Annotated in this window: 224 protein-coding genes, 2 tRNA genes and 2 pseudogenes (2 of these 228 only partly in view); 95 read left to right on the top strand and 133 right to left on the bottom strand. The window is 65.1% G+C overall.

From position 1 onward, the window contains the following. Positions 1-405 carry the 5' portion of an HIT family protein gene (locus ACIBI6_RS11405; RefSeq protein WP_396955954.1) on the bottom strand. Its footprint begins 36 nt before the window's first position, so only the first 405 of its 441 coding nucleotides appear in the window; its start codon is at positions 403-405; the stop codon falls past the left edge of the window. Continuing rightward, positions 390-1,046, bottom strand: coding sequence for a hypothetical protein (locus ACIBI6_RS11400; protein ID WP_396955953.1), 657 nt, complete (start codon positions 1,044-1,046; stop codon positions 390-392). The genes ACIBI6_RS11405 and ACIBI6_RS11400 overlap by 16 nt, the downstream gene beginning before the upstream one ends. Positions 1,047-1,514: 468 nt before the next feature. On the opposite strand from ACIBI6_RS11400, the gene ACIBI6_RS11395 reads away from it, so the two are divergent. Continuing rightward, positions 1,515-2,888, top strand: coding sequence for a DEAD/DEAH box helicase (locus ACIBI6_RS11395; protein WP_327096571.1), 1,374 nt, complete (start codon positions 1,515-1,517; stop codon positions 2,886-2,888). 709 nt (positions 2,889-3,597) lie between these two features. Then, positions 3,598-4,620, top strand: coding sequence for a DUF5995 family protein (locus tag ACIBI6_RS11390; RefSeq protein WP_396955951.1), 1,023 nt, complete (start codon positions 3,598-3,600; stop codon positions 4,618-4,620). Positions 4,621-4,992: 372 nt separating this feature from the next. Here ACIBI6_RS11390 and ACIBI6_RS11385 read toward each other — a convergent pair whose 3' ends face one another. Next, complete coding sequence (locus ACIBI6_RS11385) at positions 4,993-5,481, bottom strand: MarR family winged helix-turn-helix transcriptional regulator (protein ID WP_396955950.1); 489 nt, start codon at positions 5,479-5,481, stop codon at positions 4,993-4,995. A gap of 78 nt (positions 5,482-5,559) precedes the next feature. Between ACIBI6_RS11385 and ACIBI6_RS11380 the strand changes: the two genes are divergently transcribed. The 3 genes from ACIBI6_RS11380 (at position 5,560) to ACIBI6_RS11370 (ending at position 6,995) form a co-directional block, all read left to right on the top strand. Then, a complete protein-coding gene (locus ACIBI6_RS11380; protein WP_396955949.1) occupies positions 5,560-5,946 on the top strand; it encodes an antibiotic biosynthesis monooxygenase family protein in 387 nt (128 codons plus the stop codon). A 136-nt stretch (positions 5,947-6,082) separates the two neighbouring features. Beyond that, positions 6,083-6,520: a DUF4267 domain-containing protein gene (locus ACIBI6_RS11375; protein ID WP_396955948.1), complete on the top strand. Its 438-nt coding sequence runs from the start codon at positions 6,083-6,085 to the stop codon at positions 6,518-6,520. Positions 6,521-6,569: 49 nt separating this feature from the next. Continuing rightward, positions 6,570-6,995 (top strand): DUF2871 domain-containing protein, encoded by a 426-nt coding sequence (locus ACIBI6_RS11370; protein WP_329409242.1) that lies wholly within the window; start codon positions 6,570-6,572, stop codon positions 6,993-6,995. Between the two features lie 497 nt (positions 6,996-7,492). Here ACIBI6_RS11370 and ACIBI6_RS11365 read toward each other — a convergent pair whose 3' ends face one another. Beyond that, positions 7,493-8,347: a MerR family transcriptional regulator gene (locus ACIBI6_RS11365; RefSeq protein ID WP_396955946.1), complete on the bottom strand. Its 855-nt coding sequence runs from the start codon at positions 8,345-8,347 to the stop codon at positions 7,493-7,495. A gap of 126 nt (positions 8,348-8,473) precedes the next feature. Here ACIBI6_RS11365 and ACIBI6_RS11360 point away from each other — a divergent pair, with 126 nt between their 5' ends. From ACIBI6_RS11360 to ACIBI6_RS11345, 4 genes are all read left to right on the top strand, one after another. After that, the gene (locus tag ACIBI6_RS11360) at positions 8,474-8,854 is read left to right on the top strand and encodes a hypothetical protein (protein WP_396955945.1); all 381 of its coding nucleotides are present in this window, start codon (positions 8,474-8,476) and stop codon (positions 8,852-8,854) included. A gap of 47 nt (positions 8,855-8,901) precedes the next feature. Beyond that, positions 8,902-9,699 carry an alpha/beta fold hydrolase gene (locus tag ACIBI6_RS11355; RefSeq protein WP_396955944.1) on the top strand — a complete coding sequence of 266 codons (798 nt, stop codon included), beginning with the start codon at positions 8,902-8,904 and terminating at the stop codon, positions 9,697-9,699. Between the two features lie 136 nt (positions 9,700-9,835). Next, positions 9,836-10,312, top strand: a complete 477-nt coding sequence (locus tag ACIBI6_RS11350) for a MarR family winged helix-turn-helix transcriptional regulator (protein WP_396955943.1) — start codon at positions 9,836-9,838, stop codon at positions 10,310-10,312. After that, the gene (locus tag ACIBI6_RS11345; RefSeq protein ID WP_396955942.1) at positions 10,294-11,856 is read left to right on the top strand and encodes an FAD-dependent monooxygenase; all 1,563 of its coding nucleotides are present in this window, start codon (positions 10,294-10,296) and stop codon (positions 11,854-11,856) included. The genes ACIBI6_RS11350 and ACIBI6_RS11345 overlap by 19 nt, the downstream gene beginning before the upstream one ends. A gap of 534 nt (positions 11,857-12,390) precedes the next feature. Here the strand turns inward: ACIBI6_RS11345 and ACIBI6_RS11340 are convergent. The 4 genes from ACIBI6_RS11340 to ACIBI6_RS11325 all read right to left on the bottom strand — a co-directional run bounded on the left by ACIBI6_RS11340 (position 12,391) and on the right by ACIBI6_RS11325 (position 14,878). After that, a complete protein-coding gene (locus tag ACIBI6_RS11340) occupies positions 12,391-13,062 on the bottom strand; it encodes an HAD family hydrolase (protein ID WP_396955941.1) in 672 nt (223 codons plus the stop codon). Between the two features lie 45 nt (positions 13,063-13,107). Beyond that, positions 13,108-13,698, bottom strand: a complete 591-nt coding sequence (locus ACIBI6_RS11335; RefSeq protein ID WP_396955940.1) for an HD domain-containing protein — start codon at positions 13,696-13,698, stop codon at positions 13,108-13,110. A gap of 74 nt (positions 13,699-13,772) precedes the next feature. Continuing rightward, a complete protein-coding gene (locus ACIBI6_RS11330; RefSeq protein ID WP_396955939.1) occupies positions 13,773-14,705 on the bottom strand; it encodes a tyrosine-type recombinase/integrase in 933 nt (310 codons plus the stop codon). Positions 14,706-14,804: 99 nt separating this feature from the next. Next, positions 14,805-14,878, bottom strand: a tRNA-Ile gene (locus tag ACIBI6_RS11325). A gap of 147 nt (positions 14,879-15,025) precedes the next feature. On the opposite strand from ACIBI6_RS11325, the gene ACIBI6_RS11320 reads away from it, so the two are divergent. Further along, complete coding sequence (locus ACIBI6_RS11320; RefSeq protein WP_364339615.1) at positions 15,026-15,457, top strand: nitroreductase family deazaflavin-dependent oxidoreductase; 432 nt, start codon at positions 15,026-15,028, stop codon at positions 15,455-15,457. A gap of 2 nt (positions 15,458-15,459) precedes the next feature. Here the strand turns inward: ACIBI6_RS11320 and ACIBI6_RS11315 are convergent, their stop codons facing one another. Together ACIBI6_RS11315 and ACIBI6_RS11310 are read right to left on the bottom strand one after the other, a co-directional pair. After that, a complete protein-coding gene (locus tag ACIBI6_RS11315) occupies positions 15,460-15,609 on the bottom strand; it encodes a hypothetical protein (protein ID WP_364339613.1) in 150 nt (49 codons plus the stop codon). 67 nt (positions 15,610-15,676) lie between these two features. Then, a complete protein-coding gene (locus tag ACIBI6_RS11310) occupies positions 15,677-16,675 on the bottom strand; it encodes a zinc-binding dehydrogenase (protein ID WP_396955938.1) in 999 nt (332 codons plus the stop codon). 1,463 nt (positions 16,676-18,138) lie between these two features. Here ACIBI6_RS11310 and ACIBI6_RS11305 point away from each other — a divergent pair. Further along, on the top strand, positions 18,139-18,654 hold the full coding sequence (locus tag ACIBI6_RS11305; RefSeq protein ID WP_364339609.1) for a hypothetical protein: 516 nt from the start codon (positions 18,139-18,141) through the stop codon (positions 18,652-18,654). Here ACIBI6_RS11305 and ACIBI6_RS11300 read toward each other — a convergent pair. The 3 genes from ACIBI6_RS11300 to ACIBI6_RS11290 are packed head-to-tail and all read right to left on the bottom strand — an operon-like array spanning position 18,647 to position 22,450. Next, positions 18,647-20,419, bottom strand: coding sequence for an SDR family oxidoreductase (locus tag ACIBI6_RS11300; protein WP_396955937.1), 1,773 nt, complete (start codon positions 20,417-20,419; stop codon positions 18,647-18,649). The two genes, ACIBI6_RS11305 and ACIBI6_RS11300, sit on opposite strands and share 8 nt — an antisense overlap. A gap of 25 nt (positions 20,420-20,444) precedes the next feature. Beyond that, complete coding sequence (locus ACIBI6_RS11295) at positions 20,445-21,536, bottom strand: PDR/VanB family oxidoreductase (RefSeq protein WP_396955936.1); 1,092 nt, start codon at positions 21,534-21,536, stop codon at positions 20,445-20,447. 11 nt (positions 21,537-21,547) lie between these two features. After that, on the bottom strand, positions 21,548-22,450 hold the full coding sequence (locus ACIBI6_RS11290; protein WP_396955935.1) for a metal-dependent hydrolase: 903 nt from the start codon (positions 22,448-22,450) through the stop codon (positions 21,548-21,550). 226 nt (positions 22,451-22,676) lie between these two features. On the opposite strand from ACIBI6_RS11290, the gene ACIBI6_RS11285 reads away from it, so the two are divergent. Continuing rightward, positions 22,677-24,074, top strand: coding sequence for a wax ester/triacylglycerol synthase family O-acyltransferase (locus tag ACIBI6_RS11285; RefSeq protein ID WP_364339601.1), 1,398 nt, complete (start codon positions 22,677-22,679; stop codon positions 24,072-24,074). Here ACIBI6_RS11285 and ACIBI6_RS11280 read toward each other — a convergent pair. Continuing rightward, positions 24,071-25,036 (bottom strand): alpha/beta fold hydrolase, encoded by a 966-nt coding sequence (locus ACIBI6_RS11280; protein WP_396955934.1) that lies wholly within the window; start codon positions 25,034-25,036, stop codon positions 24,071-24,073. The two genes, ACIBI6_RS11285 and ACIBI6_RS11280, sit on opposite strands and share 4 nt — an antisense overlap. A gap of 326 nt (positions 25,037-25,362) precedes the next feature. Between ACIBI6_RS11280 and ACIBI6_RS11275 the strand changes: the two genes are divergently transcribed. Beyond that, on the top strand, positions 25,363-25,551 hold the full coding sequence (locus tag ACIBI6_RS11275) for a hypothetical protein (protein WP_396955933.1): 189 nt from the start codon (positions 25,363-25,365) through the stop codon (positions 25,549-25,551). 104 nt (positions 25,552-25,655) lie between these two features. Next, positions 25,656-26,399, top strand: a complete 744-nt coding sequence (locus ACIBI6_RS11270) for a glucose 1-dehydrogenase (RefSeq protein ID WP_396955932.1) — start codon at positions 25,656-25,658, stop codon at positions 26,397-26,399. 162 nt (positions 26,400-26,561) lie between these two features. Here ACIBI6_RS11270 and ACIBI6_RS11265 read toward each other — a convergent pair whose 3' ends face one another. The 3 genes from ACIBI6_RS11265 to ACIBI6_RS11255 are packed head-to-tail and all read right to left on the bottom strand — an operon-like array spanning position 26,562 to position 27,595. Then, positions 26,562-26,897 carry a hypothetical protein gene (locus ACIBI6_RS11265; RefSeq protein WP_364339593.1) on the bottom strand — a complete coding sequence of 112 codons (336 nt, stop codon included), beginning with the start codon at positions 26,895-26,897 and terminating at the stop codon, positions 26,562-26,564. Positions 26,898-26,903: 6 nt separating this feature from the next. Further along, positions 26,904-27,242, bottom strand: coding sequence for a hypothetical protein (locus tag ACIBI6_RS11260; protein ID WP_396955931.1), 339 nt, complete (start codon positions 27,240-27,242; stop codon positions 26,904-26,906). Further along, on the bottom strand, positions 27,242-27,595 hold the full coding sequence (locus ACIBI6_RS11255) for a hypothetical protein (RefSeq protein WP_396955930.1): 354 nt from the start codon (positions 27,593-27,595) through the stop codon (positions 27,242-27,244). The genes ACIBI6_RS11260 and ACIBI6_RS11255 overlap by 1 nt, the downstream gene beginning before the upstream one ends. 325 nt (positions 27,596-27,920) lie before the next feature. Here ACIBI6_RS11255 and ACIBI6_RS11250 point away from each other — a divergent pair, with 325 nt between their 5' ends. After that, a complete protein-coding gene (locus ACIBI6_RS11250) occupies positions 27,921-28,811 on the top strand; it encodes a helix-turn-helix domain-containing protein (RefSeq protein ID WP_396955929.1) in 891 nt (296 codons plus the stop codon). Then, positions 28,808-29,017, top strand: coding sequence for a DUF397 domain-containing protein (locus ACIBI6_RS11245; protein WP_396955928.1), 210 nt, complete (start codon positions 28,808-28,810; stop codon positions 29,015-29,017). Before ACIBI6_RS11250 ends, ACIBI6_RS11245 begins: the two co-directional genes overlap by 4 nt. A 288-nt stretch (positions 29,018-29,305) precedes the next feature. On the opposite strand, the gene ACIBI6_RS11240 is transcribed toward ACIBI6_RS11245, so the two are convergent. Further along, positions 29,306-29,575, bottom strand: a complete 270-nt coding sequence (locus ACIBI6_RS11240; RefSeq protein WP_396955927.1) for a hypothetical protein — start codon at positions 29,573-29,575, stop codon at positions 29,306-29,308. Between the two features lie 354 nt (positions 29,576-29,929). Here ACIBI6_RS11240 and ACIBI6_RS11235 point away from each other — a divergent pair, with 354 nt between their 5' ends. Beyond that, positions 29,930-30,784: an NAD(P)H-binding protein gene (locus ACIBI6_RS11235; RefSeq protein ID WP_396955926.1), complete on the top strand. Its 855-nt coding sequence runs from the start codon at positions 29,930-29,932 to the stop codon at positions 30,782-30,784. Positions 30,785-30,793: 9 nt separating this feature from the next. Further along, positions 30,794-31,375 (top strand): DUF1772 domain-containing protein, encoded by a 582-nt coding sequence (locus ACIBI6_RS11230; protein WP_396955925.1) that lies wholly within the window; start codon positions 30,794-30,796, stop codon positions 31,373-31,375. On the opposite strand, the gene ACIBI6_RS11225 is transcribed toward ACIBI6_RS11230, so the two are convergent. Continuing rightward, on the bottom strand, positions 31,372-31,575 hold the full coding sequence (locus ACIBI6_RS11225; RefSeq protein ID WP_364339578.1) for a hypothetical protein: 204 nt from the start codon (positions 31,573-31,575) through the stop codon (positions 31,372-31,374). The two genes, ACIBI6_RS11230 and ACIBI6_RS11225, sit on opposite strands and share 4 nt — an antisense overlap. Positions 31,576-31,879: 304 nt before the next feature. Here ACIBI6_RS11225 and ACIBI6_RS11220 point away from each other — a divergent pair, with 304 nt between their 5' ends. From ACIBI6_RS11220 to ACIBI6_RS11205, 4 genes are read left to right on the top strand one after another with little or no spacing between them, the layout of a single operon-like run. Next, complete coding sequence (locus tag ACIBI6_RS11220; protein ID WP_364339576.1) at positions 31,880-32,230, top strand: WXG100 family type VII secretion target; 351 nt, start codon at positions 31,880-31,882, stop codon at positions 32,228-32,230. Then, the gene (locus ACIBI6_RS11215; protein WP_396955923.1) at positions 32,227-32,529 is read left to right on the top strand and encodes a WXG100 family type VII secretion target; all 303 of its coding nucleotides are present in this window, start codon (positions 32,227-32,229) and stop codon (positions 32,527-32,529) included. The genes ACIBI6_RS11220 and ACIBI6_RS11215 overlap by 4 nt, the downstream gene beginning before the upstream one ends. After that, positions 32,530-33,795 (top strand): polymorphic toxin type 34 domain-containing protein, encoded by a 1,266-nt coding sequence (locus ACIBI6_RS11210; RefSeq protein ID WP_396955921.1) that lies wholly within the window; start codon positions 32,530-32,532, stop codon positions 33,793-33,795. Between the two features lie 30 nt (positions 33,796-33,825). Continuing rightward, positions 33,826-34,653 (top strand): HEAT repeat domain-containing protein, encoded by an 828-nt coding sequence (locus ACIBI6_RS11205; protein WP_364339570.1) that lies wholly within the window; start codon positions 33,826-33,828, stop codon positions 34,651-34,653. 118 nt (positions 34,654-34,771) lie between these two features. On the opposite strand, the gene ACIBI6_RS11200 is transcribed toward ACIBI6_RS11205, so the two are convergent. The 5 genes from ACIBI6_RS11200 to ACIBI6_RS11180 all read right to left on the bottom strand — a co-directional run bounded on the left by ACIBI6_RS11200 (position 34,772) and on the right by ACIBI6_RS11180 (position 40,197). Beyond that, complete coding sequence (locus ACIBI6_RS11200; RefSeq protein WP_396955919.1) at positions 34,772-35,452, bottom strand: TetR/AcrR family transcriptional regulator; 681 nt, start codon at positions 35,450-35,452, stop codon at positions 34,772-34,774. Then, complete coding sequence (locus tag ACIBI6_RS11195; RefSeq protein WP_396955918.1) at positions 35,449-37,713, bottom strand: MMPL family transporter; 2,265 nt, start codon at positions 37,711-37,713, stop codon at positions 35,449-35,451. The genes ACIBI6_RS11200 and ACIBI6_RS11195 overlap by 4 nt, the downstream gene beginning before the upstream one ends. A gap of 116 nt (positions 37,714-37,829) precedes the next feature. Next, the gene (locus ACIBI6_RS11190; RefSeq protein ID WP_364339564.1) at positions 37,830-38,627 is read right to left on the bottom strand and encodes an N-acetylmuramoyl-L-alanine amidase; all 798 of its coding nucleotides are present in this window, start codon (positions 38,625-38,627) and stop codon (positions 37,830-37,832) included. A gap of 44 nt (positions 38,628-38,671) precedes the next feature. Next, the gene (locus ACIBI6_RS11185; protein ID WP_396955916.1) at positions 38,672-39,487 is read right to left on the bottom strand and encodes a hypothetical protein; all 816 of its coding nucleotides are present in this window, start codon (positions 39,485-39,487) and stop codon (positions 38,672-38,674) included. A gap of 86 nt (positions 39,488-39,573) precedes the next feature. Beyond that, complete coding sequence (locus ACIBI6_RS11180) at positions 39,574-40,197, bottom strand: LysE/ArgO family amino acid transporter (RefSeq protein ID WP_396955915.1); 624 nt, start codon at positions 40,195-40,197, stop codon at positions 39,574-39,576. A 71-nt stretch (positions 40,198-40,268) separates the two neighbouring features. Between ACIBI6_RS11180 and ACIBI6_RS11175 the strand changes: the two genes are divergently transcribed. Beyond that, on the top strand, positions 40,269-41,162 hold the full coding sequence (locus ACIBI6_RS11175) for a LysR family transcriptional regulator ArgP (RefSeq protein WP_396955913.1): 894 nt from the start codon (positions 40,269-40,271) through the stop codon (positions 41,160-41,162). Between the two features lie 168 nt (positions 41,163-41,330). Here the strand turns inward: ACIBI6_RS11175 and ACIBI6_RS11170 are convergent, their stop codons facing one another. The 3 genes from ACIBI6_RS11170 to ACIBI6_RS11160 form a co-directional block, all read right to left on the bottom strand. Then, positions 41,331-41,729: a MerR family transcriptional regulator gene (locus tag ACIBI6_RS11170; RefSeq protein WP_396955912.1), complete on the bottom strand. Its 399-nt coding sequence runs from the start codon at positions 41,727-41,729 to the stop codon at positions 41,331-41,333. Positions 41,730-41,752: 23 nt separating this feature from the next. Then, positions 41,753-42,769 (bottom strand): NADP-dependent oxidoreductase, encoded by a 1,017-nt coding sequence (locus ACIBI6_RS11165; RefSeq protein WP_396955910.1) that lies wholly within the window; start codon positions 42,767-42,769, stop codon positions 41,753-41,755. Positions 42,770-42,890: 121 nt separating this feature from the next. Beyond that, positions 42,891-43,862, bottom strand: coding sequence for an EamA family transporter (locus tag ACIBI6_RS11160; RefSeq protein WP_396955908.1), 972 nt, complete (start codon positions 43,860-43,862; stop codon positions 42,891-42,893). Between the two features lie 38 nt (positions 43,863-43,900). Between ACIBI6_RS11160 and ACIBI6_RS11155 the strand changes: the two genes are divergently transcribed. The 3 genes from ACIBI6_RS11155 to ACIBI6_RS11145 are packed head-to-tail and all read left to right on the top strand — an operon-like array spanning position 43,901 to position 45,188. Next, positions 43,901-44,431 carry a CGNR zinc finger domain-containing protein gene (locus ACIBI6_RS11155; RefSeq protein WP_364339554.1) on the top strand — a complete coding sequence of 177 codons (531 nt, stop codon included), beginning with the start codon at positions 43,901-43,903 and terminating at the stop codon, positions 44,429-44,431. A 49-nt stretch (positions 44,432-44,480) separates the two neighbouring features. Then, entirely contained in the window at positions 44,481-44,927 is a 447-nt protein-coding gene (locus ACIBI6_RS11150; RefSeq protein WP_396955907.1) for a lipase family protein, read from the top strand. Between the two features lie 51 nt (positions 44,928-44,978). Then, complete coding sequence (locus tag ACIBI6_RS11145; protein ID WP_364339550.1) at positions 44,979-45,188, top strand: DUF2510 domain-containing protein; 210 nt, start codon at positions 44,979-44,981, stop codon at positions 45,186-45,188. Between the two features lie 20 nt (positions 45,189-45,208). On the opposite strand, the gene dgoD is transcribed toward ACIBI6_RS11145, so the two are convergent. From dgoD to ACIBI6_RS11105, 8 genes are read right to left on the bottom strand one after another with little or no spacing between them, the layout of a single operon-like run. Next, positions 45,209-46,354 carry a galactonate dehydratase gene (gene dgoD, locus ACIBI6_RS11140; RefSeq protein ID WP_396955906.1) on the bottom strand — a complete coding sequence of 382 codons (1,146 nt, stop codon included), beginning with the start codon at positions 46,352-46,354 and terminating at the stop codon, positions 45,209-45,211. Then, positions 46,351-47,106: an SDR family oxidoreductase gene (locus ACIBI6_RS11135; RefSeq protein WP_364339545.1), complete on the bottom strand. Its 756-nt coding sequence runs from the start codon at positions 47,104-47,106 to the stop codon at positions 46,351-46,353. The genes dgoD and ACIBI6_RS11135 overlap by 4 nt, the downstream gene beginning before the upstream one ends. An 8-nt stretch (positions 47,107-47,114) precedes the next feature. Further along, positions 47,115-48,059, bottom strand: coding sequence for a sugar kinase (locus ACIBI6_RS11130; RefSeq protein WP_396955905.1), 945 nt, complete (start codon positions 48,057-48,059; stop codon positions 47,115-47,117). 55 nt (positions 48,060-48,114) lie between these two features. Next, positions 48,115-48,729 carry a bifunctional 4-hydroxy-2-oxoglutarate aldolase/2-dehydro-3-deoxy-phosphogluconate aldolase gene (locus ACIBI6_RS11125; RefSeq protein ID WP_396955904.1) on the bottom strand — a complete coding sequence of 205 codons (615 nt, stop codon included), beginning with the start codon at positions 48,727-48,729 and terminating at the stop codon, positions 48,115-48,117. Next, positions 48,726-49,610 carry an SMP-30/gluconolactonase/LRE family protein gene (locus ACIBI6_RS11120; RefSeq protein WP_364339539.1) on the bottom strand — a complete coding sequence of 295 codons (885 nt, stop codon included), beginning with the start codon at positions 49,608-49,610 and terminating at the stop codon, positions 48,726-48,728. Before ACIBI6_RS11120 ends, ACIBI6_RS11125 begins: the two co-directional genes overlap by 4 nt. A gap of 19 nt (positions 49,611-49,629) precedes the next feature. Then, positions 49,630-50,670, bottom strand: a complete 1,041-nt coding sequence (locus ACIBI6_RS11115; RefSeq protein WP_364339537.1) for an ABC transporter permease — start codon at positions 50,668-50,670, stop codon at positions 49,630-49,632. Then, a complete protein-coding gene (locus ACIBI6_RS11110) occupies positions 50,667-52,187 on the bottom strand; it encodes a sugar ABC transporter ATP-binding protein (protein WP_364339535.1) in 1,521 nt (506 codons plus the stop codon). The genes ACIBI6_RS11115 and ACIBI6_RS11110 overlap by 4 nt, the downstream gene beginning before the upstream one ends. Then, a complete protein-coding gene (locus ACIBI6_RS11105) occupies positions 52,178-53,224 on the bottom strand; it encodes a substrate-binding domain-containing protein (RefSeq protein ID WP_396955903.1) in 1,047 nt (348 codons plus the stop codon). The genes ACIBI6_RS11110 and ACIBI6_RS11105 overlap by 10 nt, the downstream gene beginning before the upstream one ends. A gap of 148 nt (positions 53,225-53,372) precedes the next feature. Between ACIBI6_RS11105 and ACIBI6_RS11100 the strand changes: the two genes are divergently transcribed. Beyond that, on the top strand, positions 53,373-54,593 hold the full coding sequence (locus ACIBI6_RS11100) for an ROK family protein (protein ID WP_396955902.1): 1,221 nt from the start codon (positions 53,373-53,375) through the stop codon (positions 54,591-54,593). Between the two features lie 8 nt (positions 54,594-54,601). Here ACIBI6_RS11100 and ACIBI6_RS11095 read toward each other — a convergent pair whose 3' ends face one another. The 3 genes from ACIBI6_RS11095 to ACIBI6_RS11085 form a co-directional block, all read right to left on the bottom strand. Beyond that, positions 54,602-55,378: a DUF4913 domain-containing protein gene (locus ACIBI6_RS11095; protein ID WP_396955900.1), complete on the bottom strand. Its 777-nt coding sequence runs from the start codon at positions 55,376-55,378 to the stop codon at positions 54,602-54,604. Positions 55,379-55,579: 201 nt separating this feature from the next. Next, positions 55,580-56,278, bottom strand: a complete 699-nt coding sequence (locus tag ACIBI6_RS11090) for a hypothetical protein (RefSeq protein WP_396955898.1) — start codon at positions 56,276-56,278, stop codon at positions 55,580-55,582. Positions 56,279-56,436: 158 nt separating this feature from the next. Further along, on the bottom strand, positions 56,437-57,369 hold the full coding sequence (locus ACIBI6_RS11085; RefSeq protein WP_396955897.1) for a PDR/VanB family oxidoreductase: 933 nt from the start codon (positions 57,367-57,369) through the stop codon (positions 56,437-56,439). A gap of 144 nt (positions 57,370-57,513) precedes the next feature. On the opposite strand from ACIBI6_RS11085, the gene ACIBI6_RS11080 reads away from it, so the two are divergent. The 8 genes from ACIBI6_RS11080 to ACIBI6_RS11045 are packed head-to-tail and all read left to right on the top strand — an operon-like array spanning position 57,514 to position 65,287. Beyond that, positions 57,514-58,671 (top strand): acyl-CoA dehydrogenase family protein, encoded by a 1,158-nt coding sequence (locus ACIBI6_RS11080; protein ID WP_396955896.1) that lies wholly within the window; start codon positions 57,514-57,516, stop codon positions 58,669-58,671. A gap of 9 nt (positions 58,672-58,680) precedes the next feature. Next, positions 58,681-59,259, top strand: a complete 579-nt coding sequence (locus ACIBI6_RS11075; RefSeq protein WP_396955895.1) for a YiiD C-terminal domain-containing protein — start codon at positions 58,681-58,683, stop codon at positions 59,257-59,259. After that, positions 59,256-60,149, top strand: coding sequence for an alpha/beta fold hydrolase (locus ACIBI6_RS11070; RefSeq protein WP_396955894.1), 894 nt, complete (start codon positions 59,256-59,258; stop codon positions 60,147-60,149). Before ACIBI6_RS11075 ends, ACIBI6_RS11070 begins: the two co-directional genes overlap by 4 nt. Positions 60,150-60,157: 8 nt before the next feature. Then, a complete protein-coding gene (locus ACIBI6_RS11065) occupies positions 60,158-61,285 on the top strand; it encodes an ABC transporter ATP-binding protein (RefSeq protein WP_396955893.1) in 1,128 nt (375 codons plus the stop codon). Between the two features lie 36 nt (positions 61,286-61,321). Then, positions 61,322-62,695, top strand: coding sequence for an ABC transporter substrate-binding protein (locus tag ACIBI6_RS11060; RefSeq protein ID WP_364339515.1), 1,374 nt, complete (start codon positions 61,322-61,324; stop codon positions 62,693-62,695). Beyond that, on the top strand, positions 62,692-63,543 hold the full coding sequence (locus ACIBI6_RS11055; RefSeq protein WP_396955892.1) for a metallophosphoesterase: 852 nt from the start codon (positions 62,692-62,694) through the stop codon (positions 63,541-63,543). Before ACIBI6_RS11060 ends, ACIBI6_RS11055 begins: the two co-directional genes overlap by 4 nt. Further along, a complete protein-coding gene (locus tag ACIBI6_RS11050) occupies positions 63,544-64,485 on the top strand; it encodes a carbohydrate ABC transporter permease (protein WP_396955891.1) in 942 nt (313 codons plus the stop codon). Then, entirely contained in the window at positions 64,475-65,287 is an 813-nt protein-coding gene (locus tag ACIBI6_RS11045; protein ID WP_396955890.1) for a carbohydrate ABC transporter permease, read from the top strand. The genes ACIBI6_RS11050 and ACIBI6_RS11045 overlap by 11 nt, the downstream gene beginning before the upstream one ends. 103 nt (positions 65,288-65,390) lie before the next feature. Here the strand turns inward: ACIBI6_RS11045 and ACIBI6_RS11040 are convergent, their stop codons facing one another. The 12 genes from ACIBI6_RS11040 to ACIBI6_RS10985 form a co-directional block, all read right to left on the bottom strand. Continuing rightward, on the bottom strand, positions 65,391-66,203 hold the full coding sequence (locus ACIBI6_RS11040) for an SDR family NAD(P)-dependent oxidoreductase (RefSeq protein WP_396955889.1): 813 nt from the start codon (positions 66,201-66,203) through the stop codon (positions 65,391-65,393). Between the two features lie 292 nt (positions 66,204-66,495). Beyond that, complete coding sequence (locus ACIBI6_RS11035; RefSeq protein ID WP_396955888.1) at positions 66,496-68,058, bottom strand: PfaD family polyunsaturated fatty acid/polyketide biosynthesis protein; 1,563 nt, start codon at positions 68,056-68,058, stop codon at positions 66,496-66,498. Beyond that, positions 68,055-70,370, bottom strand: a complete 2,316-nt coding sequence (locus tag ACIBI6_RS11030; RefSeq protein WP_396955887.1) for a beta-ketoacyl synthase — start codon at positions 70,368-70,370, stop codon at positions 68,055-68,057. Before ACIBI6_RS11030 ends, ACIBI6_RS11035 begins: the two co-directional genes overlap by 4 nt. Then, entirely contained in the window at positions 70,367-76,909 is a 6,543-nt protein-coding gene (locus ACIBI6_RS11025) for an SDR family NAD(P)-dependent oxidoreductase (RefSeq protein ID WP_396955886.1), read from the bottom strand. The genes ACIBI6_RS11030 and ACIBI6_RS11025 overlap by 4 nt, the downstream gene beginning before the upstream one ends. Before the next feature lie 29 nt (positions 76,910-76,938). Then, positions 76,939-77,538 carry an SGNH/GDSL hydrolase family protein gene (locus tag ACIBI6_RS11020; protein WP_364339499.1) on the bottom strand — a complete coding sequence of 200 codons (600 nt, stop codon included), beginning with the start codon at positions 77,536-77,538 and terminating at the stop codon, positions 76,939-76,941. Next, complete coding sequence (locus tag ACIBI6_RS11015; RefSeq protein WP_364339497.1) at positions 77,535-78,785, bottom strand: NAD(P)/FAD-dependent oxidoreductase; 1,251 nt, start codon at positions 78,783-78,785, stop codon at positions 77,535-77,537. The genes ACIBI6_RS11020 and ACIBI6_RS11015 overlap by 4 nt, the downstream gene beginning before the upstream one ends. A gap of 50 nt (positions 78,786-78,835) precedes the next feature. Continuing rightward, complete coding sequence (locus ACIBI6_RS11010) at positions 78,836-80,512, bottom strand: AMP-dependent synthetase/ligase (RefSeq protein ID WP_396955885.1); 1,677 nt, start codon at positions 80,510-80,512, stop codon at positions 78,836-78,838. A gap of 88 nt (positions 80,513-80,600) precedes the next feature. Continuing rightward, positions 80,601-81,533 (bottom strand): LysR substrate-binding domain-containing protein, encoded by a 933-nt coding sequence (locus ACIBI6_RS11005; RefSeq protein WP_364339493.1) that lies wholly within the window; start codon positions 81,531-81,533, stop codon positions 80,601-80,603. Positions 81,534-81,771: 238 nt separating this feature from the next. Continuing rightward, positions 81,772-83,034, bottom strand: coding sequence for a cytochrome P450 (locus ACIBI6_RS11000; protein WP_396955884.1), 1,263 nt, complete (start codon positions 83,032-83,034; stop codon positions 81,772-81,774). 91 nt (positions 83,035-83,125) lie between these two features. Continuing rightward, entirely contained in the window at positions 83,126-84,478 is a 1,353-nt protein-coding gene (locus tag ACIBI6_RS10995; protein ID WP_396955882.1) for an FAD-dependent oxidoreductase, read from the bottom strand. Positions 84,479-84,631: 153 nt separating this feature from the next. Beyond that, positions 84,632-85,891, bottom strand: a complete 1,260-nt coding sequence (locus ACIBI6_RS10990) for a cytochrome P450 (RefSeq protein ID WP_364339487.1) — start codon at positions 85,889-85,891, stop codon at positions 84,632-84,634. Then, positions 85,888-87,126, bottom strand: a complete 1,239-nt coding sequence (locus tag ACIBI6_RS10985; RefSeq protein WP_396955880.1) for a cytochrome P450 — start codon at positions 87,124-87,126, stop codon at positions 85,888-85,890. The genes ACIBI6_RS10990 and ACIBI6_RS10985 overlap by 4 nt, the downstream gene beginning before the upstream one ends. A 225-nt stretch (positions 87,127-87,351) precedes the next feature. Between ACIBI6_RS10985 and ACIBI6_RS10980 the strand changes: the two genes are divergently transcribed. From ACIBI6_RS10980 to ACIBI6_RS10955, 6 genes are read left to right on the top strand one after another with little or no spacing between them, the layout of a single operon-like run. Next, positions 87,352-89,001, top strand: coding sequence for an AMP-binding protein (locus tag ACIBI6_RS10980; RefSeq protein WP_396955878.1), 1,650 nt, complete (start codon positions 87,352-87,354; stop codon positions 88,999-89,001). A gap of 30 nt (positions 89,002-89,031) precedes the next feature. After that, on the top strand, positions 89,032-89,820 hold the full coding sequence (locus ACIBI6_RS10975; RefSeq protein ID WP_396955877.1) for a ferritin-like domain-containing protein: 789 nt from the start codon (positions 89,032-89,034) through the stop codon (positions 89,818-89,820). Positions 89,821-89,823: 3 nt separating this feature from the next. Continuing rightward, the gene (locus ACIBI6_RS10970) at positions 89,824-90,351 is read left to right on the top strand and encodes a PaaI family thioesterase (protein WP_364339478.1); all 528 of its coding nucleotides are present in this window, start codon (positions 89,824-89,826) and stop codon (positions 90,349-90,351) included. Further along, positions 90,348-90,608, top strand: a complete 261-nt coding sequence (locus ACIBI6_RS10965; RefSeq protein WP_396955875.1) for an acyl carrier protein — start codon at positions 90,348-90,350, stop codon at positions 90,606-90,608. The genes ACIBI6_RS10970 and ACIBI6_RS10965 overlap by 4 nt, the downstream gene beginning before the upstream one ends. Beyond that, positions 90,605-91,480 carry an SAM-dependent methyltransferase gene (locus ACIBI6_RS10960; RefSeq protein WP_396955873.1) on the top strand — a complete coding sequence of 292 codons (876 nt, stop codon included), beginning with the start codon at positions 90,605-90,607 and terminating at the stop codon, positions 91,478-91,480. Before ACIBI6_RS10965 ends, ACIBI6_RS10960 begins: the two co-directional genes overlap by 4 nt. Positions 91,481-91,489: 9 nt before the next feature. Then, positions 91,490-92,332 carry an acyl-ACP desaturase gene (locus ACIBI6_RS10955; protein WP_396955872.1) on the top strand — a complete coding sequence of 281 codons (843 nt, stop codon included), beginning with the start codon at positions 91,490-91,492 and terminating at the stop codon, positions 92,330-92,332. A 43-nt stretch (positions 92,333-92,375) separates the two neighbouring features. Here ACIBI6_RS10955 and ACIBI6_RS10950 read toward each other — a convergent pair whose 3' ends face one another. The 7 genes from ACIBI6_RS10950 to ACIBI6_RS10920 all read right to left on the bottom strand — a co-directional run bounded on the left by ACIBI6_RS10950 (position 92,376) and on the right by ACIBI6_RS10920 (position 102,190). Beyond that, positions 92,376-92,834, bottom strand: coding sequence for a PaaI family thioesterase (locus ACIBI6_RS10950; protein WP_396955871.1), 459 nt, complete (start codon positions 92,832-92,834; stop codon positions 92,376-92,378). Between the two features lie 106 nt (positions 92,835-92,940). Continuing rightward, the gene (locus ACIBI6_RS10945) at positions 92,941-93,807 is read right to left on the bottom strand and encodes an LLM class F420-dependent oxidoreductase (protein WP_396955870.1); all 867 of its coding nucleotides are present in this window, start codon (positions 93,805-93,807) and stop codon (positions 92,941-92,943) included. A 48-nt stretch (positions 93,808-93,855) separates the two neighbouring features. After that, positions 93,856-95,097: a cytochrome P450 gene (locus tag ACIBI6_RS10940; RefSeq protein WP_364339465.1), complete on the bottom strand. Its 1,242-nt coding sequence runs from the start codon at positions 95,095-95,097 to the stop codon at positions 93,856-93,858. A 140-nt stretch (positions 95,098-95,237) separates the two neighbouring features. Next, positions 95,238-96,392: an aKG-HExxH-type peptide beta-hydroxylase gene (locus ACIBI6_RS10935; protein ID WP_396955868.1), complete on the bottom strand. Its 1,155-nt coding sequence runs from the start codon at positions 96,390-96,392 to the stop codon at positions 95,238-95,240. Continuing rightward, positions 96,379-98,772, bottom strand: coding sequence for an FxsB family cyclophane-forming radical SAM/SPASM peptide maturase (locus ACIBI6_RS10930; protein WP_396955867.1), 2,394 nt, complete (start codon positions 98,770-98,772; stop codon positions 96,379-96,381). Before ACIBI6_RS10930 ends, ACIBI6_RS10935 begins: the two co-directional genes overlap by 14 nt. Before the next feature lie 69 nt (positions 98,773-98,841). After that, entirely contained in the window at positions 98,842-98,994 is a 153-nt protein-coding gene (locus ACIBI6_RS10925; protein ID WP_364339458.1) for a hypothetical protein, read from the bottom strand. A 169-nt stretch (positions 98,995-99,163) separates the two neighbouring features. Beyond that, a complete protein-coding gene (locus ACIBI6_RS10920) occupies positions 99,164-102,190 on the bottom strand; it encodes an alpha-mannosidase (protein ID WP_396955866.1) in 3,027 nt (1,008 codons plus the stop codon). A gap of 226 nt (positions 102,191-102,416) precedes the next feature. On the opposite strand from ACIBI6_RS10920, the gene ACIBI6_RS10915 reads away from it, so the two are divergent. The 5 genes from ACIBI6_RS10915 to ACIBI6_RS10895 all read left to right on the top strand — a co-directional run bounded on the left by ACIBI6_RS10915 (position 102,417) and on the right by ACIBI6_RS10895 (position 107,312). Then, on the top strand, positions 102,417-102,842 hold the full coding sequence (locus ACIBI6_RS10915) for an SRPBCC family protein (protein ID WP_364339454.1): 426 nt from the start codon (positions 102,417-102,419) through the stop codon (positions 102,840-102,842). A gap of 276 nt (positions 102,843-103,118) precedes the next feature. Continuing rightward, on the top strand, positions 103,119-103,355 hold the full coding sequence (locus ACIBI6_RS10910) for a hypothetical protein (protein ID WP_396955865.1): 237 nt from the start codon (positions 103,119-103,121) through the stop codon (positions 103,353-103,355). A 12-nt stretch (positions 103,356-103,367) separates the two neighbouring features. Then, positions 103,368-104,063 carry an NAD(P)-dependent oxidoreductase gene (locus tag ACIBI6_RS10905; protein ID WP_396955864.1) on the top strand — a complete coding sequence of 232 codons (696 nt, stop codon included), beginning with the start codon at positions 103,368-103,370 and terminating at the stop codon, positions 104,061-104,063. Positions 104,064-104,669: 606 nt separating this feature from the next. Beyond that, the gene (locus ACIBI6_RS10900; RefSeq protein WP_396955862.1) at positions 104,670-105,536 is read left to right on the top strand and encodes a class II glutamine amidotransferase; all 867 of its coding nucleotides are present in this window, start codon (positions 104,670-104,672) and stop codon (positions 105,534-105,536) included. Positions 105,537-105,653: 117 nt separating this feature from the next. Then, positions 105,654-107,312 carry a bifunctional 3'-5' exonuclease/DNA polymerase gene (locus ACIBI6_RS10895; RefSeq protein ID WP_396955861.1) on the top strand — a complete coding sequence of 553 codons (1,659 nt, stop codon included), beginning with the start codon at positions 105,654-105,656 and terminating at the stop codon, positions 107,310-107,312. Here the strand turns inward: ACIBI6_RS10895 and ACIBI6_RS10890 are convergent. The 4 genes from ACIBI6_RS10890 to ACIBI6_RS10875 form a co-directional block, all read right to left on the bottom strand. Then, the gene (locus ACIBI6_RS10890) at positions 107,294-107,932 is read right to left on the bottom strand and encodes a glyoxalase (protein ID WP_396955860.1); all 639 of its coding nucleotides are present in this window, start codon (positions 107,930-107,932) and stop codon (positions 107,294-107,296) included. The genes ACIBI6_RS10895 and ACIBI6_RS10890 overlap by 19 nt on opposite strands. Positions 107,933-108,135: 203 nt before the next feature. Then, positions 108,136-108,372, bottom strand: a complete 237-nt coding sequence (locus ACIBI6_RS10885; protein WP_396955859.1) for a hypothetical protein — start codon at positions 108,370-108,372, stop codon at positions 108,136-108,138. A 626-nt stretch (positions 108,373-108,998) separates the two neighbouring features. Further along, positions 108,999-109,211: a hypothetical protein gene (locus tag ACIBI6_RS10880; protein ID WP_396955858.1), complete on the bottom strand. Its 213-nt coding sequence runs from the start codon at positions 109,209-109,211 to the stop codon at positions 108,999-109,001. 50 nt (positions 109,212-109,261) lie between these two features. Beyond that, positions 109,262-109,573 (bottom strand): hypothetical protein, encoded by a 312-nt coding sequence (locus ACIBI6_RS10875; protein ID WP_396955857.1) that lies wholly within the window; start codon positions 109,571-109,573, stop codon positions 109,262-109,264. Positions 109,574-110,008: 435 nt separating this feature from the next. Here ACIBI6_RS10875 and ACIBI6_RS10870 point away from each other — a divergent pair, with 435 nt between their 5' ends. The 5 genes from ACIBI6_RS10870 to ACIBI6_RS10850 all read left to right on the top strand — a co-directional run bounded on the left by ACIBI6_RS10870 (position 110,009) and on the right by ACIBI6_RS10850 (position 114,149). Next, positions 110,009-111,262 carry a helix-turn-helix domain-containing protein gene (locus ACIBI6_RS10870; protein WP_396955856.1) on the top strand — a complete coding sequence of 418 codons (1,254 nt, stop codon included), beginning with the start codon at positions 110,009-110,011 and terminating at the stop codon, positions 111,260-111,262. After that, complete coding sequence (locus ACIBI6_RS10865) at positions 111,259-111,636, top strand: hypothetical protein (RefSeq protein WP_396955855.1); 378 nt, start codon at positions 111,259-111,261, stop codon at positions 111,634-111,636. Before ACIBI6_RS10870 ends, ACIBI6_RS10865 begins: the two co-directional genes overlap by 4 nt. A gap of 72 nt (positions 111,637-111,708) precedes the next feature. Continuing rightward, a complete protein-coding gene (locus ACIBI6_RS10860; protein ID WP_396955854.1) occupies positions 111,709-112,131 on the top strand; it encodes an NUDIX domain-containing protein in 423 nt (140 codons plus the stop codon). Positions 112,132-112,209: 78 nt separating this feature from the next. Continuing rightward, complete coding sequence (locus ACIBI6_RS10855) at positions 112,210-113,553, top strand: family 1 glycosylhydrolase (RefSeq protein WP_364339428.1); 1,344 nt, start codon at positions 112,210-112,212, stop codon at positions 113,551-113,553. Between the two features lie 26 nt (positions 113,554-113,579). Further along, positions 113,580-114,149, top strand: a complete 570-nt coding sequence (locus ACIBI6_RS10850) for a putative glycolipid-binding domain-containing protein (RefSeq protein WP_396955852.1) — start codon at positions 113,580-113,582, stop codon at positions 114,147-114,149. A gap of 61 nt (positions 114,150-114,210) precedes the next feature. Here ACIBI6_RS10850 and ACIBI6_RS10845 read toward each other — a convergent pair whose 3' ends face one another. Beyond that, the gene (locus ACIBI6_RS10845; RefSeq protein WP_396955851.1) at positions 114,211-114,858 is read right to left on the bottom strand and encodes a hypothetical protein; all 648 of its coding nucleotides are present in this window, start codon (positions 114,856-114,858) and stop codon (positions 114,211-114,213) included. Between the two features lie 448 nt (positions 114,859-115,306). Between ACIBI6_RS10845 and ACIBI6_RS10840 the strand changes: the two genes are divergently transcribed. From ACIBI6_RS10840 to ACIBI6_RS10830, 3 genes are all read left to right on the top strand, one after another. Continuing rightward, complete coding sequence (locus ACIBI6_RS10840) at positions 115,307-115,726, top strand: YciI family protein (RefSeq protein WP_396955850.1); 420 nt, start codon at positions 115,307-115,309, stop codon at positions 115,724-115,726. Positions 115,727-115,741: 15 nt separating this feature from the next. Further along, positions 115,742-117,019 (top strand): RNA polymerase sigma factor, encoded by a 1,278-nt coding sequence (locus ACIBI6_RS10835; RefSeq protein ID WP_396955849.1) that lies wholly within the window; start codon positions 115,742-115,744, stop codon positions 117,017-117,019. 161 nt (positions 117,020-117,180) lie between these two features. Next, complete coding sequence (locus ACIBI6_RS10830) at positions 117,181-118,644, top strand: TIGR00366 family protein (RefSeq protein ID WP_364339416.1); 1,464 nt, start codon at positions 117,181-117,183, stop codon at positions 118,642-118,644. 76 nt (positions 118,645-118,720) lie between these two features. On the opposite strand, the gene ACIBI6_RS10825 is transcribed toward ACIBI6_RS10830, so the two are convergent. The 6 genes from ACIBI6_RS10825 to ACIBI6_RS10800 all read right to left on the bottom strand — a co-directional run bounded on the left by ACIBI6_RS10825 (position 118,721) and on the right by ACIBI6_RS10800 (position 123,717). Beyond that, positions 118,721-120,094: an MFS transporter gene (locus ACIBI6_RS10825; RefSeq protein WP_396955848.1), complete on the bottom strand. Its 1,374-nt coding sequence runs from the start codon at positions 120,092-120,094 to the stop codon at positions 118,721-118,723. Next, positions 120,091-121,221 carry a PLP-dependent cysteine synthase family protein gene (locus ACIBI6_RS10820; protein WP_364339412.1) on the bottom strand — a complete coding sequence of 377 codons (1,131 nt, stop codon included), beginning with the start codon at positions 121,219-121,221 and terminating at the stop codon, positions 120,091-120,093. The genes ACIBI6_RS10825 and ACIBI6_RS10820 overlap by 4 nt, the downstream gene beginning before the upstream one ends. A gap of 101 nt (positions 121,222-121,322) precedes the next feature. After that, entirely contained in the window at positions 121,323-121,742 is a 420-nt protein-coding gene (locus ACIBI6_RS10815; RefSeq protein ID WP_396955847.1) for a hypothetical protein, read from the bottom strand. A 277-nt stretch (positions 121,743-122,019) separates the two neighbouring features. Beyond that, positions 122,020-122,220 carry a DUF6186 family protein gene (locus ACIBI6_RS10810; protein WP_396955846.1) on the bottom strand — a complete coding sequence of 67 codons (201 nt, stop codon included), beginning with the start codon at positions 122,218-122,220 and terminating at the stop codon, positions 122,020-122,022. Next, the gene (locus tag ACIBI6_RS10805) at positions 122,217-122,630 is read right to left on the bottom strand and encodes a hypothetical protein (protein WP_396955845.1); all 414 of its coding nucleotides are present in this window, start codon (positions 122,628-122,630) and stop codon (positions 122,217-122,219) included. The genes ACIBI6_RS10810 and ACIBI6_RS10805 overlap by 4 nt, the downstream gene beginning before the upstream one ends. A 244-nt stretch (positions 122,631-122,874) precedes the next feature. Further along, on the bottom strand, positions 122,875-123,717 hold the full coding sequence (locus tag ACIBI6_RS10800; RefSeq protein ID WP_396955844.1) for a MerR family transcriptional regulator: 843 nt from the start codon (positions 123,715-123,717) through the stop codon (positions 122,875-122,877). A gap of 183 nt (positions 123,718-123,900) precedes the next feature. On the opposite strand from ACIBI6_RS10800, the gene ACIBI6_RS10795 reads away from it, so the two are divergent. Continuing rightward, positions 123,901-124,497: a lipocalin family protein gene (locus ACIBI6_RS10795; protein ID WP_396956000.1), complete on the top strand. Its 597-nt coding sequence runs from the start codon at positions 123,901-123,903 to the stop codon at positions 124,495-124,497. A gap of 15 nt (positions 124,498-124,512) precedes the next feature. Continuing rightward, positions 124,513-125,835: a cryptochrome/photolyase family protein gene (locus ACIBI6_RS10790; RefSeq protein WP_396955843.1), complete on the top strand. Its 1,323-nt coding sequence runs from the start codon at positions 124,513-124,515 to the stop codon at positions 125,833-125,835. 136 nt (positions 125,836-125,971) lie between these two features. Here the strand turns inward: ACIBI6_RS10790 and ACIBI6_RS10785 are convergent, their stop codons facing one another. Further along, positions 125,972-126,664, bottom strand: a complete 693-nt coding sequence (locus tag ACIBI6_RS10785) for a MerR family transcriptional regulator (protein WP_396955999.1) — start codon at positions 126,662-126,664, stop codon at positions 125,972-125,974. A 112-nt stretch (positions 126,665-126,776) separates the two neighbouring features. On the opposite strand from ACIBI6_RS10785, the gene ACIBI6_RS10780 reads away from it, so the two are divergent. Next, entirely contained in the window at positions 126,777-127,979 is a 1,203-nt protein-coding gene (locus tag ACIBI6_RS10780; protein ID WP_396955841.1) for an erythromycin esterase family protein, read from the top strand. A gap of 9 nt (positions 127,980-127,988) precedes the next feature. On the opposite strand, the gene ACIBI6_RS10775 is transcribed toward ACIBI6_RS10780, so the two are convergent. Next, on the bottom strand, positions 127,989-128,663 hold the full coding sequence (locus ACIBI6_RS10775) for a helix-turn-helix domain-containing protein (protein WP_364339396.1): 675 nt from the start codon (positions 128,661-128,663) through the stop codon (positions 127,989-127,991). An 82-nt stretch (positions 128,664-128,745) separates the two neighbouring features. Here ACIBI6_RS10775 and ACIBI6_RS10770 point away from each other — a divergent pair, with 82 nt between their 5' ends. From ACIBI6_RS10770 to ACIBI6_RS10760, 3 genes are all read left to right on the top strand, one after another. Continuing rightward, the gene (locus ACIBI6_RS10770; protein WP_396955840.1) at positions 128,746-129,882 is read left to right on the top strand and encodes an FAD-dependent oxidoreductase; all 1,137 of its coding nucleotides are present in this window, start codon (positions 128,746-128,748) and stop codon (positions 129,880-129,882) included. Positions 129,883-130,089: 207 nt separating this feature from the next. Next, on the top strand, positions 130,090-130,323 hold the full coding sequence (locus tag ACIBI6_RS10765; protein ID WP_396955839.1) for a hypothetical protein: 234 nt from the start codon (positions 130,090-130,092) through the stop codon (positions 130,321-130,323). Between the two features lie 119 nt (positions 130,324-130,442). Beyond that, positions 130,443-130,730: a putative quinol monooxygenase gene (locus ACIBI6_RS10760; RefSeq protein WP_364339390.1), complete on the top strand. Its 288-nt coding sequence runs from the start codon at positions 130,443-130,445 to the stop codon at positions 130,728-130,730. Positions 130,731-130,795: 65 nt separating this feature from the next. On the opposite strand, the gene ACIBI6_RS10755 is transcribed toward ACIBI6_RS10760, so the two are convergent. From ACIBI6_RS10755 to ACIBI6_RS10735, 5 genes are all read right to left on the bottom strand, one after another. Beyond that, complete coding sequence (locus ACIBI6_RS10755) at positions 130,796-131,845, bottom strand: ABC transporter ATP-binding protein (protein ID WP_396955837.1); 1,050 nt, start codon at positions 131,843-131,845, stop codon at positions 130,796-130,798. After that, complete coding sequence (gene modB, locus ACIBI6_RS10750) at positions 131,842-132,654, bottom strand: molybdate ABC transporter permease subunit (protein WP_396955997.1); 813 nt, start codon at positions 132,652-132,654, stop codon at positions 131,842-131,844. The genes ACIBI6_RS10755 and modB overlap by 4 nt, the downstream gene beginning before the upstream one ends. After that, positions 132,654-133,433, bottom strand: coding sequence for a molybdate ABC transporter substrate-binding protein (modA, locus tag ACIBI6_RS10745; protein WP_396955836.1), 780 nt, complete (start codon positions 133,431-133,433; stop codon positions 132,654-132,656). The genes modB and modA overlap by 1 nt, the downstream gene beginning before the upstream one ends. A 5-nt stretch (positions 133,434-133,438) precedes the next feature. Then, entirely contained in the window at positions 133,439-133,837 is a 399-nt protein-coding gene (locus ACIBI6_RS10740) for a TOBE domain-containing protein (protein WP_364339797.1), read from the bottom strand. A 336-nt stretch (positions 133,838-134,173) separates the two neighbouring features. Then, complete coding sequence (locus ACIBI6_RS10735) at positions 134,174-135,187, bottom strand: alcohol dehydrogenase catalytic domain-containing protein (protein WP_396955835.1); 1,014 nt, start codon at positions 135,185-135,187, stop codon at positions 134,174-134,176. A gap of 502 nt (positions 135,188-135,689) precedes the next feature. On the opposite strand from ACIBI6_RS10735, the gene ACIBI6_RS10730 reads away from it, so the two are divergent. Continuing rightward, entirely contained in the window at positions 135,690-136,154 is a 465-nt protein-coding gene (locus tag ACIBI6_RS10730; RefSeq protein ID WP_364339382.1) for a hypothetical protein, read from the top strand. 622 nt (positions 136,155-136,776) lie between these two features. Continuing rightward, entirely contained in the window at positions 136,777-137,448 is a 672-nt protein-coding gene (locus ACIBI6_RS10725) for an MspA family porin (protein ID WP_396955834.1), read from the top strand. A gap of 363 nt (positions 137,449-137,811) precedes the next feature. On the opposite strand, the gene ACIBI6_RS10720 is transcribed toward ACIBI6_RS10725, so the two are convergent. The 4 genes from ACIBI6_RS10720 to ACIBI6_RS10705 form a co-directional block, all read right to left on the bottom strand. Beyond that, positions 137,812-138,009, bottom strand: coding sequence for a ferredoxin (locus tag ACIBI6_RS10720; RefSeq protein WP_364339377.1), 198 nt, complete (start codon positions 138,007-138,009; stop codon positions 137,812-137,814). 12 nt (positions 138,010-138,021) lie between these two features. Beyond that, positions 138,022-139,209 (bottom strand): cytochrome P450, encoded by a 1,188-nt coding sequence (locus ACIBI6_RS10715; RefSeq protein WP_396955833.1) that lies wholly within the window; start codon positions 139,207-139,209, stop codon positions 138,022-138,024. Between the two features lie 20 nt (positions 139,210-139,229). Beyond that, complete coding sequence (locus ACIBI6_RS10710; protein ID WP_364339373.1) at positions 139,230-139,586, bottom strand: DoxX family protein; 357 nt, start codon at positions 139,584-139,586, stop codon at positions 139,230-139,232. A gap of 2,043 nt (positions 139,587-141,629) precedes the next feature. Beyond that, positions 141,630-142,742: a hypothetical protein gene (locus tag ACIBI6_RS10705; protein ID WP_396955832.1), complete on the bottom strand. Its 1,113-nt coding sequence runs from the start codon at positions 142,740-142,742 to the stop codon at positions 141,630-141,632. A 665-nt stretch (positions 142,743-143,407) separates the two neighbouring features. Between ACIBI6_RS10705 and ACIBI6_RS10700 the strand changes: the two genes are divergently transcribed. After that, complete coding sequence (locus ACIBI6_RS10700) at positions 143,408-144,175, top strand: pirin family protein (RefSeq protein WP_364339349.1); 768 nt, start codon at positions 143,408-143,410, stop codon at positions 144,173-144,175. Positions 144,176-144,442: 267 nt separating this feature from the next. Here the strand turns inward: ACIBI6_RS10700 and ppgK are convergent, their stop codons facing one another. Together ppgK and ACIBI6_RS10690 are read right to left on the bottom strand one after the other, a co-directional pair. Next, positions 144,443-145,285 (bottom strand): polyphosphate--glucose phosphotransferase, encoded by an 843-nt coding sequence (ppgK, locus tag ACIBI6_RS10695; RefSeq protein ID WP_396955831.1) that lies wholly within the window; start codon positions 145,283-145,285, stop codon positions 144,443-144,445. 386 nt (positions 145,286-145,671) lie between these two features. Next, entirely contained in the window at positions 145,672-145,893 is a 222-nt protein-coding gene (locus ACIBI6_RS10690) for a hypothetical protein (protein ID WP_396955830.1), read from the bottom strand. On the opposite strand from ACIBI6_RS10690, the gene ACIBI6_RS10685 reads away from it, so the two are divergent. Then, the gene (locus tag ACIBI6_RS10685) at positions 145,881-146,525 is read left to right on the top strand and encodes a site-specific integrase (RefSeq protein ID WP_396955829.1); all 645 of its coding nucleotides are present in this window, start codon (positions 145,881-145,883) and stop codon (positions 146,523-146,525) included. The genes ACIBI6_RS10690 and ACIBI6_RS10685 overlap by 13 nt on opposite strands. 79 nt (positions 146,526-146,604) lie before the next feature. Here the strand turns inward: ACIBI6_RS10685 and ACIBI6_RS10680 are convergent. After that, positions 146,605-146,677, bottom strand: a tRNA-Asn gene (locus ACIBI6_RS10680). 212 nt (positions 146,678-146,889) lie between these two features. On the opposite strand from ACIBI6_RS10680, the gene ACIBI6_RS10675 reads away from it, so the two are divergent. Beyond that, positions 146,890-147,135, top strand: a complete 246-nt coding sequence (locus ACIBI6_RS10675; RefSeq protein WP_063040910.1) for a hypothetical protein — start codon at positions 146,890-146,892, stop codon at positions 147,133-147,135. A 165-nt stretch (positions 147,136-147,300) separates the two neighbouring features. Here ACIBI6_RS10675 and dnaG read toward each other — a convergent pair whose 3' ends face one another. Genes dnaG through ACIBI6_RS10660 form a run of 3 tightly spaced genes read right to left on the bottom strand, consistent with a single transcriptional unit; the run spans position 147,301 to position 151,099 of the window. After that, positions 147,301-149,226 (bottom strand): DNA primase, encoded by a 1,926-nt coding sequence (gene dnaG, locus ACIBI6_RS10670; protein WP_364339342.1) that lies wholly within the window; start codon positions 149,224-149,226, stop codon positions 147,301-147,303. A 46-nt stretch (positions 149,227-149,272) separates the two neighbouring features. Next, the gene (locus ACIBI6_RS10665; RefSeq protein ID WP_396955828.1) at positions 149,273-150,514 is read right to left on the bottom strand and encodes a deoxyguanosinetriphosphate triphosphohydrolase; all 1,242 of its coding nucleotides are present in this window, start codon (positions 150,512-150,514) and stop codon (positions 149,273-149,275) included. 6 nt (positions 150,515-150,520) lie between these two features. Next, positions 150,521-151,099 (bottom strand): YdcF family protein, encoded by a 579-nt coding sequence (locus ACIBI6_RS10660; RefSeq protein WP_364339791.1) that lies wholly within the window; start codon positions 151,097-151,099, stop codon positions 150,521-150,523. A 282-nt stretch (positions 151,100-151,381) separates the two neighbouring features. Between ACIBI6_RS10660 and ACIBI6_RS10655 the strand changes: the two genes are divergently transcribed. Beyond that, the gene (locus tag ACIBI6_RS10655) at positions 151,382-152,251 is read left to right on the top strand and encodes an NAD(P)-dependent oxidoreductase (RefSeq protein ID WP_396955827.1); all 870 of its coding nucleotides are present in this window, start codon (positions 151,382-151,384) and stop codon (positions 152,249-152,251) included. A 3-nt stretch (positions 152,252-152,254) separates the two neighbouring features. Here the strand turns inward: ACIBI6_RS10655 and ACIBI6_RS10650 are convergent, their stop codons facing one another. Genes ACIBI6_RS10650 through ACIBI6_RS10640 form a run of 3 tightly spaced genes read right to left on the bottom strand, consistent with a single transcriptional unit; the run spans position 152,255 to position 154,892 of the window. Continuing rightward, on the bottom strand, positions 152,255-152,929 hold the full coding sequence (locus tag ACIBI6_RS10650; RefSeq protein ID WP_364339335.1) for an MBL fold metallo-hydrolase: 675 nt from the start codon (positions 152,927-152,929) through the stop codon (positions 152,255-152,257). A gap of 55 nt (positions 152,930-152,984) precedes the next feature. Continuing rightward, positions 152,985-154,421, bottom strand: a complete 1,437-nt coding sequence (locus ACIBI6_RS10645) for a molybdopterin-dependent oxidoreductase (protein WP_364339333.1) — start codon at positions 154,419-154,421, stop codon at positions 152,985-152,987. A 48-nt stretch (positions 154,422-154,469) separates the two neighbouring features. After that, entirely contained in the window at positions 154,470-154,892 is a 423-nt protein-coding gene (locus ACIBI6_RS10640; protein ID WP_364339331.1) for a MarR family transcriptional regulator, read from the bottom strand. A 48-nt stretch (positions 154,893-154,940) separates the two neighbouring features. On the opposite strand from ACIBI6_RS10640, the gene ACIBI6_RS10635 reads away from it, so the two are divergent. Then, positions 154,941-155,336, top strand: coding sequence for a PPOX class F420-dependent oxidoreductase (locus ACIBI6_RS10635; protein ID WP_364339329.1), 396 nt, complete (start codon positions 154,941-154,943; stop codon positions 155,334-155,336). Positions 155,337-155,341: 5 nt separating this feature from the next. On the opposite strand, the gene ACIBI6_RS10630 is transcribed toward ACIBI6_RS10635, so the two are convergent. Further along, the gene (locus ACIBI6_RS10630; RefSeq protein ID WP_364339327.1) at positions 155,342-156,607 is read right to left on the bottom strand and encodes an acyltransferase; all 1,266 of its coding nucleotides are present in this window, start codon (positions 156,605-156,607) and stop codon (positions 155,342-155,344) included. A gap of 71 nt (positions 156,608-156,678) precedes the next feature. Here ACIBI6_RS10630 and ACIBI6_RS10625 point away from each other — a divergent pair, with 71 nt between their 5' ends. Then, positions 156,679-157,305 (top strand): transcriptional regulator, encoded by a 627-nt coding sequence (locus ACIBI6_RS10625; protein WP_364339325.1) that lies wholly within the window; start codon positions 156,679-156,681, stop codon positions 157,303-157,305. On the opposite strand, the gene ACIBI6_RS10620 is transcribed toward ACIBI6_RS10625, so the two are convergent. Both ACIBI6_RS10620 and ACIBI6_RS10615 read right to left on the bottom strand, forming a co-directional pair. Beyond that, positions 157,302-158,222 carry an NADP-dependent oxidoreductase gene (locus ACIBI6_RS10620; protein ID WP_364339322.1) on the bottom strand — a complete coding sequence of 307 codons (921 nt, stop codon included), beginning with the start codon at positions 158,220-158,222 and terminating at the stop codon, positions 157,302-157,304. The two genes, ACIBI6_RS10625 and ACIBI6_RS10620, sit on opposite strands and share 4 nt — an antisense overlap. 339 nt (positions 158,223-158,561) lie before the next feature. After that, positions 158,562-159,953, bottom strand: a complete 1,392-nt coding sequence (locus tag ACIBI6_RS10615; protein ID WP_364339320.1) for a glycine--tRNA ligase — start codon at positions 159,951-159,953, stop codon at positions 158,562-158,564. 291 nt (positions 159,954-160,244) lie between these two features. On the opposite strand from ACIBI6_RS10615, the gene ACIBI6_RS10610 reads away from it, so the two are divergent. The 3 genes from ACIBI6_RS10610 (at position 160,245) to ACIBI6_RS10600 (ending at position 162,105) form a co-directional block, all read left to right on the top strand. After that, a complete protein-coding gene (locus ACIBI6_RS10610; RefSeq protein WP_062991218.1) occupies positions 160,245-160,595 on the top strand; it encodes a helix-turn-helix transcriptional regulator in 351 nt (116 codons plus the stop codon). After that, entirely contained in the window at positions 160,592-161,032 is a 441-nt protein-coding gene (locus ACIBI6_RS10605; RefSeq protein WP_396955826.1) for a Fur family transcriptional regulator, read from the top strand. Before ACIBI6_RS10610 ends, ACIBI6_RS10605 begins: the two co-directional genes overlap by 4 nt. A gap of 173 nt (positions 161,033-161,205) precedes the next feature. Further along, complete coding sequence (locus ACIBI6_RS10600) at positions 161,206-162,105, top strand: hypothetical protein (protein WP_396955825.1); 900 nt, start codon at positions 161,206-161,208, stop codon at positions 162,103-162,105. Positions 162,106-162,321: 216 nt separating this feature from the next. Here the strand turns inward: ACIBI6_RS10600 and ACIBI6_RS10595 are convergent, their stop codons facing one another. Then, positions 162,322-163,299 carry a hypothetical protein gene (locus ACIBI6_RS10595; protein WP_396955824.1) on the bottom strand — a complete coding sequence of 326 codons (978 nt, stop codon included), beginning with the start codon at positions 163,297-163,299 and terminating at the stop codon, positions 162,322-162,324. A gap of 102 nt (positions 163,300-163,401) precedes the next feature. On the opposite strand from ACIBI6_RS10595, the gene ACIBI6_RS10590 reads away from it, so the two are divergent. After that, on the top strand, positions 163,402-164,022 hold the full coding sequence (locus tag ACIBI6_RS10590; RefSeq protein ID WP_364339312.1) for a TetR/AcrR family transcriptional regulator: 621 nt from the start codon (positions 163,402-163,404) through the stop codon (positions 164,020-164,022). Between the two features lie 164 nt (positions 164,023-164,186). On the opposite strand, the gene ACIBI6_RS10585 is transcribed toward ACIBI6_RS10590, so the two are convergent. From ACIBI6_RS10585 to recO, 7 genes are all read right to left on the bottom strand, one after another. Next, positions 164,187-164,792 (bottom strand): response regulator transcription factor, encoded by a 606-nt coding sequence (locus ACIBI6_RS10585; protein WP_364339310.1) that lies wholly within the window; start codon positions 164,790-164,792, stop codon positions 164,187-164,189. 93 nt (positions 164,793-164,885) lie between these two features. Continuing rightward, positions 164,886-166,043, bottom strand: a complete 1,158-nt coding sequence (locus tag ACIBI6_RS10580; RefSeq protein ID WP_396955823.1) for a sensor histidine kinase — start codon at positions 166,041-166,043, stop codon at positions 164,886-164,888. Positions 166,044-166,978: 935 nt separating this feature from the next. Further along, entirely contained in the window at positions 166,979-167,758 is a 780-nt protein-coding gene (locus tag ACIBI6_RS10575) for an ABC transporter permease (RefSeq protein WP_396955822.1), read from the bottom strand. A 1-nt stretch (position 167,759) separates the two neighbouring features. Next, the gene (locus ACIBI6_RS10570; RefSeq protein WP_396955821.1) at positions 167,760-168,722 is read right to left on the bottom strand and encodes an ABC transporter ATP-binding protein; all 963 of its coding nucleotides are present in this window, start codon (positions 168,720-168,722) and stop codon (positions 167,760-167,762) included. 144 nt (positions 168,723-168,866) lie between these two features. Beyond that, a complete protein-coding gene (locus ACIBI6_RS10565) occupies positions 168,867-169,295 on the bottom strand; it encodes a YbjN domain-containing protein (RefSeq protein ID WP_396955820.1) in 429 nt (142 codons plus the stop codon). Between the two features lie 13 nt (positions 169,296-169,308). Beyond that, positions 169,309-170,130: an isoprenyl transferase gene (locus ACIBI6_RS10560; RefSeq protein WP_364339789.1), complete on the bottom strand. Its 822-nt coding sequence runs from the start codon at positions 170,128-170,130 to the stop codon at positions 169,309-169,311. A gap of 159 nt (positions 170,131-170,289) precedes the next feature. Continuing rightward, positions 170,290-171,063: a DNA repair protein RecO gene (gene recO / locus ACIBI6_RS10555; RefSeq protein ID WP_364339297.1), complete on the bottom strand. Its 774-nt coding sequence runs from the start codon at positions 171,061-171,063 to the stop codon at positions 170,290-170,292. A gap of 243 nt (positions 171,064-171,306) precedes the next feature. On the opposite strand from recO, the gene ACIBI6_RS10550 reads away from it, so the two are divergent. Both ACIBI6_RS10550 and ACIBI6_RS10545 read left to right on the top strand, forming a co-directional pair. Next, positions 171,307-171,807 carry an HIT family protein gene (locus tag ACIBI6_RS10550; RefSeq protein WP_364339295.1) on the top strand — a complete coding sequence of 167 codons (501 nt, stop codon included), beginning with the start codon at positions 171,307-171,309 and terminating at the stop codon, positions 171,805-171,807. Positions 171,808-171,828: 21 nt separating this feature from the next. Beyond that, the gene (locus ACIBI6_RS10545; protein ID WP_396955819.1) at positions 171,829-172,602 is read left to right on the top strand and encodes a M15 family metallopeptidase; all 774 of its coding nucleotides are present in this window, start codon (positions 171,829-171,831) and stop codon (positions 172,600-172,602) included. Between the two features lie 82 nt (positions 172,603-172,684). On the opposite strand, the gene ACIBI6_RS10540 is transcribed toward ACIBI6_RS10545, so the two are convergent. Both ACIBI6_RS10540 and ACIBI6_RS10535 read right to left on the bottom strand, forming a co-directional pair. Continuing rightward, positions 172,685-173,284 carry a TetR/AcrR family transcriptional regulator gene (locus ACIBI6_RS10540; protein WP_364339291.1) on the bottom strand — a complete coding sequence of 200 codons (600 nt, stop codon included), beginning with the start codon at positions 173,282-173,284 and terminating at the stop codon, positions 172,685-172,687. Continuing rightward, on the bottom strand, positions 173,271-174,137 hold the full coding sequence (locus ACIBI6_RS10535) for an alpha/beta hydrolase (protein ID WP_364339289.1): 867 nt from the start codon (positions 174,135-174,137) through the stop codon (positions 173,271-173,273). Before ACIBI6_RS10535 ends, ACIBI6_RS10540 begins: the two co-directional genes overlap by 14 nt. 162 nt (positions 174,138-174,299) lie before the next feature. Between ACIBI6_RS10535 and ACIBI6_RS10530 the strand changes: the two genes are divergently transcribed. Beyond that, on the top strand, positions 174,300-175,730 hold the full coding sequence (locus tag ACIBI6_RS10530) for an amidase (protein WP_396955818.1): 1,431 nt from the start codon (positions 174,300-174,302) through the stop codon (positions 175,728-175,730). A 170-nt stretch (positions 175,731-175,900) separates the two neighbouring features. On the opposite strand, the gene era is transcribed toward ACIBI6_RS10530, so the two are convergent. From era to ACIBI6_RS10500, 6 genes are all read right to left on the bottom strand, one after another. Then, positions 175,901-176,836, bottom strand: coding sequence for a GTPase Era (era, locus tag ACIBI6_RS10525; protein WP_364339285.1), 936 nt, complete (start codon positions 176,834-176,836; stop codon positions 175,901-175,903). Continuing rightward, on the bottom strand, positions 176,805-177,164 hold the full coding sequence (locus tag ACIBI6_RS10520) for a cytidine deaminase (RefSeq protein WP_364339283.1): 360 nt from the start codon (positions 177,162-177,164) through the stop codon (positions 176,805-176,807). Before ACIBI6_RS10520 ends, era begins: the two co-directional genes overlap by 32 nt. Then, complete coding sequence (locus tag ACIBI6_RS10515) at positions 177,161-178,510, bottom strand: hemolysin family protein (RefSeq protein ID WP_364339281.1); 1,350 nt, start codon at positions 178,508-178,510, stop codon at positions 177,161-177,163. Before ACIBI6_RS10515 ends, ACIBI6_RS10520 begins: the two co-directional genes overlap by 4 nt. Continuing rightward, complete coding sequence (ybeY, locus tag ACIBI6_RS10510) at positions 178,507-179,061, bottom strand: rRNA maturation RNase YbeY (protein ID WP_364339278.1); 555 nt, start codon at positions 179,059-179,061, stop codon at positions 178,507-178,509. The genes ACIBI6_RS10515 and ybeY overlap by 4 nt, the downstream gene beginning before the upstream one ends. A gap of 64 nt (positions 179,062-179,125) precedes the next feature. Further along, positions 179,126-180,187: a PhoH family protein gene (locus tag ACIBI6_RS10505; protein WP_364339787.1), complete on the bottom strand. Its 1,062-nt coding sequence runs from the start codon at positions 180,185-180,187 to the stop codon at positions 179,126-179,128. Between the two features lie 219 nt (positions 180,188-180,406). After that, a complete protein-coding gene (locus tag ACIBI6_RS10500) occupies positions 180,407-181,324 on the bottom strand; it encodes a LysR family transcriptional regulator (RefSeq protein WP_364339276.1) in 918 nt (305 codons plus the stop codon). 88 nt (positions 181,325-181,412) lie between these two features. Between ACIBI6_RS10500 and ACIBI6_RS10495 the strand changes: the two genes are divergently transcribed. Next, a complete protein-coding gene (locus ACIBI6_RS10495) occupies positions 181,413-182,627 on the top strand; it encodes an MFS transporter (RefSeq protein ID WP_364339273.1) in 1,215 nt (404 codons plus the stop codon). Positions 182,628-182,893: 266 nt separating this feature from the next. On the opposite strand, the gene ACIBI6_RS10490 is transcribed toward ACIBI6_RS10495, so the two are convergent. After that, on the bottom strand, positions 182,894-183,025 hold the full coding sequence (locus ACIBI6_RS10490; RefSeq protein ID WP_396956005.1) for a hypothetical protein: 132 nt from the start codon (positions 183,023-183,025) through the stop codon (positions 182,894-182,896). On the opposite strand from ACIBI6_RS10490, the gene ACIBI6_RS10485 reads away from it, so the two are divergent. Beyond that, entirely contained in the window at positions 182,988-183,269 is a 282-nt protein-coding gene (locus ACIBI6_RS10485; RefSeq protein WP_396955996.1) for a hypothetical protein, read from the top strand. The genes ACIBI6_RS10490 and ACIBI6_RS10485 overlap by 38 nt on opposite strands. 71 nt (positions 183,270-183,340) lie before the next feature. Here the strand turns inward: ACIBI6_RS10485 and ACIBI6_RS10480 are convergent, their stop codons facing one another. Further along, positions 183,341-183,967 (bottom strand): TetR/AcrR family transcriptional regulator, encoded by a 627-nt coding sequence (locus ACIBI6_RS10480; protein ID WP_364339266.1) that lies wholly within the window; start codon positions 183,965-183,967, stop codon positions 183,341-183,343. A gap of 227 nt (positions 183,968-184,194) precedes the next feature. Here ACIBI6_RS10480 and ACIBI6_RS10475 point away from each other — a divergent pair, with 227 nt between their 5' ends. Further along, on the top strand, positions 184,195-185,127 hold the full coding sequence (locus ACIBI6_RS10475) for a metal-dependent hydrolase (protein ID WP_364339263.1): 933 nt from the start codon (positions 184,195-184,197) through the stop codon (positions 185,125-185,127). Then, positions 185,127-186,248: pseudogene (locus ACIBI6_RS10470) on the top strand (hypothetical protein); the annotation flags it as partial. The gene ACIBI6_RS10475 and the pseudogene ACIBI6_RS10470, both read left to right, overlap by 1 nt. Here ACIBI6_RS10470 and ACIBI6_RS10465 read toward each other — a convergent pair. From ACIBI6_RS10465 to ACIBI6_RS10435, 7 genes are all read right to left on the bottom strand, one after another. Beyond that, entirely contained in the window at positions 186,228-186,968 is a 741-nt protein-coding gene (locus tag ACIBI6_RS10465; protein WP_364339261.1) for a 16S rRNA (uracil(1498)-N(3))-methyltransferase, read from the bottom strand. The pseudogene ACIBI6_RS10470 and the gene ACIBI6_RS10465 overlap by 21 nt on opposite strands. 3 nt (positions 186,969-186,971) lie before the next feature. Further along, entirely contained in the window at positions 186,972-188,126 is a 1,155-nt protein-coding gene (dnaJ, locus tag ACIBI6_RS10460; protein ID WP_364339258.1) for a molecular chaperone DnaJ, read from the bottom strand. 92 nt (positions 188,127-188,218) lie between these two features. Next, positions 188,219-189,250, bottom strand: a complete 1,032-nt coding sequence (gene hrcA / locus ACIBI6_RS10455; protein WP_364339256.1) for a heat-inducible transcriptional repressor HrcA — start codon at positions 189,248-189,250, stop codon at positions 188,219-188,221. Positions 189,251-189,718: 468 nt separating this feature from the next. Then, complete coding sequence (locus tag ACIBI6_RS10450; protein ID WP_364339254.1) at positions 189,719-190,519, bottom strand: alpha/beta hydrolase; 801 nt, start codon at positions 190,517-190,519, stop codon at positions 189,719-189,721. Between the two features lie 241 nt (positions 190,520-190,760). Next, complete coding sequence (locus ACIBI6_RS10445; RefSeq protein WP_364339252.1) at positions 190,761-190,976, bottom strand: hypothetical protein; 216 nt, start codon at positions 190,974-190,976, stop codon at positions 190,761-190,763. Between the two features lie 157 nt (positions 190,977-191,133). Next, positions 191,134-192,336, bottom strand: a complete 1,203-nt coding sequence (gene hemW, locus ACIBI6_RS10440) for a radical SAM family heme chaperone HemW (RefSeq protein WP_396955817.1) — start codon at positions 192,334-192,336, stop codon at positions 191,134-191,136. Between the two features lie 44 nt (positions 192,337-192,380). Further along, positions 192,381-192,770: an SgcJ/EcaC family oxidoreductase gene (locus tag ACIBI6_RS10435; RefSeq protein WP_396955816.1), complete on the bottom strand. Its 390-nt coding sequence runs from the start codon at positions 192,768-192,770 to the stop codon at positions 192,381-192,383. A 439-nt stretch (positions 192,771-193,209) separates the two neighbouring features. On the opposite strand from ACIBI6_RS10435, the gene ACIBI6_RS10430 reads away from it, so the two are divergent. The 5 genes from ACIBI6_RS10430 to ACIBI6_RS10410 all read left to right on the top strand — a co-directional run bounded on the left by ACIBI6_RS10430 (position 193,210) and on the right by ACIBI6_RS10410 (position 199,028). Next, positions 193,210-195,021, top strand: coding sequence for a nitrite/sulfite reductase (locus ACIBI6_RS10430; protein WP_364339247.1), 1,812 nt, complete (start codon positions 193,210-193,212; stop codon positions 195,019-195,021). Positions 195,022-195,035: 14 nt separating this feature from the next. Beyond that, positions 195,036-195,770, top strand: a complete 735-nt coding sequence (locus tag ACIBI6_RS10425) for a phosphoadenylyl-sulfate reductase (RefSeq protein WP_364339245.1) — start codon at positions 195,036-195,038, stop codon at positions 195,768-195,770. Between the two features lie 151 nt (positions 195,771-195,921). Next, positions 195,922-196,851, top strand: coding sequence for a sulfate adenylyltransferase subunit CysD (cysD, locus tag ACIBI6_RS10420; protein WP_364339243.1), 930 nt, complete (start codon positions 195,922-195,924; stop codon positions 196,849-196,851). A 1-nt stretch (position 196,852) separates the two neighbouring features. After that, positions 196,853-198,142: a GTP-binding protein gene (locus tag ACIBI6_RS10415; RefSeq protein ID WP_364339241.1), complete on the top strand. Its 1,290-nt coding sequence runs from the start codon at positions 196,853-196,855 to the stop codon at positions 198,140-198,142. Positions 198,143-198,248: 106 nt separating this feature from the next. After that, positions 198,249-199,028, top strand: coding sequence for a sirohydrochlorin chelatase (locus ACIBI6_RS10410; protein ID WP_396955995.1), 780 nt, complete (start codon positions 198,249-198,251; stop codon positions 199,026-199,028). A 209-nt stretch (positions 199,029-199,237) separates the two neighbouring features. Here ACIBI6_RS10410 and ACIBI6_RS10405 read toward each other — a convergent pair whose 3' ends face one another. Beyond that, complete coding sequence (locus ACIBI6_RS10405) at positions 199,238-199,834, bottom strand: PadR family transcriptional regulator (protein WP_364339239.1); 597 nt, start codon at positions 199,832-199,834, stop codon at positions 199,238-199,240. A gap of 124 nt (positions 199,835-199,958) precedes the next feature. Between ACIBI6_RS10405 and ACIBI6_RS10400 the strand changes: the two genes are divergently transcribed. Next, the gene (locus tag ACIBI6_RS10400) at positions 199,959-200,375 is read left to right on the top strand and encodes a nuclear transport factor 2 family protein (RefSeq protein ID WP_396955815.1); all 417 of its coding nucleotides are present in this window, start codon (positions 199,959-199,961) and stop codon (positions 200,373-200,375) included. A 14-nt stretch (positions 200,376-200,389) separates the two neighbouring features. Here ACIBI6_RS10400 and ACIBI6_RS10395 read toward each other — a convergent pair whose 3' ends face one another. Beyond that, positions 200,390-201,064: a TetR/AcrR family transcriptional regulator gene (locus ACIBI6_RS10395; RefSeq protein ID WP_364339234.1), complete on the bottom strand. Its 675-nt coding sequence runs from the start codon at positions 201,062-201,064 to the stop codon at positions 200,390-200,392. Between the two features lie 107 nt (positions 201,065-201,171). Here ACIBI6_RS10395 and ACIBI6_RS10390 point away from each other — a divergent pair, with 107 nt between their 5' ends. From ACIBI6_RS10390 to ACIBI6_RS10375, 4 genes are read left to right on the top strand one after another with little or no spacing between them, the layout of a single operon-like run. Beyond that, positions 201,172-202,305: a VOC family protein gene (locus tag ACIBI6_RS10390; RefSeq protein ID WP_364339232.1), complete on the top strand. Its 1,134-nt coding sequence runs from the start codon at positions 201,172-201,174 to the stop codon at positions 202,303-202,305. After that, positions 202,302-203,240 (top strand): fumarylacetoacetate hydrolase family protein, encoded by a 939-nt coding sequence (locus tag ACIBI6_RS10385; protein ID WP_364339230.1) that lies wholly within the window; start codon positions 202,302-202,304, stop codon positions 203,238-203,240. Before ACIBI6_RS10390 ends, ACIBI6_RS10385 begins: the two co-directional genes overlap by 4 nt. Positions 203,241-203,242: 2 nt before the next feature. Beyond that, complete coding sequence (locus tag ACIBI6_RS10380; RefSeq protein ID WP_396955814.1) at positions 203,243-205,120, top strand: acyl-CoA synthetase; 1,878 nt, start codon at positions 203,243-203,245, stop codon at positions 205,118-205,120. Between the two features lie 22 nt (positions 205,121-205,142). Then, positions 205,143-206,654 (top strand): bifunctional 3-(3-hydroxy-phenyl)propionate/3-hydroxycinnamic acid hydroxylase, encoded by a 1,512-nt coding sequence (locus ACIBI6_RS10375; RefSeq protein WP_364339228.1) that lies wholly within the window; start codon positions 205,143-205,145, stop codon positions 206,652-206,654. A 42-nt stretch (positions 206,655-206,696) separates the two neighbouring features. On the opposite strand, the gene ACIBI6_RS10370 is transcribed toward ACIBI6_RS10375, so the two are convergent. Beyond that, positions 206,697-207,311: a TetR/AcrR family transcriptional regulator gene (locus ACIBI6_RS10370; protein WP_396955813.1), complete on the bottom strand. Its 615-nt coding sequence runs from the start codon at positions 207,309-207,311 to the stop codon at positions 206,697-206,699. Between the two features lie 105 nt (positions 207,312-207,416). Between ACIBI6_RS10370 and ACIBI6_RS10365 the strand changes: the two genes are divergently transcribed. After that, a complete protein-coding gene (locus ACIBI6_RS10365; protein WP_364339223.1) occupies positions 207,417-208,832 on the top strand; it encodes an MFS transporter in 1,416 nt (471 codons plus the stop codon). Positions 208,833-208,840: 8 nt separating this feature from the next. After that, complete coding sequence (locus ACIBI6_RS10360) at positions 208,841-209,527, top strand: SGNH/GDSL hydrolase family protein (protein ID WP_364339221.1); 687 nt, start codon at positions 208,841-208,843, stop codon at positions 209,525-209,527. 970 nt (positions 209,528-210,497) lie between these two features. Here the strand turns inward: ACIBI6_RS10360 and ACIBI6_RS10355 are convergent. After that, entirely contained in the window at positions 210,498-210,626 is a 129-nt protein-coding gene (locus tag ACIBI6_RS10355; protein ID WP_396955812.1) for a hypothetical protein, read from the bottom strand. A gap of 259 nt (positions 210,627-210,885) precedes the next feature. On the opposite strand from ACIBI6_RS10355, the gene ACIBI6_RS10350 reads away from it, so the two are divergent. Further along, positions 210,886-211,152 (top strand): DUF4158 domain-containing protein, encoded by a 267-nt coding sequence (locus tag ACIBI6_RS10350; RefSeq protein WP_396955994.1) that lies wholly within the window; start codon positions 210,886-210,888, stop codon positions 211,150-211,152. Positions 211,153-211,213: 61 nt separating this feature from the next. Here the strand turns inward: ACIBI6_RS10350 and ACIBI6_RS10345 are convergent, their stop codons facing one another. Beyond that, complete coding sequence (locus ACIBI6_RS10345; RefSeq protein ID WP_396956003.1) at positions 211,214-211,342, bottom strand: hypothetical protein; 129 nt, start codon at positions 211,340-211,342, stop codon at positions 211,214-211,216. An 87-nt stretch (positions 211,343-211,429) separates the two neighbouring features. On the opposite strand from ACIBI6_RS10345, the gene ACIBI6_RS10340 reads away from it, so the two are divergent. After that, the gene (locus ACIBI6_RS10340) at positions 211,430-211,885 is read left to right on the top strand and encodes a hypothetical protein (protein WP_396955811.1); all 456 of its coding nucleotides are present in this window, start codon (positions 211,430-211,432) and stop codon (positions 211,883-211,885) included. A 526-nt stretch (positions 211,886-212,411) separates the two neighbouring features. Here ACIBI6_RS10340 and ACIBI6_RS10335 read toward each other — a convergent pair. Together ACIBI6_RS10335 and ACIBI6_RS10330 are read right to left on the bottom strand one after the other, a co-directional pair. Beyond that, a pseudogene (locus ACIBI6_RS10335) lies at positions 212,412-212,852 on the bottom strand (Tn3 family transposase); the annotation flags it as partial. 589 nt (positions 212,853-213,441) lie between these two features. After that, complete coding sequence (locus ACIBI6_RS10330; protein ID WP_364339219.1) at positions 213,442-214,383, bottom strand: YafY family protein; 942 nt, start codon at positions 214,381-214,383, stop codon at positions 213,442-213,444. A gap of 88 nt (positions 214,384-214,471) precedes the next feature. Here ACIBI6_RS10330 and ACIBI6_RS10325 point away from each other — a divergent pair, with 88 nt between their 5' ends. Continuing rightward, positions 214,472-214,870: a VOC family protein gene (locus ACIBI6_RS10325; protein ID WP_364339217.1), complete on the top strand. Its 399-nt coding sequence runs from the start codon at positions 214,472-214,474 to the stop codon at positions 214,868-214,870. Between the two features lie 665 nt (positions 214,871-215,535). Here the strand turns inward: ACIBI6_RS10325 and ACIBI6_RS10320 are convergent. Beyond that, positions 215,536-216,345, bottom strand: a complete 810-nt coding sequence (locus ACIBI6_RS10320) for an HAD family hydrolase (RefSeq protein WP_396955993.1) — start codon at positions 216,343-216,345, stop codon at positions 215,536-215,538. Positions 216,346-217,028: 683 nt separating this feature from the next. Further along, on the bottom strand, positions 217,029-219,143 hold the full coding sequence (locus tag ACIBI6_RS10315) for an Hsp70 family protein (RefSeq protein WP_396955810.1): 2,115 nt from the start codon (positions 219,141-219,143) through the stop codon (positions 217,029-217,031). 589 nt (positions 219,144-219,732) lie between these two features. On the opposite strand from ACIBI6_RS10315, the gene ACIBI6_RS10310 reads away from it, so the two are divergent. After that, positions 219,733-220,494 carry an SDR family NAD(P)-dependent oxidoreductase gene (locus tag ACIBI6_RS10310; protein ID WP_396955809.1) on the top strand — a complete coding sequence of 254 codons (762 nt, stop codon included), beginning with the start codon at positions 219,733-219,735 and terminating at the stop codon, positions 220,492-220,494. Positions 220,495-220,649: 155 nt separating this feature from the next. On the opposite strand, the gene ACIBI6_RS10305 is transcribed toward ACIBI6_RS10310, so the two are convergent. The 8 genes from ACIBI6_RS10305 to ACIBI6_RS10270 form a co-directional block, all read right to left on the bottom strand. After that, on the bottom strand, positions 220,650-222,233 hold the full coding sequence (locus tag ACIBI6_RS10305; protein ID WP_396955808.1) for an FAD-dependent oxidoreductase: 1,584 nt from the start codon (positions 222,231-222,233) through the stop codon (positions 220,650-220,652). Between the two features lies 1 nt (position 222,234). Continuing rightward, positions 222,235-223,239, bottom strand: coding sequence for a diiron oxygenase (locus ACIBI6_RS10300; RefSeq protein WP_364339778.1), 1,005 nt, complete (start codon positions 223,237-223,239; stop codon positions 222,235-222,237). Between the two features lie 127 nt (positions 223,240-223,366). After that, a complete protein-coding gene (locus ACIBI6_RS10295; protein ID WP_364339209.1) occupies positions 223,367-224,470 on the bottom strand; it encodes an Hsp70 family protein in 1,104 nt (367 codons plus the stop codon). A 512-nt stretch (positions 224,471-224,982) separates the two neighbouring features. Beyond that, complete coding sequence (locus tag ACIBI6_RS10290; protein WP_364339206.1) at positions 224,983-225,693, bottom strand: hypothetical protein; 711 nt, start codon at positions 225,691-225,693, stop codon at positions 224,983-224,985. Positions 225,694-225,986: 293 nt separating this feature from the next. Beyond that, positions 225,987-226,982 carry a sulfate ABC transporter ATP-binding protein gene (locus tag ACIBI6_RS10285; RefSeq protein WP_364339204.1) on the bottom strand — a complete coding sequence of 332 codons (996 nt, stop codon included), beginning with the start codon at positions 226,980-226,982 and terminating at the stop codon, positions 225,987-225,989. Further along, positions 226,979-227,785, bottom strand: coding sequence for a sulfate ABC transporter permease subunit CysW (gene cysW / locus ACIBI6_RS10280; RefSeq protein WP_364339202.1), 807 nt, complete (start codon positions 227,783-227,785; stop codon positions 226,979-226,981). The genes ACIBI6_RS10285 and cysW overlap by 4 nt, the downstream gene beginning before the upstream one ends. Next, a complete protein-coding gene (gene cysT, locus ACIBI6_RS10275) occupies positions 227,782-228,582 on the bottom strand; it encodes a sulfate ABC transporter permease subunit CysT (RefSeq protein WP_364339776.1) in 801 nt (266 codons plus the stop codon). Before cysT ends, cysW begins: the two co-directional genes overlap by 4 nt. Before the next feature lie 208 nt (positions 228,583-228,790). After that, positions 228,791-229,406, bottom strand: partial view of a sulfate ABC transporter substrate-binding protein gene (locus tag ACIBI6_RS10270; protein WP_364339200.1) — the 3' portion only. Its footprint extends 443 nt past the window's final position; the window shows 616 of its 1,059 coding nt (coding positions 444-1,059); its start codon lies off the right edge, out of view; its stop codon occupies positions 228,791-228,793.

Below are 229,406 nucleotides of genomic sequence, written 5' to 3'. Positions count from 1 at the left end.
CGCATCGAGTCCGGATGCAGGGATTTGAGGCGCGTCCGGAGAATCGGCGTTGTGCCACGGTACATCTCGTGCGGTGTCGGACGGTCGGGTGAAGACGTGCTGGTGGAGGTGGACACCGGCCGCGCTCAGGCCCGCCACGAAGGTGAAGACGTGGGCGGGTTCGAGAACCCGCCGCAGGGCACCGATCGACGAGCGGACAGCGCGGGCGAACGCTACTGTCTCGGCGTCGTCGAGCAGATCGACGGTCGCAACGTGACGACGAGGCTCGACGAACAGGTAGCCCGGCCGGACCCACTCGCCATGGGCGGGCCGGTGGGTCACCACCACGAGGTCGTCGACATGGATCACCGGGCTCACCAGTGGTCCGGTCCCGTTGTGTTTGTCGCAGATCATGCACCCCCACATGCGGGGGACGATACCGCTGCTCCGGCAGCTAGTGCGCAAGCGCACCTCGAACTCTCGATTCGGAGCAGGCGCTCACCGTGCATTCCTCGTGCCCGATAAGGCATATCGGCGCCGGTGTCGATCTCACGTTGGGCGTGCATGACCACGACGTGGTTGGTGTCGCGCCAGTGTCGTGAGAGCCGGTAGGCCCAGACCGGTCCCCGGTACACCTCCGCCGCAGGGAACGGGAACCGCAGCGCACACCCGTCCGGCGGCGCTGGTGGGAGCAGCAGTGGTGACGGGGCAGAAGGCTCGCGCAGTAGTGCGGCGATGTCGATATCAACGACGATAACGCCAGCTCGGGCAGCGCGGATCTCGAGTGGTTCGAGTGAGCCGTGGAAGGTTGAGCCGGGGCAGATGATGGGGCTGGTGTCGCTGGCGTAGTCGTAGGCGTCGAGGATTCGGTCGCAGTCTTCACATCCGCAATACAGCTGTCGCGTCATCAGCAGCGTCTTGCGGATCGGTAGGGAGTGCCATTCGTCGTGGCAGTGCGGGCACATCTCACGTGCGCCGCTGTCGGGACGTGTGGAGAGTTGTTCATCGACGAGAGCGTCGATCTCGTCGACGAGGGCACGGTCGCGGGTTGGATTTTGTTGTGGCATCAGTGGATTCCGAGTTCGTCTAGTTTGTCCTCGAGCGCGTCGGCGGCGGCGTCGGGATCGGTGTGAGTGGCGCGCAGGTGGCGAATGCGCCCCGCCACTGGCGCACTAGCGGTCTCGTGCGCAGATCATGCGCCGAAGTCTGACCCCGGACTCTGTTCCCGTACCGCCGGCCAATACGGTTCCGGCCTAGAAACACGAGCCTGGCGGCCCATCCCTGGCCAGAGGCGAGAAACCTCACCCGATGAGTACGAACCGCCCATCACAGGCTATTGTTGATCAAGTGCGTGACATGTCACGCCAAGCGTCGTAGATCGCATCGCTTCGCAACCAGCGCTTGCCGTATCCGCTCTTCTTACGGCGATCGATTTTGCCCATTGGCAATCTCGCCATTTCGTGCCCCGGCGCGGACCCGGAAGGTCCACAGACGGCTCGGGCACCACCTGATGCCCGAAAGGCACCGCAACACCTATGAGTTCTGCTGACATTTCTTTTGCCGCGCTCGGCGTGAGCGCACCGCTGGTGAAGGCGTTGACTCGCGCCGGGATCACCGAACCTTTTCCGATCCAGACCGACACCCTGCCTGATTCGCTGGCCGGACGCGACGTGCTGGGCCGTGGCCGGACCGGCAGCGGCAAGACGCTCGCCTTCGCCATCCCGATGGTCAACCGTCTCGGCGGCGGTCTCGCCGGTAGGCGCGCACCGAGCCGCCCGACCGGCCTGGTGCTGGCGCCGACTCGGGAATTGGCCACCCAGATCACGGCCGCGCTGGAACCCCTCGCCGCGGCCTATCGCATGACCGTCACCACGATTTTCGGTGGGGTCCCGCAGAACCGGCAGGTCCGGGCGCTGCGCGCCGGTGTCGACATTGTCGTCGCCTGCCCCGGCCGGCTCGAGGATCTGATGAACCAACGTCTGATCTCGCTGGATGCCGTCGAGGTCACCGTGATCGACGAGGCCGACCACATGGCCGATCTCGGGTTCCTGCCAGGCGTGACCCGCATTCTCGCGGCCACCCCGAATGACGGTCAGCGCCTGCTGTTCTCAGCCACCCTGGATAACGGCGTCAACAAGCTGGTCAGCCGCTTCCTGCCGGATGCCAAGCTGCATTCCGTCGATGAGGCGAACTCCCCGGTCGCCGCCATGACCCATCACGTTTTCGAAACCGCGAGCGTCGAAGCCAAGCGCGAGGTCGTACACCGGCTCGCCTCCGGCTCGGGTCGGCGAATCCTGTTCATGCGCACCAAACATCAGGCTCGCAAACTGGCCAAGCAGCTGACCCTCGCCGGAATTCCGGCCGTCGATCTGCACGGCAATCTCTCGCAGGGCGCCCGCGACCGCAACCTCGCGGTCTTCGCCGCCGGTGATGCCCTGGTGTTGGTGGCGACCGATGTGGCCGCGCGCGGCGTGCACGTCGACGGTGTCGAGCTGGTCGTGCACGTTGATCCGCCCGCCGAACACAAGGCGTACCTGCACCGTTCGGGCCGTACCGCGCGGGCTGGCAACTCCGGTGAAGTGATCACCCTGGTGCTGCCCGGCGAACGACGCGACCTGGCCGACATCATGCGCAAGGCCAAGATCACTGTGACCCCGCAACGGGTCACCGCCGATTCGCCCGTGGTGGCCGAACTCGTCGGCACGATTGCCCCATTCGTCGCGCCCTCCTACAGCGAGCGGGCGGCACGTGAAGACGACCGCCGCAGCAGCAGCGGACCGTACCGTAGCAGTGGCGGAGCGCGAAGGGGCAGCGGCGGACCGCGCCAAGGCAGCGGTCGTCGCAACGCGGCGCATGGTCAGTCGCGCGCCAAGCCGCGCGCTCACTCCGCGCGCGGAACGGCCGCATAAGGCCCGTTTTCGGTCGCTCCCCCAGACAAGCCCATGCCGAGATCGCCGAATCGCTGAGCATCGCCGGCCAACTGCCAGGCATCGAATGCTGGTGAACGTGGCTGATGACGCCGGTACTGACGGGCAACCCATCGAGTGCGAGGCAGTCGCGCCTGATGGGTTGCCGTGCGATTGCGTAGCCGGGAAATCTGCGGGCGTGGCCAAGAGGAACACGCCGGGACACGACACTTGGACCTTTCCGATCCAACCCGGCCATCTACCCCGCGCCCGGCCCCGCGGCTTCGACCGCGCGAACGGCCACCGATCCTCCCACACAGCGAATCCGACTCCGCCGCAACAACATCCAACACCGCCCCCAGCACACCACCGAACCGAGTGCCGTTGCAGTATTAGGCCGCCACCGCAACGGGTGGCCAATCCCGCGGTTCAACATTGGCAGGCTTCTGGCTTCGGCCGTGTCGGCACCGATGGTGGACGGGCAGCGCCACAGGTCGGGGTCTCGGCGGCACAGTCGCTGTCGAACGGGCCCGTGCTCGCAAGTACCCGTCTGCATCTTCTCGTCGCCGGCAGCGGCCTAAGCAGGCACACCGACACACGCTATTCGGCCAGCCCAGGCCAGAACAGCGCGGTATGCGGCATTTTCGTGCGTCCACAGGCAGTGAATTCCGACGTGTTCGGGACGGCTGGGGTTATCGGCTGAGATAATCTGATGGTGCGTATCGCCCGGCTGGTGTGGACGACGGTGTTGGCTCTGGCGGTGGTCGTATCTGTGAGTGGTCCGGTATCGGCCGATCCCGCCCCACCGGCTCAGCACGACGATTCGCCTGGATCACGGTTGCTGCTCGCGGTCGCGGGTTTGCCGCCGGTGCAGGCTCTTTTGCAGATCACCCGGCAGTTGTTCGGGCCCGACGGAACGTATCTGCCGTGGGCGTATCAGCTTGCGCCGCTACCGATTCCGCACACGCCGACGGTGAACGAATGCCCTTCCGGGCAGGTGTCGTGTGTCGATGAGGTCATCGCCGAGCTCGAGCGCCGTGCCGCGGTCATGCGAGCGACGTGTGACGACAACGCGCCGTTCCTGCTGACCTACCTGGACATCACGAAGGCCGAGCGCCACACGGCCGGCTCCGTCGGCGGATTCGCCGACCCGGCGTACCTGAACAACGAAGATGTCCACTTCGCGGATTACTACTTCCACGCGATCGACAACTACTACCACGGCCACCGAAACAGCGTTCCCGAAGCCTGGCAGTACAACTTCCGCACCTCCGATGCCCATTCGGTGACCGTGCTCGGCAGCGCGGTGCTGGCCTACAACGCGCATATCACACGCGACCTGCCCTATACGATCGCCGATTTGGGCGTCACCGCTCCCGACGGCGCCAGCCGCAAGCCCGATTCCGAGCGGGTCAGCGCCATGCTGACCGCCGCCGAGCCGCAGGTCCTCGAGAAACTGACCGCACTCTACGGCGATTCCGACCCCACACTGGCCGCCGGTCTGGGCGTGGAGCCGATGGTGTTCATGTCCGTCGGTCAGATGATGCAGATCTGGCGCGAATACGCGTGGCGCGCAGCCGAACAACTCCTCCTCGCCCCCACGCCCCAACAAAGGGGCCTGATCTCCGCACAGATCGAAGGGGTATCGAACCTGCTCGCCGAAATCGCCGCCAGACTGTTCGCACGCGACGATCCTCAACCGCACCTCGGGAACTGCCCACGCGCACCTGGCTAACGCAGCAGACCAGGCGTCGGATCCGTTGCGCGGGCCTGCTCGGGTACCCGGACCGCTTAGCGAGAACGACGCGTAATCGGCATTTGCTTGCGTTGGAAAGCAGTGCCAGCCAACGAATCTGGGCAGCTGGCCAATGCGCGGGGCGCGGCATTATCGCTCACTCAACCTTACTGAAGTCAGCCCAGCGGGGCGATCGGGTCGATGTAGTAGCCGCTGGTGCCCGCCACCGCGCTGGTGCCGTCGTGCATCAACTCCCCGACGACCAGCGCATGACGCATCGTCCCGGCGGTGTCGATGATGCGCGGCGTCTCGGGCCCGGGGGGCCGGCGCTGAGGAGGGTCCGGTGCGCAGGGGAAGCTTCGCGGGCTGAGCTCACCGTGGTTCTCGGCGTGCGCGGCGCCGTCGTTGCAGGCCGGGGTGTATACCGGCGGGAAGGTCGGCGTGCGCGGCGATGCGATGAAGCAGCGGAAGGAAAAGGGTTCGCTCGGCGTCCTCGAGTGGTGCGAGGATTTCCGATTCCAGTGCATCGGCCTCGGCCTGGACTGTCCCGAGTACCTCGCGCGCGTGATCGGTGAGGTGGACCGCGTGTGCGCGACGGTCGACCGGGTGCGGGCGCCGGGCCACCAGTGCGCGCTCCTCTAGCTCGTCGACCAATCCGACCATCGCGTTGCGGTGCACCCGCAGCAGATCAGCGAGTTCCTGCTGACTGCGCCCATCCGCAACCGCCAGGTTGCCCAGGACCGCGAAGTGGGCCGGATCCAGATCCAATCGCGCCAGCTGCTCGGTGAACCGGTACGCCACGTGATGACCGATCTGCGACAACAAGAAGACTGCGCGCGAGTCCAGCGGCTGGTTCACCATGACCTCACATTAGCAACTCAACAGGATTGCCACATAACAGTATTGACATCTAAGAATATTGTCTCTTACGGTGACAATATGACGATTATTCCAACCAACCCCGCCGTTCCCACCACCCCGACCGTCCCTGACACCGACGCCCCGGTCACAGTGATCAACACGATGTCGGTCCCCGCGGCACAGCGGGATCTGTTCCTGCAGCGCTGGCGCGATAGTGCCCAGTACATGGCGGCCGCGTCCGGTTTCCGCCGAACCCGGATGTTCCAGGCGGCCGGTGAGGCGGCCGAGGTGGTGTTCGTCAACGTCGGGGACTGGGACAGCGGCACCGCCTTGAGCAACGCCCTCGGCACGCCGGAATGGCGTGAGCTGACACTGCGGATGCAGGACGGCCTCGACCTCACCGCGCGGCCGATGATCTACCACCTCACCCTCGAGCTGACACCCGGCCAGATGCTGTCCCGCTGACCGCCGAACGCTGACTCGAAGATTCGACGCCCGGCCGACTCGCACGCGAGCGCAGGCGGCCGGGCATTACCCCTCTGCAGGGCCGAATGCCTTGTCGGACAACAGCTCACCGTTACAACGTCACTGGAGAACAATCATGTCGCGCAAGACCCTCAACACCGTCCTGGCCACCGCCGTCGTTCTGTTCACCTTCTACCTCGCGATCTCGTTCGTCCTGACCCCCGGGACCGCCGCCCAGGGCTTCGGCCTGCCGAACGTGCCCGCCGGCGACGGCGGCGGCTTCCTCATCGTGAAGGGCTGCCGCGAACTCGCGATGGGCCTGGGCACGGGCATCCTGCTGGTGACGGGCCAGCGCCACGCCCTGGGCTGGGTCCTGCTGATGACGGCCGTCGCCCCGGTCGGCGACATGATCAACGTCCTGGCCCACCACGGCTCCACGGCCACCGCGTTCGGCGTCCACGGCCTGACCTCGGCGCTGATCGCGGTCACGGGCCTGCTGATCCTCCGCGAAACCAGCAAGGCGCCCAAGGCCCAGCAGGTCGCCGCCCCGGCGCCCGCCGCGCAGCCCGCCTGACATCTGCACGTCCCGAACGACCGCACCATATTGCACGAACGAGGACTCGATGAAACAGCTCTACTGGGCCGCCGTTGGCTACACCGCACTGGGACTGCCGTCAGGCCTGTTCTACCGCGAACTCACCAAAGCCCACCAGTTCACCGGCAAGACCGAACTCGCCGTGGTCCACACCCACCTGCTGGCGTTGGGAACACTGTTCTTCCTGATCGTCCTGGTGCTCGAATACCAACTCGCCCTGTCGAACACCCGCGCCTATCGCTGGTTCTTCGCCCTCTACAACGCCGGTGTCCTCTGGATGGTGGCGTGCATGACCATCATCGGTGCCCGGACCGTCCTCGGGTACGGCGAATACAAGCCGCTGTCGCACCTGGCCGGCGGCGGTCACATCCTGCTGACGATCGGATTCGTGCTGTTCTTCCTCACCGTGCACCAGGCCATCACAGCCCGCCGAGAAGAGATGGCCCCCTCCTGACCTCCGGCATCACAGGTCCACCCGATACCGCACGCACACTGTGCTTTTCGTCATTGCCTAGGAGGGAACGAGCTCAACATGTCCATGTTGCACATCGGTCGATCCGAACCGTTCCTAGTCAGCGCCAACGAGGCCGAGGTCGTGCCACCGGCAGGCGGTCGGTTCCGCGTCACCCATATCGCGGTCCTCCGCGACGGTCGCCGGCCCTGGGCCGCCGATTCTGATCGACCGGTGGGTTCTCGACGGGCGCGGGCGGCACGACGCTCCGGACGCATCTCACGACGAGCCGTCCTTCATGCGAACCCGAAACGTCCTCATTCGGCATGTGCGTATGTCTGCTTGATGCCGGAAGCCCTCTGCGCGTTGATCTTCCGCCCCTTCGCGCTGGCCGATTCGGTCAGCGCGGGAAGCGGCATTACCGGATGTCCCGTCATGCGGAGTGCGGTGTGTACGGCTGCGCCGGGTCGACGCGCTGCCCGCGTTGGTTCATGCGCTGTTCAGTGAGGTTGATTCCGAATCCTATTGGGGATTGGGGTGTTGGTGAGGAAGATCGGCCAGGCGATTTCGGTGCGCCACTGGGCGGGGTCGGGGGTGTCGCGCTGGCCGGTGAGGTAGTACTCGCGGACGGGGCCGGGAACACCGAGGGCGTGGCGGGCGACGTAGGTGGCGAGGGCGCCGTAGGTGCGATCGACGCTGTCCGGGGAGCCGTAGTGGGTCATGATCGCCAGCTCAGCGGCGGGGACCATGGTCGGATGGACACGTCCCACGGGGTGGACGGTGCCGGTGCAGCGCACGAAGATGGTCGTCCGGCCGCGGTGGTCGGTGAATATCTCGTCGGCGTAGATCCCGCCGGCCGGACCGGTCGGGGGCAGGTGTTGGGCGATGAGGGTCGCATACAGTTCGCCGAGCGCGCCTTGTAGCCAGGTGACGCTGTCGGTGGCGTCGACGACCTCGGTGATCGCGGCCGCTGCGATGGCGGGAACGGCGCGCAACTCGACGGCGCTGTCGTCGGATGTGTTGTGCGTCAATAGATCACGCAGCTGATCGACGGCACGTTGGGTTCGGCCGAGTTGCTTCTGCAGGCGGTCCAGGTGTGCCACGATTCGCTCGTTGCGTGTGTGTGGATCGGGGGCCGCCACCACGGCCTGGATCTGTTCCAGCGGCATGTCGAGGTTTCGGAGGCGTCGCACGACCTGCGCGATGGCCAGTTGCTCGCTCGCGTAGCGGCGGTATCCGGTGTGTGGATCGATGTCGGCGGGGGTCAGGAGTCCGATCCGGTGATAGTGGCGCAGCGTTTTGACCGTCAGATGAGTGGCGCGGGAGAAGTCACCGATGGACATGTACGCGGTCATGATCGTCATTGTGCGGTCTCCCCTTGAGGGAGGGTCTTTCACGGTATTCGAGTTGACTCTGCGGCTGCGGTAACACCGAACGTGGTGACAGCGGCCCATCGGGACCGCGGAAAGGACACTGCCGCCATGACGAACATCACGACTGTCGCCGACCGCTACACGGCGGTCTGGAACGAATCCGACGCCCAGCTGCGCCGCCGGGCCGTTGCCGAGCTCTGGGCCCACGACGGTGTGGAGTATGTCGAGGGCGCCCGCTTCGATCGACTCGACGAGCTCGTCGCCCGAATCGCGCACGCCCACGCCGAATTCGTCGGCAGCGGCACCTACCGCGCAGCCCATGCCGGTGATCTCCGCCGCCACGGCGACGCCGTCTCGTTCACCATTCGGCTGATTACTTCCACTGTCGGCGAGATCGCCTGGGCCGCACGGGTGTTCCTGATCCTCGATGCCGAGGGCCGGATCCGGGAGGACTACCAGCTGACCATTCAGCCGCTGGCCGACCGATAACTTGCCGGTTCCACGTCACGAGATTTCCAGAGACAAGGAAGCCCACAATGCCCTACCTCCCAGCACCGGATGGGACCGACCTCTTCTACCGGGACTACGGTGTCGGTCAACCTATCGTTTTCGTGCACAGCATGCTGATGAGCAGCGATATGTGGCGGCATCAGATGCTGCACCTCACTGGATACGGCTACCGCGCCGTCGCCTACGACCGGCGTGGTCACGGACGATCCGACGACCCCGGGACCGGATACGACTTCGACACTCTCGCCGATGATCTGGCCGCGCTACTCGACCGGCTCGACCTCAATGACGTCACACTGGTCGGACATTCGATGGGCGGCGGGGAGGTGATCCGGTATTTGAGCCGTCACGGGGCGCGTCGGATTTCGCGGATCGCGCTGGTCGGTGCAACCGCACCCCATCTCGATGTCGATCCGATGCATGCGGCCGAACTGCTCAACCAGCTCCGCACCGGCTACGGACAGTGGGTCGCCGACAACGCCGCACTATCCTTCGGTGACGGTCTGCCCGGTTGTCACATTCCACAATCCGAGAAGGACGCCACCATCCGAGACTGGATGCAGGTTTCACTACATGCCGCAGTGGAATGCAGCCGAGTCAATTTGGTCGCCGACTTCCGAGGCGAGGCCAGCCGCATCACCATGCCAACACTCATCGTGCATGGCGACCACGATTCCTTCGCACCACTACCGACCTGCGGGCAACGCTCGGCCGAACTGATCCCCGACAGCACACTCATGATCTACGAGAACGCCTCCCACATGCTGCATCTGTCCCACCGCGAACAGCTCAACAACGACCTGCTCGCATTCCATCGGTCCTGACGCGGTGCCCGACCGCGCAGGTGGCGAATACTCGCTCCTCGGCATGATTGCGCGTCCACCCACGGCCCGCGGCGCCGGACCGACGCTGCCCGCACAGCTTCTGGTCATCCCTCGTCAGGATCAATATAGTTAATGGATGGAAGTAACTGATTCGGTGTGGCGGATCATCCGAGCACTGGACACTGTTACGCGCCTGCAGCGTCGTGCCGCCGCGGCAGGGCCGTACGGACAAGTCGCGTTGGGCCTGTTGAATTTGGCGGCGCAGGGCGCGGTCCGTCCGTCGGACGCGGCGGCCGAGCTGGGAGTTCCGGCTCAGTCGATCAGTCGCGCAGTGGGACAGTTGATTTCGGCCGGTCTCATCCGGCAAGTGGGTTCACGCACTGACGGCCGGTCATACAGCGTGGAAGCGACCGACGCCGGGACCGAGGCTCGTGCCCGGTTCCGCGCGGAACTCACCGAAAGTTTCAGCGCGCATCTGGACAGTTGGACACCGACCGAGATCACCGAGTTCACCACCCATCTGGAGCGGCTCGTCCGGTCGTTGTCAGCGGACGCTCGGGTGACCCGGGTGCGGCGGCCCGCGGGACCCAAGCCATGGCGGACAGCGACATGAACGGTGACGAGAACTTTTGCGACACGGAGGTACTCGTCGTCGGCGCCGGGCTCGCCGGTCTGGCTGTCGGCGCGTTCGCGGCCCTGCACGGCACCCAGGTGCTGGTGGCTGAACGGCACGCCGGGACGGCGCGGCATCCCAAAGCTCGGCTGGTCAACGCCCGTTCCATGGAGCTCTACACGGCGCTGGGTGTGCTCGAGCAGGTGCGCGCGGCCGGTGAGGAGCAAGGTGGGTTCGCGGTCGCCGAGCGCCTGGTGGATGAGCACACGGCGTGGATTCCGCCTGCGGAGCCCACCTCGGAAGCCACCGATCTCGCTCCGGTGCAACAGTATTCGTGCGACCAGCAGCGTCTGGAGCCGATCCTGTATCGCCGCGCTGTCGAACTCGGCGCGAGGGTCTCGTTCGAGACAACCGTCGCCGATCTCGTCGAGACGAGGGACGCCGTCACCGCGCGGCTGGTTCGGCCTGACGGCACGTCTCGGCGCGTTCGTGCCCGCTACGTCGTCGCGGCCGATGGTGCGCGCAGTTCGATACGTGGCCTGCGCGGCATCGGGTGGCGTGGCGAGCCCGTGCCCGGCACCGCCGTGAGCGCGCTGTTTCGCGCCGACCTCGAACCCGCGCTACGCGGACGCCGCGCGGACGCCATCTTCCTCCGGAGCGCGGAATCGTTCCTGTTCGCGCGCGGCGACGCCGACCAGCGGCGCTGGCAGCTCGGCACCTACCTCCGCCCCGATTGGGATCCGGACGACACGGCGACGCTACGACGACGGCTGACGACGATTCTCCGCGCCGCAACGGGTCTCGACGAACTACGACCCGAGATCGAGGACGTCCTCACCTGGACCGCCGGTGCCTACCTCGCCGATCGCTACCGCGACGGCCGCGTTTTGCTGCTAGGCGACGCAGCGCACACCATGCCGCAATACGGCGGCCTCGGCGGTAACACCGCCGTGCAGGACGCGCACAACCTGGCCTGGAAGCTCGCGGCGGTGTGCCGTGGCGACGCGCCCGCCTGCCTCCTGGACACCTACGAACGGGAGCGGCGGCCCCTCGGCGCTCTGACCATCGCCCAAGCCGTGCTGCGCGCCGGGAAGGTGCCCGGCCACCCCGATCCGCCGGGCCAGATCGATACCGCCACTTTGACACTCGGCTTCCGATACCCGCAGAACGGCTCACCGGACATCGCCCCGGACGCGCTGGTCGAAAACCCCGCGACGCCCAGCGGCGATCCGGGCACCCGGGCGCCACACATCGCACTGTGTGACGGCGGGAGCGTGCTCGCTCTGCTGGATCCCACCAGCTTCACCTTCATCCATGACACTCATCACCCGCCACCTGGGCCGGTGGCCGGAATCACCGACCGCACAATCCTCCTCGACAACGTCGCGATGGCCCACCGCGCTCGCTTCACCGCCGCCTATCGGGTAGGTGCACTGATCCGCCCAGACGGCGTTATCGCCTGGCGCACAACCGTTCCCGCCAGCACCGACGACCTGCGCGCAGCCGTGGACGACGCCTGGCACCGGCACTGTGAGGCCCGCTAGGCCGAGAATGGTCGGGTGAGGGCCAGTTTCCTCAGATTGGCACAAGCTCACGTGTGACTTGCGCGCTCGACGGGTGTCCGGGAGTCAGTGAGCGCTTCGAAAACTTCGGTGTCCAACAAGCCGGTCGTCCGATTGGCACCCGCGCGGCGACGCACGATATTCGGCATTATGGGATGTTCGGCCGCAGCAGCCATGATCAGACCGCGCGGCAAATCTGGAATATGTTCCCGCGGCGGATCACCTGCCTTCGGTGGTCCCATGACTAGCAACGTGGTGGTTCCAAAGAGGGGGCAAATGCCACGGTTTCTCATGCGGTTGGCTCTATGGGGAGATCGAGCGCGAGCTGTTCGGAGTCTCATCGCGGGAGTTGGTCGGGGCGGTCATGACCGTCCGGCCGGACTCGCGGTCTACAACGAACGAAAGCCGCAGTCGTTCAGGTCGGTTCGAGCCCAAACGCGAACGTGGTTGCGTTCATACGCTGGCTCGTGCACGCGACCGACGAGTTACCACCACGGCTGGCGGAAACGAACCACCTCATGAGGCAGCAGAGCTAGGTCGCCGCGTTCTCAACGCCGACAATCCCTGGCAGCTCGTTGAGGTCACGAATTCTCCAATCGGAGAGTTCCGTGACCTCTTCTGTTTCGCGATGGATCCACCCCACGGACCGCGCTGTATATATGCAGTCCGCATCCCGACTCGCTTTGCTGGTGCTACGTCGTTGTCAATCCGATCCCCCACATAGACAATTTCAGCCGCGGCGCAGCCCGCCGCCTCGACTACCTTGTGGAAGAACTCGGGGGCAGGCTTCTGGATTCCCCAATCATCTGACGTGGCAATGAAATCGGTCGGCAGATCCAGCCCGCGCAGCAGACCTCCGGCGCGGACTGTCTGATTACCGACGACTCCGACCCACACGCCCATCTCGCGGAGCTTCGACAGTGCGGGCCTCACGTCGGGATACAGGTCGTCTTCTCCGAACCACTCGGGCTGGCCAGCATCAGCCCGAGCCTGCCGCTCGAGGTCGAGATCGAACCCAGGCCGAAACACCTGGAAGGTCTCGCGGTAGTCGAGGCCCGACGCAATGACGGCACCGAAAACTGCAGCGAACGTGTGCCGCGGCACCCCCAACCAGTCAGCCCAAGTTCCATATTCCCGGGTCTCGTCGACCAGCGTTTCGCCCACATCGAAGACCACAGCACCGATCACGTCTCTACCCGTTCCTTCCATCGAGTTCGAACTCCCAGGATCTCATCAATCCCGACGTATGGTCCTGCCCGCCCCCGTCCTCGAGCGGCCGGGTGACCACTTACCGGAGCGATGGGCGGCCTCCATGGTCCGCGCGCCTGCGGCCAACAGTTCCGGCGCAGCCTCGGTTACAGAACGCGAGACGATGTGGTCTGGTCCATAGCGCTCGCACACTTCGGCGAGGCGGCTTGAAATATCGGTGGTATCGCCAGTCGGCGTGGTGGTCATGTCAGCCCACCAAAGGGCATCGCGAAGCGGACCGCACTCATCCGGCCACGGCAAGGGAACCTTGCGGTTCCGCGCCTCGACTCGTGCGCATGAGTGATTTGCGACGAGCGCGCACAGCCGGGGCGGCGCCCCCTGGTCCCGAAGAAACTCCGCACCGTCAACAGGATGAAACCCTGTGCGCACCAACTGCGGCGAATAACCGACATCGTGCAGCCAAGCGGCGGCGATAAGAAGGTCGCCATCATCGACCAAGCCTGCAACAAGCTCAGCACGACGCGCGACGCCCGCGACATGCGCGAGTCGGGTGGGGAGGTCGCTCAGCAGTTCTTGCGCGGTCCGTTCGGCCCATTCCAGAAGCTCTCCAGCCATGTCGCCACCGTAGCCGCTCTCAGGGCGACGGCCCGGCGTCAAACCCAACTCGCACCCGCCGCTGTACGGGTATCTCACAGCTTGTCCCCGAGACGTGCTCGGCGGTGGGCTGCTTTTGCGCGTTCGTCGGCAACGGACTTGCCGTATCGATCGAGCATCTGCCTCGAGCGCCATCCGGCCAGCATCATGAGGTCCTGCTCCTGGCCACCGTTGGCGAGCCAGTTGTGGGCGAACCAGTGGCGCAACATGTGCGGGTGAATGTGGTCGATGCCCGCGGCCTCGGCGCGGCGTTCCAGCATCTGCCGTATGCCGTGGTCGGTCATCGGCCCCTGCCGACCGAGCCACAGACGGTCGCTCTTCTTCGCGAACGGATGTTGGTTGCGGGCACGGAGGTACCGGCGCAGCGCGATGCGCGTTTTGTCGCCGAACGGTGACGATCGTGGCCGGCCGCCCTTGCCGACGACCAGCGCGCTGTCTTCCTCGAAGTCGAGATCGTCCAGGCCGAGGTTCGCAACCTCGCCGCAGCGACACCCGGTGTCCGCGAACAGACGGATGATCGCGTTGTCCCGCCGTGAATCGAAGTCGGTTCCGGCGCACTGGTCGAGCAGGGCGCGCAGGGATTCGAGACTCGGTACCGGCACGAGCTTGTCCGGAGCGTCCGGCAGACTCAGCTTGTCGAACGGGTTGGAGTCGATGATCTCCTCGGCCACAAGGTATTTGAAGAACTGCTGAAGGCTCCGATACTGGCTGCGCGCGTACTGCGGGGACAGCGGCTCACCGGTGCGGCGGTTCGTCCTCGACAGCAGCGTCTCGATGTAGCCGCCGATGTGGTCACGGGTGATCTCGGGTGCGTCCGTCGGCAGAGCTTCGGAGATCAGGTAATCGGCGAAGTAGCCGATGTGGACCAGGTAGACGTCGATCGTCTTCTTGGCGCGGTTCTTGCGCCGCAGCTCGGTCGCGAAGTCGTCGCGCAACTCGCGGATGTCGTCGAGCGAAACGGTCCCCATACCGCCCGATGCTACCGCAATAATCTATTCGTGGAAGAGCGCTGTTCTAGATCGAAACCTCTCGTGAAAAACAAAAACCCCCTGCTCAGAGGGGATTTGTGGGGCGGGCGGGGCTCGAACCCGCGACCAATGGATTATGAGTCCACGGCTCTAACCGACTGAGCTACCGCCCCTTGTGTGGTGGATATCGATAGCGTTGGGGATGGTACCGGGTGGGGTGGGGTGGGCACCACTCGGATAGGGGTGGCGTGGTGACCTGGTGGTGAGGGTGGGGGTGGTTAGGGTGGGGTGTAAACCGGGAACAGGCTGGAGGGTGGGCTGTGGCTAGTGTGTTTGCGAATGTGCTGAAGGTGCATCAGTGGGTTTATGAGAACAGTGGCGGGGTGGTGGGGCATCGGGTGCTGTTCGGGAATCCGACGTTGTTGTTGCGGACGGTGGGGCGGAAGACGGGGCAGGGGCGGACTTCCGCGCTGACGTATGGGCGGGATGGGGCGGATTATTTGGTGACCGCGTCGAATGGTGGGTCGCCGCGGCCACCGGGGTGGTTGGCGAATGTGAAGGCCAAGCCGGAGTGTGAGATTCAGGTCGGCCGGCGCAAGATAGCGGTGATCGCGCGGGCGACGCTGCCCGACGATCCAGATTATGCGCGGCGCTGGGCGATTGTCGACAAGGTCAATCGGGGACGTTACAGCGCGTACCAGAAGATGACCAAGCGGCCGATCGCGGTGGTGGTGTTGACTCCGGTCGGGTGAGTTCAGTCGGCTTCCCAACCGTCGTAGTCGTCGTCGACATCACCACGGTCCCAACCGGTCTCGCTGCGCGGCGGGCGGCTGGCCCACTGCACGCTGAGAGCGACGAGACCGAGCACTGCGAGGACGACGACTACGACAATCAGCGTTTGCACGCGGGCACCCTAGCGCCCCGAAGGGGTTACTTGCACGTACGTGAGACAAGTTGTCACGGAAGGCCGTTCAGACCGTAAGAACTGTGCGTCCTGTGGCGGTTCGCGATTCTATTGCCACATGCGCGCGATCGGCTTGCTCGAGCGGGAAGGATTGGCCGATAACGACTTCCAGCCGTCCGGCCGCTGCCTCGGCCAGTGAACGGGCGGTCAGGGCGAGCCAATCGATATCGCCTTTCCCGGTCAGATCGAACAGTCCGAGCGCGTCGATTCCGCGTGCTGCCACCGCTTCTCGATCAAAGTCGGCGAATTGTCCTGCGGCAGCACCATATCCGATGAAGCGACCGCCGTCGGCTGCGGCTTCGATGGCGCCCGCACCCAATTCGCCACCCGCACCGTCCAATACAACGTTCGCACCGGGCCCACCGGTCGCGGCACGCGCCTTCGTCGACCAGCCGGACTCGGAGTAGTCGATGACAGCATTCGCGCCGAGACGCGCCGCGAGCTCCAGCTTGGCGCTGCCACGTGCCGCGGCCACTACATTCGCTCCGGCCGTGCGGGCCAGCTGAATCAGCAAGGTGCCCAATCCCCCACCCGCCGCGGTGATGAGCACCCATTCACCGGGCTGGATCGCGGCTCGATCGAAGATGGCCAACGCGGTCTTGCCGTCGTGGGCGAGTGCTACCGCCGCCGACATGCTCAGTCCTTCGGGTACGGTGACCAGGGTTTCGGCCTTGGCGAGTGCCTGCTCCGCGTAGCCGCCGATCGGCTGGCCGCCGCCGATGCCGCTGGCGGCGGTGTCGGTGACAACGCGTTTGCCGATCCAGCTCGGGTCGACGTCCGGACCGACCGAGGTGATTACCCCGGCGACCGCACCACCCGGCACATACGGCGGTTCGAGCGGGAAAAACTCGGTGCCCCAACCACTTCGAAGCTGGACATCGAGGAACATGACGTCGGCGGCCGCGACGTCGACGACCACCTGTCCCGGCTCGGCAACCGGCTCCGGCACTTCACGCACCAAAAGAACCTCGGGCCCACCGAATTCCGCAGCGTGCACAGCGCGCATGACAACCTCCATCAATTCCTGAATCGATCCGACGTGGACCAGCCTGGAACCTGAAGCAGGATTGAGGTCAAGCCCAGGGCGGCGATTACGCTCAGCGCAGAACTTGGAATAGAAGCGACCTCAGATCCCAACACGCCCGCCGGGCACCCACTCGCACTGCGTCCAGATAGCTTCTGCCGTATCGCGCCCTGGTTCGGAGGGTCCGTCGAACGCAGTCGAATGGCGGTCACCCACGCCGCATTCGACCGCCGAATCACTACGCTCGGCGAGCCGCCGGAGCGGGTGGCGCAGCAAAGGCGAGGCACTAGAAGCCAAGGGGAGCACGATGCAGTGGAACCAGCGGGTCAGGAACCGATGCCACGACAGCTGCTGCCACCACCACAACCGCCTCTGCAGCTACCGCTGATACGGCCGCTACCGCTGCCGGCGCTACGACCCCGCTACCGCTGCCGGCGCTACGACCCCGCTGCTGCTGCCGGCGCTGCTACCGCCACAACGCCCCGGCCGTTGGTACCACCGCCGCCACTGATACCGCCCCCGCCGCAACGCCGCCGCCACTGATACTGCCCCGCCACAACCACTACTGCCTCCCCTGCAACCGCCCGGACCCTCGAGTCGTTGCTGCCCGAATCTCCTACATCCCACGACGAACTAGGCCCGCCGACCCACGCGAACCCGCGGCGCGGCGTCCGACTCGGCAGGAGGACACCAGCAGCACGAACCCAGCGGTCCCCCACGATGAGGTAATCAGCAAGTCCAACAGCAGAGCCAGAATTCAGGACCCGCCACCAGCACAGCTACTCCAGCCCCTGCCACAGCCGCCACTGATACTGCCCCGCCACAACCACTATCGCCCTCCCCCGCAACCGCCCGAGCCATTGCTGCCCGAACCTCCCACATCCCACGACGAAGAACTGGCGAACCCGCGGCGCGGCGTCCGACTCGGCAGGAGGACACCAGCAGCACGAACCCGGCGATCCCGCCCATCAGCGAGAGCAACAGCAGAGCCAGGATTCAGGACCCGCCACCGCCACAGCTACTCCCGCCACCGCCGCAACTACTACTGCTCCCGCCACCACAGCTGCTCCCACCACCACAGCTACTTCCGCCACCCCCACAACTGCTGCCGCCGTGGTCATGTCCATGTCCGTGGTGGCCATGCCCATGGCTTCCACCACTGCCCGGATCGAACCCCGCTCCTGACTCGAACCCCGCGGCCCCATAAACCCACGGTGATTCACTGGAACCCCCGTACCCCGCCCGCCCGGGCGGCAACGGCCTGCGGGTCGCCCGCGTGATCAGATACGCGACCAATGCCGCAATGCCGCCGCCGACCACAAGGATGACCAGGAGTACAACGAAGAAAACCGCCATTACGAAATGGTATAGGCCCTCTCCCGCACACTGAACCCATGAAAAGCAACGGCTCGCCGAACAGTCACCCATTAGCCGTAGAGTGAATCGTGGCTTTCTTACGAAACCGTCCCGACCGCCGAATCGACCTGAGCGATGTCGACCGGGTAGTGGCCGCACTCGAATTTCCGGACGCGGTTTTCAAAACCAGCCCGTGGCAGCCGCGGGAACTGGTGGAAACCGGGCTGCGGCAGTGGCTGCGCTGTTGCGGCGCGGCCATGCGCGACGGTCAGGTTATCGGCATGCCCTCCCATGCGGTGGACGAGGCCTGGCACGGATTCATTCTGTGCACGCAGATGTATGCCGCATTCTGTGCCGCGGCATACGGCCGGTTTCTCCATCACTTCCCGGAAGGCGTTGCGACGAAAGGTGTTTCGCACGGATCCATGGGCGAACAACTCGGCCGCACGGTAGTCGCGTGGTCGATGGTCGCAAAGCCCGGCGAGCGGTGCGTGCTCTGGGATCTCGACAGCAAGGTAGGCGTCGAACACCCCTGGGGCATCGGTGTCGAGCGAGTTGCGGCCATCGAGGCCGAACTCGCGGGCACACGTCAGGCGCTCAGGTGAGCTTCACCCGCGCGGCGAAGAACCGCACCACCGCCGGGGCGAACTTGTTGAACTGGTACTGCAGCCGCGCCTCCGGGGTGACCGGCACGATGCTGCGATTCCGTTCGACCGCACGCACGATCTGCGCCGCCACCTTCTCCGGCCCGTAACGTCGTGCCTGGTACAGCTTGTCGTACCGCTCCTGTTTGCGCTGCTCCTCCTCCGCGCTGACCCCCGAAAACCTTGTCGTGGCAACGATATTGGTGTGCACGATGCCGGGGCAGATGGTGTGCACGGAAATGCCGCGCCCGGCCAGTTCCGCACGCAGGCAGTCGGAGAACATGAATACCGCCGACTTACTGGTGGAGTATGCGCTGAACCCCTGCTGCGGACTATAGGCCGCCATGCTGGACAGGTTGACGATATGCCCGCCGAGTCCGCGCTCGGCCATCGCCGAACCGAAGGCGCGGCACCCGTTGACCACGCCGCCGAGATTGATCCGCATGACCCGATCGAACTCGGCCGACGGCGTATCCAAGAACCCACCGGCCTGGCCGATTCCGGCATTGTTGATCAGAATGTCGGGCACACCGTGCGCGGCGAGAACATCGACCGCGTGCAGGTGCACCGCTTCCTCGTCGGAGACATCGAGCTGATAGGCATGCGCCACACCGCCTTCGGCGGCGATCAGCTCGCGCGTCTGCTTGGCCGCATCCAGATTGATGTCCGACAGCACGATTTCCGCACCGAGCCGGGCGAATTCCAGGCCCGTCTCGCGACCGATACCGCTGCCGCCGCCGGTGATCACCACGAGCTGATCCTCGAACGGCTTTCGGCCGCTCCCGATTTCGGCACGACGCAGGCCGCGCGGCGCCACACCGCCGTTGACCGCGTCGATGAGCTCGGTGGTCGCGGTGGCGAGCAATTCGGGATGGGAGAACGGCATCCAATGTCCGGCGGGCACATCGCGGCGCCACAGCCGCGAAACCCATTTGCGCGCATCGTCATAGCCTGCGGGCCGCACCGCGACATCGCGGCCGGCGACGATCAACTGCACCGGCACGTCGGTGCGGCGCTCGCGCGGGGCGAGCATCCGCGGCAGGATATTGGCACGGTAGATGAGCAGGCCCGCCACGGCGTCACGACGGAACGTCGGGCCGAGAACGATATTCGACGGCGCGGTGTCGTTCATGATCGAAACGATGCGCTGCCAACGCTTTTCGTGCGCGACAACCCGGAACACCTGACTGAGCCCGGGCGTCATGGAGAAGACCGTGTAGCCCGACGACAGCGCCTGGGTGAGCGGCTGCCACAGATTGCGCGGCGTCGGCCGGGACAGCCTGGCGCGCACCCATTTCGCGAGATGATCCAGGTTCGGTCCGGAGACCGAGGTGAACGAGGCGACCCGCTCAGCCGCGTGCGGTTCGCACACCGCCTCCCACACCTGGACCGAACCCCAGTCGTGCGCGAGGACGTGCACCGGTTGATCCGGGCTCACCGCGTCGGCGACGGCGAAGAAGTCACCGGCCAGCGCATCCAGGCGGAAGTCTTGGGCGCGGCGGGTGGGGGTGGACTCGCCGTGGCCGCGGGTGTCGTAGGTGACGACGTGGAAGCGCTCGGTCAGCAGCGGCACCACCGCATTCCAGAGATAGTGAGTATCCGGCCAACCATGCACCAGCACAATGGTTTCCGCGCTCGGATCGCCGTATTCGAAGACGGCGATATCGAATTCGCCGCTGCGTACGATCCGCCGCGTCGCGGCCGAGTCCAGGTCGGTCGTCGTCATTGAAGTAACTCCTCGAGGTTCCTACTCACAGGTCCAATACCAATCGCCCACCCCGCGCACGCGAGACGCAAACGAGCATCTCCCCCGCCTCGTGATCGGCGGCGCTGAGCACGCTCTCGCGATGCTCCGGTTCACCGGAGAGCACCCGCACCTTGCAGGTCCGGCAGAAGCCCTGGCGACATGAATACGGCCGATCCGGGCGAGTCCGCAGAATCGTCTCCAGTGCCGACTTATCGGCGGGCACCTCGACAACTTCACCGGTGGAGGCGAATTCGAGCTCGAATGGCATACCGTCGACGATGGGTGGCGGCGAAAATCGCTCGGAATGCAGTTCGACGCCGGGCATTTCGCGCACCGCATCGGCGATGACAATCGTCATTGGAACCGGGCCGCAGCAGTACACGGCGGTATCGCAGGTGATCCCTGCGAGCAGCGTTGCGGCATCGGGCAATCCGTGTGCGTCATCGGTGCGCACGGTGACCCGATCGCCGAATCCCGCGATCTCGTCGAGAAACGGAAGAGTGTCGCGAGTGCGCCCGGTGTACACCATCGACCAGTCGATGCCGAGCCGCATCGCCAAGCGCGCCATCGGCAGAATTGGCGTGATCCCGATCCCGCCTGCGATGAAATGCAATCGGGCGGCGGGTGATCCGTGTCCGGGAACCGCGAACGGGAACGCATTGCGCGGACCGCGAACCACAATGCGCGATCCGACCGGCAGCTCGTCGTGCACTTCCACCGAACCACCGCCGCCGTCCGGAATCCGGCGCACCGCAATCCGATACGCCCGGGTATCGGCCGGATCACCACACAGCGAATACTGCCGCAACCGCCCCGACGGCAACTCCAGATCGAGATGCGCACCCGGTCGCCACGGCGGAAGTTCGCGCGCATCCGGCGATTCCAGCCGCAGGCTCACTACATCCTGGTCGTGCGCCTCGATGCGTCGACCGGTCACCACCAGCGTCAGCCGATGGTCGTCGGCGCGCGGAGACAGATCGCGGCGGTTGATGATCGTGGTCCACCGCAGCCGCGCCGAGGCGACCGTATCGAGAACCCGGACCGCCCGATCCTGGTCGCGCTTACCGAACAGGTCGGCTGGCCGCTGCTCGGGCATCGGTCGCCAGTTCAAGACGCAACCGCCTGGGCTGCGGGCGATTTGGCCAGATACGCTACCGCCTGCGCAGTCGAACCGACGGCCTGCGGATTGTAGCCGGGCTTGAACGTCGTCAGCGCACTCCACAGCAGTGAGGGCACACCGGGCAGCGCACCGCGCCACATCGAACCGAAAACCCGCGTGAGCAGGCGCGGATAACCGAGGTCGGGCAGCGCGGGATCCTGGTGCACCATGAACTTGGTGCCGCGCACCACCAGCGTGATGAAGATCGGGAAGACGATCGTCATGATGGCCGCCCGCCGCACATAACCCGCGCCGAAGTAGACGGCCACATCGTGTGCGACGTGCCGGTGCTCGACCTCTTCGGCGCCGTGCCAGCGGAACAGGTCGGCCACGCGCGGGTCGGCACCGAACTTTTCCAGATCGGCATTGAGCACCCAATCGCCGAGGTAGGCGAAGAAATGTTCCAGGCAGGCGATGATTGCCAGTCGCTCCACCATGACCTGCCGCTGCGCGACACCAATGACATCCTTGGGTCCGAGTGACTTGCGGAACAGGTATTCCGCCTGCCGCACGTACGGTTGCGGATCGACGCCGTTGGCGGCGAGCACCTCGTGCAGCACCTTGTCATGTGTCTCGGCGTGCATGGATTCCTGACCGATGAAGCCGAGCATGGCCTCGCGCAGTTTCTCGTCCTTGACGTAGGGCAGCGCCTCGGAATAAGCGGCGCAGAACATGCGCTCGCCCTCGGGCAGCAACAGGTTCAACGCATTGATCAGATGCGAGGCGATGGGTTCGGCGGGCATCCAATGCAAGGGAGTATCCGCCCAGTCGAACCGCACATTGCGTGCGTGGAGGGCGACCTCACCGGGATCGACGTCCACCCGCCGATGTGCCCTACGAAGTAGCTTCATCGATACTCCTTGATCTCACCGCCGCGTCTCAGCCATGCCGCGACATTGCGCACCTTCCTTCATGGCTGTAGCAATCATCATACACGTATATGAAACCCTCGGTTACACACATGCGCGGCCAGCGCCCATTGCACTGGAAAGCCCGCTTGACAATAGATCGCTCCACTGTGACCGAGATCCCCGCGATCAGGCAGTAAACTAGAACACGTTCTAGTAGGCTTTGGCTATGGAGCGACTAACCGGATTGGATGCCAGCTTCCTGTACCTCGAGACCGGGACCCAGCACCTGCATGTATGTGCACTGCTGATCCTGGATCCCACCGCAGGGGGCGCGCAGTACACCTTCGAAGAATTCAAAGCAGAACTCGGCCGCAGGCTGCCGCTGATCCCACAGATGCGACGGCGGATCCACGAGGTGCCGTTCAATCTCGACCATCCGGTCTGGGTGGAAGACCCGGATTTCGATCTGGACCATCACGTCCGACGCATCGAAACGCCGCGCCCATTGGAACGCCGGGAACTCGCGGACCTGGTCGGCGAGATCGCCAGTGTGCCGATGGATCGCAGCCGTCCGCTGTGGGAGATGAGCGTGGTGGAGAGTCTCACCGACGACAAAGTGGCGGTGATCTGCAAGTACCACCACGCCGTCGTGGACGGCATCACCGGCACCAACATGATGATGCATCTGTGCGATCTGGAACCCGGGATGAGCGAGCCCGAACCGGCCGAGGACTGGCACCCCGAACCCCAGCCCAGCGACGTGAGGCTGGCGGCGGAGGCGGTGCTCAACCTGCCGAACAAGCTCGGCCTGGTCGGCATGCTGCCGAAAACCCTTGGCATGCTCGCCGGTTTCGCGCAGCGACGCCGAAATAATCAGGCGGGCATGGCCTTACCGTTGACCGCACCACGCACCCCGTTCAACGGCGCGATCAGTCCGGATCGGGTGGTGGCCTGCGCCGAGACCGAGCTCGACGCGATCAAGGAGATCAAGACCGCCTTCGATGTGAAGGTCAACGATGTCGTCCTCACCATCGTGGCGGGCGTGCTGCGCACCTATCTCGACAAGCACGACGAACTGCCCGACAAATCCCTGATCGCCTCGGTGCCGGTGTCGGTGCACGACACCTCCCGCCACACCGCGGGCATCAATAAGGTCTCCTCGCTGTTCTCCCAGCTCGGCACCGACATCGCCGACCCAGTGGAACGCCTGCGGCAGGTGGCCGAGGCCAACCGCGACGCCAAACAAGAACATGAATTCGTCGGCGCGGATTTCCTGATGGACTGGTCGAAGTACGCTCCGCCGAATACCTTTCAGTTGGCCGCGCGCGTCTACTCGTCGCTGAAACTGGCCGAGCTTCATCCGGTGGTGCACAACCTGGTGGTGTCGAATGTGCCGGGCCCGCCGATGCCGTTGTATTTCCTCGGTCATCGAGTCGAGGGCATGTATCCGTTCGGACCGGTTTTCCACGGCGCGGGACTGACCGTCACCGCGCTGTCCAACAACGGTGATCTGGACTTCGGATTCATCGCCTGCCGGGAACTGGTGCCCGATCTGCAGGCGATCGCCGATGCGGTCCCCGGCGTTGTCGATGAATTGCTGACCGCGGCACGCGATCTGGGCTAATGTCCACCGCTACCCTGTTCGCCATCGCCGCCGGACAGGGCCGCATTCGAAGTTTCTTGCTGCCGTGCGGCAACGGCGGCGCATGCCTCCAGCAGTACCGGCACGAAGCGGTCGGCCTCGAGCACGCAGGATGCGTGACCGGCCTTGACCAGATGAATGCTCGCACCGGGAATCATGGTCGCCATCTCCAATTGCCGATAGACCGGAATCGCACGATCCCGCGTCGTGATCACGACGGCGGTCGGCATCCGCAGCGTGGAAAGCCAACCGGTCGCATCGAATCGGCCGACCTCCGCGATGACTTGCGCCATGACCCAGCCACTGCTACTGCGAAATTCGGTGAGCGCCCAGCGATTCAGCTTTCCCGGAGCCCAGGTGTACTCCGGCAATTCGGGTAACCGACCCACATACTCCGCGGCACGACGGTACGAATAGGGGCCGATGACTCCGGCCAACGCACCGAAGGTCAGGTGAAAAGCGCGCTCGCGCAACTTCTCCTGGAACCGATACGGCGTCGCGCACAGCACCAGGCCGCTCACACGATCCGAATGCCGGTGTGCGGCAAGCAATGCCACGACACCGCCGAGGGAGTATCCGGCCAGGATCGCCCGCTCGATGCCGAGCGCGTCCGCCACCGCGACGACATCGTCGGCACAGTCGCGCACCGAGAACCGCTCCGATCGGATGCCGCGGCCGTGCCAGCGCTGATCGAACACGATCACCCGGTAACGCTCGGCCAGCGCAGCGAGGGCGGGGAACCATGTCAGGTAGCCCGTGCAGGCGGTGGCATGCAGCAGGATCAGGGTCGGTGCGCCCTCAGGGCCCGCAATATCGACAACGTAGGTGCGCCCACGCCCCGGCAGCTCGACGAGCCGCCCGCCGGGCACCTCTGCGATATCGGGCACCCCGGCACGCCGGGAGAATCGCCGCATGGCGACCACCGCGGGATTCGGATTCGTCATCGTCGGCCTCCTCGCGGTGTTACTAGAACACGTTCTACAACGATAATGCCATAGGGGACCGTTCAGGCGCGGGCGCGGACGATGTATTCGGCGATGCAGGCGGACTTAGCGCCACCCTCGCGTTCGATGGTCGCCTGGTCGACGATCTACCGGCCGCCGGGAACCTCGTCGACGCTCACGATCCGGGCGGCGGCCACAGACGCGGGAACCGCCGGGCACGGGCGCGGGGAAGCACACCTTGTTCTGACCGTAGTTGATGCGCGCCGAGGCGTCCTCGAGGGTGATCAGCTCGGCCATCAGCGGCGGAAGCAGCGAGTGGGGTAGCCATGCACGATCGTGATGCCGTACGGGCCGGCGGCACGCTCGGCATCGATGTGGATCCACTGCCGACCCTCGGTTGGCTCGGCGGAGGCGTCGATGCGGGCCTGGGGGCCTCGATCCAGCGGCTCACGCCGAGAGCTGTGCCCGCTACGGTGCGCAGCGATCCCATGCCGAAGACGGCGGTTCACTCATAGACCGCACAGTAGTGCCGAGTTCCACTGGCCGATACCAGGCGAGATTCGATCGACAATTATCTGTAACGTGTTTCAGTAGTCGACGGGATCGAGAGGAGGCCGCGATGGGGCGGTTGACCGGCAAGGTGGCACTGATCAGCGGCGGGGCGCGGGGCATGGGCGCCGCGCACGGGCGGGCACTGGCGGCCGAGGACGCGCGGGTGGTGCTCGGCGACATCCTCGACGAGGAGGGCGCGGCACTGGCCGAGGAAATCGGCGACAATGCCGCGTATGTCCACCTCGACGTGCGCGAAAAGCAGCAGTGGCAGGATGCGGTCGCCGAGGCCGTGCAGCGCTTCGGTTCGCTGAATGTCCTGGTGAACAATGCCGGGATCGTCAATGGCAATCTGCTCGTCGACTTCGAATTGTCCGAGTGGCAAAGGATCATCGATATCAATCTCACCGGCACCTTCCTCGGCATGCAGGCCGCCACACTCGCGATGATCGAGGCAGGCGGCGGTTCGGTCATCAATATTTCCTCGGTCGAGGGCATGCGCGGCAGCCCCGGCCTGCACGGGTACACCGCCACCAAATTCGCGGTCCGCGGACTCACCAAATCGACCGCACTCGAGTTGGCGCAGTACGGAATTCGGGTGAATTCGATTCATCCCGGGCTGATCCGGACCCCGATGACCGACGGTATTCCGGAGGATTTCCTGCAGATCCCGCTGGGGCGCGCGGCCGATCCGTCCGAGGTGTCGGCACTGGTGACCTATCTGGCCAGCGATGAATCGTCCTATTCGACAGGCGCTGAATTCGTCATCGACGGTGGCCTGACCGTGGGAGTTCCGCACAAGACGTTCTCCTGATCGATACTGCGTGCCGGGCAGGGCGCATGAGCGCGCGGCCGACCGTCGTCGACGGCCAATAGTCGCCACCCGTACGGCGGCTGCTCGGCACGGATCAGTCGATATCCGGCACGGGCGGCCCGAGGAAACGCACTGCGTAGCAATCGCATCCGGATGCGGTGTTCACCATGGTCTCCCCCACAGTCTGTGGCGGCGTGCGGAATCGGGATGGATACGTCCGGCCGCCACCAGCGCGTCGAACGCGGCGTGCTTGCGGGCGCAGTCGTGGTCGCGGTGCAGTTGCATCGCGAGATGGGCGTCGGCCAGGGTGAACGGTTGGTCGGGCGGGCCGCATGTCCATGCCTTCGGCCATTCGATCGGACGTAGGCGGCAGCGCCCCGCGGCGGGCCGGTGGCGGCGCGGCCGGTCGACCGGCCACACGCAGGCCACCCCGACCATCGCGAACGCGCCGCCCCCGATGACCGCGAGCACGCTATGCACCACTTGCCACGCGCCCATGGTTGTTCACCGCCCACGATCCTCGTGCGGATGAGTCGGCGGTAGCGCTAGCTGTGTGAGCCCATCGAGGACCTGCTGGAACATCTGGAGTCCGGGCGTACCGATGGGCAGGCAGCGCTCGATGGTCTCGGCCGGGAAATCGATGCCGCGCCGGTGGGCGCGCTCGCGCGGGCTCAACGCCTGCGGCGCGATCCGGCCATGCCGCACGAGTGTGTAGTAGGCCGCCCACTTCCACGCGCAACGCTCGATCCGGCACGCGCGGTGTCGCCGCATCTGCTGGTGCGCCAACTGCACCTCAGCGCGGCCGCAGATGGTGGGCGGGGTGAGGATCGTGTCGTCGGTCATCACGCCGCACCCGGTTCGACGCCGGGCCTGGAGCGCATCCAGATACCTTGCGGGCATACGGTTTCCAGATCGAAACCCGCGTCACAGACCGATGCGGGCCGACAGCCGACATGCTCGAGGTCGAAGACAACGATCACCTCGACCTCGAGACCGGCCGCCATCGCGAGTGCATATCCGATCGGATCGTCGATATCGTCCGGTGGTCTAACGGTGTAGACGTACTGATAGCCGCGCATGTTCGCATGCCGCTGTATATCGGCGGCGTGGCGTGGCGCATCCGGACCGGACACGTCATCGCGGACGAACCCGATGGCCTTCGGCTTGGCGCTGGTGGCGGTTTGCGTATGTGTCATGGCTCCCCCGGAACCTGGTCGGTGGGCTGGGTGTCGGGCGTCCGGCGACAACGATCGCGGTATTCGCTCGCGGGAACTTCGAGCCGCGAGGCGGACAGCTGAAGTTGTTGTGGTTGCGGCGGATTGGCGCTGTTCTCGGGGCGCCAACCTGCGGTGTCATCCGAACGTCGGGGCCAAGCACACCACGAACGCTATGCTTAGAGGAGCTATCTGGGACTCCCAAACATAGTCGTCCCAAATCCCCAGGACGTATCCCGAATCAGACCGACAATGCGTGCCACATTCGAGTCGCGAACGTCCCAGATCTGCAGGAGGTGCAAGAACTTTGACCAGCGAAGATAATCCTTCGACCCTGCCCCGGCGACAGCTTGGACGCTTCCTTCGCGAAACCCGCGAGGGGCAAGGGCTATCCATCGACAAGGCCGCGAGGCTGGCCGAGCTGAGCAAGAGCGGGCTACACCGCATCGAAACCGCGCAAGTGGCGAAGGTCAAGGTTCGCGAGATCCGAGCTCTGTGCGAAACGTACGGGGTCCCACAGGGCGAAACCAGCCGCGTGCTCAAACTCGCTGAGCAGGCGCAGGTAAAGAGTTGGCACACGGCGTTCGACGGCCTCTACACCGATTCCACATTCAACATGTACCTCGGGCTCGAAGCCGCTGCGCGCCAGCTGATTGCCTACCATGAGATCGTCCCGGGGCTGTTACAGACAGCCGACTACGCGCGTGCGCTGATCAGCTCTTTCTACCGCGACAGCAGCCCGGAAGATATCGACCGCCGCGTAGAGCTGCGACTGAAACGGCAGGCCATCCTCACCCGCAAGTCCGACCCAGTGAAACTCGAACTGTTACTTCACGAATCAGCTCTACACCGCGTCGTCGGCAACCCTCGCATCATGGCCGCTCAGCTGCGACACCTAGCCGAAATCGGCAAACTGCCGAACGTCTCGATTCGGATCCACCCGTTCACGAGCGGGTGCATGCAGGGAGTGTTGCACGGCCCGTTCATGATCCTCGACTTCGGCACCGATACCAAAGGCCAGACCGTGGAGCCACCGCTGGTCTATTTCGAAGGTGCCGGTAAGGCTGACCTTTACCTCGAGAATGTCGACGATGTACAGCGTTATGCTGAGCTTGCTACAGCCATCCGGACTGCATGCCTGGATGAAACGAGATCGCGTGACCTGCTCAGGCGGGCAGCAAGGAGTTATGCAGCGTGAATACCGACCTGTCCAGGGCGAACTGGTTCAAGAGCAGCCACAGCAGCGGTCAAACCGAATGCGTCGAGGTCGCGTGGCTCGATGAGGGCGGCGTCGGCGTTCGTGACTCGAAGAACCCGACCGGCCCGGCGCTGATCTTCACGCCCGGCGAATGGGATGCCTTCACAGCTGGCGTCACCGACGGTGAGTTCAACCTCCCTGCCTGAGCCGGGCAAAACCGAACACCACAAAGCGGCCCCGCACGACGAAACCATGACGTCGACGCGGGGCCGTTGCTGTTGTTTTGGCGGAAGGCCTTCCCGCACAACAGATTCAGTAGCATGCGAGTAGCGAACACCGCCGAGCCGAGGTCACGCTTCAGCACGTGTTGGCAACTCCCAGCGACCTGCCCGATGGCGTCACACCTCTGCGGCCACGACAGTACGCCCAGGTTGGTGAATGGTCCCCGAAAGTCCATCCGGAGATCACACTCCCATATCCGTTCCCGATCGCACTCAGTTGGGCAGACCTCGAATACTGATCCCGACGTTACGTTGCCGGTCGCTCGGCGCGAGACCCGGACCATCAAGGTCGACAGTGATGTTCGAGCTGAGCACTCTCTGCTCGTTCTGCCAGAAACTGATCTCGGAATCCCCCACCGATGTTTCGGGCCCGAGGGCGACGACATCGGGCGGAGATCGCGTCCTCGTTGAAGAAGGCACAGGGATCGACTGCCTGATCTTCTCGGCAATCTCGAGCTTCCACCGATCGTCGGCAGACACCATGCCCCCGAATGTGTTGGCGCTGCACTCGTCGGAATCGGCTCAGACGCCAGACTGCGCCTGCGAAGCTCCCACAGCGCCGCCACCAATAGTGCAGGCACACAACGTCATACGAACCCCATAACCCTTCCCGCAGGTCCCGGGGCAACTAAACGGCACACGAACAAGCGGTAGGACCCGGCGAGCACGCCTCTGCCGCCGACCGCAGCGGCGATGCTCTTGCGCGTGGCGGCGTCCGCTGCCGCGTTGAACGGCTTGTTGCCAACATTTCGATGTTACGGAAGTCATATCTCAGGACTCGCGCGGTAATCTAATATGAGATTCGTATGATACGATTCTCAAAGAGATGGGAATGTCATGATTGTTGTCACCGGGGCCAGCGGAGCAGTCGGCCGTCCGCTCGTCGAACTGATTGCCGCGCAGGGGGTTCGAGTACGAGCTATCACCCGGTCGCCCGAAAATGCCGCGCTGCCCGCGGGTGTCGAGGTGGTGGCCGGGGATCCCGCCTGGCCGGACACGCTTGCCGATGCTCTCGGCGGTGCGTCCGCGGCATTCCTGCATCCACGCGCCGTCGGCGACGCGGCCTTCGAGTTCGCGGAACTGGCTGCTAAGTGTGGCGTGCGCCGGCTTGTCGCCCTCTCGGCCATCAATATCGACGACCCGCTCGACGCACAGCCGTCCCGCTTCCGCGGCGATCGGAACAGGGAGGCCGAGCAGGCGGTGGTCGACAGCGGTCTGGAGTGGGTGAGCCTGCGCGCCAGCAGCTTTGCGAACAATGTCGTGCAGAGCGGCTGGAATGCTCAGATTCGCGCGGGTGATGTGGTGCGCGGACCCTACGCCGGATTCGCCGAGAGTCCGCTACACGAAGGCGATATCGCGGCGGTCGCGGCGCATGCCTTCCTGACCGATGATCTGCTGGGGCAACGAGTGGAATTGACCGGACCCCAATCACTTACCCATGCGGATATGGTTCGGATCATCGGCGAGGTCATCGGCAGGCCGTTGCGCTACGAAGAAGTCCCCGCCCCCGTGGTGCGGCAGGGTATGGTGGCGCGCGGCTTTCCGGAGGATTTCGTCGACTCCTTGCTGGCCCGCTACGCCGATGGCGTCGGCCAGCCCGCACCCGTAACCAACGATGTCGAGAAAATCCTCGGTCGCACAAGAACTTTCGCCGACTGGGCCGCCGATAACGCTGCCGCCTTCCAGAATTGAGTGCCAGCCATGCGCACAATCGCCCATTTTGCGGCCCAGATATTCAGCGGTATCTTCGCCGGATTCCTGATCGCCGTCCTCGTCCTCGAACTATCTATGCGTGATGCCAGCGCCGCCGTCTATACCCAGGTCCGGCAGATCGAACTGGAATGGCTCGACGTCCTCGCCACCGTCACCCTGCTACCCGCTCTGATCGCCACGGCCCTCATCATCGCGATTCGTTTCCGCGACCGAGGCTCGCCCCGTTGGCTCCCGATCACCGCGTTCGCGCTGCTCGCGGGCGTGTTGATCCTGACGATTATCGTCAACCTGCCGATCAATGCCGACCAACGCGACTGGATCGTCACCACACCACCCGACGACTGGGCGACCATCCGTGACCATTGGCAGCTCTCGCATGCGGTGCGCACAGTAGCCGCCACTCTCGCCTTCGCAGCCTTGAGCGCAGCGGCACCGTCAGCTCGGAAACTCCCAGCACCGATAACATCAGAATCGGAGACCGCGATCCGGCTCCAGCGCCGGGCAGCAGGTGATCGCCGAGGTCGCTCGATTGCACAGCTGCACTCGGATCAGCGGATCACGCAACCTTAGCCGCGTTGGTTCATCAAAGTACTCTCCAGAGTTGTTGTCGCCGTGTGGAATCGGCGCCGATTCCACACGGCGGCCGCCAGCGCATCGAAAGCCGGATGCTTGCGCTCACAGTCGTGATCGCGGTGCAGTTGCATCGTGAGATGGGCATCGGCGGGGGTGAATGGTTCGGCGGGACCGGCGCGCCGTGCACCATTTGCCATGCGCCCATTGGTGTCTCACCGCCGATTATCATTGCCCGGGGACGTCGGCAGCGGTGCTAGCGGTGACCTGCACGCGAGGTGAATGGGATGCCTTACGGATGGCACCACGGATGGACAGTTCAGCCTCACTGCAGTTCAGCCTCACTGCTTGAGCCCTGGCAAGAACACATCAAGACGGCCCCGACGAACCTAGGAAGTCGTGACGTGGCCGTCTGCCATCAGAGTGAGCATGAGTCCAACGAGTAACCCCCATGGCGAATTTGGATGGCTACGCAGAAGAGTCCGGCTGGTAGAGTTCGGTGCTATGAGTACACCAGGGGGGACGCCTGGTTCTAGCCAGGCGTTGTCGGTCGTTCCTGATCAAGTCCGTGACATCGGTGCCTATGTGTTCGGTATCGCCGACACTCTCGGGTCGGCGCTCGACTCGGCTGCCCGCGAGGTCGAATCTCTCACGACGAGCAGTTGGACCGGCGACGCGGCCACCGGCTTCAATACGGGGTGGAACGAAGTCAGCGACGGCGGCAGACAGATAATCTCCGCTCTTACCGGGCTGGCAGAGAAGCTCGGTGTCACAGCCGAAACCTACCAGCATCGTGACGAATCGAACGCAGGGGCCTTATCCACGTCCAGCCTCGATCTGCCATCCCAATCATGACCAATCCTTTCGCCGTAGAGCTCGACGAACTCGAGCAGATCATTGCTCGACTGTCCGGTTTGGCCGCATTTATCGTCGACCACCTCGATGAAATCGACCAACGGATCGCGACCCTGCGCGGCACCGGATGGGAAGGTATCGCCGCGCAAACGTATTCGGAAGCTCATCAGCAGTGGATCACGGGTGCGCGGGAGTTCGCGGAAGGAATCCGCGACATGACTGATGCAGCAAAGGCGGCACACGAAGCGTATTCCGAAGCGGCGGAAGTAAATTCCAAGATGATGCGGAGCGGAGCGTAGGTGGCTATCAATGTCGATCCGCAGACATATTACGACGCCGCCGCCAAGTGCGGGACAATAAACAGCGAGATCCTGACCGCGCTGTCGACGCTGTGGAACTCGCTGCAGGATTCCGGCCAGATGGCGGGTAGCTACGACAAGGCGGCCAAGTGGGCCGCCGAATACGACGACAACGCAACAGATCTCCTAAGTACCTGCGCCTCGATGTCGAACGCTCTCGCGAATTTCTCCAATATTCTGAATACCGCTGGCAACAATTGGGTGTATTCGAATTGGAAGGCGAATCCGGATCCATCGAAGGGCGCCGCACCGACTCCACCGTTTCACGTTCCGCAAGGTGTGGTGTTCCAGAACGACATCACCCCAGCACCGTCAGCTTTTGGCGGTACAGCCAAAGGGCTTGACACAAGTGTGCCCGGCCTGTTGGACCAGATCGGATACACGGTCCCGAACGGCGACACAGATCGTGTGAAGTCCGCTGGGGAAGCCTGGAAGAAGTTCGCTGAATCATCGGCCATCAAGAACGCACAGGCAGATATCAAGGCGATCATCGCCGCTATCCACTCAGCCAAAACCGAGGCGCCGGATATTGCCGACGTCGAGGCACACCTCACCACCTTGGCCAACGGCGCAGCCGCTATCGCGTCGGTATCGATGTCCCTGTCCGGAGCAGTCGGAGATCATCATACGAATCTGGTGGCATTCAGGTCGGATCTGGACAGTCACGTCAACAGTTTGATGAAGGAGTTGTTCTGGATTGCGGTCGGCACTGTGGCAGCAGTTGCCTTGACCGAGATTCTGACAGCTGGTCTGGCAACCCTGGGCCCCGCCGAAGCCGAGGCCGCCGCCGGAACAGCCGCCGGAACAGCCGCGGTTGCCACCACTGCGACACGGATTCGCAACCTGTGGAACATATGTAGATTGTTCCAGACCCTCGAGGTCGGCGTGGGAATCGCCGCAGCCGTGAACTCTGTTCATCCTCTCAATATTCAAACATCGTTGGACGAGATAGCCTCGCTTACTGCGGTGAGCGTTGCGGGAGTCTTCGTCGCCGAAATGGCGAAGGGCGGAAAACAGAGGGTGGCCGACACAGGCATCGAAAACGAAATGCGGGCGCTAATAGAATCCGGCGCGGCCAGCGGAGCGTGCGAGGCCCTGGCGAAGCTGTGGGACGAGGCAGAAAACGATGCCAAGAGGCGACAGAGAATCAAGAAAACGCAGAAGCAACACGAGTGCCGACAGTCTAGTGGCGGCGGTGGGCGATAGTGGATCGCAGTGGCCTGGGTCAAGTTGTACATGTCGATGGCGATCGAAGGATGTGAGGACAAAATGGACGGAGCTTCCCAGCTCAATTCAGCGCTGACATCGGGCGATCCTGGTCAGCAGGTCCGTGCGATGATCGAATTGATCAAGCTCGGCGACGATCGGGCCGTCGCAGACATCCTGCCGCTCGTCGAATCGGGTGATGTCGCCGTTCGAAGTGAAGCGGCGCGCGCGATCGGATTTCTGGGGGTGGCGCAGGTTTCAGTTGTCGGGCCAGTGTTGTTGCGGATGCTGTCGGACTCAGACGAGATGGTTCGCAACGAAGCGGCAGAGTCGCTCGGCCTCGTTCGGTTCAGTCCCGCAGTCGACGTCCTCGTGGATCTGCTGCGCGCGGACCCGTCGTGGCTGGTGCGCGCTTCCCTGGCCGAAGCGTTGGGCAGCTATCCAGGGCACGGAACCGCTGCTCTGGTCAAGTGCGTGCGCGATATTGACGAGTATGGGGCGGTGCGGCGGTATGCAATCGACTCTCTGGGCCGGACGGGTGACCTATCGCGTGCCGAAATGTCCGCTCTGGCAGAGGAATTCGGCCGGGATGAGGAGATCGGACCGCAGGTTCGAATCGCCGCCTATCGGATGGGCGATCAATCACAGCTAGCGGAGATCACCCGCGAGGCAGCTCATATGGATGAAGAGGACTCGTCCCGCTTACTCACCGACATCGAATATCTGTTGCGCCCGCCTGTACCACCGACGTTGTTGGAGGACGCGGCGCGCATCGGGACAATCCTCGATGTGGTCGCGATGCGCTGGCCGCTATACTCGCGGCACGTCCAGAACATCCGCGACAAGCTACCGACATGATGGGCGGTACCGCGGGCGACTCCTTCTGCTTCGCGGCAGTTCGCTCGGATGGTTGCCTTATCCCCCGAATCGACAAGATGAAGCATATCCGCCGCGCGGTGCTGATCAGAGCCGGACGTCAGCTCTGACGCCGGTTCGCCACCGCCCACTGGGCGACGGCGTCGGGGGACACATCTTCGCCGAGCACGTTATCGATGACAACGCGTCCGACGCAGATCGAGCGCAGTACGCGATCGGTGAACGCCTCCACATCTCCCCACGGCAGATAGGGTTTCGCGATCAGCAGGGAGGCGATGCCGTGCGCGCTCGACCACAGCTCCAAGACGACCGGCACCGGGTCACCCGGCGTGACCACGCCGAGGTTCATGCACTCGGTGACGGTCGCCGCGAGATGGGCAAAGGCACTGCTGGTCAGCACCTGGTCGACCGCGCCCGCCGTCTCACCAGGCGTCATGGCCAGGCGGTACTGCTCCGGATGCTCCCTGGCGAACCGGACATACGCCTGGCCCTGCTGACGCAGACGCTCCATCGGCGACTCATTCGGATCGGATGCGGCCAGCATTACCGCGTCCAGATCTTCGAATACCTGGGCCACCACGGATTCGATCAGCTGATCCTTATCCGCGAAATGGCGGTAGATCGACGGCGCGGTGACGCCGACGATCTTGGCGATTTCCCGAATGGAAACCGCGTCGACGTGACCTGCGTCAGCCAGCAGTTTCTTTGTGGCATCGAGGATTTCGGCGCGTAGCTCCGCACCGGAGCCACGTGCCGAACGCTGCCTGCGGGTAAAATTCACATTCGTCCGGCTAGTAGATGATTATCTGATTCGGATGTACCCGTTGCGGTTTCGCCCTCGCTCAAGCCGATCTTGGCATGCAGCCGGGCGAGTGGCGCGGGCGCCCACCAGTTCGCGGTGCCGAGCAACCGCATGAGTGCGGGCGCGAGCAGGCCGCGGATCAGCGTGGCGTCCGCGAGCACCGTCAAAGTCAGCCCCAGGCCTGTCATCTGGATGAACGATACCTTCGAGGTGACCATGGCGGCCATCACGATGGCCATCAATAGCGCGGCCGCGGTGAAAATCCGGCCGGTGCGCGCGACACCCAGCGCGACCGCGCGAGTGTTGTCCGCGGCGGTGCGTCCCGAGGCCACCCACTCCTCGCGGATGCGCGAAAGCAGGAATACCTCGTAGTCCATGGACATTCCGAAGGCGAGACAGAACATCAGGATCGGCATGGTCGGGACCAGATAACCGGTCGCGTCATTGCCGAAAACGCTGGACAAGTGCCCATCCTGGAAGATCCAGACCATCGCACCGAACGCTGCGGTCAACGAAAGCGTATTGAGGGCAAGGGCTTTCAGCGGCAGCAACACACTTCCGGTGAACAGGAACAGCACCACGAAGGTGGCGAGCACGATCAGCGCCCCGGCCAGTGGCAGTCGCGCACCCAGTGCTTCGAGGGAGTCGCGGTTTATCGCCGCACTGCCCCCGAAGAGCGCCGGTCCCGGGCTCGGGACGTCACGAAGCCGCTCCAGTTGCGACTTGCCCGCGGCGGTGAAGGGATCGACCGTCGTTGCCACAGTGAGGAATGCGCCGGTGTCATTCGTCATCTGCGGCGATCCGGCCGCCACCTTCAGTCCGCCGGTGTACAGACCGACACCCGAGAGCACTCCGGACACGCCATCCACCTTCGACAGTGTGGCGGCGTAATCGCCGATGGCGGACGGATTTCCGTGGTAGTCGTCGAGCACCACGGTGACATTGTTCGCGGCATTGGACTGGAAGTCCGAGCGCAGTGCGTCGCCGACCGTGCGGCTGGTGGCGGAGGTGCCCGCGTTGAGCACTCGATCGTCCGGATAGCCGAATTTCACGCCGAGGAACGGGGACCCGATCGCCAGCATCAGCACGACGATCGCGATGGCGACCGGTGCGGCATGGCGCATCACCCACTGCACCGTGCGATACCAGAAGGTCTGCTCGGGTGCGCGCGCAGCATGCAGGTCACGGCCGAGCAAGCGGCCCAACGGCTTTCGCAGATCCAATGCATTAACCCGATGTCCGAGCAACATCAGCACCGCGGGCAGGACCAGGATCGATGCGGCGGCGGCCGCGGCGACCACCGCAACGCCGGCGTAGGCAAAGGATTTCAGGAAGTACAGGTTGAAGACGCCCAGCGCGGCCACCGACAGCGCGACGGTCAGCGCCGAATACAGCACGGTGCGTCCCGCGGTCTGTACCGCCCGCACCACTGCCGCCTCGATATCGAGTCCATTGCCGAGTTCCTCGCGATAGCGGCTGACAATGAACAAGCTGTAGTCGATCGCGAGCGCAAGACCCAGTGCCGTGGTCAAATTCAGCGCGTAGATCGACACATCGGTGAAAACCGTGAGGGTGCGCAGGATGGCCAGGGTGGTCAAGATCGCGAAGATGCCGACGGCCAGCGGCAGGAAGGCCGCGACCAGGCTGCCGAACACCAGGATCAACACGATGAACGACAGCGGGATGGCCACACTCTCGGCGACCGCGAGATCGTGGGTGATCTGCTCGTTGGAGTCGTGGTAGATGGAGCTGAGGCCGCCCTGATAGATGCTGACGCCGTCATTGGTGCCGGTGACCTCTGCGGCGATCGCACCGGCGGCCTTCTGGGCCACGGACTCCTCGCCGGTGATGTAACCGAGCACCAGCGCGCTCTTACCGTCCTTGCTGCGCAATGCGGACGACAGGGACTGCGGAGCGTTCCAATAGGACTGGACGCCGATCACATCGCCGCGCGAACGCAAGGTGTCGATCAACTTCGCGCCCGCCGCCTTCGCGGCCGGACTGTCCGCACCGGCATCATCGCGAACCAGCAGGATGAGGTTGGGTTCCGCGCCGCCGAAGTTATCCGCGACCAGCTTGGCGACCCGCGACGACTCGGCGTCGCCCGGGGTGAAACCGGCGGTCTTCATATGCGAGGTCGCCGAGGCGCCGAATACGCCGCAAAGTATGGCCAATAGGGCGGCGGCGAGCAGGATTGTGCGCGGATGTCTGGTGGACAGATGTGCGATCCGTACGAGCATGAGCGGCTCCCCTGTTCGACTGCATCTCACGTAACAGCGTTAGCTGTAACGTCGTTAACTCAATGACGATAGGGGTACATAGCGAACAAGTAGTGATCCCGATCACCAGCACGGGCCTATCCGAGATACGCCGAGATCGCATTGGCAATGGCGCCGGCATACCTCGCCCGCCCATCGGGCGATTCGATCAGCGCCGCATCACCCGGATCGCGCATATTTCCACATTCCACGAGCGCGACCGGACGTTCGGAGAGGTTGAGCCCCGCCAGATCCGCGCGCGGATTCATGCCATCGGAGCCGACATAGGTCGACGGGACGAAGCCGGACCCGATCATGATGTCGCGCAACGTCGTTGCCAGTCGCTGCGACGGCTCACCCTGTGCCGGATTCAGTGGCGGCGACGAGTACGCGACGTGGAAGCCGTGCGCGCCCGCGACAGCGCCGTCGGCATGGATCGAGACGACAGCCGCCGCACCACTGCGGTTTCCGATCGCGGCGCGTTCGTCGACACAGGGGCCGACACCGGCATCGTCGTCGCGGGTCAGCACGACGCGAATTCCGCGGGCGGCCAAGGTATCCCGGACACGGATGGCGACATCCCAGGTGAATTCGTGCTCGGTATAGCCGTCGGTGGCGGATGTGCCGGTGGTGTTGCACGCCTTGGTTTTTCCGCGACCGTCCGGCACCTGACGGTTGATCTCGCCAGGCTGGGCGGCATTGCCGCCATTGTGTCCCGGGTCGATGACGACGACGCGGTCATCGGCGATGAAGCTCGGCGGGTTCGTCGTCGGTTCGTCGCTTATCTGCGGCGTCGTGGTGCGCGCCGCTGAACCGGATGCGTCGTGCGCGCATCCACCGAGCAACATGCCCCACGCGCAGATCGCGGCGGTCGTCTTCCAGCTTCGCCATCGCATGGCACCGACACTGCCACAGCCTTGCAGCCGGTTCATCGGCACAGCTATCGGAACGCCAGCGCGCCGAGCGTATCCGCGTGCCGATATTGCAGATACTTTTTGACCGTGTCCGCGGCGACAGCCGCATTGGCGGTGACCACGGTGACCACGACGAATTCCTTTTCGGTCCCGTCGCGCCATTTGCCGGTGACGAAATTGTCGATGTAGGTGCCCGGTCGCAGGTGCAGGTCCTCATCGGTGAACTTGCCGAGCGCGGCCGTGGCCTGGCCCTGGGTCGACATCGCGAGGACGAATTGGGTGATCTTCAGCCCGCCGCCCTCGGCCCGGTACACCATTTCGGCGGCGTACTGGCAGCCCAAGCCGGTGAGCTTGCCGTTCACCTCGAAATCGCGGCAGTTGGCGTGATCGCGGCCCTCAACCCAGTCGGCGTGCAATTCCACGCTGTCGAATTTGAAATTCCAGTCCCCGGCGAAGTCGGCGTAGGTGAGCTTGCCCGAGGACGGTTGGCCAGGGGGCGGTTGGCCAGGGGGCGGCGTTGTCGCGGTCGTTCGCGGGGTGGTCGCGCGCGGCGCGCTCGTGGCCGGGACCACAGTGGCCGTCGCATTCGACGCCTGCGGTTGGTCCTTGTCGCGCGCGGCGATAACGACCAGTCCGACGCCGAGCACGGCGACCAGCCCGAGCACCACCGCGACGATCACACCGGTCTTCGATTTGGGCGGCGGGCTCGGCGGCGGCGCGCTGGGATACCCCATCGGATAGCCGGTCTGCCCCCAGCCCTGCTGCGCCGGATAGCCCACCGGCTGTCCCCACGGCGCCGGATCCTGCCGCGGCGGCTCCCCATAGCCGTACGGATAACTCACAGCCTGCCCACCTCTCCCGCCGGGGCGGCGACCCCCACCACGTACTGATCGCGATCCGATCCCCCAGCGTTGCAGGTTCTGCCAGCTTAGCCGGTGAGTAATAAGCCCAGCGCAAGACCGAACATCACGACCGCGATCACCGAATCGAGTACGCGCCAAGCGATCGGACGGGCGAATAGCGGGGCGAGTTTGCGGGCGCCATAGCCGAGCGAGGTGAACCAGATAATGCTGGCGACCATCGCGCCCGTGCCGAGGAACCAGCGGTCCGGGCTGGTGTAGGTGTTGGCGAAGGAGCCGAGCAGCAGCACCGTGTCCAGGTAGACGTGCGGGTTGAGCCAGGTCAGGGCCAGGCAGGTGAGGATGGTCGCGCCGAGTGCGACGGTGGCGCCGGTGGAGTCGGCGGTCAGACTCGATGCCGCGACGGCGCGGCGGGCGGCGAGAATGCCGTAGCCGAGTAGAAAAGCGGCTCCGGCGTAGCGGATCACCGTCAGCAAGACGGGGGCGGATTCGACTACGACACCCAACCCCCCGACTCCCGCCGCGATCAGCACGATGTCGGACACGGTGCAGACCGCGACCACCGCGAGCACATGCTGGCCGCGCAGACCTTGGCGCAAAACGTAGGCGTTCTGCGCGCCGATCGCCACGATCAAGGAGAGTCCGAAGCCGAGTCCCGAGATGGCCGCCAGGGCCGCCGATGATGCCGTCACATGTATCGACGCTAGGTTCGAAGACCTGACCAGACCAGCTAAAGATTCTGAAGTACCTTTAGGATTTCTTAATGGACCTGCAGTTCGATCAGCTCCGCGCGCTCAACGCGGCCGTCACCGAGGGCACCTTCGACGCCGCCGCGCGCAGTCTGCGCGTGACGCCGTCGGCGGTCAGTCAACGCATCAAGGCGCTCGAGGATGCCGCAGGTCGCATCCTGCTGCAACGCACAAAACCGGTGCGGCCCACCGAATCCGGGCTCGCGGTGCTGCGTTTGGCGCGACAGATCGAGCTGCTCGCCGGGGATGCCGCACGCGAACTCGGCGATGTCGATCGGCCGGCGGGTCGCCCGATCCGGGTACCGATCGCGGTCAATGCCGACTCGCTGGAAACGTGGGTGATGCCCGCATTGCGGCAGGCGCCCGCCGGTGTGTGTTTCGAGATACATCGCGAGGATGAGGAACATACGACTCGATTGCTGCGCGACGGGACGGTGATGGCGGCGATCACCGCCACCTCGTCGGCAGTGCAGGGATGTCGAGTAAAGCGGCTTGGTGCCATGCGGTATCGGCCCATGGCGAATCCGCGGTTCGCGCGGACCTGGTTCGCGGATGGGCCGACCGCCGAGGCATATTCCGTTGCACCCGTTGTACTTTTCGATCGCAAGGATGATCTGCAGGATCGTCATCTACGGCGGCGATGTGGACAGCCGGTGGATCCGCCGCGGCATTATGTGCCGTCGTCGGTCGGATTCGCGGAGGCGATTCGGATCGGGCTGGGGTGGGGGATGTTGCCCGATCTGCAGACTCGAAGTGGTCGGGACCTCGTGCCGATCGATGGGGATTCGTATATCGATGTGCCGCTCTATTGGCAGCAGTGGAAGGTCGATTCGCCTGCGCTCAGTGGCGTTGCGGGCGCCATTGCGGCTGCTGCGGCTGAGGCGCTGTCAGATGGTCCACGGCGGTGACTTGGGGAATGTCACGGGAAGCGCGGTCAATGCGCGGTGGAATGGGCCCGGTCGCCATGTCAGGTTTCAGTCATCCCATCCCATCCGTCGCATCCCGATCCTGCCACGCCGATCGCGGCAGCGGGCGAATTCGGAACACTTCCCCTTCACAGTCACCGGTCCGCGTTGCTACTGGACGTCGTCGCGCCGAGCAATTGGGGCGTCGGCCGCGAGCCAGGGCATGCGGTCGAGCAGCCGATCCCGCAGTTCCGTCAACCGAGTAATGCGCGCGTTCAACTCGGCAACTCGCGGTGGTCCGACAGCCGCGTATCCGGTGGCGCAGCGCGGTTCGAAAGGGAATACGGCGGGCAAGTCGTGGTCCAGATAGGGCAGGAAGGCCCGGACATCGTCGATGGTGAAACCGATGTCGAGCAATTCGCGGATGTTGCTCACCTGTTTGATCGCGTTTTCGTCGTAAGTGCGGTACCCCGAGGTGGTGCGGTCGCAGGTGAGCAGCCCCTGCTCTTCGTAGAAGCGCAGGGCGCGGGTGGTGGTACCGGTGCGCGTCGCGAGTTCACCGATCAGCATCTGTTTTCCTTCCGTCGGTACGGTCAACGCGCGAGACGTACCACCACCTTCCCGGTGTAGCGGCCTCGGACCAGATCGAGCAATGCCCGCGGGGCGTTCTCCAGCCCGTCGACGAGGGTCTCGGATTGGACGAGTTGCCCATCGGCAACCCAGCGGCGTAAGCGTTGCCCGAATTCCGCCGCCAGATCCAGATGGTCGAGCATGGTGAAACCACGCAGCGTGATCCGCTTACCGATCACCGGCAGCAGATCTCCGGGCCCCTCGTCGGGCAGACCTCCGGACCGCTGCCGAGCGAGAGCACCGCAGAGCGCGATGCGTCCACCCACATTCATCACCTCGATCGCCGCCCGCAACTGAGCACCACCCACATTGTCGAAATACACATCGATCCCGTCCGGCGCGACCGCTCGCAACTGCTCGACCAGAGGTGCGTCGTGGTAATCGAAGGCCGCGTCGAAGCCGAGCTCTTCGACGACATGGCGCACCTTTCGCGCCGAGCCGGCGCTACCGACGACCCGACCCGCGCCGAGCAGCCGCGCGATCTGGCCGGCCATGCCACCGGTGGCGCCCGCCGCGCTGGAAACGAAAACCGTATCCCCGGCACGCAGACCCGCCACGGCCGTTAGGCCCGCGTAGGCGACCAGCCCGAATCCGAGATAGCTGGACGGCGACGGATACGCGTCCGGATCCACGATCCGGATCGCGCTCGCCTCGGCCACCGCGTACTCGCGCCAACCGAGCCGATGCAGCACCAGCGCGCCCTCCGGAACAGCCGGATCCGCGGAGGCTACGACCTCACCAATCGCATCCCCGAACATCGTCGCGCCAACAGCGAACGGCGGCATGGGAATTCCCGGGTAGGCGCCGATCTGCATGAGCATGCCCGGATCAATCGACATGTACAGATTCCGCACCAGCACCTGCCCCGACGACGGATCGGGCACCGGCTGCTCGACCAGTCGGAAGTCGGCCAGTTTCGGAAACCCGTCCGGTCGTGCGGAAAGCTGGACAGCCCGTGCGGTTCGCGTCATAACAGTCATGGGAGCGACGCTAAGGATTGACGTATACGTGAAGGTCAAGCCGCGCCCGTGGGCCAGTTGCGACAGATGTGGTCCCCGTCATGGCTCGAGCCGGTGTGCCGCATCGCCCGAATGCGGCGCGTCACCCCTCCAGATGAAGCTTTCGGCTCGAGGTCTCCGGCGCGAGGGTGGTTTCGCCTTGGCGGACGGTGATTACTCCTATGAGGATCAGGGTGCCGCCGAGGAGTTGGAGGGGGCGGGGGGATTCGCCGAGGAGGACCCAGGCGAAAGCGAGGGCGGCCAGGACTTCGAAGAGGGCTACGAAGGAGGCGAGGCGGGAGCCCAGGAGGCGGGTGGCGGCGATGCCGGAGACGTAGGCGAGGGCGGCGGTTATCGTGCCGAGCGCGAGGACGGGGAGCCACCACGAGACGGTGAAGTATTGGAAGACAACGGGATTGGTGGTGGCGTCGAGGGGGACGATGCCGATCGCGCCTGCCGCGAGGAGGGCGAGTCCGCCGAGGAGGAGACCACCGGCGGCGAGTACCGTGCCCGGCAGGGCGCCGTCGCCGTGGGCGGAGAGCAGGAAGTAGGCGGCGGCGCCGATCATGGCGGCGAGGGCCCATGCGATGCCGATGCCGCTGGCGGCCAGGCCGAAGCGCAGGTCGATGACCAGGATCAGACCGGCCATCCCGAGTACTGCGCCGAGAACCGTTGCGGCGCTCGGACGTTGGCTATTACGCAGCCATAGCCAACCAACCACGGCCACCGGCGCGGTGTATTCGATGAGCAACGCCACGCCGACTTGCATATGGGCTACGGCGTTGAAGTAGGCGAGTTGGGTACCGGCCACGGCGAGCAGTCCATACGCGGTGATCAAGAATGCGTTGCGGCGCAACAGATCCCAGTCACCGTGCAACTGCACCAGTGCGATCGGAACCAGAACCGCCGCGGCAACCAGCACCCGGACCGCCACCACGGACGCGGAGCTCCAGCCCGCATTCATCAAGCCGCGAGCCAGTGATCCCGATAGCCCGAACGAGGACGCGGACACCACCGCGCAAAGCAGTCCGGTCCGCAGCCGCTGCGCAGTGCTGTCATGAGTCATCGCAACCATGACTAGTGACGCTAAGGTCGGCCAGGTAATATGTCAACATGGCCTTTGCCCATGACACTGAGGCGGCGTTGGTTGCGGCGGTGGAGCTGGTGAATTCCGCGGAGGAGCCGGATACGTTGACCGAGATCGCCCAGCTCGACGAGTTTTTCGACAAACACGTTTACACCGGCGTGCACGCCGGCGACGCCGCCGAGCTCGCCGCGGTGCGCGCCTTGCGCACGCCGCTACGTCACATGCTGACCAGTGATCGCGACACGACGGTGCGGCTGATCAACGAGACGCTGGCGAAGCATCGTGCCCTGCCACAGTTGGTTCGGCACGGCGATGTCGATTACCACATCCACGCGGTGCCCGCGCAGGCTCCGCTCCCGGTTCGCATCGCCGTCGAGACCGCAATGGCAATGATCGATCTGGTCCGCTCCGACGAGCTGAGCCGGCTATCCCTCTGCGCCGACGAGGGCTGCGAAGGCCTCGTTCTCGACCTGTCACGCAATAGATCGCGCCGCTACTGCAGCACAGCCTGCGGAAATCGCAACGCTGTCGCCGCCTACCGTGCGAGGAAGAAGTGAATCCCGGTCAGTTAAAGCGCTATCGCAGGCGCGAGAGTCGCATACCACCTTGCTGGCACCAATTCTCCATGCCGAGTATCCCGAGGTCGGTATCGCGTCCTTACTCAATCCTCGAGGTCCGCACGTGTTCTCACAGATTCGGCAGATGTGCACCGAGCAATCGTTGACCAGTCCCGCCTTCGCCGGCCTACATAGCCCGTCGGCCGTGCCGGACCTCCTCGGTGATCCACGCGTCGCTGATGTCCTGGCGCGCAATACACTCGGCCGATTCGTGCCACGTGTACCGATCTACAGCTTTCACGGCGTTCTCGACGAAATCGTGCCGGTGAGTCAAGCCGACGATATGACGCGTCAGTGGTGCGCAGGCGGGGCGAGCGTACAGATCATCCGCGACGGTTGGCTCGACCATATATTGGAAGGCCTTGTCCACCAACAGGATGCGGTTGAATATCTCGCGGACCGGTTCGCAGGAGCTCCGGCACCAAACGGATGTTGATCAGACTCCCATGGTGTGAGGTGGTTGTTGGGCGTACTGCATACTGACCGCATGGGTGCTGTCAGTTTTCTGCACATCTTGATTCTGCTTGCGGTCGTGGCGGTGCCGGTGGTCATCGTGTTGATCGTGAAGTCCGGGTCGGGAGGGGGATCGCCGACGCCTGCGATGGCACCGGGGTGGTATCCGGACCATGCGAATCCAGGGCTGGTGCGGTGGTTCGATGGGTACCAGTGGACGAATTACACGCAGCCGCGGCAATGAAAGGGTTCAGCTGTGGAGCGTCACCACTCGGCGAAGGAACCGTCCTTGCGGTGCCAGATCGGGTTTCGCCAACGGTGGCCCTGTTCGGCCGCGCGAGTCACCGCAGCTTCGTCGATCTGGATGCCGAGGCCAGGGGCCTGGAGCAGGTCGACATAGCCGTCGTGGTAAGCGAAAACCGTCGGGTCGACGAGGTAGTCGAGCAAGTCCGAGCCGGTGTTGTAGTGGATGCCGAGGCTTTGCTCCTGAATGAGCAGGTTGGGGGTGGCGAAGCCGACCTGGAGGCTGGCGGCGAGGGCGATAGGGCCGAGGGGGCAGTGTGGGGCGAGGGCGATATCGCGAGCCTCGGCAAGGGCGGCGATGCGGCGGACCTCGGAGATGCCACCCGCGTGCGAGAGATCGGGCTGGACGACGGCGATGCCCTGATCGAGCACCACATTGAAATCCCAACGCGAGTAGAGTCGTTCGCCGGTGGCGATGGGAATGCTTGTCGCGCGGGTGATCTCGCCGATCTGGCTGCTGCACTCCGGGACGAGCGGTTCCTCGACGAAGAACGGCAGATACGGTTCGAGTAGCGGTAGCACACGCCGCGCCATCGGAATGGACAGGCGGCCATGGAAATCGACGGCGATATCGAAATCGTCGCCGGTTGCCTCACGCACCGCCGCGACGCGATCGACGATGCCTCGGGTCGCGCGCGGCGTATCGATCAGCTCCAATTCGGCGGAGCCGTTCATCTTGATCGCGGTGAACCCCTGTTCTTTTCGTTCTACCGCCGCGCGCGCGACATCGTCGGGTCGATCGCCGCCGATCCAGCTGTATACCCGGACCCGATCGCGGACCGCACCGCCGAGCAATTGCCAAATCGGCACGCCCAGTGCCTTTCCGGTGATATCCCACAGCGCCTGGTCGATGCCCGCGACCGCACTCGACAGGATCGGTCCGCCCCGATAGAAGCCGCCCTTGGTAAGCATCTGCCAGTGCGCTTCGATGCTCATCGGGTCCTTGCCGACAAGGTAGTCGGCCAGTTCGTCGACCGCGGCGGCGACGGTGTGAGCGCGGCCTTCGAGGACCGGTTCACCCCAGCCCGTGATGCCCTCGTCGGTCTCGATCTTCAGGAAGCACCAGCGCGGGGCGACCAGGTAGGTGGTGAGTGCGGTGATCTTCACCGGGACTCCTTTCGCACGCTCCAGCCGCCGTCGACGACCAGGTTGGCACCGGTGATGAAGGATGCGTCGTCGGAGGCGAGGAAGGCGACCGCGGCGGCGACCTCCTCGGGTGCGCCCATCCGGTCCAGCGCGGTGGCCTGGGCGGACAGCCGCCGACCTGCCTCGTCTACGTCATCCCATACCGGGGTGAGAATCGGGCCGGGCAGCACGGCATTGACCCGCACGCGTGCGCGCCCGTACTCCACGGCCAGCTGCCGGACCAAGGCGGTCAAACCGCCCTTGGCGGCGGCATAGACCGGATAACCGGGAAGCCCGAAGTGGGCGTGCACGCTGGAGACCGCGACCACATTGCCGCTGCGGCTGCGCAGATCGTCGATGAAGGTGTGCAGGCCGAGGAACAGCGGGGTCAGGTTGACCGCGAGGCCGTCATCCCATGCCTGCCTGGTCAATTCGTGGGCCGGGATAGTGGCCTGTCGGGACGCGTTGCTGCACAGGAAGTCCAGCGGTCCGAACAGCTCGTTGACGCTATTGCGTAGCTCGATCCAAGAATCCTCCGAAGACACATCGCAGCGGACGAATTCGGCTCGATGACCGGCCGCACGGATCTTCGAGGCGACCTCGCGCCCACTCGCCTCAGCGATATCCGCGATGACGACCGCCGCGCCATCGGCGGCGAGCCGGTGGGCGGTGGCCGCACCGATGCCGGACGCACCCCCGGTGACGACCGCGACCCGGTCTGCCAAACGACTCATGCTCTTCCCTATCGGTTGATGTCGGCGCCCATGAGCAGGCCGAGTTCGTGCCGGAACGGCAGACCAGCCCAATCACCGGGTACGGATACGGCGAATGCGCCGCAGGTGGCGGCCAATTGCAGGCTGTGGCGCACGGAGCCGTTGTCGAGCACACCGGCGAGGTAGCCCGCGACGAACGCATCGCCCGCGCCGACCGGGTCGACGCTGCGGATATCCACCGCTGGCTGTCGGATCAGCTCGTCGTTGTGCAGTGCGAGTGCGCCTTCGGATCCGAGTTTGATCACAACTTGCGAAGGCCCCAGTGCGGCGAGGGATTCCGCCATCATGCCGGGGCTAGCGGACGGTACCAGCAGGGCTGCTTCGTCCGTACCCGCGAAGACGATGTCGGCGTGGGACACCAGCTTCGAAACTTCCACGGCCGCATCCGCTTCCGACCACAATGCGCGGCGGTAGTTGATATCGAGGGAGACGGTGACCCCGGCATCGACGGCGGCGTCGAGTGCGGTGTGGACGGCGTCGCGGGCGGATGGGCTCAGTGCCGGGGTAATGCCGGTGAGATGCAGCACCCGTGCGGCGGCGACCTGGGCAGTGTCGATATCGGCGGCCGCTAATCGAGATCCTGCTAAATCCTTGCGGTAGTACGCGACTCGCATGTGATCGGCGGTTCGCCGCTCACGCAACATCAGCCCGCTCGGCAGTTCCGGATCGATTCGGCATCGCGAGATGTCGACCTGTTCGGCGCGGAGTCGATCGAGCATCATGGTGCCGACCGCATCGGCACCGACGCTGCCCACCCATGCGCTCTCGTGCCCCAACCGGCGGACGCCGATGGCGACCGTCGCTTCCGCGCCCGCGAAATCCATCCGCATTGTCGCACCGGGAGCCAAAGGGCCTGGCTCAGTGGCGGCGACGACACCGAGTGCTTCGCCCAAAGTTACCAATCCGCCTGTCATCGCCGTGACCTTCGCGCGCTGCGGGGCTCAGCATTCGGATCCCGCGAAACAGCAATCACAGCAACGCCTTCCGTACCGCGGACGCACGCTCACGCAACGCATCCAGATCACCGCCGGTGCACGCGTCACCGACGAGCGGCGAGCCCATGCCGAGCGCCCTGGCACCCACATCCAGATACGCCCTGGCATCGGCGAGCCCGATACCGCCCGTCGGCACCAGCGGGATCTCCTTCAGCGGACCCCGAATCGCCTTCACATAGCCGGGACCGCCGACCGAGGCAGGAAAGACCTTGACCATGGTCGCGCCCGCCTGCCACGCACCGTGGATCTCGGTGGGCGTGAACGCGCCGCAGATCACCGGCACACCCATGCGGCGGCCCTCCGCGATGACCTCGGGGCATACCGTCGGGGTGATCAGATATGCCGCACCCGCGTCCACAGCTCGAGCGGCATCGGTCGCCGTGAGCACTGTGCCCGCGCCGACCGCGTGGGCAAATCCGGCGCAGTCGCGCAGTGCCTCCAGTGCCCCCGGCGAGTTGAGCGTGAACTCCACCGCCGTGATGCCCGACTCGTGCAGTACGGCGGTCACCTCGGCGAACCGAGCGGCCGTCGGAGCGCGCAGGATTGCGATTACCGGCGGATTCAGGGTGAGGACGCGATCAGCGGTCATGGGTTACTCACCAACCTCGCATCGGAGTAGGTATTCGTCGCAAGACCGGTCACGCCCGGCTCACAGGTGAACAGCCGCCCAGCATCCGGATCAGCGGAACCCTCCGCGGCCGTGGTGATTACGAGAACATCCAGGTTCGGTCCGGCGAAGGCGCAACTGGAGACCTGCGCCGGGCCGACATCGATCACCGCATGCGGCCGACCCGATGGATCGAACGAACGCACCTGCCCCGCGCCCCACACCGCGACCCAGACGAAACCCTTTGCGTCCACAGTCAAACCATCGGGCAGACCGTCCGGAAACTCCGCGAAGGTGCGTCCATTGCTGAAAGTGCCGGTGGCCGAGTCGTAGTCGAAGGCTTCGACTCGATGTGTCGGGCTGTCCGCGTAATACACCGTGGCACCGTCCGGGCTCCAGCCGAGACCATTGGAGATCGTCACCTGCTGACGCACGGTACTCAGCCCCCCATTGGGATCGAGTCGATAAAGCGCTGCGGTGCCCGGGATTTCGTCCTCGGACATGGTCCCGGCGAACAGTCGCCCGCACGGGTCGGCCTTGGCATCGTTCATGCGCCGCCGTACCCCGTCATCGGGCAGTGATAGCGTCGCTACTTCGGTCATTGTGCCGTCAGCGATATGCAGGAAGGTGTCGACGGCAGTCGCGATCAGCCCGCCCGATGCGCACGGCACGACCGCGCTGACCCGCTTTCCCACTGCCACGGTGGACCGCTGCACGAGGTCACCGTCGCGCAGTGTCGCGCGATGAATGCGTCCCGCCGGAATATCCACCCACAGCACCTCATCGGTGCGGTCATCCCAGACCGGTCCCTCACACAACCTGCCCGGCCTCGGCGAGCACCGAGCGGCTTTCAGTTCGATCATCATTCGCTCCTGACGGGTTCTAGGTCGGCAACCCGACCGCACGTTCCCCGCTGCGCCGCTGCTGAATAACAACCGCCGCCACCAGCAATGAACCTTGAGCGACGTTCTGCCAGAACGTATTCACACCAACAACGTTCAGCCCGTTGTCCAGCGCACCGAGCAGCACAACGGCCAGCAGCGTGCCACCGATCGTGCCCTTACCGCCCTTCAGCGCACACCCACCCAACGCCGCCGCGGTTATCGCCTTCAGCTCGAGCCCTTCACTACCCGAGACCGGCTGCCCGGAACCGGTCCGCGCGGTCAGAATGATCCCGGCAATCGCCGCCACCGCACCCGCGAGCACGAATACCGCGATCAGGTACTTGTTGATATTGATCCCGGAAAGCCTTGCGGCCGTGTCGTTCCCGCCGATGGCATAGATATTGCGGCCGATATCGGTGTACTTCAGCAGCACATGCATACCGATCGCGACCACCGCGAGAATGACCACCGGCACCGGCAGACCCAGGATCTTGCCGCGAGCGATGAAGATGAACACATCGTCGCCCAGTACGAAACCTTGTGCCTTACCACCGGATATCAACTGCGCGACGCCCTTGAACGCGGCCAGGGTGGCCAGGGTCGCGATCACCGGATTGACGCGTCCGTAGACGATGATCAACCCATTGATCGCCCCGAGCACCAGCCCGACACCGATCGCGGCCAGAATGCCCAACCAGGGATTGTCAGCGGTCGCGGTGAAGGCCATCGCGCTGATCACCGACGCGACACCGGCCTGCGAGCCGACCGAAATATCGAGCGCACCACAGATGATCACAACCGTCTGGACCACCGCGAGTAGACCGAAAACCGTTACCGCTTCACCGATTCCGGCCAGATTCGCCGGATCCAGATAGCCGTCGTTGAGCCAGGCGAAGATCGCGACGACCACCACCAGTGCGCCGATCAGACTGAGATTTCCGGTGCCGATTGCCTGCACCAGCCGACGCATTGCCGCGCCGCGAGCCAGCACCGAAGGCGAGGCTACGGCGGCTGGGATCGAAAGTTGTTGGTCTGTCATGGGTTTCCTCGCGATGTATGCGATAGGTCGGCGGCCATGGCCAGCGCGAGAATCGCCTCCTCGCTGGCCTCTTCACGGTCCAGTTCGCCGGTGACCCGGCCGTGTTGCATGACCACGATCCGGTCGGCCAGGCCGAGCACTTCGGGTAGCTCCGAGGAGATCACCAGTACCGCGACGCCGGATTCGGCCAGTTCCTCGATGATGTGGTAGATCTCGATTTTCGCGCCGACATCGACGCCACGGGTGGGCTCATCCAGGATGAGCACCTTTGGTTTTCGGGCCAGCCAGCGGGCCAGCACGACCTTCTGTTGATTGCCACCGGAGAGCTTGCGCACCTCCTGCTCGATGGAAGGCGTTCGCACCCTGAGCGAGTCGACGTACTGACGCGCGAGTCGCCGCTCCTCGCCGCCCCGGACGAACCGCAGCCGCCGTAGGCGGTCGAGCATCGCGAGCGAAATATTGTCGCGCACACCGCGATGCAGCAGCAGCGCTTGCGCCTTGCGCTCCTCCGGCGCGTACCCCATCCCGGCCCGCACCGCATCTCGCGGTTGCCGCAGACGCAGTTTCTTACCGTCCACTCGCACCTCTCCGGAGCGGATCGGCAGATCACCGGCCAGCGCCCCGGCCAGTTCCGAGCGACCCGCGCCGACCAGCCCGGCCAGCGCGACCACCTCACCGGCGCGCACCCGCAGACTCACCTCCGTCACATCGTCGGTGGTCACCGCATCCGCGTCCAGGACCACCCGGCCCGGCGTATTGTGCTTGCGCGCGAATAACGTCGACAGATCCCTGCCGACCATCATCCGCACGATCTCGCGATCGGTGGTCTCGGCCGTGGCCCGCTCACCGACGAGCGCGCCATCGCGCAGCACCGCGACCCGATCGGCCAGCCGGAAGATCTCGCGCATCCGATGCGACACATAGATCACCGCGAGGCCCTGCTCGCGCAATCGACCGATCAGCGCAAACAGCGATTCGGTCTCGTGGTCCGATAGCGACGAGGTGGGCTCGTCGAAGGCGATCACCTTGGCATCGGTGGTCAACGCTCGCATGATCTCCACCAATTGGCGTTGCGCCGCAGTGAGTTTCGAACCGACCGTGTCCGGATCGAGGTCACGGTCGAAGCCGAGTCGGGCGAGGTCGGCGCGCATCCGTTCGCGCAGGGCGGCTCGGTCGAGCAGACGGCCCGAGCGTCGCGGCAGCGATCCGAGATAGACATTCTCGGCGACGGAAACATGCGGCACGATCTCCGGTTCCTGGCCGATGACCCGGATTCCGGCCGACCGCGCGTCGGCGGGGGTGGCCAGCTCGAGTCGCACACCATCCAACTCGAGCCGGCCACCATCCGGGCGGTGATCGCCACCGAGGATGCGGATCAGGGTGGATTTACCCGCCCCGTTCTCACCCATCAGGGCGGTCACCGCACCAGCGGGAAAATCCAGGCTCACTTCACGCAGGGCCGGCACCCCGGCGAAACTCTTGCTCAGCCCGGAGACCCGCAGTCCGGTCAGCTGCATGTGACGCCCGCCTGCTGCCAGTTGGTCGAGTCGACCATCTTGGTCGGCGCGTAGGCCTCGGACGGCATCTGCTTGCCGTTCTTCAGGTAGTCGTAGATCGTCTGAACCGACAATGCGCCAACGTCTTTGCCATTGATGAACAGCGCCGCCTTGAAGCCGGTCGGCTTGCCGCCGCGCCATTCCTTGCAGGCCAGATAGGCGCCGAGGCCGACGCCGAGCACGTTGTCGGCGGAGTATCCGGCGTTCTGGATCGCCGCGACGCCGCCGCTGACGTTCTCGTCGTTGCACCCCATGACAATCCAGTTCTTCACCGACCGATTGCCCGATACCGTCGCCGAGATCTTGTTCTGGGCGTCCGAGGGGGTGTTGTCGGTGCCGACCTCGATCACCTTGACGTCCACGCCGGCGGCCTCCTTGAAGGCCTTCTCGTTGGCCTTGACCCGGTCGGTGCACACGGTCACATCCTGTTTCCAGGCATCGATGATCGCGGTCTCCTCCGGCTTCCACCCGGCCTTCTTGAAGTCCTGACCGGCGCGGGTGCCGACCTCGGTGCCCATCTGGGTGCCGCTGAAGCCGACCCGCGGCACCAGATTGTCCTTCGCGCAGGACGACGGATCCGGCCCGTTCGTACAGACCTGGTCATCGGAGGTCAGCAGCGCGACACCCCCAGCCTTCGCGAGCTGGGCGACCTGCGGACCGACCGACGGATCGGGCACCACGACGATCACACCGCTGGCCTTCTGGTTGACCGCGTTCTGTACCTCGGTGACCGCCTTGTTCGCGTCATTGCCGAGATTCACCACCTTCAGATCGATGCCCAGCTCCTTGGCCTTCGCCTTCGCGCCCTCGGCCTCACCGATGAAGTACTCCTGATCGCCCTGCTTCTGCGCGTAAACCAGGCTGATCGCACCGGTGGTGTGCTGCGGACCGGTCGCCTGCGAATCGTCCTTGCCCGACGAGCAGGCCGATGCGGCCAACGCGAGCGATACCCCGCAGAAAACGGCTCTGGTCCAACGGCTTCGGTGGGTCCAGGACATGGGGTGCTCCTCTGAATACTGCGCCGGGCACTCGGCGTCGTGTAGTGACCTGGGTTACAGTAGGACTTCGGATAACCGTTGTAAATAGTCTTGTCAGAAGTGCTCGGGTAGCGTCTGCGAATATCAATCGGAAGGAGATGGCCCGACCGTGTACCAGCTGACCGCGCGCGATATCCGCCGCCGGAATCGGTTCTACGTACTGCAGGCGGTCTACGCCGCCGAGGGCCACACCAGCCGTCAGGAGATCGCCCGCACCACCGGGCTCTCGTTCGCGACCGTGGGCAATATGATCGCCGAACTGCTCGATGTCGGGGTGCTCGCCGAACTCGGCTACGACGCGCCCGGCATCGGGCGGCCGCGCGCACAGCTCGCGATCAATCCGGCGCGCGGCACCCTCGTCGGGGTCGATATCGCCGAAACCAGTATTCATTTCGACCTTTTCGACCTGGCGATGTCGGTGCTGCGGTCGGTGGAGATTCCGGTGGATCCCGCGGCCACCCGGCCCGAGGATGTCACCGAGCTGATCGTTCGCGGCATCGGCGAGCTGACCGCCGACGATGCGGAGCGGGTGCTCGGCGTCGGATTGAGCGTGCCGGGATTGGTGGAACCCGAAGACGGTGTTTCGGTGTTCTCGCCGTACTGGGACTGGCACGACGTGTCGTTGAAATCGCTGCTGCAACCGCGGGTGCCGCATCCGCTGTATCTCGACAATCCACTGAAAGCCAGTACGGCAGCACATCTTTGGTTCGGAGCCGGGCGGGATGTGGACGATTTGATCGTCGTCACGCTGCGCGCCGGAGTCGGTATCGGCGTCGTCATCGACGGCACGCTCTATCGCGGCGTGACCAATAGCGCGGGCGAGTGGGGGCACACCAACCTCGTCATCGACGGACGCGAATGCCGCTGCGGACGTCACGGCTGCGTCGAGGCCTATGTGAGCGCACGCGGCATCGTCCGGACTCTGCGCGAAATCGCACCGGCCAGCCCACTACTCGCGGCCGACGATACCGCCACCATCGCGGCCATCGCCGCCAGCGACGACCCCATCGCCAGCGAGGTCATCGAAAAGACCGGCAACTACCTGGGTGTCGCCGTCGCCAACCTGGTCAACCTCTTCAACCCCCGCACCATGGTGTTCGGCGACCTCGTCGCGAACGTCCTCGGCGAACGTCTGCTCGACGCAACCCGCCGTGTAGCCGCCCACCACGCCATGTCCGACCCCTTCGCCGCGGTAACCCTGCAACTGTGCACTCTCCCCCACAACCCCGTCAGCCTCGGCGCCGCCACCTTCGCCCTCGAAGGCTTCCTCGCCGACCGCGAAACCTTCGGCTCCATCGCCGCCCGCCGCGCCATCCGCTCGACCACCTAGCCGATGACTTATGCACTGTCCGATTCGGTTTCGAGATCCGCCACGATCGGATCACGGAATATGTTCGGTGGCGGTGACCGCAATGGCAGCGGAGCGAGCGTGTTTTGGTGACCGCCGAGCTCGCCGCAGTATTCGAACGGGCCGCGTCGATCGAGCAATTCGAACATGTGTGGGTCGGCATGCTCGAGAAACCACACGCTGATACCTGCTCTGCCATCGAGCCGGTAGTACTCCCAAGCCCGCCAGAGGGCGTCCAGGCGGGCGATGGCTTCTGCATGCTTCCACCATTCCGGACACCACACCACGTAGCCGCTCACTTGCCGCCGATAGACCAAGCTCAGATAGTTCTCGACATACTCGACGACGTCCCGGTAGACAGTGACCCGCCCGCTGTCGGTAGCGGTTTCGGAGTCGGACCGGATGGGATCGGGAAACAGATGTGGTGGCGGCGATTTCAAGGGCATCGGATCGAGCATGTCTTGGTGACCATCACCTACGTTGCAGTACGTGAAGGGGCCGCGTTGGTCGAGTAGTCTGCGCATGTGCCGATCGGCGTGATCGTTGAGCCACACGCTGATGCCTGCTCCGCCATCGAGCCGGTAGTACTCCCAAGCCCGCCACAGGGCATCCAGACGTATCGTGGCCTCGGCGTGCTTCCACCATTCCGGACACCACTGCGTGTCACTGAGATCACTCACGTGTCGCCGATAGACCGGGCCCAGGTAATTCTCGACGAACTCGACTACGTTTTCATAAATCGTCGACGACGGTTGCGCTTCGCTCACCGCGGACGCACCTCCCGAATTCTCGATGTCGCGGCCGCGAAACATCCTGCCCCCACATACATTTGAAATCCGAGAGTACTCGTGGCCGCCGACATTTTCGCCGACTGGGCCGCCAGCACAGCGCGAAGACCCCGCCCGGGGTGAGGAACCGGGCGGGGTCGGGTGTCCCCCAACGAACGCCGTTGGGTTCTTCTTCGCTATCTACTTGGCCGGCGGGAACGGCGGCTGGTTGATAGTGGAGAAGTATTGGATGGCCGCGCCGATGGCGACCGGGGCGGTGATGAAGATCTGACCGGCCAGGGTGCCGAGGGCGCCTACCGCGACGATGCCACCGAGGCAGCCGATGGCGGCAGCCGGGATGAACGCGCCGAACAGGCCGATGATGGCGGCCGAGGCGACCGTGGCGCCGGCGATACCGCCGAGGACACAGCCGATGGCGCCGCCGCTGAGGCCGCCGACCAGGGTGCCGATGGTGGCGCCCATGGCGATGGTGCTGGTCATGCGGGACCAGGCGGCCTGCTCACGGTCGTACTCGTTCTTCCAAGGTGCCTTGTCCTCGAAGGGCAGCGCGACCGGCTTGTAGGTCGCGTGCGCCATGTCGAACTCGGGCGTCAGGGTGGCCGAGCGGTCGGCGATATCGGCGGCGATCGGGAACTCGAAGTCGTCGACGCGGAACCTCAGCGGCATTCCGGTGAGCACGGTGCCGTTGCTCGCCTTGATCTTGAAGACACCGTCCTCGACGACCATGGCGCCCGCGTCGGTCTTGATGATGGTCTGGGTATCGGTGGCGGAGGCGGTGAATCCGACCGCTTCGTCACCGTCGGTCTGCGCACCGGCCGTACCGGCGGCGATCCCGACTGCGGCGACCAGTCCGGCGGCCGCCGCAACGATTTTCCTCATCGTTATTACTTTCCTCTCGGATTTTCGGGGACGTCGGCGCGCGAGCGCGCCGCATGCCGGTCGCGGATCGCGCCGACAGGTTCAGAGGTCACACAGCTCTGCCTCGCTGGCGCTCGGCTCCGCTGCGACCCGTCAGGTGGTTGCCTCGCTGCGCTCGGTCACAGGTCGAGGACGAGCACCTCCGACCCCGCCCGGGAGACGCACAGCATCATCGTGTCGCCGCGTGCCTGCTCTTCGACGGTGAGCACTGAGTCGCGGTGGTCGATATCGCCTGCGAGCACGGCGGTTTCGCAGCTGCCACAGGTGCCTTCGCGGCATGAGGTGATGATCTCGATCCCTGCGGCATCGAGGACGTCGACAATGGACTGAGTGGCGCCGACGCGGAAAGTTTCTCCACTGCTCGCTAATCGGACCTCGAAGGAGCCGCGCGCTGCGGATGCCACCGGCCGCGGCACGAACCGTTCGACATGCACGTCCGAATTGCGCCGCGCCCCCTCGGTTTCCACGGCCGCCAGCAGCGGTTCTGGCCCGCAGCAATAGATCGCGGAATCGGAGTGCTCGGCGAGGATGTCGCCGAGCGGTAGTAGTCCGTGCTCGTCCTGCGGCAGCAGTCGCGCCCATGGATAGCGGCGTGCGATCTCGTCGGCGAACGCCATATGTCCTCGAGTCCGGCCGCCGTAGTACAACTCCCACCGTGCATCCGAAGCCTGCGCAGCGGCCAGCATCGGCAGAATCGGGGTGATCCCGATACCGCCCGCGACGAATACATAGCTGTCGCGCACAAGAAACTCGAAGTTGTTGCGGGGGCGGGAAATACGCAGCTCGGTATTCGGAAATGCGGTCAGGTGCAGATATTCCGACCCACCACGTCCCTCGGGTTCGCGCAGCACCGCGATCCGCCAGTGCCGCCGATCCGCCGGATCACCGCAGAGCGAGTATTGGCGGACCCCCGCGGCGCCGACCGCCACGTCGATATGCGCGCCCGGTGTCCACGACGGCAGTTCTCGGCCCGCAACCGCGCACAGCTCGAGTGAGAACACACCCTCGGCCTCGTCACGGCGGGCCGACACCCGCACCGGAAACTCCGTCATCTGGTCCCCTCGGCTATCTCGTCTTCGCGACTACCGTCGCCGAGACAGCACCGATCCGCACCGGACGAATGCGCAGTCGATTCGCACAATCGACGTTGACTATCGACCCGACTCGGACGCCGCCCGCCCACCGAAACTGACGCCATGACCACTGTGGCGCATTTGGTGGACAAGACCACCCAGTTCATACGTGACCAGGTAATTCCGGTGGAACGCGAGGTCGTCGTCGACGGGCGCGTCATGGACGACGCGCTGCGGCTCGAACTACAGAAGAAGGCGAAGGAGGCGGGCGTCTTCGGCCCGCTGTCCGCCCCGGAGTACGGCGGACTCGGCCTGGACACCCGGGCCCAGGCGCGGGTGTTGGAAGCGGCCGGTGCCAGTCTGCTCGGCCCGATCGCGGTGAACGCCTGGGCACCCGACGACGGAAACATCCACCTGCTCGCCCATGTGGCCGATGCCGAACAGCAGCAGCGCTATCTCGCGCCGCTGGCTGCCGGTGAGGTGCGTTCAGCCATTGCGATGACCGAACCCGCACCGGGCGCCGGATCCGATCCCGGCATGCTGCAGACCGTTGCCGAAGAGACCGATGACGGCTGGATCATCAACGGCGCCAAGCATTTCACCACCGGCGCGCAGGGCGCCGCCTTCACCATCTGTGTCGCGCAGACCAGTGACGGACCCACCATGTTCCTGGTGGACCAGGACAATCCGGGGCTGAAGATCGGTCGTCGAATGCCGACGCTCGACCATTCCAGTGCACCGGGCGGACACTGCGAGGTCGCCTTCGTCGATTGTGCGGTACCGGATTCCGCCGTATTGGGCGCGGTCGGTCAGGGACTTGCACTCGCCCAGGTTCGGCTCGCGCCGTCGCGCCTGGTGTTCTGCATGAACTGGCTCGGCCTCGCCGTGCGCGCGCACCACCTCGCCATCGAACACATCAGCACCCGAAAGGCCTTCGGTGTGCCGATCGCCGATCACGGTCTGGCGCAGGGACTCGTCGCCGATAACGAGATCGACATCGCCGCGGCCCGTGGCGTGATCCGCACGGCGGCCGAGACCATCGACGAGCAGGGGCCGACATCCTCGCAGGCGCGCCACGATGCGTCGATCGCGAAAACCTTCGTCTCGGAGGCGGTCTGGCGGGTGCTCGATCGGGCGGTGCAGTTGCACGGCGGACTCGGTGTCTGCGAGGACTACCTGGTCGCCCGATTCCTGGTGGAGGCCAGGGCCTTCCGCATCTATGAGGGGCCATCCGAGGTACTGCGCTGGTCCATTGCCCGTCGCGCACTGCGCAATCGCTGAAGGAGAGAAATGACTACGATATCGCGAAGCGATTCCATGAGGGGTGGCGGCCGGGTGACGGGTGGGCCTACGCGTGAAATCGTCGGATTCGCCGCCGCCTATCCCGAACTCGATTGTGCTGCGGTCGATTACGAATATCTACGGGCGGTATCGCAGGAGATGGTGCCGTTCGGACGACACGTCGGCACTCTGATCACCGAGATCTCACCGGAGCGGGCGGTCGTCGAGATTCCCGCCGTGGACACCGTGCGCAACCATATGGGCACCGTGCACGCCGGTGCGTTGTTCACCGCCGCCGATATCGGTGGCGCGGCGGCCTTCGTCGGTGCGGCCGCGACTCGCCTGGACACCGTCGAGCGACTGGTGCTGCGCGCTGGCACGGCGTCCTATCGCAAACCGGCGGTCGGGCGGATCCGCGCCATCGCCACCGTCGATCAGCGTGAACTCGCCGATGTGCTGGCCGCCACCGCTTCGAACCGTTTCGAATTGTCCGGCAAGGCAGTGCTGCTCGATGAGGCCGATGTGATCGTCGCGAAGTTCACCTTCGACTACGTCTGCGATATCGCGATCACGGAGGCGGACCAGTGACCAGCGCCGCACCCCAGAAAAATTCGGAATTCAGCACTTTGGAGTCGACCACGGTATCGACCGCCGATGGCGTCGAGTTCATCGTCCGCTTCCTACCCGCCAAGAAGTCCGATGCGCCCGTGGTGCTGATACTGCCCGCCATGGCGATGAAGGCGAAGAGCTATTTGCGCCTCGCCAAAGAACTACATGCCCAAGGCCTTTCGGTCGCCACCTGTGATCTGCGGGCCCACGGTGAGGCAAAGCCGGAGTTCGGGCAGCACAGCGATTTCGGCTACCGCGAAATGTTGGAAATCGATTTGCCCGCAGTAGTTTCCGAGGTCCGCGCCCGTTTTCCGGAGGCGCCGATCCACCTGTTCGGGCACAGTCTCGGCGGCCAGCTCGCGCTGTTGTTCGCGGCCGCCGAGCCCGACCAGGTCGCCGGAGTGACCGTGATCGGGACCGGCACGGTGTTCTGGTGGGCATTCGGGCCGCGCCGCTGGTTCGAGGCGCTGAGCCAGATCCAGTGGATCGGCTTGGTTTCGCGCTGGAAGGGGCACTGGCCCGGCGGCGTACTGATCCCCGCACCGATGCCGGGCCGCGTGATGCGGGACTGGTCGATGCACTCGCTGACCAGCTATTATCGTCCGAAAGGCACAGCGCGGCAATACAATACGTTGTTGCGTAGGATGACGTTGCCGGTGTTGGTCATCTCGCTGTCGGAGGATGTGCTCGGGCCGAAGTCCAACGTCGACTTCCTGGTCTCCCGAATGCCGAACGCTCGGGTCACCCAGTGGCATATCGACGAGCATGCGCCGGTCGAGCACCGCGATCACTTCCAGTGGGTCAAGGATGCACCGGCGATCGCGGCCCGGGTGGCGACCTGGGTCGTCGCGGGCGAGCTGCCGGTCTAGGGGATCTGGTGGCACGACTGCGCATCGAGCGGGTATCCAAGCACTTCGGCACGACCTATGCGGTGCGGGAGGTGAGCCTGGAGATCGCCGACGGTGAGTTCATGGTGTTGCTCGGACCGAGCGGCTGCGGCAAATCCACCCTGCTGCGAATGATCGCGGGTCTGGAGGATCCGACCGGTGGCCGAATCCAGCTGGACGACACCGATATCACCCATCGGGCACCGCAGCAGCGGGACCTGGCCATGGTATTCCAGAGCTACGCGCTGTATCCGCATCTGACGGTGGCGAAGAACATCGGCTTTCCCTTGCGGGCGCGGCGCACACCGCGCGCGAAAATCGCTGCGCGGGTTGCGGAGGTGGCGACAGCGCTGGGATTGGACGAGTTGTTGCGCCGCAAACCCGCCGCGTTATCGGGCGGACAGCGACAACGAGTTGCCTTGGCTCGAGCCATGGTTCGTGATCCCGGTGCGTTCCTGATGGACGAACCTTTGTCCAATCTGGACGCAAAATTGCGCAGTGCCACTCGGGCCGAACTGATTGCGCTGCATCGAGGATTGGGAGCGACATTCCTCTACGTCACCCATGACCAGGTCGAAGCGATGACCATGGCGGACCGGATCGCACTGCTCAATGACGGTCAGGTCGAGCAGGTCGGCACCCCGACCGAACTCTACGACCGTCCCCGCTCGACCTTCGTCGCCGGATTCCTCGGTGCGCCGCCGATGAATCTGTTTCCCGCGGCGGTCACCCAGCGCGACGGCCGCCTGTTCCTGGTGGCCGATGGCATTGACACCGAATTGGACATCACCGCAGCGGATTTCGATGCTGACGTCGACGTCGTCGCCGGGATCCGCCCCGAACAACTGCGCATCGACTCCTCCGACCCCGCCATCCGCGGGCACGTGACGATGGTCGAGAACCTGGGCAGCGAGGAACTGATCCATTTCAGCACCGGCGAGCAGACATTGTGCGCCCGCGCACCGCGTCCGGCCGGCGTGCGCGCCGAGGAGCCGATCGGGTTGCGCGTGGATCCCGCGCACCTGCACCTGTTCCACCCCGCATCCGGACTGCGCCTGAATTGGCGAGAGCCGCAACGGGATTCGGTAGCCGATGGCACTGTCGTCGCCGTCGCCTGATTCGTAACAACCCCTTCATCGATGAGGAGAACCACCGTGAAACGCACCGTGCCCGTATTGGGCTTGGTGTTCGCAACCACCGTCGCGCTCAGCGCCTGCGGCGGACTCGGGAGCACCACCACCGACTCGAATGCCGACACCGCCCAGATCCCGGAACTGAAGCCGGATCAGCAGGTGTCCATCGTGTTCGAGTCCTACAACTACGGTCTCGCCGGCGCGTGGACCGACACCTTCAACGCGCTGATCGCCGATTTCGGCAAGAAGTTCCCGAATATCAAGGTGACCGCGCAGAAGCCGCAGGGCAATAGCCCGAATCCGGCCACCGACACCATCTCCAGCATTCAGAACCAGATGGTCGCGGGTACCCCACCGGATGTCGCGCAGCTCGGCTTCAGCGATCTCGACTACACCATCCACCAGCTCGGCGCCAAACCGCTGGACACGCTGGTTTCCGAGCCGGAGGTGCAGCGCAACTTCGACGGGGCCAAGTACCCGTTCGCCCCGAAGGCGCGCACGCTCGCGGATTGGGACGGCCACACCTACGGTGTCCCGTTCGTATTCTCCACGCCCGTCCTGTATTTCAATGCCTCGCTGTTCACCGAGGCCGGGCTCGATCCAGCCAAGCCGCCCGCCACCTGGCAGCAGGTCTCCGATGCTGCCGCCGCGATCACCGGGAAGACCGGCAAGGGCGGTGTGTATATCGATTGCCTGACCAAGACCGCCAAGGACTGGTGCTTCCAGTCGATGGTGCGCTCCAATGGCGGCCGGGTCATCTCCGACGACCGCAAGGCGCTGTCGTTCGCGGACGCGCCCGCGGTCGAGGTCACCCAGATGAGCAAGCAGCTGGTCGATTCGGGAAGTATGCCGAAGTTCAACCAAAAGCAGGGCTATGAAGCGTTCGCGCGCGGTGAGATCGGCATGATCCTGGAGACCAGCGCGATCCAGGGCACCTTCGTCACCGGCGCCAAGGACAAGTGGGATCTGCGCGCGGCACCAATGCCGAGTTTCGGCAGCAAGCCGACCGTGCCGACGAATTCCGGTGCGTCGCTGCACATTCTGTCCAATGACCCGGCCAAGCAGCGGGCGTCCTGGGAGCTCATCAAGTTCCTCACCAGTGAGGACGCCTACACCAAGATCTCGCAGGGCATCGGATATCTGCCGTTGCGCACCGGCTTGATGGACGATCCGAACGGGCTGAAGACCTGGTCGGAGCAGAACCCATTGCTGAAGCCGAACGTCGCGCAGCTGGCGAATATGGAGCCGTGGACCTCCATGCCGGGCACCAACTATCTGCAGATCCGCGACGGCATGATGGACGCGGTCGAGTCGATTGTGTTCCAGGGCAAAGATCCCCAGCCCACCTTGACCACCGCCCGGGACCAGGGCGCCAAACTCCTGCCCGCGTCATGAGCACGGTGACCGTCGTTCAGCTGACCGATACCCACATCCGGGCCACCGGGGAACGGGTACACGGCATGATCGACACCTACGCCAACCTCACCCAGGTGCTGCAGCAGCTGCGGGCCTCGCGGCAGCGCATCGACGCGCTGGTGTTATCGGGAGATCTGACCGATAACGGGTCACCGGAGGCATATCGGCGGCTGCGTGATGCGGTGGAGCCGGTGGCCGCCGAACTCGGCGCGCGGACGGTGTACACGATGGGCAATCACGACGAGCGCACCGCGTTCGGCATCGAGTTGCTCGGTCTGGATTCGGTCGACCCGGACGTCACCCACGACCAGGTGGTCGACGTCGCGGGACTGCGGATCATCTCGCTCGACAGCAGCACACCACACAGGCACGACGGGCGGCTCGAGCCCGAACAGCTCGACTGGCTGACCGATCAGTTGCGCGAACCCGCACAGCACGGCACGTTGCTGGTGCTGCACCATCCGCCGATTCCGTCACCGGTCGCCGCGACCGAATATCTGCGGCTCGAGCAGCCGGAGTTACTCGAGGAAGTGCTTGCGGGATCGGATGTGCGGCTGATCATCTGCGGGCACAACCACCTGACAGGTGCGGCCGCGCTCGGCGGCATTCCGGTGTGGATCGGGCCCGCACTGGCGTACCGCATCGATACGATCGCGCCGCTCGGACGGCACCGGGGCCTGACCGGATTCGGTTACAGCCGCATCGATCTGCTCGGTACGACGCTGGTGGCCACCGCGATCGAGGCCACGCCCGCCGAAACCGTCTACGACCGCGCCGAAGCCGATGTACTCGAACAGCTGGCCGCGCTGGCCGCTGAGGCCAGGTAGATGTTCGTAGTCGAAATGCCCGCTGCGGCACCGGATACCGTGCCGGTGCCGCAGACCCGCCGCCGCGCCCGGTTCCGCCGGGCGGGGCAGTTCGTGGTGCCCTACCTGTATCTCGCGCCCGCGCTGTTTCTGCTGGTGGTGTGGATCTATCGGCCGCTGGTGCAGGCATTCGAGTTGTCCACCTACTCGTGGAATCTCCTGCCGACCTCGCCGATGAAGCCGGTCGGCACCGGCAATTACGCACGGCTGGTGGCACTTCCGGCATTCTGGGATTCGGTCGGGCGGACCGGGGTGCTGATCGTGGGCATGCTGCCGTTCACCGTTGTCCTGCCGGTGCTCATCGCGCTGGCGAGCAGAAGGGCGCGGGGCCGGACCATCTATCACGCCTTCATATTCGTGCCGTTCCTGGTGGCTCCCGTTGCGGCAGCGGCAGTTTGGCGCTGGCTGTTGCATCCCGGCAGCGGCTTCGTCGATCAAGTGCTCGGCTCGAATCGCAACTGGGTATATGACGCGGGCACCGCGCACGCCGTCGTCATCGGGATCACCGGCTGGCAGTTGCTCGGGTTCGCGGTGCTGGTGGTGTGGGCCGGATTGGCCGGTATCAGTGGCGATTACGACGAGGCGGCGCAGGTAGACGGCGCGAGTCCGGGACAAATCCGGCGCTGGATCACATTGCCGCTGCTGTCCCCCACGCTGCTGTTCCTGGTGCTGACCACCGTACTGCTCAGTCCCACACTGACCTTCCCGCTCATCGATTCGATGACACAGGGCGGGCCGGCCCAGGCCACCACCAATATCTATTACCTGCTGTGGGACTACGCCTTCCATAGTTTCGACGCCGGGCTCAGTGCGGCGGCCGGCGTGCTGTTGTTCGCCGGATTCGGAGTGATCGCCGGGATCCTGGTGTGGATCTCGGAAAGGGTTGCCTTCCATGATGATTGATCGTTTGCGGACCGCGAGCAGCCATCTGCTGCTCGCGGTCACCGCTGTGGTGTGCGTCTTTCCGATCTATTGGCTGTTCGCCACCTCGCTGCGGCGGCCCGAGGATGTCACCTCGCTCTCGCCCTTCCCCTGGCCGATCTCGTTCGCGAACTACACCGATGCCGCCGAGAAGGTCGATGTACTCGGCTTGATCGGCAATACCTTCTTCGTGGCGGCATTGTCCGCGGCCGGACAGCTGCTGGTGGCGCTGTTGGCCTCCTACGCGTTCGCGATGTACACCTTTCCGTTCCAGCGGATCCTGTACCTCGCGTTCGTCGGGACCTGGCTGGTTCCGTTCCAGGTGACGATGCTGCCGAACTATGTGCTGCTCACCCGGCTCGGGATGGTCAACTCCCTGATCGGCGTAGTCTTGCCGACCTTGTGCTCGGCACTCGCGGTGCTGCTGATGCGCCAGCACATGGCCAGCTTTCCGAAGGAACTCGTCGCCGCCGCCAAAATCGACGGCCGCTCCTCCTGGTCCATCCTGTGGACCGTCGTCGTCCCCAACCTCCGCCCCGCCCTCGCCGCCCTGGCCATCCTGCTGTTCATCAACGCCTGGAATGAATACTTCTGGCCCGCAGTCGTTCTCCGCCAATCCAACAGCGTGCTCCAGCTGGGTTTACGCAGCTTCATGGGCACCGAAGGTGATCAGTGGGGGCCGATGATGGCGCTGGCCAGCCTGGCCTGCCTGCCGGTGTTGCTGATGTACCTGCTGCTGCAGCGGCACATCGTGAACGCCTTCGTGCGGTCGGGGTTGAAGTAGTGAAGAACCGTGGTGTCACCGCGAGCGCCGGTGTCGATGTTGTGCCAGGCTCAGGCGCGCCTCCCGGGCCATGCCGACTCCGTCTGCACCTCGAAACCGAAACTCAGTCGACAAGTGCGCCGCCGGACAGATTGGCGATTGCTCCAGTCATGGCTCCAGCTCGATCTGAAGCCAGGAACGCGGCCGTCTCCGCAATATCAGACAGCGTAGGCAGCCTTTTCAGTAGCGTCCCCTGCGCCATCGCCCCGCCTTCGAGCAATTCCTGGACCGACAGCCCGGCCGCTGCCGCGGTTTGTTCGAAGAGATCCTTGGTGTAGGAACCCGCTGCCGGCGCATCGACGACAGCGTGTGGACGGATGCCGATGACCCGGATGTTGCTGGGTGCCAGCTCCGCGGCCAGGTTCCGCGAGAAGGCCTCCTTGCCGGCCGCGCTCACGCTGTGCCCCAAGATGCCGCCTACAGCCAGCTTGGAACCCGGCTCGGACAAAGTCAGGATGACGCCAGGACGCTCGCGACCCATGTGCCGTGCCACAGCCTTGCTTGTGATGAACAGCGTCCGCAGAAAGCCGTCGATCGGCCGCATGAACTCCTCCAGCGAGAGGTCCGCGAGCAATGTCCCCTGGTCGTGCATGACACTCACGGCGTTGAGGGCGATGTCGATGTTGCCGGCCGTCGCCGCGATCGCATCGGCGTGCTTTTCGACCGCCTGCTGATCGAAGACGTCAACTTGTGCGGTCTCGACTTTTCCGCCCGTGGCGGCGATATCGCGCGCGACGGCGTCGAGCTTCGCCTGCGTCCGCCCGGCGATGAAGACCCTCGCGCCTTCCCGCGCGAATACCCGTGCGGTAGCGCCGCCGATAGCACCCCCGCCTCCATAGATCACAGCGCACTTATCTTCGAGCAGCAATCCACTCATATCTGATCAGACCTCCAATACGCAACCATCTGTTGCGCATTACTCTGCCATGAGGATCAGAAACACGCAACCTTTCGTTGCGCAAACATGGCGAAGTGCCGCACGGGCACTGTGATGCCCAACCGGAGACCGACAATGTCGGGATTGCGGTTGCGCTAGCTACCATCCGCTGTGGTGTGGATAGGGCGAGCAGCCGGGACGTGCCCCCTCGGCGTCGGACTCGAAATACACCGCGACCGTGGTGATTCCGAGTCCGACGCGGATCATTCGGAGGACGCGCTCGTTGCGCTGGTCAGCGCTGCTGCATAGGTTGCGGCAGGAAGCGGGCGCATTCGGCTGGTAGGCGTGCGCCCGCGGTCCGGAGTTGGGCGATTCGGGTGAGGTAGGCGGCGCCCAGCATCATCTGATCGGCGATATCGGCTACGTGACGGTTGTTGAGGCCGGCGAGGTAGGTTCCGGCTACCCAGTTGTTGAAGCCGCCCATGGCTGGTCCGCACCATACCTGGTAGTCGGTAGCGCGGTCGGCTTCGCCACGGATGCTCCAGCCGGAGGACAAGCCGAGATACCACCGGAATACCAAGGCCATCTTGCGTTTTGGATCTTCGTCTGCGCCGATCAGTTGGCCGGGGTCGCGTTCGGTGAAATAGGTGACGCAGTCCTGCCAGACCGTTTCGAGTGGGCGGCGGAAGAGGGCGCCCTCAAGATCGCGGCGTAGGTCGGTGGGGATGTCGTCCAATCCGGTGTGGGCGCGGTAGGTGTCGTACAGGCGTTGGGCGCGGGCGGCGAACATGGTGCCTCGACGCAGGACCTGGACCTGCACACCGAGTTCGAACATGTCGGAGGACGGTGCCATTGTGCAGTCGGCGAAATCCGCTTGGGCCAGTAGTTGTTTGGTTGTTTCGCATTGGGCGGCTTCGCGGGTGGCCTGGTTGATCGAGCCGGTCACCACATATGCGGCACCGAGTGCGAAGGCCGCTGCTGCGGCGGCGGGTGTGCCGATGCCGCCTGCGGCGCCGATCCGTACCGCCGCCGCTGCGGGGACGGCGGTGGCAATTCGATCGCGTGCGGCGACAAGTTCCGGAAACAGCACGAGCAGAGGTCTGCGGTCGGTGTGGCCACCGGAATCCGCTTCCGCGGTGATGTCGTCGGCCATCGGCACAAGCTCGGCCAGGCGAGCCTGTTCCGATGTGAGATCACCGGATTCGACCAGTCGGCGCAGCAGTGCGACAGGTGCCGGCCGTAGGAAGGGTTCCGCGACCTCGACTCGGGACACCTTGGCTATCAGGCGATTGCGTACCTCGATCCGGCCGTGCCGATCGATGCCGAGGCCCGCCGCTCGGTATCGCACGACCTCGGTGGTCAGGCTCATGAATGCCGAGGCCTCGACGCAACGTACGCGGTGGCGCAGGCAGGAATCGACGATGGCGCGCTCCAGCGCCGGTTCGGACGGACTGTGAATCAGGTTGCAGGCAAACGGTTTTCCCAGCGCACTGAGTTCCGACAGTGCCACATCCACGGCCGGAGGCGTCACCCCGGCCGCACCATATGACGCCAGGTAGCCCGCACGCGCCATCGCCGCAACCAAGGCCGGTGCGGCGATGCCATTGGCCATCGCACCTGCCGCGTATGCCGCGCGCACGCCGTGGGTCGCGTGGAACTGCCTGTCCCCGAGCGACTCCGGTGGCAGTGGTGCGACCGCGGTGAGCACCTGCGATCGGGCCGCGACCGCCGCATCGGATGTGGCTCCCACTCGGCCGTCGTGCCGCACGATCCAGCACGGTTGCCGCACATCGAGTAGTACGGACATGATGTCGTCAGCGCTTTCCGCGACGACGCTGGTCGACGATACGGTCACGGCCGCTCCTCTCGCTCACCGAGTTCGACCGCCAGGTCGATGAGTTCGTAGATGCGCAGACCTGGCTTCCACAGCGAACCGTCCGCAATGACGGTGACACCGTTTGCGCCCCTGCGGATTTCCTTGATGTGCGCCTCGAGCCGCACCGTTGCGTCGGTCGGCAGGAATTGGCCGCGGTAGCGCCAGCTGAAGGCGATATCGCTGGGGATGCGGAAGACGGGATCGGCGATCGTGTCTGCGTATCCGGCGTCGAGCATCCACTCTTGGATAGCGTGGATGACCGATTCCACCCCCAGCGATCCCGGGATCACCGGGTCCAGGTGGAAGTGCCGGGCGAAATACCAGTCCGACGGGTTGATTTCGCGCAGCGAATGCAGATATCCCGCACTGTATTTCCCGCCATCATCGACTACGTCGATGCGGTCGATCAGTGCCAGGGTGCGCCGGGCGCACAACGCCGCGTTCGGATCCGCTCGGCGAGCCGCGACATCGATGGTCCGGGTTGCTTGCGGATGCTCATCCAGCCAGGTCGGTACCGAGCGCCCGGCGTCGAGGCCGGTTTGGTTCGCCAGCGCTTCGTCGCTGAAGTACCCGAACATGGTCTCGCCGGTGTAGAAGGGTTCTCCGTCCACGCTCAGCGTGTAGTCGAAGTTCTGCAGTGACGAGCCGGGCAGGATCGTCGTAGACAGCAGGCGCGATGTCTGCTCGATCGTCTTGTCCCGCAGATCTACCCGGCGCAGGACGGTTGCCGTGCCGCCGAGGTTGCGCAGGCTCAGGGTGACACCCGGCTGAGTGAGAGTGGGACCGGCGTAGTAACCCATCAGCAGTGCCGCTTGCAGCGAGGTCTCCATGTACACGAAATGCGGCATGGATTCATTCGCGGTATCGCCGTAGTACCAGGAATCGGCGGGTGAGTCGTATTCCGTGCGGTACGTCGCGCCATCCAATTTGCCTCGGGCACCGTCGAATTCGAGGACACGGTCGACCAGGAGCAACCCGCCCGTCGGCAGACGGGTTGCTCGGACACCGGTGTATTCACCGAATTCGGGGCCCATGGCGATGGTTTGATCGCCGCGGGCGAGGTGGGACATGTGGAATTCATTGAGCAATAGACCCGGTACCGCCGCACCGGGGCCGACGCCCGTGCCTGCCGGTTCGGCCACCGTCACGGTGACCTGTAGCGGAGCGGAACCCGCGATGGTCGCGGTGCCGGTGACATGCGGCCGGGGCACCAGGTCGATTTCTGTGACAGTGAATTCGACTGTGCTAGTGTCGCTTTCGCCGATACCCGGAGCACTGACAAACGTGCTCCGCGAGAGGTACAGCTGCATGCCGGTAAACAGTGCGAATACCTCCGCCGCCTGTACTGCGGCCGCTCGTGTATCGCCGTCGAAACGCGCTACCACACGGCCGTTTCCGGTGCCGCCGCGCAGTTCGACGGTTACGACCTCGGTGAGGACCAAGGGGCCTGCCGCCGCGAGTCGTGCCACGGACTCGACGCCGGAGCGACGATATCCGAACACACCGGTGACATCGCCCTGGGTGAGGCGTACCAGTGCCGCTCGATCGAGGCTGGTGCGGGCGGTGCGGGCCAGCGGCTTGAATGCACACTCCGGTGCGGCAGCGATGGTTGCGGCGGAGATGGACGGGCCACTGTGCCCCTTATCCGTCGCCGGGCCCTGAGGGTGCACCGTCCGGTGCCATATCGCCCGTTGCAGTGCGACCTGAGCGGTGAGCGCGGCGCGGTGGGCGGCCACGACGCCCGAGCGGATCTCGGTGAGAGGTCCCGGAGCCTGCGGACGTGCCTTTGCCACACCAGTCGAGGTTGCAACTTCTCGCACCGCAGGCGTTTCATGCCCCCTTGGCGTTTCACGCTCCGCAGATGTTCGGTGCGCGGCCAGGATCTCGTGTACCGGGGGTTTTTCGTGCACCGCTGCGCTCCTGTGCTCCGCCGAACTTCCCTGCACCGCCGAACTCCCGTGCACCGCTGAGCTCCCCTGCACCGCTGAACTCCCGTGCACCGCTGAACTCCCGTGCACCGCCGAACTCCCGTGCACCGCCGAACTCCCGTGCACCGCCGAACTCCCGTGCACCGCCGAACTCCCCTGCACCGCCGAACTCCCCTGCACCGCCGAACTCCCCTGCACCGCCGAACTCGCGTCCACCGCCGAACTCGCGTCCACCGCCGAACTCGCGTGGACCGCCCGGCTTCCGTGGACCGCAGGGCTCTCATGGACCGCCGTCGCCGTGCCCCTGGCCGAGACAGTGCCGATCGGATCGAAAGGCACCCCGTCGAACTCGATAGCCGTCATGACAACCACCCCCGCACCGAAGCCTGGAATTTCGCGGTCAAATCCGGCGTCGTCACCACGGTGACGTCCGAGAAGCGTTGCAACACTGTTCCATCCGATGTCGTAGCGGTGGCGTCGATCCGGACGTCGAAGCTGCTGGTCCGTGGGTTGTCCACGGTGAGCAGGAACGGCTCGTCCGTGGGCAACTGCCGGTAGTAGTCCACGCGGCCGACACCCAATGGCAGACAGGCTGCCCCGAGGAGTCGGTAGCCGAGTACCGGCGGTCCCTGCAGGATCAGGTCGGCGAGGACCGGATCGTGCAGGCGGCCGCCGTAGGCTCCGTCGGCCACGCTCGCGGCGGGCAACGCGCAATGGAAGACGATCGCCTCGTCCGACGCCGCCAGTACCGTGCGCAGGCCCTGGAGGGCCGGTGCGTGGAATTGGATGGCATCGCGGTAGATATTGGCGTCGCTGACCGATCCGGTCGGGATCGCCTTGGTCGGTGGCTGATCTGGTTCGGCAGCCAGCAGCAGCGTCGCCCGGAAGTGCAGCGCATCGCCACTGCGGACAGTCGCCTCGACCAGCACCACGCCATCGACCGACTCGGCCGGCACGAGTTCGAGTTCGAGTTCATCCATCGGATGGTCGAACACGATTCCCTTGAGGACCTGGAAATCCCTGGCACCGATAACCGTTCGACCGGGCAAGCTGCGCTCGGCCAGATTCACCATCGCGCCGATACCAAAAGTGGCTGGCAGCACGATATGTTCGCCGATTCGGTGCGCCTGGATAATCGGATCGTCGGTGAGCCCGGTGATGATCCGCCGGGCCTTGGCCGCGGGTGGATGCACTGTCGTATCACCGGTAAGGCTTTCGGCCGGACCGATGAGAACCACGGCGTCGTCGCGCCGGTCCGCCGTGAACTGCTCGGTGAAGGCCGTCGCGCCCGTCTGGGGGTCCAGCAGGGCGATGCCGCGAGCGTGGAAATGTTCGCGCAGTTCGGGCGTCACCATGCCGCCGTCCCAGGCGCCCCAGTCGATGGCGGTGACGTGGCAGTCGGGATGGCGTCGCCGATAGCTCACCGCGAATCGGGACAGTGCCTCGTTCGCGGTCGCGTAATCGGCCTGACCCGCATTACCGAACAGTCCGGCCACCGAGGTGAACAGCACTAGATGCCGTAGTTCGCCGAGCGCGGCCAGCACAATGGCCAGCCCGGAGATCTTGGGATCCAGCACCCGCTGAATGGATTCGGCCGTCTTATCGGTGAGCATGGAGTCCGCCAGCACACCTGCCCCATGCACAACGCCGGTTATGGTGTCGTGCCACGGTGCGAGTGCGGTGCGCACCGCCGCTTCATCGGTGGCGTCGACGGCCAGATACTCCGCCCGCGAACCCAATTCGGCCAGAGTTTCGCTGATTTCGCGGGCGGCCCGTACCTGCGCGCACGCACGCTCGATATCCCGTGGCTTTGCTCCGGTGCCGACCAGTGCACGCACCGCCGCGGACTTGAGTTCGGCGTCGGAAACGTTTGCAGCCCAGTCTGGTTCAGGTGTCAGCTCGGAACGGCCGACGAGCACGAAGCGCGCCTCGCTGTGCAGTGCCAGCGCCCGGACACATGTGGCGGTGACGCCGCGCGCACCGCCGGTGACGAGCAGAACATCCTGTGCCGTAAGCACACTCGGCCCTTGCTCGTCACTCGAATGCACGATGGTGACCGAACGGGCGGGCGCATGTGCACTCGGCACAAGCGTCCGCCGCTGCTGCGCCGCATCGATACCGACCTCGAGCGTGTCACGCGCGGCATCGTGCAACTCCGCGGTGACCAGCTCGGCCAGTCGGGCCGGTGTGATTTCCGGGTCGATGTCGAGCGCCCGGCAGAACAGCTCGGGTTGTTCGGCCGCAAGGGTTTTCACCACACCACCGACACCGCCGAGCAAGGCGGCGATCGGACCCGCCGTGCCGAGGAAGCCGAGGTGACCGTCGATCCGGGTAACCGTGACGAAGGCCGCCCGATTATCGGTCTTCGCCAAGCGTGGCACCGCGTGACCGGCGGTCAGCACCGCTGCGCCGAGCCATCGCTGCGCGGCCTCCCAATCGGCGAACTCACAGCTCAGCACCGCGAGGCAGATATCGACGGAATCGAGATCCGATAAGCCTGCCGAATCCGTCCGATGCACCGACCATCCCTGCTCGGTGAGCACGGATTCGATGGCGGCGCAGTCCGCATCCGCCTGGCCGGTGAGGTCGACCAGCGCGACCGCAGCGCCCTCGCGATACGGGGCAACGGCCCGGTCCAGCGACGGCAGGGTGATCAGTTCGACGGTATACCGCGGCGTTTCGGCCGCGGCCTCAGCTTTTGGGTGGACATCACCACCCACCGACGCCGCGAGTTCGTCGACAATCTGATCCACTGTGCGTAGCGTGCCAAGCTGCTCCGGACCGAGGCTGGGTAACTCCGGAAACCGTTCCTGCAGCGCGCCGATCACCTGGACTCGCTTGATCGAATCCACCCCGAGATCGGCCTCCAGATCCATCGACGGATCCACCATTTCGACCGGATACCCGGTCTTCTCGGCAACGACCTCACGCAACGCGATCCGCAGGTCGTCACCCGTGGGTGCGGCCGCCGCGGCACCAGCCGTAGCTGCGGCCGCCGTAGCAGCTCCGGCACCGACCGTGGCTGCGGCTGTGCCACCAATTCCGGCACCAACCGTAGGTGCAGCCACCCCAGCAGCCGCGGCACCAACCGTGGGGGCGGCCGTAGCACCAGTTCCGGCACCAACCGTAGGCGCGGCCACCGCAGCAACTCCGCCAGCAGCCGTGGGTGCACCCGGGGCCCCTGATGCCGCCCCACTCTCACCCAACAAACTCGCGATCTGATCGAGCGTGCGCAACGTCCCCAACTGCTCCGGCCCGAGATTCGGCAGCTGCGGGAACAGCTCCTGCAGCGCACCGATCACCTGAACCCGCTTGATCGAATCCACCCCGAGATCGGCCTCCAGATCCATCGACGGATCCACCATTTCGACCGGATACCCGGTCTTCTCGGCAACTACCTCACGCAACGCGCTCAGCAGTGCGTCGGCGGATGCCTGAGAGCTGGATGCCGCGCCGGACGCGCCATTCCCTGCCGCCGTAGCAACCGAGCCACTATTGGCCCGCAACTCGGTAGCAGCGCCACGGTTGAATTCGGGAGCGGCGGAAGTGCCACCGTTGAACCTCGGAGCAACCGGTCCACCGTTGGTGGAAACCCCCGAATGCGCCGCATCGGTTTCGGCAGCACCCGATATATCCACCTCCCCCGAAACCAACGGCCGCCGCTCAGGTGCCGATTCGATCGCCGCCTGCCGAGTGGACTCCACCCGCCGCGTCACGGCCGCCGTCCGCGCAACAGGCGAGAATCCACTCTCCAGCTCCGCCAGCTGCGCGAGCACTTCACTTGCCCGCGAATGACTTTCACTGATCGCCACGCCGTGATCCTTCACGGCTTCGATCGCACGCAAGGTCGCCTCATCGAGCGACCCGCCGCCCAGCGCACCGGCCAGGCCGCGGGCCATATCCAGCTGACCGTCGAGGAACTGACGGTGGGTCTGTAGGTGCTGCACGAGCGCACTGTCGAGCGCGTCCGACTCGTAGGGCTGATACACAGTCGTCTCCGTAGGTTCGGCGAACGTCGCTGCCACAGGCAGCGTTTCGGGCTGGGGATCGACCACGGTGTCGACGGGAGTCGGTGCGGCCACACCGACGCGATAACCGTCATCGAGTGCGGCCGCGTACGCCGCACGCCGACTCTCGGGCACATACTCGGGGGCCGAGATCGTCACGGTCATCGCACGATTCGAGGTGCGCGGCGCAGGCATCGGCGCGGCATGCCGATTGATGCCGTGCAGGCCGAAGCCGAGCACGGCGAGCCGCACCGCCGCCCTTACCAGCGCGAGATCGCTATTGCCGATGGGACCGGAATCGGTCGGGATGGCGATGACATCGTCGCCGAGGGTGCGCCGCACCAATGAGGTCAGCACCTGCTTCGGCCCGAATTCCACGAATACCGTGCAGCCATCGGCACGCATCGCGGTCAGCGCGGCGACGAATTCGACCGGCTTACTGAGCTGTCCGGTGAGCAGCGCGCGATTGGCCGCGACATCGCCGCCATAGCGGACATCAGGGGTATTCGCATAGACCGGCGCGTCGGGCGCACCGATCGTCACCGCCGCGGTCGCGCCGGCGAACGCGTCCACCGCATGCGCCACATACGGCGTGTGGAACGCACCCGACACCGGCAGTGCCCGCGTCGCCACCCCACGCGCGCCGGCCCGCTCGACTACGGCGGCGATCCCACCCGGGCCGCCGCCGACAACGACCTGATCGGGCGCATTATGGTTGCAGATCCACACATCGTCGACGCCGGCGAGCAGTTCCTCGGCGATATCCCTCGACGCGCCGAGCGCCACCATGGTCCCGGCCTCGACACCGGCTGCCGGTGTCATCGCCGCACCGCGCGCCCGAGCCAGGGCGAAGAAGTCCGCGGTCCCGATCGCACCTGAAGCCCACAGCGCGGTGAGTTCACCGAAGCTGTGCCCCAGATATCCGTCGGCACGCAACCCGCACTCCGCCAGCGCCCGGAACTGTCCCGCCGACAGGGCCCCGATCGCAGGTTGCGCGAATTCGGTTCGGCGCAAAGACTTTTCCTGTTCCGACGTCGCCTCCTCGTCGAAAGCGGGCGGCGGAAACACCACCGAAGACAGTCGCACCGACGCTTCGGCGAATGCGATATTGGCCGCATCGAAGGCCGCGCCGACCGCCGGATTGCTCAGCGCCGCATCCGCTCCCATATCGACGTACTGACTGCCCTGTCCAGCGAACAGCGCACCGATCTTGCGCTCCGGCAGTGCGGCGGCCCGGAAGTAAACGCCCTCCGGGTGATCCCACGTCACGGCCTCGGGGTTGCGCACCAGTTCGTCCACCGCCAGCGCCCGCAGGTGCGCCGCATTCTCATCGTCCACCGAGACGAATCCGATGCGTGCGTGGTCCTCCGGAATATCGCCGCCGTCAACGCCATCCACGCTTCGAACCGCATCAATCAACCCAGCCACATCGGGCGCATGCCACAGATGCGCCCGCGCGGTGCGATGCAATACCGGTTCGGTGCGAGCCGAGTCGGCTTCCTCCAACACGACGTGGAAGTTGGTGCCACCGAACCCGAATGCCGACGCCGCCGCCCGACGCACCGGCCGCTGCGGATCCCGGATCCACGGCCGCGTCCGGGTATTCACGTAATAGGGCGCGTCGTCCGGCATGATCTCCGCATTGGGTGCGTCCACATTGATGGTGCCCGGCAACACCTTCTGATGCAGTGCGAGCGCCAACTTCATGACCGAGGCGGTGCCCGCCGCACCCTTGGTGTGCCCGATCTGCGACTTCACACTGCCAAGCGCTGCGAAGCGGGACTCCGAAGTCGCGTCCGACAGCAGCGATTTCAGGGCGGTGAGCTCGGTCTTGTCCCCGACCGGTGTGCCGGTCGCATGCGCCTCGATGAGCGCGACATCCGCCGGTGAGCAATCCGCATCGGCATAAGCCCGATCGAGGGCGACGCGCTGCCCGCCCGCACGTGGCGCGTAGATGCTCTTCGCCCGGCCGTCACTGGAGGAACCCAGACCGCGGATGACGGCGTAGATCCGATTGCCGTCGCGACGTGCGTCTTCCAGCCGCCGCAGGGCGAGCATCGTAATGCCCTCACCGAGCAGGGTGCCGTTCGCGTCGGAGGAGAACGGGCTGATTCGCCCGTTCGCCGACAGCGCCCCCACCTTGCTGAAGCACATGTAGATGAAGATGGTGTTCTCGGTATCCACACCGCCGGTGATCATCATGTCGGCCCGGCCGTCCTGCAGTTCGGCAACGGCCGTCCGCAGTGCGGCAAGCGATGCCGCACAGGCCGCATCGACGGTGCAGTTGATACCGCCGAGACCGAGCCGATTGGCGACCCGACCCGCGGTGATATTGGCCAGCAGGCCCGGGAACGAATTCGCTTCCCACGGCGCGAAAGCCGCGACGAACTTATCGGCGATCGCATCGGCGTCGGAATCGGAGAGCCCGACCGAACGCGCCGCCTCCTTCAACACCGGTGTCGAAAGTCGTGCCGCCAGTGGATGCATCAGCGGCACCGGTCCGGTGGTACCGAGCACGACGCCGGTCTTGCCCGGGTCGTACCACGCGGAATCGACCGCGCCCGCGTCGATCAGCAGATCGCGCGCCACTCCGAGGCTGAGCGTCTGCATAGTGCTGGTGACTTCGAGCTGATTGGGTGGCAGCCCGAATTCCAGTGGGTCGAAGTCGATATCGGGCAGAAACGCACCGCGACGCGAGTAGGTCTTATCCGGTGCGTCCGGATCGGCGTCGAAGTAATCGTCGAGGCTCCAGCGCGAGGTGGGCACCTCGGTGGTGCAGTCCACTCCGTCGACGATGTTCTGCCAATACTCTCGATGGTTGTGCGCGTTGGGCAACAGCCCGGACATCCCGACAATGGCGATCGGGTTGCGCGCCAGGCGTCTGTCGTCTGTCACGAAAGTTCCTCTCGAACCGGGTGGAAAGATCAAGCGGCTACGGTGGTCGCGGTACGCGATGCGATGAGTTCGGCCGCACCCGCGGCGAACATGTGGTGACCGAGGGAGCTCGGGTGCAGACCATCGGCGGTCCACACTTCGGGCCGCTCCCACTCGGACTGCGCGGCGATATCCAGCAGCAGCGTGCCGGTTCGAGCGGTGACATCGGCCAGCACGGTATTGGCGAAGACGAACCGTTCGCGCAGCAGTGCGCGGAAGCCCTCCGGCACCGGCAGCCGAGCCGGAATATCCGGGTAGCTTGCCGTGAAAACCGTTGCGCCAGTGCTACCTAGCGTGTCGAACAGCGTCCAGAGGTTGCGTTCGAACCGATTCGGATCGAAATCGCTGACCAGATCGTTCACGCCGACGACGACACCGAAGAGGCCCGAACGCGCCGAAACAGCCAGGCGCAGTTGCTGTTGGAGCACAATGCTGGTGGTGGCACCGTGCGCTCCCAGGTTGCGCACGGCAGCGGGTCGCAGACCGAGCTGGCCGCCCAGTCGGGGCACCCAGCCGCGGTAACCGCCACCGGCCGTGGCGTCGCCGCGACCCTCGACGAAGCTGTCCCCCAGGGCTGTTAATCCACTCACGCCGACACCCCGTCCTTGGTGACATGCCGCGCTTCGACCGGGAAGTCGACCTTCTCATACAGCTCGGTCAGCTCCTGCTCGCCGAAGTACTTGTCCGGCGAGTAGATTCCGGCGATCATTCCGAAGAACTTCTTCGAGTAGTCCTCGTCATAGCTGGTCGCGCGGAATACCGAATCGTAGTAGGGCGTCAGCGACAGCTCCGAAATGCTCTGTGTCAGTTCATAAGTGCTCGCGCTCTGCGCATCGCGCTGCAGCTGGTACTCGGCCAGCGCGGCATCGAGCGGCCGGGCGCCGGACAGGCCCGCGTCGACCAGAGCGGCCAGCAGCTGGGCGTACTTGAAGGCATCGGTAATGCCCCAGCCGGTGAACGGGTCCTTGTGGTAACCGGCGTCCCCCACCAGCGCCCAACCGGGTCCGTAGGAGCGGCGACGATAGTTGTCCGGGTAGAGCATGGGCCGGAACTGCTCGACCCGCTTGCCGGTATCCCGCAGGCGCGCACCGAGTTCCGGGTCGATCTGGTCGACGATCTCCTGCACGCCGGCATCCGGATCGGTGCGGAAGTCGCGGAACCGGTCCCGTTTGCGCATCACCGCGACCAGCGAGAGTCCGTCATTGGTCGGCCACGCCGCGAACTGCTGCTCACCGAATCCGGTGCGGTGCTGCATACCCCAGTCGACGCCGTCGTAGTAGGAGTAGTAGACGAAGCACGCCGCCGGGGAGCCGTCGTAGACCTCGGTGCCGACCGCCTTGGCCACGGTCGAATTCGATCCGTCGGCGCCGATCACCAGACCGGCACGGAACTCCTGTTCGGCGCCGTCGCGGACGCGCCCGCGAATGCCGACCACCCGATCCTCGTCGAATACCAACTCGGTGACGGAGAACCCGTGGATCACCTCGACGCCGGCGTTACCGGCCGCGTCGACCAGGATCTTGTCCAGCACGGTGCGGCGCGGGCAGTACACGGCGTCGATGCCGTCGGCCGACACATCGGCGAAACCCTTGATTACGATGTCGGTGTAAGAGAAGTTCAGGTGCCGGATCGGCGGGCAGCCGGAGGCCACCACCTGGTCCAGCAAACCCCACGACTGCAGCAACCCGAGTCCGGTCTGGTGGATGTAGTGGGTCGAGGGGGTGTCGCTCGGGAAGGTCGCGCGGTCCACGGCGAGGACCCGGTAACCCTTCCTGGCGAGCAGCATGGCCAGCGGGGAACCCGCAACCCGAGTTCCGACAACGATGACGTCGTACATGTTCGCATCACTTTCCGGTAGTCGAATTCGATTTCGAGATCGCACCGCGCCTATTGCGCGGGTTGGCGTGCCGGGTAGAGGTAATCGATATCGGTGGAGTAGGCCGCGACGATCGCGGCTCTGCGCAGCTTCCGAGACGAGGTGAGCAATCCGTCGTCGACGGTGAAGTCGCCGCCCACAATTCGGAATGCGCGGATCGATTCCGCGCGGGAGACAAGGGAATTCGCATCGTCGACCGCGGACTGCACGGCAGCTTCGAGATCGCCTTCGGGATGGTCACGGCGCCAGCGCTGCACCTGTGTCGGATCCAGCGTCACCAACGCGGTGACGTAATCGCGGCCGTCACCGACCACCATGCAGTTGCTCACCAGCGGATGCAGCCGCACCCGGTCCTCCAGCGGCGCGGGCGCGACATTCTTGCCGCCGGAGGTCACCAGGATCTCCTTCTTACGGCCGGTGATCCGCAGATAGCCGTCGGCATCGAGTTCACCGAGATCGCCGGTGTATAGCCAACCTGCGCCGTCGACGACGGCCTGGTCCGCCGCCGCACCCCAGTAGCCCGGCGAGACGTGCGGTCCGCCGACCAGCACCTCACCGTCGGCGTCCGCAATGGCGACCGAGGTGCCGGGGATCGGCCGCCCCACGGTGCCGAGCCGGTTGGTTTCCGGGGCACTGACCGTCACGGCGGTCGCCGCCTCGGTGAGCCCGTAGCAGTTCAGCAGCACCACACCGAATCCGGCGTAGAACCCGATCGTCGATTCGTCGAGCGAGGCGCCGCCGGAGATGACGTAGCGCAGTTGCCCACCGAGCGCGGCCGCCACCGGATGGTCGGACGGCTCCGGTGGCGCCTGGTCACCTAGCAATGCCAGGCCGCGCGTCACCGCTTCCTGCTCCTCGGTGCCGGAGAGCAGGGTGCGGCAGTACTTGCGAATCTTCTCCAGCCCGTAGGGGATCAGCGCCAGGAAGGTCGGCCGCAGCGTCGGCAGCATCGGCACCAGGTCCGGGATACCGGGCAGCAGATGGGTGCGGCTGCCGCCGAATAAGCATGCGAACAGGATGGTCTGCCCGAAGACATGCGACAGCGGCAGCGCCAGTACGGTCGTGCCGTCGAAGAGCGCGCCGGTCTGCCGCACGGTATTGGCCGAGGACACGAACATATTGCGGTGCGTGATCAGGCACCCCTTGGAGACACCGGTGGTGCCGCTGGTGTAGACGATCATGGCCAGGCCGTCGGCGTGCACCGCGGCGATGCGGGCATCGAGATCGGCGTCGATCTCGGTCGCCGTCCACTCCGCGATCAGCGCGAAGGTCCAGACCTCGCCCGCACCCGCGGCACGCAGGCGCGCCGCATCGGACTCGTCCTCGCCGACGAAATACGCGCTGCCACTATCGCGCAGGATGTGCTCGATCTGCGCCGCCGAGGAGGTCGGATACACCGGAACGACCGCCGCACCGAGCGCGAGCAGCGCGCAATCCAGCAGCGCCCACTCCAGACTCGTGCGGCCGAGGATCGCGACCCGATCCCCGGCTCGCACCCCACGCCCGGCCAGCGCCGAGGCCAGCGCCCGTGCCCGCCGGTCCACCTCGGCGCAGGTGAGTTGGGTTCCGTCCGCGCCGCACAGCGAATGCCGTTGCGGATGTGCCGCGGCCGCACCGGAAATCACCGAGTACAAACTCGCGTCGTCCGGTAGGTCGATTCCGTTCTCGGTCACTGACACTGTATTCACAATGTCGAATTCTGGTCGGCGGCAATGAATTACGTCCCCGCCGATACAGAGGTTCCTACCGCGCGAATGTCATGGCCTATCGAAGCACTCAGGCCGAGAGCGCACGGGCAATATCTATACGGGCCGGTTCGGGGGAATCGACGCACTCCAGGAAAAACGAAACCGCCGGATTCGTTTCATCCGTACGCCACACCGCGTACAAATCCAATGTCGGCACCGGATCGAATAGTTTGACCGCCACCGAGCTACTGCCCGGCGCACCCATCCCCATCGAGATCGCGCGCGGTAACGAGGCGAATCCGACGAACGGACGCACCGAAACCACGTGGGCGGTGGCACCGGGATCATCCGCGGTATGCGCGACGGCCAGGCTGATCCTGGTGTCCGCGGCCGCGCGGAAGATGGAGTCGTACATGGCCGGACACTGTTCGCGGGCGAACAGCACACACTCCTGTCCGGCCAATTCCGCGAAGGGCACGCCGGGCCGGTCGGCCCAGCGGTGTCTGCGCCCGACCACAGCCACCAGTGGAACCCGGTGCAGCAATCGGCGGTACCCGAAGTCCGGGGTGCTCGGGTGGCCGTACACCAGCGCCAGGTCGAGCGAGCCGTCGGACAGCGCCGCCAGCTGCGGGCCGGTGCGCTTCTCCCACAGCGACACCACGATATCGGGATGCCGTTCGGTCATTCTGGTTAGCGCCTCCGGCAGCACATGTCGGCTGGCCGGAAGGTTGTAACCGATATTGAGGGTGCCCGCGCGCCCCTCGGCGGTCGCCTTGGCGACCTGGGCGGCCCGGTCCATCTGGGCGACGATGAGGCGGGCTTGACTCTCGAATTCTCGGCCCGCCGGGGTCAGTTTGACCTCGTGGGAGTTACGTGCGACCAGTTGCACGCCGAGTGATTTCTCCAGCTTCTGCAGCTGGGCACTGAGACTGGGCTGCGTGAGATGCAGGCGCTGCGCTGCGCGGCCGAAATGCAGCTCTTCGGCAATAGTGATGAATGAGACCAGATGTCGGAACTCCATGCCGCCGGCTCCTTATTCCGCGTACCCGAAACGTTAGCGGAGCCAGGTAACCGCGGATGAACCGCGATCGGACGGATATCGCCGAGACCATTGCGGCCGGGTGAACTGACCCCGGTGCGTGCGCGGGTGTGCTATCGCGGGCCGCGACCATTCAGCATCCCCGAAACGATGGGCCGAGACAATAGCGAATATCTCACCTGCGGACCCGGTGTGCTATCACACCGGGTCCGAGCACAACTCACTTGGCGGTGAACCTCGTCGGCAGGGCTTCCAGGCCGCGAATGACCACATTCGGCTTATAGGGCGGTTCGTCCGAAAGTAGTTCGATATCACGCACTTTGCGCAACAGAACGTCGAGCAGCACCTCCATTTCCAGCAGTGCCAGGGGCGCGCCGAGACAGTAGTGGATACCGAGGCTGAAGCCGAGGTGCTTCTTGGCCGGACGCATCGGATCGGAATACCTGGCCACGTCGACCCGGTCGGGATCGGGGAACACGGCATCGTCGCGGTTGGCCGAATTGATCAGCACCACAACCCCTTCGCCGGTTTCGAACTCATGGCCCGCGACGGTGATCGGCCGGGTGGCGGCGCGGGTGGTGATCTGCACCGACGGCTCCAGCCGCAGCAGTTCGTCCGGCGCGGACGCGGTCAGCTCGGGACGTGCGCGCAGTGCGGCGATTTCGCCCGGATTGCGCATCAGCTGCAGCATGCCGGTGCCGATCAGATTGGCGGTGGTCTCATGTCCGGCGACGAAGGTAGTGATGCACGTGGCCAGCAGTTCCTGTTCGGTGAGCACATCGCCGCGGTCCTCGACCTGCGACAGCGCGCTCAGCAGGTCGTCCTTCGGATCGTGGCGCCGCTGGTTCAATAACTCACGGAAGTAGCCCATGAACCCGCGCGAACCGGCGCTACGGGCCTTCAGCGCCGCCTCGGGCAGCGTGTAGTCGTGATCGAAGCCGCGCGCCAAGTCCTGGGACCACCGGTGCACCTGCTCGTAGGCCTCCGGCGGCACACCGATCAACTCGCAGGCGATGATCAGCGGGAGCGGGTAGGCGATCAGCTCGACGAGATCGAATTCGCCTGCCGCCAGGGCATTGTCGACGAGTTCCTCGGTCAGCTGCTCGATGCGCGGGCGCAGCCTGGTCACCATGCGCGGGGTGAAGCCCTTGGTCACCAGATTGCGCAGCCGGGTGTGGTCAGGCGGCTCCATCCAGAGAAACGAAGTCGGCAGTTCCTCGGGCGCATCCTCCGCTGACACGGTGGGGTGCATCATCGCCGCCTCTTCCGCATGACTCCACGCGGTGGTCGACAGCACGGCCGCGCAGTCCTCGTAGCGGGTCAGCAGGTGGTGGCCGAGTGGGGTCTGATGCAGCGGGCCCGCTTCGCGCAGGACCCGTGCGGGTGTGTACGGGTCGGGTCTGCCTTCCGGACCGAATAGCTGAGCGATGGCGGTCTGGATGGCGGAATCCTGTTCCGCCACCGCCGTATTCGCATGCGACATTTCAGGGTGGTCCCTTCTGTGCGGTGCACCGCCGAACTGGCGGTGCGGCCGGTCGGAATGTGGCGGTGCGGGGCGCGACATTGCGGACCCGTCACCGCGTCGGTTCGATGAGGATCGGTGCGCGTTCGGGCGCCGCGTCCGGTTTCGTGTTGCCGCGCAGCAGGATTCGGCTCGCGACCAGCGGATGCAGCAGTGCTGCTGGCGGTTCGACGAGGTTCGCGACCCGCAGAAAGGTGCGCGCGACCTGCGGATCGATATGTGCGGCGCGGTGCGCTCGGGCGACATAGGCATTGGTGAGGCGCGTGCGCGTCGTTCGCGGGCCGATGACGCCCGAATGGCTGAGATCGGCACCGGCCGCGAGCTGCCACGCGACATCGACCACTCTGCCTGCGGCGGAGTAGAACCGGGCAGGTAGCTCGGCCTCGGATCCGGCCCGCAGACATTCGCGCAAAACCAGGGCCTGTTGCGCGGCCACAGCCATGCCCTGCGCGTACAGCGGATTGAAGCTGCACAGCGCGTCACCGAGAACCAGAAAGCCTTGCGGCACAGCAGGAAGACGCTCGAAGCGGCGGCGCACCGGAGATCGGAACCGGTGCGGTACGGCGGCATCGAGCGGTTCGGAGGTGGTGATGAGTTCGTGGATATCGGTTGCGGCGATGGTTTCGGCGAATTCGGCAAAGCCGTCCGGATCGGTCGGCGGGTGGTCGCCCAGCATCCCGGCCAGTGTGATGTGCCAGCGGTCGTCCTCGACCCGAATCGCGCCGCCACCACGACCATTCGGGCCGGTGGAGATGATCACCGAGGAATGGCCGCTCAACTGGCCCGGCCGCCAGCGGAAGAGTCGGGAGGCGTAGCCGAGATCGACCTCGAGGCGTTCTTCCAGCGGTATCCGCGCACCGAGGGCGGCCAGCCATACGCTGGCGCGGGAGCCGCGGCCGGTCGCGTCGACGATGAGGTCCGTGGCGTACGCCTGCGCGACGTATCCGCCCGAGACCGATACCGCACGCACCCGCTGCGGGTCGCCGATGAGGCCGCGCGCCATGCCTTCGCACAGGCGCACACCGGGCACGGCGAGTGTTCGTTGCCGCAGTACCTCTTCCAGTAGCGGTCTGGTCGCCATTACCGAGGTAAGTCCGGTCGAGGTGGGCGCGACGCGCAATCCGCCTACGTACCAACGGGTTCCGACCAACGCTTCGGCGGTGGTAGCGCCCCGAGCGGCCATCTCGGAAGTGAAACCCGGATACAGCTGTTCGATGATGGTCCGGCCGCGATCCAGCAGCCCGTGCAGGTGCCGTGCCTGCGGTACGCCACGCCGCGGCTCGGTACCGACCACCATGTCGCGCTCGAAAATGGTGACCTGGGCGTAGTGCTCGGAAAGCACACGGGCGGCGAGCAATCCGGCGATGCCCGCGCCCAGCACCACCGCGTGCCGCCGCTCGTTCATGACTGCGCCTCGCGGGCGCTCGGTTCCGTCATGACCGAGCGATGCTCGGCCGCGCCTATCGTTGGCTCACTGCGCTCGCTCATGACTCCGCCTCGCTGACAGTCGGCTCCACCACGGCCGAGCGATGTTCGGCCGCATCGATGGTTCGCTCGCTCACAGGGACACCGGCAGCGACATGATGCCGCGGTGGATCAGGCTGGGCCGGTATTCGACGGCATCGGTGGCGAGTTCGAGTTTCGGGGCCCGGTCCAGCAGAGTGCCGAGAGCCGCCTCCGCCTCGATTCGCGCGAGCGGCGCGCCGACGCAGTAATGGATGCCGAGACTGAAGCCGAGATGCTTACGCGCCGGGCGGTTTCCGGAATAGCGGGTGACATCGAAGGTGTCCGCGTCCGGGTATACCCGATCGTCTCGGCTGGCCGAGGCGGTGAGCACGACCACGCCGTCACCGCGACGGAATTCGTGCTCGCCGACGGCGGTGTCGGCCAGGGCCACTCGGATAGTGAACTGGGTCGGGGCGTCATAGCGCAGCATTTCGTCCAGCGACGGCCCGATCAGCGCCGGATTGTCCCGAAGCATTCGCAGCTGAGCCGGATTACGCAGCAGTGCCAGCATGCCGTTGCCGATCAGGTTGATCGAGGTCTCCATGCCGGCGACCAGCGTCAACAGCGACATGCCGATCACCTCGGGCTCGGTCAGCTGCTCGCCGTCGGCGCTCGCGGCCACCAGCGCGCTCAACAGATCCGGCGTCGGATGCGCTTTCTTCTGCTGGATCAGCCGGGCGAAGTAACCCATGCACTCCATTGCCGCGGTGCCGCGGGCGGCCACCTCCCGCGGGTCGAGCAGTGAATCCGGATCGCTGCCCCGTGCGATCGCCAGCTGCCACTCGCGAAACAGCGCGCCATCGGCCGGATCGGCGCCGAGCAGCCGGACCGGCACCATCGCCACCGCGAGGGGTACCGCGAGATCGTCGAGTACATCGAGTTCGCCACGCCGCACCGCCGCGTCGACCAGATCGCTGACAACCTGACCGGCGACCGGAACCAGCTGCGCCATCAGTCGCGGCGTGAACGCCTTCGCGACCAGCTTGCGGTAGCGGCCGTGTTCGGGCGGATCCATTCGGACGAACGAGCCCGGAATCGCGGCGGTGGTGTCCCGGAACGGGCTGATTCCGGCGGCATAGCCGTGACCCCAGTCCGATCCGGTGAGGATGGCGGCGCATTCCTCATAGCGGGTGATCAAAGTGACCGGCACATCGCCGAATTCGTACGGGAACAGTGCGGCGGCATCGCGCACCCGACGGTATGCCGGATACGGGTCCGCCCGTTCGCTGGGATCGAAGGCGTCGAAAGTGATGGGAACGGCCGCGCGCCCACCCGTCCGACCGCCACCCCTCACGGAATCTGCTGTATTCATTTTTCCTCCAGCCGCACATGAAGTTCGGACATGCCGCGCACGACCACATTCGGCCGATACGACGGTTCGTCGAGCAGGGTCATGGCCGCGACGCGGTCGGCGATGGCACGCAGCACCACCTGCATCTCCAGCCGGGCCAGCGGCGCACCGAGGCAGTAGTGCAAGCCGAGGCCGAAGGACAAGTGCCGCTCGGCCTTTCGGCCCCTCGCATACCGCGCGATATCGAACTTGTCGGCGTCCGGGAAGGCGCGCGCGTCGCGATTGGCCGAGGCCAGCAGGACGATCACCGCATCACCGGGTGCAAAAGTCCGCCCGGAGACGGTGATCACGTCATGCGCGGTGCGAGTGGTGAGGTGCACTGGCGCGTCATAGCGCAACACCTCGTCGACGGCGGATTCGCACAGCTCCGGAAATTCGCGCAGCCGCTCGAACTGCTCGGGATTGCGGATCAGCGCGAGCACACCGTTGCCGATCAGGTTGACGGTCGTCTCGTGCCCCGCGACGACGAGAATCAACAGCGTGCCGAGCAATTCGGTGCGGGTCAGCCGGGCGCCCGCATCATCGGCCTGCACGAGCGCCGTGATCAGGTCCTCGCGCGGGGATTTGCGGCGCTGCTCCACCAGATCGCCGAAGAACTCCAGGAAGGCGTGTACTGCCGCGGTGCGTGCGGCCAATTCAGCCGGCGAGAGCAGCAGGTCTGGATCGAGGCCGCGGGCGATGCCGGTCGAGATCTGGCGTACGTGCTCGTGCGCGTCCGCCGGAACACCGAGCAGTTCACACACCATGGTGAGCGGCAGCGGATAGGCCAGCGCATCCAGCAGATCGACCTCGCCCGCGGCGAGCATCTTCGCCAGCAGAGCGTCGACCAACTGTTCGGCCCTGGCCCGCATGCCGCTGACGGTGCGCGCGGTGAATGCCTTGCTGACCAGTCCGCGCAATCGGGTGTGCTCCGGCGGCTCCATCCAGAGGAACGATCCGGGCAGTTCGACATCGCTGTCGCCGTGCAGCAGTTGCGGTTCCTCGGCGTGGCTCCAGCGCGGATCCTGCATGATCGTCTGCGCCTCGTGGTGACGGGTCACCAAGTGCATATCGTGCGGTCCGGGCACAAACGGCCCCGCGTCGCGCAGCACCGCATAACTGTCATACGGATTGTGTCGCATATGCGGTGCGACGCTCTGGACGACCGCCAGCTGAACCGGGGTCAACTCCTCGACCGCGGAATGGTCGGAACTCACCGGCAACTCCTGAATGGAAAGCGAAATGGACACCGGGCGAAAACAATTCCGGTCCATCGTGGTGCCGTCGCGCCCGGCGGGACGGCGCCGATTGTCCGTTCCTATCGCGCCATAGCGCGAATACCTTATCGGGCAACGCGATTGAATGATCGCGGATGTTTATCGCAGACCGTAATTCACAATGCGTTCAATGCGCTGTCACAATTCACTGTTGTCGTGGCGGACATGAATTCTGCGGAATCGGTCGAAACGCTGCCGGGGCGGCTGGCCCGGATCGCGGCCGAGCACCCCGAGGTGACCGCCACATTTTGGTCGGTTTCGGAAACGCTGACCTACGCCGAACTCGAGCGACTCTCCCGCGCAGCTGCCACGGCGCTGGTCCGGCGTGGGATACGCCGCGGCGAGCCGGTGGGCATTCTGTGCCCGAACGCGCCCGAGTTCCTGATCGGTCTGTTCGGTGTCGCGGCGGCGGGCGGTGCCGCGACTCCGCTGCCCCTGCCCGCCGGTTCCGCGCAGCTGAGCGGATATCCGCAGAAGCTCGCCACCATTGTGGCGGCCGCCGGGATGCGCACGGTTTTGGTGTCGCACCGCTTCGCCGAGCTGGCAGCTCTGCTCGACACGGCGGTGGACGTCGAATTGGTGGACACCGCAACGCTGTTCACCGAGGACGGCACTGCGCTGCCAGCCATCAACGCCGACGACCTGGCCATCGTGCAGTTCACCTCCGGCAGCACCGCCGCTCCCAAAGGCGTTCGCCTGACCCATCACAACGCCCTCAGCGGGCTGGCCTCGATCCGCACCGGCATCGCACTCGACCTGACCGATCAGGGCGGGTTCTGGCTGCCGCTGTTCCACGATATGGGCCTGTTCGGTACGTTGTCCGCGATCCTGCGCGGAATTCCGGCGCATGTCTGGTCGCCGCTGGCATTCGTCAAGGATCCGGCACGCTGGCTCGCCGAATTCGCGACCAGCGGCACCACGATCACCGCCATGCCCAATTTCGGCTACGAGGCACTGCTCAACGCTATCCCGGCGGACGAGGTCACCGACTACGACCTGCGGCGCTGGCGCATTGCCTGCAACGGTTCCGAACCGATCTCCCGCGACGTAGTCGACGCGTTCTGCGAGCATTTCGCGCCCGCCGGCTTCGCGCCCGCAACCATGTTCGCGGTCTACGGCATGGCCGAGGCGACCCTCGCAGTCGCCTTCCCACCGCTGGGCCGGGAACCGCTGTTCGAATGGGTGGATCGCGCAACGCTCGCAGATGACGCTCGGGCACAACTTGTTTCACCGGGCACGCCTGGTGCGCGTGCCGTTGCCGGTGTCGGCTCCACCGTGACCGATCTGCGGCTGCGGATCGTGGATCTCGGTACCGGCGAGGAACTCCCGGATGGCGCTGTCGGCGAAATCCACATCCAGGGTCCCTCGGTCACCGACGGCTATCTGACCGCCGACCCGTCGAGCGTGGTCGAACTGCATACCGAAGGTTGGCTGTGCACAGGCGATCTCGGCTACCAGCGCAATGGCGAACTCTTCGTCACCGGCCGGTGCAAGGACATGATCACCGTGCGCGGCGTCAACTACTACGCCCAGGATGTCGAAGCCGCCGTAGGTGACCTCGACGGCATCTACAAGGGCCGCTGCACCGCCACAACCGATCCCGCCGGCGCGGATGTGATGGCGCTGATCGCCGAATCCGAGTGCACCAGCGCGACAGCCGACGCACTCGTAGAGCAGATCCGCCGCCGCATCGCCACAGCGCTCGGGCTCGCCGCAGTCGAGGTGTATCTCGTTGCGCCACGCAGCATTCCACGCACCAGCAGCGGCAAATTACAGCGCCTCGCCGCCCGCGACCTCATCTCCCAACGGCAATGACAAACGCACTCGACCGAACTGGAGTCTCCTGTGCACAGCTATGACGTCTTCCGTCACTACGAGCGCCTGCATTGGCGGCTGACCGATCTGGACCTCGATGTCGTCGACCGCGCATTGGTGCGGCCCGAATACGTGACGCTGGCCAAGAGCGCGACGATGGGCGAATCCAATGTCATCGCCGCGGTCCACGGCTTCATGAACGAATTCGTCGACGACTACGACTTCTCCACCTTCGCCGTGGTGTGGGGCTATCAGGAAGTGCAGCACCACTATGCTTTTCGCTCCTGGCTCGGCGCGGTCGGCGAGAGCGTGGACGAGAAGGCCGTCGACTCCATGCGCGAGCCGTACGCGCCCGGCACCACCCCCTCGGCCACCCTGGCCACGAATATCATCTCCGAACTCACGGTGAACCACATTTACCGCGCCGTCGCGAACTGGGTGCAGGAACCGGTGCTGAAGGGCCTGCTGCTCAATGCGAGTCGCGATGAGGCCGGACATGCCCGCGAATTCATCCACTACGCCACCAAACGGCTGCAGCAGCGGCCCGAGGAACTGCCCTCGGTGTTGGAGACCCTCTACGTCTACAGCTCCGAGGCCAAGATCAAGCATCCGGTGAGCACCTTCAAGGCGGGCATCAGCGAACTCGGCGACCACGAGACCATCGACACCGGATTCGATCTGTTCCTCGAACAGGTCGCCGCCGAGGGCGAGCTGGATGTGCTGCACGACAAGGTGCGTCGCACCTTCGCCAATATGACCGGCCTCGACCTGTCCTCCAACGCGAAGGTCCGCCGGGCCCTAGCCGACGCGATCGCCTAGCTCATGGAGCGACATAGTTCGGTTCAGGTGCCATGGTCGGTGATTCCGGACTACCACTGCTTCGGCTGCTCCCCGCACAACGCATCCGGGCTGCGGCTCGAGTTCGAACCGCATCGGGACGGTCTGCAGGCCCGGTTCCGGCTCGGACGCAGCTTCGAGTCCTATCCGGGCGTGGTGCACGGCGGACTCATCGGCGTGATCTGCGATGAGGTGATGGGCAATCTGATCGTGCTGGCCCGCCACCATCCCGCATTCACGGTCTCCCAGCGAACCCGGTTCATCTCGCCGCTGCTGATCGACCACGAATACCACTGTGTGGCAACGCTATCCGATTCCGAGCAGCCGATTCAGGCATCGGCCGAGATCCTGGACGCCGAGGGCAGCGTGTGCGCCACCTCCAGCGCGGCCTATCAGCCGTTCGAACTCGATGCGGTCCGCCATCAACTCACCCTCCGCGACGACGAGGTCGCCCTGCTCTCGCACGCATTGACCACGGCGAATGCCCTCTCTTCGAATGGAGTCCAACAATGACCCGCACCGCCGACGACATCCTGCGCACCGTCACCGATATCGCCGCCACCGAGACCGGCATCGCCGAGGCCGACCTACGACCCGACGTCGACCTGCGCGGTATGGCGGGTGTCGATTCGGTGCGCGTGCTGCGCATGGTCGCCAAGATCGAACGCACCTACGACGTCGAACTGGAGGACCAGGATGTCTTCGGTCTCGCCACGCTCGCCGATGTCGTCAAGGTGGTCGATCGGGCCCTGCACGAGGTGCAGCCATGACTGTCACGGCCGATACCAACCAGCACTACGACCTGGATCCGGATATCTTCGGCCAGTTCCTCGATCCGCTGCGTAAATACAGTTCGGCGCTGTACAACTCGCCGACTGTGGGACGGCAGCCAACGGAGTCGGCGGGGCGGGTAAACACCGAAACCCTCGAACAAGCGCAGCGGCGGAAGCTGCGCTTCGTCGCCGATCGGCTCGGATTGCGCGGCGGGGAGCGACTGCTCGATGTCGGATGCGGTTGGGGTTCGCTGATCCTGTTCATGGCCGAGGAATTCGGTTGCGACACAATGGGAGTCAGCCCGGCACCGCGCCAGCACGAGTACATCGCCGAACAGGCCCTCGCACGTGGTGTCACCGAACGGGTGCACACCAGGGTCGGCCACTTCGAAGAGCTCGACCTGCCGGTTCGCAGCTTCGACGCGGTGACCCTGCTCGGCTCGATCGTGCACATGCCCGACCTCGGCGCGGTCTTCCGGCGCGCACGGTCGGTGCTGCGGCGTGGTGGCACACTCTATGTCTCGGAGAGCTGTTTCCGAAATGCCGCCGCCCGCAATGCCTTCGACACCCGCGTCGGCACCGAGTTCGTCCGCGAGGACATATTCGGCTGGGGTGATCTACGCCCACTGTCGGAGTTGCTGACCGCCGCCGAGGACGCCGGTTTGTCGATCATCGCGGTGGACGATCTCACCGAGCACTACCGCCGCACCATCGACGACTGGATCGCCAATGTGGACGCGGCCGCCGAACGCATCGACGCGCACGGTCCGGGGCTCGCCGCGAAGCTGCGGCACTACCTGGAGATCGCCAATGCCGGATGGGGTTATACGACCAAGCATTACGCGCTGACCTGTCGCAATGCCCGGTAGGAGAGGCAGATGAATATGAAGTCAGCACTGATTCCGGTCGACGAAGTGGCGGCCGCGGTCGACGGCTTCCTCGCCGCCTCCCCGGCCGCGCGGGCCTGGGATGTGGAGAGCGCCTTCGACTGGTCGCTCGCGGATGCGGATCGGCTCACCGAGGGGCAGCGCTCGGCAGTGCAGTTCGTCACCCTCATCGAGGACCATCTGCCCGGCTATTTCGATGTGTACCACCGGCATTTCCCGGTAGACGACACCGTGGATCGGGCCACCTTCATCCACAACCGCGAGCTCTACCACTTCACCGCGCGATGGGCGCTGGAGGAGGACACCCACGCACGCGCCCTCACTCGATACCAGGAAGCGTCCGGCCTCGCCGAACGCCATTCTCTCCGTGAAGAATTGGCGATCGAAGGACAGAAGCCGTTCGATCTGCCCTACGACCATCCGGTGCAGTTCTTCGCCTATGCGCTGGTGCAGGAGAAGGCGACGCAGATGTACTACCAGCACCTGCGCGATGTGGTCGACGAACCTGTTCTCGCGGCGGTACTGGCACGGTTATCCCGTGACGAGGCAAGGCATTTCAGCTTCATGGCCGATGTGGTAGGGCGCTATCTGCGGGTGCAGGGCGATGCGACGGTAGAACCGATCCGCGATGTCATCGCCAATTTCCGCATGCCACTGGCCGATACCATGCGCGGCTACTGGCGGTGGGCACTGAAGATCGCCGATGTGGCCTCCTACGACCACACCGAGGCCTATGAGCATCTGGTGAAGGTGATCGACCGGACGGTAGATGCCAGATCCGACCGGCTCGACGAATTGGTTCGCTTCATCGGCGAGTGCAACGCGCTGGCCTGATAAATGGCCCTGCCTCCACAGACGCGGAGGCAGGGCTACTTGCTCACTGCTCCTGATTCAGCACCAGAATCGTGGTCGAACCATGTGCGATCAACTTGCCGTTCGCATCCACGATCCGCCCCTCCGCCGTCGCGGTGCGACGCCCGAGGTGAATCGCATTGGCTTCACACGTGAGTCGCGATCCGTCCAATGTCACCGACCGAATGAAATTCACCTTCAGCTCCAACGTCGTATAGGCCACGCCGTCACCGAGTTTCGTGAAGACCGCACTGCCCATCGCGGTATCCATCAGCGTCGCGATCACCCCGCCGTGCACGGTGAACATGGCATTGATGGTGGCCGGATTGGGATCCAGGTAGTACCGCGTGTACCCGTCCCCCGCGGTCTCCAGCCGAATCCCCAGCGATGCGCCGACCCCCAGATTCTCCTGCAGCCCCCGCTGGAATACGGTCGTCAATTCCTCGACGCGGTTGGCGACGGTATGAGTATCAATGCTGGTCATGGACTCTTCCTCCCTGGCGAACAATGCCACCCCATTCGACCAGCGCCCGGTGAACTCCACCTGGCCACCACCCACTGCATACCGAGCTTCGATCGGCTGATCGAAATCAGAGGTCGGCGACAGCGTGTACCAATTCGGCGATCTGCTCGAAGTCCTCGTCCACGAACGGGCCGGGGCGGCCGAGTACGACGTGCTGTATGCCGACCTCGGCGAAGCGGGCGAATGAATCCGCCTGTTCGCTAACCGATTTATCTGGATACCAGTACGCGACCATGGTCTTTTCGATGTCCGCATATGGACGGCCGACGGCTCGGCAATGTCCCCGCAGGACTTCGAGTTTGGCTGCGACGGTGTCGACGGATCCGCCGAAGAGGTTGCAGGCGTCGGCGTATTGGGCAACCAGGCGCAGTGTCTTTCGTTCGCCTTGACCGCCGATCATGATCGGCGGGTGCGGGCGGGTCAGCGCATTGGGTACGTTGAGCGGGCGTTCGAGGGTGTAATGCTCTCCGTGGAAAGGCTCTTCGGAGCCCGTCCACATCTGCTTCGCGATTCGCAGCGTCTCCTCGAGTCGCTCATATCGCTCGGAGGTCGGCGGGAAGAACAGGCCCAGACCCGCGGCTTCATCGCCATTCCATGCCGCACCGACGCCGAGCCAGGCGCGACCACCGGAGAGCACGTCGAGGGTCGTGACGCTCTTGATCAGTAGCCCCGGATCCCGGTAGCTGACGGCGGTGACCAAAGCACCGAACCGGACTCGCTCGGTCCGCGCAGCGATATATCCCAGCGCGGCATAGGCCTCGAGCATGTCGTGTTCCGCCGGGCCGTTCGAACCGATCTGGAATAGGTGATCCATGACGAATACCGAGTCGAGCCCGGACTGATCGGCGGCGCGCGAAATCCGGTCGACCCGCGGACCGATCGCGTCCGGCGAATCCGGCCAGGTGAAGTCGGCGAGGGAAATACTCAGTCGCATGAGCCGAGCCTGACACGCCCGGCGCGTGTCGGGGAGGCATCGCCGGTCCTAGGACAGCAGTGGCGGGGAAGGCGGGAAGGTGATCGGGAGTGCGGTGAGTGCGCGGTGGAACGGTCCCGGCCGCCAGGTCAACTGTTCGTGCGGCACCGCTAGGCGGATCTCGGGCAAGGCGTCGAGTAGTTGGTCGATGGCGTCCTGCGCGATCAGGTAGGCCATCGAATTCGCGGGGCACACATGTGGTCCGGCGCCCCAGGACAGATGGGAGCGATTGCCCGCGTACTGATTCGCGACGATCGCCGGGTCGGTATTGCAGGCGGCGATGCTGATGACGACCGGCTGATGGGCGGGTAGCCAGACATCGTCGACGAGGATCGGCTGGCGCGGAAAGCTGAAGCAGAAATTCGCCATCGGCGGATCGTTGAACAACACCTCGTCGAGCGCGTCCCTGGTGGACAACGTTCCGCCGAGCACACTGCCGCCAAACCGCTCGTCGGTGAGGATCAGCAGGAGGGTGTTGATGATCAGATTCTGTTGCGGCTCAATACCCGCGCCGTACAGCGTGCCGAGCTGATGCACCATTTCGATATCGCTGAGTGCCGCCGCGTGCCGCAGCATCCGCGTGGTGATGTCGTCGCGGGGCTCGGCACGCTTGAGCTGGGTCAACTCCAGCATTGCCCCAGCCAGTAACTGATTGCCGTGCTCGGCATCGATGCCCTCGAAGATCGCGGCCATACCGGTGGCGGCCTGCTGTGCGATATCGGCCGGACAGCCGAGCATGGCGTTGAGCACCGCGAAGGCGAGCGGAAACGCGTACTGGCGCACCAGATCCGCCGACCCGTCGGCGCAGAACGAATTGATCAGCGGAATAGCGAGTTTCGCCACCGTCTCGTGCAGTCGGTACTGATCGACCTTCTCCAAGCCCGCGACATTGGCCTGCCGATACCTGGCATGTGCTTCACCAGCATTGCGCAAGGCATTCGGTCGCCACTGCATCATCGGCAGCACCGGGCATTCGGCGGCCACACTCCGCTGCCAGGTGCGCGGATCGGCCGGAAAATGATCCGGGTCGTTGAGGATCTGCAGTGCGGAGTAGTAGCTGACCACCAGTGTGGCGGGCACCCCCGGCGCCAGATCCACCGGCACCAGCGCCCCATACCGCTCCCGCATCTCCCGATACGCCCGATGCGGATCCGTCGCGAACTCCGGCGTATACAACGCCACCCGCGGCCCATCGGTATCGATCGGCGAAGTGAACGGTGCACGGCCGTGCGCCGAAGACGGCATCGTCATCGAGAAACTCCAGGCATTCGAACAGACAAACTCCGTGAGCCTATGCACTCACCCCGCCCCACCGCACCCCGAACGCGAATAAATGGCCGTGCGCCGGTGGTGGCATCACCCGAGAGACCGCCTACACCGACGCATGATGGTCATCGGTCCAAATCAGCCCTGGTTCGCATGGCGGCGACGATGGTGTGGCCCAAGGGGGTGAGGGATGCGGCGGCCTCCAACTGGGTAATACCTTCGACGGTGAGCGTGTGGGCCTCGACGTAACGACGCTCGGCGGCCTCGGCGGCGGCTCCGGTCGCGATGGTGCGCTGGACGCGCCGGAAGTCGGTGATGGCGAGGTGAGCATAGGTGCTGTGCAGAAGGCCTTCGATCGGGCGTGGATGCGAAAAGCACGGTGGGTGGTAGCGCGGGTCGATATCGGCGCGGTCGTACAGTTCGAAGGCATCCATCATCGCGCCGAGCTTCACGTGCTGGAATTCGTGTACCAGCAGTTCGGCGAGTGATTGCGGATCCAGGTGTCGGGCCGCGATACCTACCGCACCGAATGCCAGCCTGGCCGAGGCGCTTCGGTCGGTCGGGCCATCCGGTTGCAGCGGCAATATCGTGCACAGACCCACGCGCAAGCCGGGCATATAGGCAGGCAGATGCGCTTCGAGGAATTCGACAGCGCCCCCGAATGCCTGCTGCCAGAGCTCGGCCTCCGCATCGCTCAACCGCCCGGTCGGGTGAATTTCGCTGCCGAGATAGGGCAGCGCCCGATAGGGATCTGTGTCTTCCAATGTCACGGTCAGCTCGCCGTAGGTCAGTTTGCGCACCGCCTCGGCCAACGCGAGCTCCCGACCGGTATCGATCCACACCCGCTCGGAGGCCCGCAACGCACCGAACATCGGCAATGGCGCCATACCGTCGCGCACCGGCACCGGAAGTCGCAGATCCGCACCTGCCAGCAGCGCGGCGCTGGCCGCAATCGACTCCAGGTGATAGACATCCGCGGCGACGAACTCCCCGCGACTGATGTTTTCGAGCAGTGCCATCGCCCACACCCGGGTGTAGGGGTGTGCGAGCACGGCCGCCACCGCATCCGGTGCCGATCCGTCCAAACCCACCAACACATCCCACGCGGCGGCGAAGCGCGGATCGTCGTGCGGGCCGAACCCGCCTACCGCCGCCAACAATTCACGCTGCACCGACGCTTGGGCCTGCACCAGCCAACTGACCGTTGCTGTATCACCGAAACCCGCTGCCAACTGCGCGAATTGATCCTCCGACAGACTATGCGCCTCAATCGCGGTCACGGCTGACCTTCATGCGCTCATCGAATGCGGCGCGGTGTGCTCGGGCGGCACGCACGGCAGTAGTTTCCGCGGCTGGATCGACCGATTCGGCGAGCCATGGCTGCACCGTCGCACTCATGCCCGCGACGAACCGCTCCCCCAGCGGGGTCAGTGATCCGGATTCCTGAAGTTGGCGAATGGCTTCCGCGGTCATCATGCGCCACCGCACGAATTCCCGCTCCGACTCCTGGCGCTGTGTTCCCTCGGCCTGTTCACGATGCACCCGCCAGAAGTCGGTCACGCCGATATGCGCATAGGTGCCCTGCAACAGCCCCTCGATCGGACGCGGATCCGGCCGCCACGGTGCGTAATACCGCAGCGCCGTATCGGAGCGGTCGAACAATTCGAACATGTCGAGGATGGCGCCCATCTTCACGTGCTGGAATTCGTGGATCAGCGGCAGCGCCGCCGATACCAGCGCCCGTCGCAACCCGATGCCCACAGCGCCGAAAGCCAGTCGCATGGAAGCACTTCGGTCGTATTTCTCATCCGGCTCCATCGGCATGACCGCGCGTAAGCCGACGCGCAGGCCGGGCGCGTATATGGGCAGATGTGTGTCGATGAAGTCGATGCCCTCGGCGAAGGCGAGCTGCCACCGGTGCGCCTCGGCATCGCTGAGCCGATCGGCGGCATAGCTGTGGCCGACGCGGTAAGGGTCGGTGTCCTCCAGCGGGACGGTCAGATCGGTGGCCGTCAGCCTACGCAATGGGTGTAGCAGATCCAGTTCCTCGACCGAGCCGGTGTCTATCCAAACCTGTTCGTCGACACCAGCTTTCAGTGCACCGAAGGTCGGAAGTGGTGCGAGGCCATCGCGCACGGGCACCGGCAGCCGCAAGTCCCTACCCGCGTGCAGCGCCGCACTCGCGGCGACCGCTTGCAGGTGATAGACATCCTCGGCCGCCGTCTCGCCCTTGCTCACCCCCTCCAGCAGGGCGATGGCCCACACCCGGGTGTACGGATGGGCGAGCACCGCGGCCACCGCTTCGGGAGCCGAAGCGTCCAGCGAGACGAGCACATCCCATGCGGCCGTGAATCTTTCGTCATCCTGTGGACCGAATCGGCCCACCGCGGCCAACAATTCGCGTTGCAGCGAAGATTGCGCCTGCGCCAGCCAGCGCACGGTGGCCGCGTCACCGAAACCGGCTGCCAGTTGGTCGAATTCGTCATCGGACAAGCTGTGCGCCGCGGCAACGGCGTCATGTGCGGAGGTTTGCGCGCCGCCTCTACCCGCTGCGGCTTCGGACTCGGCCACGTGATCGATCATCTCCTTCAGATCGGCGCAATAGACGGACGGGTTGTCGAAGCCCGTGCCCGGGCGGTATCTATGCGGATAGAAGCCACCACCGCAGACCTGAACCACGTCACAGGACCGGCACGTGGCGCTGACGCCATCGATGCCGTCGCGACGCACGGTGATTCCCGGGAGCACGGCGGCCTCGTCGAGGCTGTTGTCCCATACGTTCAGTCCGGTCGCCGCGGCGCCTTCGAAGGCGGTTTTGAGCGAATCGACCTGCTCGAGTGTGCCATCGGTTTCGATCACCAGCAGATCCACCGGATCCAGTCCGATGGCCTCAGCGGTACTCGGACGGCCGTACATGGCCGCCACCACCGATTCGAAGGTGCGCAACGGCACTGGTCGCCCGTCGGCATTCCATGCGTCGAACATAGCGATGAGCCATTGCGCGTACTCGCCACCACCCCGCGTCGGATTCTCCGGGTCACGTGGTATCCGCAAGCCAGGCGGCTGATGCTCCCAATTCGAGTGCGGCAGTAGGAGATCCATGCGTGGCGGCTCCTGCTCCAGCAGCCCGCGATAAACGGCGATCGGATCGTTGGCGATATCCACCGTGCACAGCAGACCGGAATACAGCGGGCGGTACTGCGGCTTACGCAACAGCTCGAGGCTCGCGATCACCTGGTCATAACTGCTGCGTCCGTTGCGGTACAGCCGATGCCGGTCGTTGGCGGTGCGATCGCCGTCCAGCGAAACACCAACCCGCACATGGTATTCGGTGAACAGGTCGAGGTATGCCTCGCTGAGCAGGACCGCGTTGGTATGGATATGCAGATTCAGGCGGGCCACCGGAGCGATGGCCGCGTGCAGCTCAGCCAGGAATTGCCTGGTCCGGTCCACACCGAGCAACAGCGGTTCGCCGCCGTGCAGCACGATGGCGACCTCGGGCAGCCCATGGGCCGCCGCATGTTCGGCGATGCGGAACGCAATCCTGGTGGCCGCCTCCGGGGCGAGCCCCATCGGGCGGCCACGCCAGGATTGGTCGACGTGCTCATACATATAGCAGTGATCGCACGCCAAATCGCACCGGCTGTGCACCTTGATCACAAACTGACGAAAGGGAAGCGGTTTACGGTTCACGGGCCAGCCGGTATCGACGGTGAATACCTGATCAGATCAGATCAGAGCGGAGCTGAACGAAATACCGGTGGTCGAGGAGTTGGCCAGATTCGCCAGCAGGTCCGTCAGGCTCTGCCCCGAAAGCTGCCCGAGCGGAGTGCCCCGCAGGTCAGACACAGCGGACACCACGGTGCGGTTGGTTGACTTCATCAGTAATTCTCCTAACGAGCGAAATCGTTTGTCGCTCATGTCAAATGATACGAAATAGCTGTTGCGGCCCTTCCCAGTTTTGAGAGTCCAGTCAGGCGCTGGTGGCGTCGCCCGAGATAGCAACTCGACCAGTGCGTGCCGGTCCAGGCGCGGCCGTACCGACCGATGTTCACCCGCCTTCAGCGGAACGGGCGAACCGAAGGGTGACGAGTTGGAAAGGCCGCAGCCGCAAGCGAACTCCAGCGCCCTCGGGCACAGCGGCGGCGTCCGTTCGCAGCGGGCGTTCGAGTAGATCGCAGGTGCGGAACCCAGCGACACCGAAACCTGCGGTGACCAGCGCCGAGGCCCGGCCACCGTGAGCCTCGTAGACGCGGAGCACGACATCGCCACTGCCGTCGTCGGCGAGTTTGACGGTGCTGGTCACCACCGCGTCATTGTCGATAATGAACAGTGGCTCAACCGATTCGGCGACACCGGGGCGCGAGGTCGCGAGGTTGATGCGATAGCCCGCACGCACCGCATCCGCGATCGAAGCGCCCGGGAGCAGTGCGTGCCGGAAGTGGTGCGTACCGTGGTCGGTCTCCGGATCCGGAAATCGCGGTGCCCGCAGCAGTGAAAACCGCAATGTTGTCGTCGTTGCACCGTCGGCGCGAACGGTTCGAGTGACGTCGTGGCCGTAGGTGGAGTCGTTGACGAGCGCCACACCCCAGCCGGGCTCGGCGAAATGAACGAAGCGGTGATTGCAGGCCTCGAACTTCGCGTACTCCCAACTGGTGTTGGTGTGGGTGGGCCGAAAGATATGCCCGAACTGAGTCTCGGACGCATAGCGGTCGGCGTGAATGTCCAGGGGGAAGGCGAGTTTGAGGATTTTCTCGGTCTCGTACCAGTCGACGGTGGTGTCGATATCCAGTCCGAGCGCGCCCGCCCGCAGTGTCAGGGACTGCTCGACCTTGGAAGACCCGAATGAGCGGCCGACCCGCACCACCGCCGCGCCCTTCGAATCCGTTTCTACTGCAACGAATTCCGCTTCGGTCAGGTCGGTGACCCGGTTTCGGTAGAAAAGATCGACATCCCAAGCGTCCCAAGAATTCGGGAAATCCGAGTGCAGCTGCAACAGATTCGCGGCCGAACCCGGTGGCAACGTCTCGCGCTGATGGTCGAGGTCGAATACCGATATGACGAGGCCGCGCGCGTCCACCTCGATCCGCACCAGGCCGTTGTCGAGGACGAACCCGCCACCCGCACGCTCGACCACCGAGCACGGGTCACCCGCATCCACCGCAGCCGCCGCACCGGCCGGAACCGATCGCCAGGTGTGCGGCGTCGGGTTGAACACATTCGGCCCCGCCCGCTCACCGCCGAGCACCCATTGCGACCGCTCGATAATTCCCGTCAATTCTTTGGCCACCGCCGCATACATCCGCTCCGCCTCACGGTGCACCCATGCGATCGAAGAGCCGGGCAAAATATCGTGAAACTGGTTCAGCAGCACCGCCTTCCAGATCCGGTCCAATGCCGCGTACGGGTACTCGAGGTTCTTGCGCACCGCCGCGGTGGCGGCCCACAGCTCGGCTTCCCGCAGCAGGTGCTCACTGCGCCGGTTTCCCTGCTTGGTCTTCGCCTGACTGGTCAACGTGCCGCGGTGCAACTCGAGATACAGCTCCCCCACCCATACCGGCGGGTTCTCGTATTCGGCCTCGGCCTTGACGAAGAAGCCGGATGGGGAGTCCCACAGCACTTTCGGCGAACCCTCGAGGTCGGCCATCCTGGCGGCCTTGGCGATCATCTCCCGTGTCGTACCGCCACCGCCGTCACCCCAGCCGGTCGGCGCGAGTGACATCGACGCGCGGCCTTTTTCTTTGAAATTCCGTGCGGCATGGGCGATCTCACGCCCGTGCATCGAGCAATTGTAGGTATCGACCGGCGGGAAATGGGTGAAGATCCGGGTGCCGTCGATCCCCTCCCAAAGAAAGGTATGGTGCGGAAACTGATTGATCTGGCTCCACGAAATCTTTTGTGTCAGTAGCCATTTCGAACCGGCCGCCTTGATGATCTGCGGTAGCCCGGCGGCGAACCCGAAGGTGTCGGGCAGCCAAGCCTCTTCGTTCTCGACACCGAATTCCGCCAGAAAGAACCGCTTACCATGCACGAACTGCCGCGCCATCGCCTCCGAGCCCGGCATATTCGTATCCGCCTCGACCCACATCCCGCCGGTGGGTACGAACCGCCCCTCCGATACCGCCTGTTCGACCCGCTCGTAGACCTCGGGACGGTGCCGCTTGATGAAGTCGTACTGCGCGGCTTGAGACATCGCATAGATGAACTCGGGCTCGTCGGCCAGCAACGCGGTCATATTCGCGGTCGTACGCGCGACCTTGCGCACCGTCTCGCGCAGCGGCCACAGCCACGCTGTATCGATATGGGCGTGCCCGACCGCGGAAATCGTATGCGCGGACGGTACCGCGGGCTTCGCCAGCACATCGACCAGGCATTCACGCGCCGCCGTGGCGGTGGCGTTCACGTCCTGCAGATCGACGGTATCGAGTGCGTGCTCGATCGCACGCACGATGTCATAGCGGCGAGCAGGCTCCTCGGGCAGCTCGTGCATCAGCTCGCCGAGGACCTCCAAGTCCTGTACCAGCTGCCATACCTCGTCGTCGAAAACCGCGAGATCCATTCGGCCCAGCCGGTATTGCGGCTCGTCACCAGCTGTGGACTTGTCACCGAGAGGCATCGGCGTAAAGAAGGGGATGATCGGATTCGAAGCCGCCTCGACATGCAACAACACCTGCTCGCCACCGACCGCCGGGGACGCCACCCGCACCCACTGGTTGCGCGGATGCAGCCCCTTCACCGGCGATCCGTCCGACCGATAGACCAGACCCTCGCATTGAAAGCCCGTCATATTCCGGTCGAAACCCAGATCGATAATCGCCTCCACGGTTTTGCCCGCCCACTCGGTAGGAACCGTGGCTTCGACCGTCAACCAGCTGGTCCCCCAGGGTGCGCCCCACCTGGCACCGGATTCGATAGGCGTCCGGGGCGCGGCCAAGCCCTCGGCAACCGGCACCGGCTCATCCGGCGCGACCCAGATCGACGCCCGCAGCGGCACCGATTCCGGATATATCGCCGGAACGATCCGCTCTGTAAGAACCCGCCCGAGGCGGCTTTCGATCAACCGACGGTCATCGTGCACAGCGCTGGCTCCCATCGGACCGGAGGAGTGATCACCAACCGCCCTATTCTCCGACAGCACAGTAAATTCCGGGCGATAACCACCAGCCACCCTTCCACTGTTTGACGTGCCGTTACTTAACGGCTCAATAGATTCGGTTCATCGGATCAGGCGGAACCGGCTCCGGCGACGCCGACGGACATGCAGCTCTGCGCGGCTCCACCCGAGATGAGGAAGACTCGAACCCATGGCCACCATCCGCACCGAAATCGTCATCGATGCTTCCCCACAACACATCTGGGATGTGGTACGCGATGTCGGCGCCGTGCACACACGCCTGCTCCCAGGCCGAGTCGCCGACACCCGCATCCAGGGCGTGGAACGCTTCCTCACCTTTCCCGACGGCCACGTCATCCGGGAACTGATCATCTCCATCGACGACCGAACCCGCCGCCTGGCCTACTCCGTCATGGAAGGCGCCAGACCATCCCTGGACTACCACCACGCATCCTTCGAGGTCCACAGCGAGGGTGAGCGCGGCCGCCTGATCTGGACAACCGACATCCTGCCCGACACCATCGCCTCCGATATCCGAATCCGCACCGAATACGGCATCAAGGAAATGAAACAGGCGATAGAAGCATCAGTACTGGACGGCATCGCTCGGACATGATCGACGTCCTCGGCGTCGGCAGCCGAGCCGAGCATCTCGTAGGCGACGGTGAACAGCAGCTTGCGGTGCGCGACGAACGCCTCGGTGGCGGGGTCCAGGCGCTCGACTTCGCCTGCGTCACTCGTTGCTCTCGACTGTGCCATACACACAGGACGCCGGTCCCGCCCGCTTTGTGACACCACTATCGGTGATGCACGTCACGTAGCCGCGGGTGTTACAGGACCGCGGCCGCGAGCGTCTTGTGTTCGTCCAGTTACCAAAAAACAGGAGGCCGACATGCAGGTCGTCGTTGTGGGCAGCGGTTACTCGGGCACGCCGGTGGCGAACCGGGTGGCCAGGAAGGTCAAGGATGCCGAGAGGCCGCAGGTGGCGCTGACACTGCGCGAAGACTTCGTGAATTTCGCCGACTTCCAACCGCGTGAGCTGCACATTGCGGCAGTACACGGGCTGATCGACGAGCTGTTGGCGTGGGCGCGGGCGCTGGCCCCGCTGCGCACGGCTCTGGTGTCGTAAGGACCAATCTTCATGCGTATCACAGTCTTCGGAGCAAATGGTCCCACCGGCCGCCTGCTGACCGGCCAGGCGCTCGCCGCCGGACATGAGGTCGTCGCGGTCACCCGGCAGCCGGATTCGTTTCCGCTGCATCATGATCGGCTCGAGATAGTTGGTGCCGATGTGCTCGATCCGGGTGCCGTCGACGCCGTTGTCGCGGGCCGGGATGCGGTGCTGTCAACGCTCGGGGTGCCCGCCGGTAAGGAACCTATCAGCACCTATTCGCGTGGTGTGGCCCATATCGTCGCCGCGATGGAACGGCATCGAGTGCGTCGGCTCGCCGTCGTCAGCTCGAGCGGGGTCGATCCGCAGCCGTACTCCGACGGCGGGTTCCTGTTCAACCGCGTCCTACTGCCATATGTGACGCGGGTGGTGGGTAAGACCCTGTACGACGACATGCGGCGAATGGAATCCCTGATCCAGGCCACCGATCTGGACTGGACGATCGTGCGCCCGAGCGGGCTCTACCATCTGCCGTCGGTCACCGACTACACCGTCGTCGAGGGCCACGCCGACGGCAGGTTCACCGCCCGCGCAGACCTGGCCGCGAGCATGCTCGCCCTGCTGGACGACGACCGCTACATCCGCACCACCATCGGCGTCATCACCACCGCCGACAACCCGACCCTGCTCGAGTGGATCCGCGGCGAAGCGCTCGCCAAGAGTTGAGCCGACCAGGGTTCGGCGTCGCCACCGTCTGCTGCGACGCCGAACCCGATACGCTCGAAAACGTGATCATCTGGCTGAACGGCACCTTCGGAGTCGGAAAGACCACGACAGCAGGGGAATTGGCCGCACTGCTGCCCGCTCGGCTTGCTCATCACTGTCAGTCGAATCTTCCCCACCGTTGTCCTCAGCTGCGGCGCAACCCCCGTTCGCGGCACATGTGCTGCCTGGTACAGCCTCAGGTTCCGGGTCGCAAATCGTCGGTCGGTACACCTCCTGTCGACGGGTCCACGCCGCAGCCGCGGCGTGCTCGGCGACATGTTTGCTCCACTCCCACATAACCAGTCCCCCTCAGGATCGAAATCACTTGCGCACACGCGGTTTACAGACAGCCCACCCCGCGCTGATGCGTCGTGATCACGATATGAGCGCGCTCCTTCTCGATCGAGAAGCCGCACCGGCTCACACCCTGAACCCCCTGGTCCACCGGCCGGACAGGAATTCCGGACCGGACCCCGGGATTCCGGACCGGAACGCAAAGATCGGCTGACCTGGGACTACGATCGCGGGACAGTCATCACACGCGGACAACGCCCAGGCAGGAGTCCCATGTGTCGCTTGTTCGGTTTGTCGGCCGCACCGCAGCGAGTGCGGGCCACATTCTGGTTGCTGGATGCTCCGGACAGTCTGTCGATACAGAGCAGACGTGAACCCGATGGCGTCGGTCTCGGCACCTTCACCGCCGACGAAGCCCCACTGGTGGAGAAACAACCCATCGCCGCATACGAGGACGTCCAATTCGCTCGGGAAGCGCGCGAACGAGAATCGATGACGTTCGTCGCACACATCCGCTACGCCACCACAGGCGGCTTGCAACCACGCAACACCCACCCATTCGAACAACGTGGCCGCCTGTTCGCCCACAACGGTGTGCTGCACGGCCTCGACGAACTGGGCTCCGAACTCGGCGACTACCTCGACCTGGTACACGGTGACACCGATTCCGAACGATTCTTCGCACTGATCACCCAACGCACGGACCAACACGACGGCGACGTCACCGCAGGCATCACCGACGCCGTCAGGTGGATCGCGGACCGCCTACCGGTCTACGCCCTCAACCTGGTACTCACCACGGCGACAAACCTATGGGCACTGCGCTACCCCGACACCCACGGCCTCTTCGTCCTCGAACGCGCCGCAGGCGGCCCGCAAGGCGATCGTCACCTGGACCAGGCCGGACGGGCCGGAATCCGCACCCGCAGCGGACACCTGCGCGACTTCCCAGCGGTCGTCGTAGCCAGCGAACGCACCGACGAGGACCCGCGCTGGCGAGCACTCGCCCCCGGCGAACTACTCCACGTCGACGACCACCTGCGCGTCCGATCCAGCACCGTACTGGATCACGCACCACGCCATCCGCTGACGCTGGCGCAACTCGATAACCGCGCCGCGGCAGCCCAGTCCGGGCGATGACCACCCGTCGTCCCCCTCGACGGCCGTCGCTGGATGCGCCTAGATCCCCGACGGCGACACGGCAGCGGCCGACTCCGCTATCGAGGGATGTCTGTCCCCGGTGCAAGACTCAGCGATGTGAGATGGGCAGTGGCGGAAACGGGCGACGGTGGTGCGCGCCTGTGTCCACTCGATCAGGACGGTCGGCCCGCGGGACCAGTGGTACGTGAGCCCTCGCTAGCCGAGGCAGTGCGCTCACGCCCGGAGGTCGAGCGGTGGGTGTGGCGGTCCACGGCCGAGATCTACCGGCCGTTGTCGGCGGCGGGGGTGCGGGTCGAGCGGTGCTATGACGTGCAGGCCGCGGAGGCGCTGCTGATCGGACATGAGGAGGGACAGTCGGGGCAGGCTCGCTCGTTGGCGGCGGCCTGGGCACGACTGCACAACCTGCCTGTCCCGCCGGATGCGCCCACACGTGCCGCCGAGACCCAGCCATCGCTGTTCGAATCGGGTCCGGTACCTCTGCCACCAGGCACGGATGAGTTCGACGCTCTGCTGGCGGTCTACGCGGGTCAGCTAGCACGTACGGCGAAGACCGAACATCCGGAGCGGATGCGGCTGCTTCTCGCTGCCGAATCGGCGGGCATGCTGGTTGCCACGGAGATGTCCCGAACCGGTATACCCTGGCGCGCCGACGTCCACCGCGAGTTGCTGGAAAAGCTGCTGGGTGAGCGGTTTCCGGGCGGGATGGAGCCGCGCCGGATGGCGGAGTTGGCGGATGAAGTGTCGCGGGCATTCGGGGAAAGTGTGCGCGTTCGGCCGGACCTGCCCAACGACATCATCAGAGCCTTCGCCCGCGTCGGGATCTTGTTGTCCTCCACCCGAAAATGGGAGCTCCAGCGGATCGACCACCCCGCGGTTGCGCCGTTGCTCGCGTACAAATCGCTGTACCGCTTGTACACCGCCCACGGCTGGTCCTGGCTCGAGCAGTGGGTGCACGGCGGCCGCTTTCGTCCCGAATATCTGCCCGGCGGAACGGTTTCCGGCCGCTGGACCACCAATGGTGGCGGCGCCCTGCAGATTCCCAAGGTGATCCGTCAAGCGATACGCGCGGACCCGGGATGGCGGCTGGTGGTCGCCGACGCCGACCAAATGGAGCCACGAGTACTTGCCGCGATCTCCCGCGACCCGGGATTGATGGAGGTTGCCGGTCGCGGCGAAGACCTATACGCCGGTGTCTTCGGCGGCGACCGCGCCCAGGCCAAAATCGCCCTGCTGGGCGCCATCTACGGCCAGACCTCCGGCGATGCCCTGACCCACATGGCCGAACTCCGCCGACGTTATCCGGCCGCGGTGGCATATGTCGACGACGCTGCCCGCGCCGGTGAAGAGGGCCGCTTGGTGCGTACTTGGCTGGGCCGCACCTGCCCGCCAGCCTCCATCGCATCGCCAGAGGCGGAGGCGCAGGCGCAGGCGGAGGGGGGATATGGCAGTACCTCCGCCACGCGTGCTCGTGGCCGCTTCACGCGCAACTTCGTCGTGCAGGGCAGCGCCGCCGACTGGGCCCTGCTGGTGCTGGCGGGCGTGCGTCATGCGATGACGCACGCCGGCCTCCGCGCCGAACTGGTCTTCTTCCAACACGACGAGGTAATCGTGCACTGCCCCGCCGAGGAAGCCCCGACGGTCGCCGAAATGATCGCGACCGCGGCCGAGACCGCAGGCCGGATCGCCTTCGGGACGACACCGGTGCGGTTCCCGTTCACGACAGCGGTGGTGGAGTGCTATTGGGACGCCAAGTGAGATTCCCACGCGAACCCATCCGGATCGGTGAAGGCGCCTGCACTGCCAGCGATGACGATCCGATGCGACCCGGTTCCCTCCTGGGGCACACCGGCATCCTTGGCGGCGGCACGTCGTCCGTAGAGCGCCAGCTTGATCGAGGATGCGGGGGTGTCGAACTCGACATACTTGCTGCCGAAGCTCTTTGCCACGGTCAGGCCCCGATCGACGTAGAACTGCTTGGTCGCCTTGACATCGTCGACCCCGAGCAGAACCACGAAATCGTCGATCTCACGGGTGGCCGGGCCGGTGTTCTTCTTCGACGACGTCGCGATCTTCCAGATCGCCCCATCCGGAGCCTGGACGACGCCGCCGTAGCCCCAGAAGCTCTTCTTGGCAGGCTTCACTATCGTCGCGCCCGCGTCGACAGCGGTGCCGATGAGGTTGTCGACGGTACTCGGCTGCGAAACCACGAGCGACAGGATGAAGCCACGAAAGCCGGTCGTCGGCGCCTCCGATGCGCGGACGCGCAGCTTGTCGCCGAGACCGAACGCGGCGGTGTAGAAGGCCTCTGCGGCCGCGGTGTCGGACACCTCGAGGATGACGGATTCGATAGCGGCTTGGTTAACGGTGATGTTCATGTCAGCAACGCTATTTTCTACCCCGTAACCGGCGCTTCTCGATTCCTGATCGCTTCCGGTCCGCGCTCTGGATCAGATCCGGGCCGTGACTGTGTCCCACCGCCATCGCCCACACGCCCGATGATCGGGTGATAGTCGTGCAGATGGGCACTGCCACTTGATATTTCACGATCGCGCACGGTGGAGTCGAGCCACCGACGACGTCATTCGATATCGAAGACGAACGAATACCAATCTCCAGACAGCTTTTCGAACCGTCGCCCGCCACTGCCTACCGGTTCGCTATCGGGCGAATAGACCCAACCGCGGACAGTCGAACCCACGAAACCATCGGCGTCATAGAAGTAGACGCGCCCATCGGACTCACGGTGAACCAAACTGATGTCGAGCCCGCCGGGACTCACGTCGCGGCGGGTACTCGGGCCATCCTCGCGCAGCATCTCGACCGCGACACCTTCCATCTCCGCCCGTGCGGAGCCGAAGCTCGCAGGGCCGAAGAATCAACCCGGCTACCAGCCCCGCGACCACAATCACCGGCACCGCAGCGACTTTCCAGGACCACCGATGCTCTCGCCCGAGCAGATACAGCGTCTTGATCGCCCACCTCAGGAGCGAAACACCCAGCAGAACCCCGCCGATCACCAGAACTACAAGCTGATCAGGACCGGTTAAGTTCCCAACGAACGGAGCCCAGTCGAGGTGGACGCACAGAAGAAACGCAACACCAACGATTGCCCCGGTCAGGACTATGGAACCCGGCGCCGTGGCAGCGCCTTGCCCGCCGTCGGACTGCCCATAATGAGCGAATGGTGTTTCGATCTTGTCGGTCCCGTCTTTCAACAAGTGATGATGGTGGGCATGGTCTGTGCCCGGGGTGAGCTGATAGTCACTCCATTCACGGCCACCCACATCGTAGCCACGCCCTGCCATTGCTCCGGGCTCACATTGGGCCCAGGTCGCGACGTTGAGGCGCGCATTGGGCATCTTGGAATCGGTTGCGGCCGCACAATTCGCAAGGTGAGCTACCACGTTCGGCAGCCATTACCGCAACGGCCGCCGCTCACACTCATGACCTTTCCGTGTCGTGAACGCTGGTCGGCATGACGGTGATCGCGTCGTCTTTATCCAAATCCGCGTCCAAATCGGAAATCCAGCCGTCTTCGTCAACCCGGCTCAGCCAGCCATCGGACAAGCGCTCATAGATCGGAGTGCTGTCAGTAGGCGCGATCGCGAGCTTGTGGTGAGTTTCCTCATGGAAGACGGCGAGCAATACCCGCACGGATGGCGCGATTTCGCTTCGATGGGATGGATCTATCTCCAACATCTGACCTACGCCTCCAACGGGTTCGGCAGATCCGTCAGGTTGATCAGCGCTGTCCAGTAGTCATCACGAAGCGCGTCCCACAGGTCGCCGTGCTTGGGAAGTAACTCCCGAGCAGCGGCCAGATCTGGGTACGGCTCGAATATGACTGTTCCCGGTTGCACTTCCGGAAGCGGTGTGCGCGAAGGCAAGCGGTACGCGGTGAAAGATTCGGAAATGAATTGCACGCGCACGATGCGCGCGGACTTCCCCGCCAACCGCCACACCGCGACCTTGCGTCCATCCCGAGTTCGACTGGTGCGCAACCTATCTCGGCGCATCACACCCCTTTCTGGTTGGTACGCCCGATGCCGGAGGAATCGACACCCCGGCACCGAGACGACTGTGCGGACACAGACCGCTCGGCCCACTCACGAACCGCATCCGCGAACATCTCGACCACATCCACAGGTGCGCCGCTATATCCCGCTACCGGCCCGATTAACGGAACACGTTGCGGCAGACTTGCATTCGTCATGGTTTCCTCCCGCCGATGTTGCGATCGTGGTACCCGACGCCGAGAGATGTACGCCATGATCGCGGGCTCGAATTGCGATCGAATTTGGGACTTGGTGAGGAAACTCCCGGCGTCAGGACCATGACTAGCTTCGCCACCGATGGGGTGGCACTTCGGTGGCACTTCGGTGGACGGGACGGGGCAATCCGGAGATACAGTGAGCCACACCACTTACGTCATGGGGGCCGGCATGGTTAGCGTGAGGCACTGGACTGGCACAGAAAGCCGCGCATTGCGCGTCGCTCTCCGGCTGAGCCAGGCCGAATTTGCAGCCAAACTCGGCGCCAATGAACGCACGGTCAAACGGTGGGAGGCGGGATCAACGCCCCGGCCCGTCTGGCAGGCCGCGCTCGATACAACGCTGGCTCGGGAACCCGACTCGGTCGTCGAAGCATTTCGCGCCAGGCTGTGCCCGGCAACCGAGGAGGGCCAAGAGATGGACCGTCGACAGCTATTGAAGGCGGGCACGCTCGGCGCCGGTGGGCTTGCAACGCTCGGCGTCGGCGACGCGGCCGAACGGGCCCGATGGCTCATGTCCGGCGCGGGACGCCCCGACGCCGCCGCAGTCGCCGTGATCCGCAATACGTTGTATTCGGCGATGCAACTCGACGACATGCTCGGCTCACCCGCCGCGCAAGGACTTGTAATAGCTCAGCAGCAGCTCGTCGAAGCGATGCTGCGCGACTGCCCGACCGGACTGCGTCCCGACGTGCTGAGCCTGTACTCCGAATGGACCGGATTTGCTGGGTGCCTCGCATGGGATGCGAGCGAATTCCAGACGGCATCGCGCCTGTACACCCTGGCGCGCGAAACCGCACACGAAGCGGAAGATCCCGACCTCGGCGCGTACATGCTGTGCCACCTCTCTCAACTCGCCCTTTGGCAGCGTCGGCCGCGCGTCGCAGTCGACTACGCCGTCGCAGCACGAGCGTGGGTCGCGCAGAGTACAGACCGGCCGCTACGCGCCTACGTCGCAATTCGCGCAGCCGAGGCCGCGGCAATGGCGGGACAACGGCAAGCGTGTCTCACCGCGCTAGACGAGGCCGACCGCGATATAGACGGGCTCGAACCGTGCCACCCGAGCGCGTCGCGTGCCTACTTCGTCGGCGGCGCCCTGCTGGAGTCCTATCGCGGCAACTGCCTGACAATCCTGCGTGAGGCGGCTCCCGCGGCAGAGGCAACCCGACGGGCACTGACCCTCATACCGTCCAACTACACACGCGACCGGGCAATGTCGCTGCTCGAGCTGGAGCGGGCATTAATTCAGCTCGACGATATCGATGAGGCCGCGAACGTCGTCGGTGACGCTGCCGACCTCACCGCGCAGAATCGTTCGCCACGGCTGATCTGCGCTATCCGCGACGGCCGCCGCGACCTTTCACCGTGGGCTGGCTCGCGCCCGGTGCGGGACCTGGATGAACGTCTCGCCGCACGAGATATCGTGACCATATGAGTGCGGACCGCGAGGCGGAGGTCAGGTTGCGGCTCGCGGACGCTCGCGCCCGCCTGCTGTCGACCGGCGAGACGTTCGCACGCGCCGAGGGCGGTCGCGAACCAGAGCGCTCGGAAGTATTCCGAGCCGCTCAGAACGAGATCCACGCGGCCGAGCAAGCCCGCAACCGTCTGCTCGTCGAGTTGGTCGGCGACGCTGAAACAGTGCCGCTCGAGCTGGCAAAGCGACTCGGGCTGACCGGGCGCGAGGCCGCGCACATCATCGACAGCGCGCGAGCGGGTTCGCAGCGGATGAAGGCTCACCTGTTGGGAGAAGCATCGAACTCCGAGACCGCCCGGCCCGTCTGGACTAGCGAGACGGACTCGAAGCAGTAGGCGCTTCTCCCTTTTCGCTCCCCGAGCGGTGGGCACCGTGCCCGGTGCGATCTCTGACACGATGGGCAACCGATGAACGCCACCACCGAAATCATCGCCCGCGCTGTCATCCGTGACGGCGCTCGGATACTCGTGGCACGCGAACGCGGCAAAAGCTGGGTCTTCCTCCCCGGCGGGCACGTCGAGCCCGGCGAACCGGTCGAATCCGCACTGATCCGCGAACTCGCCGAAGAACTCGGGACCGCCAGCAGGATCGTCGGCTTCGCCGGTGTAGTCGAGCACGGGTACAGCGATCGTGGCACTGCACACCACGAAGTCAATCTCATCTTCGATGCCGAACTCGACGGCACACCGGTCAGCCAAGAAGACCATCTCGAATTCGATTGGCTCCCAATCGATCAGATCGATAGAATCGACCTGCGCCCAGCAGCTGTGAAAACCGTCGTCGCACGGGGAACGCGGTCGTTCTGGCACGGCTGGAAGGCCGACGAATAGCACGGCTGCAAATGCGGCAAATCAGGCCAGCATTCGTGATTCGTCCAGCGCTGGCGGCGACCGAGCTACCCTGAATTGATGCGATCCCGGTTCCGTCGGTACGTCCTGGCCGCGCTCGCCGCCGCCGCGTCGACCTTGTTGCTCTGCACGAACTCCTCCGCCGTCCCGCCGATCCGCTCGAACGCCCTACCGGCACTCGACTCGGATTTCCTCTGGGGTGTCGCCTCTTCCGGATTCCAGTCCGAAGGCCATGCGCCGGACAGCAATTGGACGCGTTACATCGCGAATTCCGGTGCCGATGCACTGCAGGATTCGGTCGACTTCTACGACCGATACGCCTCCGATATCGACCTGGCGGCCGCGCTGGGTGTGAAGGTGTTCCGGATCGGAATCGAATGGGCTCGTGTGCAACCCACGCCGGGCACCTGGGATGCGGGCGCGTTCGGTTTCTACGACGCGGTGATCGCGAAGATCGTGGCTTCCGGGATGCGACCGATGATCACCCTGGACCACTGGGTCTACCCCGGCTGGGCGGCCGACCGCGGCGGCTGGCGCAACCCGGGCATGGTCGGGGATTGGCTGGCCAATATGCGTACGGTCGTCGACCGCTACGCATCGCGAAATCCATTGTGGGTCACCGTGAACGAGCCGGTCGCCTACATCGTGCACGAGACCAGCCGAGGCGCGGCGAGCGGGCCCGAGATGCTCGACCGCCTCGCGCAGGCCCACAACGCCATCTACGACTACATCCACGAGGTCGAGCCCGGTGCTCAGGTGACCAGCAACGTCGGTTACGTCGCGGGCTCGGAGGCGCAGGTCAACGGCGAGTTCGTCGATCGCATCGCGAACCGGCTCGACTACGTGGGCGTCGACTACTACTTCGCCTACGATCCGGTGCAGTCGCTGCTGAGTTCCATCACCAGGGCCATCGGGTCGGCGATGCCGCAGCTGCCCGGACAACGCATCTGGGAGCTGCCCGTGCGCACCGAGGGCATTTACTATGCGCTGCAATACTATTCGCGCCGATTCCCGAACAAACCGCTCTACATCGTGGAGAACGGCATGCCCACCGAAAACGGCATCCCCCGCGGCGACGGCTACACCCGCAGCGATCACCTCCGCGACACCGTCTACTGGATCCAACGCGCCAAAGCCGACGGCATGAACGTCATCGGATACAACTACTGGAGCCTCACCGACAACTACGAATGGGGCAGCTACACACCACGTTTCGGCCTCTACACCGTCGACGTGCGCACCGACCCTTCCCTCACCCGCCGCCCCACCGACGGCGTCGGCACCTACACCCAGCTCATCGCAGCAGGCGGCCTCCCCGCCGACTACCGCCCCACCCGTCCCCCATCGTTCTGCGTCCTCGTCGACCCACCGGCCAGCTGCCTGAGCCCGGTCGCAAACCCGTAGCCTGCGGCACCGACTGCCTATTGCCGATGACTTTCCTAGATTTGCCGAGTGTTGCGTCGTGGCGGCACGTAGGGGCTCGAACGGGTTTCGAGGTCGCTTACTTCACCGCAGACCATGGCGGACGGCGGGTTGCGGGCGTCACCACGGCCACCGAGGGCAGTCAATCCTGGATTGTGGACTATGTGATCGACGTGGACCAATCGTGGTTGACCAGGTCAGCGCGAATCACCGGCCGGACTGAGGGCGTAACCCGCACCATCGTTATCGAGGCGGATGGCATGGGCCACTGGCAGATCGATGGGGTGCCCGCGCCGCATCTGCGTGGTTGTCTGGATCTGGACCTGGAGGCGTCAGCGGTGACCAATACCTTTCCGGTGCACCGGCTGAGCCTGCCGATCGGACATGCGGCGGCCGCACCGGCCGCATACGTCCGAGCGGTCGGGCTTGCGGTAGACCACTTGGAGCAGACGTATTCGCGTGCCAGCGAACAGGTTTACGACTATGCCGCCCCCGCATTCGACTTCGCCTGCAGCCTCACCTACGACCAACACGGCCTGATCCTCGACTATCCAGGCATCGCAACGCGAGTCCAATGACGGCATATTTCGATTGCGTGCTGCGTGATCACTGGTTCGAACCGCTGTAGGTGGAGGTCCTTCAGCTGGCGGGTGTTTGCACGGCTATTTCGCCACCCAGTTCATAGCCGCCACTCAGCTCCAGTCCGTCGCCACTCCAAAAACGACCGGGGTCATACCAATTGGGGCTTCGCTGTTGCGATAACAGTCCCATCGACTGGTAGGTCGCGGCCACGATCTCCGCGCAATACGCGTTTTCCAACTCCTGAACAACCGCCCGGCCCGCCCGGCGGCGTGGGAGCCGCACTCGACCGCGTAGCCATCGTCCAGCAAGACCGGCGGTGGAAGGAAAGGGAGTTCCATCGAGTCGAGCGATGGTGCGCAGCACGCCGTCTTCCATCTCTTTGGTTGCCGGACGGTTCAATTGGCGCAACCACGCCTGCTGACCGTAGCGATGTGTCCACACCAACACCGCGTCACGCAGGTTGTGCAACTGCACGCCGCGGTGCGCCACACCCGACCACATGTCGGGCAGTGATCGACCGAGCTCCGCATGCCAGATCAACGCGGGCAGATCATCGAGCACAACCGACATTCCCACATGGTTCACCGGACTGTTCGTCGTCATCCGAATCGCACGGTCGGCCGTCGAATGCCCACGGAACAACCAGATATCGCCAGTTCTGGTGAGCTCGAGCGCCCGATCGAGACTGATGCTCGTCCCCGTCATGGACGTAGCCTATTCGTATGAGGTGGTGGAAGGCAGTGGGATTGGCAGGTGCCGCCGGTGTAGTCGCAACCGGCGTAGTGATCGTGCGCGCCGAACGACGCCGCCGCGCCTACACTCCGGACCAAGTCCGCGAACAACTACACGTGCGATTCGCTCGAGCAACCTCGACCGAGGAACCCGTCACTCCCCTCCCTCAGGACACCCCCGGCATCCGAAGCCGAATCCGCCGGCTGTTTCAACGCCGACAAGCCGGTCGGCAAGGGTGAAGCCAGGCCAGCGGCTCACTTACCTGCGGCATCAGCACAACAGCTGACTGTCGAATTCCGCCCCTGGCCATGCTCGTGGCCTCGCAAAGAATTTTCGGCGGCGCGTCGATCTTCGACGTTCCCCGTTCGACTAAGGGGTGAGAGGGTCCGAGAGGGACCCGACTAGTCGAGGAGACAAACCCATGAAGTACATGCTGATCTGGCGCGCCACCGACGAGGCCTATGCGGGGATGGCGAATATCGACTTCGACAAGATGCTGGAGACCGTTGGTCGGTACAACGAGGAGATGATCCGGGCGGGCGTGCTGGTCGCCGCGGAGGGGCTCGATGATGCCGCCGATGGCGTGGTCGTCGACTATTCCACGGAGACGCCCGTGGTCACCGACGGACCGTACGGCGAGACCAAGGAGCTGTTCGGCGGGTTCTACATTCTCAACGTGGCATCGAAGGAGGAAGCCGTGGAGTGGGCCAAACGGTCGCCGATCACCGGTCCCGGCTTCAAGACCGAGATCCGCCGGGTCACCACGATCGATGAGTTCCCGCAGGACAACGAGTGGATCCAGAAAGAACGGAAGTGGCGGGAAGCGACCGGTCAGCTCTGAGCGGATCGAACGGCGATGGCTGATCACACCGACCGTGCGGCCGTCGCCGCCATCTGGCGGATCGAGTCGGCGCGGATCGTCGGTGCGCTCGCGCGGTACACCGGCGATTTCGCGCTGGCCGAGGACCTCGCCCAGGAGGCGCTGGCCGAGGCCCTGGTGACTTGGCCACGTGACGGCGCGCCGCGCAACCCCGCGGGGTGGTTACTCACGGTCGGGCGGCGTCGGGCGATCGACGCGTTCCGCCGGCGTTGCGCCCTAGATGAGAGATATGCCGCCCTCGCCCGGGATCTGGGCGAGGGCGATGTGGTCTCCGGGAGCGAACCCACTCGCGAGTCCGAGGACATGCTGTGGGATCCGGACCGGATCGATGACGACGTGCTCGCATTGATGTTCATCTCCTGCCACCCCGTGTTGTCCCGGGAGGCGAGGGTGGCACTCACCCTACGGGTGGTCGGCGGTCTGACCAGCGATGAGATCGCCAAGGCGTTCCTCGTGCCGACTGCCACCGTGCAGGCCAGGATCACCCGCGCGAAGAAGACCTTGGCGGCGGCGCGGGTGCCGTTCGAGGTGCCGTCGGCCCAAGAGCGAGTCGAGCGCCTCGGCTCGGTGCTCAGCGTGATCTATCTGATCTTCACCGAAGGTTCCTCGGCCAGCTCCGGTGGCGAGCTGATCCGATTCGAGCTCGCGGGCGAGGCACAGCGGCTCGCGCGGGTGCTGGCCCGGCTGGTGCCGAACGAGTCCGAGGTCTTTGGTCTGCTCGCGCTGCTCGAACTGACCGCGGCGCGCTTCCCGGCCCGCACCGGACCGGACGGTGAGCCGATCTTATTGGAGCAGCAGGACCGTCGTCGCTGGGACCGCGCCGCGATCCGCCGGGGGCGGGCTGCCCTGGCCCGCGCGGGGCAGGTCGGTCGTGGCCTCGGGGCCTACGGCTTGCAGGCGGCGATCGCCGAATGTCATGCCGTCGCAGCCTCGGTCGAGACGACGAACTGGGAGCGCATCGTGGTCATTTACGAGGCGCTCGGCAGACTGGCCCCGTCGCCGGTGGTCGACCTCAACCGGGCGGTGGCGGTCTCGATGGCCCAGGGACCCGCCGCGGCGCTGCCGATCGTGGACAGATTGGCGGCGGGTGGGGCGCTGTCGAATTCGCATCTGCTGTCGAGCGTTCGCGGTGAGCTGCTCACCCGCCTGGGACGCACCGATGAGGCGCGCGCCGAACTGGAGCGCGCGGCAAAGCTGTGCGGCAACGAGCGCGAGCGGACGGTGCTGCGGCGCAAGCTCGCCGAACTCGGCTGAGCGCCATACCACCGCCTGTTTCTGCATTTTTGCAGACCGTACCTGCGCATTTCTCTCTTGTCTGGACGCAACGGGCCCTCGATACTCGCCAAGCGAGCCTTGTGCGGTGCGTCACATGCATCGGGCAGCCTCGTGCGGAGAGAAAGATGAGGAACCACGAGATGACGTCCACCAGCACGGAAACCGGCCCCGAAAAGGCTGAAGCAATCAGCCGTGAGAAGGGCCTTGCGCGGGTTGCGCAGTCACTGGCCAGGTGGACGGAGAAGTGGTTCCCGGACGCCTACGTCGTCGCACTGGCGGGTGTATTCATTGTGGCCGTCGCCGCACTGGCCAATGGCTCGTCGCCGCGAACAGTAGCGAACGCCTTCGGCGACGGCTTCTGGGATCTGACCGCGTTCACCCTCCAGATGGCAATGGTGGTGCTCACCGGATACGTCATCGCCACCTCCCCACCTGTCGCCCGGCTGATCGACCGACTCGCCACCGTGCCGCAAACTGCCAGCAGCGCAGTGAGTTTCGTGGCATTCCTGTCGATGTCGATATCGTTTCTGAACTGGGGACTCAGCCTGGTCTTCGGCGGTCTGCTGGCCCGTGCCATCGCCCGCCGGACCGATCTGCGCGTGGACTATCGCGCGCTGGGCGCGGCGGCGTTCATGGGGTTGGGCGCGGTGTGGGCGCTGGGAATATCCTCCTCGGCCGCGCAGCTACAGGCCACCGCAACCTCGTTGCCTCCGGCCCTGCTGAAAATCACGGGTGTCCTCGACTTCGGGCACACGATCTTCACCTGGCAGTCCCTGCTCATGTGCGCCCTCATCATGGCGCTCACGGTGGTTATCGCACACTTCTCGGCGCCGAAGGACGCGGCGATCAGGACCGCACAGGATCTGGACATCGATCTGGATGACCAGCCCGAGGACGTGGCACCACGGTCCCGTCCCGGGGAATGGCTCGAGTACAGCCGTGTCCTGCCGATCCTTGCCGGGGTGATGACGGTGGGCTGGTTGATCTCCCAGTTCACAAGCAAACCGGTACTTACCGTGGTCAGCAGCCTGAATGGTTATCTGCTCGTCTTCCTCATGCTCGGCTTGGTGCTGCACGGGACCCCGCGTAAGTTCCTGCAGGCCATCTCCCTCGCCGTACCCGCCACGGCCGGAATTCTCGTGCAGTTCCCGCTGTACGCCGCCATGGCGGCGATCCTGACCAAAGCCAAAGGCCGGGGCGGACTCACCATCTCCGAACACCTCGCGCACTTCTTCACGAACATCGGCGGCGGCGGAAGCTTCGCCATCGTCATCGCCGTCTACACCGTCGTACTCGGCGTTTTCGTCCCGTCCGGCGGCGGAAAATGGCTGGTCGAAGCACCTTACGTCATGCAGGCATCAACTGATGTCCACATGAATCTCGGCTGGACGGTACAGATCTACAACGTGGCCGAGGCACTGCCGAACCTGATCAACCCGTTCTTCATGCTGCCGCTGCTGGCAGTGCTCAAATTGCGGGCACGCGACCTCGTCGGATTCACGTTCCTGCAGTTCCTATTCCACCTGCCGGTAGTACTGCTTCTCGTATGGTTGCTCGGAATGACATTCGAATACGTTCCCCCGATCCTGCCCACCACTCCATGACCCCTGCCCCGATACGTGTCCGCAATAGACCTCGTCGCCGAGTGGGAGGCCGGTTGGTTCCGGCCCCCCACCGTGGTTACCGCCGTGCGGCCGGGGTGGGCGGCATCCGACGTCGGCCCGTGGATTCCGATGTGCGGCTTGTCGATTCCCGCATCACGCTCGCTGCCTGTACGGTTCCTCGATAGCGGCCCACGTGCGGGTCCAAATGTGGCTGCGCCACAGTGTGTTTTCCTGCCGAACTGCGGTCCAACCGGTGTAGCGCGAACGCCGCGACGATCCCAATGAGCGTTAGTCCGATCCACACCGCCCAATCCAAGCCTGCTGCGCGGGCCGCACCCACCACAACGCCGGTGGCCAGATTGCCGACCAGGATTCCGATGCCGACCACGGTGTTGTAGAAGCCATAGTGGGTCGCCACCAGCTTTCCGCCGGACAGCGATACAACCGTGTCCATCTCGAACGGGAATACCGCGGCCGTGCCGACCGCGAGCAGCGCCGCCACCAGCAAAAGCACCGCTGCCGCGGCGGCCACACCGAATCGCCCCGGGCCAGGTACTACCGCCAATGGCACGAACGACACCGCCAGCACGCCCATACCGACGACCAGACTGCGCCCGGACCCCCACCTAGCACGAAACCACGCTGTGATACGTAATTGTCCGGCAACGGCAACCGCGCCCGACACCACGAACATCGCGGAGGTCAGCGTGTCCGAGCGAGCACCGGCGATGAATTCGGCCTGCAGCGGCAGCGCGAGATAGACCTGGAACGACAGCACGTAGGAACCGATCATCGCCACCGCGAATGCGACGAAACGCCGGTCGCCGAATACCGTGCGCCAATCCTCCAGCACGGTGGTTCGCTCCGTGGTCTGCTCGCCGCGCCGGGTCGGCAGCGCGCACAGCTGCGCCACCGTCAGCCCGGCGAAGACCACCGCCGCCGCACCGGCCGTGACTCGGAAATCGAGCGCCATCAATGCCAATCCGACCAGCGGACCCGCCAGGATCCCTGCCTGGTAGAAGATGTTGAACACGGCGAACGCCGCTACCCTGCGCTCGCCGGTATCGGCGGCAAGGTACGCGCGCACCGCTGGATTGAACAGTGCGCCCGCGAAACCCGTTGCGGCCGAGGCGATCAGCAGTCCGGGCAATGAAGTCGCGAACACCAGTAGCACGAAACCTATTGTGCGCAAAAGACATCCAGCGACGATCAGCGGCTTGTACCCCAGGCGGTCAGCCAATGTGCCACCGACCAGGAACATGCCCTGTTGGGAAAAGTTGCGCACTCCGAGCACGAGCCCGACGGCCCACGCCGCCAGGCCCAATGGGCCCGCCAGATACCCGGCCAGGTACGGCATCAACATGTAGAAGCCGAGATTGATGCCGAACTGGTTGATCATCAGTAACCGCGCGGCGAGATCGAAGCTGCGGAACTTCGCGAATACCGTCACGCCGCTGGCCCCTTGTCCCGCACGAGGTTTCGTGGGTCGACGACTGTGCTGCAGCGGGTCCATGAGCGAACCACCCGCTCCGCTGGATGACCGATGGTGTCGGGCTCGATCGGTGGCGTGGCATCCAGCAGGCCGTGCTCCGCGCAGTACGCGTCGTTGTAGACGGTGTCGAAATATCGGTGTGGGCCGTCCGGGAAGACAGCGGCGATGCGGGTGCCCGCGTCATGCGTTCGCGCCGCCCAACCCGAAACCAACGCGACCGCACCGACACTCCATCCGCCGCTGGCATGGTGAGTCGCGGCCAGGGTTCGGCAAGCCCACACCGATTCCGAGGGTGCGACCCAGTGCACTTCGTCGAATGCGGCGTAGTCGACATTCGACGGATGGATGCTCGAACCGAGGCCGCGCATCAGGCGCGGACCCGCCGGTTGACCGAAAATGCTGGACGCCACCGTATCCACGCCGATCAGCTTCAGGTCCGGATTGAACGCGCGCAGCACCCGAGCCACCCCCGCCGAGTGCCCGCCGGTCCCGACCGCGCATACGAGCACATCGATCCGGCCGAGCTGCTGTACCAGTTCCAGCGCAAGGGATTCATAGCCGATGACATTGTCCGGATTGCTGTACTGATCCGGGCACCATGCGTCCGGCTCGCGATCGAGCAGTTCCGCGACCCGTTCGCGGCGGGCCTGCTGCCAGCCTCCGGTCGGATGCGGTTCGGATACCAGATCCACCCGCGCACCGTAGGCGGCGAGCATGCGCGCGACGATGGGCTCCAGTCCCGGATCGGTCACCACGGTGACCGGGTTCCGATAAACCATTCCGGCCAGCGCCAACCCGAGACCGAGTGTGCCGCTGGTAGATTCGATAATCCGCGCACCCGGCGCCAAATCACCACGTTGCTCGGCACGGCGCACCATATGCAGTGCGGGCCGGTCTTTCATCCCCCCGGGATTGAATCCCTCGAGCTTGGCCCAGAATCCGCGATCTGCGGGCGCCAGCGGCGCGCCGACCCACACCACCGGAGTGTTGCCCACCAAAGCTTGTGGATGTCGGGCCGCCATCGGTGCGGTGACCAGAGCCAGCGCGGGTGTCTCGACGCGCTTATCGAGCACGATCTTGTCCATGACTGTCGCTTCCTGTATCGAATCCGCCCTTGGGCGGTAAGGACGTGAGCGGGCAGCGGACACCGGCCGACGACAGCAAACGTCGGCCTGGCGCTGACCGATCAGCGTCGAGCGATACAGAGATGCGTCAGAATGACGCGGCCGCGAGCAGCGGGCACGCGGATGACCGGCGGGCCGCGCACGTTCAGCCCGGCCGGGGTCGCCGCGGCGACGGAACCCATGGCCGCCACCAGGGCCAACATAACCAACAGCAGGGCGGGAACCTGACCAATTCCGTTGGGCAGCAATGACTTCAGCACACAATGCCCGGCATGTAGCGAACAGGCACAAATGGGCGGATGGATGGCGGCGGCGTGCAGACCTGCCGAGAGCGGAATAGCCGATTGCGCCGCAGCGTGACTCGCGTGTGCGTGGGAGTGCTCTTCCGCCAGCGCACAGTCGAACATCGGCGCTACGAGCAGCACTGCGGCAAGCAGTGCGAGCGCAGAGCCACCGAGCCGCAACCGACCGATGAGGCTCACGATGGCGCCGCTGCCGCTCCCTCGCCATCCGAGTACGGACTGCGATGGCAGAGACAACACTGCGGTTCGGCGACGACAACCCGTCCGACTCACCTATGCAGCTCCTGCCCAACGAATCAACTTGACCACGAACAACTTTGGGACATTCAGCCTCGACGCCTCCAAGGTACCCGATCGACATCCCGCAGCAATAATCTACTGTCTCCGTACGTAGCTAGTTGGATTAATGTGATCAGATCCACGAACCGAGTTCGGGCACACGACTCCCCGGCTACCCCTACCGTGCGAGAAAGTGCCAGCCGACCCATGCCCACACGAGGACACCGGCAATCCTCGCCACCCGAGTCCGCGTGAGGTACGCAATCGTTTCACCCACCGGCGCGACCAGATCCCGGCGCACATGCGTGATCACGACTACGCCGAGCGTAACCACCAGCACCAGCACGAACCCGACGATGACGATCACCCGATCGCTCATCTCGACACCAGCCACCAGCCGGCGCCCAACCACACCAGCCATCCGACCACCCGCAGCGGCCAATGCTCGAGTGCCGGATCCAGCAGTGTCGACAAAGTCGGATGCAGGTCGCTCGGCCGTGTCCAATCCGTTTGCCGCACAAAGGCATACACCTCCCACGCCGAAGCGCCGACTAACAGCGTTGACCAAACAGCCACTCCACGCCGCAGCCGGACGGTGCGTGGAATCTGCTCGGGGCTCGTGCGGAACGCCAACACCAACACCAACACCACCGGCACCGCCACCAGCACGGTTGCCGACCAACTGAACGGTCGGGTGGCGGCCCCACCCACCGCCAGCACAGCACCGACGGCCAGCAGCAGCATCCGCCGTCGGATTGGTCGCGCCGAGAGCGCCGGTGCCCCTGCCATGTGGGCAGAATAAGTCCCGTAGCGCCGGATTCGGGCAGCTATCGGTGGCATCTCCACATCGAGTCGGTGACGAGAAGAGCAGCCACGTCGACCAAGCAGTCCCGCGATTCCAGCCGCGGCCAGCGCCACAGCACCGACAAAATGCATCGAGTATGCATCGTTTGATGACTGTCGTGAAGCAAGCCGACGCGGAGTATTCGGGCAGGGGTTCGCAAATCGGTCCAGGTCGACCCTAGTGCGGAAATCAGGCGAATTGTGCGATGGCGTCGCCGAGACTGTCGAGTGTGCGAACCGGCGCCGGCAGCCGCACCGCCTCCCACCCCGGACCCCCGACGAATACGTCCGCGCCCGCGTCGACGCAGGTACGGACGGCGGAGACGAGCGCAGTCGATTCCTGGTGGGACCACAGCATCACGGCGGTCGGTGCCGGCCGCCGGGTCAAGGCGTTCGCCAGGGCGCCGGCCGGTACGTCGGCGCCGAGCATGAGTGCGCCGACACCGCGTTCGACCAGGGCGGCGCGCAACGCCTCCAGCGGCAGCGCGTGCGCCTCACCGCTGGTGCAGGCGAGCACCACCGTGGGCTGTTCCGGAGCCGGCAGCGGCGGATAGTTGCGCTGCAGCACCGCGGTGACGCACCAGGACAGTAAGTGTTCGACGTCGATACAGCCGACACCACGCCGCTGTTCGGCGACGATCTCGGCGAACGCGGGGCGGCACAGTTCGTTCCAGGTTTCGAGCACGCCGTAGTCGCGGAAATGCGCGGCCAGCTGCCCGGACACCGTAGCGGAGTCGAGGGCGAAGGCCGCTGCCAGCAAAGGTTTTCGGTCGCCCGCCGCAACGGCCGGCCCCTGCACCGCCGCGGCGGCACCGGCCGGGCTGGCACCGGCGCGCACGAGCGCGATCATGCGTTCCAGCGCCGCGATGTCGGCCTCGGTGTAGAGCCTGTGCTGCCCCGGTCGTCGGCGAGTCGGTCCGATGTCATATCGCTGGTTCCAGCTGCGCAGGGTGGCGATCGGGATGCCGAGGCGGTCGGCGACCGCACGCACGGTGTACCCCACTGCGGAATCGGAGGTGGTACCGGCGGTCATGGGCTCATTCTGCCTGCCCGCCACGGGATGTCGTGGACGGCACCACGTACCCAGTGGATTCGCATCGGGCTCTCCTACGATTCCTCGGTGTCGGGCAGGACTCTGCTCACTCCGACTGCATCGATTATGCATCGATAGATGATAGGGTGGGAATTCCATCGACCTCGAAGGAGAACAGTGATCGTGCCTGGTCTACGTCCGCTCCGCCGACTCGCCGTCGTCGCCGCGTCCACGGCCGCGGCACTATCCCTTGCCGCGCCGGCGGCCTGGGCCGGCCCGGCTCCGGTAACCCACCTGGATCTGAACCGCTATCTCGGCACCTGGTATCAGCTCGCGGCGGTGCCTCAGTTCTTCAATCTCAACTGTGCCCGCGACACCCACGCCGAATACGCGCTGGACCCGCAGGGCAACGTATCGGTGCACAACAGTTGCACCACCTGGGCCGGTACCCCGAACGAGATCACCGGCACCGCCACCGTGTCCGATCCGGTCACCGAAGCCCAGCTGCACGTGAGTTTTCCGGGTGTGCCCACGCAGGACCAGCTCTACGGCCAGCCGAACTACATCGTGACCTCACTCGGGCCGGACTATTCCTGGGCGCTGGTCACCGACCCACACCGGATCTCCGGGTTCGTCCTGGCGCGGACTCGAACGCTCGATGCCGACGAATGGCGCAGCGTACGCGCCGCGATAGGCGCGGCCGGGGAAAACGATTGCCTCTACCTGACCTCGCCCACCACAAGCGGAGTCGAGACTGTCGCGCCACTGTGCACGGCCTGAGCGAGGTTCGATTCGATGACCATCACCATCGCACTGTTCACCCGCGACCTACGGGTGCGCGACAATCCGATGCTCACGGCCGCGGTCGGGGAAGGTGCCGCAGTGGTGCCGCTGTTCGTGGTCGACGAGCAGATCGTCGCCGGTCGCTCGTCACCGAATCGGGCCCGATTCCTGGCGGCTGCGCTGGCCGAACTGGACACCGAATTGCACGCTGCCGGTGGCCGGCTGGTGGTTCGCTACGGCGACGTCGTCGATGAAGTGGATCGGATCGTGCGGGATGTTCACGCCGACAGCGTGCACGTCGCCCGTGATGTCAGCTGGTACAGCCGCAAACGCGAGGCGGCGCTGCGGGAGCGGCTGGCCCCACGCAGTTGCCTGCTGCACGCCCATCCCGGCTCGATCACCGCTGTCGATCCGGCGGAGCTGTCCCCATCGTCCGGCCGGGATCATTTCGCTGTGTTCACCCCGTACTACCGCCGGTGGCTGAACACGCCGCTGCGCCGCCCGCTGCACGCACCACGGGAACTCATTGTTCCGACGCCGGTGACCGGTGAGCCGCTGCCGGACTACGCCGCCCGCGACCGTACCGGGTCGCCCCGGCTCGCGGTCGGCGGCGCGATCACCGGCCGAAAGTTGTTGACCGAGTGGCTGTCCGGGGCGGTCCTCGACTACGCGAACCACAGCGACGATCTGGCCTCCGACGCCACCTCGCGGTTGTCCCCGTACCTGCATTTCGGCTGTTTGTCGCCGACCGAGGTGCGCACTCGGACGGATCTGTCGAGCGCGGGCGGTCAGGCGTTCGCCCGCCAGCTGGCGTGGCGGGACTTCCACCACCAATTGCTGGCTGCTCGGCCCGATGCCGGATGGCACGACTACCGGTCGCGGCGCACGGCCTGGCGGGAGGATCCCGCTGCGGCCGCGGCCTGGCGTGGCGGCCGAACCGGCTATCCCGTCGTTGATGCCGGGCTCCGCCAGCTGCTGGAGGAGGGTTGGATGCCCGGCCGGGCCCGGTTGATCGCCGCCAGCTTCCTGACCAAGACGCTCGGAATCGACTGGCGCATCGGCGCCGAGCACTTCCGGGACTGGCTGGTCGACGCCGATGTCGCAAACAATCAGCTCAACTGGCAGTGGGTGGCCGGCACCGGCACCGATACCCGGCCGAATCGGGTGCTGAACCCGCTTCGGCAGGCCGAGCGCCATGACCCGGATGGCGAGTACGTCCGGCGCTGGATTCCGGAGCTGGCCCATCTGCCGGGCGCTGCGGTGCACCGGCCCTGGCGTGCCGCAGTGCCGGCGGATATCTATCCCGCGCCGTTGGTGGAATTTCCCGGGATGTGATCGGTATCCCGATCGGATGGCCGGAAGGAGTTCCGGCAGCCCGCACCAAAGCCACGATCCCACACCGTCCGCCCACACTGCTGGAGCTCGGCCGGCGTCCGACATCGACGTCGCTCTCGCTCGTCGGCCACGCTCGCTAGGTCAGATCGAGCAGGGCGAGGTAGGCGTCGAGTTGGGCCGCGCCGGCGAGAAGGTTGCGGCTTCGTGTGGTCAGCCGATCCTGCCAGGCGTCGAGGAAGGCGCTCAACGCGTCCGTACCGCCTGCGTCGCGCAGCGCGTCGAGGAACTGCGCGACCTGGTGCAGCAGGTATCCGCCTCGGCGGAGTTGTTGTGCGATCTGCGCGTCGCGCACGCAGTCCGGTCCGTATTCGCGATAGCCCGTTACCCGGTCGCGTTCGGGGCGCAGGATGCCCTCGGTCTCCCAGGTGCGCAGGGTTGCCGGGTGCACGCCGAGCCGGCGCGCGAGTTCGCCCACGGTCAGGGGTCGACCACTGATGGGAGTGGGAGTAGTGGACAGGGCGCCGAGGGCGGTGGCGACCTCGGTGCGGGTGTTGCGCTCGGCGAGTAGCGCGACGTGCGCGGCGTCGATGAGCCGGTAGGCGGACTCGGTATCGCCTCGATTGGTCGAGCGCATGATCTCCATCGCCTGCTGGTGCCCGTGGCCGCCGCGCAACGCGAGGAAGGCACGCAGAGCTTGTGCGTGCAGGGGCGTGTAGCGCCGGTAGCCGGTCTGGCTGCGCTCGGTCGGCGGGAGGATGCCCGCGTCGTCGTAGTTGCGGATCGCTTGGGCGGACAATCCGTGTTCTCGGGCGAGGTCGATGGGCCGCAGCTCGAACCTCCGATTGAGGCTTTGATGTATTGATTCCAGGTAGAAGTCCTAGAAGCTTCACCCGATTCTTCAACGATAGCGTTGAGGGCAGTTCCTTCCGGAAGGGGTGTTCATGTCTACTGCCGCGTCACTACGTGGAATCGGCCACCAACTCGACGACCCGGCAAGCCTCGGCCAAGCCCTCGACGAACTGCTCGCCGCACACACCGAGCCGCCGACCCTGCTCGCCCTCGGCGAACCCACACACGGGATCGAGGCATTCCCGTTGCTGCGCAACGAAATCCTCACTCACCTCGTCGAACGGGGGTATCGATCGATCGTGCTGGAGACCGATTTCTTTGCCGCATCCGTTGTCGACGACTACGTGGACGGATCCACCGCCGAAATCGACGAGGTGCTGGCGACCGGGTTCAGCCACGGGTTCGGCGCTGTGCCGGGCAACCGCGAACTCGTCGAATGGCTCCGCACGCACAACGCCGGCCGCACACCGTCGGACCGGGTTCGCTTCTACGGCTTCGAGGCACCGGTGGAGTACGCCGGTGCACCGGGCCCGCGACACGCACTGTCCTCGGTCAACGACTACCTGCCCGCGGCGCTGCGCCCCGAATCGGCCCGCGACCTCGACACGTTGTTCGGCCAGGACACGGACTGGTCGAACCCGGCGGCCATGTTCGACCCGGCAGTGTCCATCGGCAACTCCGATCGCGCCCGCGCACTGCGCATCATCGCCGACGACCTCGCGAGTGCGCTGCGCCGCGCGGCACCCGACCTGCACGCCGCCGACCCAACCGGCTACGCCAGCGCCGTCGCACATGCGCGCACCGCCCAGGGCCTGCTGCGCTATCACGCGGCCATGGCCAGTCCCGTGCCCGATCGCATCGCGCTGTTGCTCAGCGTGCGCGCCGAGATGATGGCCGAGAACCTGCTCGCGATCGTTGCCCAGGAGCAGCAACGCGGGCCTAGCCTGGTGTTCGCGCACAACGCCCACCTACAACGCGCGCATGACGAGGGCGAGGTGAGCTGGGGAAGCGCCGGAGCACTCGTCGGACTCACCCTCGGCGAGCGCTACGCATTCCTGGCAACCGACGCCAACCCCGACAGCGCCCCGGGCACCCTCCAGTGCATGTTGGCCGAGGCGACGACCCGTCGTGCTCTGTTCCCGACACCGGCCCTGCGTGCCGCGCTGCCCCCGTCGATCGGCACGGGCAAACCGATTGTGCCCGGCCACATCCCACTGAACCCGGCAGAGCTGGGCGGCGCCGATGCGGTCATCTTCATCGCCGACACCGATGGAAAACGGTATCAATACTGGTAGCAGCAAACTCTAGCTCGACCGGGAACGGCGCCCGAGCATGCGGATGCCGGTGAGGATGAGGTCGATGCCGTCGAGGAACTGCTCACGATCGTCATGGTCGCGCAGCTGCCCGGCAACGTCACGGGTGAACGGGTACTGCTGGGGATCGAGGTTCGCCCACGCGACCGACACCGTGGTGAGGAAATCGGTCCGGTTCGTGCCCTGCTCCAGGACGCGGGCGTTCGCGGCGTTGAGCCCACCGACGCCGAGGATGTAGTTCAGCAGCGCGGACGCCGAGGTGAACTCGGCGGTTTCCGGAACGCCGAGCGCTCGAACCTGCCGTCCGATGCGTTCGAAGATCCGCAGCATCGCCGGCTGCGACGGGGTGCGGGAGAGCTGCGTGCCGACCCACGGATGCGCGTCGATCGCGTCGAAGACGGCGAGCGCGACCGCTCTGACCGCGTCCTCCTCCCGCACGTCATCGGCTACACCGGCGGTCATCGCGGGCGCGAGAACGGCATCGGTGGCGGCGATGAGCAACTCGCTCTTGTTCGCCACGTGGTGGTAGATCGCGCCGGGCCCGGTCCGCAGGTGCCCGGCGAGTCGGCGGAAGGTCAACCCGGCTTCACCCTCGGCGTCGAGCAACTCCACGGCTGCTTCGACGATGCGCTCCTGGGACAGAGCGTCCGCACGCCGCTGTGTCATGTCCTCATCTTGACATGTTTGGAACGCCGTACCAAACTATCTTGGAACGCTGTTCCAAAGCTGCCCGGCGAAAGGAATCGAGATGGCCACACCAGTCACGATCATCGGCGCAGGACTCGGCGGGCTCACGCTCGCGCGCGTCCTGCACATCCACGAGATCCCGGTGACCATCTACGAAGCGGAGGCCTCCCCGACCGCCCGCGCACAAGGCGGCATGCTCGACATCCACGACCACAACGGCCAGCTCGCCCTGAAGGACGCCGGTTTGTTCGACCAGTTCCTCGGCCTCATCCACGAGGGCGGCGAGGCGATCCGGGTGCTCGATATGCACGGAACCGTCCTGTTCGACCGGCCCGACGACGGCACCGGCGGGCGGCCCGAGGTGCTCCGCGGTCGGCTGCGCCAGATGTTGCTCGACTCGCTGCCCACCGACACGGTCGCCTGGGGGCGAAAGGTCGCCGCTGTCGGTTCCCTCGGCGACGGCCGGCATGAGCTCACCTTCGTCGACGGATCGACCCGGACGACCGGCCTCCTGGTCGGCGCGGACGGCGCGTGGTCGCGCGTGCGTCCCCTGCTGTCCGGCGCTGAGCCCGAGTACTTCGACACGGTGTTCATCGAGACGTATCTGTTCGACAGTGACGAGCGCCATCCTGCGAGCGCGAAGGCCGTCGGCGCAGGCTCGATGTTCGCGCTCGCGCCGGGGAAGGAGATCGTCGCCCACCGGGAACCGGGCGGCGTCCTGCATACCTACGTCCAACTCAACAAGCCCCGAGAGTGGGGCGACGGCATCGACTTTTCCGATCCCGGCACGGCCACCGCCCGGGTCGCCGAGGAGTTCGACTGCTGGGCGCCGGAGCTCACGGCGCTCATCACCGACGGTGAGACCGCACCGGTCCTGCGGACCATCCACGCCCTACCGAGCGACCACCGGTGGGACCGTGTCCCGGGCGTCACCCTGCTCGGCGACGCCGCCCACCTGACGGCGCCCTCCGGCGAAGGCGCCAATCTCGCCATGTTCGACGGCGCCGAGCTCGGCAAGGCCATCGCCGCTCGCCCCGACGACATCGAGGCCGCACTCACCGAATACGAGGATGCCCTGTTCTCCCGTAGCGCCGAAGCCGCCGCCGATGCCGCACAACTTCTCCCGCTCTACCTCGACAGCAACGCCCCACACAGCCTTATCGACATGTTCACCGGCGCTGAACCTGTCGAGCGCTGATCGGACGCCCGTCGGCCCGGCCCGGCAGCAGCTGCCCGGCCAACAACGCCGGCCGAAGCGGCGTCTCACATACGACCGGGGAAACCACCGGTTCGCCCGCGGCCGCGCGACCGACAGCCCTCGCCGAGTGCGTCGACGGCGTCGCTTCGGCCCCGTCGACGCTGGGCATTCGCAAATCCATCACTCTTCGGTCTCGCGCTGTCGGCGATGCCGCGACTGCTGTTCGTCGCCGCGATCGTGCTGAGTCTGCGCCGCATGAGTGCGCCCGGCGTGCGGTGGCTGCACCGCGCCGGCATAGCGGTGCTCGCGCTGAGCCTGGCGGGCCGCGCAACACTCATCCACTCCGCGCTGTTTCTGGTGCTGGCCGTGAGCACGCTCGCTTTCCAACTGTGGGTCGGTGTCGTCGCGTGGCACTGGCTGCACACCGATTCCCCTCGCTGATCCCCTCCTCGAGGAGAAAACCAATCCGCGTTGGTTCGACGCCGCCAAGCGGGCGGGCATCGCGGTCCGCAGCATCGATGACACCATCAGTCCGTCATCTACTCACCCTGAGGAGAACCATGCTCGCCGTAACTGCCGATGTGACCGTCAAGGACGGGGCCGGCCCCGAGTTCGAATCCGTCGTCGCCGACCTCGTCACGCAGGTCCGGGCCAACGAGCCCGGCAATCACACCTACCAGCTGACCCGCTCGCAGGCCGATCCCAACAATTACCGCTTCTTCGAAATCTATTCCGACAAGGAAGCTTTGGAGGCGCACACCCGCTCCGACCACTTCCGCGCCGCCGGTAAGCTCATGACGCCACTTCTGGCCGCACCCCCGAGGCTCGAGTTCTTCGACACCCTCTGAACCCCAACCCTCTGCGGACCCGAACCGTCCGCAGAGGGAAATTTAACGTGCGTAACTAGGGCATTTCACGCCGGATAGGTGTGCGTTTCGGTGGCCTTGACCGCGGCCCACAAAGGCACACCGGTCTGCAGACGCAAATCAGCGACGGTCGCGGGAGTGACATCGGCGAGCACGGACGGGCTGCCATCGAGGCGAACCCGGGTGGTGTTGGCGTGCTGTTCGAGCCCGACCACGGTGACCGGCCAGGTATTTCGCGGGCTGCCCGTCGGCTGCTCAGGGTGCAAGCTCACCGCAGTCGGCGGGAACGCGACATGGACAGCGCCCTCGGCCGGTTCGGCCACAGTAAGTGTGCCGCCGTCGTCGAGATCGATCGTGTTGCCGTGGGCTGTGCCGCGATAGAGGTTGAGGCCCACCAGGTTTGCGACATAGTCCGAGCGTGGTCTGCGGGCGACTTCGCTGGGTGGACCTTCCTGGATGATGCTGCCGTTTTCGACGATGACGAGGCGGTCGGCCAGCACCATGGCATCGAGCGGGTCATGGGTGACCAGCACGGTATGTCCGTTGTAGTCGGCGAGATGGTGGGCCAGATCCGAGCGGACCTGCAAGCGGGTGCTGGCGTCGAGTGCCGCCAACGGTTCATCCAGCAGCAGTAGTCGCGGATCGGTGGCCAGCGCGCGGGCCAGCGCGACACGTTGAGCTTGGCCGCCCGACAGCGCGCGCGGTTTGGCGTGCAGATGCTCGGCGAGGCCGACTCGCTCGAGCCAATACTTCGCGCGCTCACGCGCGGCCCGGCGGTGGTGCCCACGAGCGCGCAGTCCGAAGGCGACGTTGTCTTGGACGGACATGTGCGCGAACAGCAGATAGTCCTGGAATACGACGCCGATCGCTCGCCGCTCGGCCGGGATGAACAGCTTCGGCGGTGCGTCCCACGTATTTTCGTCGAGACGAATGTTGCCACCGGTGAGTGGGGTGAGTCCGGCCAGTGCCCGCAATGCCGTGGTCTTGCCCGCACCGTTGGGGCCCAGCAGTGCGACGACTTCACCCGGTGCCACGCTGACGGCGATATCGAGTTCGAATTTGTCTCGGGTGATGCGTATTTCGGCCTCGAGTGTCATACCGCTCCTCGCGTCCACCGATCCCGCAACGCCGCCAGTACGACCACCGACACCGTGAGCAGCACCAAGCTGAGCACGATCGCGTCCTCGGGATCGGTTTCCAATGCGAGGTAGACCGCCAACGGCATGGTCGTCGTCTTACCCGGAAAGTTGCCCGCGAAAGTGATCGTGGCACCGAACTCACCGAGCGCACGCGCCCAGCACAGCACCGCACCCGCGATCACCCCCGGCATCACCGACGGCAATGTGACTCGCCGGAAAGTCAGCCAATGCGACGCACCCAAGGTAGCCGCGGCTTCTTCGTAGCGGGGGTCGGCTCCCCGCAGCGCACCTTCGACGGAAATCACCAGGAACGGCATCGCCACGAATGCCTCTGCGACGACGACCCCGGCGGTGGTGAAAGGCAGTGAGACATCGAACCACTCATACAGATAGCGCCCGATGATCCCGCGCCTGCCCAATACCAGCAGCAGTGCGACACCACCGACCACCGGCGGCAGTACCAGCGGAACCGTCACCAGTGCCCGCACGAACCCGATGCCGCGGATCTCACCGCGGGCGAGCAGCCATGCCAACGGAATCCCGAAAAGAACGCAGACGACAGTCGCCGAGCTCGCACATACCAGCGACAGCCGCAGCGCCTGGCCGACCTCGGCACTGAACAACCGCTTGGGCAGACCACGCCAGGGCGCGCGCAGCAATAGCCCAGCCAGCGGCAACAATAAAAACGCCAAACCGCAGACGGCGGGTAGCACGAGAACGAGCGGTCGCCGCCCGCGCGCTGCCCGCCCTCGCGCCGACGTCCGGATCACGGGTTGTCGAATCCCGCTTCGGTGAACACCGTGCGCGCTCGGTCGGACCGGACGAAATCGACGAACGCCGCAGCGGCTGCGGCGTTGGGAGCCTTGGCCAGTGGCGCGACCGGATAGTCGTTGATCGCCATGTCCGCCTCGGGGAAGTCGATGCCCTCCACCTTGTCACCGGCGGCCTTGACATCGGTGCGGTAAACGAGCGCCGCATCCACCTCTCCGAGGGTGACTTTCGTCAGCACTGCCTTGACGTCGGCCTCACGGGTATCGGGCCGCGGGTGCACACCGGCGACCTCGAATACGGTCTTCGCGGCGGCACCACAGGGCACCTGCTCGGCACACAGCGCGATCTTGGGTTCGGTCTTGCCGAGGTCCGCAAGTCCGGTGATATGGCCGGGGTTGCCCTTGGGGACCGCGATTTCGAGACGATTGCGTGCGAACGTCACCGGCGTCGCCGTGATATCGCCGGCGTCGAGGACCTGCTGCATATTCTTCGGCGCCGCCGAGGCGAATACATCGACTGGGGCGCCCTGCTTGATCTGCTCCGCCAACGCCGAACTCGCACCGAAACTGTAAACAACCTCGACGCCGGGGTGGGCGGCCTCGAACTGCTTGCCCAACTCGGTGAACGTCTCGGTCAACGACGCGGCCGCGAATACCGTCACCGTTCCGGAGATCTTGTCGGTGCGGGCCGTATCGGACGACTTGTCCGATCCACAGCCGATCAATGTCAACGCGACAGCCCCGGTCAGAGCAACCGCGCTCAGCGAACGAATCATCCTCGTCAACTTTCCGGGATTTCTACAACGACATGAGTGGACTTGACCGACGCGACCGCGACGCTGCCGACCTCGAGGCCGAGCTCGTCGACCGAGTCCCGACTCAGCAGCGACACCAACCTGAACGGCCCGGCCTGCATTTCGACCTGAGCCATCACCGTGTCCTTCACGATGCGTGTGACGATCCCGCGCATCCGATTCCGCGCCGAGATCGCGACCGTGGCACCCGGCTCCGGGGCGTCGGAGTTGGCTCGCAGAAATTCCGCCAGCTCTCGGCCACTCACACCCATGCGCCCGTTATCCAGCTGAATAGCGTTGAGTCGGCCCTGATCGATGTACCGCCGCACGGTGTCATCGCTGACACCCATCAACGCGGCAACCTCACTGATCCGCAGGTTCGACACGATCAGCAGCATATTGCCGTATCCACGGAATGCATAGCCGAATGCGCACGCACGTCCACGGGGCGTCGCCGCGGCGTTTGCGGCGCGTCGTGGTGGGCACGGCGGTCTCCTTCGTTGGGTGCAAGGTTCAGGCGGTGCGGCGAATGAGCAGGACGTGTCGACGCCGTCCCGTCGCGACCAGGTGTTCTGCGTCCCAGGCGCTAATTCTTGCCACGCTCACCACGATCTGGCACGCAATCTTGCTGTTCCGGCAAGATGGCCTCATGGGTCGGGCACGGCCGACGTTCTCGGCGCGGTGGGGGCCACAGCTGATCCGGAACCGTCAGCACCAATCGGTCAGACCGTGAGGACCATGCGGTATCGGGCCCGTCCCCGTTCCATCTCGGTGTATGCCTCGGCGGCTTGATCCAGCGGCCGTTGCTGGATCCGTGTGCGCACGCCCGATTGGACCGCGAATTGCATTGTTTCCTCGATATCGCGGGCGGTGCCGGAGGCGTGGCCGGTGATGCTGAGCCCGCGGGCGATCAGCTGCATCGGGCTGATCGGCAGCGGTTCGGCGGAGACCCCGATGGCGATGAGCTCGCCGCGCGGTAGTAGCCCATCGACGGTTTCGCCCATGGCTTCGGCGTTGCCCACGGTCCCGAGGACAACCGACGCGCCGCCGAGTCCCCGTAGTGCTCGGCTGACATCGCCAGCGGTCGAGTCGATGTAGTGGTGGGCGCCGAGCGCGCGGGCATCTTCGGCTTTGTCCGCGCCGCGTGCGATCGCGATCGTTTCAAAGCCCATCGCGTGAGCGAATTGCACGCCGAGGTGGCCCAGTCCGCCGACACCCAGAATGGCGACGCGGTCGCCGGGCACCGCCCGGGTTTCGCGAAGCGCGTGGTAGGTGGTGACACCGGCACAACCCATCGGCGCGGCCTCGGCCAGCGAGAGCGCGTCGGGGATGCGGGCCAGCGCATTGGCCGGTACGGTCACCGACTCGGCGTATCCGCCCGGGTACTGCCAGCCGGGGACCTGCATGTTCTGGCAGTGGATGAAGTCGCCTTCGCGGCACGGCACGCATTTGCCGCAATGCCCACCGAACCAGCCCACGGCAACGCGGTCACCGACGGCATAGTTGTCGACGGCGGCACCGAGTTCGGCAATGGTGCCGGCAATCTCATGCCCCGGTGTCAGCGGCCACGACATATTCGGAAATGCTCCACTGACGAATGCGCGGTCGGTGCCGCAGATCCCGCAGGCCGAGACCGCGAGGCGCACATGGTCGCGCGGCGGTGCGTCTGTTTCGACATCGACCAGTTTCAACGCCGCACCGGCGGACTGCACGTGAACAGCCTGATGAGTAGACATCGGTATGCTCGCTTTCCCTTGGGGAGCGGCGGCGTCGCGGACCTCACCAGAGCGGACCGAGGTAGCGGCACCGGCATTTCTCGAACTATCGCCTGCAACGACGGTGCCAACAGCACCGTGTCACCCTCGTCGCACCACTTGGTCGTGCCAATGTGCAACCGACGAGCCGTCATCCATCCCGCGCGGCGTCGCACCCCCACTCGGCCCATTACGACGCCGTGAAAATCATACGTCCGCAGTTCTTGGCCCCAGGTGACAATCGTTGCGAGCTGGTAGATCATTCGCTCGATAACCCATCGATGGTCTCGATGCGCTATCGGACGGCCTTGCGCTGGCATGTACCGAAGCTCATGCTTCATCAATAGGAACACCGCGCACGTCGAGGGCGATCACTCGGTCCGAATTACCTCCGGCGAACGGGTGCTGTGGGCCGGTGCCAGCGTGCGCTACGACGCGCGCGAATACCCCGATGCAGCAGTCACCCAAAAGCAAAGGAGCAACGATGTCCACGATCCACTTCAAGGAGACCACGAGTTCGACACCGGAGCAGTTCGTGGCCGCGCTCACCGATTTCGGGCCTGGCCGCTCACAACTGTTCGGCAACAGCGCCGACAAATACCTCCAGGTGCACGACCAGGGCCGACGCGACGCTGATGTCACGGAGGGCTCGCATGGCATCTGGGAACGACTGCACTACGACTGGTCGAACCCCGACCGCGTCGTCATGACGACCACCGACTCGAACATATGGGGCGGACACTCGGGTCACACCTATACCTTCACGCGCCGGTCTGACGGGAAGACCGATGTGGATGTGGTCATGGTGCGCGAGGGAAAGAATCTCAAGGGACGGGTCCTCGGAGTCGTGGTCGGGACCGTCGGCAAACGTGTACTGAAACAAGCCCTCGATAAGACCGTCAAGGCTATCGAAACCCGCGGCAACGACCGGGGTGAGTCGCCTCGGTGAGTTCGAAGCCTTCCTAGTGCCGCGTCCCGATAGCTTCAGCCGTACCGAGACTTGGCTCGGAGGGGTCCGTCGAACGCAGTCGAATGGTGGTCGACCACGCCGCATTCGACCGCCGCATCACTACGCTCGGCAAGCAGCCGAAGCGGGTGGCGCGGCAAGCTTTCTGGACGAGGCACTTGCGTGACAGCCCAGCAGGTTTGGGTGAGCGGGTTCTGAGCATGTGGTCGGCGCTGCGCCAGGGGCACGCAGCTTGATCAATTCCGTTTGATACCAGCCGTTTACGGTATCGGCGACACATCAACCACCACAACGGCGTGGCGAATGCCGAGCACAACTATCCGCAACCGTATCGGCGGGCAGTGCCGCGACGATCGACGTCGTCCTCCGCAGGATCGGGACGGTCAGTTCGCGCCACCGCTGTGAATATCCCGGGTGGTCGACAGGCCGAATGAGTAACACCGCGCATGAGATCGGTTGTCCCGTAGGTGCGGTAGGGTCTGCCGACAGGTTCGAGTGCTGGTCCCGTATCGAACCTACTGGGCGGGTAAACACTTCGAGTCCGGTGTCGCGAGCGATCTTTTTTCGGAACAGTCTGTGTCGGTAATTAGTCGACTGGAGTGCTATGACCAGGAAGTATCTGAGGAGTATTGCAACGCTCACCGCGATTGTCGGTGCAGCGACTTGCATTGCCATCACACCCGCTGATGCGGCATCCGGAGAAGTCGATACCGGTGGCATGCACGTCGTCGCAGCGGTGGATATGAACAATGTCGTCCCGGCCGGAGGCGATATAGCAACGGGAATCCCGTTCGTGCACGCAGTCAAAGTGTCCGGAAATTACTCGGTGTCTGTCGACGGCGTTTCATCCGTTCGCGACGGGGAAATTGCGATCGGATATCTGGTCGGTTGCGCCGTGGATATCAGCCAAGGCGTCTCCATCGGGATTGCGCCGAGCGTCGGTGTCAGCGCGGGTATCGCACCCGAGCTCGCATTGACCCTTGGCGATTCGCCCAGCGTCACTGTCGCAATTGCACCGAATGTCGGCGTCAATGCCAGTCTCACCGGAGCGATTACGGTAAGCCTCGCACCGGGAAACGTCACGGCGGTGGTTATCGGTGCCGCCAGCCTGGATCACGACGTCACGTTCCCATACACATTCGGCCACACCAACACGCCACTGAACATCAGCGGATGTATATCGCCCGCATCAGCCATGCCCTTCGTCACCGTACGCGCCGACGGTACCGGCGGAACCGCCCAGACAACCGGCTACGGAACGGAATTCACGTTTTAGTACCGCGTCCGGGAAGCGTCTGCGGTGTCGAGCCCTGGTTCGGAGGGTTCCGTCGAACGCAGTCGAATGGTGCTCGCCCACGCCGCATTCGACGAGCAGCCGGAGCGGGTGACGCAGCAAGCTATCCGGACGAGGCACTAAGGGGCACTGCCGCAAACGCCTCCCCGGATTCCCGGACGTAACGACCCACAACTAAGGGATCGAGCGCTGGCGACACCGAGATCGGCCCACCACAGACTCGATACTCGATCACAAGCGGTGAGCGGCCCGTCGTGACGGGCCGCTCACAGTGTTCAGTGGTCTAAGCGGCGTTTTCGGCGTCGAACCGCGTGATCCATTTCGACCGCAGCAGGCGGGTGGGACTCATGAGATCTCCCGTAGCGCCGCGACTGGGCAGGAGTCCACGGCTGTACGGGCGGCGGTCACGAGATCACCGGGCACCTCGGCACCATCGAAACGGTAGATGAGCTCAGCGTTGTCACCGAGGCTGAATATCTCGGGCGCCTGCACGGCGCACAGACCGTGTCCCTCGCACCGCGAGTAGTCGATGGAGATCTTCATGATGGATTCCTTCTATCGAGCTGGAATGAGTTGCAGTGGAAGGCGTTCGAAGCGGTGAATGATGTTGTTGATCGCCCATTCGGGCTCACCGGCGATCTCGATGCGCTCGACGCGCTCGACGAGTGCGGCGAGCATTGCCTGGGTTTCCAGCCGCGCGAGACCTTGACCGGCGCAACCGTGCGTGCCGTGACCGAAGCCGAGTTGGCGGGTCGCGTCGCGGCGGATATCGAAGGTGTCGGGATCATCCCATTCCAGCGGGTCACGATTGGCCGAGGAATAGATCACCACCACCCGTGCGCCCGCCGGGATGCTGGTTCCGGCGATGTCGGCATCACGAATTGTCTTGCGGGAGAACGCACGCAGCGGTGATTCGAAACGCACAACCTCGTTCACCGCGTTCGGGATGCGGGTGGGATCGTCCTTGAGCAGCTGCCACTGCTCGGGGTGGCGTGCGAACAGATACATGGCGCTGGCGATAGCGCTGATCGTGGTATCCAACGACGGGGCAAGGTAATCGATCAGCAGGGCCGGGCATTCAACTTGGGACAGCTTGCCGTCGTCGGTAGCCTGCAGCACGTCCACCCCGAGGCTGCCCGGCAGCAGGTCCCGCTCGCGGGCGAGCTGCCGCGTGAACTGCATCATCCCGACCGCCGACGGCGCGGTGCGAATGGACTGCCGGTTGAGTGGCCCGAGCGCGTCGAATGTTGCTCCCGCCCACCGCAGCAAGTGTTCCCGACCGTGCTGGGGCCAGCCGATCAGATCCGGTACCACCGACATCGGCAGCGCGGCCGCCAGTTCGGCCCCGTCGATACGTCCCCGCGCGAGCGCCTGCTCGACGGCCGCGACCGCCTGCTGGTCGACCGATTCGCGCATCGCTCGCAGTGCACGCGGGGACAACCGGCGGGCGAGCAACGCGCGGCGGCGTTTGTGCTCCTCGCCGTCACTGTTGAGGGTGGTGCCCTTCGAGAGTCGGTTGGCCACCGGGTTCAAGGCGACGCCGGCTCCGGAGACGAAGGTCTGATCGTCGAGCAGGACGGCTTTGCATTCGCCATAACGCGGCAGCGCATAGGCGCGTTGCTTGGCAAGCCACACCACCGGCCCGAGCTCGCGCAGCCGCGCGTAGTGCGGATAGGGATCGAGAATCCCCTGGTGCGAGTAGATGTCGGGGCGGTAGGCCGGGACATGGGCTCGATTACGCATCGGAATTCCCTTTCGAGCGGTCATAGGTGCGCACCGAACGCAGTCACGACATAGGCGACCGCCAGCACGCCGACGCCGATCGACGGTGCGTACTCACCGACACTGTCACCGGCTTTCATATGGGTGATAAGAGCGCCGATCATCAACAGCATCAGTCCGATTCCGGCCGCCGCCCCGAGCGGCCACCACATCGTGCCGGCCAGTATGCCCAGCGCCCCGGCAATCTCGAGGACGCCGATGCCGCGGAAGGCGGTCACCGAGTAGCCGAAATGTTCGCCACGCTGACGCATGTCCGCCACGGCCAACACCTTGACCGCACCGAGCGGTAGAAACCCGATCGCCAACAGCACGGCGAACACGATGGATGCGACTGTCATCGGCGCACACCTACTTTCCATTCGATTGCATAGCCAGCTACGTCAGCCACCGACCTTCGTCGATGCCGGGGCGAGCTCGATGGTTGCGACGACACCGTCTTCGACCGCGGTGGCAAACGCCCCGCACTTGCGCGTTCACTGACGATATCGTCACTCACGAAGATACAGTCAGTCAAGAGTTTCTGAATATTTCGTCAGCGACATTCGTCCGACCGTTGCCCGAGGACGCCCAAACCATGACGGCACGACGCATGGCTTCGGCTCGGAAGTGTTGTGCACCATCCGGCTGGGCGGCATGGTTTTCGACTACGCCGCCACCGCGGTCGCGACACGCAACGTATTCCCGATGGGACACGAAAGCGTTTGGTTCACAATCGAATTGATCCGCGATGTGGCCGAGGAATGCCAGCAGCCGTGCTGTGGCTCCCGTACGAACGATTGTTTCTCGGGCCATGCCACGCGAGTTCCGTGCGGCCTACGGGGATGCGAAGGTGCCGGAAGACAGGAGTATCAGAGCGCGGGCGGGGTTCACGGGCGTGCTGCTGCCGTGCCGGTGACGCGTTCTCGCCGTCCGCTCAGGCAGCCGTACAGCAATTCCAATATGACCGAGTGACGCTGGGCAGCGAGGTCACCGCACACGCCAGTGCCGTCGGATTCACTGACCGCTCAGGTCGACGTCGGCGGCAGGCGCGAGGTCGCATGGGCTATCCGGGATTTTGATCTCCTGCGGATCTTTCAGCGCGCGACATCGCTCGACTCGGTACGCGCGCTCGTCTGTGAGAGCGGTTCGGCGAGTGTTACTCGGCTCGAGGAGCTCGAATCACGGGATCGACTGGTCCGGCGGAGGCTGCTCAGGCTGGGTCTGCTCTGGATTAGGCCGCTCTGGGTGAGGCTCGAGCAGCGGCTCATCGGGCGACGGCACGTGCGGCGGAGGCGGCACGGTTAGTGAGTAGACGGACTGAAGGTAGCCGGACCGGGTCACTGTGGCCGACGTAGCGCCGACTTGCGCGATCGCGGTTCCCCCGAGCACGAGCGCCACTGGAACCGCTGCCGCCACGACAATCGATACCATCTTCTGTCGACGCGGGTCGGAAGCCCGGCATTTGCTTGTGCCCATAGATATATCCCTTTCATACGAAAAGAGATTTGGAACCATATATTTATATCCGCCAGCCACACGAATTATCGAAAGACTTCGGAATATCTCCGAGCATAGGTGACAGTTTGCCGCATGTCCATGGCATATGTTCGATCCGTATGGTCGATGAAATAGGTAACCCACGGCTCTGCGCAAATGTACGCTCATCGGCATTTCTGGATGCTCGGGAGGCTCAGCGGGAACCGGCAATTCCCTGCCGCCACGCTGCACCATGACCGGGCGGACCGTCGCCCAGAGGATCTCGTCAAGGTGCAGATCGCAGCGAGCGGCTATTCAGGGCCGCCATCGGTCACCACCCGCACCACCATCTCCGTGCGCATCACCTGACACCAGACATGCCGAAACCTCAACGCGCCCTAGCCTTCACCAGTCGAGGCGCGTCAGTCGTTTCACGATCCGTCGGCCAACTCGAAGTGTTCAGCGACAATGTCGTCCGGGTACTCGGTCAACACGCGGCGATAGGGAAACGTTCGACGACCCGGTCATCGAGGAAGCGAGAGCGATTGCGGACGGCCCGAAGCTCTCGCTATCCATTGTTTCCCTCATGAAGGCAAAAGGACGTCCTACGGTGCAACTCGCGCAGATGAGGCGTTCGACCGCCTATTCCACTCCTGCCAGCGTGAGGCGTTCCACCTGGAAGTTCAGGACACCTACAAGCTCCAGAGGAGTCCGAGCCGTTCCAGAAGTTCCTCCAGGACGAACCCGACGACTGTTCATGGTTCCGACCGTGGCTCGACCTCACGCTGCCCGCTGCCTTCTCGACACCTGCTAACACGGAGTCGAAAATGTGCACTAGGTCGATCAAACACTCTGGTTTATCCCCTGGTCCGCGTGGCCGCGACATCTTCCGTCCGGAGAGCCGTTGTGCTACGCGGACCGCGTGGTCAGCGAGGCGCGCCGACGTCGGCACGTGCCGTGGTGACCGTGGCTGCGGCGGCCGCCCGAGCGTCCTCGACGGTTCGTCGGCCGAGCCCGCACGCGGTGGCTACCCCATGTGTGGCTCGGCCGGAGGCCTGTTCGAACAGTGTCAGCGCGCGGATGCTGTCGTCGACATCGTCGGCAGAGACGACACCGGCGATCAGTTGCCAGCCGGGATCCAGTCGCCGCAGCGGGCGATAGAACGCCGGATCCAACGGGGCCGGATCGGCACCATAGGCGCAGGGAACATGTACGACTGGCAGGGGCACTCCGCGTTTGCGCAGTAGCCGGGAGAGGTGGCCGAGTAGGTTCACCACTGGCGCCAAGCCGCGGGGGGTCAGCAGGTTCTTGTGCTTGTAGTCGCCGTAGCATAGGTGCAGGGTTGTCGCCGCGCCGATCTCGTGGGTGCGGATGAGAAAGCCGCCGAGCTGGCGTGCCAGCAGCGGTCCCAGTGACCACTGCGCCCGCAGTTGCTCGGCTTTGACCATGCCGAGCGTTGCGATCGGTGATTCCACCTGCCACACAACGCGATCGCCGTACCGAGCGGTCACCTCGGACATCTCCTGCAGCACTGCGTCCGTGAATACGGGCAGATGCTGAAGAGCGGTGACGACCACACCGAGGTTGCGGACTGCGGGCCCCATGGGAAGGCCGAGCGAGACCGCCGCGCCGGCGAAAACGTACAGGGCCAGATCCAATGGGTTGGGCTGGCTGATCTGAACCCGCTTGTCCGCCAACTCTGGACGGCTGCGCTGCAGCGACTCGAACTCCGAGACAATCGCACCGATCCGCTCGATTCGCCCCATCGCCGCATCGCGTGGTTCGAGGATGTGGCCGGGCCGCACACCGTAGCTGCGCATGTCGCTGTAGTCGGCGTAGTCGCCCGTGCGGACGATGCTGAAGGCGTCGCGTGCTTCGAGAGTACGCAGATAGGCGACGACCCAGTCGGCATCGAGGTCGCGCGGCACTGCGGTCAGTGGCCAACCGTCACTCTGGTCGGCGAACCATTCCAGGACGTCTCGATCGCTGGTCATCAGGGCCTCGGGCAGGCTACCGACGAAATGCGCGTATCTGGTCATGGCGGCTCCTTCGATCGAACGCAGGCAGCTGAGGGGGTCTCCTTCGACCGACGAAATCCTTTGGCGCACTGCGTGAACGATGCGCATCGTATATCCGCCCGCGTGCGGCGGACTCACCACTGACGGGAAGCGGAAACACTGTCGAGCCCGCATATTGCGCGGTTCGGAGCGAGAGTTCGATCGCGGTGAACCGGATAGCGCCAGTGCTGTCCAGGCCCTGCCGATCTCACCCGACCGGAACCTCGAAGACACCGAGCGGAACTCGAATACCGGCGATCCGGCCAGCTCAATTCGGATTTCACCGAGCTGGACACAACCCACGTCGGTGGATCCGGGCTGAATGACTTTCTCAGGGACCTGACGATATCGCTCGCGACGTGCGATCAGAGGCCCAGGCCGGTATGAGGGGCCGATCTTGTTGGACCCGAACGACCGTGGCACCAGCCGGCCGAACTGACGGCCTTCGAAGGCAATTGGAAGACAGACGACAACGGTGACAACCCGAGAGCGCCGGTGGTGGACATAGCAACTAACAAGTGGAAGCGACAACCGGATGCGGCGTGATCGCCGGCGGAATAGTTCCGCTCCGACGCGGGTTAGTTTCCATGGAAACCAAATTGTGGGTCGGTGATCAGGCCGGCACCGATCTTGGAGGAAGGCACCTCATGAGCACCATCGACTTGACTCCCACCGTCGACATCCGCCGCGCCGAGGACCGGTTCAAGTCCGACTTCGGCTGGCTGGATTCCAAACACTCGTTCTCCTTCGGCCACCATCTCGACCAGGCCAACACTCATCATGGGCTGCTGCTGGTCAACAACGACGACATCGTCGATCCCGGTACGGGGTTCGACACCCATCCACACCGCGACATGGAGATCGTCACGTGGGTGCTGGAGGGCTCGCTGGTCCACCAGGACTCCACCGGCCACAACGGCGTGATCTACCCCGGCCTGGCGCAGCGCATGAGCGCCGGCACCGGCATCCTGCACTCGGAGAAGAACGACTCGTGGCGGCTCAGCGGCGACGTCCACCAGGACCCGGTGCACTTCGTGCAGATGTGGGTGGTGCCCGACGAGGCCGGTATCACCCCCGGTTATGAGCAGTTGGAGATCGAGGCGGAACTGCTGTCCGGTGGTCTGCTGCCGGTCGCCTCGGGTATGCGCAAACATGACGGCCACGCCGCGATCCGGATCCGGAACTCGCACGCGGCCCTGTACGTCGCGCGGCTCGCCCCAGGACAGTCGGTGCACCTGCCCGACGCACCGTTCCTGCACCTGTTCGTGGCCCGCGGCGCGGTGACACTGGAGAGTGCCGGCCCGCTGTATACCGGCGACGCGGTGCGCTTCACCGCTACCGGCGGCCAGCAGGTCACCGCGAGCGAGCCCGCCGAGATCCTGGTCTGGGAAATGCACGCCAGCGTCCAGTTCTGACCCTCGGTGTCCCCCGTCAGGGAGACCGTTCCGTGCAGCCGGCGTGGCAGACATTGTCGAGGCGGAGTGCTCCCTAACGTAGGCACCGCCGCCCCGCCGGCTTTCGCCGAACACATGGGTATGGAGATGCGCCTCAGTGGCAGAAGGTCTCGACAAAACTCTTGACCACATCTGGCAGTACCGACGTGGTTCGCGATTCAGTCAGCTGGCGGCGCCGAAGGCGCATGTTCAGACACCGCAGCGACAACCACGGCCGGGTCCCACTCATCAAGCCCAGCGAAGACGACCGCTGCCGCCGAGCGGGCTCGTTGCGCGCGTTGGATCGGCACGCGCAGCCACTGCCGCCCCGACGATCCCCGCAGTGTTCTGCAACGCGGCGGCCACCACCGGCGTGCGGTTCTTCAGCAACGGAATCCATTTGTCGCCCTTGCGGCTGACCCCGCCACCGGCGATGAACAGGTCGGGCGAGATCGCGTTTTCGATGGCGACCAGCACCTTCGTCACCTCCGGGGCCCACCGTTTGTAGCTCCAGGCGTGCCTTTCCTTGACCGACGCGGCGCCCCGACGCTCAGCCTCCATTCCGCCGACCTCGATGTGACCGAATTCAGTGTTGGGCAACAACACCCCGTTGTGGATTACCGCCGAACCGATGCCGGTGCCAAACGTCAGCAGCACAATGACGCCGTCGCTGTCCTTGCCGGCACCGAACTCGACTTCGGCCAATCCCGCCGCGTCGGCGTCATTGAGCAGGGTCACCGGCTGTCCGCCGAGTTCGGCGCTGATCACCTCCTGGGCGTTCACTCCGATCCAAGACTTGTCGAGGTGCGCGGCGGTACGGGCGACGCCGCCGCTGACCACACCCGGATAGGTGACGCCAAGCGGCGCGTCCCACTGGAAATGCTTCACCACCTCGTGGATCGTGTCGGCGAGAGCCTCCGGAGTAGCCGGCCGCGGGGTCGGGAGTTTGAAGCGGTCGCCGATCAACTGCCCAGTGCCGAGATCGACAACGCCGCCCTTCACGCCGCTACCGCCCACGTCGATGCCGAAGCCCCAGCAATGCGGCCTAGCCTGGCTCGGCTTTTCGGTGACCGAAGCGGTGGTATCGGTCATGGACACTCCCGAGTACGTGGCGGCGGCCCGAGGTCGGCTCGCTCCACAGATTCCGGGCGGATGGTTGCCGTGGGATTCATCGAGTCCCCCTGGTCACGAATCGGATATCGAGGCAGAGATTTCGGGAGGCTGCCCGTTATTCCAACAAAAAGGGCGCAAGGGTTCATTCACAACGGCACTGCCCGCTTCGGGCACCCCGCTGGACGGACACGGCGCATGTCAGGGACATACCCAAATACTGATGGTGCACATAACATCAGGCATCTATTCTCTCCCCCGCACCGGTATTCCCGCTACCTGCAAAAGCGGCCGGTCCCCTTGCAGTTCGGCAGCGTATGTCAACACTGCAATACCCGCGGAACTGCGAGGGAACCGTCAAGATCAAATCAGCGCTCGGCGGCCTGCGCCTGTGGGATGCCACCACATCCCGTATCGATGCGCACCTGAAACGGATCGTGCTCGACGGCCACCGTGAGAAGGCGCGGCGACAGCGGGTCATTCCCTCCGAGATGATGAGCATGGCCGTCCGCCATGACGCCATTGACCGCACCCGGTCCGCGAAGTCGCGGACCTTCCTCGAAGCGCCAGAAATCGCGTGCAGCCGACATGGAGACCCTCACAGAGCTGCGCGCGCAGCTGCAGGCGTGGGTGGCCGGAAAAGCTATTCGATGGCGCGCTGGCCTACACCCACGGCCCCAAACGCAACCCGCGGGTCCTCGACGTCGCCGACATCGAACTCGGAACCGGCCCATGCCCCGGAGAAGCACTCGCCCTGCGTTGGGCCGATGTCGACCTCGACAACAAACCGGCGCGAATCACCTTTTCCGGCACAATCATTCGAATCAAAGGCAAAGGACTCATCCGCCAGGAATGGACCAAGACCGACTCGGGCTATCGGACAGTGGTCCTGCCCCAGTTCGTCGTCGACACTCTCCGGCGCGTCAAAGCCGAGGCTGTCGACAATGACCTGGATCTGGTCTTCCCGAACCGCGACGGCGGCATCTGGGATCCGCACAACTTCAACCGGCTGTGGCGCCAGGCCCGCGGCGAGAAGTTCGCCTGGGTGACGCCCAAGACCTTCCGCAAAACCGTCGCATCCCTGATCGCCGACGAATACGGCCCCCAGGCCGCAGCCCAACAACTCGGCCACGCGAATGACTCGGTGACCAAGCGTCACTACATCGACCAACCGACCGAAGCACCCGACTTCACGGCGGCCTTGGGACGCCTCTCCGGCTGAAAACGTGTCGTTTCCGTGTCGTTCGACCCCTAAAACGGACAAAACCAGGGTCGAACTGCTACGTTCGCCCTGGTCAAAGCTCCCCCATCTGGACTCGAACCAGAAACCTGCCGATTAACAGTCGGCTGCTCTGCCAATTGAGCTATAGGGGACTATCCTTGGCTCGTCCGTACTGGGCGGGCCGAGGTGAAACTTTAGCGTATCGGCGCTCGCCTTCCCAAATCGCGTCTCTACCTGGAGACATGCGGGGGCTTCGGCGTGTCTGGGGGTGGCGCGCGGTGGGGGTGGATCCGGATCGACAGGTGTACCCGGCGTCGGGCAGGATGGTAGCCGCGCACAGGCACTTTGGGAGGAGCTCTACGAGATGCTGCGGTTGATCATCGGCATTGCGGCCGGTTACGTGCTCGGGACGAAGGCCGGGCGGGGTCGCTATGAACAGATCAGTGCGGCGACCCGCGCGGTCACCGGGAGCCCGGTGACTCGCAAGCTGGTTCTCTTCGGGCGACAGAAGCTGTCGGACAAGCTCAGTACCCAGGCGAAGTTGGAGCCGATGGTGCCGCTGGATGAGCGGACCACGATTCTGGTGCCGCAGGATCAGCTGCGCCGCTGAATTCGCGGGATTCGAGCCGGAAATAGCAGTCGAAGTGGTGCACCTAGTCGTCCCTCGGGTGCACCGCTAACCGCAGCGGCTAGCCGTCAGCGCGGCTACTTCTCTGATTACGACATGCGCGGTACGACGAATCGCACGCAGTGGCTACCCGGACTCCGGAGCTAGTCAGCCCGCTGCGAAATCGTCGTGATTCCCCATCGCCTGGGTGAGCAAACTCTTGCGGTACTGCTCCAGCGCCACGAGGTCACCGAACAGCGCCATATACGCGTCGGCCTGCTCGGTCGAGGACACACGCTGCAGCTTCGACTTCAGCTCCGCGATCTGACGGCCGACCCAGGCTTCCTGAACTCGGGCCAGCACCCCGGTGACGAACCGGGGAATGTCATTGGCCGACTTCACCGGCATCTGCTCGCCCGACAACTCGGAGACCAAGGCCCGCATGGTCAAATCATCGGTCCCGTCCGATACGGCGTTGACCCACTCGGCGCCGCTGAGCCCGGATGCCGTGCCACCGGCCTCGGCGATCATGGCGCGCACGGCCGCGTAAGCCGGATGGGTGAAGGCCTCGTTCTCGATCGAATCGAAAACCGCGCCCGCCATCGCCGGATACTGCAGTGCCGCGCCGAGCGCCTGCCGTTGCGGCAGCAGCGTCGGGTCGTTCGGGTTGGGACGGGCTGCGGGGTGTTCGGCGACGACCGCGCTGGGCTGCGGCGTGCCCGCTACTGGGCCACGACCGCTCGGGCGACCACCGTTGCGATTGCGCTTGGCTTCCTCACCGACGCGCCGCACGACGGTCTGGATATCGTCCCAGCCGACCCAGCCCGCCAGCTTGGTCGCGTACGCCTTGCGCAGCGCGTTGTCCTTGATCTGCGCCACCACCGGCACGGCACGGCGCAGCGCCTCCACCTGTCCCTCGGCGGTATCCAGGTTGTGGTCGGCGAGCAGACCGCGAATCACGAACTCGTACAACGGGGTTCGCCGGGCTACCAGGTCGCGCACGGCGCCGTCGCCGGAGCGCTGGCGCAGTTCGCACGGGTCCTGGCCGTCGGGGGCGATGGCGATGTAGGTCTGCCCGGCCAACTTCTGGTCGCCCGCAAAGGCTTTCAATGCCGCCGCCTGTCCGGCCGCGTCACCGTCGAAGGTGTAGATGATTTCGCCGCGCCAGAAGTTGTCATCCATGAGCAGTCGGCGCAACAGGGCGAGATGCTCGTCACCGAAGGCGGTGCCACAGGAGGCGACGGCGGTTTTCACTCCGGCCAGATGCATGGCCATCACGTCGGTATAGCCCTCGACCACTACCGCCTGGTGGCCCTTGGCGATCTCGCGCTTGGCGTGGTCCAGGCCGAACAGCACCTGAGACTTCTTGTACAGCAAGGTTTCCGGCGTATTGATGTATTTGCCGGGCATGGTGTCGTCGTCGAACAGCTTGCGCGCACCGAAGCCGATGACATCACCGCCGAGATTGCGGATCGGCCACAGCAGCCGCCGATGGAAGCGGTCGATCGGTCCGCGCTGGCCCTGACGCGACAGCCCGGCCGCCTCGAGCTCCTTGAAGTCGAAACCCTTACGCAGCAGATGCTTCGTGAGCGTATCCCAGCCCGCCGGGGCATAGCCGCAGCCGAATTGCTGGGCGGCATTGCCGTCGAAGTTGCGGTCGGTCAAGAATTTGCGCGCAACCTCGGCATCGGGCTCGCGCAATTTGGCCATGTAGAACTCGTGCGCGGCGGCATTGGCGGCAACCAACCGTCCCCTGGTGCCGCGGTCGCGCTGCACCGAGGTGCCGCCGCCTTCGTAGTTGATCTGGTAGCCGATCCGATCGGCGAGCTGCTCCACCGCCTCGACGAAACCGGTGTGCTCGACCTTCTGCAGGAAGGCGAAGACGTCACCGCCCTCACCGCAGCCGAAGCAGTGGTACAGGCCGTGGTTGGGCCGCACATGGAATGACGGCGACTTCTCGTCGTGGAATGGGCACAGGCCCCTCATGGAGTCCGCACCCGCCCGCTTCAGCGCGACGTACTCCCCCACCACATCCTCGATCCGGACGCGTTCGCGTATTGCCGCGATATCGCGATCTGGGAGTCGTCCGGCCACGGCGGTCAGTCTAGGCTAGTCCGGCCTCGACACGCCCAGCGGCTGGTCACGCGTCTACTCGCTCCAGTCGACTCTCGGTGTAGGACGCGATCTGGTCGACGATTACCCGGACCCGCGCGGTGTCGTCGGTCGCGGCGTGCCACCACGGGAGCAGCAGCGGATCCAACCCGTGCGGTGCCGTCGCCAGCAGTCGGGTCGCGACCGCCTGAATCCGCTCGCGCTGCTCGGCTTGGCGCTGCTTGTGCACGAGATCGGACATGACGTAGCGCAGGGCGACGGTTTTGAGCATCGCGACCTCGGCGGCGACGATCGGTGGAACCTCGAGATCCGCGGCATAACGGGACAGCGGCGCTGCCCCGGCGACCTCCCGTGTGGCCATGATCGCGGCCGTGGCGAAGCGGCCGACCAGTTCACTGGTGAGGCGCTTCAGCGCAACCGAGCTGGCGAGGGTGCCGTCGTAGGAGGCGGCTTCAGCCACTACGGGCAGTTCTGAAAGCCGCTGAGCGGCACCGATCAGGTCGTCCACCGAAAGCGTGGGATGCTGGCCGTGCCCGAGTTCGGCGAGTGCCGCCTGTTCGGACGGATCGGCCAGGGCGCGCAATTCGATGCGCCCCGCGATCACGCCGTCTTCCACATCGTGCACCGAGTACGCGACATCGTCGGACCAGTCCATGATCTGACACTCGAGGCTCTTGCGACGGTCCGGCGCGTCCTTGCGCACCCATTCCAGCCGATCCAGATCGATATCGTAGGCACCGAACTTGGTGCCCGAACCTGTTCTACCCCAAGGGTATTTGATAGCCGCGTCGAGTGCGGCGCGCGTGAGATTCAAGCCCGCGCTCGTGCCGTCCGCATCCAAAACCTTCGGTTCGAGCCGGGTGAGGATGCGCAGATTCTGTGCATTGCCCTCGAATCCGCCGTATGCGTCGGCGAAGAGGTCGAGGGCTTTCTCGCCATTGTGGCCGTAGGGCGGATGGCCGATATCGTGCGCCAATCCGGCCAGGTCGACCAGATCTGGATCACAGCCGAGACCGTCGGCGATGCTGCGCCCGATCTGAGCCACTTCGATCGAATGGGTCAAGCGCGTGCGCGGGGTGTCGCCGTCACGCGGCCCCATGACCTGGGTTTTGTCAGCGAGTCTGCGCAGCGCTGCGGAATGCAGTACGCGGGCGCGGTCGCGGGCGAATTCGGTGCGGTGGCCGGTTTCGAATTCACTGCGCGGCGGGCCCAGTCCGGCGGTCTTGGCTACCTCCACCACCATTCGCTCGCGGGCGTGTTCGGTATACATCGAATCTCACTGCCCCGCTGAGTATTTGAAGTCCGACGAGAAGTGCGTGAGCTGATACCAGAGCAAAGCCCCGGTCTCCCTTGCGATTCCGTGTGCCTGCGATTCTCTGGTGTAGACGGCGGGGCCGGTCCGGGTCGGGGCGGTCCAGGCATCCAGCCCGGCGTCGCGGGCCATGGTTCTGGTGCGCAGCGAATGCCACGGATCGCTGACCAGCACCGCCGAGGACATCTCACGGGCGCTCATGGCGGTCGCGACGGCCTCGATGCTACGTAGGGTGTCCGAACCCGTTTCCACCGCGAGGATCCGGTCGCTCGGTATGCCGCGCTCCGCCAGATAGTTTTTGCCGGAGGCGGCCTCGGTGTAAAGATCGCCCTCCTGCTTACCGCCGACGGTGATCACCTTGGGTGCGACACCGGCCTTGAACAGTTTGTAGGCCTGATCCAGTCGCGCCTCGAACACCGTCGACGGTGTGCCGGAGTATTGCGCGGCGCCGAGGACGACGATCGCATCCGCCTTGGTGTAGTCGTCGATTCGCGCCACCTGCCACACCCGGAATGCTGTGCCGCCGACGAGCACCGCGCCCATCAAGATCGCGCCCAGGACCAGCCGCCGCGCCCAGCGCACCAGCCCGCCTCCGACGCCGCGGGACGGGCCGGTTCCGGTAGCCGAGGCCAGGGTCGCCGAATTCACCTCATCAAGTCTGCCAGGTCACCGTCGACGAGAACGTAACCGGCGGATATCGATCGGCCAATGCTTACCTTTTGGTTAGTACTGAACTTATTAGTCAGTACTTGTCGATAGTGCAGCGGCTATCGAGAATGGATTCCGGCGCCGACCAGCATCTCGATAACTTTGAGGAGTGGATATATGACGACATCGGTGACGGTCCTCGGGCTCGGCGCGATGGGACAGGCGCTGGCTGCGGCCTTCGTACGGGCCGGACACCCGACAACGGTCTGGAATCGCAGTGCCGGTCGGGACGCGGAACTCATTGCGGCAGGGGCGAAGTCGGCGCGGACGGTGACCGAAGCGGTGACCGCGAGCGATCTCGCGGTTGCCTGCCTGTTGGACCATCGGTCCGTGCACGAGGTACTCGATCCGGTGACCGATAGCCTGGCCGGGCGCGCCCTGGTCAACCTGACCAGCACCGAGCCGCGCGGGTCGCGCGAGCTGGCCGAATGGGCCGCGAACCACGGCATCGACTTCCTCGACGGCGGCATTATGGCCGTCCCGCCGATGATCGGCCGGCCCGGCTCGTCCGTGCTCTACAGCGGCTCCCGCCAGCTTTTCGACGACCATTGCGCGACGCTCGAATTGCTCGGCAGCGCAGAGTATTTCGGCGCGGACGCCGGGCAGGCCGCGCTTGTCGACTTCGCCCTGCTCGCCGGGATGTATGCCATGTTCGCGGGCTTCTACCACGGGGCAGCCATGGTTCGCACGATCGGCATGTCGGCAGCAGAGTTCGGCCAACGCGCATCGGGTTGGATCGCCGCGATGACCGGATCACTCCCGAGAGCCGGAGCCACCATCGACTCCGGCGATTACTCGAAACCGTTCCAACCCTTGGATTTCACCAAGGCCGCCGTGGATGCCATCGTGTCGACCAGCCGCGATGCGGGTGTGGACCTGGACATTGTCGGCGCGATCAAGAATCTCGTCGATCGCCAGGTCGCCGACGGCTACGGTGCCCACAGCAGTGAGCGGATGTTCGAAAGCCTCAACCCGCGCACCGCATAAGTCCTACCAGCCGCGTTCGCGCCATTCGCCGAGGTGCGGACGTTCGACGCCGAGCGTGGTGTCATCACCGTGACCGGGATAGACGACGGCGTCATCGGGATAGCGATCGAAGATCTTGGTGGTGACGTCGGTGTAGAGGGAGTTGAAATCTTCCGGGTTGGTGGTGCGGCCGAGGCCGCCCGGGAAAAGGGAGTCGCCGGTGAACAAGTGCACGCCCGGGCCGTCTACCAGGGCGAGGGCAACCGAACCGGGGGTATGACCGCGCAGGTGGACGACCTCGAAGGCCAGGTCGCCTACCTCGATGAGGTCGCCGTCGGCGAGTAGTCGATCGGGGCGCACCGGCAGCGGTTCGGCATCGAGTGGATGCGCGGCGGTCGGTGCGCCGATGGCGGCGGCGACCTTTTCCAGGGCCCACCAATGGTCCCGATGCTGATGGGTGGTGACGACCAAGGCAATGCGGCCCGGCGTCTCCTGGTTGACGAGTTCGACAATGCGGTCGGCTTCGTTGGCTGCGTCGATGAGCAGTGCCGCGCCTGTGGCGGTGCACTGCACTAGATAACAATTATTGTCCATGCCACCGACGGACATTTTGATAATGCGGGCACCGGGGACGTCCCGCTGTTGCGGATTCGATCCAGGGGACACGTGACCGGTGTACGGCAGGTCGATCGTGATCACGCTTCGATGCTAGCCGTGCTCCCAATTGGCTGGGCGACGGCAACTTGACGGACAGTCAGATTTTGATCGTGACGGTGTGAAAGCCGGCTGGCCCGGAGGGGAAGGGTGAGCGTGGGGCGCCGTCCTGGATCTCGCCGGAGCGGCTGATGGCGCGGGCCTGCACGGTGTGTTCGCCGGGAGGCAGGTCGACTGTGGTGCGCCAGCGGCGCCAGGCGGCGGGGGCGAGTTCGGTGCCGAGATCTACTGGGCGCCAATCGCCTTCGCCGATGCGGAGCTCGACGGACTCGACGCCGTGCGGGGGCGCCCATGCGACACCGGCGATGTTGGTGGTGCCCGCGCCGGGCGAGCTGACGTCGATGCGGGCCTGCGGTGTCACCCAGATCGGATCCGAGGGCCAACCGCGCTTCCACCAGTAGTCGACATGGTTGTCGTCGGTCAGTTCCAGTTCAGCAAGCCATTTCGCGCCGGTGTACTGGCCGTAGAGGCCGGGCACGAAAACGCGCGCCGGGAATCCGTGCTCCGGGGCCAGTGGCTCGCCGTTCACACCGATCACCAGATATCCGGGCCACGCACCGGAGCGCAGCGGCTCCACCGGCAGTGAGATGGTGTAGCCGTCGGTGGCCCTGGTGACCAGCCGGGTCGCACCGGTTTCGGGTATGGCATGCTCGAGCAACTCGGCCAGCGGAACCCCGTACCAGCGGCCGTTACCGGCGCGACGCTCACCGGGCCGATTATGCACGCACACCATGACCGCATCGAATTCCACTGCGTCCGCGGCCAATTCGGCCAGCGACAGCCGCAGCGGATGCGCGACCTTGCCGGTCACCGACAGCCGCCAGCGCGTCGGATCGATCCGCGGCGGACTCAGATTGACATCGGCCACGTAGAAACTTCGGTTCGCGGTGATCAGCGACGACAGACCGGGCTCGTCCTCCAACCCATCCCGCGGCACCATCGAAATCCCACCCACCGGGCCGACCCGACGGATCGCATCGCGGTGTCTGCGGTCGTGGTCGCGAATCAGCGCCCGCGCCCCGGCCAACAGTCCGGCACCGGCGCCTGCCCACAGCAGCGCGCCGAGCGGTCCACGCGGGCGCCTACGCAGCCCGAGGCCGAGCACACCTGCGGCGGCGACCGCACCGGCGACGGTGGCGGACGATCGGGTCGATCGACGGAAACCCAAAGCGGCTGCGGCGGCACCGACGGCTGCGAGGGCAGGGGTACGCGCTTGATCGGAAAGCACACCGAGCCCGACCGTCGCGGCGACCGCACCGGCCCCGACGCCGATGCGCGTCACGACCTTGTCGTGCTTACCGGATAAGGCGACGGTCGTCTCCACCACCGGCACCGGCGCGGTATCGGCCATGACCCGACCGATCGCATCGATCAGCGAATCACCGCGCGAGGCCGCGATCAACTCGCCGACGCCCAGCGCCCCGACGCCGATCGCGGCGGCACCGAGCACGCCCCCGCGTTCTCCGTTGGTCCGCACCGTTCGAACACCCGCTCTCCTCGACACATCTACGAACCTACCGCCTCCTCATTCCTGCAGCGCCTCGATGAACCGGGCCAACAACTCTCGCAACAGTTCGCGCTCCTTCGCACTGAAGGCGGCGGCCACACGGCGCTCGATCGCGGCGGCCTTGGCATCGGCCTTGGCGAAAGCTTTGCGACCCGCGGGGGTGAGGCGGGTTTCGAGCACACCGCGGTGCCAGGGATGCGGTGTGCGCTCCACGAAACCGCGCTCCTGCAGATTTTTGAGGACCACCGTCATCGCCTGCGGCGTCACCAGACATTCGCGGGCGAGGGCGGCAGCGGAGATGCCCGGGTTCTCCGACAGCGCGTAGAGAGCGGCGTACTGCGGCACCGTAAGCGGTTTGACCGCCTCGTGTTTGACGGCCATCAGCTCCTGCTCGGCGCGCTTGAGGTCCAGACCGAGCCGCTGCTGCGCAGGCAATTTCATAAGTGTCAAAGATAGCTGAACTATCAAAGCCTTGATAGTCTTTGAAGTATGGATAACCCCGTAATCCCCGAGAGTCACGCCGATTTGCTATCCCGGCCGCTGTTCGCCCATCTCGCCACGCTGAACCCGGACGGCACTCCGCAGGTGACGCCGGTATGGCAGGTGTGGGATGGCGGTCGCCTGCGCTTCACCACCACGATCGATCGACGCAAAGCCGTCAATACCAAGCAGAATCCCGAAGTCGCGGTGAGCATCAACGATCCGGACAAGCCCTACCGCTACCTCGAGGTCCGCGGCGTCATCGAGGCCATCGAACCCGATCCGGACGGCGAATTCTTCGATGTGCTCGCACGCCGCTACGACCTGCCGTATCAACGCCCGGTCGCCGACCATCCGCGCCGGGTCGTGCTCGTCATGCGCCCGACGCACGCCACCTATCAATAGTGGCCTCAGGAGTTGACGGCCTCCCCCGCGAGAGCCGTCAATTCACTGCGCACCGCGGACACGAGCCGGTCGGCGTCGCGGCCGAGTACCCCGACCGTTAGTCGGCCTTCGAAGGTGTAGACCAGGAAGGTGATTGCCGCCGAGGCACCCGCGGACGGACGCGGATGGGCGGAGACGTAAACGATCTCGTAGTCGGTGAGCGCGATATTCGCGGGGATGCGGAAGGCAGGCACGGCACCGGTATTCGTCACCGCGATATGCCCGGCCAAGGAGTGGATCCGGTTGGGGCCGAAGTAATCCGGAAAGTGCAGCACCGATTGCTGGACGATGCCCTCGGCCAGGTCATGTTGCAATCGAGCCGAAATGTGTTGGGCCAGTTCGAGGATGTCCACGCAGAGGTCGACCGTCGCGGCGAAAGAGGCCAGACCCGCCATATTGGTGCCCTCTGCGCGCGCGACCGGCGGATCCAGTCGGGTGCGCATATCCACCGGATACAGACAGCCGAGCAGCACCGGATCGCCGGTGGCCCTGGCCTTTTCCGAAGCGAAGGCACGTAGCAGGGCGGCGGTTACGAGCCCGTTGACGGTCACTCCCGGATAGCGCCCGAGGCCGATGATGCGGGCGCTCGCATCCTCGTCCAAGATGATGCGTCGCGGCCGGTCCAGCGCGGGCGGCGCGGGGATCGCGGGTGCGGGCGGAATGACCACGGGTTGCAGCGGCTTGGTGACGTCCTCGAAGCCGGAGACCGAAGAGCGGGCGATCCCGCGCGCCGATACATGCCATTCCAGCGACTGCGGATAGTCGTGCGGCACAACGGTTGTCGTCCCGGATTCGACGTAATCGGTGTAGAAGTCCCATAGTCGGGACAGCAGTTCGACGCAGTGGCCCGCGTCAGCGATGCTGTGGTGGGCGAAAAGTGTGACGCGCGAGCGGCCCCGCTCGGAGTGCACCACATCCAGGTAGGCCAGCTGTCCGGCCGGATCGATAGGCTCCGGAATGCGGACGGGATCCGGATCACCGAGACTCGACGTCATACCGATCTCCGGGGTTTCGCCACGTCGGAGTAGATATCCGCGGCCGGTGGCGTCCTCGCCGATCCGGCAGCTAACCACCGGGTAGGCATGCTGTAGTGCGGTGAACGCCGCCCCCAATGCATTCGTATCGAGATCACCGACGACCGTCACGGATCGTCCGGTGTAGGTCCCCGCCCGCACGAAACGTTGTTCCGAGGCACCCAACACCCGCACCAAAACCTCCTCTTCCCACAACACATGGCCCAGCGTGCGGCAACTACAAGCGGGGCGCAATCCCGAAACCCCTCCGACTGAGAGAGACTGCCCACATGAGTCCCGCGGCACACATCAGTCTCTCGGCGCACCTGGAGGAGCTCGGTTTTCCGCTGGTTATAAGCCAGCTGGCGCATCCGACGGTGGCGGGCATCGCCGGAGGCGATCTGCCCGCATCGGTCTTCCGGTCCTGGCTCGAACAGGACTATCTGTTCCTGCTGGACTATGTGCGGGTATTCGCCCGGCTGGCCTCGCAGGCGCCCGCAGCGCATCTGGGCGACCTGGTGGATCTCGCGCACGCTACTTATCACGAGGAGCTGTCCCTGCATCGGTCGCTGGCCGCCGAATTCGGCGCGGATCTCGACGGTGCGACGAAGGGTGCGCCGTGCGCGGCCTACACCGCATTCCTGCTGGAGTCGGCCGCGTGCTACGCCGACGGACTGGCGGCGCTGTATCCGTGCATGTGGGGCTATTCGACCCTCGGCGCAATCCTCGCCGAGAATCCGCCATCGGAACCGCGCTATCGGCGCTGGGTCGACACCTACGCCGACCCCGGATTCGCGGCGCTCACCCGCCGCTGCGGGCAGATGCTCGATGAGGCGGGTGGCGACCCGGCGCGTGCGGAAGAGTTATTCCTACAGGGCATGCGCCACGAATACGAATTCTGGGATGTGTCCGGCTAAGGGTGCAGCACGATCTTGCCGCGCGTGTGGCGCTGCTCCAGTTCGCGATACGCCTCCTGGACCTTGTCGAGCGGATAAACAGCCGCGATGGGTACCTCGACGGTGCCAGCGGCGGCCAGATCGGCAAGTTCGGCAAGCACATCGATGGTGCCCGCGGCAGCGTTGCCGTCGGTCTTCACGCCGTACCGCTCGGCAGCCTCCCAATTGATGATGGTGTCGATACGATCGACCGCAATGCCGAGTTCGATTGCGAGATCGACATATTCGGCACCGAAGGTATCGATGAACGCGTCGACGCCCGCAGGGGCGGCCGCCCGGATCCGGTCGATCAGCCCCTCACCATAGGCCACCGGAATCACCCCGACCTTGCGTAGCCAATCGTGATTGACCTCGCTCGCGATGCCGAGAACCGTTGCGCCCCTGGCCCGCAGGAGTTGTACGACGACCGAGCCGACGCCACCCGCGGCACCCGAAACCGCGACGGTATCGCCCGCTTGCGGGTCCACTGCCCGCACGGCGGCGAAAGCCGTTGTCCCAACGACATACAACGATCCCGCGACATCCCAATCCAGTTTCCCGGGCTTGAGTGTCACCTGTTCGGCGGGCACCACCACGTGCGTGGCATGACTGGCCCGCTCATCGGTGAATCCGAGCACCTCGGCGCCGATCTCGATCCCGCCGACGCCGGATCCGACCTCGACGACGCGACCCGCGAAATCGGTGCCCTCACCCGAAGGAAATGTCGCGGGCCAGCGCTCGTGCAGCGCGCCCGAACGGATATACCCCTCCCCCGGATTGATACCGGCCGCTACCACCTCGACGACGACCCGACCGGGCCCCGCCTGCGGTGTCGGCACCTCGACCACCTTCAGTTCTTCGATTCCGCCATAACGATCGAACTTCACAGCTCTTGCCATATCCGGCTCCCGCCTACTCGGTGACATACGCCGTCAACCGAGTAACCGCGTGGGAAATTTCCATGCACCGACGATCGTCGAGGCGTACTGCCACCGACGGCACCAGCCCTGAGCTGACACCCGTGGGTGCGGAAAGGCTGCTGGCAGAGGACGCAGACCGTGCGAAAATTGATACTTCTGGCCGTTCTGGTCGCGGTGTCCTGGGGCGCTACTGCTACCGAGCGGGAACGGACTGATCCTCCAGTCGGACCGGAAACCGGACAGGCGCTGAATTCACCTGCGGTGCAAGCTACGAAAACGCCCTGCCGCAGCGCGACAGGGCGTTGATCGCTATCGAATTCAGGCGCCGATGAGGTGCTGCGCCAGGTAGCCCTCGACCTTGTCCAGCGCGATCCGCTCCTGCGTCATGGAATCGCGCTCGCGGACGGTGACCGCTTGGTCTTCGAGAGTGTCGAAGTCGACGGTGATGCAGAACGGCGTGCCGATTTCGTCTTGGCGCCGGTAGCGGCGGCCGATGGCGCCGGCATCGTCGAATTCGACATTCCAGCTCTTACGCAGCTGCGCGGCAAGATCTTTCGCCTTCGGCGTCAGATCCGCATTCCGCGACAGCGGCAGCACCGCCGCCTTGACCGGCGCGAGCCTGCGGTCCAGCCGCAGACTGATGCGCTCCTCCATGACGCCCTTGGCGTTGGGCGCCTGGTCGACGGTGTACGCATCGACCAGGAACGCCATCAGCGAGCGGGTCAGGCCGGCCGCGGGCTCGATGACGTACGGGGTGTAGCGCTCATTGGTGGTCTGGTCGAAGTAGTTCAGGTCATTGCCGGAATGCTCGGAATGGGTCTTCAGATCGAAGTCGGTGCGGTTGGCGATGCCCTCCAGCTCACCCCATTCATTGCCCTGGAAGCCGAAGCGGTACTCGATATCGGTGGTGCCTGCCGAGTAGTGCGACAGCTTGTCCTTCGGGTGCTCGAACAGCCGCAGGTTCTCCGGGTCGATGCCGAGGTCGGTGTACCAGGCGAACCGGGTGTCGATCCAATACTTGTGCCACTGCGCGTCCTCACCCGGCTTGACGAAGAACTCCATCTCCATCTGCTCGAATTCACGGGTGCGGAAGATGAAGTTGCCGGGGGTGATCTCGTTGCGGAAGCTCTTGCCGATCTGCGCGATGCCGAACGGCGGCTTCTTGCGCGCGGTGGTCATCACATTGGCGAAGTTGATGAAGATGCCCTGTGCGGTTTCCGGACGCAGGTAGTGCAGGCCCTCTTCGGACTCGACCGGGCCGAGGTAGGTCTTGAGCATCATGTTGAAGTCACGCGGCTCGGTCCAGCGACCGACTGTGCCGCAGTCCGGGCACACCACCAGCTCCATCGAGACGGAGTCCGGATCGTCGATCTTGTGCTTGATCGCGTAGGCCTCCTGCAGGTGGTCCTGCCGGTGCCGGTGGTGACAGTTCAGGCATTCGACCAGCGGATCGTTGAATACGCCGACGTGGCCGGAGGCGACCCACACCTGACGCGGCAGAATCACCGACGAGTCGAGGCCCACCACATCCTCGCGGCTGGTGACCATGGAGCGCCACCACTGCTTCTTGATGTTCTCCTTGAACTCGACACCCAGCGGACCGTAGTCCCACGCCGATTTGGTGCCGCCGTAGATCTCACCACACGGGTACACCAGACCCCGGCGCTTGGCGAGGTTGGCAACGGTGTCCACCTTCGACTTGGGTGCCACGCGAGAATTCTCCATCCAGTACGAGTCGGATTCAGATCGGCCGGATCGGGTGAGGCCCGATGCGGTATGCCCCGACGCCACAGCGTTGATCACAAACATATAGCGTTGACCACAACCTATAGCGTTGACTACAGACTATCGCCCAGGTCCCAGCCGTCTTCCACCGCACGGGCCATTCGGTTTTCGCGCCGCATTCACCGACGTTCGTTCGACACTCCGAGGCAGGCCTCGTTTGACATGCGCACCTGTGCATATCAAAATGGTAATGCTTTCCAATAAGGAGTTGGTTCGATGACCGCCGAGACCGCCACCGCCCATCCGCACAACCCGTACCGATCACCCGCGCCAGTGCCGGTGCCGACGCGGAGCGTCCTGGAGGACGCGGGCGAACTGCTGCGCGCACTCGCCGCCCCGGTGCGCATCGCCATTGTGCTGCAATTGCGTGAATCGCCGCGTTGCGTACACGAATTGGTCGATGTCCTCGGTGTCACCCAACCGCTGGTCAGCCAGCATCTGAGGATTCTCAAGTCCGCGGGCGTGGTGCACGGGGAACGCTCCGGCCGCGAAGTGCTGTATGAACTCGTCGACGACCACCTGGCGCATATCGTTGTCGACGCCGTGGCCCATGCCGAGGAAGGGTGATCGTGCCAGATAAGACGGCCTTGCCGGAGAAGCCGGTTGGCATTCGCAGTACCCGACAGCGCAGTGCGATCGCCTCGCTGCTCGGTGATATCGAGGAGTTCCGCTCCGCGCAGGAGTTGCACGACGAATTGCGCCGCCGCGGCGAGGGCATCGGGTTGACCACCGTCTACCGCACCCTGCAGTCGCTGGCCGATGCCGGACTCGTCGACGTATTGCGCACCGACACCGGCGAATCCGTCTACCGGCAGTGCTCCACCGGACACCATCACCATCTGGTCTGCCGACACTGTGGTCGTACCGTCGAGGTCGAGGGCCCGACGGTCGAGGCATGGGCCGAAACCATCGCGGGCGAACACGGATTCACCGAGGTCAGCCACACCATGGAGATCTTCGGAACCTGCTGCGAATGCGCGAAGGCGGACCGCTCCAACATGTGACGACAGTCACACAGTTAACGGCGCCGGTGCCGAGGAAGATTTCACTGCGAATCACATAACGTCCGGGGGTTCCGGGCGTCGCGCACTGAGATCGAAATCTTCTGGGAGGCAGCGTGCGATCGACCATTTTTGCGGCGGACAGACGCCGGAAAATCACCACAATCGGAGCGGCCGTGCTCATCGGCAGCTCCGCCCTGCTCATGACCGCGTGCAACGACAAGGACGCCAAGTCGGGACCGACCACGACGGCGTCCGCGCAGAGCACCGTCGGCCAGAGGCAGCCGGGGGCGAAAACCGGTCAGTCGACCGTCCGCAGTATCGGCAAGACCGGATGGTACGAGGGCTTCGATATCACGGTGGACAAAGCGACCGTGGTGCCCGACGAGTTCGGCGGCGCCAAGGTGCTGATCGATATCACCTACAAGAACACCACGCCCGACAACAAGACGATCAGCAATAACACCTACCTGCAGGTCGACAAGGAGATCGACGCCGGAGCGAGCTTCGACTCGCCGACCGTGCCCGGAAAGGGTTCGGCCACCGGAAATGTCACCACGTCGGTCAAGACGCTGCACGATGCCGAGCACCTGCTCGACACCATTACCGTGATCTACGGACAGGCCTCGGATAACCAGACCAAGATTCCACTGAAGGCCTCGACTCAGGTCGAAGGTGTCGCGCCGAAGACGCTGAATGTCACCGGCAAACTGGTGCAGGATCAGACGACGATCGAAATCACCAGCGGCACAGTGGCTCCGAGCTACACCAAGAACGAGCGCGACAAGATGGATCTCTCGTTGCGCATCAAGATCATTGGTGGCCCCGGGATCTCGGCGGGCGGACTGAATGTCTTCTACGACTACTTCACCGTGAAAACCCCGGACGGCCAAACGATTCCGGCCGATATCCGCGGGCCGATCAACGAACTGCTGAATACCAACGAAATTATCGACAACGCAAAGAATTACGTCGTTTTCGTGGTTCCGTCCCCGCCCACCGGTACCTACGTGGTGGCCTACGACGCGGAGAAGGGTGCGGGCAGCGCCCCGAATCTCTCCTTCACCATCTCCTGAGAATACCAGCGGGCCAATATCATTCGGATAACTCGAACGGCGCTGGCCCGCTTGTCTCGCCGCTCCTTTATAGGCGCGCACAACAAGTGCGGGTCCCAGGGATACGGATCGCTCACGCCGTGAACGCGATGCGTCGCGGCTGACACATGACACAGGCCGCCACCGCCGGATTACCCGGTAGTGGCGGCCTGCAGTCGATTTCGGAGCGTTTTGGGATCAGACGGCGACCGGGTCGCCGGAGCGGACCGGGGTCGACTCCGCAGCCGAACGGCGTTCGCGAAGTGCGCCTACACCCAAGAGGGCAAGTGCGGCCAGAGCCCAGATGCCCAGGACCACAAGTGGTTTGGTGGCGGCGGCGCCGTCGAAGAAGGCAACCGAGCGCAGCAGTGATGCGGCGGCGCCCGGCGGCAGCAGTTGGCCGATGGCTCCCCACGGCTGCGGCAGCAGTTCCGGAGCCGAGGTCGCGGCCGAGAACGGGTTGCCGACCAGGAGCATGGTCAGCGCGGCGATACCGATGCCCGCGCGGCCGATCGCACTGGACAGGCCGACGACCGCACCGGAGACCGCGAAGGACACCAGGCCCGCGACGGCGGCCAGCGTCAGATAGGGGCCGGGAACAACCGACATCCAGCCCTGGATGATCACGATGCTCAACAGCCCACCCGCGATGCCGAAGGTGATCAGTCCGATCGCCTTACCACCGACCGACGGAATCAACAGGCTGAGCACGACACCCGCCGCGATACCGGACATGACCAGCGGCAATACCATCGCCCCGAAGGCGGTGCCGCGCGGATCGTCCGGATCGGCGGCCACCACATCCTCGACCGCCGGGGCCGGCGCACCGGACAGCTGCTGGGCGATCGCGGTGAGCTGTTGTGCCACAACGGGACTCGCGCCGGAGGCGACCAATACGCGCGGGGCGCCGCCGCCGGTGATGACGGCACCGTAGACGTCCCGGTTCTCGATCGCTTCGCGCGCCTCCGCTTCGTCGGCGGGGTTGCTGATATCGAAGGCATCGGGATCGTGCTGGGTCAGTTTGTCGGCGACCACGGCGGCCAGCGGGCCGCTGACGGCGATGGGCAGATCGCGCGGCGCGATATGGGCCGCTGGCCAGGCGAAGGCGATCAACATCAATGCCTGGAGCAGGGCCGCGGCGACGCCGACACCGACTGCCCGCTGGATTGTATTCATGACGTTCTCCCGAAAATCGAATGACCGTTCTCTTTCGATGTGGATACCGTCGCACGACCTCTCGAGGTTGTCAAGAACGAGCATTCGTTTTATTTTGGAGCCATGCCCAGAGTCAGTGAAGAACACCTGGAACGTCGCAGGCAGCAGATCCTCGACGCCGCGCAGCTCTGCTTTGCCCGCAAGGGTTTCTACGAGACGTCGATGCAGGACATCTTCACCGAATCGGGCCTCTCGGCCGGGGCGGTCTACCGGTACTTCAAGAGCAAGAACGACATCATCGCCGCCCTGGCCGCCGAGACAACGGTCGAGCTGCGCGCCACGATGACCAGGGCAATCCGGTCCGATCCGCTGCCGACGCCGGCCCAGCTCGTCCGGGTCATCGCCGAGTACATAGTCGAGCGCAGCGGTCCGGAAGGTCCGGTCCGGCTCGCACCGCAGGCGTGGGCGCTGGCGCTGGTGCACGAGGAGGCAGCCGAATACGTCAAGGACGCCGTGCGCGCGATGCGCGATCGGTGGTACGAATACGTCGAACGCATGGTGGAGGTCGGCTGGTTACCGCCCGATACCGATATCCACGCGGTCACAACGGCGATCATCGGCTTGGTGCCGGGATTCATGTTGCAGCACTTGATCATCGGCGACGTGGATCCGGAAACCCTGGCTCGCGGCGTCGCGACCCTGCTGCCCTTCGGCCAATTGGCCGCCCACACCGGCGACACATAGTCCGAGGTGCACTCCGGCCGTTCGACGCGAGCCTCGGATCCGCGGGCGCCTCAGTCAGAGCGAGGCACGGTCGCATATCCAGTTGCTACCTCGCACTAGTTGCAGCCTCGCAAGGTAGGCATTGGTTATGCGGCAGCACAGTCCGGCTGTCACCCGCCGAGCGCTCAGAGCCAGCCGAGGCGTTCGGCGGCGCGGACGGCTTCGGCGCGGGTGCTGGTTCCGGTTTTGCCGATGACGGATGAAAGGTGGTTGCGGACAGTGCCTTCCGACAGGTGTAACTGTTTGGCGATGGCGCCGGCGGTAGCACCGTCGGCCGCGGCGGCGAGGACCTCGCGTTCGCGGGCTGTCAGTGGCGAAGTACCGACGGTCAAGGTTTCGGTGGCGAGGGCGGGATCGACAACGCGTAAGCCCATGTGGACTCGGCGCACCGCGTCCGCGAGTTCGCGGGCCGGGGTGTCCTTCACGACGAATCCGCTTGCGCCCGCATCGATTGCGCGCCGCAAATAGCCGGGACGGCCGAAGGTCGTAACCATGAGGATACGGAGATCCGGATGAGCGGCATGCAGTTGCGCCGCGACCGCGATGCCGTCCATGCCCGGCATTTCCACATCCAGCAGCACCACATCGGGTGTGGTGCGCGCGACCGCATCGAGGACTTCATCACCGCGGCCGACCTCCGCGACGACTTCCAGATCGGATTCCAGGCCGAGCAGTGCGGCGAGTGCGCCACGGACGAGTGCCTGGTCGTCGACGAGGAGCAGACGGATCATGCGAGGTGGTCCTTCGACGACGGGAATTGGCCTGAGCGTGCACTTTCGGCCGAATCGCAGCGGAAACTGCACGAGTGCAAACCCATTTCCGGATCACTCGGGCACCGTTGCACGAACACGAACACCTCCCTCGGACGACAGCGTCAATGTTCCCCCAGCGGCCCGCACCCGTTCGCGCAGGCCGGACAGTCCCGACCCGGATTCGACGGTCCCCAGCCCGCGACCATCGTCGACGACCTCGATGCTCGTATCGGTCACCGTGACCGTGCAGTGTCGTGCGGCACTGTGCCGAATCACATTGGTGACCGCCTCGCGCAGCACCCAACCGAACAATTCGCTGTGGCGTGTATCGGGTACGGCATCCGGCAGCGCGGCGTCGATATCGGCGGCTGCCAGTGCGGTTCGCGCATTGGCTAATTCACCGCGCAGCGATACCTCACGCAGACCGCCGACGGTATCCCGCACTCCAGCCAGCGCCTCCCGCGCCAGCCGCTCGACATCGGCCATCTCAGTCTTCGCCCGCGTCAGATCCACATCGATAAGACGTTGTGCGAGTTCAGTTTTCACCGTGATCACGGTAAGTGAGTGGCCGAGGATATCGTGTACGTCGCGCGCGACCCGGTTGCGTTCCTCGACAATCGCGAGTTCGGCCTGCTGCCGTCGGGCCAGCTCGGCCAACCGCTCGCCACGCACGCCCAACTGCCTGGCCATCCAGATCAGGGCGGGTACGAACGACACGTAGAACGGCACCCCGGACAGGCGGGGCAGCACCATCGGCACGAGCAACATCGCGAGCGTCACCGTGAACGCGACATAACCGGATTCCCGCGAGGGCATATGAAAGATCGCGATCACGCTGACAAAGATCAATGTCGGCAGTGCGACCGCGCCTAGCAATGCCATCAACCCCGCGCTGCACGCCGTCATACCGACGAGCACCGGCCACATGCGCCGATCGACCGGACGCTCCACCAACTGGCTGGTGCCATCGGTCCGCCGGAAGACAATAAAAGAACCGACGATCAGCGCCGCGTACGCGAGCAGTGTCGCGGTCGCCAGACTCGCCGTCGGCTGATCCGCGTCCTGCCAGCTCTGGATGATCGGTCCGATCATGTACGACAGCCAGATGACCGACATGAACCCGCCGAACCATCCGCGCCGCTTCCCGTTCGCCCCGATTCCGCCGTCGCGGACCACCCGATCGAGTAATTCGGATGCCGCACCACCCCGCAGCACGGACTTCACCCGCATCGGCACTCCCACACCAACAGCACACACGCCGAACCCAGACCCCGGTTGCGCGCACAGTGGTCGATCACGAGTCTCGACGCTACCGAACCCGCACTTGTCCGCGCCGCCGAAACCCCACGCCCCGCACGATCTCCCCAGCCGAGCGGCTCCGCCGCGCCAACCGACCCAGGATGACCGCCCGGCATCACCCCGCCGCCTCGCATGTGACTGTCGCCCGGCACGTCAACGCCGCCTCGTACAGTCACCGCCACACCATCGCCTCCTAGCTGCGCACTTCCGGACCGACACTGCATCGCTACCCTGCACAGCGCAACCACCTCGCGCATCACCACCGCCTCGCACAACGCCCGGCGCGCAATCTCCTCTTCGCTCCGCACTCCGGACCGACACCGCATAGCTACCCCGCGCAGCACAACCGCCTCACACAACATCCAGCACGCCACAGCATCTCACTCTGCATTCCGGACCGACACCGCATCGCCGCCGCGCACAGCGCGCACTAACGCTGCCTCGCACCGCGCCCGACACGCCATCGCCTCTTGGCTCCATATGCCGGGCCGGGGCCACATCGCCACTCCGCATCGCGCAACTGCCTCGCACGCCACGGCATCCCCGTCCGAACGCCGACACCGCATCGTGTACCCGACTCGCATGTCAGCGCCGTGCACGGCGTGCCACCTGCACGGCACAGCCGCCCAGCACCGCACACCCGCCCAGCCTCGTGGCCGCGCGACACCGTATTGCCCGCCGATGCGGAATCGCTGAACAGCCGCGCCCGGCAACCTCGCATCACGTGGTCAACTCGCACGACGCCACCGCACAACACCGCCCAGCACGTCACGGCGGACCCGGCACCGTAGGGCCACTGGCCGCGGGCACTGAGCACTGCATAGCCGCCCACCCTCCTGGGCAGGCGGCTGGTCGTGCCCGATCGTTCAACGTGCGGTGTCACGGCGGAACAGAATGGCCGCGCCGCCGACGAAGATCGTGGCCCAGACGACGACATTGAGGATGGCCAGCGCGATCGATCCTGCGCTGGTGTCGCCGAAGGGCATGCGGGCCAAGGTGGCGACGCCGTTTGTCGGGAAGATCTTGGAGACCGTCTCGAACCAGCCGTGCAGCGGCATGAACAGGCCGCCCGCGAAGGACAGGCCCGCGAGGGCTGGACCGAGCAGTTGCATGACATTCTCCGAGGGCAGCAGGTAGCCGACGAACAGGCCGAAGGCGGCGAAGACCAGCGAGCAGATCCACGCGAGCAGGAAGCAGCTCACCCAGGCGGTGACCGTCAGGTGGGCGCCGAAGATTCCCCCGATGAGGAAGACCGCAGTAACCGAGACCAGCCCGAGCACCATCGCGACGGCGACCTTGGTGGCTATGTAGGCGACGGGACGCAATGGGGTGAGCCGCAATTGGCGGCTCCACCCCTGCGCGCGTTCGATCGCGACCATGGCGCCGCCGCTAGTGGTGGCCAGCATCGCGCCGTACACCGCCATCGACACCATCACATAGCCGGTCACATTGCCCGATCCGAATGACTCTGTCCGGTATTCGGATTGCACGCCGAAGATGACGAAGAACAGCGGCGGCATGACCAGTGTGAAGATCATGGTGCGCCGATTGCGCAGCATGCGGCGCAGTTCCAGGCGCAGGAAGCCGAGACTGAAGCCGCCGAGTGAGATGCGCGTCGAAACAGCTTGTGGGGCAACGGTTGTCATTTCAATTGTCTCCGGTGGTGAGCGCCAGGAATGCGGATTCGAGATTGTGCGAGGTGATTTCGAGATCGACTGCGGTGGTCTCGGTGAGCAGATAGCGGGCGATGGCGTCGGAATCCTTGGTGTGCACGATGATTCGGTCACCGCGCAGCTCGACGTCATCGATGCCCGGGACCGCGAGCAGGCGGGCAGGATCGGCACCGGGCAGTGTCGCACTGACGGCGCGTCCCGCGGCCAGGTTCTTGATCTCGGCGGCACTGCCGTCGGCGACGACGCGACCCGCACGCACCAGCACGATCCGATCCGCGTATGCGTCGGCCTCGTCGAGGTAATGGGTGGCGAACAGGACCGTGCGGCCGCGATCGGAATCCTCGCGCATCGCATTCCAGAATTCCCGGCGTCCTTCGACATCCATGCCGGTGGTCGGCTCGTCGAGCACGATGAGGTCCGGATTCGGCAGCAGTGCGAGTGCGAAGCGCAGCCGCTGCTTCTGGCCGCCCGAGCATTTGCCGACCAGCCGACCGCCGATATCGGCGATACCGGCGCGCGCGAGCACCGCATCGACCGAACGCGGATGCGCGTGCAGGGTGGCCACCAGTTGCACGGTCTCGGCGACGGTCAGATCAGGCAGTAGGCCGCCGGACTGCATGACCGCCGAAATGCGGCCTGCCGCAAGCGCTTCCGCTGGTGGGCCGCCGAAAACCCGGACACTGCCGGAGTCCGGCGTTGCCAGCCCGAGCAGCATATCGATGGTGGTGGTCTTACCCGCGCCATTGGGGCCGAGGAAAGCGATGATCTCCCCCGGAGCGACCACCAGGTCGAGTCCGTCGACGGCATGCACCTCGCCGCCGCCCTGGAGTCGGAAGCTCTTGTGCAGGTCGCGCAGTTCGATCGCAAACGACGCCCGGTGCCTGCCCGAGCCGCCCGCCGCGGCCAAGATGGCCGTGGATGTCAGTGCCGATGTCATGACTCAACGGTCACGCAAACCGGGGGCCGATACCTCGCACGTGTGTCACGAACCTGCCATGACATCTGTCATGCGGTCAGCGGCCATGCAGTCAACGGCCATGCAGTCAACGGCCATGCGGTCAGTGGCCATGCGGTCGACGACTCAGGGCAGCAGTCCCTGCCGCGCCTTACCCGCGCCGGAGAGCACCAGCAGCAGCATGGTGGCCAGCGCCTGATCGTCCAGACCGGCGGCCGGAAAGGTATAGCGCAACATGACATCGGCCTGATTGCCGCGGGTGATCAGCGTGATCGAACCGAACTGAAGCGCACTGTTGCGCTCGGCGACTCGCTTGTGCAGCTGCGGCTTGAGCTGGCGGTCCCAGGCCAGCACGCAGGTCAGCGTCAGCACATCCAGGCCGGGTGCCAGCGTTACCGCGCGCAACGAGCACAGCGCGCCCTGGTATTCGAAGCCGATCGAACCCTCCGGGTCGACGCGCACATCGACGTCGTAGAGCGATAGGCAGGCGCCGGCGCGGGCCTGGAGCTCTTGTTCGGGGGTGACTGCTGCGTCCATATCGGTGCCGCCGTTCATTTGCTGCCGCCGTTCACTTGGTCCCCCCGAAGCGGCGATCACGCGAAGCGTACTGGAGACAGGCCTCCCACAAGTTGCGCCTGTCGAAATCGGGAAACAACGTGTCCTGGTAGACGAACTCGGCATAGGCGGACTGCCAGATGAGGAAGTTCGAACTACGGAATTCGCCGGACGGGCGCAGGAACAGGTCGACGTCCGGCATATCCGGCTCGTCCAGGTATTTGGCGATCGTCGCCTCGGTCACCCGCTCCGGATCGATCTCACCTGCGGCCACGCGACGCGCGATTTCCCTTGCCGCATCGGCGATTTCGGCGCGACCACCGTAGTTGACGCACATGGTGAGGGTCATCACCGTGTTGTCCTTGGTCAGCTCCTGCGCGGTCTCGAGTTCGTTGATCACGCTGCGCCACAGGCGCGGTCGCCGCCCCGCCCAGCGCACTCGCACACCCATTTCGTGCATCTCGTCGCGGCGGCGGCGGATGACGTCCCGGTTGAACCCCATGAGGAAGCGCACTTCATCCGGGCTGCGCCGCCAGTTCTCGGTGGAGAAGGCGTAGGCCGAGAGCCACTTCACACCGATCTCGATGCAGCCCTCGACGGTGTCCATCAGGACAGCCTCGCCGCGCTCGTGCCCCGCGGTGCGCGGCAGCCCGCGCTCCTGCGCCCAACGACCGTTGCCGTCCATCACCAGCGCCACATGATTGGGCACCAGCTCCGGCGGCAGTTCCGGTGGCGTCGCCCCCGATGGATGCGGCGACGGCGGACGGACGGTGCGTTCGGCACCCGACCGTGCGCTGGTCGACCTGGTCGGCGCGGCAGAGTCTCGACGGAGGATCACGGCAACTATCCTGCCTGATGGTTGTGGAGAGATTGTGCGGACCACCTGATCGGATGTGCAGGCGGTTGGTCCGAGCGACCATTCAACGCAGAATTCCGCGGGATCCCCCGTGAGTGGCGAGGGAATGGGCGCTCAGGCCCTCGGACCTGGCGCCGTTCAGCCCGCTTGTCCGGCCGTAGCGGATACCGTGCTCGTTCCGGGTGAGCGCTCGACCAGCGGCAGGGTGCGCAGCTGACGCTCCAGATGCCACTGCAGATGGGCGGCGACCAGGCCGCTGGCCTGTCTGCGGACTTGTTCGGGGACCTGCTCGACGTAATCCCAGTCGCCCTTCAGCAGGGCGATCAGCAGGTCGAGCACGCCCGGGGCCGGGGTGGCCGAACCGGGTGGGCGGCAGTGCACGCAGACCGCGCCGCCGGCGGCGACATGGAAGGCACGATGCGGGCCGGGCGTCGCACAGCGCGCGCATTCGTCCAGTGCGGGAGCCCAACCGGCAAAACCCATGGCGCGCAACAAATATGCGTCGAGAATCAGCTCGTGCGGGCGCTGTTTGGCGGCGATCGCCCGCAGCGCGCTCGCGGTCAATGCGTGCAGCTTCGGTGCGGGTGCGCGCTCCTCACCGGCCAGCCGCTCGGCGGTCTCCAGTACCGCGCATGCCGTGGTGTAGCGCCCATAGTCGTCGACGATATCGGCGGCGAATGCCTCCATGGTGTGCACCTGGGTGACGGTGTCGAGATTGCGCCCCGGATGCAACTGCACGTCCACATACGCGAACGGCTCCAACCGCGCCCCGAACCGCGACTTGGTCCGCCGCACCCCCTTGGCCACCGCCCGCACCAACCCGTGCTGCCGCGTCAACAACGTGACAATGCGATCCGCCTCCCCCAGCTTATGCTGGCGAACCACAACCGCCTCGTCCCGATACAACCGCACGCCCCTATCCTCCCACGAACCCCCGACCCTCACGCCCAGGCACGGCCTTCGGAACACATCGACGCCATTCGCGGTGTTCGAGCACGCCTCACTCGTCATCGAGCGCAGGCGACGGCGTCGACGAAGGCCTGATCTTTCTGCTCGTATGGGTAGTCGGCGAGTCGAACGGATTGCCGGTGCCCCTCGGGCGACGCGGACGAGTATGGCTCGCGAGGACCGTCATAGATCCAACTGGAGGGGAACGTGCGTGGAGATCGAATTCCGTTCGACGTGGCTGCCTACCTAACGCGGGTGCGATCGGGTGGCTGCTTCATCTGCGGCCTGGTGGCGGGTGCACCCGGTTCCGAGCACGAGGTCGTCTTCGATGACGGCACGCATATCGCATTTCTCGGGAGATATCCGACGATGTACGGGCACGTCCTGGTGGCTCCGAAGGCGCATATCGAGCATGTTGTCCGGGATTTCGAACAGGACGCGTTCCTGCGATTGCAGGCGGTGGTCTATCGGGTCGCGCGTGCTGTAGAAGCCGTCGTGCCGTCCGAGCGCACCTATCTGCTCTCGCTCGGTAGCCAGCAGGGGAATACGCATGTGCACTGGCATGTGCAGCCGCTTACGCCCGGGACGCCGTATGAGCGTCAGCAGTTTCATGCGTTGATGGCGGAGAACGGGGTGATTCCGTGGTCGGCTGCGGAGGCGGCAGAGTTGGGCGGGCGGTTGCGCGCGGAACTCGGTCCGAGAACGTAGATCGGTGGTTATGATCTGCGAATGCGCGGAATTCGGTTCTGCTCAGCGGTTTTGGCGGCGGTCGCGACTGTCGCGGTCGCGAGTTGCACAGACGACCCGAGCTCGCCCGCGGCCGATGAGACGGCATTCGTTTCGGCGACGGAGCTCGATCCGACGATCGTTGTCGATGCGCGGTACTTCGGGGAGCACAACTTCATCGGTGGGCGGATCAATGGGTATGAGGCGCCGAAGTGCTTGTTGACGAAGCAGGCCGGTGCGGCGCTTGCGGAAGTGCAGCGGGAATTGCGTCCGATGGGGTTGGGGCTGAAGACCTACGATTGCTATCGGCCGCAGCGGGCGGTGGACCAATTCGTCAGTTGGGCAAAGGATCTCGGCGATACCAAGATGCGCGCGGAGTTCTATCCGATGGTGGACAAGGCGAATCTGTTCCGGGACGGGTACATCGCGGAGAAGTCCGGACATAGCCGGGGCAGCACCTTGGATCTCACGATCGTCGCGCTTCCGCCCGCCGATCAGGAGCAGTATCACGGCGGTGATCCGCTGCGCGCCTGCACACTGCCCGCCGACCAGCGCTTCCGGGACAACAGCCTCGACTTCGGCACCGGCTACGACTGCTTCGACCCGCTCGCGCATACGGCCAACCCGACACCGAACGGTAACCAGCGCGCACTCCGGGAGTTGCTCGCAAACCTCATGGACGAGCACGGTTTCAAAAACCTCCCCGAGGAATGGTGGCACTTCACCTTGAAGACCGAGCCATTCCCAACCACATACTTCGACTTCCCTATCCAATAGCCGACTCGACACAACCCGTGCCCTCCCACACAAGTTGCGACCTATGTGTGGAGACCACCAGTTATGCGACACCGGGCAAATGTCAGGTGCGGAGAATCCCTCCGATGAGCAGCATCAGCGACTGCTGCGCCTGCGCTTGCGCGGCCGCCTTATCCGTGGCGTGGGCAACGATCAGTCCCGCTTCGGCGACCGCGCTGAAAATCAGTTGAGCCAGGACCGGAATCGGCGCGTCGGCGATCAGCCCCGCATCGCGGGCGCGTTCCAATTCGGCGATGACCAATCCCAGCCCATGGCGCGCCTCGAACTCGCGAAACGCCTGCCAGCCGAGGACGGCGGGGGCGTCGTAGAGGGTGATACGGATCATCTCCGGGCGCTGACAGATCTCCAGGAAGACATTCAGGCCGATGGCCATCGAGGTGAGGATGTCATCGGGATTCCCTGCGCCGATGGCTTTTTCGATTTCCTGCGTGGTCTCGACCTCTATTTGCTCGAGCACGGCCAGGAACAGTCCGCGCTTATCACCGTAGTGGTGGTGCAGGGCACCGCGAGTGACTCCCGCCTCGGTCACGAGTTCCTCGGCCGAGGTCGCCGCGAAACCGCGCTCGGCGAACAACCGGCGACCGGCTTGTTCGAGCGCGGCTCGGGTGGCACGGGAGCGATCCTCCTGACTACGGCGTTGCATGCGCCCGAGTGAACTCCAGAATCGTTTCGGAGAGCAACTCGGGCTGATCTTCGGGCAGGAAGGTGTAGGAGTCGTCGATGAACTTCAACGTCGCGTTCGGCAGCTCCGCGGCCAGGCGTTCGGCGAATTTCACCGGGAAGATTTTGTCCTCGCGGGCCCAGGCGATCAGCACCGGAATCCGCACCGACGGAAATCGGGTGGCGGCGTCGAGCGTGTAGCGACGATGCACGGTCTTCAGAAACCGGCGCAGATCCTTGCGGATCGCCGCCGAATTCCGGCTCGGCCACAGGTAGGAGTCGGCGATCTCCGGCGGGACCGGGCGCTTTGCCACCCAGCCGAAGGCGATCGGCAGACGATGCAGCGCACGAATCCGCATCAACTCGGTCAGCGGCCGTAGCGAGCCGGGCACCCGCGCCAGCACGGGCAGCGCCGCGAAGGCAGGCGGGAAGAACGCCTCGTAGGCGTCGCACGAGGTCAGCACGACGCGGCCGATCCGCTCCGGTCGACGGGTCAGCAGCAGTTGGGTGATCGCGCCGCCGGTGTCGTTGGCGACCACGGTGACGTCGGTGAGGTCGAGTCGCTCCAGGAACTCGGCGATCAGATCGGCGACCCCGGTGGGCGTGAGATCGGCTGTGGGGACCGGGATTTCGTGTGAGCCGAGCGGTAGGTCCGGACTGAGGCAGCGATAGCCCGCCGCCGCGATGGTGGGAACGACTTTGCGCCAGAGATCGGAGTTGACGAGCAGACCGTGTACGAAAACGACCGGCGCGCCCTGCCCCGTGTCGTGAAACCGAATGCGGCCGCCGGGGAGATCCACCTCATGCGTGCGGCCGAGTGACGTACTGATTCCCATGGTTCCTCCATGTGTTGGCAGTGTGTTTCCACCATTACATACATACGGTATGTATGTCCACAGTTCAGCCTCCTACCTGGGGTGGAGATTCGTGAGCCGATGTGGACGGTTGACCAACTCCGCGCTACGGTGCAACGAACGATTGAAGGAGACGGAGCTCACATGACGGTGTCCGACGCCACCCTGCGCCCATTCGAGACCGCCGAACTCGGCCTCGCCGACTTCGCGGCCGCCCTCGCACAGGGCAGGATCAGCTCCGTGGCCGCGGTCGGCGCCGCGCTGGACCGGATCGAGGCGAGCCAGCCGACCCTCAATGCCTTCCGCATCGTCCGGCGCGAAAAGGCACTCGCCGAAGCGGCAGCGGCCGACGAGCGCCTGGCCTCGGGTGCACGACTCCCCCTGCTCGGCGTACCGATCGCGATCAAGGACGACACCGATATCACCGGTGAGCCAACGGCATTCGGCTGCGGCGGCGATCTCCCGCCGAAAACCGAAGACGCGCAAGCGGTTCGACGGCTGCGCGCGGCCGGTGCGGTGATCGTCGGCAAGACCAATACCTGCGAACTCGGCCAACTGCCGTTCACCAGCGGTGCCGCCTTCGGCCACACCCGCAACCCATGGGGTGCCGAATACACACCGGGCGGCTCATCCGGCGGCTCCGCGGCCGCCGTCGCGGCCGGATTGGTACCCGCGGCACTGGGTTCCGACGGCGCGGGCTCGGTCCGCATCCCGACCGCGTGGACCAATCTCGTCGGCATCAAACCGCAGCGCGGCCGCATCTCCACCTGGCCGGCCGCCGAGGCATTCCACGGGCTCACCGTGAACGGACCGCTGGCACGCACCGTCGCCGATGCCGCACTGCTGCTCGATACCGCCGCCGGACCGAATCCCGGCGATCTGCACACACCCGAACCACTCACCGTGTCCGATGCCGTCGGCCGCGATCCGGGACGACTGCGCATCGCCCTCTCGCTGCGAATCCCGTTCACCGCCACCAGAACCGCGCTGCATCCGGAGGTCGAAGTCGCGGTGCAGCGCATCGCCACCACACTGCGTCGCCTCGGTCATTCGGTAACCGTGGCGGACCTGCACTACGGCATCATGATCGGCGCTTCCTTCCTACCGCGCTCGCTGGCAGGGGTCAGCCACGTCCACGACAGAATGCCCGGCATACAAGTGGATCCACGCACTACCGCGAATGTCCGGTTCGGCCGTGCACTCAGCGGGCCCGCACTGTTCGCGGCACGTCAAGCGGAAACGTTGCTGCACAAGCGAATCGGCGGCTTCTTCCGCGACTACGATCTGGTGCTCGCCCCGACCACCGCGACTCCCCCGCCGCGTGCCGAAGAGATCGATGGCATCGGCGTCAACGCCACCAACGACCTCATCACAGCCGCATGCCCATACACCTGGCCCTGGAATGTACTCGGCTGGCCGGCGGTGAATGTTCCGGCCGGTTTCACAGATAATGGCCTGCCGGTAGGCGCGCAACTCATGGGCACCGCGAACACCGAACCACTCCTGGTTTCCGTTGCGGCACAACTGGAATCGGAGATACACTGGGAACGCCACCGCCCCGAACCGTGGTGGTGAGTCAGCGATCGGGCGAGGTCCAGACCTCCCGCACTTGCGTCGCGAACCTTCCGAAGCACTCCCGGCGGCCCGGAATCAGCACGGACAGCCGCCAACGGGCCGACTATAACAGTGCGGGCGCATTGCCACAGCGGGCTCGAATGCTCCCCATTTTCGGGGTATCCCTGCCGTCAGAACCCCAGCTTGCCAAGCTGTTTCGGGTCGCGCTGCCAATCCTTGGCAACCTTGACGTGCAGGTGTAGGTAGATGCGGACACCAAGGATGTGTTCGATTTGTTGGCGGGCGTTGGTGCCGACCTCTTTGAGTCGCGCGCCACCCTTGCCGATGACGATGGCCTTCTGCGAGGGGCGTTCGACGTAGAGCAGGGCGTGCACGTCGAGCATGTCTTCGTTCTCTTCGCGCGGAAGGACCTCTTCGATGACCACGGCCAGCGAATGCGGGAGCTCGTCGCGCACGCCCTCCAGGGCGGCCTCGCGGATGAGTTCGGCCATGAGGGTTTCCTCTGGCTCGTCGGTGAGCTCACCGTCGGGGTAGAAGGCCGGACCCTCTGGCATTTTCGAGGCGATGACGTCGACGAGGACCTCGACCTGTTCGCCCTTGACGGCGGAGACCGGTACGACATCGTTGTCCGGGCCGAGTAGTCGCGACAGCGCCATCAGCTGTTCGGCGACCTGGTCGCGGCTCACCTTGTCGATCTTGGTGACCACACCGAGCAGGGTCGTCTTCGGCGCCATCTGCTTGATCTGCTGCAGGATCCACTTATCGCCGGGGCCGATTTTCTCGTCGGCCGGAATGCACAGCGCGATCACGTCGACTTCGGAATACGTATCGCGGACAAGGTCGTTCAGGCGTTGACCGAGCAAGGTGCGCGGCCGGTGCAGCCCCGGGGTATCGACCAGGATGAGCTGGGCATGATCGCGGTGCACGATGCCGCGGATGGTGTGGCGGGTGGTCTGCGGACGCGAGGAGGTGATCGCGATCTTCTGCCCGACCAGCGCATTTGTCAGGGTCGACTTGCCGGTGTTCGGGCGGCCGACGAAACAGACGAACCCGGAACGGAATTCGGTGGTCTTCTCAGCCACCCTGCACCTCCGCGCCCGCGGCATCGTCGACGATCTCGAAGACCGCACCCGAACGATCGGTGAAGACGATGCGCGCCTCGGGCGAAACCTCGCGAACCGCGGAGACCCCCGCATCCGATAATCTGCCGCCGACGACCACGGCCGCCTCGAATCCCTCTGCACCACTGGAGATCGCGGCCGCGACCGCCGCCTGCAGCGCGGTCAGTCGCAGGGACTCCAAGGCGACATCACCGGCCGCGTAGGTGCGGCCGTCGGTATCGCGGATCGCCGCGCCCGAGTTGCCGTCGGTGCGGCCGAGCGCGCCCTTGGCAAGCACCACGAGTTTGGTGTCCTCGGCATCCAATTCGGTCATTCGCTATCTCCGTTCTCATCACGATCGGACGGGATTTCCCGCTCGGATCCGTTACTTTTGCGCTTGCCGTTGGACTTCTCGGCATGCGATTTTTCCTGCGCCTTGCGCACCACGACGGTGTGCACCCGCACCCGTCCCCGCGCGTCCGCACCGCCTTCACCACGCAGCAGCAAACCGTGCACAACGGCTTTGGAGCCGGGCAGCGGCACCCTGCCCAGTGCGTGTGCGAGTAGGCCGCCGACGGTATCGACGTCCTCCTCCTCGATTTCCAGGCCGTACAGTTCGGCCAGATCGTCGACCGACAGCCGCGCCGAAACCCGGTAGCGGCCCTCGCCGAGGTCCTCGATGGGCGGAGTTTCGTCGGTGTCGTATTCGTCGGCGATCTCACCGACGATCTCCTCGAGCACATCCTCGATGGTCACCAGCCCGGCGATGCCGCCGTATTCGTCGACCAGCAGCGCCATATGGTTTCTGCGGCGCTGCATTTCATCGAGCAGGCTATCCAGCGGTTTGGAGTCGGGCATGAACACCGCCGGACGCATGGCATCGCGCACCTGCACCTTGCGACTTCTATCCGCATACGGCACAAGATCTTTCAGATATACCACGCCGAGGATGTCGTCGACGTTCTCGCCGACCACCGGAATACGGGAATGACCACTGCGCACCGCGAGCGACATCGCCTGTGCCGCGGTCTTATCCGCCTCGATCCAGACCATTTCGGTACGCGGCACCATCACCGCGCGGGCCGGGGTATCGCCGAGTTCGAAGACCGACTGGATCATTCGGCGTTCATCGTCGGCCACCACACCGCGTTCACCGGCCATCTCGACAACTTCCCGCAACTCGATCTCGGATGCGAAGGGGCCATTGCGAAATCCCTTACCCGGGGTGATCGCATTACCGATGAGGATCAGCAGCCTGCTGACCGGACCGAGCACCGTGCCGATGAACTGCAGCGGCAGCGCCGATGCCAAGGCGATGGAGTAGGCGTGCTGTCGACCGAGTGTGCGCGGTCCGACGCCGATCACCACATAGTCCACCAGCACCATGACGGCGGCGGTGAACAGCAGCGCCCAATTGTCATCCCACAGCGGGATCAATGCCGCCGCCAACAGCACCGTCGCACAGATCTCGCACAGAATACGAAGCAGCACAAGCAGATTCACATATCGCGGCCGATCGGCCACGATCCTGGTCAGCCGCACCGCGCCGGGCCGCTCCGCCCGGACCATATCGTCGAGACGTGCCGGTGAGATGGTGTTCAGCGCCGAATCGACTGCGGCGAACACTCCACCGACCGGGACGAGCAGAACCGCCAGCAGGATCAGGGTCAGCGAACTCACGCGGGGCCTAGCGCCTCACCGGGCGTTGTGAAACCGGCCTTCCCCAGCAGCCGGGCATCGCGCTCGGCCAATTCGGCTCGCCGCTGTGCCTCGCGCAGGCTTTCATACCACTCCTCGAGCAGCCGCGCCTGCAGCGCGAACATCTCCTTCTCCTCCTCCGGCTCGGCATGGTCGTAGCCGAGCAGGTGGAGCACGCCGTGCACGGTGAGCAGCGCGAGTTCGTGATCGAGCGAGTGACCGGCCTTGCGGGCCTGGCCCGCGGCGAATTCGGGGCACAACACGATATCGCCGAGCATGGACGGACCCGGTTCGGCACTGTCGGGGCGACCACCGGGCTCCAGTTCGTCCATCGGGAAGGACATGACATCGGTCGGGCCGGGTAGGTCCATCCAGCGCATGTGCAGATCCGCCATGGTGTCGAGATCGACGAGCACCATCGACAGCTCGGCCGCCGGATGCACATCCATCCGGCGGATCACGAATCGCGCGACACTGACCAGGTCTTCTTCGGGTACGTCGACACCCGACTCGTTGGCGATCTCGATGCTCACCTGATCAGGGTATTCGGTGTGCCCGGGTCCGCACCGCGCGGCTGGCCCGGACACGTCCGTCCCACTATCGCCGATCTCCCCGGCTCGCGGCACGACGCTGTGCGCGATTGCCCGGATAGTGCGGTCCGACCTGGGTGACCCGTTCGGCCTCGGCCCGCTCGTAGGCGTCGACGATATCGGAGACCAACCGGTGCCGAACCACATCGCTGCTGGTGAGCTGGGCGAAATGGATATCTTCGATGCCGGTCAGGATCTCACTCGCCGCGCGCAGACCCGAGCGCGCGCCATTGGGCAGGTCGACCTGGGTGACGTCACCGGTCACCACGATCTTCGAGCCGAATCCGAGCCGGGTGAGGAACATCTTCATCTGCTCGGCCGTGGTGTTCTGCGCTTCGTCGAGAATGATGAACGAATCGTTCAGCGTGCGACCGCGCATATACGCCAGCGGTGCGACCTCGATGACACCGGCCGCCATCAGCTTCGGAATGGCCTCCGGATCCATCATGTCGTGCAGCGCGTCGTAGAGCGGTCGCAGATACGGGTCGATCTTCTCGTTGAGTGTGCCTGGCAGGAAGCCAAGACGCTCGCCCGCCTCGACGGCGGGACGGGTGAGGATGATCCGGTTGACCTGCTTGGTCTGCAGTGCCTGTACGGCCTTGGCCATCGCCAGATACGTCTTGCCGGTGCCCGCGGGGCCGATGCCGAACACGATGGTGTTGGCGTCGATCGCGTCGACGTAGCGCTTCTGGTTGAGCGTCTTGGGCCGAATGGTTTTACCGCGCCGGGACAGAATGTCCAGGCTCAGCACCTCAGCCGGGGATTCCGAGGAACCCTCGGTGAGCATGGATACGGTGTGGCGCACCGCCTCCGGGGTCACCACTCGATTGCGACCGGTCAGCGCGACGAGCTGCTCGATCACCCGCTCGGCGAGCGCGACATCGGCCGCCTTGCCGGTGAGGGTGACGGAATTGCCGCGGACATGGATATCCGCATCCAGCAACTGCTCGAGTTCACGCAGGTTCTGGTCGGCCGAACCGAGGAAGGGGAAGACGGATTCGGGAGCGAGTTCGATGCTGGAACGCACGGTGCGCGCTGCCGGGCCCGAACCGTTGTCTGCGGCACCGATGCCTGCCGTGGGGGTGGTCGGGTCGCCGATCTCGCCTTGTGTTCTCAAAAGTGGCTATAGCCTGCTTTCCGGTCTCGAATTGCTGCGTCGTTGATGAAAGTTTAACGCGCCCCACTGACAACACGCATTGAATAAACGGCTACCTACGCCGTAGCGATTGCTTGCAGGTCGCTCGAAAATGGTCAGCGGCCAGCGTGGCGATTGCCTGGCGGTCGCTACTTACCGTCGTGGCATCGGGATCCCCCCGCGCCGACGTGCCCAATCCTCGGTGAAGTCACGAAATCGACGCACCGCATCCGATGGCGGAGCGGTCGCCGACCAGATCAGCCCCACATCACGGGCCGCTGCGGCATCGGCGAGCGGGACGGTCACGATGCCTGATAGCGAACCGGCTGCGGGCGTGGGATCTTCCAGCGGCAGCAGCGCGACGCCGAGTCCAGCCGCGACCAGACCCGCGGCGGTGCGCAGATCGCTCGATTCGAAGGCGATGCGGGGGCGGATATTCGCGGTGGCGCAGAGTTCGTCGAGAATGCGGCGCATACCGAAACCCGAGTGCATGGTGATGAATTCGGCGTCGCCGAGATCGGCGAGACGGATCTGTCGGCGGGCGGCGAGCCGATGTTCCGCGGGCACGGCCAGCGCGAGCGGCTGCGCGAGCAGTTTGCGCCAGCCGATGCCCGGGACCGACGGACGGGGCGACACGATCGCCAAATCCGCTGTGCCGTCCACTATCTGATCGATTACCGCATCGAACGCACCCTGCCAGAGGGTGAACGAGATGCGGGACGAACCGCGCCGGAAGCCGCCGATCAGTTGCGGGATCAGCCAGCTGCCGAAGGAGTGCTGAAACGACAGGCGGACAACGCCTTTCGCGGGATCAGCGAGATCGGCGACGGCCTGCGCGGCGGCATCGAGTTCGGACTGGGCACGGCGGGCGTGTTCGTAGTAGGTCCGGCCGAACTCGTTCAGCACGATGCGTTTTCCGTGGCGGTCGAAGAGTTCGACGCCGAGACGGCGCTCGAGACGGGCCAGCATGCGCGAGAGCGTCGGCTGGGCGATATGCAGCCGCTCGGCGGCCGCGCCGACGCGCTCCAGCTCGGCGAGTGTCGTGAACCACAGCAGGTCGTCACCCAGCACGTCCGGACCTTTCCTTATGCATCTAGCACATTAGAAACCAGATTACTATTCATTTCCTTTCTTAATGGCGAGTCTCGATCCTGGTGCCATGACCAGCACATCGCACGAACGTCGGATCACTACAGCGCTGTTCGCCGCAGGGCTGGCCACCTTCGTGTCGATGTACAGCGCGCAGGCGTTGCTGCCGAGCCTGTCGGCCGCATTCGGAGTCGCCCCGGCGCAGGCCGCGCTGGCCGTGTCGTTGACCACCGGGTTTCTCGCGTTGGCGATCGTGCCGGTCAGTGCGTTGTCCGCACGGATCGGACGGACCAGGGTGATGACGGGGTCGGCGGTGATGTCTGCGGCCATCGGTCTGCTGCTGCCGTTGAGTCCATCGCTGGAGGTGCTGCTGGCGGGGCGGGCGCTGCAGGGCGTGGCGTTGGCCGGAGTGCCTGCCGTCGCGATGGCGTATTTGGCGGAGGAGATCAGTGGGGACGGGTTGGGCGCGGCGATGGGCGTCTATGTCGCGGGCACGTCGATCGGCGGGTTGTCCGGGCGGTTGATTCCGGCATTCGCTTTGGATCTGGCCTCGTGGCGCTGGGCCGAGGCCGCGGTTGGCGTTGCGGCGGCCGGTTGCACCGTTTGGTTCGTGCGTGGGTTGCCGCCGTCGCGTGGGTTCGTCGCCCGACCCGCCGGAATGCGCACCGTGCTGCGCGATATCGGCGCGCCGTTGCGGCACGGCGGGCTGCTCGCGCTGTTCGGGTTGGCCTTCGTATTGGTCGGCGGATTCGTATCGATCTACAACTTCCTCGGCTATCGGCTGACCCGGCCGCCGTTCGAATTGCCTGCGGCCGTTGCGGGCTCGGTGTTCCTGCTGTACCTGGCAGGCACGATCGCCTCGGCCGCGGCAGGGCGTTGGGCCGATCGGATCGGTAAGCACCGTGTGCTCGCGGCCTCCGTCGCACTGATGGGCATCGGAATACTGGTCACCATTCCGGACCAGTTGATCGCGGTCATCTTGGGGATAAGCCTTTGCACCGCAGGGTTTTTCGGTGCCCACGCGGTGGCGAGCACCTGGGTCGGCGCGATAGCTCCCGGTGGCGCCGCATCGTCGCTGTACCTGTTCACCTATTACCTCGGAAGCGCCATCATCGGTGGTACGGCAGGCATCGCATATGCGAAGGGAGGATGGGTCGGTCTGGCGGCCTGCGTCGGGGCGCTGCTGGTCGTGGCCGCAGTTCTGGTGTGGTACTTGACGATTCACGCTCGCAGCGGAGTCGAAACCGTTGCCGCTTCCGAAGTATGCGCCGCGCCGACGGCGTGATATCCGACAGTCACCTGCGGTGTCGGCGCTCATGACCGCGGGGTCGCAGGCCAATGATCTCGGAGCCTAGGGCGAACGGGCTGTACGCACCTGAGTTCGGACGTTTCAGCAATCGAATAGCAATGTCGCCAGATACCGCTCCACTGATAACACCACAGGGTTCGGGCCATATGCGCCAACCGCAGAGGTGGCCGCCTGTTAACTAGATAGGTCGCTTGGCCGATCAACTACTGTGACCGACATCAGATTCTCTTTCTTCGGGGGTTTCACATGCTGATCTTCGGCTGGCAGAGGCGTCTCCACACGCTCGCCATGATCACCTTGCTCTGCGGCCGCTGCGGCAACCCCGCCGCGCACGCGCTGCGCAGACTCGCCACCACATTCACAGTCTTCTTCATCCCGATCCTCCCACTCGGTAACAAGCACTACATGGAATGCACTTGGTGCGGCGCATCGACACCCCTCGCCGTACCCCAAGTCACCGGCCTAATCGCACGCGCCAACGCCGAGAAAATGGGTTCCGCCCAGTACCAGCAGCCTTCCCCAGGCCCTAACGGACAGTGGCCCGCCCCCGGCGCACCCAACACCCCCTGGCAGCAGCAGCCCGCCCCCGGCGCGCCGAACGGCCCGTGGCAGCGCTGACCCAATCGAGGGTCGGCCCGCGACGACCGCAGTCGAATGGCAGCACGCCCCGACACACCGCAACAACCGGGTCAGCCCCCGCGTCGTCCGTTCGGCTTCCGTTGCGCGATGATCGCGGCTCCCATCCAGCGTCGTAAATATCGACGCAGCTCACCGTCGCTCCGTGGCGGATTGCCCGGAGAAACGAAGAACGACTGCATCGTTCGCAGAATGTATTCGACGAGTTCGTGCAGCGATGTGTCGTCGTATCCGTACCGCTCCCAATCGACGTCGAAGCGTTTGATCATCGTCATGCCGAAGGTTTGCGCCTCTTGGGAGGTAAGGCTTTCGGGGTGCACATTCGAATATGTGCTCGAAAGCAGAATGCCCAGGTGGGGCGTCCGACGCACCTCGGCCAGCGTGTAGACCACGCCCTCGGTCATGGCTTCGACCGGGTCCTCGATGCCGCTGACCTGCTGTGTCAGCCGATCCAGGAAACCATCGACCGAAGCGATCGCCGCAGCCTGCATCAGCGCGTCCGAACTGGGGAAGTATCGATACACCGTCTGACGGATGACCCCCAGCGACTCCGCGACGTCGGCAATGCTGATCTCCGAACCCGTCCGTCCGATGAGATCGACCGCGGCGGCGACTATTCGACGGGACGCTTCTTCATCGCTGTCCGGCGGGCTCCCGCCCCACCCACGCCTTCCTGCCACTGCTCGCTTCCTCGGCTCGAACCAATGTCCGTCGCGTGCGAAACCGACAGCGGGACAACCCCGCCGACCGTCCTGATCAGGGACTCGACGCTACCACAGGGCGATCTTTGCCCAGCCCGAGCAATTCTCATCATACACTCGAGCCGATTTATGTATGATCACTCATCGAAGCTTCGGCGTGTCCGAACACGGCTACAGCCCCCTTTCGAAACACGAGGTACAGCCAAGTGACCGATCTACAAATCCGAAAGATGCGATTCGCATTCGCGGACTACGACGTTCCGTTCTTGTGGAACGAACAGAATCCGGCCTTCTCGTCCATGGCCAATGCGGTGTCCTTCCTGGCGATCGGCTTCGAGAAGATGATCGTCAATATGATTCGCGAGGCCATGCCGCGGATAACCGATCCCGAGGTCGCGGAGGAAGCCGACGCGTTCGTGCGTCAGGAGGGGCAGCACTCGACCGCCCACCGCCAGCACGCCAACGCTCTGATCAGGCGATACCCCGGGCTCCAAGAGACTCTCAACGAAGTAATCGCGGAATTCGACCGACTCACCGTGAACACCTCCCTGGAGTATCGGCTCGCCTACACCGCCGACCTGGAGGCCACCTTCACCCCGGTGTTCAAACTGATGCTCGACAATGATTCGACTCTCTTCCGTCCCGGAGACGACCGGGTCGCATCGCTGTTCATCTGGCACTTCGTCGAGGAAGTCGAACATCGCAGTTCTGCGCTGATCATCTTCGATTCCATTGTCGGCAGCGACGCCTACCGCATGCGCATGGCTCCGTCGATCTTCCGGCACGTCATGAAGGTCATCAAGGTGGCCTGCGCGGGATTCAATAAGCATGTGCCGCAGGAGGATCGGCGCATCGATGCACTGGCGATGTTTGCGACGCACCGGAGTAAGCAGAAGCTGCGGAAGTTGTTGCGACTGCCCGTCGAGGACAACGGTCCGATGTCGCGCGCGTTCGACGATCTACGACTCGGCGAACAACTGGTCGCGATGGTCGGCATCGTCCGCAGTCAATTGCCCAAGCACAATCCGGATCACGAGAAACTTCCCGCACTCGCCGATGTGTGGTTCGAACGCTATAACGCCGGTTACGACGTATCGCACTGGTACACCGCCGATACCGTCGCAGCGCAGGGGGACTGATGGCCGATCATTGCGCACCCACCTTCGACGAACTCGCGAAGGCGCTCGGCTTTTCCTGTCAGGAGGCCGGTGGACTCGTCGAGGTGCGAAATCCGTTCGCATTGGAGAACTGGACGCTGCCGGTGCTGGAGTTCACCATCGTCCTCGGCGCGGTGCTGGCACTGATCTACGCGATTGTGCGGTTGCGTCGGCACGGCGATCCCACCAATCTCGTGGTCTGGTTCGGTGCGACGGCGTACCTGTTCATTATCGAACCGCCGCTGTACTTCCCCGCAGCCTTCGGCATCGACGAACATGTCGACACCATGTTCGCGCACAACGTCTTCACCGTGGATTTCCTCTGGGGTCGACTCCCCCTCTATATCGTGGCGATCTATCCATTGATGGCCACATTGGCCTTCGAAATCGTTCGAATGCTCGGCGTTTTCCGTCGATACGGCGTTCTCGTCGGCGCGGTCTGCGTGGGCTTCGTACACCACGGCTTCTATGAGATCTTCGACCATCTCGGACCGCAGCTGCGCTGGTGGGAGTGGTCGATCGAAAACTCGCTCAATCAACCGATGTTCGATTCGGTACCGCTACCGAGCGTGGTGGTATTCGCCGCGCTGTGGCCGATGTCGCTGGCGTTCTTCGTCCAGTTGTTCGTCGGTCGCCATGTCGACCAAGGGCGCAGCTTCTCCGGACCGCAATTGGTGTGGCGCACCGTCGTCATCGGTATCCTCGGGTCTTTGGGAACCGGCGTATTGCCCATCCCGGCAACGGTTTTCGGTGCCGGTAGCACCTCGGTGCGTGGATTCCTCTATGCGGCCGAATTGGTCATCGTCAGCATCGTCGCGATTCCGGTTCTCACTCGACAGTGGCTGCGGCTACGAGACGACCACTCGGATTACTCGAACGGCTTCGTGCGAATTTACAGCGTCGTCTATCTGGGCGTGATGGCATTGCTCTGGGTGACCGCGCTGCCCGATTACTTCGCTGCCGTCGACGGTTCGACGAGTAATGGCGACCCCATCGGGAATCTCTGGTACGCGCTGGCGTGCTTCGCGGTCGCAACACTCTGCGTGTTCGCGATCTTCACGGTGCCGTACCGCCCCGACCGGCTACCAGCGGGAGGTCAACGCACCCAAGGCGCCGAGGGCGACGGCGGCGGCAGTGGAGGTGCGCAAGACGGTGGGACCGAGCAGGGTTACGTCGGCGCCCGCACCAGCGAAGGCGGTGAGCTCGGAGTCGTCTAGACCGCCTTCTGGGCCGACGATGAGCAGGATTTCGGTGGCCTTATCGAAAGGCAGCTCGACGAAGCGGGCGGTGCCGGATTCGTGTAGTGCCACCGCGATTCCACCCGCGGCGACGACCGCGCGGATCTTGTCGAGCAGGTCGCGGGTGCGGTGCAGGTCTGCGATCTCGGGGATATAGGCACGGCGGGACTGCCGGGCTGCCGTGCGGGCAGCGGCGCGCCATTTCTCAACGGCCTTGCCCGCCTTGGCTTCCCAGTTTGCGATGCAGCGCGCGGCCTGCCACGGGATGATGACATCGGCGCCGGCCTCGGTCATCAGCTCGACGCTCAGCTCCGAACGGTCGGACTTCGGCAGCGCCTGCACGACAGTCACCCGCGGCGTCGCAGGCGCGGCGAGCACCCGGTCGAGCACCTTCAGCTCGAGCCGATCCTTCTGCGCTGCAACGACTTCCGACGCTGCGAGCAGACCGGAACCGTCGGACAGCGTAATCGGCTCGCCGACCCGGATGCGGCGGACCGTCGCGGCATGGCGTCCCTCCGGCCCGTCCAGCACCGCGATGGCACCCGGCTGCGGAATATCGGAAAGATAGAAGACCGTGGCGGCCAACGGCTATCGCCCGCTGAACGACGCTCGCAGCCGGGCGAACAGGCCGCTGTTGTGCTCGGACTGCGCCGACATCACCTCGGCGCGTTCACCGGTGCGCATGCCCTTGTACTTGCGCAACAGATCGGTGGTCTTGGCGTCGAGTTTGGTCGGCACCACGATGTCCAGATGCGCGAGCAGATCACCGCGTGCACCGGAGCGCAGCCGCGGCATGCCGTGGCCGCGCAGCACCGAGATCTCACCCGGCTGGGTGCCCGGCGGAATGGTCAGCTCGGTCGGGCCGTCCAGGATGGTGTCGATGACAACGGTGGTGCCGAGTGCGGCATCCACCATCGGCACCCGGACGGTGCAGTGCAGATCATCGCCGTCGCGAACGAAGACATCGTGCGGCTGCTCGACGATCTCCACATATAGATCGCCCGCGTGCCCACCACCGGGACCGACCTCGCCCTGTGCGGCCAGCCGCACCCGCATGCCATTGGCGACACCGGCCGGAATCGGCGCGGCGATCTCGCGACGCGCCCGCACCCGGCCGTCGCCGCCGCACTTGTGGCACGGATCGGGAATGGTCTCACCCGCACCACGACAGGTCGGACACGGACGCGAGGTCAGCACCTGACCGAGGAACGAACGCTGCACCGACTGGACCTCACCCGCACCACCACAGGTTTCACAGCGCACCGCCTTGGACTTGCCGTTGGTGCCGGCGCCGTGGCAGATATCGCAGAGGATGGCGGTGTCGACGGTCAGGTGTTTGGTCACACCGACCGCGCATTCGGCCAAGCTGAGCCGGGTCCGCAGCAGCGAATCCGCGCCGGGCTGCACCCGGCCGCGCGGCTTGCGCGTCCCGCCGGTGCTGCCGCTCATACCGCCGAAGAAGGCCTCGAAGACGTCGCCGAGCCCACCGAAACCGGCGCCGGAGAAGCCCGCTCCGCCACCACCGGATTCCAACGGGTCGCCGCCCATATCGACGACGCGCCGCTTCTCCGGGTCCGACAGCACCTCGTAGGCGGCCGACACGTCCTTGAACTTGGCCTGCGCCGCCTCGTCGGGGTTGACGTCGGGGTGGAGCTCCCGCGCAAGCTTGCGGTAGGCGCGCTTGATCTCCTGGTCGGTCGCGTTCTTCGCGACGCCGAGCAGTCCGTAGTAGTCCCGTGCCACTTGAGTTCTCTAGTCCTTGGTTTGCAACAGCATTAGTCGGATGCACTCAACTTTATCCGCCGAAGAATCGAGCGTATCAGCGGCGGGGGCCCTCAGCGCTCCGCGAGCACCTCACCGATATAACGGGCAACGGCCGCGACCGATGCGATCGTTCCCGGATAGTCCATTCGGGTCGGACCGAGCACGCCCATACCGCCGAGCACCGCACCCGCAGCACCGTAGCCGGTCGACACCACCGAGGTTCCGCGCATCTGCTCGACCTGCGTCTCCTCGCCGATGCGCACCGTGACGGTACCCGGATGCTGTGCGGCGGCGAGCAGCTTCAGCACTATCACCTGCTCTTCCAATGCCTCGAGCACATCACGTAGCGAACCAGGGAAAACGAAGTCGGCGGCATTGCGGGTCAGATTGGCGGTGCCGCCCAGGACCAACCGCTCCTCCGGATGCTCCACCAGGGTCTCGACGAGCACGGTCGAGACGCGCACCAGCACATCCCTCAGGCGCACCGGCGCCCGCTCGGGCAGTTCGGCGACGGCCGCGGAGGCGTCGGACAGGCGCTTGCCATCCATCGCGCCACCGAGCATGCCCCGCAGTGCGGCGAGGTCCTGGTCATCGATGAGCGCGCCGAGTTCCACCAGACGCTGGTCGACGCGACCGGTATCGGTGATCACGACCAGCAGCAACCGAGCCGGATTCAGCGCGACCACCTCGATGTGGCGGACCGTGGAGGCCGACACCGTCGGATACTGAACGACCGCGACCTGGCGGGTCAGCTGAGCAAGCAGCCGGACACCGCGGCGCAGCACGTCGTCGAGATCGACACCGGACTCCAGGAATTCCATGATCGCCCGGCGCTCGGCCGGCGAAAGCGGCTTCACCTCGGAAATGCGGTCGACGAACTGCCGGTAGCCCTTATCGGTCGGAATGCGACCGGAACTGGTGTGCGGCTGGGTGATGTAGCCCTCAGCCTCCAACACCGCCATATCGTTGCGGACCGTCGCGCTGGATACCCCGAGATTGTGCCGCTCCACCAGGGTCTTCGACCCGATCGGCTCCTTGGTCGAGACATAGTCCGCGACGATCGCACGCAGGACCTCGAAGCGCCGATCTTCGGTGCTCGACATGGGCCCCACCTCCTCGCTCGTACTCGGGTAGGTCGTAACGGTCACGTGCGCACCGTCCGCATCGACCCGAATTCGATGCAGGTTACTTGGTACGTCTGTTTATCCAGTCTAATTGCCTACTCGACAATTGCCCGTTCGCACACCATGGACGCTTGTGACCCAGGTCTCCTCGGGGCCGACTGACGTTGCGCCGGAGCGAGATCCGACCGCTACTCTCGCCGCAGGCAGCGTCACAGGGGGATTCGAAAGCCGCGAACAACCTCCCAAATCACCAGATGGATCGACCGCGCGCCCTCCAAAAGCCTCGGAGGAACGGCGCAGCAACACCTGGTAGCGCTCATGCGTGTGCGCCGAGTCGAATCAAGTGGTCGTGGTCAAGGCGGGGCGAACCACCATGAGACTCGCCTCGATGGCGGAGCCCAGGAGCGGACGCCGGTGCTGAGCAATCTGCGGACGCTTCCGGAGCCGTCAGCGGGCCGCACTCTCTACTACAGCGGCGACCTCGTTGGGATGGGAGACCAAGGAGGCGTGGGAGGCGCCGATCTCCGACATATGCGCACCCATGCGGTTTGCCATGAAGCGTTGGGAGGCAGGGGGAATTACGCGGTCGTCGGCTGAGACGAGATACCAGCTGGGGGTCGAGGACCAGGAGGGGGCGCCCGAGGGTTCGAGGTTGGCGGATACGGCCAGGGAGTGTTGGTGGGCGATCATGTCGGCGGCTACTTCGGGGGATACGTCTTGGGCGAAGACGGAGTTGAAGTATTCGGGGGCCACGTAGCCGTCGAGGTTCCTGCCTGCCACGCCATTTGGATCGTCGACGAGGCGCACCTGGAGCGCCGGGGGCAGCAACTGACTGCCGGGGAAGCTGATGGGGTTGATTTCGAGGAGTGCGGATTCGCCTTGTACCGGCGCGAAGGCCGCAATGTATACCAGCGCTTGAACTTTCGTGTCGTGGATATTGCTGATGACGAAGCCGCCATACGAATGGCCCACCAGGACAACGGGTCCGGAGACGGTGTCGAGGGTTCGCTGGATGGCCGCGGCGTCGTAGGCAGGGCCGCGCAGCGGATTGTCGGGAACCACCACCTGGTAACCGTGGTCGCGCAGCGTCGCGGCTACGCCGTTCCAACTCGTGGTATCGGCGAAGGCGCCGTGCACGAGCACGATCGTCGGGAAGGGTTCGGCGGTCGCGGGCGCGGCCACGAGCACGGGTGTAAAAGCTGAGATGAGCGCCGCGATGCAGGCGCGGAGAATACGGGTGATATTCATCTGAGTCCTGCCTGTCGGTCGTTGATAGCTGTCGGCTCTTGATGTTGTCACCTTTTGCCGAGCACCAACAGATAACCGGACCGCCAGGTCGGTTACACCGCGTGGGGACGAACGCCCACTACGACCATTCGCGACAGATCATCAGCCGCCCATATTCGGGCGTGTATCAACGCCCGGGAGCAGCCGTCGCTGCGGAATCTCACCCTACGAGCGACGGCACGCCACCGCGACGGACCCGCAGCTACAGCTCGGACCCGGTTCTTGCCATCTTGCCCGCCAGCGCATCGAGGCCGAGCATGGCGAGTAAGGACTCGCAATCAGCCGCGTCCTGGGAGTGACTGGCGACCGTCCGGGCCGCTATCGCGCACTGCCGCGCAGTTTCGGCCTTCTCCGCTGCCCGCGCCTCGGCGAACTCGCTCTGCTCGGAGATAAGGGTGATGTGTCGTGCCGTTGGCATAGGACTCCTTGGGTTGATCCGCAGCCTACGCGTCTTTACCGATCTGTGATAGCGCAACGGGCAGCGTCCTATCGACGCGGCAGTGAAGTGGGAAGAATTCACTATGCCGCGCCGAGCCGGGCCCGGCGATACACCACGCGCGAAGATCGGAATACGCTCAGGTCAGGAGGTCTCGGACGACGCCGTCGGCGAGTAGGCGGCCACGGTCGGTGAGGACCAGACGGTCACCGGAGCGAACTGCCAGACCGTCGGCGATGATTCGGGTTGCGGCGGCGGATTCCATTGAGGCCAATTCGTTCAGCGGCAGACCGGTGCGCAGGCGGATGGCGAGCATGACACGTTCGGTGTGCTGCTCGTCGGCGGTGAGGACTTCCCAGCCCGCGGCCGGGAAACCGCCGTGCGCGACGGTATCGGCATAGCGCGCAGGGTGTTTGACGTTCCACCAGCGGACCCCGCCGACGTGACTGTGCGCGCCGGGGCCCGCACCGAGCCAGTCACCGCCGTCCCAGTAGCCGAGGTTGTGCCGACAGCGCGCGGAATCGCCTGCGGCCCAATTGGAGACCTCGTACCAGGTGAGGCCCGCGGCATCGAGACGTGAGTCGATGCGTTCGTAGCGGGCGGCCAGCACATCGTCGTCGGGGGCGGGAAGTTCGCCGCGGCGCACGCGGCGGGCCAGTGCGGTGCCGTCCTCGACGATGAGCGAATAGGCCGAGACATGGTCGACGCCCGCGTTCAGCACCGCGTCCAGGCTCGCGTCCAGATCGCTGTCACGTTCGCCCGGCGTGCCGTAGATCAGGTCGAGATTCACATGCTCGAATCCGGCAGCGCGTGCTTCTTTCGCAGCGGCCACCGCCCGGCCCGGCGTATGGGTGCGGTCCAATACCTTCAGCACGTGCTGGGCCGCGGATTGCATGCCGAGCGAGACCCGGGTGAACCCGGCCGCGCGAATGCGTTCGAAGAACTGTGATGAAGTCGACTCCGGATTGGATTCGGTAGTCACCTCGGCATCGGCCGCGAGGGTGAAGTTCGCGCGCACCGAGTCCAATACATCCGCCAAGCCGTCACCACCGAGCAGTGACGGCGTGCCACCGCCGACGAAGATCGTCGCCACCTCGGGCGTGGCGGTCGGCAGCGCAGCGAACCGTTCGGCCGCCGTCGCCAACTCACCGCGCAGCGCCGCGAGCCAGGACTGCGGCGACGCCGAGGTGCCCAGCTCACCCGCGGTATAGGTGTTGAAATCGCAATACCCGCAGCGTGTGGCACAGAACGGCACGTGGATGTAAATCCCGAACGGGCCGCCGCCGAAGTCGCGCAGCACCAGGGCAGGCGCTTCGGTTTCGATCGGGGCGATGGAACTCACCCCTCCAGTGTGACCGCCGCTCCCCTCGACCGTTGCGGGCGGGTTCAGTCGGCGACCACGGTGTTCTGGTTGGCGGTGAGCAGCCAGCGGCCGTCTTCCTTGGCCATGACGTACATCGGCGAACCCTGACCGGACAACTGACCGTCCCCGTCGAAGTACCGCTGGACCACCTTGACCGCGGCGACGTCCGGCCGGATGAAAAGCACGTGCTCGACCTCGTAGGTCGCGGTACCGTCCCGCATCGCACCCGGCAGCACCCGTGCGGTGAACTCTGCGACGGCCGCGCGGCCGAACAGGCGTTTGCCGCCTCCGGTCGTCCAAATCGCATCCTCGCGGAACAGGCCGACGAATTCGTCGACGAGCTCGTTTTGCTGGGAGTGCTGGATGGTGGCGACAACCTCGCGGATGGCGTCGAGATCGGTATCGGTGCTCATGCCCCAGAGCTTGCTACCTGAACCCAACTCGAGGTCAATCCGAGTGACCCGGTTCACCGGCGACGATCTTGACGAATCATGCGACGCATTCAGGCCGCTAAGTATGACAGCCGTCACAATCAGCTCGCATAGTCCAGGGAATTTCCCTCGATTTCGCGGGAAATATGGCCGCGCGGTCGGAAGGGCCACTCTGACGTGGCACAATAGCCGCATGCGCGGATCTGGAGTACGACTTGTGGCACGTCGCCACGTCGACTACAAGCGCGTCTGCAGTGCCTGCTGTCTGCCCGGTTCCCACCGGTAGCTCAGCGGCGCGCATTCCCGGGTTTGCCCGGTGATCTCCCGATTTCGACGGACATCGGCCCGCTGACACCGCAGGCGTGAGTCAGCCCCTCACGTCTTCAGCACGGATGTACCCCCACCCTGCAGGAGCGACCCCATGACGTCGAGCACCGACGCCGGTCCAACGGATCAGCCCCAGCCGGAATCCCGGCCTGGGCAGCACGCGCGGCCGGTCCGCCCGGCCTCCGAACGACGCGTCCGTCCGGATCGTCCCCGGACCGAGGCAGCGACGGGCCCGCGGGTCCGCACGGGTAAGCCGGTGCGCCGCAAGGCCGAGGGCCAGTGGGCGCTCGGCTACCGCGAGCCGCTGAACCCGAACGAGCAGTCCAAAAAGGACGACAACCCGCTCAATGTCCGGGCCCGGATCGAGAACATTTACTCCAAGCAAGGCTTCGACAGCATCGACAAGGGCGATCTGCGCGGCCGGTTCCGCTGGTGGGGTCTCTACACCCAGCGCGAACAGGGCTACGACGGCACCTGGACCGGTGACGAGAACATCGACATTCTCGAAGCCAGGTACTTCATGATGCGAATCCGCTGCGATGGCGGCGCATTGAATGTCGCGCAACTGAAGACCCTCGGCGGGATCTCCACCGAATTCGCCCGCGACACCGCCGACCTGTCCGATCGCGAGAATGTCCAGTACCACTGGATCGAGGTCGAGAACGTCCCCGAGATCTGGAAGCGGATCGAAGGCGTCGGCCTCGAGACCACCGAGGCGTGCGGCGACTGCCCGCGTGTCGTGCTCGGCTCGCCGCTGGCCGGTGAATCGCTGACCGAGGTCATCGACCCGACCCCCGCGATCGACGAGATCGTGCGCCGCTACATCGGCAAGAAGGAATACTCCAATCTGCCGCGCAAGTTCAAGACCGCGATCTCGGGCCAGCAGGATGTGGTGCACGAGATCAACGATGTCGCGTTCGTCGGGGTGAATCACCCGGAGCACGGCCCGGGGCTGGATCTGTGGGTCGGCGGCGGTCTGTCGACGAATCCGATGCTCGCCCAGCGCGTCGGCGTATGGGTGCCGCTGGAGGAGGTTCCCGATGTGTGGGAGGCCGTCGTCTCGGTCTTCCGCGATTACGGCTACCGCCGCCTGCGCACCAAGGCCCGGTTGAAGTTCCTGATCAAGGACTGGGGCATCGAGAAGTTCCGTCAGGTGCTCGAAGACGAGTACCTGAAGCGCAAGCTGATCGACGGTCCGGCGCCGGAGCAGCCCAAGAAGCCGATCGATCACGTCGGCGTGCAGAAGCTGCGCAACGGGCTCAATGCGATCGGGTTCTCCCCCATCGCGGGCCGGGTTTCGGGCACCGTGCTGACCAAGGTCGCCGAGGCGGCCGAGAAGTACGGTTCGGACCGGATCCGGTTCACCCCGTACCAGAAGCTGATCGTTCTCGATATCGCCGACGATAAGGTCGACGCACTGATCGACGAGCTGGAACCCCTTGGGCTGCAGGCACGTCCGTCGCTGTGGCGCCGGAACCTGATGGCTTGCTCCGGAATCGAATTCTGCAAACTGTCCTTCGCCGAGACCCGCAAGCGGTCCCAGGCGCTGGTGCCGGAGTTGGAGGAGCGGCTCGCGGATCTCAATGCGCAGTTGGATGTTCCGGTGACCATCAATATCAACGGCTGCCCGAACTCCTGCGCGCGTGCGCAGGTCGCCGATATCGGCTTCAAGGGTCAGCTGATCGATGACGGCTCCGGGAATCATGTCGAGGGTTTCCAGGTTCATCTCGGTGGCAGCCTCGGCTTCGACAGCGCCTTCGGTCGCAAACTGCGTCAGCACAAGGTGACCACCAACGAGCTCGGTGACTACATCGAACGGGTGGTGCGCAACTTCATCAAGCACCGCGAGGACGGCGAACGGTTCGCCCAGTGGGCCGTTCGTGCCGACGAGGCCGACCTTCGGTGAATGGGAGACCAAGCGTGACAACAGATCAAGTAACGGCGGACCTGCCCGCGAAGCTGTCCGAAGACGAGTTGCGGGCGATCGCCGAAAAAGGCGCGGCCGAACTCGGGCCCGATGCCACCGCACTGGATTTGCTGCGATGGACCGAGGACACCTTCGGCACCGGCTACATCGTCGCCTCGAATATGCAGGACGGCGTCCTGGTTCACCTTGCCGCCCAAGTGCATTCGGGTGTGGATGTGTTGTTCCTGGATACCGGCTACCACTTCGCCGAGACCATCGGCACCCGCGATGCGGTTGAGGCCGTATACGGCGTGAATGTGATCAATGTGCGGCCGGAAAACACTGTGGCCGAACAGGATCAGCTGCTCGGCAAGGATTTGTTCGCGCGTGATGCCGGTGAATGCTGCCGGTTGCGCAAGGTTGTGCCGCTGCAGCGCTCGCTCGGCGGCTACAACGCCTGGGTCACCGGCATCCGCCGCGTGGAAGCCCCGACCCGGGCCAATGCCCCGCTCATCTCGTTCGACGAGGCGTTCGGGCTGGTGAAGATCAACCCGATCGCCGCCTGGTCCGATGACGAGATGCAGGCCTATATCGAACAGCACGGCATCCTCGTCAATCCCCTGGTGGAAGAGGGATATCCGTCCATCGGCTGCGCTCCGTGCACACGGAAGCCACAGCCGGGTTCCGATCCGCGAAGCGGCCGCTGGGCCGGCCTCGCCAAGACCGAATGCGGGTTGCACACAGCATGACCGAGTCAGGGCCCGGAGGAGGCAGCCTGCGTAACCACGTAGGGCCCCTCGGGCATGCAGAAATGGGACACAGCATGACCGAGTCAGGGCCCGGAGGAGGCAGCCTGCGTAACCACGGAGGGCCCCTCGGGCATGCAAAGAAGGACACAGCATGACCGAAACCATCAGCGCACGTTCCTTGGGCATCACCGATTTCGACACCCTCGCGGCGTTGGAGTCGGAGTCGATCCACATCTTCCGTGAGGTGGCAGGCGAATTCGAGCGGCCGGTGATCCTGTTCTCCGGCGGTAAGGATTCCACGGTGCTGCTGCACTTGGCGCTCAAGGCCTTCTGGCCCGCGCCGCTGCCCTTCGCGCTGCTGCACGTCGACACCGGGCACAACCTGCCCGAGGTTCTCGAATTCCGCGACAAGATAGTCGAAAAGTATGGCCTGCGACTGCATGTCGCGAAGGTCGAGGACTACCTGGCCGACGGTCGGCTCACCGAGCGCCCGGACGGTATCCGCAATCCGCTGCAGACAGTTCCGCTGCTGGACGCCATCACCGAGCACCGCTTCGACGCGGTCTTCGGCGGTGGTCGTCGCGATGAAGAGCGTTCGCGCGCCAAGGAGCGAATCTTCTCGCTGCGCAACGCCTTCGGGCAGTGGGATCCGAAGCGGCAGCGACCCGAGCTGTGGAATCTGTACAACGGCAAGCACGCTCCCGGCGAGCACGTCCGGGTGTTCCCGCTGAGCAACTGGACCGAACTCGATATCTGGCGCTACATCGCGCGTGAGGATATCGATCTGGCGAGCATCTACTACTCGCATGAGCGTCCGGTCTATCAGCGCGACGGCATGTGGATGACGCCCGGTGTCTGGGGCGGCCCGCGCGACGGCGAGGTACTGGAGACCCGTTCGGTGCGCTACCGCACCGTCGGCGACGGATCATCCACCGGCGCAATTCTTTCCGACGCGACCGATAACGAGGCGATTCTCGCCGAGGTGGCCGCGTCCCGATTGACCGAACGCGGCGCCACCCGCGGCGACGACCGAGTGTCCGAGGCCGCCATGGAAGACCGCAAGAGAGAGGGATATTTCTGATATGTCCGACCTACTGAGGCTGGCCACCGCCGGTTCTGTCGACGACGGTAAGTCCACCCTGGTCGGACGGCTGCTCTACGATACGAAATCCGTACTGGCCGACCAGATCGACGCCGTCACCCGCGCGTCGGTGGACAAAGGTCTTGCCACGCCGGATCTTTCGCTGCTCGTGGACGGGCTGCGCGCGGAACGCGAGCAAGGCATCACCATCGATGTCGCCTACCGCTACTTCGCAACGCCCAAGCGGTCTTTCGTGCTCGCGGATACGCCCGGGCATGTGCAGTACACCCGCAATACCGTCTCCGGCGCGTCCACCGCGCAGCTGGTGATCCTGCTCGTCGACGCGCGCAAGGGCGTCATCGAGCAGACCCGTCGGCATGCCGCGGTACTCGCACTGCTCGGCGTGCCCAAGCTGGTGCTCGCGGTGAACAAGATCGACCTGGTCGATGATCCGGCGACCGTATTCGCCGCGATCTCGGCCGAATTCAATACCCTCACCAGCACACTCGGCTGGGCCAGCGAGGATGTGCTGGAGATTCCGGTCTCCGCGCTGCATGGTGACAATATCGCCTCGCGCTCGGCGAACACCGCTTACTACGACGGGCCTTCGCTGATCGAGCACCTCGAATCGGTGCCGGTGGATGCCGACAGTTCGGGTGAGCATGCGCTCGGCCTGCGCTTCCCGGTGCAGTACGTGATTCGTCCGCGCACCGCCGAATACCCGGACTACCGCGGCTACGCGGGCCAGATCGCGGCGGGCTCGGTTTCGCCGGGCGACGAAATCGTGGTGCTGCCCTCGGGCATTCGCTCCACGGTCGAGCGGGTCGATACCCCCGATGGTGAGCTTGCCGTCGCACAGGTCGGCCGCAGCGTCACGCTGATCCTGGCCGACGATGTGGACATCTCGCGCGGTGACATCATCGCCTCTCCCGCCGATGCGCCGGAGCCGATCGACTCCTTCGACGCGACCGTCTGCTGGCTCGGCGATAAGCCGCTGCGTCCCGGCGCGCGACTGCTGCTCAAGCACGGCACCCGCACCACGCAGGCGATCGTCGGCGCGCTCGTCGAGCGGTTCGACGAGCAGAATCTGACCGCGCAGGCGAGCCCGGAGTCGTTGACGCTCAACGATATCGGCCGCATCTCCGTGCGCGTCGCCGAGCCGATCGCGGCCGACGACTACCGCGTCAACCGGCATACCGGCAGCTTCCTGCTCATCGATCCGGCGGGCGGCAATACCCTCGCGGCCGGTCTGGTCGGTGACGTGCTGACCGCGGTCGAGGTCGGAGTCTGAGGTGAATTCGCCCGGCGGTATCGGCTCGGTGGCGTGGCTGCCGGGCGGGTCCATGTGGGCGGAGCTGGAGCGCCTATCGGGTCACCGGCGCGGACCGAATAGACCGATGTTCGGGCCTGTTCGTGTTAGCCCGATCAGCGGATATGCACACCCAAGACCGGCGCTCATCGCGGTGGCGCACGGCAGTCGGGATCCGCGCTCGCCCGCGACCATGTCGGCGGTCGTCGCCGATATCGCCGCCGCCCGGCCGGATATCGATGTGCGGCTCGCATTCCTCGATCTGAATGCGCCATCGGTCGAGCAGGTCGCGAAGGCCGTTGCTGTGCAAGGACATACGCATGCCGTTGTGGCACCGCTGCTGCTGGGCAGCGCTTATCACGCGCGAGTCGATCTCCCCGGATTGCTCGCCGCTGCCCGCACCGACCACCCACAGCTCGTGCTCACCCAAGCCGATGTTCTCGGACCGGACCCGCGGCTCATCACCACCCTCCGCGACCGCACTTCGGCTGCGCTGGAACCGGCGGGTGGCAGGCGGCCGCTCGGAGTCGTCGTAGCGGCGGTTGGGGCGGCATCGGCAGCGGCGAATGCACGGACCAGCGAGGTTGCGCGACAGCTCGCGAGAATGACCGGCTGGCTTACCGAGATCTGCTTCGCGACCACCGAACCCTCTGTCACCCAAGCGATTTCGCGTTTGCGCGCAAGGGGTGCCGAAGAGGTGCTGGTGGCGCCGTGGTTCCTCGCGCCGGGGCTGCTCACCGATCGCCTGGTGGCCGCTGCGCCCGATGTGGTGCATGCGCAGGCCATCGGGCCGGATACGGCGTTTACCGAAATTGTTTGGGACCGTTACGACACCGCGCTCAGCGCTACATTGAGCCTGTCCGCCTGATCTTCGAACGGTCTCGGAGCAGTTCCGTTCGGACAATCACTTCTCGTACGACTCAGCGCCGCACGCTAACCCGCCGCTCCGGCCAGCGATCGCTGAATTCGACATACCCGCACGGGACTGCGCACCCGCGAATTCCGGCACACCGCACGCCGGGCCCCGGCGGAACGCGCCCTGCTCGCCGCGCAGGACCACTGCACCGAATATCTACCTCACCGCGGGGCGATCGCGTCCAGATCGGCCGTCGCGGGTCCCGCAGCAATGCGCCGGTCGATGGCGGCAAGCGCAAACTCTCCCCAGCGAATGTTCTCCTGCTCGAAGGAGATTCCGCGCAATAACGTCAGGTAGGGGCCGATGCGCTCGGCCTCGGCCAGGTACGCCTGCTCGCTGCGTCCGTCGAGTAAGCGGGCGCGTAGGCGATCGTAGCGGGCCAATTTCGCCTTCGACCATGCCAGCTTTTCGGCCACCGCAGCGCGCACGGTCGGCGCGTTGTCGGTGTCCATGCCCTGCACCTTGACCATCAATTCGTCGCGAACGGCGGTCGGCTTGGCGGGCTCGGCGATGAAGGTATGCAACGCGGCGCGCCCGGCCGCGGTAATGGCATGCAGACGCTTGTTCGGGCGACGCTCCTGCTGCACCACCCGAGTCTCGATCAGGCCGTCGGCGGCCATCCGCTCGAGTTCCTTGTACAGCTGCTGGGGCGTCGCCATCCAGAAGTTGGCCACCGAGGCGTCGAAGCCCTTGGCCAGGTCATAGCCGGACGCCTCCCCTTCCAGCAGAGCGGCCAGCACCGCGTCACGTAACGCCATCCGCTCACGTTACCACTTTCGATGATTATTCAAATTATTGTCTAATCAACACTGGACAGCGATTCGCGTACGCCGATACTGTTCGAACTTGATAAGCAAATAATTGACTATGACAGGTGGAGTTATGCATCCCTTCCGCGCAGCCGTGGAGGCCCGCGACGGGACCGCTATCGAGGCACTGCTGGCCGATGACGTGGTCTTCACCAGTCCGGTCGCGTTCAAGCCGTATCCGGGCAAGGCGATCACCGCGGCCATTCTGCGCGCCGTCATCCGCGTCTTCGAGGACTTCCGCTACGTGCGCGAGATCGCCGACGCGAACGGCCGCGACCATGCCTTCGTCTTCGAGGCCACCGTCGACGGCAAGCAGCTCACCGGCTGCGACTTCCTGCATTTCGACGAACACGGCAAGATCGATGACTTCATGGTGATGGTGCGTCCACTGTCGGCCGCGCAGGCGTTGGCCGCGCGGATGGGCGAGCAGTTCGAGCGGATCAAGGCCGAGGCCACCGAGCAACTGCAGCGTGCGGCGACCGAAGCCTGAGCGGCTTCGGAGATTCAGGCCGCAGTGTCCGGCAGTGCGTCGATCGGCGGCAGGGGCCGCTGACAGATCTCGCGCGCCTCGTCTGCGGGAATGCCGAACATGCGCAGCAGATCCTCGGTGACCTCGTCCGCGGCCGCGGCATCGTCGCGTTCCGGTTTGTCGTGCAGGAGCTGACCCAGGCATAGCGAGGCACCTGCGACGATGGTCATGGCCAATTCCACATCGCGAACCTGGAACCGTCCCGCGCGAACCGCGGCCTCGATATCGCGGCGCGCGCGGGGCGCGAGGCCCTTCGTGGAACTGACCAGAGCCAGACCGTGATTGAGCAGCACCTTGCTCAACGTGGGACTTCTGCGGTGCAGGCGCCCGGTCAACCGAAAACTCTGCGCGAAGATATGCGCGGGATCGTCCATCCCCTCGGTCAGCATGTCGAGGGTTGAGCCGTGTCGATCGAGCGCCTCCTCGATCGCGGCGCGGAACAAATCCTCGCGACTTTCGAAGTGGTTGTAGAACGACCCCATCCCGACATCAGCCGCCTGGGTGATCTCCAGGATCGGCACATTCGGTTTCCCGGCGGCGAGGAAGGACTGAGCCGCACCGACCAGCGCTGCCCGGGTGCGTGCCTTGCGCCGCTCCAAGCGATTGAGTTCGGTACCGGTTTGCTCGCCCATCGCCTCTCCCTGGTCCATCCCGTCATCCTAGCTCGTCGAGTCAGTAATGACGAATTCCTCAGCACCTCTTGACTGAATATGCACTCGTAAGTGACGATATATTCAGTTAGCGAAGGGAGAGGGCGATGATCGACCAGCATGACCCGCATACGGGTCTGCACAGCGAGTTCGGCGCCGCACCGGGCGAGCATCCGGGGCGGGCCAGGAATCCGATCATCAAGGTGCACGACCTGGCGTGGCTGGAGTTCGAGAAGCCCGACCTGGCTGCCGCCGAAATCTTCGCTTGCGCGTTCGGTTTCACAACCGTGCTGCGCACCGCGGACGAACTGCAGTTGCGTGGCACCGACCCGGGTGCGCCGTGTGTGGTCATCCGCCGGGGCAGCCGGTCGAGGTTCATCGGTCCCGCATTCCAAGCGGCAGGTTCGACGGACCTGTTCCGGCTCGCCCAGGCCAACGGACCCGAGCCGGTACCGCTGCCGGAGAGCATCGGTGGCGTCGCCGTGGACCTGCCGGACCCGAGCGGATTGCGGGTGCGGGTGGTCGCCGATACCCATGTGCTCGCCGCCCTGCCCGCCCAGCAGCCACACACCTTCAATTTCGGCCACGAAACGCCGCGCGCCAACCAGACCCAACGCCCGACGCGCGAACCCGCGAAGGTGCAGCGGCTCGGGCATGTGGTGGTGCAGACGACCCGCTACCGGGAGACGCTCGACTGGTACCTGAAACACCTGGGCCTGATCGTCAGCGATTTCCTCTACTACCCGAAACAACGTGACCGCGGCCCGATCATGAGCTTCATCCGTTGTGACCGCGGCCGCACCCCCGCCGACCATCACACGCTCGCGCTGGTGCTCGGCCCGGTCAACCGGTATGTGCACTCCGCCTATCAGGTCGCCGACCTAGATGCCCTGGCGGCGGGCGGGGAATACCTGCTCGACCACGGGTACCACCGGTCGTGGGGTATCGGCAGGCATATCCAGGGCAGCCAGATATTCGATTACTGGCGCGACCCGGACGGGTTCCTGGTCGAGCACTTCAGCGATGGCGACATGTTCGACTCCACGCTGGAGCCCGGCTGGGCGCCGATGACCGCATCCGGGCTGGCCCAATGGGGACCGCCCGCCACCAAGGACTTCCTCGGCCTCAAACCCGGCCGGGAATCGGTCCGCGAATTGCGCGGCGTATTCGACGCGCTGCGTGCCGACAACGAATTCGATCTGCACCGCCTACGCGGTCTACTGAAAGTTGCCAACTCATGACCATTTCCGTTCTCCGAACCGCCGACGCCTGGTGGGTATCGACGCCGGCTGGGGCCGCGCGGGTGGATACCGCGGCGACCACCACCGGTCAGTTGCTCGCCGACCGGCAGGCGCTGGCGGCGAGTGCATCGAGTACCGAGATCGTCCCTGTCGAGAGCCTCGCGCTGGTGTCACCGGTGACCGCACCGTGCCGGGTGGTCGCACAGATGACGAATTTCGCGTCCCACGTGCGGGATTCGGGCGCAGACCCGGAGACCGTACCGTTGACGTTCTTCCGCAAATCCTCGGGTTCGATCAGCGGCCCGCTCGACGATGTCATCCGGCCCGCGCATGTGCGGCTGCTGGATTACGAGGTGGAGATCGGACTGGTCTTCGGTAAGGTGATGCCGGTCGGGACCGCCATCACCGCCGAAAATATCGGCGATTACGTCGCCGGTCTCGTTGTGACCAATGATGTTTCGGCACGCGATGTGCAATTGCCGAAAACCCAGTTCTACGAGGCGAAGTCGTATCCGACCTTTACACCGGTCGGTCCGGCGCTGGTGCTGCTCGATGCCGACGAGCTGAAGCGATTCACCGATCTGCGGTTGCGGCTGTGGGTCAATGGTGAAGTGCGCCAGGACATGACGGTCGCCGATATGATCTACTCCCCCGTCGAGACACTGCAGGCGCTGACCCGATTCCAGCGACTCGATGCGGGCGATCTGCTGCTAACCGGCACCCCTATCGGCACCGCGATCAGTGCCCCACCGAAGCCGGTCGAGATCATCGCCTCCCTGCTCCCGGCGGCGACGAAGTGGAAGCTGTTCTTCAAGGGTCAGGCCAAGAACCCTAAGTATCTGCGCGACGGCGATGTCATCGAGGCCACCGTGGCCACCGATGACGGCGCGATCGACCTGGGTCGCCAGCGCACGGTTGTGCGGTACGCACGGTGAACATGACGACAACGGATCTGCTGTGGCCGCGCTACTGCGGCCCCGGCGACCTGGCCGAGATCGAATCCGTGCCACTGGCCGAACGCGGCCTGCCGGAATCGACCTACGCACTGCTGGTCCGGGCCACCGAACTCTGGTCCGATCGAAACGCGCTCACCGTACTGCCGGAGGCGGCTCGGTGGCGAGAACCCGTGCGGCGCAGTTACTCCGAACTCCTTGCCGAGGTGCACCGCTATGCGAATCTGCTGTACCGGTTGGGTATCCGACGCGACGATGCGGTCGCATTGATGTCGCCCAACTGCGCGGAGTTGATTCCCGCGACGCTCGCCGCGCAGCTGGCCGGTATCGCCGCACCCATCAATGGCGCGATGTCCGGTCGGCACATCGTGGAGCTGCTGCGCCGCTCCGGTGCCAGAGTGCTGATCGCGTCCGGGCCCGAACTCGCCACCGAGACATGGGAATCCGCGCTCGCGCTGGCGAATGACGCACTGCTCGACGCCGTATTCGTACTGCGCCCCACCGGCGCCGCCGAGCCGCACCCGCTGCCGGTGATCGACGGTGTACACCTCGGCTATCTGGATGAGCTCGCCGCCGAGGAAGATTCGGACACATTCGCCGGACAGCTCCCGGCCTCCGACGATCTAGCCGCGCTGTTCCACACCGGCGGCACCACTGGTGTACCGAAACTGGCCGCCCACACCCACTCCGGTGAGATCGCCAATGCGTGGATGATCGCCGCCAACTCCCTGCTCGACGCGGATGCGACGATCTTCGCCGCACTCCCGCTGTTCCATGTCAATGCCCTGGTGGTGACGCTGCTCGCGCCGCTGTTCAAGGGGCAGCCGGTGGTGTGGGCCGGACCGCTCGGCTACCGCGATCTCGCGCTGTACGGCGAATTCTGGAAGATCGTGGCGCACTATAGTGTGGCCGCGATGAGCGCGGTCCCGACCGTATATGCCGTGCTGGCGCAATGCCCGGTCGACGCCGAGATCAGCAGTCTGCGCTATGCGATGGTCGGCGCGTCACCGCTGCCGCCCGCGACGCGGGCGAACTTCCAGACACACACCGGTGTCACCCTGGTCGAAGGCTACGGACTCACCGAGGCGACCTGCGCGAGCGCGCGCAGTTATCCGGACGTTCCGCGACCGGGTGCGGTCGGGCAGCGGATGCCCTACCAGCAGGTGCGTGTGGTGCGCGCGGGCGACCGGGAGCCGCTGTCCGCCGGCGCGATCGGAGTACTGGAGATCAGTGGCCCAACAGTTTTCGCCGGCTACGTGACCGGCCGCGATGAGCGCGGCCACATTCTCGACGGGCTCGGCACCACGGTCGACGGCTGGCTCGATACCGGCGACCTCGCGCACATCGATGCGGACGGTTTCATCCACCTGCACGGCCGCGCCAAGGATCTCATCATCCGTGGCGGGCACAATATCGACCCGGCGCTGATAGAAGACGCCCTGCTGGCACATCCGCAGGTGACCGCCGCCGGTGCGGTCGGACGTCCCGATGTCCACGCCGGTGAAGTACCTATCGCCTATGTCACGCTCGGAGCCGGTGCCGATATCACCGAATCCGAACTGCTCGCGTGGGCGGGCGAGCGGGTGCCCGAACCGGCGGCGGTGCCGAAATCCGTTGTGATCCTGGACGCTTTGCCCGTTACCGATGTCGGTAAGCCGTACAAGCTCGGGCTGCGCGCGGATGCTACTCGACGGGAACTGCAGGACGCACTCGAGCAGGTCGCCGGCGTGCGGTCCGTCACGGCGGCAGTAGAAGACGGGGCGATCGTCGCGACCGTCGAAGTGGACCCCACCGCCGAAGATGCCGCGGCCGAGGTCCTCGGCCGATACGCCATCGGCTGGAAAGTCGTGGTCCGGCAATGAATCTCGTGAGTGGAGCGAGCCGATGAACGCGGTTCCGGTGGTCGTCGTCGGCGCGGGCCCCACGGGGCTCACCGTGGCGACACTACTGGCCGAATACGGTATCGAAACCCTGGTGCTGGAACGGTGGAACGACATATACCCGCAGCCACGGGCGGTCCATCTCGACGGCGAAATCCGCCGGATCCTGGCACGTCTCGGCGTCGGCGACGACTTCGACGCGATCTCGCGCCCCGCGCTCGGCCTGCGGTTGATCGATCCCGATATGCGGGTACTCGCTCAATTCGATCGCGATCGGGCGGGCGGCGCCAATGGGTACCCGGAGGCGAACCTATTCGACCAACCGGAGCTCGAAGCAATCCTGCGCGCGAATGTGCGACGGTATCCCGGCATCACCCTCCGCGGCAATGCCGAGGTCGTCACCGTGACGCAGGAAAATGATTGCGTGCGTGTCGATTTCACCGATCGCGTCATTGGTGCCGTCGAGTCGGTCCTGGCCGGATATGTGCTCGGCTGCGACGGCGCCAACAGCGTGGTCCGCTCCGCCATCGGAGCCACGCTGCGCGACCTGAACTTCGCGCAGCGCTGGCTCGTCATCGATGTCGACACCACTGCCGACTTCGGAGAATGGGAAGGCGTACACCAGGTTTGCGATCCTGTTCGCGCCGCGACCTATATGCGAATCGGAACCACGCGCTACCGCTGGGAATTCCGGCTCGGTCCCGGTGAAACCGCCACAGATTACCGCGATTTGACGAGCCTGCAGCCACTGATCGCGCCGTGGATCGGGAACACCCCGGCCGAGGAACTGCGGCTCGTGCGAGTCGCCGAATACACCTTCCGCGCCCAGCTCGCCGACCGCTGGCGTTGCGGCCGGATCTTCCTGCTCGGCGACGCGGCCCACCTGACCCCACCGTTCATCGGCCAGGGCATGGGCGCTGGGCTACGCGATGCGACCAACCTCGCCTGGAAGCTCGCGGGCGTTCTCAGCGAAGACCTGCCCGCGAGCGTGCTCGATACCTACGAGATCGAGCGAAAGCCGCACGCGCACGCCATGATTCGGCTCGCCAAGTTCATCGGACGTGCCATGACCGACGGCGGCGAATTCGGAAATCTGCTGCGCCGACTCATCGCGCCACGGTTGCACCGGTTGCCCGGCTTCGCCGAGCTGGTCACCAATGGCCAGACGCCGCCGCTACACCGATCCGAACTTGTTGTGGCGCATCGCTTCTACCGAGGTCTGGCGGGCAAACTCGTCCCGAACGCACTGCTCGACGGCCGTCGTTTCGACGATATCGCGGCGGGCCGTTTCGCGATCGTCACCGCTATCCACCCGACACCGGCACAGCGCCGCGAGATCGAACAGCGCGGCGGTGTGGTCGTTATCGCTAGGACCGACCTGCGACGCTGGCTCAGGCGCGGACGCGGTGCTCTGGTCCGTCCGGACGGCACCGTGCTGCGAACCGGCCGTCAGCTGTCCGAACTCATCGCCGATTTGCCGCGATTCACCGCACCTGCTCCAGATCACGCCTACTGAGTCCCGGTGCGTAAGCACGCATCGGTGGATGTCGCAGGGAGCTCAGCTCAGTAGCGCGTTCACGATGGTGTGCGCGGTGGCGACACCGCGCTCATCACCCATCTGTTGGGCGGTATTGGCTGCGCTGATCACCGCGTCGAATTCGAAAGCCATGGCATCGGCGTCGCGGTCGGTGAGATCGCCTTGTTCCTGAGCGCGCCGAATCTGCTTGGCCAAGAAGTCGAGCCATTCGCTGTGATCCTCGGCGATGGCGTCGCGGACGGGTCCGGGCCTGCTGTCGAATTCGGCGATGGTGGCCACCCGGAAGCACCCGCCCGGGAATGTCGGGTCGGTGATGTGGTCGAACCAGCGATCCATGAGGGCGCGCAGGCGCAGTAAGCCGCGCGGTTCGGCGAGGCTCGGCGCGATCACTCGTTCGACGAAGGCCTCGCGAGCCACCTTCACCGCTGCGACCTGCAGTGCTTCCTTGGTGCCGAACAGGGTGGCTATACCGCTTTTGCTGATGCCGAGGTCGGTCGCCAGACGGCCGATGCTCAAGCCCGTCAACCCTTCGATGGAGGCGACGTCGGCGGCATGTCTGGCAATCGAGGCCCGGGAACGAGCGCCTTTGGAGAGGCGCTGATCAGTGCCCTGCGTGGTGGTTATCGACTCTGCCATGTCGTCATTCTTCCACTATCGGGTTGCGAATACGAACGGACGGTCGTACTTTTATTGCACGAACGGTCGTACGTTTAGATTTCGCCTCACCGAAGGATCTCCCCCATGACCGAAGTGTCCGCGCGGACCGACAGTCCGCCGACCTCGAAGGCCGCCGTGCGCACGCTCGTCATCGCCTGTGGCGCAGCGTTCATCGCCTTCCTGGATCTGTCCGTCGTCAATATCGCCTTCCCCTCGATCGCCCGCGACTTTCCCGGTACCGCGACAACCACGCTGACCTGGGTGGTCAGCGGATATGCCATCGCCTTCGCGGCACTGCTCACCCCCGCGGGCCGCTTCGCCGACACCATCGGACGGCGCAGACTGTTCCTGATCGCACTGGTCGGTTTCGCCGTGACATCCTTGCTGTGCGGCCTGGCGCCCACCGCGGGCTGGCTCATCGCCGGACGCCTGCTGCAAGGTGCCACGGCCGCGCTGATGGTGCCATCGGCACTCGGACTCGTCCTCACCGTTACGCCGCGGGAAAAGATTGGCGCGGCCATCGGAGCCTGGTCGGCCGCAGGCGGTTTCGCCGCCGTGGTCGGTCCGGCGATCGGCGGCGCGCTGGTCGAGACATTCGGCTGGCGAGCGGTATTCGTCATCAATATCCCGGTGGCGATCGCGCTGATCGTGCCTGGGCTGCGAGTTCCGGTGCCCGACACCCGCCAACCCGGCAGTGCGCTGCCCGACCCGGTCGGCACAATTGCCATTGCCATGGGACTCGGCGGTGTGGTCGCCGCAGTCACCGAGGGGCAGCGATGGGGTTGGACCGCACCCGGCACACTCGCCGCGCTCGGCGTCGGCGCACTGCTGATCCTGGCCGCGCTGGTTCGCTCCGCGCGTCACCATAATCCGGCCATCGCGGTCGAGTTGTGGCAGAGCAGGCCGTATGCGCTGGCCAATGCCGCCTCGTTCGTGTTCGGTGCGACCATGTTCGCCTGGCTGCTCGCCGGACCGCTGTTCCTCGATGCGATCTGGCAGTATTCGGTGCTCGGTTCGGCGGCCGCATTGACGGTGGGCGCGGTGTCCTCGATGGTGACCGCGACGATCGCCGGTCGCGTCACGGCGGCGAGCACTCGGCGCTGGCTCGGTGTCCTCGGGGCGCTGATGTACACCGGCACCAATGTCTGGATGAGCACCGATGCCTTCGGACCGACACCGGCACTGTGGTCCGCGTGGGTACCGGCCGGGCTATTCGGTGGCGGCGGCGTCGGGATCGTCGTGACGGTGCTCGGCACCGCGGCCGCGAGTTCGATTCCGCCGCAACGCTTTGCGGCTGGAATCGGGATGAATCTGACGGCCAGACAGGTGGGGGGCGCGCTCGGTGTCGCGGTGCTTGCCGCGGTATTCGCCGCCAATGCCGACGATGCGCTGGCCGCCTTCCACACGCTGTTCGCTGTTTGCGCGGGCATCGGTATCGCGTCCGCATTGGTAATCGCGATTCCAGCGCGCGTCCGTGTTGCCGTTCCCGCTCAAAGCTAGGAGTCACCTTGACACACGAAGATATTCGGACCGAAGCCAACGATCCGATGCTGTTGTCGCGCACCGCCGCACTCGAACTGCTCGCCGATGCGACCTGGCAGCGCTACGCGGTACTCGGGGATTCGATCGCCCAGGGCGTCGGCGATCCGTGTCCCGGGTACGACACCACCGGATGGGCAGATCGCGTCGCCACGGTGTTGACGGCGGCCAATCCCGCTCTGGCCTATTTGAATACCGGCCGGATCGGCGCAACATCCGCACAGGTGCGCGCCGACCAACTGCCGCGGGTGCTCGAATTCGCGCCGGACCTGGTGCACATCAGCTGCGGCGGAAACGATCTGTTCGCTCCCGGCGGCAATCTCGACGAGCTGCGCGCGAATCTCGACTCGATCTTCGGCGCGCTGGCCCGCAGCGGAGCGCAGGTGAGCACCTTCACCCTCGCCGATGTGTGGGAAGTGGAGCGGATGGCCGCGATGCGCCCGATGCGGGAACGGATGGCGGCGCTCAACGACATCACCCGCGAGTTGGCCACGCGTTACGACGCCGTGCTGGTGGAGTTATGGGACCATCCGCTGCGGCTGCGGCCGGATGTGATGAGCGCTGATCTCATCCATTTCACGATGAGCGGGCATGCGGTAGTGGCCACTGAGATGGTGCGCGCACTGCACGGACTGCTACCCCAACCGGCACACTGATCGGAACCGGACTGGGCCGCGTCTACTCGGGGTACCGGTAGTAATCGCCGAAAATCCAACGAAGTTCGGGATGTGCCCTGGTAGAGAGTAATTCGCCGGTTCGGCGTGCGGGGTGGGGTGTTTGGTGCTCGGCTTGGCTGCCGATGAGGTTGGTCGGGGTTCCGGAGGGCTGGGTTCGTGGCAACGTGGGTATTCGCGGATGAGGAGTTGCAACGGTTTCGCTGGCCCACATCAGTCGGGCGCACAGCGAGAACATCAACTTCTTCGACGCGATCGAGGTCGATATCGACGCCGAACTCGCACAGCGTGGGCCGACTGGCTACCTGCCCCTGCGCGTCCGCCCCCTGTTCTGACCTCGGTCTCAAGTAGGCGTGGCGTATAAGAGGTGTGACGGCTGATGCCGGATTCGGTGGGACGCCGCGGGCTTTGTGTGCGGCGATGCCTTCGCGCTGGCGTCCTGGCCCGACTCGATCGACACGGTCTCGAAGACCGCTCCGTGCGTGCGAGGCATCATGGCAGCGCTGCGTCGGGAATTGTTCGCCCAGTGCAAGCCCGGTGAGCCCGGTGGAGTCGGGACACGATCGCACAACGAGCTGGCCAGACTCGATCAACACCGTCTCCAAGATCGGGCAGGTCGCCAGCGCCCGGATCTTCGCCCGGGACCGCGCCGTCGAACTCGGCGCTTACCTCGGCCCGATGTGCCCGGGACTGGGGTCGACACCGGGGCCTCGCGTCCCTGGTTCGCCGATATGTCCCAGGCACAGACACCGGCCGAAACGGCCCGCGATCTGGTTCGCCTCGCGGTCGGCGCGATCAATCCCGCGTTCATCGGCAGCTGGTCCAGCACGGTGAAATCATCAGCTGGACCTCGGACGACGATCCCGACCGCGAGCAGCCGACGCGCCGCTGAGATCCGGCACGCGTCAGGCGGTCACAATGTCAGCCCAGCTTGCAGAGCAGGCGGAGGGAATCATCGGCGGGTGAGTGGCGTCTGCGCGGCGACGCGGGTCAGCTTCTGCGGGTTGCGGACGTAGTAGAGGCCGGTGATGCGGGCGTCCTCGATACGGGCGGCGATGACGCCGTCGAACTCGCCGTCCAAGCGGATGGCCAGTGCTGGGTTGCGGTTGACGACGGTGGGTTCAGCGGTGAGGGTGGCCGGGTTGCTGCCGATGCTGTCGAGGATGGGGTTGAGGAGCAGACCCGCCCGATCCGGCGTTAAGCGTTGAACATCGAGTGGTGTTGGCCTGTAGGTGATTTCATGTCGGTGTGACCGAGGAGGGCGGCTACGGCCGGTTCGGGGCGTTGTCCCGTGTTGAGTTGGAGCGGTTTTCTATCTTGATGACGAGGATCGGAAGCTACTGGTCGCGGGTCGGCGTCGGGATTACAACCGGTTGGGGTTCGCACTTCAGGTCGTGACGGTGCGGCAGCTCGGGATGTTCCTGGCCGATCCGCTTAATGTGCCGCCGGAGTTGGTCGACTATCTGGCCGAGCAGTTGGGGATCGAGGACTCCTTGTGTGTGAAGCGGTACACCGAGCGGGAGAAGAGCAAACCCAAGCATGCTTGGGGTCCCGGTAGAAACGGCGCGAAAAACAACACATCTGGCGTAGCCGCAGGTCAGGGGTGACTGCTGAGCTTGAGGTGCGGCTTTCGTGCGGATTTCGCTGGCCTCCCGTTCGATGGACAGATCAGAACAGGGTGTCGCGCATGCGTAGCGGCCGGTAGCCAGTGGGGCCGAGTGCGGCGGGTTCGGCGTCGATGTGGACTTCGAAGCCGAAGAAGTAGGCGGTGCCGGGCATGCATATCTTGCCGGGCACGGTATGCCTTCAACGCGGCGGCTGTGTGGCGCCAAGAGAAAGGTTCTCAACTGCGGGAACGCGGGATGTATATGGAAGCATGAACGGGTGAAATTCGAAAACTATCGTAAGGTGGCCTTGGCTTTCCACGTCAAGGTGTTGGCAATCATCTTTGCGGCTGCCACTGCGCCGCTCATTGCAATGCCCGTCGCGGATGCTGCATCGACCCCGGCTGGGGCCTGCGGATCGAGCTTCCATGAAATCGACCATCATGACCTACCACTCGGCACGATATATCTCTTCTACAACGGAACAGATAATTGTGTCGTTACCTGGAAAAATGAATACGTGGGAACTCCGACTACGGTAAGTGCTGGAATCGAAATCGCTGGCCAGTCTTCTACCAGAGTCTTGGACTCGCGCAGCGATTACAAGTATTACGCAGGACCCGTAAAAATTTCAGCCAAAGGCAAATGTATCCAGTGGGAAGGCGAAGTCCAAAAGCCCGGGGCAGATTCTAATATCGTAAACTACTGGAAATCTAAGTCGAGCCACTGCGGATAGGTAACGCTAGGATCCTGCTCCTGAAATCTTCACTGTAACTACCTAGAGGGAAACTGCTGGACTGTGAGCACGCTGGTGAGGTAGGCGGTCGAGCTGACCGCCCACCTGCACGAGAAGGCGGCCGCGGCGAGAGACGGTGCCGCGCACTCCGATTCGGACACCAGCCTGCTCGCGGTGCTGGCCCGCGCGGTGAATGCCGGGGAAATCCCGCCCCACGTGGCGGTGCTGAATTTGGTCCAGTTGAGGTGGGACCGGAGTACGTCGGAAAGGGGCAATGGACGCTGACGGCGCTGGTTCGGTCGCGGTGATCGGGCTGGTCGTTTAGGGTTTCGCTGCGGATGGATAGTTGAAGGTTGTTGCGGGGGATGTGTGGCGTCGATCGACCGGACCGCGTATCCGCAGCCGTGCACGAGGTAGCAGGCGTGAGGGGCTATCGTCGGGGAATGGTTGGCGCGGCTCTTCCGGACCATAGCCGATGGATTGCGCAGCCACCAGATACCACGCATAGGTGAGCACCTCTCCGATACCTACAGAGGTCCGATAGGCTGATCGCCAGCCTGTCCGATGTCGCCGACGACGACAAAGAGCTTGCGGCGCCGTGCGTATCGGTCGCATGTTCGATGATCGGCAGATCCGTTGCGTTGCCGAGGATTTCGTCGAGCACGTAATGCGCTTCGCGTTTGGTGGCCACGATAACCTTCGTGCCGTAGGTGGCGTGCTGGTCAGTGACATGGGTATAGGTACTGAGCCCTTCATTCGCGAAATAGCGGCTCAGGGCCCTGGCGGTGATCGACTTGCCGCGCGTCGGGAACCGCTGACCGTCGCTCGAGGACAGCGTGCCTGCACCGAAAACCGCTGTGAGCGGCAAACTCTGGTGGTAACCAATTAGCGCGGAATTCGCCGCGCGCAGCGTCTCCTCCCGCACGTACCACTCCGAGGTCCACGCCAGAATGTCGTAGGAGATCCCCGGGCTGAGAGTGAAATACCGGAACAGGTCCTCGCGGCTGATCTCCGGGAACTCCCGAAACCGTTGCAACTCCTCATCCGCGAATACCCGCGTTGCCACGAACCAAGCCCTCCGGAACCCCGACCAACCTCATCGGCAGCCAAGCCGAGCACCAAACACCCCACGCCGCATCCGGAACCGCTGAAACACCAGTGCACATCCCGAACTTCGTTGGATTTTCGGCGATTACTACCGGGACGCCTACTCGGACGCGGCCCAGCGGTCTTCCTCCTCGGCGTTTGCGTACGCCGAGTGCGCATCTTCTCGGCGTTTGCACCCGCCGAGCCTGATACCTGATCGGCGCTCGCAAACGCCGAACCCCTAGTGAATGCAAGTCAGGGCAGCACCTGCGGGATGGCGTCCGGCGCGCATTGGCCCGACGTCGTATTTATCGACTGGCCGTCCGCGATGAACCGGCTGAAACTATTTATAGCGGACTGCTTTGCAATGGTAAATCCCTGTGACACAAGCGTTTTCATTAGTCGCGAAGCGCATATCGTGATCACTCGCGGTGCACGAATCGATCTGCGAGATTCGATTCGCCGCGCGGTCACTCACGGTATCGATCGACGAGTTCGGCGCCGAGCACGGCCAACTCCGCCTGTACGGATCGCGGTGCCAGCACCTCGATTTCGGCACCCCAGCCCGCCAATTGTTGGGCGATCATGCGCGGGGTCGGCGCGGTAATACGGACCTGAACGCGTCCGTCGGCGACCGGACCGTCCACCGCACAATGTCGCCCCTGCTGCTTGCGCAGAATCGGAAGTAGTTGCGGCGCAATGAGTGCGATGGCCGATGTCGCGGCACGACGTTGTTCGACCTCGCCGACGACCGCCTGCCACGCCGTGGACAGATCAAAATCAACTGGGCGGTGGGCAATTTCGTCTGTTATCGCGGCATCGACGATTCGGTCGACGCGGAAGGTGCGCCTACCACGGTCGGTGCCTGCGATGAGATACCAGGTGGCGTCCTTGTCGACCAGGCCCCACGGGTCGACGACGCGCCGGGTACGCTCCCCCGGCCGCTGATATGTCAGTTGCACCTTGCGGCGCTCGACCACCGCGCGCTGCAACAATTCGACGAGCTTCGGCCGAGCTTGATCGCGCTCACCCCAGCGCGCGGGATCGATCACGATCGCGTCGGCCGCGGCCTGTGCATCGGTGCGGAAGGTCCGCGGGAGGGCACGCACCAGTTTGCGCAGCGCCGATTTAACCTCGGGCACCGCGCTCGCGGACGGTCCGGCCAAAAGGAACAGCGCCCGCGCCTCCGGTTCGGTCAGGCCGCTGAGATCCGTGCGTGCGCCGCCCACCAGCGACCAGCCACCACCGCGGCCCGACTGCGGATAGACCGGAACTCCTGCCGCCGAGAGCGCCTCCAGATCCCGGCGCGCGGTCGCGACCGAAACCTCGAGTTCGGCGGCGATCTCGGCAGCCGTCACGCGCCCACGGGTCTGCATCAGCAACAGGGTCGCCACCAATCGGTCTGCTCGCATGAGCACAATTCTGCCGCTTAAAGTGCTCATTCGGTGAGCACTTTAGGCGCAACTATGGATCACAAGACCCCGATCAGAGGAGACCAAGATGTTGCGAGGAATGGCCACCGTTTCGTTCTATGCCGACGACCTCGAGGCCGCGAAAGACTGGTACACCGACCTGCTCGGCTACGCCCCGTACTACGCAGTGCCCGGCGGATACTACGAATTCCGCATCGGCGACTACCAGCACGAACTGGGAATCATCAACCGCAAATTCGCACCCGCCGGTGCGCAGAACGCACCTGGCGGATCCATCCTGCACTGGCATGTCGACGATGTGCAGGCAAGCTTCGACCGCCTACTCGCCCTCGGAGCCGAGGAGTACGAGCCGATCACCCCACGCGGCAACGGAGATTTCATCACCGCATCAGTGGTCGACCCCTTCGGCAACATCCTCGGCATCATGCAAAACCCCCACTACCTGGCGATACTCAGCCGCCCCTAAAGCGCCTGCCCCAGCTGCCCGAGAATGCAATGGCAGGCGTTCGCGCGGTTTGCCCACCTTCGCGCCAAGGCATACCTTGCCCCGAGAATGCTTGGCAGCCCGGCGCTCTCGCTGGTTGCTCGCCCTTTCGCGACGCCTGCCAAGGTTCACTTGCTCTGAGAATGGCGAAGTTGCTCGCATGATCTACCCACCCAACCACCCCTCCGCGACGCCCCGAAGCATGCCCTGCCCCGAGAATCCTCGGTGGCGGGGCACCCTCGCCGTTCGCCCCTCCGTGACAGCACCCGCGACATGCCCTGCCCCCGATACTGACGGCGGTGACGGGCCTTTCTCAGGCTTTGCCCACTCCTCCACGACGCCCCCCTGAGCATGCCGTGCCTCGGAATGCTTGGCAGCCCGGCGCTCTCGAGGTTTTGCCCGCGCTTACCAACCCCGCCCGAGGTTCACTTTGCTCTGAAGAAGGCAATGGTGGCGGCAGTGCTCGCTGATCCGCCCGCCCTCGCAATCCCACCCGAACTCTTCACCACCCCGAGAAGCATTGGTGGTCGCACATTCTCGAGTACCGCCTCTCCACAGGACCATGGCTCGCCCTGCCTCGAGAATGCTCTGGTTGAGGGGCTCTCTCGATGTTTGCCGCCACCAACGCATGGTGAGCACGGTCCAGGTCAGTGGATGAACCAGCGTTCCAGGATTTTGGCGACGCCGTCTTCGGCGACATCGTCGGCGATTTCGTCGGCCCAGGTGTGGACCTCGTTCGGGGCATTCGCCATTGCTACGGAATGTCCTGCCCAGTGCAGCATTTCGCGGTCGTTGTAGCCGTCGCCGATGGCGAGGGTGGCGGCGCGGGGGATGCAGAGTGCGGTGCGTAGCCGCTCCAATGCCCACCCCTTGGAGACGCCGCGACGGGAAACGGTAAGCCACGGGCCGAATTCGCCGTGCACCCAGCTGGCACCCGGTACCCGCAGTCGGGTGAGCAGGCGCAGCATCTCTTCCAGGGAACCGTCGGGCCACCAGCCGTTGAGTCGAGGGGTGGGCTCGCTGCTCAATGCGCCGTCATCGACGAGAACGTATTCGCCGATCGAGAATTCACCCGGACTCGCCCCCGTCGCCCAGGTGCCGATGCCGACCTTCTCCACCGCGAAGATCATCTCCGGAAACAGCGCGCGCAAGGCCACGACCGCGGGGGCCGGGTCGAAGGTCTGCACCGCCACCGGCTCCCCCTTCGCCACATCAATGTGCACTGCGCCGTTGGAACACAACGCATGTCCGTCGATCAGCCCGAGCTCCTGCAGCACAGGCCGCGTCGTCATCAATGTCCGCCCGGTCGTCACAACCACATGCGCCCCCGCCTCCACCGCCGCCCGCACCGCACCGATCACCCGTTCACTGACCGGCGATCCCGTCTGCAGCAACGTTCCATCGACATCCAGCGCAATAAGCTGAGGTCCCCCATGTACCACCAACCCATTGTGCATCGCTATGGCACTCGGCGTCACCGGAATTCGACCGGTCCGAATCTCCCCACCCCTCGCCGATACCCCGCACGTCAACAGCAGCACTTCTTCATCGAGACCGCCCCTCTTCCCAGCGCCACAAGATGTGCGACTCCCGACAACAGTGCTGATCAACGCCGTCACGTGACCGTCCGCCGCGCAACCAACAGCCGTCCAGACCAGCGACTTTCACCCAACCGCCGACCCTGCGGCGGTGATATCTTCCTGGCTCGCGCCCCACTGCGTACTTGCGGACTCCAACCTCGGCTAGGCCACATCCACTGGAGCAGCTCCACTCTGATCACCAAAGGATTTCGGCACGAAGTGCCACCGCACCAAAACAGCTGTAAGGCCGCCTATGCACCGACGGCACGAACAGCAGCATCCCATCTCGAGATTCGCGCACTTCTAGCGCCCGTCTCGGCCACCCGCGCGGCGGGACGATCGCGCCTCTTGTGAGGCTGCGCCGCGCAAGCCTAGGCACTGCTGAAACGCCCGAAAGTTAGTGCCGGACGGTCACCCTGCGGGCCACGCCCACAATCGGCCAATGCCCGTTCCGCCGATCGGAGCCATAGCAGGCTCCGACCCCCTCGGGCTCGCTCAGTGGACGATCGCAGTTCGGTGCGTAGAGGCGTTGCGGGTCGCTCGAGCAGTACTACAGCGGACTACCTGCGGGCACCGCCGCCGCCACCGAAGCCGCCCGTACCGTGTGAGGAAATCCCGCCGGACGAGGTGCCACCGGTGCTACCGCCGGAAGTGGTCCCGCCGGAGGACCTTCCGCTGCCCGAGGTGCCTCCGGCCGAACCGACGCTGGTCCCGCCTGAGGTGCCGCCACCGGTCGAACCGCCGAACCTGCCGCCATTGGTCGAGCCGCCCGACATACCACCGCTCGTCGAACCTCCCGAAGCACCACCGCTGGTGGAGCCTCCGGAGGCACCGCCATTCGCCGAACCACCCAAAGCGCCACCTCCAGTCGAGCCCGAGGCACTGCCATTCGCCGAACCACCCGAAGCATCACCACCAGTCGAGCCCGAGGCACCATTGCTCGCCGAACCACCGCCACCAGTCGAGCTCGAAGCACCATTGCTCGCCGAACCACCCGAGGTACTGCCGCCCGTCGAACCACCTGAAGTGCCAGTATTTGTCGCCCCATCGGCGGTACTTTCCGACGAACCGCCGCTCGTGGAATCCCCCGACGTTGCACCGCTGGTGCCCGAAGTCGCACCGCCGGATGCATTACCCGGGCTACCGCCGGACCCGCTGCCGCCCGATGTCGCAGTTTCGGTGGATGTTTCGTTCGTCGTCGAGCCCGGTGCACCGTCAACAGTCGAGGTACCGCCAGTCGCCGGAATTCCGGTACCCGGGGTCGTCGCGGTGCCACCGGGTACCGAATTACCCGGGGCGGGAACCGAGCCCGGAAGGCTAACGCTCGGAATAGGCGTGCCAACAGCGGGCGCGGCTGGGATCGCCCGCGGACTTCGGGTGAAGGGCAGGGGGTTCAGGAACTGCGCCGGGTTGGCGTAGGTGCCACCACCGGAATATGCGGTCCCACCGCGTGGTTCGCTGTGTCGTCCGCCATGTGATTCGGCTACGGAGGGGCCGATCGATGGTCCGAGAGGTGTCGTATGGGCGACGGGCGCGATCCCGTATGCCGGTCGGCCGGAAGAGCCGAAGCCCGCCGCTGTGCTCGCCCAACCAACCGCAGCGGAACCGGCCCCGGCGAGCGCCTCGACATGGGGCTCGAACAGAAAGTTGTCCATCGGGAAGCTGCCCGGCGAGGCATCCACCAGGGACGGCATCTGCGAAATATTCGGGCCGCCGAATACCGTGACGGCCGATACCGCCACTGCGGAAGCCACTGCGGCACTGGAGAATACGGCTATCTTCGGCGCTCGATGCCGACCACCGGTCGCGAGTGGGGCGAAGGTGCGGGCCGCATAGCTGGCGGCCCCGACGGCGACGGTCTGGCCCGGATCGGTCGACATCACCACCGGTCGGCCGAGTTCGGCGAGAGTCCGCGCGACATCGACGGGACGGGTGGCACCGCCGACCAGCAGGATGCAGCTGATATCGGACAGGCACCGCCCCGTCGATTCCACGCATTCGTGCACCACATCGAGGGAATCCCGGATGTGCTGGTCGCGCATACTCGTGATATCGACAATCGAGGTCATCTGCAGCATCGAACCGTTGTCGCCGGGTTCGGCGACCCGGGCATAGCGCGCGATCATCGAACCGAGCGGTCGACCGCCGAAATCGTATGAGCGCACGGACTTTCCGACGATCGGATGATCGTCCCAATCGGGTCCTACCCGCACCATCGACACATCGAGGCTGGACCCACCGAGGTCGTACACCAGCACGAACCCGGACTCCAGCGGTCCGCGTTCCTGTTCGAGCCACTCCGCGGCCGCGACTGGTTCGGGTACGAGCAGCACATCCGCGGCCCCGGCTAGATTCAATGCCTGCTGCAGCAGCGACAGCTGCTTATCGGAATAGCATGCGGGATAGGTGGCCACGGCTCCCGCGGTCGGCGGGAAGGATTCGAGCAGGCCGTTCACCACGGCGGCGACCAGGTTCGCGGGCGACCAGAAGCGACCGCCCACGATGACCGACTCCGGATCTCGCGCCAGATCAGCGAAATCCGTCACCGCCATATCGAATTGGGGGATTCCACCGATTCGGATGCCACCCGCACTGTCGAAGGTCACCGCCGTGCGGCGCGTCCGCACCGACGACAACGGTCGCTCGCCGGTCACCATGGCGGAAACAGAGTTCACTGAACCGATGCTGAAACCCAGACCTGTAGTCATTCGCTATCCCGTCAACGCACCGAGACCACGTCCATCACATAGGAGATCCATGTGGCCGCGGTCGCTTCCCAAACAGCACCCACAGGTTAGCTGCTACCGGATTGATTCGGATGTCGAATTGATATGAAACGTTTGACTTCCGTTGACTCTCCGTCAAATCCCCAGCTAGATCGCACGAGAAAGATTCATTCAGCCCTCTGGACGATCGGCGTTTCGCGACCGAAGCCCCGATTCCACTGCAGTAAGCCAGATTCCGCTACCGCACAGTAACTCGAACCGAGCCCCTCATCTGCCTTACACAATCGAACCGCCCAGAACCGACAACCCACACCGACTGGTCGGTAACCAAATCATTGCCAACGCTATTGATTTCATAGTGCGAGCATCCCGAACACGGGAGCATGACACATCAAATGTAACGGCCGATTTCCGCTAGCGCTACCACTTCCCGCCCGGTTGACTGGATTCAGCGATGAGCAAGCGCACGGACGAAACAACATCCCACGCCATCTCATCGACCATGAAATCATCAGGGCGAGAAGGGAATTCGAAAACGATGTCTACGCGTTTCGCGGACAAGGTGGTGCTCATCACCGGGGCCAGCTCGGGTGTCGGCAAGGCGGTGGCCACGCGAGCGGCGGCCGAGGGCGCGGCGGTGGTACTCGGCGCCCGTGGTAAAGACGCGGGCGAGCAGGTCGCGACCGATATCCGCGCGGCGGGCGGCCGGGCGATCTTCGTACCGACCGATGTCACCATCGAGGACGATGTGGCCCGACTGACGCAGGCGGCAATCACCGAATACGGGCGTCTGGACGCGGCATTCAACAATGCGGGCGCCGTCAACGCCTTCGGCCCGGTCGAGCAGATCGACGAGGCGGGGTGGCGCGCCGACCTCGAACTCAATCTGACCAGCGTGTTCTACGGTCTGCGCCACCAGGTTCCGGCCATTGTCGCCTCGGGCGGCGGCGCGATCCTCAACAACGCCTCGAACCTCGGTGTGGTCGGCATGGGTTCGGTGGCACCGTATGTGGCGGCCAAACACGGTGTCGTCGGGCTGACTCGCGCGGTGGCGCTAGAGGCCGCTGAAAAGGGCATTCGCGTCAACGCGCTGGTCTCCGGCGCGGTCGACACGCCAGCTTTCCGCAACTCGATGGGCGCGACCCCCGAGGGTGAAGCGGCCATCGCCGCACTGCACCCGCTCGGCCGGATCAGCACGCCGGAGGAGATCGCCTCGTTCTGCGCCTACCTGCTCAGCGATGAGGCCAGCTTCATCACCGGCGCGGCACTCGCGATCGACGGTGGATTCACCGCCAAATAGTCGCCAATCGGCACCTCGGCCCGGCACTCGCCCTCATCGCGTCGCCGTGCGCCGAGGTGCCGACCGTCGTCACGGAACCTACCGCGCAACCACCATGTCGGCGGGGGGCGAAATCCGTTACACAGCCCGAATGAGACATGGGCGCGCATGCGCCGCTAGGCGCGGGCGAGCAGACGGCGCACGATACCGGTTCGTACCGCGATTCGGCGAGCCACGACCGAGGGCCGACGACGATGCACCAGATGGTCGAAATCCGTTGCGCTACCGGCGGGTTCACGCAACCTACCGGCGTTGAAATCATCGGCCAACTGCCGAACCGTCTCCTGCGCACAGGATTTGTTGGTGCCGATGAATCCGGTGGGGCCGCGCTTGATCCAGCCGGTGACATAGATTCCGGGCAGCACCGCACCACCGGACTGTTCCAGCACGCGACCGTTCAGGTTCGGGATCACGGCGGCCTGCTCGTCGAACGGCAAGCCGGGCAGAGCAACACCGCGATAACCCACCGAGGTGAGCACCAGCCCGGCATCCAACCGCTCGGTCTCCCCCGTCGCCACCGCACGAACGCGACCATCCGGATCGGTGACGAGTTCGTTGCGGCTCACCTCGATACCGGTTACCTCGTCCGTGCCGAGGATCGCGGTCGGCGCGGCCAGATACCGGAAGACGATCCGCTTGCGCGCGCCGAGCGGCCGCTCGGCCACGCTGTGCAGTAACCGTAGCTTCTGCTCGACCTGATACGGCAGCTCGTCGGTCACCGCAGGCAGTTCGCCCTCGATGACGATATCGACATCTGCACCGAGCAGTCCTACGAATTCCGGTACGGTGAAAGCGGATTCGAGAGGACCGCGCCGACCGAGCACGACCACTTCCTCGACCTTGCTCTCCCGCAGTGCCTTCAGCGCATGCGGTGCAATATCGGTGCCCGCCAATGTCTCCGGATTGCTGGCCAGAATGCGCGCCACATCGAGAGCCACATTGCCATTGCCCACGATGACCGCCCGACGTTGCGACAGATCGAAGGTTCGCTCGGCGTGATCCGGATGTCCGTTGTACCAGGCGACGAAGTCGGTGGCGGATACATTGCCCGCCAACCCTTCTCCTGCAACGCCGAGCTTACGATCCGAGGACGCACCGACCGCGTAGATCACCGCGTGGAAGTGCGCGAGCAGATCCGCATGCGAAATATGTTTGCCCACTTCGATATTCAGATACGACCCGAAACCGGGCTGTGCCGAGATGATATCGAAGAGCTTATTCACCTGCCGGGTCCTGTCATGATCCGGCGCGACGCCGTATCTGGCGAGTCCATGGGGTACCGGAAGTCGATCGAAGACCGTCACAGTGACGTCGGGCTGGGTCAGCAGTTCGTCGGCCGCGTACATGGCCGAGGGGCCGGATCCGACGATCGCCACCCGCAGCGGCTGACGCTCGGTGTGGATCTCGGCCGCGGGCACCGGCTTCGCCAGCAGCGGGCGCAGGCGCGCCTGCCGATAGAAGTCGGCATTGATCTCGATGAACGGCTTCTGCTCGTCGGTCAGCTTCTTCGACGATGTGATGGCATCGACCGGGCACGCACTCGCACACGCGCCGCAGTCCACGCACGCCTGCGGGTCGACATACAGCATCTCCGCCGTCAGAAAATCGGGTTCGTCTGGCGTGGGATGGATACAGTTGACCGGGCAGGCGTAGACGCAGGACGCATCGCTACAGCAGGACTGCGTGACGACGTACGGCACGTCAGCCGGCCTTGGCCGAGCGCAGCGGCTCGGAGCGGTAGCGGGTGGTGTGGCCGTCGATCTTCAGCAACTTCCAGACCGCCTTGCCGATGGGGTTCATCAGGCCGATGTCAGCGGCCAATGTGCGTACATCGCCGAAGAAGTCGCTGAACTCCCGCTTGGCCTGCTCAGAGCCGTAGAACAGCTCCTTGCGCACCTCCTCCGGAATATCGAACTCCTTGAAGAACGACCGGGGCGGGGTGTAAATCGAGCGACCGAGGATGAACATGACGATCGGCATAACGATCGAGAGCACCAGCTTATTGGCCGCATTCTTCTCGGGCACATGCTGCTGGAGGAATTCGTGCGCGAAGGAAATGTGGCGCGCCTCCTCGGCGACGTGAATCGCCATCACGCCCCGCATGATCGGATGCACATCCTCACCCGAGCGCAGGATCGCCTTCTGAATGTGGTCGATCGGCTCCTCACCCGCGAGCACGGCCATGAAGAAAAGGTTCGGGAACAGCGCGGCCACCGGCGCGCCGATGTACTTGAATTTGCGCACGAGCGGTCCCATACCGGGAACGTCGATGCCGATCCGGTTGACCATCTCCTGGAACATAAGGGTGTGGTTGTGCTCCTCGATCATTTCGTGGGAGCAGTAGCGGAATTCGGGCGAACCGTTGGGCAGGCCGAAGCTGTGCGTGACCATACCGCTGATCAGGATGGATTCGAACTGCAGACCGACCTTGGCGACGTTGGCTTGGCGGTACTTGCCGATCGCGATCTTCCGCTCCAGCGGCAGCGCCTGGTACCAGGGATGGCGACCGAGCGCATCACCGGATACGGGGAGCACCCAGCGCTCTTCACCGGCATCCGCGGCAAAATCCGGATTGTCCCAGTCGATGTCCTCGAAGGGGTCGAAGTGCTTGTTCACCGAACCTTCGGAGAGCAGCAGCAGCTTGGCGGCATACTCCTGCGCCTTCGCCAGTTCGGGATCGACTGCGGGCGTCACGGCTGCAGACATCGTCGTCACTGCCTCTCCTCGTAAGACACATTTACTGTATCCCATAGTTACACCTACGAGGAGTCACGTCAACCTGGCGCATATTCGGCATCCCCGGCGACGCTGCGGTACGCCGCCGGGTCTGCCTTTACCGCAGCCCGAGTTGCGACAGTCCCGCGACCACCGTGTCGGCGGGCAGCGCCAGCGCGAGCGCCACTCCTGCGGCCGACATCCCTGCCGCGATCGCCACCCGGGTCAAGCGGCGCCTGGTGCGCCGGGAAAGTAAGAGGGCGCGCGTCGTCGCTGCGCGTGCTGTGCGCCGATGATGATGTCCGGTCGCCTCCTTGTCCGCGGCAACGGCGCGACGCGCCAGGATGGCGGCGCCGTCGGCGATCGTGCGTTCCGGATCCGGGGCTGTGATCACCGGACGCGCCAGTTCACCGGCGAGCACCTGGGCCACTTCGACCGGCCGGGCCGCGCCGCCGACCACCAGGACGCAGTCCACATCGGCCATGGTCACATCCGCCATCCGCAGACAGCGATAGATCAACTTCAACGAGGATCGGATATGGATGGCGCGCAATTCGTCGGCGGTGGCCACACCGGAGATAGAGGCGGGCACGGTCCCGTTCCCGGCCCGTGCGGCGACCAGCGCGCCGAACGCCCGCCCGCCGAAGTCCGTCGAGCGGATCGGTACGCCGACAATCGGATTGCGCGGACGGCCCGCGCCGACTCGCACCAGCGTGATATCGAGGCTGGCACCGCCTAGGTCATAAACCAGGGCTAGACCCGGCATCAACGGCCCGCGTTCGGCCTCGAGCCAGGTGGCCGCCGCAACGGGTTCAGCAACCATCGCGACATGAGATAAGCCGATCGCGTCCAGCGCCGCGCGCAACTCCTTCACGTGTCCCTCGGCGTAGCCCGCCGGATGTGTCAGCATGACCCCCGCACCGTCCGCGCGACGATCACGCCGCGCCTCGGCGATCAGGCATTCCGCGACGACAGCGATCAGATCGGCCGCGGTCAGCGCGCGGTGCCCGACCCTGGCCTGCTTGGTCTTGCGTTGACTCAGATCGGCGAATTCGGTGATGGCGCGCCCGTGGCGCGGAATCATGCCGACCCTGGCCATTCCGTTGCTGTCGAAGGTGAGGGTGGTGCGGCGGGTGACGGCGGGCGAGCGTTCGGCGGCGGAGCGGCGACCGGGTGGAGCCTTGGCCGAACCCTCCTCCGCCAGAGCGGAAACCGTGTTCACCGTGCCTATGCTCAAACCGAGACCAACCGCCATCGCAATCCTCTGATCGCCGAGTCGATTTGCTTCGAACCCTTTTCACGCAACCACTCCGCGACCAGCCTGCCAACTACCGGACATACGGTTGTCCGCATGCCGCCGCCATTGACGCGGGCGGCATCGGACCAGCACCGACCCCGCTCACCTGGCACGAAACGTGAACCGCGGATGTCGCGGCCGGATCTCCTTACGGCGTGGCGGAATTCAACGATGACCTCTCGCAGTTTGCCAGCCGGTGACCACCCTGCCGTCTTGGTTGTCGATATACGAGCTCACATGCGAAAACAGCGACAAATCAACTACCCATCGAGGTTGCCGAACAGGCCGCGATGAGCCGACCCGAACCATGTCGATACCGACCAGTCCGCGACCGGCCGGACGAGCCCGATCCAGCAACGAGTTGCGACTCCCCGCACCGGAATTCGCAAGCGATTCCGGTGCGGGAAATCAAAACCATTGCGGCCATCGGCAACTGATCAGCAACATCCCAGCACCGCTTTGGCGCTCGCCGCCCGTCGCACCGGTGCCTGCCGCGGTCCGAGCAACCGCGAGACCATCTGCGCGGCTTGCTCCTGCCACCGCGCGTACGCCGTCGGAAAGCCCGAGCGCTGCGCGGCCTGCGCGGCCTGCCACAGCGGCATCGCCCGGTAGTCCGGCGCGTGGACCAGCAGTGCGTCCAGGAATCGCTCGGTCGCATAACGCAGATCGATGAGCTGCTCGGGCGTACCCCAGCCCGCGGACGGGCGCTGCTGGAACACCCCGAGCGAGTCGTAATCGACCGCCTCGGTCAGATTGCGCAGCAATGATTCCTGCAGTGCGGTGGCCAGCGCGACCACCGCCGCATAGGCGGGCATATCGCGACGCAGGACCACTTCGACAATCGTCCGCGCGTTATCCCATTGCTCCGGATTCGGCGTGAAATGCCGCTGCTCGCCCTCGATTCCGTGCGGTATCAACTGCGCCGGAGTCAGACCGCCATATGAGTTCGGGATCGGCTTCCCCACCGATTCCGGACCGATTGTGGCTACCCCGGGCGAGTCCGCGGGAATCTCGGTGATAACCGGGCCATCCGGTGCCCGCACGGCCGGCGTTCCGGGTGGTGGTGCGGCGATTGCCGGACCGGATTGGATTATCACCGCCGCGCCGGCAGCGGCCAGCGCGAGAAACATCTGTCTTCGAATTGACATGGTGATCGATCAACTTCCCGCCGCCCACATAAGGGCCGCGTTCGACGACCATTGCGAATGCTCACATCGGATTACGTCCCGATAATTCACCGGAACCCACTAGCATGTTTCGCATTCAGCACAATATGAGACGTGGAAACCGGAGTTCGGTTTCGACACGCCATGAATGGCCACGGATTTCACGCATGCGGAATCCGCAGCCATAAAGCGGAGTCGAATTCGCGGCGTGTGCGGCGCGCCCAGAGGCGGTAGCGGAGCGTAACCGCGGACGGCGCCGCGAATCGACAGTGCCCTTATCCCGCAGGCAGTTCCGGAATACGGGTGGCACGCGCGTACACGGTTTCCCCGTCGCTGAGCTGCAGCGCCTCGGCATCACCGCGGGTCACCTGAGCGGCGAACAGATCGCCGGTCGCCGCATTACGCAACTCGACGCGCACCTCGAAACCGAGGTGCACAACGCGTTCCACAGTGGCACGGGTGACGCCCGCCGATTCCGCAGTGCCCTCGTTCTTGGCCAGCGCCATGCTGGCATCGCGGCCGACGCGAATATCGTGCGGACGCACCAGATGTCCATTGAGCCGGGCCACCGCGCCCAGGAAGGACATGACGAATTCGTTGGCGGGCCGGTCGTAGACATCCTCCGGGCTGCCGACCTGTTCGATACGGCCCTTGTTCATCACCGCGATCCGATCGGCGACATCGAGTGCCTCCTCCTGGTCGTGAGTAACCAGCACGGTGGTCACGTGGACCTCCTCGTGCAGCCTGCGCAGCCAGGTGCGCAGATCGGCGCGCACCTTGGCATCGAGCGCGCCGAATGGCTCGTCCAGCAGCAGCACCTGCGGGTCGACCGCGAGCGCGCGAGCCAGTGCCATGCGCTGACGCTGACCGCCGGAAAGCTGGGCCGGGTAACGGTGCTGGAAGCCGTCGAGGCCGACGATGCCGAGCAATTCGTCGACGCGCTTGGCGATTTCGCCCTTGGGGCGCTTGCGGATCTTGAGGCCGAAGGCGACGTTATCGCGCACGGTCATATGTTTGAACGCGGCGTAATGCTGGAATACAAAGCCGATATCGCGCTTCTGCGGCGGCACGTGCGTGACATCGTTGCCCGCGATGGTGACGATGCCCCCGTCCAGCGACTCCAGGCCCGCGATCGAGCGCAGCAGGGTCGACTTGCCCGAACCCGACGGGCCGAGCAACGCGGTCAGCTCCCCCGACGGGATCTCGATGCTGACATCGTTCAGGGCGGCGAAGGAACCATAGTTCTTCTTCGCATTGGTCACGGTGATCACTTGGTGCCCCGCTTACGCTCGAGGAGGGTCATCAACAGGAGGACTACGAGGGCGAGGCCCATCAGCAGAGTCGCGGCGGAATAGGCGCCGAAGATGTTGTGGTCGTTGATGTATCGACCGTGTACGAGCAGAGTCAGCGTCTGCGATTTACCCGGCAGCGCCGAGGACACCATGATCACCGCGCCGAATTCACCGAGTGCACGCGCGACGGTCAACACGACACCGTAGGTCAGACCCCAGCGGATAGCGGGCAGGGTGATCCGCCAGAACGTCTGCCAGCGGGACGCGCCGAGGGTGGCCGCGGCCTGCTCCTGATCGTCGCCGATCTCGTGCAGCACCGGCTCGACCTCGCGCACCACGAACGGCAGCGTGACGAAGATCGTCGCGATCACCATGCCGGGCAGATTGAAGATCACCTTGAAACCGACGTCTTCGAGTCCGCCGAACCAGCCGTCCGCACCCCACAGCAGGATCAGCGCGACGCCCACCACGACCGGCGAGACGGCGAAGGGCAGATCCACAATGCCCTGCACCAGCGTGCGGCCCGGGAACTTGCCGCGCACCAGGGCGATCGCGGTGACTATGCCGAAGATGACATTCACCGGGACCACGATCACCACGATGAGGACCGACAGCTGGAATGCCGAGATCGCCGCGGGCGTGGAGATCGAGTCGATGAACGCGCCGATGCCCTTCTCGAAGGTGCGCCACAGAATGATGACCAGGGGTAGCACCAGCAGGACGAACAGGTAGCCGAGCGCAACCACGCGCAGCGAAATACGGGTCGGCCAGGACAGATTCATCGCGCCTCCTGCTCTTTGCGCGCCGTACGCTCGGCCCACAGCCGCAGTACCAGCAGGGTCGCGAACGAGATGACCAGCAGTGCGACCGAGACCGCAGCCGCATTCACCGGCCGGTCGATCTCGATCTGCTTCTGGATGTACTGCGAGGCCATTTCGGTCTTGCGTGGAATGGCGCCGCCGATCAGCACCACCGAACCGTATTCGCCGATGGCGCGGGCGAAGGCAAGGCCGCCGCCGCTGATGATGGCGGGGGCCAGGGTCGGCAAGACGACGCGGCGGAAGGTGGTCCAGCTGTCCGCACCGAGAGACAGCGCGGCCTGCTCGACCTCCCGGTCCGCCTCGATGAGCACCGGCTGCACCGAGCGGACCACGAACGGAAGCGTGACGAAGGCCAGTGCCACCACGAGGCCGGGCTGGGTGGCGTTGAGGTGGATATCAATCGGACTCTGCGGCCCGTAGAGCGACAGCAGCACGATGCTCGCGACGATCGTCGGTAGCGCGAACGGAAGGTCGATGAGCGCGTTGACGATGCTCTTGCCCGGGAACTCGTCGCGGACCAGCACCCAGGCGATCAGCGTGCCCATCACGACATTGATGATCGCCACCACCACGGAGACGAGCACCGTGATGCGCAGCGAGTCGATGGCCGCAGGTGCGGTGATCGCATCCCAGAACCCGGACCAGCCGTCATCGAATGAGGTGACGGTCAGCGCGGCCAGCGGTAGCAGCACGATGATGCTGAGCCAGAGCACCGCGGTGGCGATGCCGAGCGGACCCACCGAACCGGTTACCCGCAGCCACGACCAGTTCCGGCCTGCTGCCTTGGGTGTGGCGTCTTCGGAGCCGCCGGGAGCGGGCGCATGCCCGATCCCGGCGCTGCTGCTGTCAGTCACGATCGTCCAGTATCCTGCTTCGATTTGCGGTGTGCGCGGGGCCCTTCGTGGTTATGCGAGCTGCTTACTCCGGGCCCGTCGCACACACCGCAGGGTGTTTCGGATCACCGAATTACTTGGTGGCCTTGTCGTAGATGACCGCGACGGAGCCGGTGTTCGGGGTGAACAGGTCCTTGTCGACGGTCTTCCAGCCACCGAGATCGGCGATGGTCCACAGCTTCTGCGGAGTCGGGAAGTCCTTGGCGTAGTCGGCGGCCACCTTCGGGTCGACCGGGCGGAATCCCGCCGAGGCCCAAGCCTTTTGGCCCTCGGTGGTGAACAGGAAGTCGCGGAAGGCGTTCGCCGTGTCCAGATGCTTGCTGTTCTTCAGTACCGCGACCGGGTTCTCGATCTTGAAGGTGGTCGGCGGCACGATGTGCTCGATCGGATCGCCATTGCGCTCGGAGAAGATCGCCTCGTTCTCGTAGCTCAGCAGCACGTCACCGGTGCCCTGCAGGAAGGTCTCGGTGGCCTCACGGCCCGACTTCGGCTGCACCTGCACATGCTCCTTGGAGATGAGCTGGCTCAGGTAATCCAGACCCGCCTGCGGGTTCTTGCCGCCGTCGCTCTTGGCCGCGTACGGCGCGAGCAGATTCCACTTGGCCGAACCCGAGCTGAACGGGTTCGGGGTGACGACCTGGACGCCTGGCTTCAGCAGATCGTCCCAGTCCTTGATGCCCTTCGGATTG

Source organism: Nocardia sp. NPDC050412, from assembly GCF_044458825.1.
In the GTDB taxonomy this organism is placed as follows: domain Bacteria; phylum Actinomycetota; class Actinomycetes; order Mycobacteriales; family Mycobacteriaceae; genus Nocardia.
The sequence above is the reverse complement of the archived record's forward strand: the minus strand, read 5'-3'. Positions and strand labels throughout refer to the sequence as shown.

Coding starts and splice junctions, on each gene's coding strand:
- ACIBI6_RS11400 (WP_396955953.1), bottom strand. CDS start 1,046: ATGCCACAACAAAATCCAACCCGCGACCGTGCCCTCGTCGACGAGATC.
- ACIBI6_RS11395 (WP_327096571.1), top strand. CDS start 1,515: ATGAGTTCTGCTGACATTTCTTTTGCCGCGCTCGGCGTGAGCGCACCG.
- ACIBI6_RS11390 (WP_396955951.1), top strand. CDS start 3,598: ATGGTGCGTATCGCCCGGCTGGTGTGGACGACGGTGTTGGCTCTGGCG.
- ACIBI6_RS11385 (WP_396955950.1), bottom strand. CDS start 5,481: ATGGTGAACCAGCCGCTGGACTCGCGCGCAGTCTTCTTGTTGTCGCAG.
- ACIBI6_RS11380 (WP_396955949.1), top strand. CDS start 5,560: ATGACGATTATTCCAACCAACCCCGCCGTTCCCACCACCCCGACCGTC.
- ACIBI6_RS11375 (WP_396955948.1), top strand. CDS start 6,083: ATGTCGCGCAAGACCCTCAACACCGTCCTGGCCACCGCCGTCGTTCTG.
- ACIBI6_RS11370 (WP_329409242.1), top strand. CDS start 6,570: ATGAAACAGCTCTACTGGGCCGCCGTTGGCTACACCGCACTGGGACTG.
- ACIBI6_RS11365 (WP_396955946.1), bottom strand. CDS start 8,347: ATGACCGCGTACATGTCCATCGGTGACTTCTCCCGCGCCACTCATCTG.
- ACIBI6_RS11360 (WP_396955945.1), top strand. CDS start 8,474: ATGACGAACATCACGACTGTCGCCGACCGCTACACGGCGGTCTGGAAC.
- ACIBI6_RS11355 (WP_396955944.1), top strand. CDS start 8,902: ATGCCCTACCTCCCAGCACCGGATGGGACCGACCTCTTCTACCGGGAC.
- ACIBI6_RS11350 (WP_396955943.1), top strand. CDS start 9,836: ATGGAAGTAACTGATTCGGTGTGGCGGATCATCCGAGCACTGGACACT.
- ACIBI6_RS11345 (WP_396955942.1), top strand. CDS start 10,294: ATGGCGGACAGCGACATGAACGGTGACGAGAACTTTTGCGACACGGAG.
- ACIBI6_RS11335 (WP_396955940.1), bottom strand. CDS start 13,698: ATGGCTGGAGAGCTTCTGGAATGGGCCGAACGGACCGCGCAAGAACTG.
- ACIBI6_RS11330 (WP_396955939.1), bottom strand. CDS start 14,705: ATGGGGACCGTTTCGCTCGACGACATCCGCGAGTTGCGCGACGACTTC.
- ACIBI6_RS11310 (WP_396955938.1), bottom strand. CDS start 16,675: ATGCGCGCTGTGCACGCTGCGGAATTCGGTGGGCCCGAGGTTCTTTTG.
- ACIBI6_RS11300 (WP_396955937.1), bottom strand. CDS start 20,419: ATGACGACGACCGACCTGGACTCGGCCGCGACGCGGCGGATCGTACGC.
- ACIBI6_RS11295 (WP_396955936.1), bottom strand. CDS start 21,536: ATGCCCGAGCAGCGGCCAGCCGACCTGTTCGGTAAGCGCGACCAGGAT.
- ACIBI6_RS11290 (WP_396955935.1), bottom strand. CDS start 22,450: ATGAAGCTACTTCGTAGGGCACATCGGCGGGTGGACGTCGATCCCGGT.
- ACIBI6_RS11285 (WP_364339601.1), top strand. CDS start 22,677: ATGGAGCGACTAACCGGATTGGATGCCAGCTTCCTGTACCTCGAGACC.
- ACIBI6_RS11280 (WP_396955934.1), bottom strand. CDS start 25,036: ATGACGAATCCGAATCCCGCGGTGGTCGCCATGCGGCGATTCTCCCGG.
- ACIBI6_RS11275 (WP_396955933.1), top strand. CDS start 25,363: ATGCACGATCGTGATGCCGTACGGGCCGGCGGCACGCTCGGCATCGAT.
- ACIBI6_RS11270 (WP_396955932.1), top strand. CDS start 25,656: ATGGGGCGGTTGACCGGCAAGGTGGCACTGATCAGCGGCGGGGCGCGG.
- ACIBI6_RS11265 (WP_364339593.1), bottom strand. CDS start 26,897: ATGGGCGCGTGGCAAGTGGTGCATAGCGTGCTCGCGGTCATCGGGGGC.
- ACIBI6_RS11260 (WP_396955931.1), bottom strand. CDS start 27,242: ATGACCGACGACACGATCCTCACCCCGCCCACCATCTGCGGCCGCGCT.
- ACIBI6_RS11255 (WP_396955930.1), bottom strand. CDS start 27,595: ATGACACATACGCAAACCGCCACCAGCGCCAAGCCGAAGGCCATCGGG.
- ACIBI6_RS11240 (WP_396955927.1), bottom strand. CDS start 29,575: ATGGTGTCTGCCGACGATCGGTGGAAGCTCGAGATTGCCGAGAAGATC.
- ACIBI6_RS11235 (WP_396955926.1), top strand. CDS start 29,930: ATGATTGTTGTCACCGGGGCCAGCGGAGCAGTCGGCCGTCCGCTCGTC.
- ACIBI6_RS11230 (WP_396955925.1), top strand. CDS start 30,794: ATGCGCACAATCGCCCATTTTGCGGCCCAGATATTCAGCGGTATCTTC.
- ACIBI6_RS11225 (WP_364339578.1), bottom strand. CDS start 31,575: ATGGCAAATGGTGCACGGCGCGCCGGTCCCGCCGAACCATTCACCCCC.
- ACIBI6_RS11220 (WP_364339576.1), top strand. CDS start 31,880: ATGAGTACACCAGGGGGGACGCCTGGTTCTAGCCAGGCGTTGTCGGTC.
- ACIBI6_RS11215 (WP_396955923.1), top strand. CDS start 32,227: ATGACCAATCCTTTCGCCGTAGAGCTCGACGAACTCGAGCAGATCATT.
- ACIBI6_RS11205 (WP_364339570.1), top strand. CDS start 33,826: ATGTCGATGGCGATCGAAGGATGTGAGGACAAAATGGACGGAGCTTCC.
- ACIBI6_RS11195 (WP_396955918.1), bottom strand. CDS start 37,713: ATGCTCGTACGGATCGCACATCTGTCCACCAGACATCCGCGCACAATC.
- ACIBI6_RS11190 (WP_364339564.1), bottom strand. CDS start 38,627: ATGCGATGGCGAAGCTGGAAGACGACCGCCGCGATCTGCGCGTGGGGC.
- ACIBI6_RS11175 (WP_396955913.1), top strand. CDS start 40,269: ATGGACCTGCAGTTCGATCAGCTCCGCGCGCTCAACGCGGCCGTCACC.
- ACIBI6_RS11170 (WP_396955912.1), bottom strand. CDS start 41,729: ATGCTGATCGGTGAACTCGCGACGCGCACCGGTACCACCACCCGCGCC.
- ACIBI6_RS11165 (WP_396955910.1), bottom strand. CDS start 42,769: ATGACTGTTATGACGCGAACCGCACGGGCTGTCCAGCTTTCCGCACGA.
- ACIBI6_RS11160 (WP_396955908.1), bottom strand. CDS start 43,862: ATGGTTGCGATGACTCATGACAGCACTGCGCAGCGGCTGCGGACCGGA.
- ACIBI6_RS11155 (WP_364339554.1), top strand. CDS start 43,901: ATGGCCTTTGCCCATGACACTGAGGCGGCGTTGGTTGCGGCGGTGGAG.
- ACIBI6_RS11145 (WP_364339550.1), top strand. CDS start 44,979: ATGGGTGCTGTCAGTTTTCTGCACATCTTGATTCTGCTTGCGGTCGTG.
- ACIBI6_RS11135 (WP_364339545.1), bottom strand. CDS start 47,106: ATGAGTCGTTTGGCAGACCGGGTCGCGGTCGTCACCGGGGGTGCGTCC.
- ACIBI6_RS11130 (WP_396955905.1), bottom strand. CDS start 48,059: ATGACAGGCGGATTGGTAACTTTGGGCGAAGCACTCGGTGTCGTCGCC.
- ACIBI6_RS11125 (WP_396955904.1), bottom strand. CDS start 48,729: ATGACCGCTGATCGCGTCCTCACCCTGAATCCGCCGGTAATCGCAATC.
- ACIBI6_RS11120 (WP_364339539.1), bottom strand. CDS start 49,610: ATGATCGAACTGAAAGCCGCTCGGTGCTCGCCGAGGCCGGGCAGGTTG.
- ACIBI6_RS11115 (WP_364339537.1), bottom strand. CDS start 50,670: ATGACAGACCAACAACTTTCGATCCCAGCCGCCGTAGCCTCGCCTTCG.
- ACIBI6_RS11110 (WP_364339535.1), bottom strand. CDS start 52,187: ATGCAGCTGACCGGACTGCGGGTCTCCGGGCTGAGCAAGAGTTTCGCC.
- ACIBI6_RS11105 (WP_396955903.1), bottom strand. CDS start 53,224: ATGTCCTGGACCCACCGAAGCCGTTGGACCAGAGCCGTTTTCTGCGGG.
- ACIBI6_RS11090 (WP_396955898.1), bottom strand. CDS start 56,278: ATGAGGAAAATCGTTGCGGCGGCCGCCGGACTGGTCGCCGCAGTCGGG.
- ACIBI6_RS11085 (WP_396955897.1), bottom strand. CDS start 57,369: ATGACGGAGTTTCCGGTGCGGGTGTCGGCCCGCCGTGACGAGGCCGAG.
- ACIBI6_RS11080 (WP_396955896.1), top strand. CDS start 57,514: ATGACCACTGTGGCGCATTTGGTGGACAAGACCACCCAGTTCATACGT.
- ACIBI6_RS11075 (WP_396955895.1), top strand. CDS start 58,681: ATGACTACGATATCGCGAAGCGATTCCATGAGGGGTGGCGGCCGGGTG.
- ACIBI6_RS11055 (WP_396955892.1), top strand. CDS start 62,692: ATGAGCACGGTGACCGTCGTTCAGCTGACCGATACCCACATCCGGGCC.
- ACIBI6_RS11050 (WP_396955891.1), top strand. CDS start 63,544: ATGTTCGTAGTCGAAATGCCCGCTGCGGCACCGGATACCGTGCCGGTG.
- ACIBI6_RS11045 (WP_396955890.1), top strand. CDS start 64,475: ATGATGATTGATCGTTTGCGGACCGCGAGCAGCCATCTGCTGCTCGCG.
- ACIBI6_RS11040 (WP_396955889.1), bottom strand. CDS start 66,203: ATGAGTGGATTGCTGCTCGAAGATAAGTGCGCTGTGATCTATGGAGGC.
- ACIBI6_RS11030 (WP_396955887.1), bottom strand. CDS start 70,370: ATGACGGCTATCGAGTTCGACGGGGTGCCTTTCGATCCGATCGGCACT.
- ACIBI6_RS11015 (WP_364339497.1), bottom strand. CDS start 78,785: ATGTACGACGTCATCGTTGTCGGAACTCGGGTTGCGGGTTCCCCGCTG.
- ACIBI6_RS11005 (WP_364339493.1), bottom strand. CDS start 81,533: ATGGAGTTCCGACATCTGGTCTCATTCATCACTATTGCCGAAGAGCTG.
- ACIBI6_RS11000 (WP_396955884.1), bottom strand. CDS start 83,034: ATGTCGCATGCGAATACGGCGGTGGCGGAACAGGATTCCGCCATCCAG.
- ACIBI6_RS10995 (WP_396955882.1), bottom strand. CDS start 84,478: ATGAACGAGCGGCGGCACGCGGTGGTGCTGGGCGCGGGCATCGCCGGA.
- ACIBI6_RS10990 (WP_364339487.1), bottom strand. CDS start 85,891: ATGAATACAGCAGATTCCGTGAGGGGTGGCGGTCGGACGGGTGGGCGC.
- ACIBI6_RS10980 (WP_396955878.1), top strand. CDS start 87,352: ATGAATTCTGCGGAATCGGTCGAAACGCTGCCGGGGCGGCTGGCCCGG.
- ACIBI6_RS10970 (WP_364339478.1), top strand. CDS start 89,824: ATGGAGCGACATAGTTCGGTTCAGGTGCCATGGTCGGTGATTCCGGAC.
- ACIBI6_RS10965 (WP_396955875.1), top strand. CDS start 90,348: ATGACCCGCACCGCCGACGACATCCTGCGCACCGTCACCGATATCGCC.
- ACIBI6_RS10960 (WP_396955873.1), top strand. CDS start 90,605: ATGACTGTCACGGCCGATACCAACCAGCACTACGACCTGGATCCGGAT.
- ACIBI6_RS10955 (WP_396955872.1), top strand. CDS start 91,490: ATGAATATGAAGTCAGCACTGATTCCGGTCGACGAAGTGGCGGCCGCG.
- ACIBI6_RS10950 (WP_396955871.1), bottom strand. CDS start 92,834: ATGACCAGCATTGATACTCATACCGTCGCCAACCGCGTCGAGGAATTG.
- ACIBI6_RS10945 (WP_396955870.1), bottom strand. CDS start 93,807: ATGCGACTGAGTATTTCCCTCGCCGACTTCACCTGGCCGGATTCGCCG.
- ACIBI6_RS10940 (WP_364339465.1), bottom strand. CDS start 95,097: ATGACGATGCCGTCTTCGGCGCACGGCCGTGCACCGTTCACTTCGCCG.
- ACIBI6_RS10925 (WP_364339458.1), bottom strand. CDS start 98,994: ATGAAGTCAACCAACCGCACCGTGGTGTCCGCTGTGTCTGACCTGCGG.
- ACIBI6_RS10915 (WP_364339454.1), top strand. CDS start 102,417: ATGGCCACCATCCGCACCGAAATCGTCATCGATGCTTCCCCACAACAC.
- ACIBI6_RS10910 (WP_396955865.1), top strand. CDS start 103,119: ATGCAGGTCGTCGTTGTGGGCAGCGGTTACTCGGGCACGCCGGTGGCG.
- ACIBI6_RS10905 (WP_396955864.1), top strand. CDS start 103,368: ATGCGTATCACAGTCTTCGGAGCAAATGGTCCCACCGGCCGCCTGCTG.
- ACIBI6_RS10900 (WP_396955862.1), top strand. CDS start 104,670: ATGTGTCGCTTGTTCGGTTTGTCGGCCGCACCGCAGCGAGTGCGGGCC.
- ACIBI6_RS10890 (WP_396955860.1), bottom strand. CDS start 107,932: ATGAACATCACCGTTAACCAAGCCGCTATCGAATCCGTCATCCTCGAG.
- ACIBI6_RS10885 (WP_396955859.1), bottom strand. CDS start 108,372: ATGCTGCGCGAGGATGGCCCGAGTACCCGCCGCGACGTGAGTCCCGGC.
- ACIBI6_RS10875 (WP_396955857.1), bottom strand. CDS start 109,573: ATGCGCCGAGATAGGTTGCGCACCAGTCGAACTCGGGATGGACGCAAG.
- ACIBI6_RS10865 (WP_396955855.1), top strand. CDS start 111,259: ATGAGTGCGGACCGCGAGGCGGAGGTCAGGTTGCGGCTCGCGGACGCT.
- ACIBI6_RS10860 (WP_396955854.1), top strand. CDS start 111,709: ATGAACGCCACCACCGAAATCATCGCCCGCGCTGTCATCCGTGACGGC.
- ACIBI6_RS10855 (WP_364339428.1), top strand. CDS start 112,210: ATGCGATCCCGGTTCCGTCGGTACGTCCTGGCCGCGCTCGCCGCCGCC.
- ACIBI6_RS10850 (WP_396955852.1), top strand. CDS start 113,580: ATGACTTTCCTAGATTTGCCGAGTGTTGCGTCGTGGCGGCACGTAGGG.
- ACIBI6_RS10845 (WP_396955851.1), bottom strand. CDS start 114,858: ATGACGGGGACGAGCATCAGTCTCGATCGGGCGCTCGAGCTCACCAGA.
- ACIBI6_RS10840 (WP_396955850.1), top strand. CDS start 115,307: ATGAAGTACATGCTGATCTGGCGCGCCACCGACGAGGCCTATGCGGGG.
- ACIBI6_RS10835 (WP_396955849.1), top strand. CDS start 115,742: ATGGCTGATCACACCGACCGTGCGGCCGTCGCCGCCATCTGGCGGATC.
- ACIBI6_RS10830 (WP_364339416.1), top strand. CDS start 117,181: ATGACGTCCACCAGCACGGAAACCGGCCCCGAAAAGGCTGAAGCAATC.
- ACIBI6_RS10820 (WP_364339412.1), bottom strand. CDS start 121,221: ATGGACAAGATCGTGCTCGATAAGCGCGTCGAGACACCCGCGCTGGCT.
- ACIBI6_RS10810 (WP_396955846.1), bottom strand. CDS start 122,220: ATGAGCGATCGGGTGATCGTCATCGTCGGGTTCGTGCTGGTGCTGGTG.
- ACIBI6_RS10805 (WP_396955845.1), bottom strand. CDS start 122,630: ATGGCAGGGGCACCGGCGCTCTCGGCGCGACCAATCCGACGGCGGATG.
- ACIBI6_RS10800 (WP_396955844.1), bottom strand. CDS start 123,717: ATGACCGCCGGTACCACCTCCGATTCCGCAGTGGGGTACACCGTGCGT.
- ACIBI6_RS10790 (WP_396955843.1), top strand. CDS start 124,513: ATGACCATCACCATCGCACTGTTCACCCGCGACCTACGGGTGCGCGAC.
- ACIBI6_RS10780 (WP_396955841.1), top strand. CDS start 126,777: ATGTCTACTGCCGCGTCACTACGTGGAATCGGCCACCAACTCGACGAC.
- ACIBI6_RS10775 (WP_364339396.1), bottom strand. CDS start 128,663: ATGACACAGCGGCGTGCGGACGCTCTGTCCCAGGAGCGCATCGTCGAA.
- ACIBI6_RS10770 (WP_396955840.1), top strand. CDS start 128,746: ATGGCCACACCAGTCACGATCATCGGCGCAGGACTCGGCGGGCTCACG.
- ACIBI6_RS10765 (WP_396955839.1), top strand. CDS start 130,090: ATGCCGCGACTGCTGTTCGTCGCCGCGATCGTGCTGAGTCTGCGCCGC.
- ACIBI6_RS10760 (WP_364339390.1), top strand. CDS start 130,443: ATGCTCGCCGTAACTGCCGATGTGACCGTCAAGGACGGGGCCGGCCCC.
- ACIBI6_RS10755 (WP_396955837.1), bottom strand. CDS start 131,845: ATGACACTCGAGGCCGAAATACGCATCACCCGAGACAAATTCGAACTC.
- modA (WP_396955836.1), bottom strand. CDS start 133,433: ATGATTCGTTCGCTGAGCGCGGTTGCTCTGACCGGGGCTGTCGCGTTG.
- ACIBI6_RS10735 (WP_396955835.1), bottom strand. CDS start 135,187: ATGTCTACTCATCAGGCTGTTCACGTGCAGTCCGCCGGTGCGGCGTTG.
- ACIBI6_RS10730 (WP_364339382.1), top strand. CDS start 135,690: ATGTCCACGATCCACTTCAAGGAGACCACGAGTTCGACACCGGAGCAG.
- ACIBI6_RS10725 (WP_396955834.1), top strand. CDS start 136,777: ATGACCAGGAAGTATCTGAGGAGTATTGCAACGCTCACCGCGATTGTC.
- ACIBI6_RS10720 (WP_364339377.1), bottom strand. CDS start 138,009: ATGAAGATCTCCATCGACTACTCGCGGTGCGAGGGACACGGTCTGTGC.
- ACIBI6_RS10715 (WP_396955833.1), bottom strand. CDS start 139,209: ATGCGTAATCGAGCCCATGTCCCGGCCTACCGCCCCGACATCTACTCG.
- ACIBI6_RS10710 (WP_364339373.1), bottom strand. CDS start 139,586: ATGACAGTCGCATCCATCGTGTTCGCCGTGCTGTTGGCGATCGGGTTT.
- ACIBI6_RS10705 (WP_396955832.1), bottom strand. CDS start 142,742: ATGACCAGATACGCGCATTTCGTCGGTAGCCTGCCCGAGGCCCTGATG.
- ACIBI6_RS10700 (WP_364339349.1), top strand. CDS start 143,408: ATGAGCACCATCGACTTGACTCCCACCGTCGACATCCGCCGCGCCGAG.
- ppgK (WP_396955831.1), bottom strand. CDS start 145,285: ATGACCGATACCACCGCTTCGGTCACCGAAAAGCCGAGCCAGGCTAGG.
- ACIBI6_RS10690 (WP_396955830.1), bottom strand. CDS start 145,893: ATGTCGGCTGCACGCGATTTCTGGCGCTTCGAGGAAGGTCCGCGACTT.
- ACIBI6_RS10675 (WP_063040910.1), top strand. CDS start 146,890: ATGCTGCGGTTGATCATCGGCATTGCGGCCGGTTACGTGCTCGGGACG.
- ACIBI6_RS10665 (WP_396955828.1), bottom strand. CDS start 150,514: ATGTATACCGAACACGCCCGCGAGCGAATGGTGGTGGAGGTAGCCAAG.
- ACIBI6_RS10660 (WP_364339791.1), bottom strand. CDS start 151,099: ATGGGCGCGGTGCTCGTCGGCGGCACAGCATTCCGGGTGTGGCAGGTG.
- ACIBI6_RS10655 (WP_396955827.1), top strand. CDS start 151,382: ATGACGACATCGGTGACGGTCCTCGGGCTCGGCGCGATGGGACAGGCG.
- ACIBI6_RS10640 (WP_364339331.1), bottom strand. CDS start 154,892: ATGAAATTGCCTGCGCAGCAGCGGCTCGGTCTGGACCTCAAGCGCGCC.
- ACIBI6_RS10635 (WP_364339329.1), top strand. CDS start 154,941: ATGGATAACCCCGTAATCCCCGAGAGTCACGCCGATTTGCTATCCCGG.
- ACIBI6_RS10625 (WP_364339325.1), top strand. CDS start 156,679: ATGAGTCCCGCGGCACACATCAGTCTCTCGGCGCACCTGGAGGAGCTC.
- ACIBI6_RS10620 (WP_364339322.1), bottom strand. CDS start 158,222: ATGGCAAGAGCTGTGAAGTTCGATCGTTATGGCGGAATCGAAGAACTG.
- ACIBI6_RS10610 (WP_062991218.1), top strand. CDS start 160,245: ATGACCGCCGAGACCGCCACCGCCCATCCGCACAACCCGTACCGATCA.
- ACIBI6_RS10595 (WP_396955824.1), bottom strand. CDS start 163,299: ATGAATACAATCCAGCGGGCAGTCGGTGTCGGCGTCGCCGCGGCCCTG.
- ACIBI6_RS10590 (WP_364339312.1), top strand. CDS start 163,402: ATGCCCAGAGTCAGTGAAGAACACCTGGAACGTCGCAGGCAGCAGATC.
- ACIBI6_RS10585 (WP_364339310.1), bottom strand. CDS start 164,792: ATGATCCGTCTGCTCCTCGTCGACGACCAGGCACTCGTCCGTGGCGCA.
- ACIBI6_RS10580 (WP_396955823.1), bottom strand. CDS start 166,043: ATGCGGGTGAAGTCCGTGCTGCGGGGTGGTGCGGCATCCGAATTACTC.
- ACIBI6_RS10575 (WP_396955822.1), bottom strand. CDS start 167,758: ATGACAACCGTTGCCCCACAAGCTGTTTCGACGCGCATCTCACTCGGC.
- ACIBI6_RS10570 (WP_396955821.1), bottom strand. CDS start 168,722: ATGACATCGGCACTGACATCCACGGCCATCTTGGCCGCGGCGGGCGGC.
- ACIBI6_RS10565 (WP_396955820.1), bottom strand. CDS start 169,295: ATGAACGGCGGCACCGATATGGACGCAGCAGTCACCCCCGAACAAGAG.
- ACIBI6_RS10545 (WP_396955819.1), top strand. CDS start 171,829: ATGCGCGGAATTCGGTTCTGCTCAGCGGTTTTGGCGGCGGTCGCGACT.
- ACIBI6_RS10540 (WP_364339291.1), bottom strand. CDS start 173,284: ATGCAACGCCGTAGTCAGGAGGATCGCTCCCGTGCCACCCGAGCCGCG.
- ACIBI6_RS10535 (WP_364339289.1), bottom strand. CDS start 174,137: ATGGGAATCAGTACGTCACTCGGCCGCACGCATGAGGTGGATCTCCCC.
- ACIBI6_RS10530 (WP_396955818.1), top strand. CDS start 174,300: ATGACGGTGTCCGACGCCACCCTGCGCCCATTCGAGACCGCCGAACTC.
- era (WP_364339285.1), bottom strand. CDS start 176,836: ATGCCGCGGGCGCGGAGGTGCAGGGTGGCTGAGAAGACCACCGAATTC.
- ACIBI6_RS10520 (WP_364339283.1), bottom strand. CDS start 177,164: ATGACCGAATTGGATGCCGAGGACACCAAACTCGTGGTGCTTGCCAAG.
- ACIBI6_RS10495 (WP_364339273.1), top strand. CDS start 181,413: ATGACCAGCACATCGCACGAACGTCGGATCACTACAGCGCTGTTCGCC.
- ACIBI6_RS10490 (WP_396956005.1), bottom strand. CDS start 183,025: ATGAAGAAGACTGTGAATGTGGTGGCGAGTCTGCGCAGCGCGTGCGCG.
- hrcA (WP_364339256.1), bottom strand. CDS start 189,250: ATGTCGAGCACCGAAGATCGGCGCTTCGAGGTCCTGCGTGCGATCGTC.
- ACIBI6_RS10450 (WP_364339254.1), bottom strand. CDS start 190,519: ATGAATATCACCCGTATTCTCCGCGCCTGCATCGCGGCGCTCATCTCA.
- ACIBI6_RS10445 (WP_364339252.1), bottom strand. CDS start 190,976: ATGCCAACGGCACGACACATCACCCTTATCTCCGAGCAGAGCGAGTTC.
- ACIBI6_RS10435 (WP_396955816.1), bottom strand. CDS start 192,770: ATGAGCACCGATACCGATCTCGACGCCATCCGCGAGGTTGTCGCCACC.
- ACIBI6_RS10430 (WP_364339247.1), top strand. CDS start 193,210: ATGACGTCGAGCACCGACGCCGGTCCAACGGATCAGCCCCAGCCGGAA.
- cysD (WP_364339243.1), top strand. CDS start 195,922: ATGACCGAAACCATCAGCGCACGTTCCTTGGGCATCACCGATTTCGAC.
- ACIBI6_RS10415 (WP_364339241.1), top strand. CDS start 196,853: ATGTCCGACCTACTGAGGCTGGCCACCGCCGGTTCTGTCGACGACGGT.
- ACIBI6_RS10410 (WP_396955995.1), top strand. CDS start 198,249: ATGTTCGGGCCTGTTCGTGTTAGCCCGATCAGCGGATATGCACACCCA.
- ACIBI6_RS10405 (WP_364339239.1), bottom strand. CDS start 199,834: ATGGCGTTACGTGACGCGGTGCTGGCCGCTCTGCTGGAAGGGGAGGCG.
- ACIBI6_RS10400 (WP_396955815.1), top strand. CDS start 199,959: ATGCATCCCTTCCGCGCAGCCGTGGAGGCCCGCGACGGGACCGCTATC.
- ACIBI6_RS10395 (WP_364339234.1), bottom strand. CDS start 201,064: ATGGACCAGGGAGAGGCGATGGGCGAGCAAACCGGTACCGAACTCAAT.
- ACIBI6_RS10390 (WP_364339232.1), top strand. CDS start 201,172: ATGATCGACCAGCATGACCCGCATACGGGTCTGCACAGCGAGTTCGGC.
- ACIBI6_RS10385 (WP_364339230.1), top strand. CDS start 202,302: ATGACCATTTCCGTTCTCCGAACCGCCGACGCCTGGTGGGTATCGACG.
- ACIBI6_RS10380 (WP_396955814.1), top strand. CDS start 203,243: ATGACGACAACGGATCTGCTGTGGCCGCGCTACTGCGGCCCCGGCGAC.
- ACIBI6_RS10375 (WP_364339228.1), top strand. CDS start 205,143: ATGAACGCGGTTCCGGTGGTCGTCGTCGGCGCGGGCCCCACGGGGCTC.
- ACIBI6_RS10370 (WP_396955813.1), bottom strand. CDS start 207,311: ATGGCAGAGTCGATAACCACCACGCAGGGCACTGATCAGCGCCTCTCC.
- ACIBI6_RS10365 (WP_364339223.1), top strand. CDS start 207,417: ATGACCGAAGTGTCCGCGCGGACCGACAGTCCGCCGACCTCGAAGGCC.
- ACIBI6_RS10330 (WP_364339219.1), bottom strand. CDS start 214,383: ATGCGAGCAGACCGATTGGTGGCGACCCTGTTGCTGATGCAGACCCGT.
- ACIBI6_RS10325 (WP_364339217.1), top strand. CDS start 214,472: ATGTTGCGAGGAATGGCCACCGTTTCGTTCTATGCCGACGACCTCGAG.
- ACIBI6_RS10320 (WP_396955993.1), bottom strand. CDS start 216,345: ATGCACAATGGGTTGGTGGTACATGGGGGACCTCAGCTTATTGCGCTG.
- ACIBI6_RS10310 (WP_396955809.1), top strand. CDS start 219,733: ATGTCTACGCGTTTCGCGGACAAGGTGGTGCTCATCACCGGGGCCAGC.
- ACIBI6_RS10300 (WP_364339778.1), bottom strand. CDS start 223,239: ATGTCTGCAGCCGTGACGCCCGCAGTCGATCCCGAACTGGCGAAGGCG.
- ACIBI6_RS10290 (WP_364339206.1), bottom strand. CDS start 225,693: ATGTCAATTCGAAGACAGATGTTTCTCGCGCTGGCCGCTGCCGGCGCG.
- cysW (WP_364339202.1), bottom strand. CDS start 227,785: ATGAATCTGTCCTGGCCGACCCGTATTTCGCTGCGCGTGGTTGCGCTC.